This is a genomic window from Sphingomonas sp. LR55, from assembly GCF_036856015.1.
In the GTDB taxonomy this organism is placed as follows: domain Bacteria; phylum Pseudomonadota; class Alphaproteobacteria; order Sphingomonadales; family Sphingomonadaceae; genus Sphingomonas.
This window is the reverse complement of sequence record NZ_JASPFO010000001.1, coordinates 2,158,705-2,389,390: the sequence shown is the minus strand read 5'-3', so window position 1 is coordinate 2,389,390 and position 230,686 is coordinate 2,158,705. Positions and strand designations below refer to the sequence as shown.

Annotated in this window: 189 protein-coding genes, 1 tRNA gene, 1 other RNA gene, 36 pseudogenes and 2 riboswitches (1 of these 229 cut by a window edge); of the genes and pseudogenes, 108 read left to right on the top strand and 119 right to left on the bottom strand. The window is 65.9% G+C overall.

Features of this window, described 5'->3' with window-relative positions:
• The 11 genes from QP181_RS11385 to ruvA all read left to right on the top strand — a co-directional run.
• On the top strand, positions 1-577 hold the 3' portion of the coding sequence (locus QP181_RS11385) for a YebC/PmpR family DNA-binding transcriptional regulator (protein ID WP_056477859.1). 167 nt of this gene lie to the left of the window's left edge; only the last 577 of its 744 coding nucleotides appear in the window; its start codon lies off the left edge, out of view; it ends in the stop codon at positions 575-577.
• A 180-nt stretch (positions 578-757) separates the two neighbouring features.
• On the top strand, positions 758-1,264 hold the full coding sequence (gene ruvC / locus QP181_RS11380; protein WP_333928581.1) for a crossover junction endodeoxyribonuclease RuvC: 507 nt from the start codon (positions 758-760) through the stop codon (positions 1,262-1,264).
• Between the two features lie 677 nt (positions 1,265-1,941).
• Positions 1,942-5,394, top strand: a complete 3,453-nt coding sequence (locus tag QP181_RS11375; protein ID WP_333928580.1) for a glycosyltransferase — start codon at positions 1,942-1,944, stop codon at positions 5,392-5,394.
• A 13-nt stretch (positions 5,395-5,407) separates the two neighbouring features.
• Entirely contained in the window at positions 5,408-7,081 is a 1,674-nt protein-coding gene (locus QP181_RS11370) for a class I SAM-dependent methyltransferase (RefSeq protein WP_333928579.1), read from the top strand.
• 114 nt (positions 7,082-7,195) lie between these two features.
• Positions 7,196-8,008: a polysaccharide pyruvyl transferase family protein gene (locus QP181_RS11365; protein ID WP_277984419.1), complete on the top strand. Its 813-nt coding sequence runs from the start codon at positions 7,196-7,198 to the stop codon at positions 8,006-8,008.
• 35 nt (positions 8,009-8,043) lie between these two features.
• Positions 8,044-9,534, top strand: coding sequence for a BNR repeat-containing protein (locus QP181_RS11360; RefSeq protein ID WP_333928578.1), 1,491 nt, complete (start codon positions 8,044-8,046; stop codon positions 9,532-9,534).
• Positions 9,535-9,824: 290 nt separating this feature from the next.
• Entirely contained in the window at positions 9,825-10,799 is a 975-nt protein-coding gene (locus QP181_RS11355) for a polysaccharide pyruvyl transferase family protein (protein WP_333928577.1), read from the top strand.
• Positions 10,796-12,448: an AMP-binding protein gene (locus QP181_RS11350; RefSeq protein WP_333928576.1), complete on the top strand. Its 1,653-nt coding sequence runs from the start codon at positions 10,796-10,798 to the stop codon at positions 12,446-12,448. The genes QP181_RS11355 and QP181_RS11350 overlap by 4 nt, the downstream gene beginning before the upstream one ends.
• A 54-nt stretch (positions 12,449-12,502) precedes the next feature.
• Positions 12,503-12,715, top strand: coding sequence for a hypothetical protein (locus QP181_RS11345; protein ID WP_333928575.1), 213 nt, complete (start codon positions 12,503-12,505; stop codon positions 12,713-12,715).
• The gene (locus tag QP181_RS11340; RefSeq protein ID WP_333928574.1) at positions 12,712-13,668 is read left to right on the top strand and encodes an alginate O-acetyltransferase AlgX-related protein; all 957 of its coding nucleotides are present in this window, start codon (positions 12,712-12,714) and stop codon (positions 13,666-13,668) included. The genes QP181_RS11345 and QP181_RS11340 overlap by 4 nt, the downstream gene beginning before the upstream one ends.
• A gap of 58 nt (positions 13,669-13,726) precedes the next feature.
• Complete coding sequence (gene ruvA, locus QP181_RS11335; protein ID WP_333923239.1) at positions 13,727-14,326, top strand: Holliday junction branch migration protein RuvA; 600 nt, start codon at positions 13,727-13,729, stop codon at positions 14,324-14,326.
• A gap of 149 nt (positions 14,327-14,475) precedes the next feature.
• On the opposite strand, the pseudogene QP181_RS11330 reads toward ruvA, so the two are convergent.
• Positions 14,476-15,383 (bottom strand): annotated as a pseudogene (locus tag QP181_RS11330) (2-hydroxyacid dehydrogenase).
• Between the two features lie 54 nt (positions 15,384-15,437).
• On the opposite strand from QP181_RS11330, the pseudogene ruvB reads away from it, so the two are divergent.
• From ruvB to QP181_RS11290, 7 genes and pseudogenes are all read left to right on the top strand, one after another.
• Positions 15,438-16,462, top strand: a pseudogene (gene ruvB / locus QP181_RS11320) (Holliday junction branch migration DNA helicase RuvB).
• A 270-nt stretch (positions 16,463-16,732) separates the two neighbouring features.
• Positions 16,733-19,004: pseudogene (gene ptsP / locus QP181_RS11315) on the top strand (phosphoenolpyruvate--protein phosphotransferase).
• A 108-nt stretch (positions 19,005-19,112) separates the two neighbouring features.
• Positions 19,113-20,081: a helix-turn-helix domain-containing protein gene (locus QP181_RS11310; protein ID WP_333928569.1), complete on the top strand. Its 969-nt coding sequence runs from the start codon at positions 19,113-19,115 to the stop codon at positions 20,079-20,081.
• Between the two features lie 94 nt (positions 20,082-20,175).
• Positions 20,176-21,111: a tetratricopeptide repeat protein gene (locus QP181_RS11305; protein WP_333928568.1), complete on the top strand. Its 936-nt coding sequence runs from the start codon at positions 20,176-20,178 to the stop codon at positions 21,109-21,111.
• A gap of 178 nt (positions 21,112-21,289) precedes the next feature.
• The gene (gene tilS / locus QP181_RS11300; RefSeq protein WP_333928567.1) at positions 21,290-22,252 is read left to right on the top strand and encodes a tRNA lysidine(34) synthetase TilS; all 963 of its coding nucleotides are present in this window, start codon (positions 21,290-21,292) and stop codon (positions 22,250-22,252) included.
• Between the two features lie 95 nt (positions 22,253-22,347).
• Positions 22,348-24,336 carry an ATP-dependent zinc metalloprotease FtsH gene (gene ftsH, locus QP181_RS11295; RefSeq protein ID WP_333928566.1) on the top strand — a complete coding sequence of 663 codons (1,989 nt, stop codon included), beginning with the start codon at positions 22,348-22,350 and terminating at the stop codon, positions 24,334-24,336.
• 63 nt (positions 24,337-24,399) lie between these two features.
• Positions 24,400-24,777, top strand: a complete 378-nt coding sequence (locus QP181_RS11290; protein WP_277984408.1) for a hypothetical protein — start codon at positions 24,400-24,402, stop codon at positions 24,775-24,777.
• Positions 24,778-24,934: 157 nt separating this feature from the next.
• On the opposite strand, the gene QP181_RS11285 is transcribed toward QP181_RS11290, so the two are convergent.
• The gene (locus tag QP181_RS11285; protein WP_333928565.1) at positions 24,935-26,044 is read right to left on the bottom strand and encodes a DUF3667 domain-containing protein; all 1,110 of its coding nucleotides are present in this window, start codon (positions 26,042-26,044) and stop codon (positions 24,935-24,937) included.
• A gap of 77 nt (positions 26,045-26,121) precedes the next feature.
• Here QP181_RS11285 and QP181_RS11280 point away from each other — a divergent pair, with 77 nt between their 5' ends.
• The 13 genes and pseudogenes from QP181_RS11280 to QP181_RS11220 all read left to right on the top strand — a co-directional run bounded on the left by QP181_RS11280 (position 26,122) and on the right by QP181_RS11220 (position 35,251).
• Positions 26,122-27,384, top strand: coding sequence for a glutamate-5-semialdehyde dehydrogenase (locus tag QP181_RS11280; RefSeq protein ID WP_333928564.1), 1,263 nt, complete (start codon positions 26,122-26,124; stop codon positions 27,382-27,384).
• A 31-nt stretch (positions 27,385-27,415) separates the two neighbouring features.
• Positions 27,416-27,670 carry a hypothetical protein gene (locus QP181_RS11275; RefSeq protein WP_333928563.1) on the top strand — a complete coding sequence of 85 codons (255 nt, stop codon included), beginning with the start codon at positions 27,416-27,418 and terminating at the stop codon, positions 27,668-27,670.
• Positions 27,667-27,951: a type II toxin-antitoxin system RelE/ParE family toxin gene (locus QP181_RS11270; protein ID WP_333928562.1), complete on the top strand. Its 285-nt coding sequence runs from the start codon at positions 27,667-27,669 to the stop codon at positions 27,949-27,951. The genes QP181_RS11275 and QP181_RS11270 overlap by 4 nt, the downstream gene beginning before the upstream one ends.
• Positions 27,948-28,560, top strand: a pseudogene (locus QP181_RS11265) (nicotinate-nucleotide adenylyltransferase). Before QP181_RS11270 ends, QP181_RS11265 begins: the two are co-directional and overlap by 4 nt.
• Position 28,561: 1 nt before the next feature.
• Positions 28,562-28,969 carry a ribosome silencing factor gene (gene rsfS / locus QP181_RS11260; RefSeq protein ID WP_131583613.1) on the top strand — a complete coding sequence of 136 codons (408 nt, stop codon included), beginning with the start codon at positions 28,562-28,564 and terminating at the stop codon, positions 28,967-28,969.
• A 29-nt stretch (positions 28,970-28,998) separates the two neighbouring features.
• A complete protein-coding gene (locus QP181_RS11255) occupies positions 28,999-29,421 on the top strand; it encodes a 23S rRNA (pseudouridine(1915)-N(3))-methyltransferase RlmH (RefSeq protein ID WP_060526522.1) in 423 nt (140 codons plus the stop codon).
• On the top strand, positions 29,421-30,251 hold the full coding sequence (locus tag QP181_RS11250; RefSeq protein WP_333928561.1) for a hypothetical protein: 831 nt from the start codon (positions 29,421-29,423) through the stop codon (positions 30,249-30,251). Before QP181_RS11255 ends, QP181_RS11250 begins: the two co-directional genes overlap by 1 nt.
• A complete protein-coding gene (locus QP181_RS11245) occupies positions 30,251-30,592 on the top strand; it encodes a murein hydrolase activator EnvC family protein (protein ID WP_333928560.1) in 342 nt (113 codons plus the stop codon). The genes QP181_RS11250 and QP181_RS11245 overlap by 1 nt, the downstream gene beginning before the upstream one ends.
• A gap of 307 nt (positions 30,593-30,899) precedes the next feature.
• Positions 30,900-32,297: pseudogene (locus QP181_RS11240) on the top strand (S41 family peptidase).
• Positions 32,298-32,317: 20 nt separating this feature from the next.
• A pseudogene (locus tag QP181_RS11235) lies at positions 32,318-32,647 on the top strand (disulfide bond formation protein B); the annotation flags it as partial.
• 150 nt (positions 32,648-32,797) lie between these two features.
• Complete coding sequence (locus QP181_RS11230) at positions 32,798-33,334, top strand: demethoxyubiquinone hydroxylase family protein (protein ID WP_132735992.1); 537 nt, start codon at positions 32,798-32,800, stop codon at positions 33,332-33,334.
• A gap of 65 nt (positions 33,335-33,399) precedes the next feature.
• Positions 33,400-33,618: a hypothetical protein gene (locus QP181_RS11225; RefSeq protein WP_333923225.1), complete on the top strand. Its 219-nt coding sequence runs from the start codon at positions 33,400-33,402 to the stop codon at positions 33,616-33,618.
• 931 nt (positions 33,619-34,549) lie between these two features.
• Entirely contained in the window at positions 34,550-35,251 is a 702-nt protein-coding gene (locus tag QP181_RS11220) for a DJ-1/PfpI family protein (RefSeq protein ID WP_333928559.1), read from the top strand.
• Here the strand turns inward: QP181_RS11220 and QP181_RS11215 are convergent.
• Positions 35,248-35,880, bottom strand: coding sequence for a DedA family protein (locus QP181_RS11215; RefSeq protein ID WP_333928558.1), 633 nt, complete (start codon positions 35,878-35,880; stop codon positions 35,248-35,250). The two genes, QP181_RS11220 and QP181_RS11215, sit on opposite strands and share 4 nt — an antisense overlap.
• 80 nt (positions 35,881-35,960) lie before the next feature.
• Between QP181_RS11215 and QP181_RS11210 the strand changes: the two genes are divergently transcribed.
• Positions 35,961-36,758 carry an aldo/keto reductase gene (locus QP181_RS11210; protein WP_333928557.1) on the top strand — a complete coding sequence of 266 codons (798 nt, stop codon included), beginning with the start codon at positions 35,961-35,963 and terminating at the stop codon, positions 36,756-36,758.
• Positions 36,759-36,882: 124 nt separating this feature from the next.
• Here the strand turns inward: QP181_RS11210 and QP181_RS11205 are convergent.
• The 7 genes and pseudogenes from QP181_RS11205 to QP181_RS11175 form a co-directional block, all read right to left on the bottom strand.
• Positions 36,883-38,267 (bottom strand): annotated as a pseudogene (locus tag QP181_RS11205) (UdgX family uracil-DNA binding protein).
• Positions 38,268-38,407: 140 nt separating this feature from the next.
• Complete coding sequence (locus QP181_RS11200; RefSeq protein WP_333928556.1) at positions 38,408-39,652, bottom strand: putative DNA modification/repair radical SAM protein; 1,245 nt, start codon at positions 39,650-39,652, stop codon at positions 38,408-38,410.
• A 221-nt stretch (positions 39,653-39,873) separates the two neighbouring features.
• Positions 39,874-40,050, bottom strand: coding sequence for a hypothetical protein (locus tag QP181_RS11195; RefSeq protein ID WP_333928555.1), 177 nt, complete (start codon positions 40,048-40,050; stop codon positions 39,874-39,876).
• Between the two features lie 33 nt (positions 40,051-40,083).
• Positions 40,084-43,465: pseudogene (locus tag QP181_RS11190) on the bottom strand (chromosome segregation SMC family protein).
• A 288-nt stretch (positions 43,466-43,753) separates the two neighbouring features.
• Positions 43,754-44,347 carry a thioredoxin domain-containing protein gene (locus QP181_RS11185; RefSeq protein WP_333928554.1) on the bottom strand — a complete coding sequence of 198 codons (594 nt, stop codon included), beginning with the start codon at positions 44,345-44,347 and terminating at the stop codon, positions 43,754-43,756.
• A 174-nt stretch (positions 44,348-44,521) separates the two neighbouring features.
• Positions 44,522-45,061, bottom strand: coding sequence for a DsbA family protein (locus tag QP181_RS11180; RefSeq protein WP_333928553.1), 540 nt, complete (start codon positions 45,059-45,061; stop codon positions 44,522-44,524).
• Between the two features lie 123 nt (positions 45,062-45,184).
• Positions 45,185-45,748 (bottom strand): DUF721 domain-containing protein, encoded by a 564-nt coding sequence (locus QP181_RS11175; protein ID WP_133030250.1) that lies wholly within the window; start codon positions 45,746-45,748, stop codon positions 45,185-45,187.
• A gap of 26 nt (positions 45,749-45,774) precedes the next feature.
• Here QP181_RS11175 and mutY point away from each other — a divergent pair, with 26 nt between their 5' ends.
• From mutY to nudC, 3 genes are read left to right on the top strand one after another with little or no spacing between them, the layout of a single operon-like run.
• A complete protein-coding gene (gene mutY, locus QP181_RS11170) occupies positions 45,775-46,824 on the top strand; it encodes an A/G-specific adenine glycosylase (RefSeq protein WP_333928552.1) in 1,050 nt (349 codons plus the stop codon).
• Positions 46,821-48,173 (top strand): serine hydrolase domain-containing protein, encoded by a 1,353-nt coding sequence (locus QP181_RS11165; protein WP_333928551.1) that lies wholly within the window; start codon positions 46,821-46,823, stop codon positions 48,171-48,173. Before mutY ends, QP181_RS11165 begins: the two co-directional genes overlap by 4 nt.
• A 5-nt stretch (positions 48,174-48,178) precedes the next feature.
• Positions 48,179-49,060, top strand: a complete 882-nt coding sequence (gene nudC / locus QP181_RS11160; RefSeq protein ID WP_333929618.1) for an NAD(+) diphosphatase — start codon at positions 48,179-48,181, stop codon at positions 49,058-49,060.
• Between the two features lie 150 nt (positions 49,061-49,210).
• Here the strand turns inward: nudC and QP181_RS11155 are convergent.
• The 3 genes and pseudogenes from QP181_RS11155 to QP181_RS11145 form a co-directional block, all read right to left on the bottom strand.
• A pseudogene (locus tag QP181_RS11155) lies at positions 49,211-50,207 on the bottom strand (LLM class flavin-dependent oxidoreductase).
• A gap of 96 nt (positions 50,208-50,303) precedes the next feature.
• Positions 50,304-50,702, bottom strand: a complete 399-nt coding sequence (locus tag QP181_RS11150; RefSeq protein ID WP_333928550.1) for a hypothetical protein — start codon at positions 50,700-50,702, stop codon at positions 50,304-50,306.
• Positions 50,620-52,623, bottom strand: coding sequence for a S8 family peptidase (locus QP181_RS11145; protein ID WP_333928549.1), 2,004 nt, complete (start codon positions 52,621-52,623; stop codon positions 50,620-50,622). The genes QP181_RS11150 and QP181_RS11145 overlap by 83 nt, the downstream gene beginning before the upstream one ends.
• A gap of 119 nt (positions 52,624-52,742) precedes the next feature.
• Between QP181_RS11145 and QP181_RS11140 the strand changes: the two genes are divergently transcribed.
• The 5 genes from QP181_RS11140 to QP181_RS11120 all read left to right on the top strand — a co-directional run bounded on the left by QP181_RS11140 (position 52,743) and on the right by QP181_RS11120 (position 58,165).
• Complete coding sequence (locus tag QP181_RS11140) at positions 52,743-53,420, top strand: pyrimidine 5'-nucleotidase (RefSeq protein ID WP_333928548.1); 678 nt, start codon at positions 52,743-52,745, stop codon at positions 53,418-53,420.
• Complete coding sequence (gene dapD / locus QP181_RS11135) at positions 53,417-54,235, top strand: 2,3,4,5-tetrahydropyridine-2,6-dicarboxylate N-succinyltransferase (protein WP_333928547.1); 819 nt, start codon at positions 53,417-53,419, stop codon at positions 54,233-54,235. The genes QP181_RS11140 and dapD overlap by 4 nt, the downstream gene beginning before the upstream one ends.
• Before the next feature lie 61 nt (positions 54,236-54,296).
• Positions 54,297-55,268, top strand: a complete 972-nt coding sequence (gene glpX / locus QP181_RS11130; protein WP_333923213.1) for a class II fructose-bisphosphatase — start codon at positions 54,297-54,299, stop codon at positions 55,266-55,268.
• A 246-nt stretch (positions 55,269-55,514) separates the two neighbouring features.
• Positions 55,515-56,246, top strand: a complete 732-nt coding sequence (locus QP181_RS11125) for a CPBP family intramembrane glutamic endopeptidase (protein WP_333928546.1) — start codon at positions 55,515-55,517, stop codon at positions 56,244-56,246.
• A 53-nt stretch (positions 56,247-56,299) separates the two neighbouring features.
• Positions 56,300-58,165: a CocE/NonD family hydrolase gene (locus QP181_RS11120; protein WP_333928545.1), complete on the top strand. Its 1,866-nt coding sequence runs from the start codon at positions 56,300-56,302 to the stop codon at positions 58,163-58,165.
• 72 nt (positions 58,166-58,237) lie between these two features.
• Here QP181_RS11120 and QP181_RS11115 read toward each other — a convergent pair whose 3' ends face one another.
• From QP181_RS11115 to QP181_RS11095, 5 genes and pseudogenes are all read right to left on the bottom strand, one after another.
• On the bottom strand, positions 58,238-58,999 hold the full coding sequence (locus QP181_RS11115) for an ABC transporter permease (RefSeq protein WP_333928544.1): 762 nt from the start codon (positions 58,997-58,999) through the stop codon (positions 58,238-58,240).
• The gene (locus QP181_RS11110; protein ID WP_333928543.1) at positions 58,996-59,925 is read right to left on the bottom strand and encodes an ABC transporter ATP-binding protein; all 930 of its coding nucleotides are present in this window, start codon (positions 59,923-59,925) and stop codon (positions 58,996-58,998) included. The genes QP181_RS11115 and QP181_RS11110 overlap by 4 nt, the downstream gene beginning before the upstream one ends.
• 166 nt (positions 59,926-60,091) lie before the next feature.
• A complete protein-coding gene (locus tag QP181_RS11105; protein ID WP_333928542.1) occupies positions 60,092-60,802 on the bottom strand; it encodes a DsbA family protein in 711 nt (236 codons plus the stop codon).
• A pseudogene (locus QP181_RS11100) lies at positions 60,799-62,152 on the bottom strand (M48 family metalloprotease). Before QP181_RS11100 ends, QP181_RS11105 begins: the two are co-directional and overlap by 4 nt.
• 614 nt (positions 62,153-62,766) lie before the next feature.
• Positions 62,767-65,717: pseudogene (locus QP181_RS11095) on the bottom strand (Rne/Rng family ribonuclease).
• 550 nt (positions 65,718-66,267) lie between these two features.
• Here QP181_RS11095 and QP181_RS11090 point away from each other — a divergent pair.
• Entirely contained in the window at positions 66,268-67,509 is a 1,242-nt protein-coding gene (locus QP181_RS11090; RefSeq protein ID WP_333928540.1) for an N-acetylmuramoyl-L-alanine amidase, read from the top strand.
• Between the two features lie 172 nt (positions 67,510-67,681).
• Positions 67,682-69,654, top strand: a pseudogene (locus QP181_RS11085) (OPT family oligopeptide transporter).
• A gap of 228 nt (positions 69,655-69,882) precedes the next feature.
• On the opposite strand, the pseudogene QP181_RS11080 reads toward QP181_RS11085, so the two are convergent.
• The 3 genes and pseudogenes from QP181_RS11080 to queF form a co-directional block, all read right to left on the bottom strand.
• A pseudogene (locus tag QP181_RS11080) lies at positions 69,883-71,164 on the bottom strand (glycoside hydrolase family 130 protein).
• A gap of 63 nt (positions 71,165-71,227) precedes the next feature.
• Positions 71,228-73,498 (bottom strand): glycosyltransferase family 4 protein, encoded by a 2,271-nt coding sequence (locus QP181_RS11075; RefSeq protein WP_132895417.1) that lies wholly within the window; start codon positions 73,496-73,498, stop codon positions 71,228-71,230.
• Positions 73,499-73,656: 158 nt separating this feature from the next.
• On the bottom strand, positions 73,657-74,115 hold the full coding sequence (gene queF, locus QP181_RS11070; RefSeq protein ID WP_333928539.1) for a preQ(1) synthase: 459 nt from the start codon (positions 74,113-74,115) through the stop codon (positions 73,657-73,659).
• A 164-nt stretch (positions 74,116-74,279) separates the two neighbouring features.
• Here queF and QP181_RS11065 point away from each other — a divergent pair, with 164 nt between their 5' ends.
• The 5 genes and pseudogenes from QP181_RS11065 to QP181_RS11045 all read left to right on the top strand — a co-directional run bounded on the left by QP181_RS11065 (position 74,280) and on the right by QP181_RS11045 (position 79,266).
• Complete coding sequence (locus QP181_RS11065) at positions 74,280-75,830, top strand: cryptochrome/photolyase family protein (protein ID WP_333928538.1); 1,551 nt, start codon at positions 74,280-74,282, stop codon at positions 75,828-75,830.
• A gap of 24 nt (positions 75,831-75,854) precedes the next feature.
• Positions 75,855-76,685 carry a 3-mercaptopyruvate sulfurtransferase gene (sseA, locus tag QP181_RS11060; RefSeq protein ID WP_333928537.1) on the top strand — a complete coding sequence of 277 codons (831 nt, stop codon included), beginning with the start codon at positions 75,855-75,857 and terminating at the stop codon, positions 76,683-76,685.
• A pseudogene (gene metC, locus QP181_RS11055) lies at positions 76,682-77,877 on the top strand (cystathionine beta-lyase). The gene sseA and the pseudogene metC overlap by 4 nt, the downstream one beginning before the upstream one ends.
• A gap of 88 nt (positions 77,878-77,965) precedes the next feature.
• Positions 77,966-78,142, top strand: coding sequence for a hypothetical protein (locus QP181_RS11050; RefSeq protein ID WP_332754696.1), 177 nt, complete (start codon positions 77,966-77,968; stop codon positions 78,140-78,142).
• Between the two features lie 266 nt (positions 78,143-78,408).
• Positions 78,409-79,266, top strand: coding sequence for a TorF family putative porin (locus QP181_RS11045; RefSeq protein ID WP_333923199.1), 858 nt, complete (start codon positions 78,409-78,411; stop codon positions 79,264-79,266).
• 346 nt (positions 79,267-79,612) lie between these two features.
• Here QP181_RS11045 and QP181_RS11040 read toward each other — a convergent pair whose 3' ends face one another.
• From QP181_RS11040 to QP181_RS11010, 7 genes and pseudogenes are all read right to left on the bottom strand, one after another.
• Positions 79,613-80,026 carry a DUF3035 domain-containing protein gene (locus tag QP181_RS11040; RefSeq protein ID WP_333924239.1) on the bottom strand — a complete coding sequence of 138 codons (414 nt, stop codon included), beginning with the start codon at positions 80,024-80,026 and terminating at the stop codon, positions 79,613-79,615.
• A gap of 18 nt (positions 80,027-80,044) precedes the next feature.
• A pseudogene (gene lspA, locus QP181_RS11035) lies at positions 80,045-80,521 on the bottom strand (signal peptidase II); the annotation flags it as partial.
• Positions 80,514-83,504 (bottom strand): annotated as a pseudogene (ileS, locus tag QP181_RS11030) (isoleucine--tRNA ligase). The pseudogenes ileS and lspA, both read right to left, overlap by 8 nt.
• A gap of 200 nt (positions 83,505-83,704) precedes the next feature.
• Positions 83,705-84,617 (bottom strand): annotated as a pseudogene (locus QP181_RS11025) (bifunctional riboflavin kinase/FAD synthetase).
• Between the two features lie 107 nt (positions 84,618-84,724).
• Positions 84,725-85,188: pseudogene (locus tag QP181_RS11020) on the bottom strand (dihydrofolate reductase).
• 198 nt (positions 85,189-85,386) lie between these two features.
• On the bottom strand, positions 85,387-85,905 hold the full coding sequence (locus tag QP181_RS11015; protein WP_132895410.1) for a hemerythrin domain-containing protein: 519 nt from the start codon (positions 85,903-85,905) through the stop codon (positions 85,387-85,389).
• Positions 85,906-85,959: 54 nt separating this feature from the next.
• Positions 85,960-86,754: a thymidylate synthase gene (locus QP181_RS11010; protein WP_333928536.1), complete on the bottom strand. Its 795-nt coding sequence runs from the start codon at positions 86,752-86,754 to the stop codon at positions 85,960-85,962.
• Positions 86,755-86,845: 91 nt separating this feature from the next.
• On the opposite strand from QP181_RS11010, the gene QP181_RS11005 reads away from it, so the two are divergent.
• Positions 86,846-87,238 (top strand): JAB domain-containing protein, encoded by a 393-nt coding sequence (locus tag QP181_RS11005; protein WP_333928535.1) that lies wholly within the window; start codon positions 86,846-86,848, stop codon positions 87,236-87,238.
• A gap of 140 nt (positions 87,239-87,378) precedes the next feature.
• Here the strand turns inward: QP181_RS11005 and QP181_RS11000 are convergent, their stop codons facing one another.
• From QP181_RS11000 to QP181_RS10990, 3 genes are all read right to left on the bottom strand, one after another.
• Positions 87,379-88,074 carry a class I SAM-dependent methyltransferase gene (locus QP181_RS11000; RefSeq protein ID WP_333929617.1) on the bottom strand — a complete coding sequence of 232 codons (696 nt, stop codon included), beginning with the start codon at positions 88,072-88,074 and terminating at the stop codon, positions 87,379-87,381.
• Between the two features lie 23 nt (positions 88,075-88,097).
• A complete protein-coding gene (gene prfB / locus QP181_RS10995; RefSeq protein WP_333928534.1) occupies positions 88,098-89,225 on the bottom strand; it encodes a peptide chain release factor 2 in 1,128 nt (375 codons plus the stop codon).
• Positions 89,226-89,357: 132 nt separating this feature from the next.
• Positions 89,358-91,877, bottom strand: coding sequence for a penicillin-binding protein 1A (locus QP181_RS10990; RefSeq protein ID WP_333928533.1), 2,520 nt, complete (start codon positions 91,875-91,877; stop codon positions 89,358-89,360).
• Between the two features lie 507 nt (positions 91,878-92,384).
• Between QP181_RS10990 and hrpB the strand changes: the two are divergent.
• Both hrpB and QP181_RS10980 read left to right on the top strand, forming a co-directional pair.
• A pseudogene (gene hrpB / locus QP181_RS10985) lies at positions 92,385-94,902 on the top strand (ATP-dependent helicase HrpB).
• A gap of 8 nt (positions 94,903-94,910) precedes the next feature.
• Positions 94,911-95,192, top strand: coding sequence for an ETC complex I subunit (locus QP181_RS10980; RefSeq protein WP_056051595.1), 282 nt, complete (start codon positions 94,911-94,913; stop codon positions 95,190-95,192).
• A gap of 99 nt (positions 95,193-95,291) precedes the next feature.
• On the opposite strand, the gene QP181_RS10975 is transcribed toward QP181_RS10980, so the two are convergent.
• From QP181_RS10975 to QP181_RS10960, 4 genes are read right to left on the bottom strand one after another with little or no spacing between them, the layout of a single operon-like run.
• Complete coding sequence (locus QP181_RS10975) at positions 95,292-95,795, bottom strand: NUDIX hydrolase (protein ID WP_132895405.1); 504 nt, start codon at positions 95,793-95,795, stop codon at positions 95,292-95,294.
• A complete protein-coding gene (locus tag QP181_RS10970) occupies positions 95,792-96,457 on the bottom strand; it encodes a TPM domain-containing protein (protein ID WP_277984469.1) in 666 nt (221 codons plus the stop codon). Before QP181_RS10970 ends, QP181_RS10975 begins: the two co-directional genes overlap by 4 nt.
• 1 nt (position 96,458) lies before the next feature.
• Positions 96,459-97,313: a TPM domain-containing protein gene (locus tag QP181_RS10965; protein WP_333928531.1), complete on the bottom strand. Its 855-nt coding sequence runs from the start codon at positions 97,311-97,313 to the stop codon at positions 96,459-96,461.
• Positions 97,314-97,323: 10 nt separating this feature from the next.
• Positions 97,324-97,920, bottom strand: a complete 597-nt coding sequence (locus QP181_RS10960; protein ID WP_132735877.1) for a LemA family protein — start codon at positions 97,918-97,920, stop codon at positions 97,324-97,326.
• Positions 97,921-98,024: 104 nt separating this feature from the next.
• Between QP181_RS10960 and mscL the strand changes: the two genes are divergently transcribed.
• Complete coding sequence (gene mscL, locus QP181_RS10955) at positions 98,025-98,495, top strand: large conductance mechanosensitive channel protein MscL (protein WP_332754685.1); 471 nt, start codon at positions 98,025-98,027, stop codon at positions 98,493-98,495.
• Between the two features lie 149 nt (positions 98,496-98,644).
• On the opposite strand, the gene QP181_RS10950 is transcribed toward mscL, so the two are convergent.
• Entirely contained in the window at positions 98,645-99,076 is a 432-nt protein-coding gene (locus QP181_RS10950; RefSeq protein ID WP_132735874.1) for an RrF2 family transcriptional regulator, read from the bottom strand.
• A 101-nt stretch (positions 99,077-99,177) separates the two neighbouring features.
• Here QP181_RS10950 and ssrA point away from each other — a divergent pair.
• Positions 99,178-99,532: a transfer-messenger RNA gene (gene ssrA / locus QP181_RS10945) on the top strand.
• A 48-nt stretch (positions 99,533-99,580) separates the two neighbouring features.
• Here the strand turns inward: ssrA and QP181_RS10940 are convergent.
• From QP181_RS10940 to rimP, 17 genes and pseudogenes are all read right to left on the bottom strand, one after another.
• Positions 99,581-100,312 (bottom strand): hypothetical protein, encoded by a 732-nt coding sequence (locus QP181_RS10940; protein WP_332754684.1) that lies wholly within the window; start codon positions 100,310-100,312, stop codon positions 99,581-99,583.
• Positions 100,313-100,428: 116 nt separating this feature from the next.
• Complete coding sequence (locus QP181_RS10935) at positions 100,429-100,743, bottom strand: hypothetical protein (RefSeq protein WP_333928529.1); 315 nt, start codon at positions 100,741-100,743, stop codon at positions 100,429-100,431.
• On the bottom strand, positions 100,719-101,576 hold the full coding sequence (locus QP181_RS10930; protein ID WP_333928528.1) for an acyltransferase family protein: 858 nt from the start codon (positions 101,574-101,576) through the stop codon (positions 100,719-100,721). Before QP181_RS10930 ends, QP181_RS10935 begins: the two co-directional genes overlap by 25 nt.
• A 22-nt stretch (positions 101,577-101,598) precedes the next feature.
• Positions 101,599-101,982: a GDSL-type esterase/lipase family protein gene (locus QP181_RS10925; protein ID WP_333929616.1), complete on the bottom strand. Its 384-nt coding sequence runs from the start codon at positions 101,980-101,982 to the stop codon at positions 101,599-101,601.
• Positions 101,966-102,385, bottom strand: coding sequence for an SGNH/GDSL hydrolase family protein (locus QP181_RS10920; protein WP_333928527.1), 420 nt, complete (start codon positions 102,383-102,385; stop codon positions 101,966-101,968). Before QP181_RS10920 ends, QP181_RS10925 begins: the two co-directional genes overlap by 17 nt.
• An 85-nt stretch (positions 102,386-102,470) precedes the next feature.
• Complete coding sequence (locus QP181_RS10915) at positions 102,471-102,839, bottom strand: response regulator (protein WP_207894111.1); 369 nt, start codon at positions 102,837-102,839, stop codon at positions 102,471-102,473.
• Positions 102,840-102,980: 141 nt separating this feature from the next.
• The gene (gene pnp, locus QP181_RS10910; RefSeq protein ID WP_333928526.1) at positions 102,981-105,428 is read right to left on the bottom strand and encodes a polyribonucleotide nucleotidyltransferase; all 2,448 of its coding nucleotides are present in this window, start codon (positions 105,426-105,428) and stop codon (positions 102,981-102,983) included.
• 245 nt (positions 105,429-105,673) lie between these two features.
• A complete protein-coding gene (gene rpsO / locus QP181_RS10905; protein WP_055881152.1) occupies positions 105,674-105,943 on the bottom strand; it encodes a 30S ribosomal protein S15 in 270 nt (89 codons plus the stop codon).
• A gap of 18 nt (positions 105,944-105,961) precedes the next feature.
• Positions 105,962-106,985: pseudogene (gene truB, locus QP181_RS10900) on the bottom strand (tRNA pseudouridine(55) synthase TruB).
• Between the two features lie 143 nt (positions 106,986-107,128).
• Positions 107,129-107,704 (bottom strand): thymidine kinase, encoded by a 576-nt coding sequence (locus tag QP181_RS10895; RefSeq protein WP_056051578.1) that lies wholly within the window; start codon positions 107,702-107,704, stop codon positions 107,129-107,131.
• Between the two features lie 370 nt (positions 107,705-108,074).
• Positions 108,075-108,464 carry a 30S ribosome-binding factor RbfA gene (rbfA, locus tag QP181_RS10890; protein ID WP_056051571.1) on the bottom strand — a complete coding sequence of 130 codons (390 nt, stop codon included), beginning with the start codon at positions 108,462-108,464 and terminating at the stop codon, positions 108,075-108,077.
• Positions 108,465-108,577: 113 nt separating this feature from the next.
• On the bottom strand, positions 108,578-111,085 hold the full coding sequence (gene infB, locus QP181_RS10885) for a translation initiation factor IF-2 (protein ID WP_443027590.1): 2,508 nt from the start codon (positions 111,083-111,085) through the stop codon (positions 108,578-108,580).
• A gap of 10 nt (positions 111,086-111,095) precedes the next feature.
• Positions 111,096-111,395 carry a translation initiation factor IF-2 associated domain-containing protein gene (locus QP181_RS20020; protein ID WP_443027589.1) on the bottom strand — a complete coding sequence of 100 codons (300 nt, stop codon included), beginning with the start codon at positions 111,393-111,395 and terminating at the stop codon, positions 111,096-111,098.
• A gap of 32 nt (positions 111,396-111,427) precedes the next feature.
• Positions 111,428-112,165, bottom strand: a complete 738-nt coding sequence (locus tag QP181_RS10880; protein ID WP_333928525.1) for a DUF448 domain-containing protein — start codon at positions 112,163-112,165, stop codon at positions 111,428-111,430.
• 195 nt (positions 112,166-112,360) lie between these two features.
• Positions 112,361-112,599, bottom strand: a pseudogene (locus QP181_RS10875) (tautomerase family protein).
• Entirely contained in the window at positions 112,599-114,374 is a 1,776-nt protein-coding gene (gene nusA, locus QP181_RS10870; protein WP_333928524.1) for a transcription termination factor NusA, read from the bottom strand. The pseudogene QP181_RS10875 and the gene nusA overlap by 1 nt, the downstream one beginning before the upstream one ends.
• Positions 114,374-114,970 carry a ribosome maturation protein RimP gene (gene rimP / locus QP181_RS10865; RefSeq protein WP_333928523.1) on the bottom strand — a complete coding sequence of 199 codons (597 nt, stop codon included), beginning with the start codon at positions 114,968-114,970 and terminating at the stop codon, positions 114,374-114,376. The genes nusA and rimP overlap by 1 nt, the downstream gene beginning before the upstream one ends.
• A 178-nt stretch (positions 114,971-115,148) precedes the next feature.
• Between rimP and QP181_RS10860 the strand changes: the two are divergent.
• Positions 115,149-116,274, top strand: a pseudogene (locus QP181_RS10860) (PQQ-dependent sugar dehydrogenase).
• Between the two features lie 162 nt (positions 116,275-116,436).
• On the opposite strand, the gene QP181_RS10855 reads toward QP181_RS10860, so the two are convergent.
• The gene (locus QP181_RS10855; protein WP_056065922.1) at positions 116,437-116,832 is read right to left on the bottom strand and encodes a PaaI family thioesterase; all 396 of its coding nucleotides are present in this window, start codon (positions 116,830-116,832) and stop codon (positions 116,437-116,439) included.
• Complete coding sequence (locus QP181_RS10850; RefSeq protein WP_333928522.1) at positions 116,829-117,284, bottom strand: PaaI family thioesterase; 456 nt, start codon at positions 117,282-117,284, stop codon at positions 116,829-116,831. Before QP181_RS10850 ends, QP181_RS10855 begins: the two co-directional genes overlap by 4 nt.
• Before the next feature lie 93 nt (positions 117,285-117,377).
• On the opposite strand from QP181_RS10850, the gene QP181_RS10845 reads away from it, so the two are divergent.
• On the top strand, positions 117,378-118,160 hold the full coding sequence (locus tag QP181_RS10845; RefSeq protein WP_333928521.1) for a crotonase/enoyl-CoA hydratase family protein: 783 nt from the start codon (positions 117,378-117,380) through the stop codon (positions 118,158-118,160).
• 239 nt (positions 118,161-118,399) lie between these two features.
• Here QP181_RS10845 and QP181_RS10840 read toward each other — a convergent pair whose 3' ends face one another.
• The 11 genes from QP181_RS10840 to QP181_RS10790 form a co-directional block, all read right to left on the bottom strand.
• Positions 118,400-118,678 carry a hypothetical protein gene (locus tag QP181_RS10840; RefSeq protein ID WP_333928520.1) on the bottom strand — a complete coding sequence of 93 codons (279 nt, stop codon included), beginning with the start codon at positions 118,676-118,678 and terminating at the stop codon, positions 118,400-118,402.
• Between the two features lie 78 nt (positions 118,679-118,756).
• Entirely contained in the window at positions 118,757-119,173 is a 417-nt protein-coding gene (locus QP181_RS10835) for a hypothetical protein (RefSeq protein WP_333928519.1), read from the bottom strand.
• Between the two features lie 39 nt (positions 119,174-119,212).
• Positions 119,213-119,938: a hydroxyacylglutathione hydrolase gene (gloB, locus tag QP181_RS10830; protein ID WP_333928518.1), complete on the bottom strand. Its 726-nt coding sequence runs from the start codon at positions 119,936-119,938 to the stop codon at positions 119,213-119,215.
• A 7-nt stretch (positions 119,939-119,945) separates the two neighbouring features.
• Positions 119,946-120,362: a VOC family protein gene (locus QP181_RS10825; protein ID WP_333928517.1), complete on the bottom strand. Its 417-nt coding sequence runs from the start codon at positions 120,360-120,362 to the stop codon at positions 119,946-119,948.
• Positions 120,363-120,556: 194 nt separating this feature from the next.
• Positions 120,557-121,270 (bottom strand): tetratricopeptide repeat protein, encoded by a 714-nt coding sequence (locus QP181_RS10820; protein WP_333928516.1) that lies wholly within the window; start codon positions 121,268-121,270, stop codon positions 120,557-120,559.
• Between the two features lie 103 nt (positions 121,271-121,373).
• Complete coding sequence (locus QP181_RS10815) at positions 121,374-122,138, bottom strand: alpha/beta fold hydrolase (protein ID WP_277984488.1); 765 nt, start codon at positions 122,136-122,138, stop codon at positions 121,374-121,376.
• 21 nt (positions 122,139-122,159) lie between these two features.
• Positions 122,160-122,867 (bottom strand): alpha/beta fold hydrolase, encoded by a 708-nt coding sequence (locus tag QP181_RS10810; protein WP_333928515.1) that lies wholly within the window; start codon positions 122,865-122,867, stop codon positions 122,160-122,162.
• A 228-nt stretch (positions 122,868-123,095) separates the two neighbouring features.
• Entirely contained in the window at positions 123,096-123,305 is a 210-nt protein-coding gene (locus QP181_RS10805; RefSeq protein ID WP_132735806.1) for a helix-turn-helix transcriptional regulator, read from the bottom strand.
• Positions 123,302-123,706 carry a hypothetical protein gene (locus tag QP181_RS10800; protein WP_132735803.1) on the bottom strand — a complete coding sequence of 135 codons (405 nt, stop codon included), beginning with the start codon at positions 123,704-123,706 and terminating at the stop codon, positions 123,302-123,304. Before QP181_RS10800 ends, QP181_RS10805 begins: the two co-directional genes overlap by 4 nt.
• Positions 123,707-123,934: 228 nt before the next feature.
• Positions 123,935-124,189: a DUF6356 family protein gene (locus QP181_RS10795; protein ID WP_333928513.1), complete on the bottom strand. Its 255-nt coding sequence runs from the start codon at positions 124,187-124,189 to the stop codon at positions 123,935-123,937.
• 24 nt (positions 124,190-124,213) lie between these two features.
• Positions 124,214-125,611 carry a UDP-N-acetylmuramate--L-alanine ligase gene (locus QP181_RS10790; protein ID WP_333928512.1) on the bottom strand — a complete coding sequence of 466 codons (1,398 nt, stop codon included), beginning with the start codon at positions 125,609-125,611 and terminating at the stop codon, positions 124,214-124,216.
• Between the two features lie 52 nt (positions 125,612-125,663).
• Between QP181_RS10790 and QP181_RS10785 the strand changes: the two genes are divergently transcribed.
• Positions 125,664-126,479 carry an LD-carboxypeptidase gene (locus QP181_RS10785; RefSeq protein WP_333928511.1) on the top strand — a complete coding sequence of 272 codons (816 nt, stop codon included), beginning with the start codon at positions 125,664-125,666 and terminating at the stop codon, positions 126,477-126,479.
• A gap of 264 nt (positions 126,480-126,743) precedes the next feature.
• On the opposite strand, the gene QP181_RS10780 is transcribed toward QP181_RS10785, so the two are convergent.
• Positions 126,744-127,292: a hypothetical protein gene (locus QP181_RS10780; RefSeq protein ID WP_333928510.1), complete on the bottom strand. Its 549-nt coding sequence runs from the start codon at positions 127,290-127,292 to the stop codon at positions 126,744-126,746.
• A gap of 134 nt (positions 127,293-127,426) precedes the next feature.
• Here QP181_RS10780 and thrS point away from each other — a divergent pair, with 134 nt between their 5' ends.
• The 13 genes and pseudogenes from thrS to QP181_RS10720 all read left to right on the top strand — a co-directional run bounded on the left by thrS (position 127,427) and on the right by QP181_RS10720 (position 140,312).
• Positions 127,427-129,415 carry a threonine--tRNA ligase gene (thrS, locus tag QP181_RS10775; protein WP_333928509.1) on the top strand — a complete coding sequence of 663 codons (1,989 nt, stop codon included), beginning with the start codon at positions 127,427-127,429 and terminating at the stop codon, positions 129,413-129,415.
• Between the two features lie 136 nt (positions 129,416-129,551).
• Positions 129,552-130,070: a translation initiation factor IF-3 gene (gene infC / locus QP181_RS10770; protein ID WP_056051537.1), complete on the top strand. Its 519-nt coding sequence runs from the start codon at positions 129,552-129,554 to the stop codon at positions 130,068-130,070.
• Between the two features lie 138 nt (positions 130,071-130,208).
• A pseudogene (gene uvrC / locus QP181_RS10765) lies at positions 130,209-132,132 on the top strand (excinuclease ABC subunit UvrC).
• 84 nt (positions 132,133-132,216) lie between these two features.
• Positions 132,217-133,194 (top strand): polysaccharide deacetylase family protein, encoded by a 978-nt coding sequence (locus tag QP181_RS10760; protein WP_333928508.1) that lies wholly within the window; start codon positions 132,217-132,219, stop codon positions 133,192-133,194.
• Entirely contained in the window at positions 133,194-134,108 is a 915-nt protein-coding gene (locus tag QP181_RS10755) for a GNAT family N-acetyltransferase (RefSeq protein WP_333928507.1), read from the top strand. Before QP181_RS10760 ends, QP181_RS10755 begins: the two co-directional genes overlap by 1 nt.
• Before the next feature lie 76 nt (positions 134,109-134,184).
• Positions 134,185-134,916 carry a DNA repair protein RecO gene (gene recO / locus QP181_RS10750; protein ID WP_333928506.1) on the top strand — a complete coding sequence of 244 codons (732 nt, stop codon included), beginning with the start codon at positions 134,185-134,187 and terminating at the stop codon, positions 134,914-134,916.
• A 40-nt stretch (positions 134,917-134,956) separates the two neighbouring features.
• Positions 134,957-136,003, top strand: coding sequence for a 3-isopropylmalate dehydrogenase (gene leuB, locus QP181_RS10745; protein ID WP_333928505.1), 1,047 nt, complete (start codon positions 134,957-134,959; stop codon positions 136,001-136,003).
• A gap of 7 nt (positions 136,004-136,010) precedes the next feature.
• On the top strand, positions 136,011-137,108 hold the full coding sequence (locus tag QP181_RS10740) for a glycosyltransferase family 2 protein (protein ID WP_332754966.1): 1,098 nt from the start codon (positions 136,011-136,013) through the stop codon (positions 137,106-137,108).
• Between the two features lie 74 nt (positions 137,109-137,182).
• On the top strand, positions 137,183-138,331 hold the full coding sequence (locus tag QP181_RS10735; protein ID WP_522731694.1) for a trans-sulfuration enzyme family protein: 1,149 nt from the start codon (positions 137,183-137,185) through the stop codon (positions 138,329-138,331).
• Positions 138,288-138,389: a PLP-dependent transferase gene (locus QP181_RS20225; protein WP_522731690.1), complete on the top strand. Its 102-nt coding sequence runs from the start codon at positions 138,288-138,290 to the stop codon at positions 138,387-138,389. The genes QP181_RS10735 and QP181_RS20225 overlap by 44 nt, the downstream gene beginning before the upstream one ends.
• Entirely contained in the window at positions 138,386-138,784 is a 399-nt protein-coding gene (apaG, locus tag QP181_RS10730) for a Co2+/Mg2+ efflux facilitator ApaG/CorD (RefSeq protein ID WP_333928504.1), read from the top strand. Before QP181_RS20225 ends, apaG begins: the two co-directional genes overlap by 4 nt.
• 178 nt (positions 138,785-138,962) lie before the next feature.
• Positions 138,963-139,743: pseudogene (locus QP181_RS10725) on the top strand (LysR family transcriptional regulator).
• A complete protein-coding gene (locus QP181_RS10720) occupies positions 139,695-140,312 on the top strand; it encodes a GNAT family N-acetyltransferase (protein WP_333928503.1) in 618 nt (205 codons plus the stop codon). The pseudogene QP181_RS10725 and the gene QP181_RS10720 overlap by 49 nt, the downstream one beginning before the upstream one ends.
• Before the next feature lie 165 nt (positions 140,313-140,477).
• Here QP181_RS10720 and QP181_RS10715 read toward each other — a convergent pair whose 3' ends face one another.
• From QP181_RS10715 to QP181_RS10705, 3 genes are read right to left on the bottom strand one after another with little or no spacing between them, the layout of a single operon-like run.
• Positions 140,478-140,708 (bottom strand): hypothetical protein, encoded by a 231-nt coding sequence (locus tag QP181_RS10715; protein ID WP_333928502.1) that lies wholly within the window; start codon positions 140,706-140,708, stop codon positions 140,478-140,480.
• A gap of 47 nt (positions 140,709-140,755) precedes the next feature.
• Positions 140,756-141,766, bottom strand: coding sequence for a serine hydrolase (locus QP181_RS10710; protein WP_333928501.1), 1,011 nt, complete (start codon positions 141,764-141,766; stop codon positions 140,756-140,758).
• Positions 141,748-142,602 (bottom strand): ABC transporter permease, encoded by an 855-nt coding sequence (locus QP181_RS10705; RefSeq protein WP_132735762.1) that lies wholly within the window; start codon positions 142,600-142,602, stop codon positions 141,748-141,750. The genes QP181_RS10710 and QP181_RS10705 overlap by 19 nt, the downstream gene beginning before the upstream one ends.
• Before the next feature lie 65 nt (positions 142,603-142,667).
• Between QP181_RS10705 and QP181_RS10700 the strand changes: the two genes are divergently transcribed.
• Positions 142,668-143,420 carry a GcrA family cell cycle regulator gene (locus QP181_RS10700; protein ID WP_132735759.1) on the top strand — a complete coding sequence of 251 codons (753 nt, stop codon included), beginning with the start codon at positions 142,668-142,670 and terminating at the stop codon, positions 143,418-143,420.
• Positions 143,421-143,918: 498 nt separating this feature from the next.
• On the opposite strand, the gene QP181_RS10695 is transcribed toward QP181_RS10700, so the two are convergent.
• Complete coding sequence (locus QP181_RS10695) at positions 143,919-144,764, bottom strand: outer membrane protein (protein ID WP_132735757.1); 846 nt, start codon at positions 144,762-144,764, stop codon at positions 143,919-143,921.
• A 158-nt stretch (positions 144,765-144,922) separates the two neighbouring features.
• Here QP181_RS10695 and parE point away from each other — a divergent pair, with 158 nt between their 5' ends.
• Positions 144,923-146,932 (top strand): DNA topoisomerase IV subunit B, encoded by a 2,010-nt coding sequence (gene parE / locus QP181_RS10690; RefSeq protein ID WP_333928500.1) that lies wholly within the window; start codon positions 144,923-144,925, stop codon positions 146,930-146,932.
• A 98-nt stretch (positions 146,933-147,030) separates the two neighbouring features.
• Here parE and QP181_RS10685 read toward each other — a convergent pair whose 3' ends face one another.
• A complete protein-coding gene (locus QP181_RS10685; protein WP_165911332.1) occupies positions 147,031-147,819 on the bottom strand; it encodes a hypothetical protein in 789 nt (262 codons plus the stop codon).
• 262 nt (positions 147,820-148,081) lie between these two features.
• Here QP181_RS10685 and QP181_RS10680 point away from each other — a divergent pair, with 262 nt between their 5' ends.
• The 5 genes and pseudogenes from QP181_RS10680 to queE all read left to right on the top strand — a co-directional run bounded on the left by QP181_RS10680 (position 148,082) and on the right by queE (position 153,124).
• Positions 148,082-149,272 (top strand): aspartate aminotransferase family protein, encoded by a 1,191-nt coding sequence (locus QP181_RS10680; RefSeq protein WP_132735749.1) that lies wholly within the window; start codon positions 148,082-148,084, stop codon positions 149,270-149,272.
• Positions 149,273-149,410: 138 nt separating this feature from the next.
• Positions 149,411-150,332: pseudogene (gene argF, locus QP181_RS10675) on the top strand (ornithine carbamoyltransferase).
• A 357-nt stretch (positions 150,333-150,689) separates the two neighbouring features.
• The gene (gene hslO, locus QP181_RS10670) at positions 150,690-151,577 is read left to right on the top strand and encodes an Hsp33 family molecular chaperone HslO (RefSeq protein ID WP_277983209.1); all 888 of its coding nucleotides are present in this window, start codon (positions 150,690-150,692) and stop codon (positions 151,575-151,577) included.
• A 194-nt stretch (positions 151,578-151,771) separates the two neighbouring features.
• Positions 151,772-152,488, top strand: coding sequence for a 7-cyano-7-deazaguanine synthase QueC (gene queC / locus QP181_RS10665; protein WP_333923152.1), 717 nt, complete (start codon positions 151,772-151,774; stop codon positions 152,486-152,488).
• Positions 152,489-152,491: 3 nt separating this feature from the next.
• On the top strand, positions 152,492-153,124 hold the full coding sequence (gene queE / locus QP181_RS10660; protein WP_333923151.1) for a 7-carboxy-7-deazaguanine synthase: 633 nt from the start codon (positions 152,492-152,494) through the stop codon (positions 153,122-153,124).
• A gap of 176 nt (positions 153,125-153,300) precedes the next feature.
• Here the strand turns inward: queE and QP181_RS10655 are convergent, their stop codons facing one another.
• The 3 genes and pseudogenes from QP181_RS10655 to lipB form a co-directional block, all read right to left on the bottom strand.
• The gene (locus QP181_RS10655; protein ID WP_132735736.1) at positions 153,301-154,008 is read right to left on the bottom strand and encodes a hypothetical protein; all 708 of its coding nucleotides are present in this window, start codon (positions 154,006-154,008) and stop codon (positions 153,301-153,303) included.
• Positions 154,009-154,313: 305 nt separating this feature from the next.
• Entirely contained in the window at positions 154,314-154,580 is a 267-nt protein-coding gene (locus QP181_RS10650; protein ID WP_055881015.1) for a hypothetical protein, read from the bottom strand.
• Between the two features lie 88 nt (positions 154,581-154,668).
• Positions 154,669-155,258, bottom strand: a pseudogene (gene lipB / locus QP181_RS10645) (lipoyl(octanoyl) transferase LipB).
• A gap of 195 nt (positions 155,259-155,453) precedes the next feature.
• On the opposite strand from lipB, the gene QP181_RS10640 reads away from it, so the two are divergent.
• Both QP181_RS10640 and QP181_RS10635 read left to right on the top strand, forming a co-directional pair.
• On the top strand, positions 155,454-156,275 hold the full coding sequence (locus QP181_RS10640; RefSeq protein WP_333928499.1) for a hypothetical protein: 822 nt from the start codon (positions 155,454-155,456) through the stop codon (positions 156,273-156,275).
• Positions 156,272-157,012: a hypothetical protein gene (locus QP181_RS10635; RefSeq protein WP_333928498.1), complete on the top strand. Its 741-nt coding sequence runs from the start codon at positions 156,272-156,274 to the stop codon at positions 157,010-157,012. Before QP181_RS10640 ends, QP181_RS10635 begins: the two co-directional genes overlap by 4 nt.
• Positions 157,013-157,149: 137 nt before the next feature.
• Here the strand turns inward: QP181_RS10635 and QP181_RS10630 are convergent.
• The 3 genes and pseudogenes from QP181_RS10630 to QP181_RS10620 all read right to left on the bottom strand — a co-directional run bounded on the left by QP181_RS10630 (position 157,150) and on the right by QP181_RS10620 (position 159,209).
• Positions 157,150-157,742 (bottom strand): annotated as a pseudogene (locus QP181_RS10630) (GNAT family N-acetyltransferase).
• Between the two features lies 1 nt (position 157,743).
• Entirely contained in the window at positions 157,744-158,586 is an 843-nt protein-coding gene (gene hemF / locus QP181_RS10625; protein WP_333928497.1) for an oxygen-dependent coproporphyrinogen oxidase, read from the bottom strand.
• 173 nt (positions 158,587-158,759) lie between these two features.
• Positions 158,760-159,209 (bottom strand): tRNA (cytidine(34)-2'-O)-methyltransferase, encoded by a 450-nt coding sequence (locus QP181_RS10620; protein WP_333928496.1) that lies wholly within the window; start codon positions 159,207-159,209, stop codon positions 158,760-158,762.
• A 203-nt stretch (positions 159,210-159,412) separates the two neighbouring features.
• Here QP181_RS10620 and petA point away from each other — a divergent pair, with 203 nt between their 5' ends.
• The 5 genes from petA to QP181_RS10595 all read left to right on the top strand — a co-directional run bounded on the left by petA (position 159,413) and on the right by QP181_RS10595 (position 163,963).
• A complete protein-coding gene (petA, locus tag QP181_RS10615) occupies positions 159,413-159,979 on the top strand; it encodes a ubiquinol-cytochrome c reductase iron-sulfur subunit (RefSeq protein WP_056489394.1) in 567 nt (188 codons plus the stop codon).
• Positions 159,980-159,988: 9 nt separating this feature from the next.
• Positions 159,989-161,320 (top strand): cytochrome b, encoded by a 1,332-nt coding sequence (locus QP181_RS10610; RefSeq protein WP_333928495.1) that lies wholly within the window; start codon positions 159,989-159,991, stop codon positions 161,318-161,320.
• 21 nt (positions 161,321-161,341) lie between these two features.
• Positions 161,342-162,184 (top strand): cytochrome c1, encoded by an 843-nt coding sequence (locus QP181_RS10605; protein ID WP_056055500.1) that lies wholly within the window; start codon positions 161,342-161,344, stop codon positions 162,182-162,184.
• Positions 162,185-162,323: 139 nt separating this feature from the next.
• Complete coding sequence (locus QP181_RS10600) at positions 162,324-162,872, top strand: adenine phosphoribosyltransferase (RefSeq protein WP_333928494.1); 549 nt, start codon at positions 162,324-162,326, stop codon at positions 162,870-162,872.
• A gap of 362 nt (positions 162,873-163,234) precedes the next feature.
• Positions 163,235-163,963 carry a hypothetical protein gene (locus QP181_RS10595; RefSeq protein WP_333928493.1) on the top strand — a complete coding sequence of 243 codons (729 nt, stop codon included), beginning with the start codon at positions 163,235-163,237 and terminating at the stop codon, positions 163,961-163,963.
• Positions 163,964-164,222: 259 nt separating this feature from the next.
• Here the strand turns inward: QP181_RS10595 and QP181_RS10590 are convergent, their stop codons facing one another.
• Entirely contained in the window at positions 164,223-164,684 is a 462-nt protein-coding gene (locus QP181_RS10590) for a MaoC family dehydratase (RefSeq protein WP_333928492.1), read from the bottom strand.
• A gap of 11 nt (positions 164,685-164,695) precedes the next feature.
• Positions 164,696-166,005: pseudogene (locus tag QP181_RS10585) on the bottom strand (alkaline phosphatase family protein).
• A 123-nt stretch (positions 166,006-166,128) separates the two neighbouring features.
• On the opposite strand from QP181_RS10585, the gene QP181_RS10580 reads away from it, so the two are divergent.
• Positions 166,129-166,536 (top strand): excalibur calcium-binding domain-containing protein, encoded by a 408-nt coding sequence (locus QP181_RS10580; RefSeq protein ID WP_333928491.1) that lies wholly within the window; start codon positions 166,129-166,131, stop codon positions 166,534-166,536.
• 12 nt (positions 166,537-166,548) lie between these two features.
• Here the strand turns inward: QP181_RS10580 and ychF are convergent, their stop codons facing one another.
• Positions 166,549-167,646 (bottom strand): redox-regulated ATPase YchF, encoded by a 1,098-nt coding sequence (gene ychF / locus QP181_RS10575; protein WP_060523892.1) that lies wholly within the window; start codon positions 167,644-167,646, stop codon positions 166,549-166,551.
• A 344-nt stretch (positions 167,647-167,990) separates the two neighbouring features.
• Between ychF and QP181_RS10570 the strand changes: the two genes are divergently transcribed.
• Complete coding sequence (locus tag QP181_RS10570) at positions 167,991-169,055, top strand: NAD(P)-dependent alcohol dehydrogenase (RefSeq protein ID WP_333928490.1); 1,065 nt, start codon at positions 167,991-167,993, stop codon at positions 169,053-169,055.
• A gap of 307 nt (positions 169,056-169,362) precedes the next feature.
• On the opposite strand, the gene QP181_RS10565 is transcribed toward QP181_RS10570, so the two are convergent.
• The 5 genes and pseudogenes from QP181_RS10565 to QP181_RS10545 form a co-directional block, all read right to left on the bottom strand.
• Positions 169,363-169,968, bottom strand: coding sequence for a TIGR02466 family protein (locus QP181_RS10565; RefSeq protein ID WP_056047257.1), 606 nt, complete (start codon positions 169,966-169,968; stop codon positions 169,363-169,365).
• Positions 169,965-170,534 (bottom strand): aminoacyl-tRNA hydrolase, encoded by a 570-nt coding sequence (gene pth / locus QP181_RS10560; RefSeq protein WP_120301056.1) that lies wholly within the window; start codon positions 170,532-170,534, stop codon positions 169,965-169,967. The genes QP181_RS10565 and pth overlap by 4 nt, the downstream gene beginning before the upstream one ends.
• Positions 170,535-170,726: 192 nt before the next feature.
• The gene (locus tag QP181_RS10555; protein ID WP_333928489.1) at positions 170,727-171,425 is read right to left on the bottom strand and encodes a 50S ribosomal protein L25/general stress protein Ctc; all 699 of its coding nucleotides are present in this window, start codon (positions 171,423-171,425) and stop codon (positions 170,727-170,729) included.
• 273 nt (positions 171,426-171,698) lie between these two features.
• On the bottom strand, positions 171,699-171,827 hold the full coding sequence (locus QP181_RS10550; RefSeq protein ID WP_333928488.1) for a TraB/GumN family protein: 129 nt from the start codon (positions 171,825-171,827) through the stop codon (positions 171,699-171,701).
• 130 nt (positions 171,828-171,957) lie between these two features.
• Positions 171,958-172,566, bottom strand: a pseudogene (locus QP181_RS10545) (TraB/GumN family protein); the annotation flags it as partial.
• Between the two features lie 202 nt (positions 172,567-172,768).
• Between QP181_RS10545 and QP181_RS10540 the strand changes: the two are divergent.
• The 3 genes and pseudogenes from QP181_RS10540 to ppdK all read left to right on the top strand — a co-directional run bounded on the left by QP181_RS10540 (position 172,769) and on the right by ppdK (position 179,014).
• Complete coding sequence (locus QP181_RS10540) at positions 172,769-173,608, top strand: glycine--tRNA ligase subunit alpha (protein WP_093398883.1); 840 nt, start codon at positions 172,769-172,771, stop codon at positions 173,606-173,608.
• A gap of 121 nt (positions 173,609-173,729) precedes the next feature.
• Positions 173,730-176,257, top strand: a pseudogene (gene glyS, locus QP181_RS10535) (glycine--tRNA ligase subunit beta).
• A gap of 93 nt (positions 176,258-176,350) precedes the next feature.
• On the top strand, positions 176,351-179,014 hold the full coding sequence (gene ppdK / locus QP181_RS10530; protein WP_333928487.1) for a pyruvate, phosphate dikinase: 2,664 nt from the start codon (positions 176,351-176,353) through the stop codon (positions 179,012-179,014).
• A 230-nt stretch (positions 179,015-179,244) separates the two neighbouring features.
• Here ppdK and QP181_RS10525 read toward each other — a convergent pair whose 3' ends face one another.
• The 9 genes and pseudogenes from QP181_RS10525 to QP181_RS10485 all read right to left on the bottom strand — a co-directional run bounded on the left by QP181_RS10525 (position 179,245) and on the right by QP181_RS10485 (position 186,805).
• Positions 179,245-179,634 (bottom strand): hypothetical protein, encoded by a 390-nt coding sequence (locus tag QP181_RS10525; protein ID WP_333928486.1) that lies wholly within the window; start codon positions 179,632-179,634, stop codon positions 179,245-179,247.
• 54 nt (positions 179,635-179,688) lie between these two features.
• Positions 179,689-180,681, bottom strand: a complete 993-nt coding sequence (locus QP181_RS10520; protein WP_132736827.1) for a type II secretion system F family protein — start codon at positions 180,679-180,681, stop codon at positions 179,689-179,691.
• Between the two features lie 10 nt (positions 180,682-180,691).
• Complete coding sequence (locus QP181_RS10515; RefSeq protein WP_333928485.1) at positions 180,692-181,663, bottom strand: type II secretion system F family protein; 972 nt, start codon at positions 181,661-181,663, stop codon at positions 180,692-180,694.
• A gap of 49 nt (positions 181,664-181,712) precedes the next feature.
• Positions 181,713-182,996 (bottom strand): pilus assembly protein CpaE, encoded by a 1,284-nt coding sequence (locus QP181_RS10510; RefSeq protein ID WP_132895343.1) that lies wholly within the window; start codon positions 182,994-182,996, stop codon positions 181,713-181,715.
• Positions 182,996-183,247 (bottom strand): CpaD family pilus assembly lipoprotein, encoded by a 252-nt coding sequence (locus QP181_RS10505; protein WP_333929615.1) that lies wholly within the window; start codon positions 183,245-183,247, stop codon positions 182,996-182,998. The genes QP181_RS10510 and QP181_RS10505 overlap by 1 nt, the downstream gene beginning before the upstream one ends.
• A 25-nt stretch (positions 183,248-183,272) precedes the next feature.
• Positions 183,273-183,569 (bottom strand): annotated as a pseudogene (locus QP181_RS10500) (CpaD family pilus assembly lipoprotein); the annotation flags it as partial.
• A gap of 105 nt (positions 183,570-183,674) precedes the next feature.
• Positions 183,675-185,240 (bottom strand): type II and III secretion system protein family protein, encoded by a 1,566-nt coding sequence (locus tag QP181_RS10495; protein WP_333928484.1) that lies wholly within the window; start codon positions 185,238-185,240, stop codon positions 183,675-183,677.
• Position 185,241: 1 nt separating this feature from the next.
• The gene (gene cpaB, locus QP181_RS10490) at positions 185,242-186,282 is read right to left on the bottom strand and encodes a Flp pilus assembly protein CpaB (RefSeq protein ID WP_333928483.1); all 1,041 of its coding nucleotides are present in this window, start codon (positions 186,280-186,282) and stop codon (positions 185,242-185,244) included.
• 46 nt (positions 186,283-186,328) lie between these two features.
• On the bottom strand, positions 186,329-186,805 hold the full coding sequence (locus QP181_RS10485; protein ID WP_132895340.1) for an A24 family peptidase: 477 nt from the start codon (positions 186,803-186,805) through the stop codon (positions 186,329-186,331).
• A 19-nt stretch (positions 186,806-186,824) separates the two neighbouring features.
• Here QP181_RS10485 and QP181_RS10480 point away from each other — a divergent pair, with 19 nt between their 5' ends.
• The 5 genes and pseudogenes from QP181_RS10480 to QP181_RS10460 all read left to right on the top strand — a co-directional run bounded on the left by QP181_RS10480 (position 186,825) and on the right by QP181_RS10460 (position 190,274).
• Positions 186,825-187,244 carry an alpha/beta hydrolase gene (locus QP181_RS10480; RefSeq protein WP_333928482.1) on the top strand — a complete coding sequence of 140 codons (420 nt, stop codon included), beginning with the start codon at positions 186,825-186,827 and terminating at the stop codon, positions 187,242-187,244.
• A 25-nt stretch (positions 187,245-187,269) separates the two neighbouring features.
• On the top strand, positions 187,270-187,863 hold the full coding sequence (locus QP181_RS10475; RefSeq protein ID WP_333928481.1) for an alpha/beta fold hydrolase: 594 nt from the start codon (positions 187,270-187,272) through the stop codon (positions 187,861-187,863).
• Positions 187,863-188,974 (top strand): annotated as a pseudogene (locus tag QP181_RS10470) (NAD(P)/FAD-dependent oxidoreductase). Before QP181_RS10475 ends, QP181_RS10470 begins: the two are co-directional and overlap by 1 nt.
• A 453-nt stretch (positions 188,975-189,427) precedes the next feature.
• Positions 189,428-189,901, top strand: a complete 474-nt coding sequence (locus QP181_RS10465; protein WP_333928480.1) for a hypothetical protein — start codon at positions 189,428-189,430, stop codon at positions 189,899-189,901.
• Positions 189,879-190,274 (top strand): hypothetical protein, encoded by a 396-nt coding sequence (locus QP181_RS10460; protein WP_333928479.1) that lies wholly within the window; start codon positions 189,879-189,881, stop codon positions 190,272-190,274. Before QP181_RS10465 ends, QP181_RS10460 begins: the two co-directional genes overlap by 23 nt.
• A gap of 229 nt (positions 190,275-190,503) precedes the next feature.
• Here QP181_RS10460 and rnhA read toward each other — a convergent pair whose 3' ends face one another.
• The 3 genes from rnhA to ispH are packed head-to-tail and all read right to left on the bottom strand — an operon-like array spanning position 190,504 to position 192,873.
• Positions 190,504-190,971 carry a ribonuclease HI gene (rnhA, locus tag QP181_RS10455; RefSeq protein ID WP_128455367.1) on the bottom strand — a complete coding sequence of 156 codons (468 nt, stop codon included), beginning with the start codon at positions 190,969-190,971 and terminating at the stop codon, positions 190,504-190,506.
• Positions 190,968-191,915: a homoserine kinase gene (gene thrB, locus QP181_RS10450; RefSeq protein ID WP_333928478.1), complete on the bottom strand. Its 948-nt coding sequence runs from the start codon at positions 191,913-191,915 to the stop codon at positions 190,968-190,970. The genes rnhA and thrB overlap by 4 nt, the downstream gene beginning before the upstream one ends.
• A gap of 1 nt (position 191,916) precedes the next feature.
• Positions 191,917-192,873: a 4-hydroxy-3-methylbut-2-enyl diphosphate reductase gene (gene ispH, locus QP181_RS10445; RefSeq protein WP_333928477.1), complete on the bottom strand. Its 957-nt coding sequence runs from the start codon at positions 192,871-192,873 to the stop codon at positions 191,917-191,919.
• Positions 192,874-192,953: 80 nt separating this feature from the next.
• On the opposite strand from ispH, the gene QP181_RS10440 reads away from it, so the two are divergent.
• From QP181_RS10440 to QP181_RS10405, 8 genes and pseudogenes are all read left to right on the top strand, one after another.
• Entirely contained in the window at positions 192,954-193,634 is a 681-nt protein-coding gene (locus QP181_RS10440) for a hypothetical protein (RefSeq protein WP_333928476.1), read from the top strand.
• A 230-nt stretch (positions 193,635-193,864) separates the two neighbouring features.
• Positions 193,865-193,984, top strand: a riboswitch (glycine riboswitch).
• Position 193,985: 1 nt separating this feature from the next.
• Positions 193,986-194,091: riboswitch (glycine riboswitch) on the top strand.
• Between the two features lie 47 nt (positions 194,092-194,138).
• The gene (gene gcvT / locus QP181_RS10435; protein ID WP_333928475.1) at positions 194,139-195,371 is read left to right on the top strand and encodes a glycine cleavage system aminomethyltransferase GcvT; all 1,233 of its coding nucleotides are present in this window, start codon (positions 194,139-194,141) and stop codon (positions 195,369-195,371) included.
• Position 195,372: 1 nt separating this feature from the next.
• Positions 195,373-195,744, top strand: a complete 372-nt coding sequence (gene gcvH, locus QP181_RS10430; RefSeq protein WP_333928474.1) for a glycine cleavage system protein GcvH — start codon at positions 195,373-195,375, stop codon at positions 195,742-195,744.
• Between the two features lie 131 nt (positions 195,745-195,875).
• Positions 195,876-197,246, top strand: coding sequence for an aminomethyl-transferring glycine dehydrogenase subunit GcvPA (gene gcvPA / locus QP181_RS10425; RefSeq protein ID WP_333928473.1), 1,371 nt, complete (start codon positions 195,876-195,878; stop codon positions 197,244-197,246).
• Positions 197,243-198,815 (top strand): annotated as a pseudogene (gene gcvPB, locus QP181_RS10420) (aminomethyl-transferring glycine dehydrogenase subunit GcvPB). The gene gcvPA and the pseudogene gcvPB overlap by 4 nt, the downstream one beginning before the upstream one ends.
• 51 nt (positions 198,816-198,866) lie before the next feature.
• Positions 198,867-199,379 carry a CcdC protein domain-containing protein gene (locus tag QP181_RS10415; RefSeq protein ID WP_333928472.1) on the top strand — a complete coding sequence of 171 codons (513 nt, stop codon included), beginning with the start codon at positions 198,867-198,869 and terminating at the stop codon, positions 199,377-199,379.
• 202 nt (positions 199,380-199,581) lie between these two features.
• Positions 199,582-201,117 (top strand): aminoacyl--tRNA ligase-related protein, encoded by a 1,536-nt coding sequence (locus QP181_RS10410; protein WP_333928471.1) that lies wholly within the window; start codon positions 199,582-199,584, stop codon positions 201,115-201,117.
• Positions 201,118-201,302: 185 nt separating this feature from the next.
• On the top strand, positions 201,303-201,662 hold the full coding sequence (locus tag QP181_RS10405; protein WP_132735642.1) for a VOC family protein: 360 nt from the start codon (positions 201,303-201,305) through the stop codon (positions 201,660-201,662).
• A gap of 542 nt (positions 201,663-202,204) precedes the next feature.
• Here the strand turns inward: QP181_RS10405 and QP181_RS10400 are convergent.
• A pseudogene (locus tag QP181_RS10400) lies at positions 202,205-203,273 on the bottom strand (PA0069 family radical SAM protein).
• Between the two features lie 174 nt (positions 203,274-203,447).
• Here QP181_RS10400 and QP181_RS10395 point away from each other — a divergent pair.
• On the top strand, positions 203,448-203,645 hold the full coding sequence (locus QP181_RS10395) for a hypothetical protein (protein ID WP_132735639.1): 198 nt from the start codon (positions 203,448-203,450) through the stop codon (positions 203,643-203,645).
• Between the two features lie 9 nt (positions 203,646-203,654).
• Here QP181_RS10395 and QP181_RS10390 read toward each other — a convergent pair whose 3' ends face one another.
• Positions 203,655-204,698 (bottom strand): glycosylasparaginase, encoded by a 1,044-nt coding sequence (locus tag QP181_RS10390; RefSeq protein ID WP_443027537.1) that lies wholly within the window; start codon positions 204,696-204,698, stop codon positions 203,655-203,657.
• 219 nt (positions 204,699-204,917) lie between these two features.
• On the opposite strand from QP181_RS10390, the gene QP181_RS10385 reads away from it, so the two are divergent.
• Positions 204,918-208,010 (top strand): TonB-dependent receptor domain-containing protein, encoded by a 3,093-nt coding sequence (locus QP181_RS10385; protein WP_333928469.1) that lies wholly within the window; start codon positions 204,918-204,920, stop codon positions 208,008-208,010.
• A 59-nt stretch (positions 208,011-208,069) separates the two neighbouring features.
• Here QP181_RS10385 and QP181_RS20015 read toward each other — a convergent pair whose 3' ends face one another.
• Complete coding sequence (locus QP181_RS20015; protein WP_443027588.1) at positions 208,070-208,423, bottom strand: carboxylesterase family protein; 354 nt, start codon at positions 208,421-208,423, stop codon at positions 208,070-208,072.
• Positions 208,424-208,498: 75 nt separating this feature from the next.
• A pseudogene (locus QP181_RS10380) lies at positions 208,499-209,460 on the bottom strand (carboxylesterase/lipase family protein); the annotation flags it as partial.
• A gap of 438 nt (positions 209,461-209,898) precedes the next feature.
• Between QP181_RS10380 and QP181_RS10375 the strand changes: the two are divergent.
• Positions 209,899-210,828 (top strand): TonB family protein, encoded by a 930-nt coding sequence (locus QP181_RS10375; protein WP_333928468.1) that lies wholly within the window; start codon positions 209,899-209,901, stop codon positions 210,826-210,828.
• 411 nt (positions 210,829-211,239) lie between these two features.
• Entirely contained in the window at positions 211,240-211,482 is a 243-nt protein-coding gene (locus QP181_RS10370) for a hypothetical protein (protein WP_333928467.1), read from the top strand.
• A gap of 36 nt (positions 211,483-211,518) precedes the next feature.
• Here QP181_RS10370 and QP181_RS10365 read toward each other — a convergent pair whose 3' ends face one another.
• Both QP181_RS10365 and QP181_RS10360 read right to left on the bottom strand, forming a co-directional pair.
• Positions 211,519-211,986, bottom strand: a complete 468-nt coding sequence (locus tag QP181_RS10365) for a hypothetical protein (protein ID WP_333928466.1) — start codon at positions 211,984-211,986, stop codon at positions 211,519-211,521.
• A gap of 320 nt (positions 211,987-212,306) precedes the next feature.
• Positions 212,307-212,732, bottom strand: coding sequence for an organic hydroperoxide resistance protein (locus tag QP181_RS10360; protein WP_132895322.1), 426 nt, complete (start codon positions 212,730-212,732; stop codon positions 212,307-212,309).
• Positions 212,733-212,848: 116 nt separating this feature from the next.
• On the opposite strand from QP181_RS10360, the gene QP181_RS10355 reads away from it, so the two are divergent.
• Positions 212,849-213,310: a MarR family winged helix-turn-helix transcriptional regulator gene (locus tag QP181_RS10355; protein WP_132895321.1), complete on the top strand. Its 462-nt coding sequence runs from the start codon at positions 212,849-212,851 to the stop codon at positions 213,308-213,310.
• 122 nt (positions 213,311-213,432) lie between these two features.
• On the opposite strand, the gene QP181_RS10350 is transcribed toward QP181_RS10355, so the two are convergent.
• Both QP181_RS10350 and QP181_RS10345 read right to left on the bottom strand, forming a co-directional pair.
• Positions 213,433-214,125, bottom strand: a complete 693-nt coding sequence (locus QP181_RS10350; RefSeq protein WP_333928465.1) for a 2OG-Fe(II) oxygenase family protein — start codon at positions 214,123-214,125, stop codon at positions 213,433-213,435.
• Positions 214,126-214,261: 136 nt separating this feature from the next.
• Positions 214,262-214,337 (bottom strand) — tRNA-Ala (locus QP181_RS10345).
• 236 nt (positions 214,338-214,573) lie between these two features.
• Between QP181_RS10345 and QP181_RS10340 the strand changes: the two genes are divergently transcribed.
• Entirely contained in the window at positions 214,574-215,881 is a 1,308-nt protein-coding gene (locus QP181_RS10340; protein ID WP_333928464.1) for a DUF2171 domain-containing protein, read from the top strand.
• 141 nt (positions 215,882-216,022) lie between these two features.
• Positions 216,023-217,012: an NADP-dependent oxidoreductase gene (locus tag QP181_RS10335; RefSeq protein WP_333928463.1), complete on the top strand. Its 990-nt coding sequence runs from the start codon at positions 216,023-216,025 to the stop codon at positions 217,010-217,012.
• 180 nt (positions 217,013-217,192) lie between these two features.
• On the opposite strand, the gene QP181_RS10330 is transcribed toward QP181_RS10335, so the two are convergent.
• Genes QP181_RS10330 through QP181_RS10305 form a run of 6 tightly spaced genes read right to left on the bottom strand, consistent with a single transcriptional unit; the run spans position 217,193 to position 222,328 of the window.
• The gene (locus QP181_RS10330; protein WP_333928462.1) at positions 217,193-218,161 is read right to left on the bottom strand and encodes a magnesium and cobalt transport protein CorA; all 969 of its coding nucleotides are present in this window, start codon (positions 218,159-218,161) and stop codon (positions 217,193-217,195) included.
• Between the two features lie 38 nt (positions 218,162-218,199).
• A complete protein-coding gene (locus QP181_RS10325; protein ID WP_333928461.1) occupies positions 218,200-218,994 on the bottom strand; it encodes a MetQ/NlpA family ABC transporter substrate-binding protein in 795 nt (264 codons plus the stop codon).
• Between the two features lie 22 nt (positions 218,995-219,016).
• Entirely contained in the window at positions 219,017-219,679 is a 663-nt protein-coding gene (locus QP181_RS10320) for a methionine ABC transporter permease (protein ID WP_333928460.1), read from the bottom strand.
• A complete protein-coding gene (locus QP181_RS10315; protein ID WP_333928459.1) occupies positions 219,676-220,410 on the bottom strand; it encodes a methionine ABC transporter ATP-binding protein in 735 nt (244 codons plus the stop codon). Before QP181_RS10315 ends, QP181_RS10320 begins: the two co-directional genes overlap by 4 nt.
• Entirely contained in the window at positions 220,407-221,423 is a 1,017-nt protein-coding gene (locus QP181_RS10310; RefSeq protein WP_333928458.1) for an LLM class flavin-dependent oxidoreductase, read from the bottom strand. The genes QP181_RS10315 and QP181_RS10310 overlap by 4 nt, the downstream gene beginning before the upstream one ends.
• Positions 221,423-222,328: an ATP-grasp domain-containing protein gene (locus tag QP181_RS10305; protein WP_333928457.1), complete on the bottom strand. Its 906-nt coding sequence runs from the start codon at positions 222,326-222,328 to the stop codon at positions 221,423-221,425. The genes QP181_RS10310 and QP181_RS10305 overlap by 1 nt, the downstream gene beginning before the upstream one ends.
• 139 nt (positions 222,329-222,467) lie before the next feature.
• Here QP181_RS10305 and QP181_RS10300 point away from each other — a divergent pair, with 139 nt between their 5' ends.
• Positions 222,468-223,109, top strand: a complete 642-nt coding sequence (locus tag QP181_RS10300; RefSeq protein ID WP_333928456.1) for a peptidylprolyl isomerase — start codon at positions 222,468-222,470, stop codon at positions 223,107-223,109.
• Positions 223,110-223,133: 24 nt separating this feature from the next.
• On the opposite strand, the gene QP181_RS10295 is transcribed toward QP181_RS10300, so the two are convergent.
• The 7 genes and pseudogenes from QP181_RS10295 to QP181_RS10265 all read right to left on the bottom strand — a co-directional run bounded on the left by QP181_RS10295 (position 223,134) and on the right by QP181_RS10265 (position 230,549).
• Entirely contained in the window at positions 223,134-223,988 is an 855-nt protein-coding gene (locus tag QP181_RS10295) for a hypothetical protein (RefSeq protein WP_333928455.1), read from the bottom strand.
• A complete protein-coding gene (locus tag QP181_RS10290; RefSeq protein WP_333928454.1) occupies positions 223,972-224,157 on the bottom strand; it encodes an NTP transferase domain-containing protein in 186 nt (61 codons plus the stop codon). The genes QP181_RS10295 and QP181_RS10290 overlap by 17 nt, the downstream gene beginning before the upstream one ends.
• A gap of 1 nt (position 224,158) precedes the next feature.
• The gene (locus QP181_RS10285; RefSeq protein ID WP_132735585.1) at positions 224,159-225,250 is read right to left on the bottom strand and encodes an inositol-3-phosphate synthase; all 1,092 of its coding nucleotides are present in this window, start codon (positions 225,248-225,250) and stop codon (positions 224,159-224,161) included.
• Between the two features lie 15 nt (positions 225,251-225,265).
• A complete protein-coding gene (locus QP181_RS10280) occupies positions 225,266-226,126 on the bottom strand; it encodes a CDP-alcohol phosphatidyltransferase family protein (RefSeq protein WP_333928453.1) in 861 nt (286 codons plus the stop codon).
• Between the two features lie 54 nt (positions 226,127-226,180).
• Positions 226,181-228,371: pseudogene (locus QP181_RS10275) on the bottom strand (NAD(+) synthase).
• 52 nt (positions 228,372-228,423) lie between these two features.
• Positions 228,424-229,638, bottom strand: a complete 1,215-nt coding sequence (gene kynU / locus QP181_RS10270) for a kynureninase (RefSeq protein ID WP_333928451.1) — start codon at positions 229,636-229,638, stop codon at positions 228,424-228,426.
• Positions 229,635-230,549 carry an alpha/beta hydrolase gene (locus QP181_RS10265; RefSeq protein WP_333928450.1) on the bottom strand — a complete coding sequence of 305 codons (915 nt, stop codon included), beginning with the start codon at positions 230,547-230,549 and terminating at the stop codon, positions 229,635-229,637. The genes kynU and QP181_RS10265 overlap by 4 nt, the downstream gene beginning before the upstream one ends.
• Between the last annotated feature and the right edge of the window lie 137 nt (positions 230,550-230,686).

The following is a 230,686-nucleotide window of genomic DNA, read 5'->3' as shown; positions in this document are numbered from 1 at the left end:
CAAGGCGGCGTCGCTGCCCAAGGAGAACATCCAGCGCTCGATCGACAAGGCGAGCCGCGGCGATGCCGAGAATTACGAGGAGATCCGCTACGAGGGCTTCGGTCCCGGCGGCGTGTCGCTGATCATCGAGGCGCTGACCGACAACCGCAACCGCACCGCGACCAACGTACGCGTCGCGGTCGGCAAGAACGGTGGCAACTTGGGCGCGGGCGGTTCGGTCAGCCACGCCTTCGACCGCGTCGGGCTGATCTCGTATCCGGCGAGCGCGGGCGATGCCGACACGGTGTTCGAAGCGGCGCTCGAAGCGGGTGCCGAGGACGTCACGTCGAGCGAGGACGGCCATGAGGTCTGGACCGCGCAGGGCGACCTGCACGAGGTGGCCAAGGCCTTGGAAGCCAAGCTCGGCGAGGCCGAAGGTGCGAAACTCGCCTGGCGTCCGCAGGTGATGGTCGCGGTCGGTGCGGACGATGCGGCAACGCTGTTCAAGCTGATCGACGCGCTCGACGACGACGACGACGTGCAGACCGTGTGGGGCAATTACGAAATCTCCGACGAGATCATGGAGTCGCTGGGTTGAGATGAAGACTGGTTCACGCGAAGGCGCAAAGGCGCGAAGAGCTTCGCGTGGGCTAGTGATCCGCGAAGGCGGAATGTCTGTTCGGTGGTCAAGATCACTGATGAGGGTGCCGCTGACGCGGCACACCTGTCGAGTATGCGACACCTTCGCGCCTTTGCGCCTTCGCGTGAATCAATCTTCATGATCATTCTAGGGCTAGACCCCGGTCTCGGCACCACAGGCTGGGGCGTCATTTGCGCCGACGGCAATCGCCTGAGCCATATCGCCAACGGCCAGATCAAGACCGATCCGTCGATGGCGCTCCCCCGCCGCCTGACCGCGCTGTACAACGCGCTGATCGACGTCATCCGCACCGAGCGTCCCGACGGCGCCGCGGTGGAGGAAGTGCTCGGCAACACCAACGCGCAGTCAACGCTGAAACTGGGCCAGGCGCGCGGCGTCGTATTGCTCGCCGCGGCGGGGGCCGGGCTGCATATCGGCGAATACCACCCCTCGACCGTCAAGAAGGGCGTCGTCGGCACCGGCGGCGCGGACAAGAAACAGATCCAGGCGATGATGGCCGTCCTGCTGCCGGGCGCCAAGCTCGCGGGGCCCGACGCCGCGGATGCGCTCGCCGTGGCGATCACGCACGCGCATCATGTCGCCAGCGCTGCGGCACTATCGCGACGAACAGGCATGGGCGCCTGACCCTTAGGGGAGAAATCCCGCTTCAAGCTTCCCCGGTTAAGGTCATCAATGCGCTGCCCGTCCAGACGGGCGGCGTTCCGTCATGGTGCGTCGGTGATCGCTGGCGGTATCGAGGTACTTCGATCCCCACGCTGAATAGCGATCTCGATCATATTTCCCGCGATGATCTCCAATACAATTATGGCTTCAAGAATTGTCTGGCAATATCCAGCGATCTTAATCGCTAAAGTCGGAATACCAGTTCCGGTAGATAGCCAATTGTAAGAAATGCTTTCCCAGAAAGGTAAAGAGATCGGATTCGTTTGTATTGCTAATGCCGGGCAGGCGTGACCAAGTGGCATAAATCTGAGAAGATTTGCGGGGCATTTGATTCGCAAAACACGTACGTTGCGTCGTGTAGATACTCATTGCGAAAGAACGCCGTTTCCTATGACGTATAATCTTTTGCAGAATCCGACGTTTACGGATCATGATCCCGCAGTATCGGCCCGCCGGAACATGGGGCAGTTCTGTCAGAACTGGTTCGTCGAATACGGCGCAGCTGCAGCCGGCGATACGGGGCCGGCCAAGGCCTCGCCGAAAACGCAGGGCGTGAGGCTGCACATCCGCTCGGCACTGAGCTGGGTCCGGCTGTGGCAGCCGATCGAGTTGACGGGGTCGAACGAGGTCGCCGCGCCGTGGTGCGGCTGCGTGCAAGCGCCGCCAGTGACGCCGAAGCCGGGCTCGATCTCGAATGGATCGCGCTGCTCAAGGCCAATGCGCAGGGCAAACGGATCTTTGCCAAAAAGCTTTCGACGCAGCAGCGTTCGATCGAGGGCGATGCCAGAGACTATGAGCTGGAGATGCCGATGGGCGATCTCGTATCCGGCACCCCGTATTTCTTCGCTATGCAGTTTTCGAGCGGCCCCGGCACCGTGGAACTCGAATCGGTCGATTTTACCAGTCATGCGGCAACGGCCTCAGCCTCTGCGGCAACGGCCTCGGCCTCGGCCTCTGCGGCGTCTGCGAAGCGATACACCGTTCTTCAGGCGGCCCCGTCGGAGGTCGCGCTCGCGGCCGGTCCGGCGCATCCGGTTGTGGCGCAGCCGGGTAAGGGCGGGACCCGCGCGGACGACGTGCCGACCCGGCCCGGTCCGGCGCGCAATGGTGCAGCGGCGATCGACCCGGTCAAGGCGAGCGGCGCACATACGCGCGCAAAGCGCCCGTCCGGAGAGGTGGTCGGGTTGCGCGGCGACCGTCTGGTCGGCTGGGCCGAATTGCCCGAGGTCGATGCCGAAGTCCTGCTGTTCGTCGATGGCCGATTGGTCGGTTCGGCGATACCGGACGCGTCTGTCGATGCGCTGGCCGAGGACGTCGCCAAGGTCGCCACGCATGGTTTTGCCGTACCCCTGCCGACGTTGCTGCTCGATGGCGCCGATCACCAAGTCAGTCTGCGCGCGTCGACCGGCGAGCGGCTGGGTGCGGGGACCAAGCGCATGACGCTGGCCGGCGCGCGGGGAACGGGGGCCGCAGCGAAGTCGGCGATCGAGGCGAAGTCGGCGATCGAGGCGAAATCGGCACTCGTGGTCGACGCGTCGGATGCGGTGCCGGCGCACTCACCGGTGGTCGGCGGTGATCCCGGCAAGATCGCTACCGCGGTCGCCGCCACGCGCCGCGTCGCGGTCGTGTCGTGGGATATGGCGCACAACCCGGTCGGGCGAGCGTTCCTGCTGGCGGACATGGCATCGCGCAACAGCGTCGTCGAACTCGTCGGGCCGATGTTCCCGATGTACGGCGCGACGATCTGGCCGCCGATCGCCGCTGCGACGATGACGATGCACGCCTATCCTGCGGGCAGCTTCGCCGAGTTCGTCGCCGGTGCGCGCGCGATCGCCGCGCGCGTCAAATGCGACGTCGTCCATGTCGGCAAGGCGCGTTTCTCGAGCCTGTTCATCGGCGCGATGATTAAGCAGGCCAATGCGTGCCCGATGATCGTCGACGTCGACGATCACGAGCTCGGTTTCTTCCCCAATCGCGACCCCGCCAGCCTCGACGATCTGATCGCCGCGATCACCGAAGACCCGCGGATCCTCGACAAGCCTTATGGCGAGATATTCACGCGATTCGCCGAAGGGTTGATCGCCGAATGCGATGGCGTGACCGTCTCCAACTACGCCTTGCAGGAGCGGTTCGGCGGTATCGTCGTCCGCCATGGCCGCGACGAACGCGTGTTCGATCCTGCCTTGTACGATCGGCAGAAGGTCCGTGCCGAATTCGGCTACACCGACGCGGATCGGGTGATCCTGTTCCTCGGGACGCCGCGACCGCACAAGGGCGTGTTCGAGATTGCCGACGCACTCGAAGAGCTCGCCGACGATACGCTTGCGCTGTGCGTGATCGGAACGGTCACCGACAAGCGCACGTCGAGCCGGTTCGCGAAATACAAGAAGGCGCGGATCGGGCTGCACGGCGATCAGCCCTGGGCGCGGCTCGCGGAACTGGTGTCGATCGCCGATGCGGTGTTCCTGTTGCAGGATCCGACATCCGCGATATCCGGCTACCAGATCCCCGCCAAGCTGACCGATGCGATGGCGCTCGGCGTGCCGGTATACGCGACGCCGGTGCCGCCGCTGCGCGACCTGATTGCGGCGGGGGCGATCATCGCGGTGCACGATGCCGCACAACTCAAGGACGAACTGCGCAAGATCAGCGCGCAGGGCATTGCGCCGGCGACCAAGCAGCGCGTCCGCGATCATTATCTGACCGAACTCAGCTATAGCGTGAATTCGGCGAGGCTGGACCTGGCGTTCGAGGCTGCACGCACGGTATCCAGGCCGGTAATGCCGGCGTTCGACGCGCTGTTCGCGGCGGTCGAGCGGGTGTCGGGCGAGCCGCTGCCGCGCTTTGCCAAGGGGTGGGCCGGCCCGGCGATCTGGCAGAATCGCAAACCCGATGTCGTCTTCCTGTGGAAGCAGAACGATTCGGATATCTATGGTCGCCGGTCGGATATGATGGCGCGGTATCTGCTCAAATCGGGCGCGGTGAACCAGGTCCTCCATTTCGATTCACCGATCAGCGCGACCGATCTCGACAAACAGGCCAAGCATGGCGCGGAGGCGACCGCGCACCAGGGAAACTTGGTGTACGTCAACACCATCCGGCGCGTGCTGCGCCAGGCGGATACGACGAACCTGTTGCGACGGACGTTCCTGTTCCGCGCCGAGACGGCGCCGCAACGCTATCTCGGCACCGACTTGCCGCCGCGCGATGGGTATGAGGATTTCATCCGATCGGAGCTGCGCGCGGCCAATATCGGCGACTCGCCGGTGTTGTGGGTGTGCCCGGTGGTATTCGATTATACGATGGTCAAATCGGTGGTGAAGCCGGGCTGTATCGTCGCCGACGTGATCGACGACCAGCGCCGATTCCCCAGCCGCGAACCGCATCGGACGCGTGTCCATGCTGCGTATGACGAGATCCTGCGCGATGCCGATCTCGTCCTCGCCAATTGCGAACCGGTACGCGAAGGGTTCGCGGCGATCCGCGAGGATATCCGCGTCATCCCGAACGGCGCGGAGATGTTCGATCTGTCGCATAGCTGGGCGGTGCCGGAGGATCTCGCGCATCTGCCCCGGCCGATCCTCGGCTATGTCGGCAATCTGCGCGACCGGGTCGATCTGGAGCTGATCGGCAAGGTCGCCGACGCTTTCCCCGGCGGCAGCGTGGTGCTGATCGGGTCGGCGCATGATCGGCCCGACGTCCTCGCACTCGGCGCGCGTCCGAACATCCATATCCTCGGGGTGAAACCCTATGAGGATGCGACGCGGTATATCCGCGCGTTCGACGTCGCGATGGTGCCGCACCTGCGCAACGAACTCAGCGAGAGCATGAACCCGCTGAAGCTCTACGTCTATTTCGCGCTGAACGTCCCGATCGTGACGACCGACGTCGCCAATATCGGCGACATCGGCCCCTATGCGACGATCGCCGCGGATCACGACTCGTTCCTCGCCGCGATCACGCGCGTGGTGGCCGGCAAGCAAAAGGCGCCAACGACGGTGCAGCGCAAGAAGGTATTGAGTTCGGTGTCCTGGACGTCGCGGGTCGACGACGTCCTTGATGTTCTGGGCCTGGCACAGCGGCCGACGTGACGGGGGATCGATCATGACCGTGAGCTGCAATATCTGCAACGGGACGACGTTCGTCCCAGCGCAGAACAACCGGCTGAGCCGGTCGCGCAAACCGCCGCAATGCGGCACGTGCCGGTCGCTCGAACGGCACCGTATCGCCCGCGCGGTCATCGATAAATTGCAGCTGCGCGAGACGTTCGCGCATCTTCCGTTGCTGCTATGGGGCGAGCCGAGTGGCATTCCCAAGCCCTGGTTCAAATCCGTCGAGCTGTTCGGGATCGAGCATGCCGATGCAGGGCTGCCCGCGCGCCAGAGCAACAGCCTTGGGTTCATCGTTGCGGCGAATGTGCTCCACCGTGTCCCCGCGCACCGCAAGACGCTGGCCGAGCTGGTCCGCGTGATGACCGCCGACGGCTTGATGCTGTTGTCCTATCCGAACCCGACGACGCGCGAAAAGACCGAGGATTGGGGCAGGGCCGATACCGCGCGGCGGCGCTTACCGCGTCCTGGGGCGCGATTTCGAAGCGGAGTTCGCACAGCTCGTTCCGGACGCGATCGTCCTGCGGATCGAGGAAGCGGACCCGGTCACCGGCGATGCGGACTGGCTGTACCTGTTGTCGAAGAGTCCGTTCTGGATGCGCAGGGCATTCAGTGCGGAAATCGATGCAAGAATCCTGGACTGAACGATGTTTCGGCGCAGTACAAAAGGACGGCCCCTACGATGAATTCCTATAACCTAGCCGGCAATACGTGGTGGCCACCGGGCCAGGACGCGGCCGACGAGTATATGCAGTATGCAACCGCGTTCGATCGCGATCGGTGTCTGCGCCAGTATGACGACGTCGTCGGCAGCGCGGCGGCGAGCTATGTCGGCAATAGCGCGGGCGGTCCGATCGCCGCCTTCCTGCGCAAGGCGATCGCCGCGAAGAGGCCCGCGTCGCTGATCCGGCTCGGCGACGCTGACGGCAACGTGTTGTTCTCGGGGCTCGATATCTACCCGCATTTGACCACGTATAATCTTACCAAGATTTCGCGGATCTACTTCGGCTCGAATACCTTGATGGTCGAGCATAAGCAGTTCTTCCTCGACACGGTCATGGAGGGGATCGCGGAAGCCGATCTCATCGGTGGTCCCGAGCGCGGGACGATCGACAAGAGCTTTTCTACGGACCTCCCGGATCTCGACGTCCGCGGCATGTGCGGCATGCGCGGCGTGTATAATTATCTGGCGGATGCCACCGATCTCGCCAAGCTGTCGGAGAAGACCTGGGCAAGCACCTGGTTCAGCCGGTCGTTGCTGCCGCATTATTTCAATATCCTGCATAAGCAGCCGTATCTGGGCTTCGTCACGTGTTACCCGGACCTTGAGCGGGTGTTTCGCGAAAAGGCCGAAGTGGCGCGGACGGAGACGATCCTGGTGCCGATGCAGGCGTCGATCGCCAAGGTTCACAAGGACATCCGGCATTATCCCGACGCTTATCCGGACATCCTGGAACAGCTCCGGCCGCCGTTCGAGGGCGCGGTATACATCGTCGCGGCAGGCATCCTGTCGAAGGCCTATTGTACGGCGATCAAGCGTCGCGGCGGGATCGCCATCGATGTCGGCAGCGTCGCGGACGTCTGGATGGGCACCAAATCCAGGCCGGACATGCCCAAGGACATGGTCGCGAAATGGCAGCTCGTCGCCAACAGCCCCGTCCCATCCTGATCAAGAATATTGGAGTTCACCGTGGACGATTCATGCGCCAGAGATTTCGAACGAAAAAACGGTCATCTCGCGGATTTATTTCGCCGGCACCGTAACAAGACGATCAAGTATTTCATGAATCCGGGTAACGCCGGGGACTCGCTGATCGCTGCAGCGACCTATCAGCTGTTCGACCATTACAATATCGACGTCGAGATACTGTCATCGGTGGCCGAAGCCAAGGCCTTGCGGAACGAAACGGTCCTGTTGGCGGGCGGGGGCAACCTGGTCCCGCTCTACCACGGCATGTCGGCGCTGATCCGCGCGCTTCAGCCAGGCAATAACCGCATCATCGTGCTGCCGCACTCGGTCCGTGGGAACGAGGAGCTGTTGCAGTCGCTGGTGCCCGCAACGACGATCTATTGCCGTGAGCTGCCGACCCACCAGCACGTCCTTGCGCATGCGCCGTCGATCGAGGCGGAATTGTCGCACGATCTGGCGTTGTTCCTCGATACCGACAAGCTTTACGACGACATGGAGAGCGACGCGGAGATCCATGACCTGTTCCGCGAGATGCTGCTCGAACGCGCGAAGCTCACGCCCGAGGCGATCGACGGCAAGAAGATGTCGTGCATGCGGCACGGCGTCGAGAAGACGTTTATCCCGCGGGCACCCAATTTCGATATCTCGATCGTGTTCCAGATCGGGGTGAAACCGCGCGAAGCCAATCGAGGAGCGTGGATGCTGCTCGAATTCACCCGTCTCGCGTCCGAGATCACCACCAACCGGCTGCATGTCGGCGTGGCCTCCGCGCTGTCGGGAACGACGACGCAACTGCACGACAACAGCTACGGCAAGGTGTCGAGCATCTACACGCACAGCATGCAGAAGGATTTCCCCAATGTGAGTTTCAACGGGGAGATGATGGCGGACTATGTCTTTGCCTGACGTTGGCGCCGGTCCGCGCGCGATGCCGCCGTCGGGTGAACCGTTTCTCGGCGGCGTGGCTCAGATGCCCGGCCCGATCATCCGCGGTCGAGCGCGGCCGTATAGGCCTTAGCCTATGGACCGCGATCGCCGTGCTGGCGGGGTGCCAGGCACCCGACCTCGCTGCGCAACCCGTAGCGGGCGAACCGCGCTGTTCGCAGGTCAGTGCCGACGCGCGGCGGGGCGGCGGGGCGATCGAACTCGACCGGGTATGGACCGGGGTGGGGACCGCGATCGGCGCGGCAGCCACCGCGCGTGGGCAGATCTTCGCGGCCTATTTCGACGCCGACCGCTGGGCCACCGTCACGCGCTTCGATCCCTTGCGGCGCGTATCCTGTTCGATACGCCTGCCGTCCCGGTTCTCCGGGTGGGACGCGCACAACAGCCTCGCGGTCGCGATCGCCCCCGACGATACGGTGCACGTCGTCGGCAATATGCATGCGTCGCCGTTGTTCTATGCGCGCGGCACCGTCGGCGATGTCGGCAGCATCCGCCCGGCATCGATGATCGGCCGCGACGAACTGCGCGCGACCTATCCGCGGTTCCTGCATGACGGCAACGGCAACCTCGTCTTCATGTACCGCACCGGCGGCTCGGGAAACGGCAGCTGGTTGCTCAACAGGTGGCAGGACGGGCGATGGCAGCGGATCGGGTCGATCTTTGCCGATCGCGACCGAAAGGGTCCGGTCAGTGCGTATCCGAGCACTTTCAGGACCGGCGCGGACGGCTATGTCCATGTCGCGGTCGTGTGGCGGCGAACGCCCGACGTCGCGTCGAATTTTGCGGTATCCTACGCACGAACCAAAAATTTCCAAACCTGGTTCACGGCGAACGGCCGTCCGATTGCGGCACCGCTGAGCCCCGATACGATGGATTTGGTCGAGAACGTCGGTGAGGATGCCGGGCTCGTCAACCGGCTCGACCTCGCGCTTGCAGCCGATGGCGCGCCGGTGATCCTGTATCCGCGCTATGCCGAGACGAAGGGCAAGGTCCGCTATGACGCCGCGAACGGACCCGCGATCGTGGCGGCACGTCCGGGCCGGGGCGGGTGGCGCATCCGCGAGATCGCGATGTCGCGAACCCCGTCGATCGTCGCGGGGAAGGGCGCGTTGCCCAATCTGCCGGCGGTATGGATCCTCGACCAGCAGCCGAATTCCGCGCGGGTCCGCATTGCGTTTGCCGGTCGGGATCGACGACGTGTGCAGCTCGACCTGCAGACGCTCGCGACGGTACCCGATGCAGGAGACGCCGGCAGTGCGAGGCCGAACGCCGTGGCCTCTCCCGCGTTTCCCAAAGGGATGGAGGACGTCTCGACGCGCCAGGTGATCGTCCTCGAAAACGGGGTCGATGGCCAGAAGGTCGGCACGCTCAGATGGTTTGCCCAGGTCGCGCATGGCGACAAGCCTCGATCCTGTTCGAGAACCGCACCCGTCGCATGCGACCCACCCGCCGCGCCCTTGCTGTGGAGCGCCGGGAAGACCCCATAAAGTTAGGGCGGCAGACCGCTGGCGCCAATGTCGCGTATCCGGCGCCGGCGCGTGTGCATGTACGCGTGACCGCAGGCTTCGACCTCGCTGTGAAAGATTACCATGACTGTCTCGAAGACTCGTCGCCGTGTCGCGATTTTGCCGAACCTGTCGATCCGGCAACTGGGCGACGCGGGACGTATCCCAATCGCCGACGCCGCGACGCTGACCGAGGCGCTTGGTGGCAATTCGGGTAATGTCGCCTATGTCGACGGGCTGGTCGCGTCGTTGGCCGCCTCGCACATGATTACGTGGAGTACGCCCCCGAAATCGTCCGCGCTGACGCCGATATTCTCGTCGTCGCGTGTGCCAATCAGCTTGGCGATCATGTCGACCTGTCGGGGTGGGCGGCACGTCTCGCGGCGTTCGGGTTGCCCGTCCTGCTGGTTGGTCTTGGTGCGCAGGCGCCGGGTATTGGCGCGACTCTCGGGTTGAAGGACGGCACGCGCGCTGCGTTGGACGTCGTCGCGGCCGCCGCCGGCGCGGCACCCGCCATGCTCGTCCGCGGCGCGTATACGGCCGAGATCCTGGCTCGCAACGGCTATGCCTCGACGATCATCGGCTGTCCGTCGCTGTTCCTGTCGCCGATGAGAGACCTGGGCGGGCGGATCGCGGCGCGGGTCGCCGCAGGGCTCGGGACGCGACCGGCGATCGCGGCCGGGCACCATCACCATGCCGACATGGCGCCCGAACACCGCCTGATCGTCGCGGCGGATCGTCACGATGGTTGCTATATCGTTCAGCATCCCGAGACGATGATCGCGCTGGCCCGGTCGGACCTTGCCGATACCCAAAGCGTCGATTTCGCGCTGCTCGCACAGCGGTTGCTGCCCGGTCTCGACGGTGCGCAGGTTGTGGAGTGGGGGCGTCGGCGTGCCTTCGTCTTTACCGACAGCCAGACCTGGATGAGCTTTCTGCGGCGCTATGATTATGCGATCGGACCGCGGTTTCACGGCGTGGCGCTCGCCATCCAGGCCGAGCGACCGGGAGTCGTCCTGCATGTCGACAGTCGCACGCGCGAAATGGCCGAGACGATGGCGATACCGTCGCGATCTTTCGATGACGATCCGGTATCCGACCTGCGCGAGGTCGTCGCGACCGCCTGGACCGCCGACGCGGGGGCAGCGTTCGACACGCGCCGCGCCGCGCTCGCGAAGACGTTCCGCACCGCGTTGCAGGCGCATGACATCGCCGTCAGCGCGCGGCTGTCGGCCCTGTGCGGATGACGCGGCGGCCCAGCGAACCCGCCGGGCTGCTCGCGAGTTTCATCGCGCGCTGCAAAGCCGCGCCGTCGACGGTGCAGTTCGTCCTCGCGCGCGCCGGCGGAAACGCGGTCGTGACGCACGCGATGCTGTGGGACGGAGGGCAGCGATACGCGCACCTCTATCGCCGCACCGGCGCGGCGCCCGGCACCGTCGTGTTGATCGCGCTTCGATCGTCACCTGACCTGCTCTATGCGTTCGTAGGTGCGATCCTGGCCGGCTGCGTTCCGGCGATGATGCCGTTGCCGTCGATCAAGCAGGATCCGGGGCGGTTCTGGGACAGCCACACCCGGTTGTTCCGGCATATCGGCGGCGGCATTCTCGTCACCGATACGATCAACGCCGCGACCTTCGCCGACGCGTTAGCAGCAGACCTGCTGGCGATCTTCACCACGGCGGACGCAGTACCCGATGGCGGCGATCCGATCGCGTGGGACTGGCATCCGGACGCGGTCTGTTGTCTGCAGCATAGTTCGGGCACGACCGGACTGAAGAAGGGCGTGACGCTGACGTCTCGCGCGGTAAGCCACCATATCGCCAGCTATGCCGCGGCGATCGGCCTGACCAGCGACGACGTGATCTGTTCGTGGCTGCCGCTGTATCACGATATGGGTTTCGTCACGACGTTGCTGATGCCGCTGCTGACGGGGGTGCGCGCGGTGATCGTCGATCCGTTCGACTGGCTGTCGAACCCGCTTTCGCTGTTCGATCTGGTCGCCGATCACGACGGTACGCTGGTCTGGCTGCCCAATTTTGCGTTCGACCATTTGGCGAATGCTGCCGTCGACGGCCGGCGGGTCGATCTTTCGCGGGTCCGTGCTTTCATCAATTGTTCCGAACCGTGCAAGCCGGCCAGCGTTGACCGATTCATTGCAGCATTCGGTCGGTGGGGCGTATCGGCCGTGCAGGTGCAAGCGTGTTACGCGATGGCGGAAACGGTGTTCGCCGTCGCGCAGACGCGACCGGGCGTACCGGCACGCCGATGCTCGGTCTCGGCCGATGGCTTGCGACGCCATCGGCTGGACGTCGTCGGAGACGATCGCATCAGCCTGTGCAGCGCTGGGCCGCCGATCGACGGCATCGAAGTCCGGATCGACGGGGCGGACGCGATCGGCGAAATCCTGGTGCGCGGCGATTTTGTCTTCACGGGCTATTACCGGCAGGACTCGTCGGCGAGCTTCGACGCCGGCTGGTTCCGGACCGGCGATCTCGGATTCCTCCACGAGGGCGAGGTGTACGTGCTCGGCCGCAAGACGGATCGGATCATCCTGCTCGGGAAGAATTTCTATGCGCATGAAATTGAGCAGGTGCTGAACGACGTCGTCGGCGTAAAGGCGGGACGCGCGGTCGCGTTCGGGCTGTTCGCAGACGCGATCGGCAGTGAAACCTGCCATGTCGTCGTGGAGCGCAGCGGCCCCGTCGAGGATGGCGGGGCTATTGAAGATTTTGCGCTTCGCCGAGCGGTGAAGAGTCAACTCCTTGATTTGCTGGGCCTGGTTCCGAAGACGATCTCGATAGTCGCGCCGGGATGGCTGATAAAGTCGACGTCGGGGAAGATCAGTCGTACCGAAAACATTGTAAAATACCTTGCGGGTCGACACACTGAGATATGAACCAGGACGATGTTGGCGCGCGAATATTTGCGATCGTTGCCAAGACCTTCGGCATTGAGGCAACAGCTGTCGACGTGGCGACTACCGCCGACGATGTCGATGGCTGGGATCTCGCTGGCGCACGCCACGCTGTTGATCCGGATCGAGAAGCACTTCAATATCGATCTCGGACCGGACGGCAGCGGCGCGCAGGATCTCGGCGCGCTGATCGCCCTGGTCCGGCGTCGGCGCGATGACGGAGCGCGCGAAAGCCGGTCGGGCTCATGAGCATCGCCGGCGACACGCGCGCCCGGCTGGCGGCGGACGTCGTCCAGGGCGCGGACGGGTATCTGTTCCACCGCGACCATGAGGCGATCGACCAGATCACCGGCGCGCTGCCGCTCGGCCCTCGCGAGATCGCGGTGTGGCGCGACAGCATCGAGACGCGCGCGGCGTGGTGCAAGGCGAACGATATCGCGTTCCGGATGATGATCATTCCGGAAAAGCACGTCGTCTATGCCGACAAGCTGCCACCCGGTTTCGCGCTATCCGACAACCGCCCTGCAGTGCAGATCCTGGACAGTCTCGATCCCGAGACGCGCGCGCTGTGCTCCTATCCGTTGCAGCCGTTGATCGACGCGCGCGCCCTCCGCGAAACCTATCTGAAGACCGACACGCACTGGACCTTCTACGCGGGGTTCCTGGCGTATAACCTGCTGATGGATAGCCTGGCTGAGTCGGTGTCGCTGCCGATCCGGATCGCCGAGACCGATCTGAGCTTCGCCGACCGGACGCATATCGGCGATCTCGGTGTGCGGCTCGAACCCGAACAGGACGAAATCGCCACCACCGTCGATCACCGGATCGCGCGACCATTCCAGCGGGTGTTCGAGAACAGGATTTTCGCGCGCGGCGCGGTGTCGATCTACGAGAGCAGCGATCAAGGCCTGCCTCGCTGCGTGCTGTTCCGCGATTCGTTCGCGAACTACATCATCCCGCATCTGATCCCGACCTTTTCGCGACTGGTGGTGATGAGTTCGGACAGCCTCCAATATGACCTGCTGCGCTCCGAACGGCCCGATGTGGTGATCGTCACGATCATCGAGCGATTCCTGGGCATGCTCGACGGTGACGGCAGGCGGCATCTGCCCGACGATCTGGCCGGACCGGGGCTCGCCGAACTGACGGGCGCGAGCGCCGCCGACCTGAAGGCCTATACGGGGTTCGATCGACTCCCGTAGGCGACCGCGAATTTTGAGAGGATGACGGGACGCACGCCATGTTCTACCGATCGCGGCAATGATCGTGCATCTCAAAGGACGGCTGGACTCGACCGGCATCGACCACGCCGTGATCGACGTCGGCGGCGTCGGCTATCTGGTCGGCGCTTCGGCGCGGACGCTGTCGGCCCTGGGGCCGATCGGCGAGGCGTGCACGGTGTTCACCGAATTGCTGGTCGGCGAGGATTTCCAGCGGCTTGTCGGATTTTCGAGCGCGGACGAGCGCGACTGGTTCCGGTTGCTGACCGGCGTGCAGGGGGTCGGCGCGCGCGTCGCGCTTGCGATCCTGTCGGCGCTGGAGCCGGTCGATCTCTCACGTGCGATCGCCAGTGGCGACAAGGCGATGGTCGCGCGGGCGAACGGCGTAGGGCCCAAGCTCGCGCAGCGGATCGTGATGGAATTGAAGGACAAAGTCGGCGGCATCGCGCTCGGGCTTGGACCGGCGGTGGTCAATGCCGCGCCGGGGGCGTCTGCGGATGCGGTGTCGGCGCTGCTCAACCTCGGCTTTCGGCCGAACGAAGCGAGCGTCGCGGTGGCGGCGGCGGACGAGGATCTGGGGCCGGGTGCTTCGCTCGATGCGCTCGTGCGGCTGGCGTTGCGGAAAGCGTCTAAGTCGTAGTTTCGGACCCGTTCGGTTGGTTCTTAAGCTTGGTCTCACTCCCCCTTCCGTTCGTGCTGAGCGAAGTCGAAGCACCTTCTCTTGGGGCACACCCTTCGACTTCGCTCAGGGCGAACGCAAGGGGGGCTTTGTTTCCCAAAGTCCCAGTCTCAGAGTGCACTCGGCAGGGGTCGTCCGGCAAAATGCGCGTCGAGGTTCGCGATGACCAACGCCGCCATCGCAGCCCTGCCATCGACGGTCGCGCTGCCTTGATGGGGTGACAGGACGACCTGATCCATCGTCTTGAGCGCTTCTGGAACGGCAGGTTCGTCGGCGAACACGTCGAGCCCGGCGCCGGCGATCGTTCCGTCTTCGAGTGCCGCTACCAAAGCAGGTTGGTCGACCAGACTACCGCGAGCGATGTTGATGAGGATGCCGTCCTCGCCGAGCGCCGCGAGAACCTGGGCGTCCACGATATGCGACGTCGCATCGCCACCCGGTGCGGCGATGATCAGCACATCGCACGCCGCCGCGAGCGAGGCGATGTCGGCATGGAACACGCCTGCGAAATCCGGCTTGGCGGAGCGTGCGGTATAATGGAGTTCGGTCGCGAACGGCGCGGCGCGCCTGGCGATCGCCTTGCCGATCCGGCCCAGCCCGAAGATGCCGATCCGTCGCTCGCTGGCGCGTCGAGAAAGATCGATCTGCCACCCGCCGTCGCGCACCGCGCGGTCGTTCGCGACGATCCGCCGCTGCACCGCCAGCATCAGTCCGATCGCGAGGTCTGCGACATCGTCGGTCAGCACGTCCGGCGTCGTCGTCACCGCGATGCCGCGCGCCTTGGCCGCAGCAAGGTCGATCCCGTCGTACCCGACGCCGTGGATCGCGATGATCTCCAGCGCGGGCAGGCGATCGAGCAGCGCCGCATCGACCACGCTGCTCCCACCCCGACGATCGCGCGCGTCGTCGCCGGCGGATCCTCGCGGTGCAGCGTGAAGCGCTCGGCAAGCGTTACCTCCAGCGCGGGCGAGACTCCGCCCAGCAGATACAGGTCGGGATGCGCAGTTTCGTCGGTCATGCCTACCCCATAGCCGCCTTGCCCCCTTCACCGCGAGCGCGCTATCGCGGGTGGGTGACCGATACAGACCGCATCCTGACCGCTGCCAAGCGTCCCGAAGACGTCGACGCCGCGCTGCGCCCCAAGACGCTCGACGAATTCGTCGGGCAGAAGGCCGCACGCGAGAACCTGCGCATCTTCATCCAGGCGGCGAAATCGCGCGGCGATGCGCTCGATCACGTGCTGTTCTTCGGTCCACCGGGGCTGGGCAAGACCACGCTCGCGCAGATCGTCGCGCGCGAGATGGGGGTCGGGTTTCGCGCCACCTCGGGGCCGGTGATCGCCAAGTCGGGCGATCTCGCCGCATTGCTAACCAATCTTGAGGACGGCGACGTGCTGTTCATCGACGAGATCCACCGGTTGCAGCCTGCGGTCGAGGAAGTGCTGTACCCGGCGATGGAGGACCGTGCGCTCGACCTGATGATCGGCGAGGGACCGTCCGCGCGCTCCGTCCGCATTGACCTGCCGCGGTTCACGCTGATCGGCGCGACGACGAGGCAGGGCTTGCTGACGACGCCGTTGAGGGACCGCTTTGGCATCCCGGTGCGGCTGCAATTCTATACGGTCGAGGAACTGGAGCGGGTCGTCACGCGCGCGGCGGGGCTGCTCGGGCTGGGGATCGCCAAGGACGGCGCGATGGAGATCGCGCGGCGTGCGCGGGGGACGCCGCGTATCGCCGGGCGGCTGCTCCGGCGCGTGCGCGATTTCGCCAATGTCGCGGGGCACGAGACGGTCGACGCGCGGGCGGCGGATGCGGCGCTCAACCGGCTGGAGGTCGATCTCGCTCGGGCTCGATGCGATGGATCGGCGCTATCTGATGATGATCGCGGATATTTATCGCGGGGGACCGGTCGGGGTGGAGACGCTGGCGGCGGGGCTGAGCGAGCCGCGTGATACGATCGAGGAGGTGATCGAGCCATATCTGATTCAGTTGGGTCTGATCGCGCGGACCGCGCGCGGTCGGTTCCTGAATGCGGGGGTGGAAGCATCTGGGCCTTAACCCGCCGGCGGGAAGCCAGGACGGGCTGTTCGACGCGTAGGAGTGTCGACGGACCCTTGATCGCTTCCGCCTAAACTCGTCACCCCAGCGAAAGCTGGGGTCTCCCGATTGGATGGCGCCAGGGGGCGGCGAGTCCCACGGGGATATCCCAGCTTTCGCTGGGATGACGGATTGGGGGTAGGGGGTAGGGGCTCTGATACCCGCAGCGCGGCTCCCTTGTAAGAAACCACACCCGGAGGTCGATCGAACTTGGGTGCGACACTGCTTTTGTTGCGTGGCACCCAAGCGCTTCATCTGATAGCCAATCCAAATGCCCCTTTCGGCCGCCGCCTCCGCCCGCGAAATCCTCACCAGCCTTCACGACGTGATGGCCTCGCGCACGTCCGCGCAAGCCAAGCTCAACGCCGTCGTCGGCATCATCGCCACCGCGATCGACAGCGAAGTTTGCTCGATCTACCTGTTGCGCGAAGGTGTGCTCGAACTGTTCGCGACCCGCGGCCTCGACCAGGCGGCGGTCCATGTCACCAAGCTCGCGCTTGGCGAGGGCCTCGTCGGCACGATCGCCGAGGATGTCGAGGTGCTGAACCTCGACGAAGCCGCGAGCCACCCCGATTTCGCCTACAAGCCCGAGACCGGCGAGGACCGCTTCCACAGTTTTGCGGGCGTCCCGATCATCCGCCGCGAGCGCTCCGTGGGGGTCCTGGCCGTCCAGCACACCGATCGTCGCAAATATGCCGACGTCGAGATCGAGGCGTTGCAGACGGTCGCGATGGTGCTCTCCGAACTGATCGCCAACGCCGGCCTCATCGACACCACCGGTGGCGGCGCGGATCGGCCGCAGTCGACCGCGGCGATGCGCATCCCCGGCCAGAAGCTCGTCGACGGCATGGGCGCGGGCTTCGCGGTCTATCACCAGCCGCGTATCCACATCGAGCATACCGTCGCCGAGGACACCGACGCAGAGCGCCACCGCGTCTATGCGGCGTTCGACAAGATGCGCGAAGGCATCGACCGGATGACGCGCGAGGCCGAATTCGGCGTCGGCGGCGAGCATGTCGAGGTGCTCCAGACCTACAAGATGTTCGCCTATGACGAGGGTTGGGCGCGGCGCATCAACGAGGCGATCGACTCCGGCCTGACCGCCGAGGCGGCGATCGAGCGCGTCCAGCAGCGCACCCGCCAGCGCATGCGCCAGATCGACGATCCGCTGCTCGCCGACCGGATGCACGATCTGGAGGATCTGTCGAACCGGCTGCTCCGGATCGTCTCGGGCCAGATGGGCACCGCCGCGCAGATGGGCCTGCGCCAGGACACCATCCTGATCGCACGCAACCTCGGCCCGGCCGAACTGCTCGAATACGATAAGCGGCGCCTGAAGGGCGTGATCCTCGAAGAGGGGTCCCTGACCGCGCACGTCACGATCGTCGCCCGCGCGATGGGCGTGCCCGTGCTCGGCCGCGTCCGCGACATCCGCCGGCTGGTGGCGGAGGGCGACATGCTGCTGCTCGACAGCGCGGAAAGCAACGTCTTCGCGCGGCCCTCCGCGGCGATGGAGGAGGCGTTCGAGGCCCGCCTCGCGATGCGCCAGAAGCGCAAGGCGGCGTTCGCGGCGCTGCGCGACGTGCCGCCGATCACCAAGGACGGCCACCGCTTGACGTTAATGGTCAACGCAGGCCTGCGCGACGACGTGGCGGCGCTCGACGTCACCGGCGCGGACGGAATCGGCCTGTTCCGTACTGAATTCCAGTTCCTCGTCTCCGCGACCTTGCCGCAGCGCGAGCGCCAGCACCGGCTGTACCGCGAGGTGCTCGACGCGGCGGGGGATCGTCCGGTGATCTTCCGCACCGTCGATATCGGTGGCGACAAGGCGCTGCCGTATCTCAACAAGGAGGATGCCGACGAGGAGAACCCGGCGATGGGCTGGCGCGCGCTGCGCCTCGGCCTGGAGCGCGACGGGTTGATGAAGGTGCAGGCCCGCGCGCTGCTGGAAGCGGCGGCGGGGCGTACGCTCAACGTGATGTTTCCGATGGTCAGCGAGCCGTGGGAATTCGACGAGGCGCGTGCGCTGTTCGAGGCGCAGCGTCATTGGCTGGAGGGCAGGGGCGTAAGCTGCCGCTCGCGATCCGCTATGGCGCAATGCTCGAAGTGCCGGCGCTGGCCGAGATGCTCGACGTGCTGCTGCCGCGGATCGAGTTCCTGTCGATCGGTACCAACGATCTGACGCAGTTCCTGTTTGCCGCCGATCGCGCCAATCCCAAGCTCGCCGAGCGCTACGACTGGCTCAGCCCGTCGATTCTCCGCTTTATCGCGCGACTGGTGCCGCCGACGCGGGACGCGAAGGTCGATCTGGCGGTGTGCGGCGAGATGGGGGGCGGCCGCTGGAGGCGATGGCGCTGATCGGGCTCGGGATCGAGCGGCTGTCGATCACCCCCGCCGCGGTCGGTCCGATCAAGGCGATGACGCGCTCGCTCGATCGCGCCGCGCTCACCGCATACATGGCAGGACTGCTGGCTGATCCTCCGCGCGACATGCGCGGCGCGCTGACCAACTGGGCAACCGAAAACGGCGTCGAAATCGTCTGATCGGCGGAAAGCTGCGGTTAAGACGTTCGGTGCGTTGACACGGCTAAGGGCCTCTGAAAGACGGGTGCCATGGCGGGCAACGCTACGCGCCCGCGCTCGGAGATAAGAATGGACGAGGTCGAAACCGGCCAGAACGCAGCACCCGCTCAACCAGAGCGTGCTGGCGACATTCTCCGTAAAGCCCGCGAGGCGCAGGGCCTGACCGTCGCGGATATCGCGACGCGCACGCGCGTGCCGTTGCGTCACCTCGAGGCGATCGAGGCGTCCGATTATTCCACGCTGCCGTCGTCGACCTACGCGGTCGGGTTCAGCCGCGCCTATGCGCGCGCGATGGGCATCGACGAGGTGCATATCGCGAACGTCGTCCGCGGCGAGGTCGCCAAGCTGGGCAGTAAGAAGCCCGAATACGAACCGTACGAAATGACCGATCCGTCGCGCGTCCCCTCGCGCGGGCTGGCGATCGTCGCGCTGGGGCTCGCGATCGCGGTGCTGGTGCTGGTCGGGCTGTGGTACGGCACGGACATGTTCCGCGGCACGAGCACTTCGTCGACCGCGACGCCGGTTGCCGAAGTTGTACCGAACCCCGCAGCCCAAACCGCGCAACCGGTGCCGGCGCCGGCCACGCTCGCGAACGGCCAGGTCACGCTGACCGCTTCCGACGAGGTGTGGATGCGCGTCTACGATGCCGACAACAAGACGCTGTACCTCGGCACGATGAAGCCGGGTGAGAAGTTCGACGTGCCCAAGGATGCTAAGGACCCGATGATCAACATCGGGCGTGCGGACAAGCTGGCGGTGACGCTCAATGGCGCCGCTGCCCCTGCGCTCGGCACCGGTGAACGCGCGATCAAGGACGTGTCCGTGGGTGCGCCGGCGATCGCCGCGCGGATTGCCGGCACGCCCGCGCCTCAGGCCACGCCGACCGCGACCGAAGCGACGCCGACGCGGTCGTCCGAGCGGTCGCGTACCGCCAATCGTCCCCGCACACCGCGTCGTGCACTGAGCGAAACGCAGCGCGCAAACCTGGATGCGGCTGCCAACCCGCCGCCCGCCGCTACGGCAACGCCCAATCCGTAACGGCGGCAGATCGGCGCCAAGGTCTTAAGGCTGGCGACAGGAGGGGTAGTGCAGCTATACCCGGACGATTAACCAATCACCGGGGGTGTGACCCATGCGTAAGTCAATTCTGGTCGGCGTCTGCCTCGCGGCGCTGTTGCCCGCTGCCGTGCAGGCACAAAATGTCGAGGGCCGCGTCGGCAAGCTCGAAAGCGAAATGCGTGCGGTCCAGCGCAAGGTCTTCCCGGGTGGTGCGGGCCAGATGCTTCAGCCCGAAGTCCGCGCGCCGCAGAGCGAACAGGGCCCCGGACCAGGATCGCCCGCGACCAGTGCGCTCGCCGACGTGAACCAGCGCGTCACGTCGCTCGAACAACAGATGACCTCGCTGACGGAGCAGATCGAGCAGAACCAGAACCGCACCCGCCAGTTGCAGGATGCGTTCGACAATTACCGCCGCTCGAACGACGCGCGGCTGAAGACGCTCGAGACCGGCCCCGCGCCGATCGCGGCGGGGGCGGGGGCTGGTGGCCCGATCGAATCCGATGATCAGTCGGGTGGGCAGTCGAGTGGTCCATCACGCCCGACCACGCGTCCCGAAGCCGCGAGCAAGCCCGGCGCGGCGACACCGACGAAGGTGTCGGTCGAGAAGCCCTCGACCGGCGATCCGGCGGAGGACGAATATATGTACGGCTATCGCCTGTGGGCCGCTAAGCAATACCCGCAGGCCGAGGCCCAGCTGAAGAAGGTCGTCGCCGAATACCCCAAGAGCAAGCGCGCCAGTTATGCGCAGAATTTGCTCGGCCGGTCGTATCTGGACGAGGGCAAGCCGAGCCTCGCGTCGATGGCGTTCTACGACAATTACAAGAAGATGCCCGATGGCGAGCGCGCGCCGGACAGCCTGCTGTACCTCGGTCAGGCGTTGACCAAGCTCAACAAGCCGGCGGATGCGTGCAAGGTGTATGACGAGCTGAACGACGTTTACGGCGCCAAGATGGCGTCCGCGATGAAGGGGCAGGTCGCCGCCGGGCGCAGCGCGGCGAAGTGCAAGTAAGCAGGTCCTCGATGAATACCGGTCCCTCTGAAATCCTCCCCTGCAAGGGGAGGTGGCAGTCCGTCGGACTGACGGAGGGGTATCGCGCCATCGAGAGCGGATCACCCCTCCGTCTGGCAAGCGCCAGCCACCTCCCCTTGCAGGGGAGGATCAGCATCCTCGTCACGGCCCCCACCGCATGACCGAAGAAGGACGTCGCTTCGCCGCCGACTTCGCGCGACTGGCAAGCGACATCGTCAACCCGCTGTTCGCCGTCTCCGGCGGCCCCGACAGCATGGCGATGCTTACGCTTGCGCACGAAGCGCTCCCCGGTTTCACCGTAGCCAGCATCGACCACCGCCTCCGCCCCGAAGCGGTGGAAGAATCCGCCATGGTCGCCGCGCATTGCGCCACCCTCGGCATTCCCCACGCCACGCTAGCGCCCACCGAACCGATCACCGGCGCCAGCATCCAGGCACAAGCCCGCACCACGCGCTACGCCCTCCTGACCGACCACGCCCGCGCGATCGGGGCAGGGGCGCTCGTCACTGGCCACCACGCCGACGACCAGGCCGAGACCTTCCTCATGCGCGCCGCTCGCGGCTCCGGTCTCGCCGGGCTCGCCGGGGTCCGCGCGCGCACCGAAGTCCACGGTGTCATCGTCGTCCGCCCGCTGCTCGACTGGCGCCGTGCCGAACTCCGCGCGATCGTGCGGCGTGCGGAAGTGCCGTTCTTCGATGACCCCTCGAACCATGACGATCGTCACGACCGTACCCGCTTCCGCCGGTTGCTCGGCGAGAACGAATGGCTCGGCACGCCCAATCTGGCGCGCGCCGCGGCAGCCCTCGCCGAAACGGACACCGACGTCCGCGCGATGGTCGAATGGATCTGGACCGAGCGCGCCAAGGTCGGCGGCGGCGAAGTGAAGCTCGCGGTTGAGAAACTGCCGCGCGAAATCCTCCGCCGCCTCGCTCGTCGTGCGATTGGCACCGTCCGCGCCGAGGCGGGCATCGTCGCGCCCGAATGGACCGAGGCCGCGAACATCGAGAAGCTGCTCGACTCGCTGACGGCGGGCAAGCGCACCACGCAGGCCGGGATCATCGCCAGCGTCCGCGGCGACGTCTGGCGCTTCCGCGAGGCGCCACCGCGACGGATCACATAGCCGTCCGTTCACACTGATCAACGCAAGTCGCGCGTTGTTCCATTGCCATTAACCTGCGCGCGCTTATCTTGTGCGCTGAAAGGTATCGTGCACCCATGAGCGACAACGACAACCGCGGTCAGAAGCCCCAGGGCCCCGGAAACGGTGGCCCCGAAAACGGCGGCGGCAATCCTTGGATGAAAAGCCTGCTGATCTGGGTCGGCATCCTGCTCGCGCTGGCTCTGTTCGTGACCATGTTCGACGGCCGCACGGCGGCGTCGGGCGGCAATACGATCGCGTATTCGGCATTCCTCGATAAGGTCGACGAGGGCACCGTCAAGGACGTCAACATCTCGCGCGATATCATCTCGGGGACATTGTCCTCGGGTGAGAAGTTCAAGGCGTATCCGATTCAGGATTCGACGCTCGTGCCGAAGCTGCGCGAGAAGGGCGTATCGATCAGCGCGAAGCCCGAAGAGGGCCCGTCGATGCTGGCGCTGCTGCTCTATCAGTCGCTGCCGTTCCTGCTGTTCCTCGGCATCGCGTTCTTCGTGCTGAAGCAGATGCAGAAAAACTCGGGCTCCGGCGCGATGGGCTTCGGTAAGTCGCGCGCGAAGATGCTGACGCAGAAGGAGGGTAAGGTCACCTTCCAGGATGTCGCCGGCATCGACGAGGCTCGCGAGGAGCTTGAGGAGATCGTCGAGTTCCTGAAGGACCCGACCAAGTTCGCACGCCTTGGCGGCAAGATTCCCAAGGGCGCCTTGCTGGTCGGTTCGCCCGGTACCGGCAAGACGTTGCTCGCCCGCGCGATCGCGGGTGAGGCTGGCGTGCCGTTCTTCACGATCTCGGGCTCCGACTTCGTCGAGATGTTCGTCGGCGTCGGCGCGAGCCGCGTCCGCGACATGTTCGAGCAAGCCAAGAAGTCCGCACCGTGCATCGTCTTCATCGACGAGATCGACGCGGTCGGTCGCCATCGTGGTGCCGGTCTCGGCAACGGCAACGACGAGCGCGAGCAGACGCTGAACCAGCTGCTGGTCGAGATGGACGGCTTCGAGGCGAACGAAGGCATCATCATCATCGCCGCAACCAACCGTCCCGATGTGCTCGACCCTGCGCTGTTGCGTCCGGGCCGCTTCGATCGCCAGGTCACCGTGCCGCGTCCGGATATCGAGGGTCGCATCAAGATTCTCGAAGTCCACATGAAGAAGGTGCCGCTCGCCCCCGACGTCGATGCTCGCGTGATCGCACGCGGTACGCCGGGCTTCTCGGGCGCCGATCTCGCCAACCTCGTCAACGAGGCTGCTCTCCACGCCGCGCGCAAGGGCAAGCGTCTGGTGGCGATGGCCGAGTTCGAGGAGGCCAAGGACAAGGTCATGATGGGCGCAGAGCGGCGCAGCATGGTCATGACCGACGACGAGAAGCGGATGACCGCGTATCACGAGGCCGGTCATGCCGTCGTAGCGATGCACGAGGCTGCGTCGGATCCGATCCACAAGGCGACGATCATTCCGCGCGGTCGTGCGCTGGGCATGGTCATGCGTCTGCCCGAGCGCGACTCGTACAGCTATCACCGCGACAAGATGTACGCGAACCTCGCGGTCTCTATGGGTGGTCGCGTAGCTGAGGAAGTCATCTTCGGCTACGACAAGGTTTCGAGCGGAGCCTCGGGCGACATCCAGTACGCCACGGGTCTGGCACGCGACATGGTCACGCGCTGGGGCATGTCGGACAAGGTCGGCCCGCTCGAATATGGCGAGCCCGAGGGTGAGTCGTTCCTTGGATATTCGTCGAGCCGTCCGTCGCGCATGTCGAACCAGACCGCGCAGTTGATCGACGACGAGATCAAGCGGATCGTCGAAGGTGGTCTCGACCGCGCCAAGCAGGTGCTGAGCGATCATGTCGACCAGCTCCACACCGTGGCCGGTGCGTTGCTCGAATTCGAGACGCTGACTGGCGACGAGATCAAGAAGCTGATCGCCGGCGAGGATCTCGATCGTCCGGATCCGGGTGCCAAGGCGTCGACCGTCCCGCGTGCGGGTACGTCGATCCCGAAGACGCGGCGTCCGTCTGGTCCGTTCGGTACGCCAACCCCTTTGGGGGCGTGATCCGGTTCACCGGGCAGTCACCTAAGTAGCTCTATGGGCGGTCTTTTCTCGGAAAGGCCGCCCATGTCGTATTCGCGTTCCAAGGCTGTAGTCGCAGCGCTGCTGACGGTCGGCGTGGCGATGCCGGCGAGCGCGGCGATGACCGTCGGCACCTTCCTGGCGCGTGCCAACGCGCTCCGCGACCAGGGTCCGATGGCTCTGATGTCCCCCGACCTCCCTGCGCTGAAGGCCGAAGCCAAGGCCGCGACCAATCAACTCAAAGCAGACCGCGCCGCCCGCGCCGCGGCCGGCAAGCCGCCGATCGCCTGCGTTCCAGAGGGCGAATCCGTCGGCATCATGGACATGCTCGACGGCTTGAACGAACTCCCCGCTAGCTACCAGAAACGTCCCCTGAAAGATGGCTACGCGCGCGTCCTGGCGAACCTGTACCCCTGCCGCTGAGGCTCCTGCGGCCTGCTAGCTACCCACATACAGTCGTCACCCCAGCGACAGCTGGGGTCTCCAGGTTGGAGAGTGCGCGGCCGACACAATGATATCCCAGCTTTCACTGGGATGACGGAAGGGGCGGGGATGCTGAGATGCAAACGTTATGGCCTCCCTAATCCGTCAGCCCATGCAGCAACAGCAGCACGATAAACGCCAGCAACGTCGTGAACGCGAACGTCAGCAGCGCCACAGTCCGCCACGCCGCCGACCGCTTCCGTAACTCATACGCACCGCGAAGCTGCGCGAACATATGCACTGGAGGCACGCATATCGCCGCCATCACGATCCAGCCCTCGGCCACCCCGATCACCCCCGCGACGATCAGCACGATCGTCAACAGCATCATGAACGCCAGCGAATAGGTCACGAAGATCGCGTGATCGTACAGGTGATGCTGCCGCCGCCACAGGAACAGGAGCGCCATGAACGGCACGGAGAGCGGAATGAGCCCCCAACTGTATTTGTAGGCGCTGGTCTGCAATTTGTAGAGCATCAGCCCTGGATTGCCGTTCGCCTTCGCAATGCCGTGATCGAGCCGTTCCCAACCGGTCTGGAAGTCGCCGAGATCGACGACCGTGCCGTAGGCGACACCGTTCTGCATATCCGCCGCCACGCCAAGCGCGCGAACGGTGGTACGAAGCGCGCTTGCCTGCTGGTCGAGGGCGGCGATCGAGGCTCCCGAATAGGTCGCACCCGCCTTCACTGCTGCCGCCTTTTGCGCCTCGATCCTGTCGAGCGCGACGCGAGCCTTCGCCGCCTCGTGCGCATAATCAGACGTCTTCCCGGAGTGTTTGTCCTGGAGGAAGTCCTTCGTCATCTCGCCGCCGACCGCGCCGATCGTCGCGAACATCAGGAAGACGGTGAACAGAAACAACGCGAGCGGCGACACGAACCGCGCCCGCTCGCCATTGACGTAGCGGCGGGTGAGCATCCCCGGATGCAGGATCAACAGCGGCAAGGTCCGCCAGATCTTGCCTTCGAAGTGGAATACGCCGTGCGCGATTTCATGCCCGATCCCGTCGAGCGAGCGGTGGACGTGTGCCGATTGGCCGCAGGCGTGGCAATGCTCGCCCAGCAATCGTGTCCCGCAATTGAGACAGAGCGCGCCCTCCGGACCGTTGCCGGTATGCGCACCATGGGCGTCCCCCGCCTTCGGTTCGAGCGCGCGCCCGACTAGGGCACCCGTGGCGATGTCCGCCGCTGCTCCGATATCTCCGGTCATGAATCCCCCTGTAATATCGGTAGCGTAACGAGTTCGCGGCGTTGGCGCGAGGGGCTTCGCATGCTACCGCGCGGACCATGGCCGATGCAGAAAATCCGACCGAAATGATCGCCGAAATGGGGCGCCGCGCGCGGTCTGCCGCGCTGGTGCTGGCGTCGATGCCGTCAGCGCGGAAGGCTGCGGCGCTGGCGTTGGCGGCGGAGTCTATCCGGGCAGCATCGGCGACGATCGTTGCGGCGAACGCGGAGGACATGACGCGTGCGGCGGACGCTGGTCTGTCCGGCGCACTGCTGGATCGGCTGCGGCTGGACGAGGCGCGCGTGGCGGCGATGGCGGACGGCGTGGCGGCGGTGGCGGCGCTCGCGGATCCCGTCGGGCAGTTGATCGACTCCAGCGACCGTCCCAACGGCCTGAAGCTCTCACGCGTCCGCGTACCGATCGGCGTCATCGGCATCATCTACGAGAGCCGCCCGAACGTCACCGCGGACGCTGCGGCGCTATGTGTAATGGCCGGCAACGCAGCGATCCTGCGCGGCGGGTCCGAGGCGGTGAAGAGCAACCGCGCGATCCATGCGGCTCTGGTCGAGGGCCTAAAAGCGGGAGGCATACCAGTCGAGGCGGTGCAACTCGTGCCGACCACCGATCGCGCGGCTGTCGGCGCAATGCTCAGGGCTGACGGGGTGATTGACCTTATCATCCCTCGCGGCGGCAAGAGCCTCGTCGCACGCGTCCAGGCCGAAGCACGCGTGCCCGTCCTCGCGCATCTCGACGGCATCAACCACGTCTACGTTCACGCCTCGGCGGACCCCGCGATGGCGGCGGCGGTGGTGGCCGATGCCAAGATGCGCCGGACCGGCGTCTGCGGTTCGATGGAAACGCTGCTGATCGACCGGGCCTACGCGGACGCACCCGCGTTGATCCAAAGTCTCGCAGCAGCGGGCTGCGAAGTCCGCGGCGACGGAAGTGCATGCGCGCTCGTTCCCGAGATCGCCGCCGCCGACGCGGCCGACTGGGACACCGAATATCTCGACGCGATCGCCTCGGTCGCGATCGTCGACGGCCTCGACGCAGCGATCGCGCATATCGCCCGACACGGCTCGCACCACACCGACGCGATCGTCGCCGAAGACGCCGCCGTCGCCGAACGCTTCCTTGCCGCGGTAGACAGCGCGATCGTGCTCTGGAACGCCTCGACCCAGTTCGCAGACGGCGGCGAGTTCGGCCTCGGCGCGGAGATCGGCATCGCCACCGGCCGCCTCCACGCCCGCGGCCCGGTCGCGCTCGAAGGCCTCACCACCTACAAATGGATCGGCCGCGGCACCGGCCAGGTGCGCGGTTGATCGTGATGCTCAAGGGGCATACCCTCCCGGCATGAAGACGTCCGAACCTCTGACCATCGACCTGGATGCGGAGACACTTGCATCGTTGCAGGCCGCCTCGGTTTGGCGTGGGATGTCGGTGACCGACTATGTGAAGTCGGCCGTAGAGACTGCAACGCGGAAGGACGGCGAACTCGCGGCCCTCGTCCAGGAGGGCCTCGACGATATCGATGCCGGACGCGTCTACACGCAGGAACAGGTCGAAGCCTGGTTCGAGGCGCGGCACCGCGACATAGCGGCCGAGTGACGCGTAGTATCTGGCCTGCCTCGGCACTTGCGGACCTGGGTGATATCGACCGCTATTTTCAGGACCGTTCACCGGACTTCGCGCGCAGGGTCGGCGCAAGCGCTATCGACGCTGCCCGGCTGTTGGCCGACAGTCCTTATCTTGGGCCGGCGTTCGCAGGCGAAGTCCTGAAATGGTCCATTCGTGGCACGGAATACTTCATCCTCTATCGTCCCATGCCGGACGGCGTCGATATCGTTCGCGTGATGCATTCGCGCCGCGACACGCCACACGAATCATGACCCACGTCGGCATCCTTGGCGGGTCGTTCAATCCCGCGCACCGCGGCCACCGCGGAATCACGCTGGGCGCGATCGACGCGCTCGCGCTCGACGAGGCGTGGTGGCTGGTATCGCCCGGCAACCCACTCAAGGACGCGGCCAACGACATGGCACCGCTCCCCGCACGTCTCGCCTCCGCGCGCGATGGCCCGCCGTGCGCCGATCCGTGCGACCGATATCGAGGCGCGGCTCCACACCCGCTACACGCTCGACACGATCCGCAAGCTTAAGCGGCGCTACCCGAAAATCCGCTTCATCTGGCTGATGGGCGCGGACAATCTTGCCGACTTCCACCGCTGGAAGAACTGGCGCCAGATCGCCCGCGAGGTTCCGATTGCGGTAATCGCGCGTCCGGGATATGACGGGCGCGCCCTCGCGGCCCCCGCGATGGGTTGGCTGCGGCGCTTCCAACGGCGCACAGACCATGCGAAGAGCTGGACGACGTGGAGATTGCCGGCCGTCGTGCTGTTGCGCTTCCGACCCGACCCGACCTCCGCAACCGGCCTGCGTGCCAAAAATCCCGACTGGGTTCAGCATGTTGCTGGTCCGGTAGTCTTACCCAGGAGCTGACTTGGCCACTTCCCCTACTGCCCCTCGCGCGACCGACCCCGAAGAGGTTGAGGCGCTGCATCGCCTGATCCTCGCGTCGCTCGACGACGACCAGGCGGTCGAGACCATCTCGATCCCGCTCGCGGGCAAGACCAGCATCGCCGATTACATGGTGATCGCCAGCGGTCGTTCGACCCGCCAGGTCGCCTCGATGGCGCAGAAGCTGGCCGAGCGGATCAAGGCCGAGTTCAAGCGTCCGGTGAAGATCGAAGGCCTGCCGACCGCCGACTGGGTGCTGATCGACGCGACCGACGTCATCGTCCACCTGTTCCGCCCCGAAGTCCGCAGCTTCTACAATCTGGAGCGGATGTGGGCGTTCGGCGACGCACCGACGCCGCCGCCCGTGCCGACCTTCACCGACGAAGACTAACCGACCCAGAGGCGGCCCCAGGTCCGATCATGCTGCTCCACATCGTCGCCCGTGGTCGGATCGGGCGCTCGCCCGAGGCCGACCTCGTCGACCGCTATCTGAAGCGGATCGTCTGGCCGACCAAGGTCAGCGAGCTCCCCGACACCGGCGGCAAGATCCCGCTTGTCGGCGAGCAGACCAAGCGCATCCTGCTCGACGAGAAGGGCGAGACGCTGTCGTCGACGCAGTTCGCGCAGAAGCTCGAACGCTGGCGCGACGACGGCGTGCGGGAGGCGCGGTTTATGATCGGGGCCGCCGACGGCTTCGATGATGCGGCGCGCGACGAGGCCGACCTGCTCTTCTCGTTCGGCCGCGCGACCTGGCCGCATCTGCTCGCGCGCGCGATGCTCGCCGAGCAACTCTTCCGCGCGACCAGCATCCTTGCCAATCACCCGTATCACCGCGAAGGGTGATGCATGAGGGCAGGGGCGTCTTGGCGATCGCGGCGCTGTTCGCGGCGGCGGGCGTAACCGCACAGACTGACGCGCCCGAGCTGGCGACCGAGCAGCAACGCCTGGTCGCGGCAAAACGCGATGCCGTAATTGCCACCGCCCGCGCCGCCAAGCTCGCCGCTGCCGCGACGGAAGAACGCAACGCCGCCGACAAGGCGCGGCGCGAGGAGCAGGCACTTGCCGCGCGCGTGACGGCCGCCGAGGCGAATCTCGCTACCTCCAGCGCGCGCGTCACGTTGGTCGAGCGCTTGCTAACCGATCAGCGCGCCAAACTCGGCCGCGCGCAAGCTCCCGTCGCGCGATTGCTCGCCGGGCTGGAGTCGCTCGCCCGCCGCCCGACGATCGTCGCGGTCGCGCAGCCGGGGTCGGTCGACGACCTCGTCCATGTCCGCGCGGTACTCGGCAGCGCGTTGCCCGTCGTCCGTCAGCGCACCGAAGCCGTCCGCACCGAACTCGCGGAGACGCGCCGTTTGCAGGCCAGCGCAACGCTCGCGGCCAAGGCGCTCTCCGATGGCCGCGCGCGCTTGGAAAGCGACCGCCAAGCACTGGCCAACTTGGAAGCTCGGCACCGTCAGCGCAGTCAATCGCTCGGCCGCGGAGCGCTCAGCGAGTCCGACCGCGCGCTGGCGCTCGGCGAACGCGCGCGCGATCTCGTCGACGGCATGGCGGCCACGACCAACGCGAAGGCGACCGCGGCGACCCTGATCGCGCTCGCCGGCCCGATCCCCCGACCGATCGCACCGGGCGCGAAGCCACCTGGCCCCCGATCGGTGTGTACCGCACCCCGGTAGTGGGTCGGCTCGTCACCGGCTTCGACGAAATCTCTGACTCGGGCGTCCGGTCGCGCGGGCTGACCTTTGCCACCGCCCCCGCGCGCGTCGTCGCCCCCGCCGCAGGGACGATCCGCTACGCTCGCCGCTTCCGCGACTACGGTGTCATCGTCATCATCGACCATGCCGATGGCTGGACCAGCCTCGTCACCGGGCTCGCTGCAACCTCCGCAAAGCCCGGCGACCGCGTGACGATGGGCGCCCCACTCGGCACCGCCCCGCGCGAAGACTCGCGCATCACCGTCGAACTCCGCCGCCAAGGTCGCCCCGTCGACGTCGCTTCGTTGATAGGATCGCGCTGACCGACGAACCCAATGGGCGGCCGCGCTTCAATCCTCCCCCGCCAGGGGGAGGTGGCTGGCACTTGCCAGACGGAGGGGGAGGCAAGAGCAACGCCTGTTCCGTGTCCTCCCCCTCCGTCACCTTCGGCGACACCTCCCCCTTGCGGGGGAGGATCTTCCAATACGCGATCGTTAACGACCAAGCCCCTCCAGTCAGCCCTCATTAACCCCAACCCGCCTTCACTCCGCGCGCGTTGCCGCCAGCGTTGCGCTACGCTACGCCGTCACGACCGTACGACACGTCTTTTCTCAGGTTGCAGGACCATCGATGCCTCGTCCTATACTGCGTACCCCGATCCTTACCGCGACGGCGATCGTCGGCGCGCTGACGCTGATCCCGCTCGCCACCTCGGCGATGGCGGCGGTCGATACCGACACGTACCGCGAGTTCGACCAGTTCCTCGACGTCTTCAACCGCGTGAAGGCGGAATATGTCGACAAGGTCGATGACAAGACGCTGATCAAGGGCGCGATCCAAGGCATGCTCGCCAGCCTCGATCCGCACTCCAGCTATGTCGACGCGCTTGACTACGAAAACCTCCGGATCATGACCGAGGGCAATTACGGCGGTCTCGGCCTGACGGTGCAGATGGAAGACGGCGCGATCAAGGTCGTCTCCCCGCAGGAAGACTCCCCGCCGCCCGCGCGGGCGTCAAGTCCGGCGACTACATCACGCATATCGATGGCAAGCTGATTTACGGCGATCTCGCTCGACGAGGCGGTCGGCAAGATGCGCGGCAAGCCCGGCAGCAAGATCACCTTGGGCCTCGTCCGCCCCGGTCGCGACAAGCCGCTCGACGTGACGATGATGCGCGAGATCATCGTCCAGAAGCCGGTGAAATGGGAAGTCCGCGGCGACGTCGGCTATATCAACATCAACACCTTCAGCGAGAACACCGGCGCCGACACGCGCGCGGCGATCATGGCGATCGACAAGTCGCTTGGCCACCGCCCGCTCGGATACGTGGTCGACCTCCGCGAAAACGGCGGCGGTCTCCTGACCCAGGCGATCGAAGTCAGCGACGCGTTCCTCGATCACGGCGAAATCGTCTCGCAACGCGGCCGCGAGAAGACCGATATCGAGCGCTATTACGCCAAGTCCGGCGACGACGCGCACGGCCTCCCGGTCGTCGTCCTCACCGATCCCGGCACCGCGTCCGCCTCCGAGATCGTCGCCGGCGCGCTCCAGGATCACCACCGCGCGCTGATCATGGGCGAGCGCAGTTTCGGCAAGGGCTCGGTCCAGACCGTGCTCCAACTCGGCCCCGAGACCGCGCTGCGCCTGACCACCGCGCGCTACTTCACGCCGTCCGGCCGATCGGTGCAGGAGGGCGGGATCGAGCCCGATATCAAGGTGCCGCAGCTCACCGATCCCGACTACAAGTCGCGCCCTGTGTTCCGCGAGGCCGACCTGCGCAAGCATCTGATCAACGAGGTGAAGGCCGACAACGCGGTGCTCGAGGAGGATACCAAGACTGACCCCCGTTTCTCGCAGACGCCCGAGCAGTTGAAGAAGCAGGGCATCGACGACTTCCAGCTCTATTACGCGCTGAAGACCGTCGCGCGTCTCGGCGGGGCGACGCAGGTCGCCGCCGCCACCAAGCCGCGCCCGATCAAGCCTGATCCGACCGCCGCCGCCGATGCTGCCAAGGTGCCCAACAAGTGAGCGTGCGTCGCGGGTTGGGCATGACCAAGAACGAAGAGATCGCCCGCGCCATCGCGTTGCTGCTGCCGGCGTTCCTGCTGCTCGGCGCGCTCGGCTCGCAATATCTCGGCGGCCTGTACCCGTGCGAGATGTGCCACTGGCAGCGCTGGCCGCATTATTCCGCGGTGCTGATCGCGGGCGCGACGTTCTTCGTGCCCGGGCGGTCGTTGCGCGCCTCGCTGGTGATCATCGCCGGGCTGTTGATCGGCCTTAGTGGGCTGATCGGCGTCGCGCATGCCGGCGTCGAATATCATTGGTGGAACGGCTTCACCGCCTGCACCACGACCGTCTCGATGGCCGGCACCACTGCCGCCGAGCGCCTCGCCGCGATCATGAACGCGCCGATGGTGCGCTGTGATCTCGCCCCAGTGGAAATTGTTCGGAATCTCGCTCGCCGGCTTCAACGCCATCTTTTCCCTCGCCGGTGCGTTCACCATATTCGCACTCATGAGGAAGACGAGATGAGCGGCTGGAAGCCAGGAGACGCCAAGCGGGCCACCGATTCGATGATCCGCGTCGACCAGGCCGGCGAATACGGCGCGATCCGCATCTATGCGGGACAGTTGGCCGTGCTCGGCGACCGTCACCCGGCGTCGCGCTCGATCCATCACATGGCGCAGCAGGAGGAACGCCACCGCGCGTTTTTCGACAAGATGATCGTCGAGCGCCGCGTGCGCCCGACGGTGCTGCAACCGATCTGGAAGGTCGCCGGCTTCGCGCTCGGTGCGGTTACCGCGGCGATCAGCCCGCGTGCGGCGATGGCGTGCACGGCCGCGGTCGAGACCGAGATCGACAAGCATTACGAAGAACAGCTCGTTCAGCTTGGCGCCACCGATCCCGAGCTATCGGCAGCGATCCTGGATTTCCAGGCCGAGGAACTCGAACACAAGGCGACCGCGATTGCTGCGGGGGCTGAGGAAACGCCGGGCTATCCGGTATTGAGCGCCGCGATCCGGCTCGGCTGCAAGGTCGCGATAGCAACCGCCAAACGGATCTAGGCGGACGGCTACGGTTCAGGCCGAGCGACTATAACAAGCCGAACGAACGCGTGGGAGTGATGCGTATGAAGATGCTTTTTGTGGCGGCCTTGCTCGTCGCCGGCCCCGCAGTCGCACAGACCGCGCCGCCGACCTCCAATGGCAATACGGGCAGTGCCAATACGGGCCCCACCCTCGCGCAGCCGCCCGCCAAGGCCCCCGCACTTCCCGGCGCGACCGCCAGGCCCAAGCCGGTCGTCGCCCCCCGCAGGTCTCGCGCAACGCGCCGATCAACGGCGTCCTGACGCTGTTCGGCAATGAACGCTGCCCGACCAACCAGAACGGCGAAGAGATTGTCGTCTGCGTCCGCCGCAGCGCGCAAGAGCAATACCGCGTTCCGAAGGAGCTCCGCGAGTTCGTCGTCACCCCCGAAAACGCCAGCTGGGCGACCAAGGCACAGGGTACGATGGACGCCGGCTCGGGCGTCAACACGATTGGCAGCTGCTCCGCAGTCGGCGCGGGTGGCGCGACGGGATGCTTCGGCCAACGGGTCAGGGAATCCCGCCTGGAAAACAAGACGCGGGCGGCGGAGGTGCCGGTTCTTCCCTGAGCTTTCGGCGCGCGTCGGGACCGACACGACGATATCCCAGCTTTCGCTGGGATGACGGGCTGGGGGAGCGGTTCTTACTTTTACGCCCATCCGCTTCTCGCGGCTGATTACCTTGGCCTCGAGCCGATCCGACCCGATCCGACCCGACCCAACCCAACCCAACCCCGACCTGAAAACTTAACTCGTCACCCCAGCGAAAGCTGGGGTATTTCACCATGTGCGTCACGCCAGCCCCGCACGACGGTCCATTACCCGAACGGTCGCCCCGTAGACTCGCGCCGCTATTCCGCAGACCCAAGCATCGACCCCGTGCGCCCGCGCGCCGGGTGGCCGTTTGCCTGACGCCCGCCCGCAAGCCTCTCGGAGCCCTGACTGTCCTAAAAGGGCGGGACATGACAGGATGCGCCGATCACGTTTGCAGCCTTCCTTAGCGCGATCCTCCAAACCGCCCGCCGAAGCGCGTCTCCTGTCGGAAAGATTCCGCGCGAGCGCCTATACTTCCTACACTTCACTCGGACCCTTCACCCGTTCGGCGTCCGATAAATCCCGCTTTGCAACGACTTAACCAATAGAGAACCGCACTCTCGCCGACCGTCACCAAAGCTCCTCCCGCTAGGAACGCCAGTATGAACGAACCGCTGAGCATCGCCTTCCTGCTGTTCCCGAACGTGACGCAGCTCGACCTGACCGGCCCCGCGCAGGTACTGTCGCGGCTCGGCAATTCGCGGCTCGATCTCGTGTGGAAGACGCTCGACCCGGTGCCGACCGACGCAGGCTTCTCGATCCTGCCGACCGCGACCTTCGCCGACGTGCCGCGCGCGGACATTCTCTGCGTCCCCGGCGGTTTCGGGACGAACGCCGTGATCGCCGACGACGAAGCGATGGCGTGGGTGCAGGCGGTCGGTGCTGACGCGACCTGGGTGACGAGCGTCTGCACCGGCTCGCTGATTCTCGGGGCGGCGGGACTGCTCGACGGCTACCGCGCCGGGTGCCACTGGGCGCAGCGCGAGATGCTGCCGCTGTTCGGCGCGATCCCGGTCGACGCGCGCACCGTGGTGGATCGCAACCGCGTCACCGGCGGCGGCGTCACAGCGGGGATCGATTTCGCGCTGACGCTGACCGCGATGATCCGCGGCGAGGCGCACGCGAAGGCTGTCCAGCTCAGCCTCGAATATGATCCGGCACCACCGTTCGATAGCGGCTCGCCCGAAAAGGCCGACCCGGACATCCTCGAAGCGGTGAAGCGGGGAACGGCGCAGCTTGTGCCGACGCGCGACGACGATCTGCGCGCTCTGGCGAAGCGCCGGGGTTGCCCGCGAGAGACTTAAGGGTGACGCTTCAGCCCGCGCACCCGGTGCCAGATATAGAAGCCGACCAGCGCGATCAGCACGACGCCGATCAGAAGGTCGGCACTGTGGAACGCCGCCTTCACGCGCGGATCGCTGTCCCACTTATCGCCGAGCTTCATGCCGACCCAGGCAAGCCCGAAGCACCACGGCCACGACCCGACGAAGGTGTAGATGTGGAACGGCACCAGCTTCATCCGCGCGACGCCGGCGGGGAAGGCGATGAACGAGCGGATCACCGGCAGCAGACGCCCGATCAGCACGGCGATCGAGCCCCATCGGGCGAAGAACCGGTCGGCGGCATCGAGCTCACCCGGACCGATCAGCAGGTATTTGCCCCAACGCTCGGCCATCGGCCGCCCGCCACGCTTGCCGATCTCGTACGCAACGATCGAACCGAGATTGCACCCGATCGCGCCCGCGGTGGCGGCGAGATACAGGTCGAACCGCCCGGTAGAGACGAGATAGCCGGCGAACGGCATGATGATTTCGGACGGCAGCGGGATGCACGCGCTCTCGATCGCCATGAGCAATGCGATGCCGACATAGCCACCTGAGGAGATGACGCCGATCGTGAAGGTGGCCAGTACGGCCAGAATCTTTTCGAACATGGCTCGGTCGATTGCGCGAACCGGGCGACGAAGGGAAGCCCAAAATCGGAACCGGCACGCGGTTCGTTCGCTGGTGCCATATGACAGATCTTACACTCAACGACGGTCGCACGATGCCCCAGCTCGGCATGGGTACGTGGCAGATCCACGACAGCCAGGCCGCGGCGATCGTCCGCGCCGGGCTCGATATCGGCTTTCGCTTAGTCGACACCGCTGCGATCTACGAGAACGAACGCGGTGTCGGCGACGGCTACAAGGGGTCGGATGCGTTCCTGACCACAAAGCTCTGGAACGACCGGCAGGGCGACGCCGAGGCAGCAATGGACGAGAGCCTGGCGCTGCTCGGTGTCGAGACGGTCGACCTGTACCTGATGCACTGGCCGGTGCCGAAGCAGGACAAGTATGTCGAAGCCTGGAAGGCGATGATCGCCCTACGCGATTCAGGGAAAGCCAAGTCGATCGGCGTGTCGAACTTTCTCCCCGAACACATCGATGCGATCGTCGCCGTGACCGGTGTGACCCCGGCGGTCAACCAGATCGAACTCCACCCCAATTTCCAGCAACGCGACCAGCGCAAGTATCACGAGGCGCATGGCATCGTGACGCAAAGCTGGAGCCCGCTGGGCCAGGGCAAGACTCTGTTACAGGACGAAGCGATTGTCCGCATCGCCGACAAACATGGCAGTAGCGCCGCGCAGGTGATCCTCGCATGGCATCTGGCGAGCGGCTTCTCGGTCATCCCCAAGGCCTCGGACGCCGAGCATCTCGCGGACAATTTCGCAGCGCTCGACCTGACGCTGGATGACGAAGACATGACCGCGATCGAGGCGCTCGACGATCCTGCCGGTCGCCCCGGCCCAGAACCGAACAGCATGTAATCCTCCCCGGCACGGGGGGGCCGCGACGCGGAGCGGCGGGGTGGAGGGGGTTCTCCACGAACGGTACGCCCGCGGTGAGCCCCTCCACCAGCTGCGCTGGTCCCCCTCCCCGTACCGGGGAGGATCAACCGATACGCCCGCCCACGACTCTCAAATCCTCGACGAACCGAGCATATTCCTCCGCAGCCTGCGCCGGATCCGGCAGCCGCAGCAGATAGCTCGGATGCACCGTAATCCAGGCTTCACCCCCATCCGGCAGCTGCAACTCCCGCCCGCGCTCGCGCCCGATCGTCATCACCTTCCCGAACAACGACCGCGCTGCGGTCGCCCCCAGCGCCACCGTCACCTTCGGCTTGATCAGCATCTGCTCCTGCTCGATCCACCAGCGGCATGCGTCGATTTCGCCCGCCCCAGGCTTGGCATGGATGCGCCGCTTGCCGCGCTGCTCGAACTTGAAATGCTTCACCGCGTTGGTGACGTACGCGCGCGAGCGATCGACACCCGCTTCCGCCATCGCCTTGTCGAACATCTGGCCGGCGGGACCGACGAACGGGCGGCCGGCGATATCCTCCTGGTCGCCCGGTTGCTCGCCGACGAACATCAGCGGGGCGTCGACGGGGCCTTCGCCGAACACGGTCTGCGTTGCCGGCTTGTAGAGCGGGCAGCGCGTGCACCCCGCGGCCTCGTCGCGCAGCGCTTCCCACGCGATCTGACTATTGCCACCGACCGTATCGCGCGCCTTCGCAATCATCCCGCTCTCCCGCGCCTGCGCCGCCGCCAGCAGGCCCGGCACCAGCGCGGTTTCGGGCATATTCTTCCAGTATTTCTTCGGCATCTCCTTCAGCATCGCGCCGATCTTCACGCGAGCGGGGTTAAAGATGCTGGCGTAATAGGTCTTCCAGACTTCCTCGGTCGGATCGCCATCGGGTGCGTCCGCCTTACTCGCGCCGGGGCCTTCGCTGAGCGCCTTGCCGTCCCAGTGGATCGACACCTCGGGCGTCAGTATCGACCAGCGCATGCTAGCGAAGCGGTTGACGAAGAACGCGGCGTTGGCGCGGACGATGTGATGATCGGGCTCGAACCACGCGACGAAGCGCGTCGTGCCGTCCTCCTCGACCTCGCGGAAACGGAGGAATGCGCGCATCTTGTGGATGTCGCGGCGAACGTCCTTGGCGATCCGGTCGAGCCTGCGGACGAGCGGATCGGCGCGGTCCTCGATCAGTTTTTGTTCGCGGCGGAGGCGGAAAAGCAGCGTGTAGAGCAGGGCGAACCGTTCTGGGTCGCTGCCGAGGATGGCGCTGCGGGCTAGGTCAATGAAGGCGCGTGGGACGGAGAACGCACCGGGGGGCGGGGCGGGGGCGGGTTCGGCGACGGTTGCGAACAGGTCGACGGGTTCGTCGCCGACTTGCCAGACGACGTCGTCGGGGGGACGTCTTCGGCGATCAGGCCACGCGCGGCGTCACGCCAGCCGTCGAAGTCGTCGGGTTCGGATAGGGTTACGACGCGCATAGTCCTCCCCGGCACGGGGAGGGGGACCAGCGAAGCTGGTGGAGGGGGCTTCCACGAGCGTATCGGCGGTGGTGAGCCCCTCCACCCCGCCGCTGCGCGTCGCGGTCCCCCTCCCCGGCACGGGGAGGAATGCGTCGGCTTCACGCGAACATTTCCATTTGCTTGGGTTTTGGGGCGACGATCGGGCGGAGTTCGGCGCGGTCCGACAAGACTACCGGGCGCCAATCCTCGGCGACGATGAAGGGACGGAGCTTGGCGACTGACACGGTCAGTCGGGCGATGTCCGCCAAATGCAGGCGGCGCCAGCGGCGGCTGGTGAGGATGCCGTTGACTGCCTTTACGCCGAGTCCGGGGACGCGGAGGAGCATTTCGCGGGGGGCGCGGTTGACGTCTACCGGGAACGACCCACGGAACTTCAGTGCCCAGGCGAGCTTGGGGTCGATGTCGAGCGGGAGCATGCCGGTGGCGTCGTCGGCGGCGGCGACGACCTCGTGCGGCTGGAATTCGTAGAAGCGCATCAACCAGTCGGACTGGTACAGCCGGTGCTCGCGCATCAGCGGCGGGCGTTGCAGCGGTAGCACCGCGCTTGCATCGGGGATCGGGCTGAACGCTGAATAATAGACGCGGCGCAGGCCGAAGCGGTCGTACAGGGTCGACGCCTTCCGGACGATGTCGCCGTCGGTCGCGGCATCCGCTCCAACGATCATCTGCGTTGACTGGCCGGCCGGGGCAAACTTCGGCGCGGACCTGTACTTGGCCTTGGCGTCCTTGCCGTCGATGATCGAGGCCTTCACTTCCGCCATCGCGGTTTCGATGCGGACGCCGTCTTTCTCGGGAGCAAGACGCTTCAGGCCGTTCGCGGTCGGGAGTTCGACATTGATCGAGACGCGGTCGGCGTACAGCCCGGCCTGGTGAACGAGTTCGGGATCGGCGTCGGGGATCGTCTTGAGGTGGATGTACCCGCGGAAATGATGGTCCTCGCGCAAACTCCGCGCGACCTCGACCATCTGCTCCATCGTATAGTTCGACGAGGCGATGATGCCGGAGGAGAGGAACAGGCCCTCGATATAATTGCGCTTGTAGAACGCGATGGTGAGATCGACGACTTCCTTTGCCGTGAAGCGCGCACGCCGCACGTTCGAGCTCTTGCGGTTGATGCAGTAATGGCAGTCGAAGATGCAGCTGTTGGTCAGCAGGATCTTCAGTAGCGAGATGCAGCGGCCGTCAGGCGCATAGGCGTGGCAGATCCCCATGCCTTCGGTCGAACCGAGCCCCTTGCCGTCCTTCGAATTGCGCTTGGTCGTGCCCGACGATGCGCAGGACGCATCGTATTTGGCGGCATCGGCGAGGATCTCGAGCTTTTCACGGGTGTCGAGTTGGGCCATTCGTTCGTCTTACGTTCCGCGAAAAGGAGTGTCGAGTGATGGAGATCAACTTGTAGCTATGTCGCTGATACGGGGCGGTTCTCGGTCATGGCGGCAGAGTGAAGTATAGAAAGTGCAGACGCTGGGAGCGTTTTCGCGAGGGCCGGTTTCTTGGGTAGGAAAGTCTTGCAATCGAAGCGTCGGAACGCTGTCAGGATCGGGGCGTGTAGGACAGCGATCAGTCAGTCGAACATGTAGCGAATCAGGTCGACCATGCCGCCGAGGCTGACGGGCAGGAGCAGCAACACGAAGAGATAGACGAAGATCAGGCGGGTCAGCGCCTTCTCGTGCCGATACACGGGCTTGCGTGGAGGCAGGTCCTCCTTGCGTGGCCAGATGCTGGATTCGTCGAGGAACATCGAGGGTCAACGTCGCGAACGGGGATTGTCTCCCTACGCGGTTGCAATGAGTCCGGTCGCGGCTTGCAGGTCGACCGAGACCAGCCGGCTGACGCCGCGTTCGATCATCGTGACGCCGAACAGGCGGTGCATGCGGCTCATCGTGACGGCGTTGTGCGTGACGACGAGGTAGCGTGTGTCGGTGTCGCGCGACATGCGGTCGAGCAGGTCGCAGAAGCGCTCGATATTGGCGTCGTCGAGCGGCGCGTCGACCTCGTCGAGGACGCAGATCGGAGCGGGATTGGTAAGGAACAGGCCGAAGATCAACGCGACCGCGGTCAGCGCTTGCTCGCCGCCGGATAGCAGGGTGAGCGACTGGAGGCGCTTGCCGGGCGGTTGCGCCATGATCTCGAGTCCGGCTTCGAGCGGGTCGTCGGAGTCGATCAATTCGAGATGCGCGGCGCCGCCGTCGAAGAGGGTGGTGAAGAGGCGCTGGAAATGGCCGTTCACCGCTTCGAATGCGGCGAGCAGGCGCTGGCGGCCTTCGCGGTTGAGCGTGCCGATCGAGCCGCGCAGGCGGTTGACGGCTTGGCCGAGTTCGTCGCGCTCCACCGCGTTGCCCCGTGCGGAGTCTTCGAGTTCGGCGAGTTCGGTTTCGGCGACGAGGTTGACCGGGCCGATCCGCTCGCGGTCGGTGGCGAGGCGGTCGTGCGTGGAGGATTCTTCGGTTGGCGCGCGGACGTCGGCGACCGCGAAGCCGAGGCGTTCGGGGAGGACGGGGGCGGGGCACTGGAAGCGTTCGCCCGAGAGGCGGCCGAGATCGAGGCGGCGCGCTTCGTGGTTTTCGACGCGGGCGATCGCGCCGGCGCGGGCTTCGCGGGCGACGGCGAGCGCTTCGGTGGCGGCGCGGTGGGCGTCGTCGGCGGTGCGGGCGGCGGTCTCCGCGGTGCGCTCGGTGGCGAGGAGCGCGTCGGCGGTTGTGCGCGCGTTTTGGTGTTCGGCGTCGAGCGTCTCGATTTCAGCGTCGAGGGTGGTGGGGCGAGCGGCGATCGCGGCGAGGTCGGTGCCGAGCGTGGTTTCGCGCGAGTCCATGGCGGCGATGCGCTTGGCGGCTTCACCGGCGCGCGCGCCAGCTTCGGGTGTCGGCTTGCGCGGCGGACAGGCGTTCGCGGTGCGTGGCGATGCTGCGGTCGAGCGTGGTGCGATCGGCGCGGGCCTGCGCGACGGCGGCGCGAGCGCATTCGGCATCGTATTGGAGCGCGGCGACCTGACGCGCGTTGGCGGTGCCGTCGGGTACAGCGGCCATCGCGGCTTCAGCGCGGGTGCGGTCGGCGTGCGCGTCGGCGACGTCGTCGGCGATGCGGTGCGCGCGGACGTCGAGGTCTGCGCGCTGGGTGGCGAGGCGTTCGAGCGCGGCGGCGGCGCGGTCCTCTTGGCGGATAGCGTCGCGCGCGGTGGTTTCGGCGCGTTGCAGGGCGGCGCGCGGTTTGCGACTGGCCTCTAGCCTGGGCGATCCGCTCGTCGATCGTGGCGCGGGTTCGTTCGGCCTCGGATAGCGCTTTGGCTGCGGCGGGGCGGGCGGCTTGGAGCGTGGCGAGGCGGTTGCGGCGGACGAGGCGTTCGGCGGCGGCCGCGCCGGTGCCGGTTGCGGTGAAGCCGTCCCAGCGGCGGAGTCGGCCATATCGGGTGACGATGCGCTGGCCGACGGCGAGGTGTTGCTGGCCGTCGGTGTCGACGACGAAGACCTGCGCGAGCCTGCGGGCGAGAGCGGGGGCGCGTCGACATGCTTTGCGAGCGGTTCGGAACCGGCGGGCGCGGCGGGGTCGTCTTCGCGGGGCTTGGCGCCGGCCCATGCATCGAGGCCGGTGTCGAGATCGTCGCCGAGTGCTGCGGCGAGTGCGCGTTCGTAGCCGGTGCTGGCGGAGACATGGTCGAGCAGCCGATCGCGGCCGTTGCGCTGCGTTGCCTTGGTGAGCGCGGTCACTTCGCTGTCGATCGCGGCGAGGTCTGCGCGGGCGATGGCACGGGTGGTTTCGGCGGCGTCTCGCGCACTAGTCGCCGCGGCTTCGTCGGTGTCCGCTTGTATGATGGCCTGGCGGGCGGACGCTGCGGCGGCGGTCGCGCCGCGTCGGGTTTCGGCGGCGGTTTCGCGCTCTGCGGCTAGCGGAACAGGGTCGCCGAGGGCGCGGAGGGCGGCGGCGATCTGCGCGGCGTCGCGGTCGGCGCGGTCGGCGCGGGTGCGGGCGGCGGCGAGGGCTGCGCTAGCGACTCGGACTTCGGCGGCGTCGCGGGCCTGGGTGGCGAGCGCCTGGGCGAGGGAGACTTCGGCGTCGCGGGCGCTGCGTTCGGTTTCGGCGAGGGCTGCGTCGAGATCGGGGATCGCGGCGGTGGCATCGGCGATCGCGGTGTCGAGCGTCTTGGCTTCGTCGGCGAGGCGGGCAAGCGCGGCGGCGGCGTCGCTGGCGAGCGATCCTTCGCGGGCGCGGTCGTCGGCGATGCGGGTGCGGGCGTCGGCGAGGTCGGCGATCCTGCGCTCTACGCTGGCCTTCTCGGTCTTGAGCGCGGCGAGGCGGTGGGCGAGGTCGCCGACCAAGTCGCGCGCGGCGAGCGCTGCGGTGCGGGCTGTTGAGACGGCTTCGATCGCGCAATGCTGGTTGGCGGCAGCTGCGCGTTCGGCTTCGGTGGTGGCGTGGACGCGCGTTTCGGCGGCGGCGGCTTCGGCTTTGGCAGCGTCGGCTGCGGTAGCGGCTTCGCGCCATCGGGCGAACACTGTGCGCGCTTCGGCGACGCGGATCTGCGCGGAAATGAGGCGGTAGCGTTCGGCGGCGCGGGCCTGGCGTTTCAGCGTGGCGGCGCGCGCGTCCTGGTCGGAGATGATCTCGTCAAGCTTGGCGAGATTGGCTTCGGTGGCGCGGAGTTTCCCCTCGGCGTCTTTTCGCCGGACGTGGAGGCCGGCGATTCCGGCGGCTTCCTCGAGCATCGCGCGGCGGTCGGCGGGTTTGGCGGCGATGACCGCGCCGATCTTGCCCTGGCTGACGAGCGCGGGCGAGTGCGCGCCGGTGGCGGCGTCGGCAAAGAGCAGGCCGACGTCCTTTGCACGAACGTCGCGGCCGTCGATCCGGTAGGCGGAGCCGGCGCCGCGTTCGATCCGGCGGACGATTTCGCGCTCGTCACCGGCGATTTCGGCGAGGATGGAGACTTCGGCGAAGTCGCGCGGGGGGCGGGTGGCGGTGCCGGCGAAGATGACGTCTTCCATGCCGGCGCCGCGCAGGGATTTCGCGCTGGCTTCGCCCATCGTCCAGCGGAGCGCTTCGAGGAGGTTCGACTTGCCGCAGCCGTTCGGGCCGACGACGCCGGTGAGGCCGGGTTCGATGCGGAGGTCGGCTGGGTCGACGAAGCTCTTGAAGCCGGTGATGCGGAGGCGCTTGATCTGCATTCTTGCGCCCCCCGACGACTAAAGTTGGATCCTATCGCGAACGGAGCCCTCAACCTTGTGTCCCCGCGAAGGCGGGGACCCAGACTGGGCTCCCGCCTTCGCGGGAGAACAAGAAGGCGCTGCCGTTAGTCCAAACTCCACCTCCCCGGCGGAGGCGGGACCCAGTTGGAGAGGTGGCAGTAACCGAACGCAGCGCTGATCAGCGACGTCCCCCAACTGGGCCGCGGCCTCCGCCGGGGTGGTGCGGTGGGTTAGGTTGCCGTCTACCTTCTTCAGAAGCGGTCGCCCTTACGCTCCAGCGGCCTTCAGCGCCTTCTCCATCTGGTCCCAGCTCACGACCTGATCGAGCTTCTTGTCGTTGATCAGGAACGTCGGCGTGCCCGTGACCGTGCCCGCCTGCATCGCATTCTCGGTCGGCTTGGCCATCACTTCGAGCTGCTTCTGATCCGCGAGGCATGCGCGCGCCTTCGCTTCCGGGATCCCGCGCTGCTTGACGAAATCGATCGCGCCCATCTGTTCGGCGAGCTTGGTCGCGACGACCGTCGGCGGCTGGTTGGCGAGCGCCTTCTGCTGGTCGGGGGTCATCGCCTGGAGCTTGTCGAGGAAGGCGATCTGGTTGCCGTACATCTGCTCGAGAATCGGGAAGAACGGCGCGACGCCGCCGCACTGGCCGAGCAAAGTCAGCGCGACGTCGGGCGCGCCATGGACGAGGAAGTCGCGGAATTCGAAGCTCACCTTGCCGGTCGAAACGTACTTCTCGGTCAGCGGCTTGTACGCCTCGCGGCCGAACGCGCCGCAGGTCGGGCACGAGCGCGCGCCGTATTCGACCAGCTTGATCGGCGCGTTCGGGTTGCCCATCAGATAGCCCTCGGGGGTCTTCACGACCGTCTCGGTCCAGTTCTGGCCGGCGGGGGCGGCAGCGGCGGCAACGGGCGCCGCGGCGGGCTGGTCGACGTTGCCGGTCAGAATCGTTCTTCGAGCAGGCGGCGAGCGCGAGCGGCAGGACGGCGAGCGTGGTCAGGAACTTCATCGGGTTACTCCAGTGGATCACGTGAATTAACGGGCGCCGGCCTTGCGGAGCGCGGGTTCTAGCTGTTCCCAGCCGACGTGCGGGACAATCTTGCCGTTGAGGTAGAAGGTCGGCGTCGAGTCGATTTCTTTCGGCGCGTCGGCGGTCAGTTTGACGATGCGGTCGATCTCGGGCTGGTTGGCGAAACACGCGTTGATCGCCGCATCCGAGAGCCCGCGCGCCTTTACGAACGCGGTCAGGCCGGAGCCGTCGGCGTTGGCGCGGATCTGGGCCGCGGCGGGGTACATGGCGAGGCGCGCGGCGTTGCCTTGCTGGTATTCGATCCCGCGCTCGAGCCATTGCGGCTGTGCGGCGAAGATCGCGGACGAGGTCGCGGAGAAGCCTTTCGGGCCGGTGCAGCGCGCGAGGATCGCTGCTGCAAGGTCGAGCCGGTCGCGGATGAAGCTGCGGACTTCGAGGCTGGTCGAACCCGACGCGATCATCTGGCGCTTCAATACCGGTTCGGACTTCACCGAGAAATCGGCGCAGTGCGAACACGTGTAGCTGGCGTATTCGACGAGCTTCACGCGCGGCGGGGTTGCCGATCAGGTACGCGCCCGAGGGGAGGACGCGGGCGGTTTGCGACCAGTCGCGCTTGGGCGCGGCACCGGTCAGCAGGAAGAGGGCGAAGACGGCAAAGAGGACGCGCATCAGGTGATCCTGGGAAGGCCGTGCGTCGAGGCGACGCCGGCGGCGAGGGATTCGAGGACGGCGCGCAGTTCCGGATCGGCGATGCCCTTCAGGCTCATACCGAGATCGACGGGGACCGGGCGGATCGATGGCGGTGCTTTGCGCGGCACGGGGGCGGCGACCTCGCCCTGGCGGATCGCGACCTTCACGATCGCTGCATAACCGAAGAAGCGGTTCACGCGCTCGATGATTTCGGGGGCGATGTGCTGCATCATGGGGGCGTGCGCGCCGCGGACGGTAAGGGTGAGGACGCCGTCCTGCTTCTTGCCGACCGGGAAGCGGATCGATTCGGGAATGCTCGCGCCGGCCAGTTTCGCGCCGACGATCTCGGGCCAGCGGCTGACGATCGACGACTGGACGAAGCCGAATCGCCGGAATGCCGCGCCGCCGATCGCGGGCAACAGCTCGGCGACGGCGCGCGATCGGTTCTCGCGCGGGGCGTCTGGATCGGTCCTGCCTTTAATGCGCTTCGTCGCCGGCTTGGGCGTCGCAGATTTAGGCACAGAAACGGGCGGCTTGCTCATCCGCAATCCCATGCCATAGGCGACGCGTGAACGCCAAGCGCTCTTCGGTCTCCGGGGCCCTGCTCGACTGGTATGACGCGCATCGCCGCGACCTGCCTTGGCGCGCGAAGCCGGGCGAGGCGGTCGATCCGTACCGGGTGTGGCTGTCCGAGGTGATGTTGCAGCAGACGACGGTGGCCGCCGTCACGCCGCGGTTTCTCGCGTGGACCGCGCGGTGGCCGGATTTCGCGAGTCTGGCGGCGGCGGATGACGCCGATGTGATGGCGGCTTGGGCGGGGCTTGGCTATTATGCTCGGGCGCGCAATCTGGTGAAGGCGGCGAAGGCCGTGGTGGCCGAGCATGGCGGAGAGTTTCCGCGGACCGAGGTGGAGCTTCGCGCTTTGCCGGGGCTCGGTGCCTATACGGCCGCGGCGGTGGCGGCGATCGCGTTTGGCGAGCGGGCCGTGGTGGTCGATGCGAATGTCGAGCGGGTGGTCGCGCGGCTGTTCGCGATCCAGACGCCTTTGCCGGCTGCGCGGCCTGCTATCCGGGTGGCGGCGGATTCGATTACGCCAGATGCTCGGGCGGGGGATTTCGCGCAGGCGATGATGGATCTGGGGTCGGGGATCTGCACGTCGCGCGCGCCGAAATGTCTGCTGTGTCCGATCCGCGCGTTTTGCGAGGGCTTTGCGCAGGGCGCGCCCGAGCGGTTGCCGGTGAAGGCGAAGAAGGCGGCCAAGCCTCAGCGGTACGGGACGATATTCTGGCTGGAGCGCGACGGGCAGGTGTTGCTGGTGCGGCGGCCGGACAAAGGTTTGCTCGGCGGGATGCGGGCGTTTCCGACCGGGCCTTGGGGTGAGGCCGCACCCGGTTTCGAGGACGCGCCGGCGCAGGCGGATTGGCGAATGCTGGACGTCACCGTCGCACACGGATTTACGCATTTCGATCTGCAACTGACGCTTGCGGTGGCAACGGTCGAGGCGCATCAACCGCGCGTTCCAACGGCAAGCGAATGGTGGCCGATCGACGAGCTGGATACTGCCGGGCTCCCGACCGTTTTCGCCAAGGCCGGCAAGACCATACGGAGAGCTGCATGAAACTGGTGCACTGGATTTCGACGGGCGGACTTGCCGCGCTGGCCGCCGCCACGGCCTATGCCCAGCAGGCGCAACCGCGTCCGCAAATGAGACCGCAGGCTCGGCCGACGCCGCGGATGACGATCCCGGTCAACGCGCTGCTGCCTGCCACGTCCGCGCTGTTCGACAGCCTCGTCGCGCAGGACAAGATGCCGGGGATCGTCGGTGCGTTCGGCGCCGGCGACGGTCCGACGTTGTTCCCGTCGGCGGGCAAGATCAGCGACGACCCCAATGCTCCGGCGGCAGGCCCCGATTCGCTGTGGCGCGTCTATTCGATGTCCAAGCCGATCACCGGCATGTCGGCGATGATGCTGGTCGAGGACGGCAAGCTCAACCTCGACGATCCGGTCAGCAAGTATATCCCGGCGTTCAAGGATATGAAGGTCGCGACCAGCCCCGACACGTCGCTCGCCACGCGGCCGGCGACGCGGCCGGTCACGATCCGCAATCTGCTGACGCATACCGCCGGGCTCGGTTACACGATCGTCACCAAGGGGCCGCTGCTCAAGGAATATGAGCGGCTCGGGATCCTGCCGCTGTCGGTCAATGCCGACATGGAAACGAAGATGCGACCCGTCCGGCCGAAGTCGCTGGAGGAATTCGCCAACCGCGTCGCGACGCTGCCGCTGATCGCGGACCCCGGCACCAAGTGGAGCTATTCGATCGGGCTCGACGTGATGGGGCGCGTTATCGAGGTCGCGAGCGGCATGAGCTTCGAGCGGTTCGTGCAGACGCGGGTGTTCGATCCGCTCAAGATGCGATCGAGCTTCTGGCAGGTGCCGCAGAGCGAGGTCGGGCGGTTGGCGACCAACTATGCGTTCGTCGGCGACACGCGGACGCCGCTCGATCCGGCGGCGACGTCGGTGTTCCTGCAGAAGCCGAGCTTCCCGTATGGCGGCGCGGGCCTCGTGATGTCGGCGCGCGATTACGACCGGTTCCTGCACATGATCCAGGACGGCGGCACGCTTGATGGCGTGCGCGTGATGAAGCCAGAGACGATTGCGCTGGCGACGTCGAACCTGTTGCCGGCGGGCGTGGTGTTCGGTGGGGTCGGGGGCGGCACCGGGGGAACGCAGGGCAGCAACATGGGCTTTGGCGCGGGCGGATCGGTGGTGCTGGCCACCACGCCGAACGGGCCGGGCAAGGGGACCTATGCCTGGGGTGGTGCGGCGGGCACGATCGCATGGGTCGATCCGTCGAAGCATTCGCGCGGCAACGTGATGGTCAATTACTTCCCGGCGGACCGGATACCGCTCCGCCAGCAGGTGGTCGCGGCGCTGCTCCAGGATGCGGCGAGGTTGCGCCGATGAGCGTGATGGACGCACCTGGGTTTACCGGTGGGACGCTCGACCGGTCGGATGCATTGCGCCACGATCCGGAAGGGCTGGCGGCGGCGCAGCGCGACTGGCGTGCGCGGTTGCTGGTGCTTGACGGGTTGCTGCCGGGCACGACTGACGACGGGCATCTCGCCTGGACGTCGATGGCGGACATGCCCGACGATGCCGAGCCGATCCTGCTAGGGCTCGACGAGAGCGGGCGGCCGCATTTCGCGGCGTTGCTGAACGGGATGCGTGTCGACAACGCGCCGGCGATGCGGTCGCCCGCGCTGATGACGGTGCTGGCCGCGCTCGCGCCCGGTGAGGCAGCGACGTACGCTGGTGCGCGCAGTGTGATCGACTGGCATGTCCGGCATGGTTTCTGCGCGAAGTGCGGTTCGCCGACCGAGATGTTCCGGGCGGGGTGGGCGCGGAAGTGCCCGAACTGCGGGACCGAGCATTTCCCGCGCGTCGATCCGGTGGTGATCATGATCGCCGAGCATGACGGGCGTGCGCTGCTCGGGCGCGGCAAGGGATGGCCGCCGGGGCGGTATTCCGCGCTCGCCGGTTTCGTCGAGCCGGCCGAATCGATCGAGGAAGCGGTTGCGCGCGAGATCCTCGAGGAGTCGGGCATTCGGGTCGGCAAGGTGCGGTATGTCGCGAGCCAGCCTTGGCCATTCCCGTCTTCGCTCATGATGGCATGCGTTGCCGAGGCGGAGGACGATGCGATCACGCTCGATGTGAACGAGCTCGAGGATGCGATGTGGGTACCGCGCGAGATGGTGCGGGCCGTGCTGCGAGGGGAGGAGGGGCCGTTCGTGCCGCCGCCGCCTTATGCGATTGCGTATACACTGCTGAGGGAATGGGCGGGGAGTAGGTGAGGTGTCTCCACGCGGGCACCACCCCGGCGGAGGCCGGGGCCCAGTTGGAGAGGTCGCAGCAACTAGACGCTGCCGTTCGTTACCACCGTCCCCCAACTGGGCCCCGGCCTCCGCCGGGGTGGTGCCTGTGTTGACGGCGGTGGCGCCTACCTAAGCCGCGATCTTCAACTCCTGCATCACATCCGCCGTGATCGACAGGCTCCGCTTCCGAGCCTCGTGATCGTAGATCGCGCTCGTCACCATCACTTCGTCGACCCCGGTCCGCTCGATGAATGCCGCGATCCCGCGTGCCACCTTGGCCGGGCTGCCAACCGCCGAGCATTGCAGCACGTGGTCGAGGATCTGGTTGCCCTGCGCGCCGAGCGACTCACGGTAGCCAGCGAGCGGCGGCTTCATCTTGCCGGGGTTGCCGGTGCGGAGCGCCACGAACGACTGTTGCTGCGAACTGGCGAGCAGTTCTGCCTCGGCGTCCGTGTCCGCCGCGAACACGTTGAACCCGGCCATGACGTGCGGCTTGGCGAGGCGTGCCGAGGGGCGGAAGTCGCGGCGGTAGATCGCGAGCGCGGCATCGAGCGCGTCGGGCGCGAAGTGCGAGGCGAACGCGTAGGGTAGGCCGAGCGCGGCCGCCAGTTGCGCGCCGAACGTGCTCGAGCCGAGGATCCACATCTCGACGTCCGCGCCTGCGCCCGGGGTTGCGACGATGCCGGTCTGGCCGTCATTGGCGAAGTAGCTCTGGAGCTCCATCACGTCCTGCGGGAAGGCGTTGGCGTCGGTTTCGAGCGTGCGGCGCATCGCGCGCGACGCGCTGGTCGGAACCGGGTGCGCGGCCGAGGCCGAGATCGATGCGGCCTGGGAACAGCGCGTCGAGCGTACCGAACTGCTCGGCGATCGTCAGCGGCGCGTGGTTGGGAAGCATGATGCCGCCCGAGCCTACGCGGATGGTCTTCGTGGCGGCGGCGATGTGCGCGATCACGACGGCGGTCGCGGCCGACGCGATGCCGGTCATGCCGTGGTGCTCGGCGACCCAGTAGCGCTGGAACCCGACGCTCTCGGCATGCCGCGCGAGGTCGGCCGCGTTGGCGAGCGATTGGGAGACGGTGCCGCCTTCGATGACGGGGACCAGATCGAGCAGGGAATAACGTGTCATGCGGTAGAGATAGGTACCGACCGGTAGCTTATCCAGCCCCGTCCCATCTTCCGCCTGCCGACTCGTCAGGATGACGGATTTATGGGGCGTGGGTATTCAAAACCCCAAACTGTACCGCATCGCCATGCCATAATCATTGGGCAGCGCAGCGAAATTGCCGGGGTCGCGACGCCAGAAGAGGTTGGTGTCGAGGCCTCCGCCGAACACCGGCATGCCGTACCGCGCCTCGACATCCACTTCGCGACCTTGCGGGGCGAGGTTGAGGCGCTGCGTGGTCCAGTCGGTCACACTGCCGCTGGCATAGTCGAAATAGGTCGGCAGTCCGAGATCGATCCCGCCGCGTGCCACCCGCAGAGGTTGCGCGATGCGCAGGCCGATGCTGTCGTGGCCGAACACGCCGTCCTTGCCGATATCAGCGGCAAACGCGTTGGTGCGGACGAGGCCATCGCCGCTGAGACCGCCGCGGACGGCCGCGCGGGTCCAGCCCTGGCGCATCGATCCGCCGATGCTCCAGCCGGCGCCGGCATCGAAGCGCGCCTTGGTGTCCAAGAACCACGTTGCCGCCCGTGTTGCACCGAGCGCCGCATCGAAGCGCGCGCCGAGGACGGTATCGCGCTCGTCCATCCGAGTCGCGGCGACTATCGTCGCGAGCCCGCCGAAGCGTCGATCGATCGCCAACGATGCGCGGTTGTAGCCGGAGCGTTGCCAGCGGTCGCGTAGCCGCAGGTCGTCGCCCCGTTGCGTCAGGACGTCGCCATTCTCGATTCCCGCGGTAAAGCCGAACCCGCCGAAGCTCTGTCGCATCGCGCTCGAGGCGCGCGTGGTGCTGTCGAAGCCCATGCTGCCGGCATTGGCGATCAGGAAGGCCGGTTCGGACTGGCCGGAGAGCTGTGCGCTCAGCGCGCCCGATCCTTGCGCGAAGCCGAAGCCGAACGACAGCGTGCTGCCGAGCTTCTGCGTCACCATCCCCGCGATCGCGCGCGCCGGTCGCGTCGGCACGCGACAACGAGGTTCGGTCGAGCGCCACGTCGCCGTTCGAACGGGGGGCCAGCGTCATCGACACCGTCATGTTGCCTTGCGCCAGAGCGACAGTGCGGAGGTGCGACTGCAACGCGCCACCCAGCGCGCGGTCGGGGCTGCGTTTCGCGATCGTCTTGGCCAGATCGATCGCGAACGCTCGACTGTAGCCGTCGAGTATGACCGCGCCGAGTTCGCCCTGCACCGCGTCGCCCATGGCGGCGGAGAGCGTTGCATTGCCGCTCGTCGATACGAGGGCCTTCGAGCCAGCCATTGACGTTGCGCCGAGCGGTTGGAAAGCCCGGGTCAGGTCGAGCACGCCGTTGCCGTAGACGGAGTCGATTCCGGGCGCGCCGACATCGCGCGCGCTCTTGAAGAGGATGTCGACGATTTGCGCCCCTGTCAGGTTGGGGAATGCCTGCGCCAGCAGCGCGACCGCGCCGGAAATCTGCGGCGCGGCGAACGACGTGCCCGACCATAGATACGCGGTGTCGTTCTGGTCCGGCGCGCGGACATTTTCGCCGACGGCGGTGAGGAAATGCGCGGCGCCGGTGCCGGCCCTGTCGCTGAAGCTCGAGATGCCGTCGCTGGACCCGACCGAGCCGGCTATGATCACCTGATTGCGCGCCTGTGCGTCACCGGCGACGTTGGTGAAGGGATCGGGGTTGACCGAGCCGTCATTGCCCGCCGCGATCACGACGACGAGACCCGCCGCGGTAGCGCGGCCGATCGCGTCCTTCAGGCTTTGTGGCATCTCCGATCCGCCGAGCGAGATGTTGACGACTTTCGCCCCCGCTACGCGCGCTGCATCGACCCCGCGGGTGATCGCATCGGTCGGGAATTTACAGCCGGTGCTTTCATCGTCCTTGCTCGCCGTCGCGCAGGTGCCGGGGCGATCGGCGCGCAGGACGATCAGCGTCGCATCGAACGCAACGCCCTGCGAACCCGCACCGTTTCGGCGGCCTGCGAGCGTAAAGGCGACCGCGGTGCCGTGGCCCCCTTCGTCGTCGATCGAAGCGTTGCCGGCGACATCCTGCGACCCGGACGAGACGCGGGTTCCGAATTCCTGGCTTTGCAGGTCGATACCGCTGTCGATCACGCCGACGCCGATGCCTTTGCCGGTCGCGCCGACATTATAGGCAGCAAGCGCATTCATCGAGACCGCACCAACGGTCGCGCGGTATTCGCCGGTGTCGTTGCTGGACGGGGTTGGCGTGGGAGCAGGCGTCGGTGTGGGGGTTGGGGCGGGAGTTGGCGTTGGGGCGGGCGTTGGCAACGATGTCGAGGGCGGCGTCGGTGTGCTGTTGATACCGCCCCCACCGCCACCGCCACACGCGGCAAGAAGAAGACCTGTCCCCATTGTCGCCGACCGCAGCAGGTCGGCCTTGATCCGTCGCATGAATTCCGCCCCTGTTGCCCGGACAAGCTAATGGAATACAAAGTGTTACGCGATGATAAACAAGGGGCTGCCCGGAGCCGGCTTGCCCGGTTGGTTCGCGGTGCCTAGAGGTTCGCGCGATGCTTGCCCGCCTTGACCCCCGCCTTGCCCATGTCCGCAACTGGATCTTCGATCTCGACAACACGCTGTACCCGGCGAGCGCGGACCTGTTCGCGCAGGTCGATGCGCGGATGACCGGGTTCATCCAGGATCTGCTCGGGCTCGATCACGAGGAAGCGCGGCGGGTGCAGAAGGGGTATTTCCACAATCACGGCACGACGCTGTCGGGGTTGATGACCGAGCATCATGTCGATCCTCACGCGTTCCTCGCGCATGTCCATGACATCGAGATGGACGTGATCGAGCATGATGCGCCGCTGGTCGCCGCGATCGCCAAGCTGCCGGGGCGCAAACTCGTCTTCACCAATGGCGACACGCCGTACGCGACGCGGATCCTCGACCGGCTCGGGCTGAGCGAGAGCTTCGAGGCAATCCACGACATTCACGCGATGAACCTGATGCCGAAGCCGCATGCGTCGGCCTATGCAGGGTTCTGCGCGGCGTTCGATATCGACCCGTGGGAGTCGTTGTTCGCCGACGACATGGCGCGCAACCTGACGCCGGCCAAGGCGATCGGGATGACGACCGTGTGGATCGACAACGGCTCCGAGCAGTCGCCCGACGCGGCGCGCGACCACATCGACTTTACCGTGCCGGTGCTTGCGCCGTGGCTCGAAACCATCCTGGAGACATCATGACCTTGCAGATTATCATCGACGCCGCCTGGGATGATCGCGCGAACCTCGGTCTCGATACCAGGGGCGAAGTGCGTGACGCGGTCGAGTCCGCGCTGGCGATGCTCGATGCGGGCACTGCGCGCGTTGCCGAGCCGACCTCGGATGGCTGGCAGGTCAATCAGTGGCTCAAGAAGGCGGTGCTGCTCTCGTTCCGGCTCAACGACAACGTCGTGATCGATGGCGGTTCGGCTGGTGCGCCTGCGTTCGACAAGGTGCCGTCGAAGTTCGCCGGCTGGGGCGATGCCGAGTTCCGCGCGGCGGGTATCCGCGTCGTACCCGGTGCTGTCGCCCGACGCGGGAGCTTTATCGCCAAGGGTGCGATCCTGATGCCGAGCTTCGTCAACATCGGCGCGTATGTCGGTGAGGGTACGATGGTCGACGCCTGGGCGACGGTCGGGTCGTGCGCGCAGATCGGCAAGAACGTGCACCTGTCGGGCGGCGCCGGCATCGGCGGCGTGCTCGAGCCGTTGCAGGCCGATCCGGTCATCATCGGCGATGGCGCCTTCATCGGCGCGCGGGCGGAAGTCGCCGAGGGCGTCCGCGTCGGCGAGGGCGCGGTGCTGTCGATGGGCGTGTATCTGGGTGCATCGACCAAGATCGTCGACCGCGAGACCGGCGAAGTGTTCAAGGGCGAAGTGCCGCCGTACGCGGTGGTCGTGCCAGGCTCGATTGGCGGCGGCGACGGCAAGCCTGCGCTGTATTGCGCCGTGATCGTCAAACGGGTCGACGCACAAACACGTTCGAAGACCTCGATCAATGACCTGCTGAGGGACTGATCGGGTCGACAACCCGGCGGGCGCTGCCTATCCGGGGCCAAACATACCGAGGAGATAGACTTTGACCGCTGCTGCCAGCCAGGTTCTCGACCGCGTACTCGTCCTCGAAATGGTCCGCGTGACCGAAGCGGCGGCGATCGCCGCCTCCACGCTCGTCGGGCGCGGCGACGAGAAGGCGGCGGATGCGGCGGCGGTCGAGGCGATGCGCGAGGCGCTCAACTCGCTGTACATGGACGGCACCGTCGTGATCGGCGAGGGCGAGCGCGACGAGGCACCGATGCTGTTCATCGGCGAAAAGGTCGGCTCGGCGATCGGCAAGGGCCCCAAGATCGACATCGCGCTCGACCCGCTCGAAGGCACGACGATCTGCGCGACTGCAGGGCCGAACAGCCTGGCCGTGTTGGCGATCGCCGAGGAGGGTGGGCTGCTCAACGCGCCCGACGTCTACATGGACAAGATCGCGGTGGGCCCAGGTTATCCCGAGGGGATCATCGATCTCGACAAGACCCCGACCGAGAACATCACCGCCGTCGCCGCCGCGAAGGGCGTGCCGGCGCGCGACCTGATCGTGTGCGTGCTCGACAGGCCGCGTCACGAGGCGCTGATCGCCGAGCTCCGGAAAGTCGGCTGCGGGATCATGCTGATCGGTGACGGCGACGTTGCCGGCGTAATTGCGACGTCGGATCCGGAGACCACGGTCGACGTGTACATGGGGTCGGGCGGCGCGCCAGAGGGTGTGCTGGCGTGCGCGGCGCTGCGGTGCGTCGGCGGGCAGTTCAAGGGGCGCCTGTTGTTTCGCAACGATGACGAGCGTGGGCGTGCGGCGAAGTGGGGGATTACCGACCTCGACAAGCAGTACGACCTGTCCGAGCTAGCGAAGGGCGACTGCATCTTCGCCGCGACCGGGGTTACCGATGGCTCGCTGCTCGCGGGCGTGAAGCGGAAGAAGGGCAAGATGACCACCGAGAGCGTGGTGATGCGCGCGTCTTCGGGGACGGTGCGCTGGGTCAAGGGTGAGCATCGTACCGATTGAGTCTGAGCCACTAATACCACCCCGGCGAAGGCCGGGGCCGAATTGGGAAAAGTCGCTGACGGAGCGATCCGCTTCATTACTCAGGACGTTCCACTTGGGCCCCGGCCTCCGCCGGGGTGGAGTACTGGGTCGGGGTGGTGACCCAACCACCTTGTTTCCCCGCGAAGGCGGGGACCCAGACTGTTCTCCCGCCTTCGCGGGAGAACACGGACGAGCGGTGGAACGCATGATGGGCGAAGTGTCGACATGATCCTTCCCAACGCCCTCCTCCTCGCCACCCTCATGAGCCTGGTCTGGTTCCTCAAAGGCGACCTCCTCGGCTATCGCCGTATCAAGCGGCTCCCAGACACCGCCTCGCGCCAGAGGACCTACCGCCTGTGGATCGCCAAGGCAGCGATCGCCTTCGTCCTGCCGGCCATCATCGGACTCGCGCTGCTCGGCAGGCTCGATGCCATCGTCACTGTCCCCCCTGAGTTCGACGCCCTCCGCAAACTCCTGCCAAGCCTCGCCGGCGATAGCCGTGCGGAGATGCTCGCCATGATCGGCGGCAGTGCGCTGGGTGGCCTGATCATCGGCGCGATCCTCGCCACGCGGCGCAACTGGCGCATCCTCAAGACGATCGGCAATGTCGGGTCGCTCCTGCCGCGCAACCGGCCGGAGATCATGCACGCCGCCGCCATGTCGATCGCGGCGGGCATATCCGAAGAACTCGCCTTCCGCCTGTTTCTGCCGCTGCTGATCGCGCTCGTGACCGGCAACGCGTTCGTCGCGTTCGGCGTCGCGATCGCGGTGTTCGGCGCGATGCACCTGTATCAGGGGCGGGCAGGCGTGATCGCGACCACGCTCGTCGGCGCGCTGATGGCAGCAATCTATCTGATGACCGGCGAGCTGTGGCTGGCGATGCTGATGCACGCGCTGGTCGATCTCAATTCGCTGGTGTTGCGCCCGATGCTGACCGGAGCGTGGCGCGCGGCTTGACTTCGTGGGCGCGGGTTCGTCCAATCGCAGCACGGTTCATGAAGGGAAAGTCCATGTCGCGCCACGCCCTGCTCCTCGCATTGGCGATCACCGCCGCGGTGCCTGCCGCCACGCTTGCGCAGACCGCGCCGCAAACCGCGACCCAGTCCCCCTTCACGTTCGAAGAGGTGATGGTGCCGATGCGCGACGGGGCGCGGTTGCAGACCGTCATCATGCGACCGCGCGGAATGACCGGGCCGCTGCCGATCCTGCTCCAGCGGACGCCGTACGGTGTGCCCGACGCGCCGTTTCCCAATGCGAACCGCTTCGGTCCGTTGATGAAGGACGGCTACATCTTCGTGTTCCAGTCGATGCGGGGGCGGTTCAAGTCGGACGGGGTGTTCACCCTCTCGACCGCAGTTCATGCCAAGGGCAACGGGGCCGGCGATCCGACAGCGGTCGACGAGGCGACGGACGCCTACGACACCGTCGGTTGGCTGGTGAAAAACGTCCCGGCGAACACCGGCAAGGTCGGCATGTGGGGCGTGTCCTACCCCGGTTTCGCCGCCGCAGTGGCGCTGGCGAACCCGCATCCGGCACTGAAGGCCGTCTCCCCGCAGGCCGCGTGGATCGATTACTGGCAGTCGGACGACCTCCACCGCAACGGTGCGCTGCGACTAAGCTATGCGACCGACTGGGTGTCGTCGCTGCAACTCGACAAGACCAAGAATTCCGACTTTGCGTATCCGAGCGACACGTACGACTATTTCCTCAAGGCGGGCTCGGCGGAGGCGATCGACCGCAACGTCTTCAAGGGGCGGGTGCCGATGTTCACGGCGCTGCTCGATCATCCCAATCACGACGGTTTCTACACCGCGCAGCGCTGGACCGATTTGCTCGGCAAGACGACCGTGCCGACGCTGAACGTCGCCGGGTTCTGGGACCAGGAGGATCCGTGGGGCTCGTGGCAGATCTACGCGCGTCAGAAGCGCAACGACCCGGATCATCTGGCGCAGATGGTGGCGGGGCCGTGGCGGCATGGCGGGTGGCAGGGCACGGCCGATCACCTCGGCCCGATCCCGCTTGGCACGGCGAGCGGTACGCAGTTCCAGGAACAGATTCAGGCGCCGTTCTTCGCCTATTGGCTGCACGGCAAGGGTCCGCGGCCGGACTTCGCGGCGAAGATGTTCCAGTCGGGTTCGAACGTCTGGAAGACCTATGCGGCTTGGCCTCCGACGGGCGCGAAGGCGACGAACCTGTACCTGCACACGGACGGCAGCCTGTCGTTCACCGCGCCGGCCGCGGGCGAGGGGTGTCGTGACTACGTGTCCGATCCGGCGAACCCGGTGCCGTTCCGCCGGCGACCGATGTCGGCGACCTATGCGAGCCCGGACTGGGCGTGGTGGGAGGCGGACGACCAACGTTTCGTCGATCACCGGCCCGATGTGCTGGGGTATGTGTCGGAGCCTCTGACTGCCGACCTGACCGTGACGGGGGCGCTGTCGGCGACGTTGCAGGCGTCGACGAGCGGGACGGACAGCGATTTCGTGGTGAAGCTGATCGATGTGCTGCCCGACGACACCGAGTCGATGACGGGCCGTAGCCTTCAGCCGGGCGACTATGCCCGGACGCTCAATGGGTATCAGTTGCCGATTGCGATGGAGGTGCGGCGCGGGCGGTTCCTGGCGAGCGATACGGCGCCGCAGCCGCTGGTACCGGGGAAGGTCGTCGCGTGGGACGTGCCGCTGCGGGACCACGACCATGTATTCAAGGCGGGGCACCGGATCATGGTGCAAATCCAGTCGAGCTGGTTCCCGATGATCGACCGCAACCCGCAGTCGTTCGTGCCGAACATCGGGCGGGCGAGGGTGGGGGATTACGTGAAGGCGACGCAGAAGGTCTGCGCGGGCTCGCGGATTACGTTGCCGGTTATGCGGTAACAAGCTTGTTCTCCCGCGAAGGCGGGAGCCCAGACTGGGTCCCCGCCTTCGCGGGGAAACACGGTTCAGCCGTCAGTTCTTCATTCGCCAGCCGGTCTTGAAGATCCAGGCGATCGCAATCAGGCACACGGCGAGGAAGCCGGCCGTCACCGCGAGGCTCACCCCCACCGCGACGTCGCCGACCTCGAAGAAGCTCCAGCGGAAGCCGCTGACCAGGTAGACGACCGGGTTGAACAGGCTGAACGTGCGCCAGGGCTGGGGCAGCATGTCGATCGAGTAGAATGCGCCGCCCAGGAACGTCAGCGGCGTGATCAGCAGCGCGGGGACGAAGTTCAACTGCTCGAAGCCGTTGGCCCAGACGCCGATGATGAACCCGAAGAGGCTGAACGCCACCGCGGTCAGGATCAGGAACGCGATCATCGCGAACGGGTGTTCGATCCGCAGCGGCACGAAGAACGACGCGGTGGCGAGGATGATCAGCCCGAGGATCACCGACTTGGTGGTCGCCGCGCCGACATAGCCGATCACCATCTCCATCGCCGAGACGGGGGCCGACAACAGCTCGTAGATCGTGCCGGTGAATTTGGGGAAGTAGATGCCAATCGACGCGTTCGAGATGCTCTGCGTGAGCAGCGACAGCATGATCAGGCCGGGGACGATGAAGCTGCCATAGCCGACGCCGCCGACCTGCTGCATCCGACTGCCGATCGCGCCGCCGAAGACGATGAAATACAGCGAGGTGGTGAGGACGGGGGTGACGAGGCTCTGCCACAAGGTGCGCAGCGCGCGAGCCATTTCGAAGCGGTAGATCGCCCAAATGCCGTGGGTATTCATGCGCGTTCTCCGACGAGATCGACGAAGATGTCTTCGAGGCTCGATTTGCTGGTTTCGAGGTCCTTGAAGCCGATGCCGAGTTCGCTGAGTTTGCGCAGCAATGACGGGATGCCGGTGTGGTCGGCCTGCGCGTCGAACACGTAGCGCAGGCGCTTGCCGTCGTCTTCCAGCGACAGATCCCATTCGGCGAGCTCCGGGGGAAGCGCCGTCATCGGGTCTTGAAGCGCGATGTCGAGTTCGCGTTTGCCGAGCTTCTTCATCAAAGACGCCTTGTCGTCGACCAGCAGCAGCTTGCCCTTGTTGATGACGCCGACGCGGTCGGCCATTTCCTCGGCCTCCTCGATGTAATGCGTCGTCAGGATGATCGTCGTGCCGCCTTCGCGCAGGCGGTGGACGAGCTTCCACATGTCGCGGCGCAGTGCCACGTCGACGCCCGCGGTGGGTTCGTCGAGGAACAGGATTTCGGGTTCGTGCGCGAGGGCTTTCGCGATCAGCACGCGGCGCTTCATGCCGCCGGAAAGTTCGCGGATCTTCGCGTCGCGCTTGTCCCAGAGCGAGAGGTCGCGGAGCACCTGTTCGATGTACGCGCTGTGGCCTGAGCGGCCGAACAGGCGCCGGCTGAAGGTAACGGTGGCGAGCACCGTCTCGAACATGTCGACGTTGAGTTCCTGGGGCACGAGGCCGATGCGGCTGCGCGCCTGCTTATAGTCGCGGATCGCGTCGTAGCCCGCGACCTTGATCGTGCCGGCGGACGGCGTGACGATGCCGCAGATGATGCTGATGAGCGTCGTCTTGCCCGCGCCGTTCGGGCCGAGGAGCGCGAAGATCTCGCCTTTCTGGATTTCCAGGTTGACGGGGTGGAGGGCGGTGGTGCCGCTCTTGTAGGTCTTGGTGACGCCCGCGATGGACAGGATCGGTTCGGTCATTGGCACCCCTTTTCGTGGGTGTCAGATGGGGGTGGGACGTGCCTATTGATAGGGGACGGTTACCCAAATCACGTCATCCTGGGCTCGACCCAGGATCCAGAGCCATACGCGTTCTGATTGTGGCTCTCGATCCTGACTTTCGTCAGGATGACGGGAGTGGGTGGGATTAGCCGGCTCTCGCTGCCGCTACCGCTTTCTGGAGGTCCTCTAGCGGCAGAGCACCCGACAACACGCGGTCGCCGACCACCCAGCTAGGCGTGCCGGTCATGCCGAGTTTGGCGGCTGTTTCCATGTTCTTGGCGATTTCCGCGTCGGCGGTCTTCGTGAAGCTCGCCTGCGTCGTGTCTACCCCGGCCTTGCTCGCAGCAGCGGCGATCGAGGCGTCGCTGACTGGGCCGGCGGCGTAGAGCGCGTCGTGGAAGGTGGCGAATTTGCCTTGTTGCGCGGCGGCGAGGCTGGCGCGGGCGGCGATGCGGCTTTCGGCGCTGAGGATCGGGAGTTCGCGGAAGACGACGCGGACTTTCGGGTCGGCGGCGATCAGCTTGGCGATCATCGGCAGGCTCGCGCGGCAGTATCCGCAATTATAGTCGAAATACTCGACCAGCGTAACGTCGCCCTTGGGGTTGCCGGCCCAGGCGCTGCCGAACGGCGTGACGATCGCGTCGCGGTTCGCGGTGACGGTCTTGCCGGACTCGCGGTCGCGCAGTTTCTCCATCGCCTCGGGGAGGATCTCGGGGTGCGCCAGCACATAGTCGTGGACGATGGATTCGACCTGCGCGCGCTCCACGCCGTCGCCCTGGCGGTCGAAACCCCAGACCGCGAGGCCTCCGATGATGGCGCCCGCGACCGCGATCGCCGGAAATGTAAGTTTGCTCATTTGCGGCGCTTATACTGCTTGGGATTGTCGTCCATCTCGTTCTGCGCGGCCATCGCGATATCCTGCGCGCGGATCCAGTCGGTGGTGTTCGCCGGGATGTTCGCCAGCGCATACTGCGCGCTCGCCGACGCGGTCCGCATGTCGCCGCCCATGCTGGCGCGTTCGGCGGTGGCGAGTGCGGCGCGCGGTATCGCCGGTAAGTTCGTAGACGGTGCCGAGCTGCATCCAGGCGAACGGGTTCTGGTCGTCGCGGCCGACCGCGGTGCGCAGGACCCTGGTCGCCTCGGGGTAGTTCGCCTTGTTCTCGGTCGCGATCAGCGCGTGGCCGAAGGTGGTGGCGATCAGTGGGTTGTTACGCGAACCCTCCGTGGCCTCGCGTAAGGGAGCCAGCGACTCGATCGGCTTGCCCGCTTCGAGCAAAATCTGACCCTTGATCTCGAGGAAATAGGGGTCGGTGGGTTCGGCCTTCACCAGCGCGTTGGCTTCGGCGTCGGCTTTCTCGGGGTAGCCGGCTTTGTGATACGCGTAGGCGCGGGCGTAGTGGGCATAGATCGACTGGTTGCTGGGCGGGTAGGCTTGCAGCGTCTGGTCGGCGGGCATGACGTAGCCGGCGAGCTTGGCCTTCACGCGGCGGAAGCGTTCTTCCAGCGCGGCGTCGGGTTTGTTGGCCCAGGCGGGCGAGGCTTGCAGGTCGGCGGTGAGCGTCGCGACGCGCTCGCCGGAGAGCGGATGCGACTGCATGAACGGGTCGATGTTGGCGGTGCCGAAGCGGTATTCCTGCTGCTGCAGTTTCTTGAAGAAGCTGAGCATGCCGCGGCCGGAGACGTTCGCCTCGCGGAGGAACTTCGCGCCGGTCGCGTCTGCGGTCGATTCCTGGACTCGGCTGAACGAGAGGTAGCTGCCCATCGCCGCCTGCTGACCTGCCGCCATGATGCCGGCGCCTGCTTCGCCGCTGCCGGCCGCCATCGCGGCGAGGCCGAGGACCATCGAGAGCAGGTACATGCCCATTGCCGGCTTGGTGCCGCGATCGGCGAGGACGACGTGGCCGTCGGCGATGTGGCCGAGCTCGTGCGCGATGACGCCCTGGACTTCGTTGGCGTTGTCGGCGGCCTGGATGAGGCCCGAGTGGACGTAGACGGTCTGGCCGCCGGCGACGAACGCGTTGATCGACTCGTCGTTGATGAGCACGACCTTCACGTCGCGGGTGGAGAGCCCGGCCGCCTTGATCAGCGGGTTCGACATCTCCGCGAACATGGTTTCGGTCTCGGCGTCGCGGAGGATCGACTGGGCCTGGAGGGGCGTCGTCCAGAGGAGGAGGGCGGTGGCTGCGGCGGCTACTAGGCGCTTCATATTACGGGGTATCGTCGATTGGGGGCGGGGGGCAATGGTCGTGCGGTGGAGTGAAGTTAGTCAAGAGTCGGCGCCGCTTACCCCGATCACCGTCATCCCAGCGAAAGCTGGGATCTCTCCGTTTGGCGGGCGTCGCGAGCCACGCGGGATACCCCAGCTTTCGCTGGGGTGACGGGGTTTGGTTGACGTGTCGGGGAGGGGCCGAGATTTTTGGCGTGAGCAACTGGCAGCACGCACTTGATTACGAAGAAGCACGCATCGGCCTGCTCCATGGGCCACCTCCCCGGCGGAGGCCGGGGTCCAATTGGGGGACCGGGCTAACTGAGGGCGGCGCTTCGTTATTGCCACCTTTCCAATTGGGCCCCGGCCTTCGCCGGGGTGGTGGTGGGTGGGGGAGTTCGGCGTGCGTCACTACGGCGCTGGAACTCAAACCTCGCACTGCCCCCGTGTCGTGTTCACCCGCGAAGGCGGGTGCCCAGTCTGGGTCCCCGCCTTCGCGGGGAAACATACATTTGTCGGACGGAGCGTCTCACCGGTAGCTTCTGGGCCTCCCCACAAACGAAAACGGGCGCGGCCTTTCGGTCGCGCCCGTTCTTTGGTCTCAGCGTTCGGGGTTAGCCGAAGGTGCGCTGCCACCAGCCGCGGCGGGGGGCGCCGTCGGGGTCGTCGTTGGCGCCGTCATCGGTACGGGGGGTCGCGACGTCCTGGGGCTGGACTTCGGCCTTGGGCGGGGTGGTTGCGATCGGCTCGGCGAGGGGCTCGCTGGTCGGGGCGGCATCGCCGGCATCGACCACGGCTGCCTTGCGTGGACGACCGCGGGGCTTGGCGACCTTCGCAGGCGCTTCCTCGACGACTGGCGCTTCCACCACTGCATCAGACGCCTTACGGCGCGCACGCTTGGGCTTGGGCGCCGACGCTTCGATGGTCTCGGCGGGCGTTGCGCTCACCTCGTCCATCGTCGCTTCCGCAACCGCTTCGCGACGGCGACGACCGGGCTTCGGTGCGGCCGGCTCGGCCGCGACGGGCTCCGCTATCGGTGCCGGAACCACTGGCTCCGGTGCGACCGTCTCGGCGTCCGCCTCGACCGCGCGGGGCTTGCGACCACGGCGTGCCTTGGGTGCTGCGTCCGCCACCGCCTCGGCGATGTTCGCCGCTGCGGCTGCTGCACGGGCGCGTGGACGACGGCGCATCTTCGTACCCTCGGCGACTTCCGCGACCGGGGCTTCCTCGACGGCGGGCTCGAACGCCGGTTCGTAAGGCGGCTCGGCATAGGTCGACTCGACCGGCTCGTACGCTTCCGGCTCGGGCGCCTCGGCGATCAACTGGGCGTCGTCGACGCTGCTGACGGCGACCGACTGGCCGTTCTCGGCGCCCTGCTCGTTGCGGCGACCACCGCGACGTCCCCGACGACCGCGACGACGACGGCCTTCGCCCTCTGCGCCATTGGTCTGCTCGGCGGGTGCGCCGGCCTCGACCGCTTCGCCACCGCCGACTTCGACGATGTCGCCCTCGACCTCGTCGATCTCCTCGACGTTGGTGTCGGCGTCCTCGAAATTACCGTCCTCGTTGACGCCCTCTGCTGCACCTTCCTCACCGGGACGTGCGCGACCGCGACGACCACGACGACGACGGCGCTTCTTGCCGGCTTCACCGTCCGCATCGCGACCGTTTTCACGCGGTGCACGCTGCTCGCCATTACCCTCGCGGGGCTCACGACCCCCTCACGACGGCGCGGCTGCTCGGCTTCGGCCTCCTCGACTTCCTCTTCCTCGATCTCGTCCTCGATCTCCTCGGGAAGGTCGTCCTCGTCCTCCTCGATGATCTGGACGAACTTCGGGGCGTGCGCGGGCGGCGGGCCGCTGGCCTCGACCGTCATGTGCGCGCCTTCCTCGTCCTGGCCGGGGATGATCTCGACGATCACGCCGTAGCGATCCTCGATCTCGGCGATGTCGGCGCGCTTGCGGTTGAGGATGTAGACCGCCGCTTCCTGGCTCGCGCGCAGGGTGAGTAGCGAACCGCGACCGCGTGCGGCCTCGTCCTCGATCAGGCGCAATGCCGAGATGCCCGACGACGATGCGGTACGGACCAGACCGGTGCCCTCGCAATGCGGGCAGGCGCGGGTCGACGCTTCGAGCACGCCGGTGCGGAGGCGCTGGCGGCTCATTTCCATGAGGCCGAACGACGAGATGCGGCCGATCTGGATGCGCGCGCGATCGTTTTTGAGCGCCTCCTTCATCGCCTTCTCGACCTTACGGACGTTGGAATTGTTATCCATGTCGATGAAGTCGATGACGACGAGCCCGGCCATGTCGCGCAGGCGGAGCTGGCGGCCGATTTCCTGGGCGGCCTCGAGGTTAGTCGCGGTCGCGGTCTGCTCGATCGAATGCTCGCGCGTCGACCGGCCCGAGTTGATGTCGATCGAGACGAGCGCCTCGGTCGGGTTGATGACCAGATAGCCGCCCGACTTCAGCTGGACGACGGGGTGGTACATCGCGGCAAGCTGATCCTCGACGCCGGCGCGCTGGAACAGCGGCACGGGGTCGGCGTAATGCTTGATGCGCCGCGCGTGCGTCGGCATCAGCAGGCGCATGAACTCGCGCGCCTGGCGATAGCCGTCCTCGCCCTCGACGATGACCTCTTCGATTTCCTTGTTGTAGATGTCGCGGATCGCGCGCTTGATAAGGTCGCTGTCGCCGTAGACGAGCGCGGGGGCCGACGCCTTAAGCGTGGCCTCGCGGATGCCGTCCCACAGGCGGGCGAGGTAATCGAAGTCGCGCTTGATCTCGACCTTCGAGCGCTGGAGGCCCGCGGTGCGGACGATGCAGCCCATCGACGGCGGCAACTGCATGTCGGCCATGATCGTCTTGAGACGCTTGCGATCGCCCGCGTTGCTGATCTTCCGCGAGATGCCGCCGCCGTGCGACGTGTTCGGCATGAGCACGCAGTAGCGACCGGCGAGCGACAGGTACGTGGTCAGCGCCGCGCCCTTGTTGCCGCGCTCCTCCTTGACGACCTGGACGAGCAGCACCTGGCGGCGATGGATCACGTCCTGGATCTTGTAGCGGCGGCGCAGGTTCATGCGACGCTCGCGCAAGTCCTCGACCGCGGCATCGTCGGCGCTCGGCTTGCGTTTCCGTCGCGGGGCTTCGCCGGACTCGCCGCCTTCGAGCTCGTCGGCGACGTCGGGATCTACCCCGCCATCGTCCTCGAAGCGCTCGATGTCGTCCTCGTCGTCACCCTCGTCTTCGTCCGAATCGTAGTCGGCGCGCAGGGCGGCTTCCTCGGCGGCGTGCTCGGCTTCCTCACGAAGCAGCGCGTCGCGATCTTCCTTGGGGATCTGGTAGTAATCAGGGTGGATCTCGCTGAACGCGAGGAAGCCGTGGCGATTGCCGCCGTAATCAATGAACGCCGCCTGGAGCGACGGCTCGACCCGCGTGACCTTGGCGAGGTAGATATTGCCCTTGAGCTGCTTGCGTTCGGCACTCTCGAAATCGAATTCCTCGATCCGGTTACCCTTGACGACTGCGATCCGGGTCTCTTCCCGGTGGCGTGCGTCGATCAGCATGCGCGTTGTCATTATAGATTCTCCGCGCGCGCCGGGCCTGTCGGCAGCCGTCGCGCGCTTGATGGTGGTGCGGTCGGGCACGGACGCCCGGACTCGCGGATGGTATGCGAAACTGCCTCTGCGCGAAGTGCATGCCGCGGGAACTCTCCCTGCGGCGCCCGCACGACCGCGAGTCCGTCGGCGAAGGCCGGTCGGAGTGCGGGGCGGGGGGAATGCGTCATTCGAGCGTCAACCTGAATTGCCGCGCCGGCGAAGGATCCGCAGGCGGGCGTGAAGACCGGCGCGTCGCTGGTAAAATCCAGGCGACACACGGCTGTACGACAGGACTAGCACTGCATACCCCATCTCGCAACTAGCCCGATATTGGCGGCTTTCCGGCGCGTTTCGGCTCGAATTAAGGGCAGTAAAGCGCAGACTTGCCGGGGCGGCAGAGCTTTGCCGGCTAATTCATGGCAAACGGCAAATTAACCGCACCCTGCAACGCGCTCTTGGGACGTAGGGGCTTACCTATCGCTGCGGTGATCGGATGTATCGATCGAAGGGGTGTAGCATGGCTTTTCGCTGGACCGGCGGTAGTTCCGCACGGCATGGACGCGAGGTGTTGACGGTCATCGCCCTCCTCGCCGGCTGGCTGGCGAGCGTCCCCGCCTGGGCGGCCACCGTGCAGAGCGTCGCGATCCGGGACGGGCGGATCGTCATCCGCTTCGACGAGGCGGTCGGCGATGCCGCCAGCCGCGTGCTGACCGGGCCGCGCCAGATCGCGGTCGACGTGTCGGGCGCTACGCCGGGCCGCGAGGTCGCCGCGCGCGGGCTCGTGACTGGTGTGACGCAGATGCGCAGCGGGCGATCGGGGATGCGGATGGTGTTCGATCTGGCCGAGCCGGCGATCGTCACCGACGGCGGGTTCGACTCCGACGGACGCGAGCTGACGCTGGCGTTGCGCACGGTCGATTACGATCAGTTCGCGGAAGCCGGGATCGCCGGGCCGCTGAACTTCTTCCCGTTCAATTTCGGCGCTGCGTCGCGGCCGAAGTACAAGGTGTCGGTGCCGGTGCCGCCCAAGGCGCGGGGCATGAAACTGCCGCGCGTGCAGGGGGACGATACGCGACCGCTGGTGGTGATCGATGCGGGGCATGGCGGTGTCGATCCGGGCGCGATCGGGCCGAACGGGCTGCGCGAGAAGGACGTGACGCTGAAGGTCGCCAAGGCGATCCGCGACGAGCTGCTCGCATCGGGGCGCGTCCGCGTGGCGCTGACGCGGAACGACGACCGCTACCTGATTCTGCGCGAGCGGTATGGGGTTGCGCGGCGGTTGAAGGGTGACCTGTTCATCTCGATCCACTGCGACAGCACCGGCTCGGAGAATGCTACCGGGGCGACGGCGTACACGTTGTCGGAGGTGGCGTCGGACAAGGAGGCTGCACGGCTGGCGGCGCGCGAGAACAAGGCGGACGTGATCTCCGGCGTGAACCTCGGCGAGGCGCCCGCGGACGTGTCGTCGATCCTGATCGACCTGACGCAACGCGAGACGATGAACGCGTCGGCCACCTTCGCGCGGTTGCTCGGGCGCGAGGCCAGGCCGTTGATGCCGTTGAAGGCGAACTTCCACCGGATGGCGTCGCTGATGGTCCTGAAGGCGCCGGACATGCCGTCTATCCTGTTCGAGACGGGGTATATCTCGAACCCGCAGGATGCTGCGTTCCTCGACAGCGAAGAGGGGCGGCACCGGATCGCGGAGAGTGTGACGCGGGCGGTCGAGGTGCATTTTGCGCGGCGGATGGCGGCGCGGTAGGTTCGGGTTGCGGGTTGGGAGGGTCAGCCCGCCCTTCCTTGTTCTCCCGCGAAGGCGGGAGCCCAGTCTGGACTCCCGCCTTCGCGGGAGAACAGGCTAGTTACGGTCGATACTGTTTCCTCCGACGGCGCATCATGCCACAAGCCCTGAAAATTCCTTTGGGGCTGACCAGATGACCGACGCGACGCGGGGCGTATCCGAGACGGGGCCCAAGACCAGCATGCGCGAACTCACTTTCCGCGGGATCGTGCTTGGCGGAATCATCACGCTGCTGTTCACCGCGGCCAACGTCTATCTTGGGCTCAAGATCGGGCTGACGTTCGCGACGTCGATCCCGGCGGCGGTCATATCCATGGCGGTGCTGCGGTTGTTCAAGGATTCGACGATCCTCGAGAACAACATCGTCCAGACGATCGCGTCTGCCGCGGGCACGCTCGCGGCGATCATCTTCGTGTTGCCCGGCCTCGTGATGATCGGCTGGTGGCAGGGCTTTCCGTTCTTCACCACCGCGGCGATCACGATGTTCGGTGGCGTGCTCGGCGTGCTGTTCTCGGTCCCGCTTCGCCGTGCGCTCGTCGTCGACACCGTGCTGCCGTACCCGGAAGGCCGTGCGGCCGCCGAGGTGCTGAAGGTCGGCGCCGGTAGTCGCGAAGGCGGTGAGGAAAGCGCGCGCGGGCTCGGCATCATCGTCGCCAACGCGGTCGTTTCGGCCGGGTTCGCGATCCTGACGCAGACCAAGCTCGCCGCCGCGGAGGCCGCGACGTGGTTCCGCGTCGGCGCGGGCGCGACCGGGATCTCGGGCGGGCTGTCGTTCGCGTTGCTCGGCGCGGGGCATCTGGTCGGTATCTCGGTCGGCATGGCGATGTTCGCGGGCGTGGTGATCGGCTGGTGGATCCTGCTGCCGATCCTGACCTCGGGTGGCAGCGTCACCGGGACCGCGGAAGTGATCGCCAACACCGTGTTCCGCTCTGACGTCCGCTTCTTCGGTGCAGGCGTGATCGGCGTTGCGGCGATCTGGACGTTGTTGAAGATCGCCGGGCCGGTGGTCGGCGGCGTGCGTTCAGCGCTGGCGGCGTCGGCGGCCAAGCGTGGCGGCGAAGTGCTGGCTCTCGAAGAGCGCGACATTCCGATCGGGATCGTCGGGATCGGTTCGCTGGCGATGCTGGTGCCGATCGGCATCCTGCTGTGGACCGTGTTGCAGGGCGGGCCGCTGGAGGCGTCGGCGATCGGGCTGATCGCGGGGAGCCTGGTGTTCATCCTCGTCATCGGTCTCGTGATCGCGGCGGTCTGCGGGTACATGGCTGGGCTGATTGGCGCGTCGAACTCGCCGGTGTCGGGGATCGGTATCCTCGCCATCCTCGCCGCGTCGATCCTGCTGGTGTCGTGGTTCGGCCGCGCGGTCGAGCCGGGGACGACGCAGGCGCTGGTTGCCTACGGGCTGATCGTGACGGGGATCGTGTTCGGGATCGCGACGATCTCGAATGACAATCTGCAGGATCTGAAGACCGGGCAGCTGGTCGGCGCGACGCCGTGGAAGCAGCAGGTCGCCTTGCTGATCGGCGTGGTGTTCGGGTCGATCGTGGTGCCGCCGGTGCTGAATTTGTTGGGGAGCACGCTTGGGTTCGCAGGGGCGCCGGGAGCGGGGCCGAATGCGCTGGCGGCGCCTCAGGCGGCGTTGATCTCGGCGCTTGCGAAGGGCGTGCTGGGGGGAATCTCAACTGGGCAATGATCGGGTACGGGGCGCTTACCGGCGTGGTTGTGATCGCGGTCGATGAGTTGCTTGGCAAGGCGGGGAAGCTGCGGTTGCCGCCTCTGGGGGTTGGGCTCGGTGTGTATCTGCCGATGTCGGTGACGTTGCCGGTTACGATCGGGGCGGTCGTGGGGTTTGCTTACGATCGTTGGGCGGACCGGGCTCGCGATCCTGAGTTGGCGAAGCGGATGGGTGTGCTGACCGCTACCGGGATGATCGTTGGGGAGTCGCTGTGGGGCGTTGGGTTTGCTGGGATCGTGTATCTGACCAACAAGGAAACGCCGTTGGCGTTGGTTGGCGACGGGTTCGCGAGCGTGGCCCTGGTTGGCGGGACGCTGTTGTTCGCGGTGCTGACGTGGGTGATGTACCGGCGGACGATGGCGGCTTCGCGATAAGCTTTTCTCCCCGCGAAGGCGGGGATTCAGACTGGGCTCCCGCCCTCGCGGGAGAACAACATTGGGTTGGGACCTTGGCCCATTCCACCACCCCGGCGGAGGCCGGGGCCCAATTGGAAAGGTGAGAGTAACGGAGCGCTATCCGCCGTTATCTGCGTCCCTCAATTGGGCCCCGGCCTTCGCCGGGGTGATGCTTGGTGTGGGCAAGGGGGCTATAACCCACTAGCCTCACTTCATCGCAGCAAGCATGTCCTTGATCGGCACGAACGCGAAGCCCACCGAGCTGTCGGCGATCCCGTACGGCATGAAGATCGTGTCCCCATGCTTCAGCGCGCCGCAGCTATAGACGACGTTGGGCACATACCCCTCGCGGTCCTGATCCTTCGCGGCCAGGATCGGCTGGCTCGTCCGCCCGATTACTTTCGACGGATCGTCCTTGTCGAGCAGCACCGCGCCGATCGAGTATTTGCGCATCGCGCCGACGCCGTGCGTCAGCAGCAGCCAGCCCTCGTCGAGCTCGATCGGCGGACCGCAATTGCCGATCTGCACCAGCTCCCACGGATATTCCGGCGTCAGGATCTTCTCGCCGTCGTCCCAGTCGGTCAGCGTATCGGACTTCAGCAGGAACAGGTTCTCGCCGTCCTGCCGGCCGATCATCATGTACTGGCCGTTCACCTTCCGCGGGAACAGCGCCATGCCCTTGTTGCGCGCCGCAGGGCCGGTCATCGGCACTAGGTCGAACGCGCGGAAGTCACGGGTGCGCATCAGCTCGGACTGGATCACCGAGCCGTTATACGCGGTGTAGGTGCCGATCCACTCGAACTCGCCGTTCTCGTGCTGGAACCGGACGATACGCAGATCCTCGAGACCCTTCGACTGCGCCTGCGTGATCGGGAAGATCACCGTTCCGCTCAGCGTGCTGTCGCGGTGGCGATAGACGGTCACGGGGCCCTCGGGCATCTCGTCCTCGCCGCTGCCGACCGCGTCGGTCGCGGTCGCGAACGGCGGTTCGGGCGCCAGCTTCATCTGGTTTTCGCAGGTGATGATGCCCTCGCGGAACGCTACGGAGGAGATGTGCCCCTCGCCGACCGCGCGCAAGCTCATCAGGATGCGCATCGAGCCCGGCGGCATGCCTGACTGGTCGAAATGCGGCACCGCGCTCGGGTTCATCAGCGCGGCGGCGGCATAGCTGTATTCGTGACAGAAATACGCGCCGATCAGCTGGCGCTTCTCGTCGCCGATCTCCGCGCCGTTCAGCCCGAGCATGTCCTCGATCTGGTCGTAGCGCGTCATGAACACGCGCCGCGTCTGCCAGTGGCGTGCCTCGAAATCCTTCAGCACGACCTCGAGCTGCGCGCGCCTGTGCGGGCGACATTTCCAGCACTTCGCCGACGAGCCGCTCGGTGCGGCTCGGTGCGCCGCCATGACCGCCCCAGGCGATGTGGAACGGCCGCACGACGACACGCGAAGGGTCCGCGTGCAGCCGCAGCTGGTGGTTGAACAGATCCATCGTAGCAGTGCCCCGCGTCGTTCCACTCAGCGCACCGTCGCCTGCAAGGCTGTCGCTAGCGAACTAGGCGACGACGCGGGTCGCTCCTGCCACGCTTTGCGCTGCCTTTGATACCCCCGAAATCGCGCAATTGGCGAGTTGGAGCGCCAAAATCGACTCGGCGCCCTGGTTTCGGTTGAGCCCGCTCGGCATCAGACCGTCGAAACAGCCACCGTCGAGCACGCTCGCGAGCGGCAAATCGAGGTCGTTCGCGCCGAGGAACCAGCCATAGGCACGCTGCGCCTCGTCGTGCCAGCGCATGTCGCCGGTCGCCTCGAACGCTGCGGCGCACGCGTCGACGGTGGCCTGCGCCTCGAGCGGCTGCTGATCGAACTGCAACGGCTCGGCATAAGGCCGGTTGAAGCTCTCCGACCCGACTGCACGGAAACGGCCCTCGGGCGAGGTCTGCTTGGCGACGATCCAGTCGAGCGTGGCGATTCCGCAATCGATCAGGTCCTGACGGTCGAGCGCCTGCCCAGCACGGATCAGTGCCTGCGGAAGCCGCGCATTGTCGTAGGCGAGGACGATCTCGAACCACTGCCACTCGGGGCGGCGCGCTGCCGCAAGCAGGTCGAGGTGGATCTTCGGGAACGCCTCGAGGATCGACAGCGACAGCTGGTGACCGGGCTTGGCCTCGAGCATCGCCGCCGCGCCGAGCATTGCGAACGACTGCGCGCGCAAGGAGCCGAGTTCGAGTGCCATCGTCGCGGTCGAATCGAACATCGCGGTCGCCCAGTCGCGGTGCTTGCCAGCCTGCGCATCGCGCGCGGTGACGCCGAGCGACCAGAGCGTGCGGCCGTTCGAATCCTCAGACCCCGAATCCTCGCACCAGGTGCGATCGAAGTTCATGAAGTTGCGGAAGCGGCGCGTGTCCGGGTTCCAAGCATATTGCACGAACGACGCATAGATCGTCATCCACTTGTCGCGCGTGACATCGTCGAGATCGGGCAGTGCGCTCATCAGCATCAGCGCGCGACAATTATCGTCGATGCAATAGCCGTGGCGGCGATCAGGGATCGAGAAGATCGAATGCTGGAGCATACCGGTCGAATCGCTCATCCGCTCGACTGCGGCGAAGTCGGGCGACAATTGCTTCAGATGCGTCTGCACCTTGGGCAGCCTGAACGGGCGCGCAGCGACGATCGCGTTGATCTCCGCCATCGTCGCTTCGGCGAGCTTCGGCCAGATCATCGTGCGCCCCCGCGCATAGGCGCGCTCCGCGAGACGGAGGCGATCGCGGTCGCTCGACAGCAGCGTGTCGATCTCGCGCGCGAACGCGTCGACGTCGCCGAACGGGACGAGCACGCCGTGGCCATCCGCGAGGATCTCGGTCGCGTGGACGTAGGGCGTTGAGATCACGGGCTTGCCGACGCCGATCGCGTAGCTGAGCGTTCCCGAGGTGATCTGCGCAGGGTTGGTGTAGGGCGTCACATAGACGTCCGCCGCCTGCAGATAGTCAATGAGCTCGCCATGCTCCAGGAAAGCGTCGACGAAGGCGACGTTGTCCGCCACGCCCTTGTCGGCGGCGAGCGCCTTCAGCTTGTCGCGATACTTCTCACCCTCGTGCGCGACGAGGTTCGGATGCGTCGCACCGAGCACGACGTAGAGCAGGTCGGGATGCTTCGCGATCACCGCGGGTAGCGCGTTGATGACCGTCTCGATCCCCTTGTTGGGCGCGAGCAAGCCGAACGTCAGCATGACCTTGTGGCCATCCCAGCCGAACTTGCCCTTCACGGCAGCCGTGTCGAGCAAGGCGCGATCGGGCACGCCGTGCGGGATCATGACGATCTGGCGTGCATTGGCGCCGTAGACGCGCTGGAGGATGTCCCGGCCACGCTCGGCCATCACGATCACGCGCGCGGCGCGGCGAAGCAGACCCTCGAGCACACGACGCTCGTCGGCGTTGGGCTTTTCGAGGATCGTGTGGAGGGTAACGATGACCGGCAGCGTCGTGCGGTCGAGCAGCGCGAGGATGTGCTCGCCCGCGGGGCCGCCATAGATGCCGTATTCATGCTGCACCCAGATCGCCTGCGCGCCGCTTGCCTCGATCTTCCGCGCGGTGTCGATATAGGCCGACAGGTCGGGCTGCGGGATCGTGCCGGTCACCTCCGGCGGATAGTCGTATTTGCCGGGGTGATCGTCCATCGCGTAGACGTCGACGGCGATCTCGGGAAAGCGCGCGCGCATGGCCGTAAAAACGTCGGTCGTGAAGGTGGCGATGCCACACTGTCTCGGCAGGAAATTACCGATCAGCGCCAGTCGCGCGATATTCCCACCGTCCGCCGGTTTCACCATACCCTGTCCCTCGTTTGAGCGCGCACTTCTGGGAAAACCCGGTCGCGCATCCATTTGAACGGTTCAGGTAGCATAAAGTTTCATCACATACTGCAGTGCAGCACGGGAAAAATATCAATTTAAATCAAATCGATATTTCGCATCCTCGTCCCGGGCCCTCACCCGCGGCCACGATACGGGGCGACTCCCTGGTCGGGCAGCCACAGATCCTGCGGCGGTGCACTCGATTGCCAGAACACGTCGATCGGGATTCCGCCGCGCGGATACCAATAGCCGCCGATCCGCAGCCATACCGGCTTCATCTCGTCGAACAGGCGCTCGCCAATGCCCACGGTGCAATCCTCGTGGAACCCGGCATGGTTGCGGAAGCTGCTCAGGAACAGCTTCAGCGACTTCGACTCGACGATCGTCTCGCCGGGGACATAGTCGATGACGAGGTGCGCGAAGTCGGGCTGGCCGGTCACCGGGCACAGCGAGGTGAACTCGGGCGCCGCGAACCGCACCAGATACGTCCGCCCCGGTCGAGGGTTCGGGACATAATCGAGTACGGCCTCTTCGGGAGAGGCGGGGAGGGCGCTGTTCTGGCCCAGATGCAATGGGTTGGCGGGTGCGGTCATAGTGCGCCATGTAGGACGCGATTCGGATGACGCAAAGTGGGTGATGCCTCTTGCCGTCATGCCGGGCTCGTTCCGGCATCCACCCGTCCGCGGACTCCATGGGCGGCGAGTGTGCGGAACGGTGGACCCCGGAACAGGTCCGGGGTGACGGAGAGGTTTGGGCAATGACGATCACGACACTCGTGCCGATCCTCGGCGACCAGCTCACGATCGACCTCGCCTCGCTGCGGGACTGCGACCCGACGACCACGATCGTGCTGATGATGGAGGTCGTCGAGGAGACGACCTATGTCCGTCACCACAAGCGCAAGATCGCCTATATCCTGGCGGCGATGCGGCATCATGCCGAGGCGCTGCGCGCGGCCGGGTGGACGGTCGAATACACCGCGCTCGACGACCCCGACAACGCGGCCAGCTTCACCGGCGAGATCGCGCGCGCGGTCGAGCGGCATGACCCGGAGCGGATCGTCGTCACCGAGGGCGGCGAGTGGCGCGTGATGGCGATGCTCGAAAGCTGGGAGACGCTGTTCGGCATCCCGGTCGAGATCCGCAGCGACGACCGTTTCCTCGCCAGCCATGCCGATTTCGAAACCTGGGCCGCCGAGCGCAAGACGCTGACGATGGAGTGGTTCTATCGCCAGATGCGGACGCGCACTGGGCTGTTGATGACCGCCGGCAAGCCTGAGGGTGACCGCTGGAACTTCGACAAGGAGAACCGTAAGCCCGCCAAGAACGATCTGCTCATGCCCCGCCCGATCGTGTTCAAGCCGGACGCGATAACGCAGGACGTGCTGGCGCTGGTGGCGGAGCGGTTCGCGAACCATCCGGGGAGCCTCGACGGGTTCGAGTACGCCGTGACCGCGGAGGATGCCGAGCGGCAGGCGGCGAACTTCTTCAAGCACGCGCTGCCGCAGTTTGGCGATTACGAGGATGCGATGCTCACTGGCGAGCGGCATCTGTGGCACTCGATCCTGTCGCCCTACATCAATTCGGGGCTGCTCGATCCGCTTGACCTGTGCCGGCGCGCGGAGGCGGAATATCGCGCTGGGCGGGCGCCGCTGAACGCGGTCGAGGGGTATATCCGCCAGATCATCGGCTGGCGCGAATACATGCGCGGCGTCTACTGGCGCGAGGGGCCGAATTACGTCGAGCGCAACTTCCTCGACCACCACCGCGAACTCCCCGGCTGGTACTGGACCGGCGAGACCGACATGCACTGCCTAGGCGAGGCGATCGGCCAGACGCTGGAGACTGCGCACGCGCATCACATCCAGCGGCTGATGGTGACGGGTAATTTCGCGCTGCTGATCGGCGCGGACCCGGCCAAGGTGCATCAATGGTATCTGGAGGTGTATGTCGACGCCTACGAGTGGGTCGAGCTGCCCAATACGCTCGGGATGAGCCAGTTCGGCGATGGCGGCTTGTTGGGGTCGAAGCCGTATATCTCGTCGGGCGCGTATATCGACCGGATGTCCGATTATTGCGGGACGTGCCGGTACAACGTGAAGCAGCGGATCGGGCCCGATGCGTGCCCGTTCAACGCGCTGTACTGGGATTTCCTCGCGCGGCACGAGGACAAGCTGGGGCGCAACAACCGGCTGGCGATGCCGTATCGCAACTGGGCGAAACAGTCCGAGGCGGACCGCGAGGCGACGCGCGCGCAGGCCGCGGGGTTCCTCGCCTCCCTCGACGCGAGCGGCCCCGCTGGCTACTGACCGATCGAGCACAAGGAGCGGCATATGGACGCGTTGGTAAGCACCGAATGGCTGGCGAACGAACTGGGCGCGAGCGATCTGAGGATCGTCGACGCGACCTATGCCGAGGGTCGCGATGCGGCCGCGGAGTATGAGGCGGCGCACATTCCCGGCGCGGTGTTCATGAACCTCGCCGAACTGCGCGATACCGATAGCGACCTCCCCAACATGCTGCCCTCGGCGGAGAAATTCGCTAGCCGGATGCAGACGCTTGGGTTGGGCGATGGCAGTCGGATCGTGCTGTACGACAGTTCGCCTTGGCACACGGCCGCGCGGGCGTGGTGGATGCTAACGCTGTTCGGCGCGCACAACGTGGCGATCCTCGATGGCGGGCTGGCCAAGTGGCAGGCCGAGGCGCGCGAAACCGCATCGGGCAAGGAGGCGCCGCGGGATCGCCACTTCACGACTTGGGCGGATCTGAAGGGCGTGCGTGACCTCGACCAGATGAAGGCGAACGTCGCAAGCGGGGCGGAGCAGGTGCTCGACGCCCGGTCTGCGACGCGCTTCACCGGTGCGGAGGAAGACCCGCGGCCGGGGACCGCGCCGGGGCATATTCCGGGCTCGAAGAACCTGCCGCAGGGGGCGGTGTTCAACGCGGACGGCACGTGGAAGACCGGTGACGCGCTGAAGGCAGAGTTCGACAAGGCGGGCATCGACTTGGCGAAGCCGATCGTGATGACCTGCGGCTCGGGCATCACCGCGTCGGTGCTCGCGTTCGGCGCACATCTGCTCGGCAACGACGCGGCGCTGTACGATGGCAGCTGGTCCGAATGGGGTGGCGATCCCGACACACCCAAGGCGACGGGAACGGCATGAGCGACACGAATAAGCCGGTCGGCGACGCGACCAAGGTCGTTCTCGCCGGCCGTCGCAAGGAATGGACGCAGGGCATCGTAAGCCCGCCGGTTTGGCGCGCCTCGACGATCCTCTACGATTCCGTCGGCCACCTCCGCGAAAGCGCCACCAAAGACACGCATCACCGTCTGTTCTACGGGCGAAAAGGCACGCCAACGCAGTGGAGCCTCGCCGATGCACTGACCTCGCTCGAGCCCGGCGCTGAGGGGACGTTCCTTTATTGCTCGGGCGTCGCGGCGATCGCGGCGGCGTTGCTGTCGGTGCTGTCCCCCGGCGACGAACTGCTGCTCGTCGACAGCGCCTACGACCCGACGCGCGGGATGGCAGGCGGGCTGCTCAAGCGGTTCGGGATCACCACGCGCTATTACGACCCGATGATCGGTGCGGGCATCGCCGACCTGATCGGCGAGAACACGCGGGCGATCTTCATGGAAAGTCCCGGCTCGCTGAGCTTCGAGGTGCAGGACGTCCCCGCGATCGTCGCCGCCGCGAAGGCGAGGGCGTGACGACGCTGCTCGACAACACCTGGGCGACCCCGCTGTTCTTCCCCGCGATCGAGCGCGGCGTCGACCTGACGATCCTCGCCGGCACGAAATACGTCGTCGGCCATTCGGACGTCATGCTCGGCTCGGTCACCGCCGGCCCCGGTCACTTCAAGAAACTCCGCGAGACGAGTTTCCAGCTCGGCCAGGTCGCGAGCCCCGACGATTGCTGGCTCGGTAGCCGGGGCTTGCGCACGATGGCGGTCCGCCTCGCGCAACACCAGTCGAGCGCGCTGACGATCGCCAAGTGGCTGCAATCGCGGCCCGAAGTCGCACAGGTGCTCCACCCTGCGCTCCCCGATTGCCCCGGCCACGACCTGTTCGTGCGCGACTTCAAGGGCTCCAGCGGCCTGTTCTCGTTCGTCCTCAACGGCGGCGACGAGGCATCGCGCGCCGCGCTGATCGATGCACTCCAGCTGTTCGGCATCGGCTATAGCTGGGGCGGTTTCGAAAGCCTCGCCATCCCCGCCGACCCGCACCGCCATCGCAGCGTCACCAAGCGCGACGCCGCCGGCCCGATGGTGCGCCTCCAGATTGGCCTGGAGGACCCCGCCGACCTGATCGCCGATCTCGAAGCGGGGTTAGACGCCTTTCGGCGAGTGCGCGGCTAACGGTTCGTCCGCAGTTTTCATCGCCGCGTCATCACCCCGATAGGGCCGCGTCACTACCCTATTCGCAGGCCAACCGACGGGACGAGTGATGACGGAGACTCAAGGCGATCTGTTGGGCAGCCTCATCGTCCTGGCGAGTACGGGGCTGCTGCTCACCGCGGTGCACCGCGCCAGTTCATCGCGGGACGCGCCGGAGGTCCGCTGGCTGGTGATACTGAGCGTCATCCTGTCGGTCGCAGGCGTCGCCATCGTCATTCTGACCTGATCGCGTCGCCCCGCCGTCTCCGGCGCCCTCCCGGCGGTTGAAACTCAGTCTTGTCGCTGCCCCTCGGATAGATTTGGTGTGTCTGTTGCGCAACATGTGTGGCGTCAAACCCGGATTGTACGCAAGATTCGCTTGTGCGTCGCACCATGGACTGTCACACATTCGTCACCGCAGGAAAGACCGCACTCGGAGGCTGATGCCTCGATAGATGCGGCGTCCGCGGTTGCAGGCGGGGACATCGACTTTCCAGTATCGAAAGGGAAACGATGCGCTTCACCACTATTCTTCTCGGCGGCATCGCATTGGCTGCTGCTACGCCAGCGTTCGCTCAGGACGAGGCTACCGCACCACCCAAGGAGGTCACGGTCTCCGGCTCGGTCGGGCTCGTCAGCGATTATCGCTTTCGCGGCGTGTCGCAGTCGGACGAGAACCTCGCCGTCCAGGGCGGCATCACCATCGCGCACAAGAGCGGCCTGTATATCGGCACCTGGGGCTCGAACCTCGCGGGCTGGGGCACGTTCGGCGGCGCCAACATGGAGCTCGATCTGATCGCGGGCTACAAGGTCCCGGTCGGTGGCGGCGGTACGCTCGACGTCGGCGCAACTTGGTACATGTACCCGAGCGGCTTCGACAACACCGACTTCATCGAGCCCTATGCCAAGCTGTCGGGCACCGCCGGCCCCGTCGCCCTCACTGCCGGCGTCGCCTACGCGCCCAAGCAGCAGGCGCTGGGTCCGTGGTACACCAACGGCGCGTCGGCGGCGGCCGGCGTCTACGACCGCGTCAACGCCAAGGACGACAATCTGTATCTCTGGGGCGACGTCAGCAGCGGGATCCCCAACACCGGGCTGACCGTGAAGGGCCATATCGGCTATTCGCGCGGCAACAAGGGCCTCGGGCCGTTCGCGACCAGCGTGTCGCCGACCGGTGAGTATTTCGACTGGCTGCTCGGCGCGGACTATGTGATCCCGACGACCCCGCTGACGCTGGGTGTTGCGTATGTCGACACCGACATCGGCAAGGGCGAGTCGGCGTATCTCCAGCCAAGCTTCAGTCGGGGTCAGGACGGCAACGGCTCGATCGCAAACGGCAAGGTCCTGGTCTCGCTGACCGCGGCGTTCTGATCTAGCGCCGTCCTCGCCCTTCCTGCTTTCCCTCTCCTATCTGGAGCGGGAAAGGCGGCGATGGGTGAGGGGCGTGCCGAGGTTACTCTTGCCGGCGCTACTTCGTTCCCCGTTCCCTATGGCGTCACCCCAGCGAAAGCTGGGGTATTTCTCGAGGCGGGCGACGTTTGTCACACGGTGAGATCCCAGCTTTCGCTGGGATGACGGATTTAGGGGCGGGTGCGGGCACGGATCATGGGATCATGAAATCATGGTCCGCTTCGGACGTTGCCACGGCACCAACCAGACACGAAAAAGGGCGGCCGCGCGAGGAGCCGCCCTTTTTCGTGCTTCCAAAAGACCCCGATCAGTTCGCGGTCGTGCGCGCGTCCTGGCCGTCGCCCTCGGGCGCCGCGACGATGTCGCGGGTGGTCGAGCCCTTGTCGACGACCGTCGTGCCGGGATCGCCTGCGCTAGAGCGGATGCCGGGATCGTCATTGTCGACGCCAGCATCGGCGATCACGCCCGACTCGGCCGGGCTGCGCGCGGCGGCACCACCGAACAGCGCATCGAGCGTCTGGGCGTTGGCGGCGGTATCCTGCGGACGGGCGGCGCCGGGCTGCGGCGGGACCAGCGCGAAGTCGGGCGGAATCACCAGCGGTGCCTGGCGCGCGACGGCGAACTCGTCCGGGCGCGCACGATCGAGGCTTCGGCCTGCGCCACAACCGGACAGGAGGGCTACGCTCGCCAGACCGGCAGCCAGGGGTACGAACTTACGCATGGGAATTCTCCACAGGGGCTTCTCGCGCACGAGGAGCGCCCGAACAAGCAGGACGAGCACGCCGACAGTAATCGCTGCATCGGCGACATTGAAGACCAAAAACGGACGCCATTCGCCGATATGCAGGTCGCAGAAATCGACGACATAGCCGAGCCGGATCCGGTCGAGGATATTGCCGATCGCCCCGCCGAGCACGAAGCCGAGCGCGACCTGATCGGCCGGGTTCTTTTCGCGCGTCATCCACACCGCGACCCCGACCGCGATCGCGCCGGTCAGCAGCACGAGCGCCCAGCGGGTCAGGTGGCCGTCCGCGGGGAGCAGCCCGAGCGAGATGCCGATGTTGGGGACGAAGCGCAGGTCGAAGAACGAGGTGATCGTCTGCGAGTCGCCGAGCGAATCGATCCCGAGCGGCTTGGTGACCGCCCATTTGCTGATCTGGTCGGCGAGGAAGAGGGCGGCGGCGGCGCCGAACCCGGCCTTGGGAAGGTTACGCATGCGCCACCACCTCGTCGCATCGGTTGCAGAGTTCGCCGTCGACGCTCACTTCGGGGAGGTGGCGCCAGCAGCGGCCGCATTTGTGGAAGTCGGTGCGCGTTACGGTGACCTCGTCGCCCGGCGTGACCTTGGCGACGATGAACGCTTCGGCCAGTTCCGCAGCTTCAGTCGGTGCGAGAGGCGACATCGATCGGATCGTGACCTCTGCCTCCAAACTCGAACGTACGGTCTTTTCGCGGCGCATCGGTTCGATCGCTTCGGTAACCGTTTCGCGCAGCCCACGGATCTGCGTCCACTTCTTCCCGATAGCAACGCCATCCTCCACCTCAGGCAGCGACGGCCATTCGAGGTAGTGTACCGAGCTGTCGTTGTTAGGGAAGCGCGACTGCCACACTTCTTCCGCGGTGAAGCAGAGCACCGGTGCGGCGTAGCGGACGAGCGCGTGGAAAAGCACGTCGAGCACGGTGCGGTATGACCGGCGCTTGATGTCGCTCGGCGCGTCGCAATAGAGCAGAATCCTTGCGGATATCGAAGAAGAACGCGGACAGGTCCTCGTTCGCGAAGTCGGTCAGCAGGCGCGTGTAGCGGTTGAACTCGTACGCCTCGGCGGCCTGACGCAGTTCGGTGTCGATCATGCCGAGGCGGTGGAGGACGTAGCGTTCCAGCTCGGGCATGTCGGATACGGCGACGCGCTCCGAGTCGTCGAAGCCTTCGAGCGCGCCGAGCATGTAGCGGAAGGTGTTGCGCAGCTTCCGGTACGCGTCGGAGGCGGTGGCGAGCACTTCCTTGCCGATCTTCACGTCGTCGAAATAGTCGGTCGAGGCGACCCACATGCGGAGAATGTCCGCGCCGGACTCGCCGATGATCTTGAGCGGATCGACGACGTTGCCGAGCGACTTCGACATCTTGCGGCCCTGGCCGTCGAGCGCGAAGCCGTGCGTCAGGACCGCGTCATAGGGTGCGCGACCGCGCGTGCCGCAGCTTTCGAGCAGCGACGACTGGAACCAGCCGCGATGCTGGTCCGAGCCTTCGAGATACAGGTTCGCGCGGGTGCCTTCGCCGTAGCGTGCTTCGACGGTGAAGACGTGCGTGCAGCCGGAATCGAACCAGACGTCGAGGATGTCCTTCACGACCTCATAGTCGGCGAGGTCGTAGTCGGGGCCGAGCAGCGCCTGGTGGCCGTCCGCATACCACGCGTCCGCGCCGTTCTGGCGGAAGGCCTCGACGATGCGCGCGTTGACGTTCGCGTCGTTGAGGTACTGGCCGGTGGCGCGGTCGACGAACAGCGCGATCGGCACGCCCCAGGCGCGCTGGCGCGAGATGACCCAGTCGGGGCGGCCCTGCACCATCGACGTGATCCGGTTTTCCGCGCGCGGGGATCCAGGTGGTAGCGGCGATCGCATCGAGGGCGATCTCGCGGAGGGTTGCGCCGTTGGAGCTTTCTGCTTCTGCTCCCCTCCCGCTTGCGGGAGGGGTTAGGGGAGGGAGGCGTCGAGCGCAGCATTTGCGGCACTGCCCTCCCTAACCCCTCCCGCAGGCGGGAGGGGGACTCTGTGTCGCTCCGGTCCATCGGGATGAACCATTGCGGGGTCGCGCGGAAGATCACCTTCGCCTTCGAGCGCCACGAATGCGGGTAGCTGTGCTTGAAGTCGTCGCTCGCCGCCAGCAGCGCGCCGGCCTCGCGCAGGTCAGAGCAGATCGGGCCGTCGGCGCTCACGAACTTTTTGTTGATGACGCTGCCCTGGCCACCGAGCCATGCCCAGTCGGCGCGGTACATCCCGGCGCCGTCGATCGCGAAGACCGGGTCGATGCCGTATTGCTTGCAGAGTTCGAAATCGTCCTCGCCGTGGTCCGGCGCCATGTGGACGAGCCCGGTGCCGGCGTCGGTCGTGACGAACTCACCGGGGAGGAACGGCCGCGGCTTCGCGAAGAACCCGCCGAGTGCGTGCATCGGGTGCCGTGCGGTTGCGCCTTCGAGTTGCGAACCCTGGATGATCGATTCAACGTCCAACGAAACTGAAAAATCGTTTGTTCTGGCGCGCTCTTGGAGCATCTGAACGAGAGGTTGTGCAACGATAACGCGATCAACGTTCCGCCAAGGATGTGATCGTTGTGCTTCTACCACCCGTGGTTCGAGGTTCTCGTCCACGTTGCCAACTAACGAGCCACTGATTGTGACTTTGCACACGGCGTAATCGATCTCAGGCCCATAGCTCAGCGCCTGGTTCACCGGGATCGTCCACGGCGTAGTCGTCCAGATGACCGCATAGGCGCCAACCAGTCCCGGCGCATTCGGCGCAGAGTCGATCTCGAACGCGACGTCGATCTGCGTGGAGACGATGTCTTCATACTCGACCTCGGCTTCGGCGAGCGCGGTCTTTTCGACCGGTGACCACATCACCGGCTTGGCGCCGCGGTACAGCTGGCCGCTCTCGGCGAACTTGAGCAGCTCGCCGACGATGGCGGCTTCCGCCTCATATTTCATCGTCAGATACGGATCGGCCCAGTCGCCCATCACGCCGAGCCGCTCGAACTCGGCCTTCTGCACGGCCACCCATTTCTCGGCATAGGCGCGGCATTCGGCGCGGAACTGCGCGACGGGGACATCGTCCTTGTTGAGCTTCTTCGCGCGATACGCTTCCTCGACCTTCCACTCGATCGGCAGGCCGTGGCAGTCCCAACCGGGGACGTACGGCGCGTCCTTGCCCATCAGCGACTGCGAGCGGACGATGATGTCCTTCAGGACCTTGTTCATCGCGTGGCCCATGTGGATGTCGCCGTTCGCATACGGCGGGCCGTCGTGCAGGATGAACCGCGCCCGTCCCGCGCGCTGTTCGCGAAGCTTGTCGTAGACGCCGAGCTTGGCCCAGCGCTCAAGGATCGCCGGCTCCTTGGCGGCGAGGCCCGCCTTCATCGGGAAGTCGGTCTTCGGCAGGAAGACGGTATCGCGGTAATCGCGGGCGGGCGCAGGAGTATCGGTCATAAGTGGGCCGGGCTGTAGCCGGTAGCGGCTCACGTTGCCATCCCCTGTCCCTTCTCCCGCCGTCCCTCTCCCTTCTGCCGTCACCCCCCTTCTGCCGTCACCCCAGCGAAAGCTGGGGTCTCATGTGGCAGGGGGCCGTTCCCTTACCGGGATACCCCAGCTTTCGCTGGGGTGACGGGACTTGTGGAGAGGCTATCGCGCTAAGATCGCGCGCGCGCGCAGTCGGCGTCCATCTGGGTGATGAGCGCGTTGAGGTTGGCGAACTTCGCTTCGGCGCGGAGATACTCAATCAGGGCAACTTCGATCCGCTGGCCGTAGAGGTCTTCGCCGAAATCGAAGAAATGCGGTTCGAGCAGTTCCTTGGGTGGATCGAAGCTCGGGCGGATGCCGAGGTTCGCGGCGCCTTTCAGCACGCGCCCGTCCTCCAGCCGCCCGGTCACCGCGTAGATCCCGTAGGCGGGGCGCAGGTAATTGCCCATGTCGAGATTGGCGGTCGGATAGCCGATCGTGCGGCCGACCTTGTCGCCGTGCTGGACGAAACCCTGGATCGCGAACGGCCGCGTCAGCAGGCGGGTGGCGGTGGCCATGTCGCCAGCGCGCAGTGCCTCGCGGATGCGGGTGGACGAGACAGTCTCGCCCTCCAGTTCGATCGCGCCGACGGTTTCCGCGCGAAACCCGTGGGCGGGGCCGCGCGAGGCGAGCGTGCGGACGGTGCCGGCCTTGCCCTTGCCGAAGGTGAAGTCCTCGCCGGTGACGACCCCCGCGACGCGCAGGTTGGCGACGAGCCGCTCGGTGATGAAGCGCTCGGCGGTCAGCGCGGCGAGATCGCCGTCGAAATTAAACACGACCATCGCATCGGCGCCGGCCTTCTTGAAAAGCTGTTGGCGCTGATCGAGCGTGGTCAGGCGGAAGGGCGCGGTGTCGGGGCGGAAATGGCGGACCGGATGCGGATCGAATGTCGCGACGAGCGCCGGACGCCCCTCGGCCCGCGCCCAGGCGACCGCGCGCGACCACGGCCTGGTGACCGAGGTGAAATCCGTCGAAATTCCCCAGCGCGACGATCCCGTTCGCCAGATACGAAGGGATGGAAGCGCCACCGTCGAGCCGTTGCATGCGCGGGTCAGTAACCAGCCGTCGCGAAAGGCGATAGTCCTTCCGTAAGCTTGTTCTCCCGCGAAGGCGGAGTCCAGCCTGGGCTCCCGCCTTCGCGGAAGAACAACTTAGCCCCGGGTGAGCGTCACGAAGCTGTAAGCCGGACGTTCGCCTTCGGCCGAATGGTCTTCGCGGGCGATCTCCACCCAGCCGTCGAACGCGGGCACGGTCGCGTCGCCCTCTGGCTTGGCATGGACTTCGGTCAGTTCGATGCAATCCGCGTGAGCGAGCAGCTGCGCGTAAATCTGCGCGCCACCGATCACGGCGACATCGTCGCCTGCCATTGCCAGCGCCTCTCTAACGGAATGCGCGACCTCCGCGCCTTCCGCGGTCCAGTCGCCGCGGGTGAGAACGATATGGCGGCGGCCGGGCAGGGGCTCGGGAAGCTCTCGAACGTTTTCCGCCCCATCACCATCGGCTTGCCCATCGTCAGCACTTTGAAGCGCTTGAGGTCGGCGGGGAGACGCCACGGGAGGTGCCCGTCGCGGCCGATAACGCCGTTGGTGGCGCGGGCGAGGTAGAAGGTGATCATGGCGGAGGTCATGCCGCAATCGAGGGCAAAGAGCCACTTCGAGCATTGTGCCGGAACCTGACCCCCAGCACCTCCCCGGCGGAGGCCGGGGTCCAGTTGGGAAACGTCGCTAACGGAGAACTGCACTCCGTTACTCCCACCTTTCCAACTGGGCCCCGGCTTTCGCCGGGGTGGTGGAGTCCGGGAAGATGTGCGATTTTAGTTCGGCGCGTGTTCCTTCACATACGCCTCAGGATCCTTCTCGACGACCTTAACCCCGTTCAGATGATTCGCCTCGAATGCCGCAAACCGCACGCCCAGCTCATGCCGCTCTTCCAGCGTCGCATGCTTGCGGAAATCGGTCAGCCCTTGCCGCTCTTCCTCCGCCAAATGATCGCTGTTCGCCTTGTTGCACTCGCCAACCGCCTCGAACCACGCGTCCGACCCAACCGGGTGCTTGTCGACAGCCTCGCCCGTCTCGCGGATGTCGTTGTGATCCTCGATCGCGTCCTCGGTCTCCTCAGCGGCCGAGTCGGCGTCGTTGCCGCCGGTGCCGATCTTCATCAGCCGCGGATAGAAGAAGCGCTCTTCCGCCTCGGCATGCGCGTCGAGCAGGTTCTTGAGGCGCGTCCAGAGCGCCGACAGCGCCTCGGTGTCCTTCGCGTCGATCGAATCGATCTGTGCGAAGAGGTTACGCTGCTGCGCGTGTTCGTCGAGGATGAGTTGAGTAATGTCCATGCGCCTCTGAACCACGCAGCACGCAGCCGGTTCCTATTGCGATTCGCTCTCTGTTCAGACCGCGACGGGCGCCTTGATGTGCGCCTGCGCGACGTAGTCGTGGAGCACGAAATCTTCATATTCGTACGCGTCGATCGAGTCCGGCTTCCGCGAGATTTCGAGGCGCGGCAACGGGCCGGGATCGCGCGTTAGTTGCAGGCGCGCCTGCTCCAGATGGTTCGAATAGAGGTGGCAATCGCCGCCGGTCCAAATGAACTCGCCGACCTCCAGCCCGCATTGCTGCGCGAGGATGTGCGTGAGCAGCGCGTAGCTGGCGATGTTGAACGGCACGCCGAGGAAGATGTCGCCCGAGCGCTGGTAGAGCTGGAGCGACAGCTTGCCGTTCGCAACGTGCGTCTGGAACAGGCAGTGGCAGGGCGCGAGCGCCATCGCGTGCAGATCGCCCGGATTCCATGCGCTGACGATCTGGCGGCGCGAGGCGGGGTTCGTCTTGATCTGCTCGATCAGCTCGGCGATCTGGTCGATGTGACGGCCATCGGCGGCCACCCAGTCGCGCCACTGCTTGCCGTAGACCGGACCGAGATCGCCGTTCTCGTCCGCCCATTCGTCCCAGATCGCGACTTTCCGATCCTGCAACCAGCGCACGTTCGTATCGCCGCGGAGGAACCACAGCAGTTCGACGATGATCGAGCGGAGGTGGAGCTTCTTGGTGGTGAGGACGGGAAAGCCCTGCGCGAGATCGAAGCGCATCTGCGCGCCGAACACGCTGAGCGTGCCGGTGCCGGTGCGGTCCATCGTCTCGACGCCGGTCGAGAGCACGCGGTCCATAAGGTCTAGATATTGACGCATCGTGCGTGCGTAGCGGTGCGGGGGCGGGGGCTCAAGCCGATGTGGACGCGGTTGCGCGTGCAGCCGCCCGCGCGCCGGCGCAGTCGGGTACGTGCTGCCGTTGCCCGTGCCTTCTCCTCGTATCGCGGACCTCGCCGCGGCGCATGCGCTGTTCGCGGGGCTGGGTCATGCCACGGTCGAGACGGTGGCGGTCGCGTATCTTGATCCGAATCGGAGGCTTCTCGGGATGCGGCATGTCATCGGGGGGCGGGATCAGGTGGTTATCTCGATCCGCACGGTTGCAGCGGATGCGCTGGCGTTCAGCGCGTCCGGGGTCGTGATCGCGCATAACCACCCGAGCGGAGATGCGACGCCAAGTGCGCGGGACGTAGCGTTCACGCGGGCGCTGGCTGCGGGGTTGCGGACGCTGGAGATGGTGTTGCTCGATCATCTGGTGATCGCAGGTAAGCAGGTGACGAGTCTGAGGACGATGGGGGTGATTTGACCAATTCTACATCAATCCTCGCCTAGAAGGGGAGGTGGCTGGCGCTTGCCAGACGGAGGGGTGAAACCCTCTCGATAGCGCGATACCCCTCCGTCAGCCCGATGGGCTGCCACGTCCCCTTGCAGGGGAGGACTTGGTGCTCACCCCAACCGGCAAGCCCGGATCGCCTCCGGCTTCGGCCGCGGCCCAGTCGCGCGGAACGTCGCCAGATACCCGCCCGCCGACGGCATCTCGTCCATGTCCACCTGCGTATAGCCCACCGCCGCGAACTCGCACTTCAACAGCGCCGGCGGAGTCCCATGGTTCTGGGTCGGCCGGTTCGCATCGACCACCACCACCAACCCCTCAGGCTTCAGCGACGGCCGCAACCGCCACAGGAACTCGTACGGCTGCTCGATCTCATGATACATGTGCACCATCAGCACGCGGTCGAAGCTCGCTTCGGGCAGCTTGGGATCGTTCGCCTCGCCGAGCTTCACGCTGACGTTCGCCAGATCCTCGCGCGCGACGCGTTCGGCCAGCGTATCGCGCACGCTCGCGACGATGTCCTCGGCCAGCACACGCCCGTCCTTGCCAACCCGCGCCGCCATGCGGATCGTGTAGTACCCTTCGCCCGCACCGATGTCCGCGACCGTCATGCCCTTGCGGATCTCGGCCTTGTTCATCACCTCGCCGGCCTCGTTCAGCCGATCGCGCGCCTCTTCGTTCGACCAGCGCGACGACACGATCGACGCGACCGGACGGTCGGCCGCGGGGAACACCGGCTCCTTCGGCTCGCGCTTGATCAGCGGCTTGCTCCCGTCGCACGCTGCGAGCAGGACCACCGGCGACAGCATCAGGGCAAGGGCACCCTTCAGCTTCAATCGACGTCCTCCACTTCGACGGCCTCGCCGGTCACGCGCTGCGACAGCGCCGCCGCCATGAACATCTCGAGGTCGCCATCGAGCACGTCCGACGGGCTGGTCGACACCACGCCGGTGCGCAGGTCCTTCACCATCTGGTACGGCTGGAGCACGTAGCTGCGGATCTGGTGACCCCAGCCGATATCGGTCTTGCCGGCATTCTCGGCATTCGCGGCGGTCTCGCGGATCGCCAGTTCGCGCTCGTACAGACGCGCGCGGAGCTGGTTGTAGGCCTCGGCCTTGTTCTTGTGCTGCGAGCGCTGGTTCTGGCACTGCACGACGATGCCGGTCGGAATGTGCGTGATGCGCACGGCCGAGTCGGTCGTGTTGATGTGCTGGCCGCCGGCGCCCGACGCGCGGTACGTGTCGATGCGCAGGTCGCTCTCGTTATATTCGACCTCGATATTGTCGTCGACGACCGGGTACACCCAGACGCTGGCGAACGACGTGTGCCGCCGCGCCGCCGAGTCGTACGGGCTGATCCGCACGAGCCGGTGCACGCCGCTCTCGGTCTTCGCGTAACCATACGCGTTCTCGCCCTTGAGCAGCAGCGTGGCGGACTTGATCCCCGCCTGCTCGCCCGAATGCTGGTCGATCAGCTCGACCTTCAGACCGTGGCGCTCGCCCCAGCGCGAGTACATCCGGCTGAGCATGCCTGCCCAGTCCTGGCTCTCGGTCCCACCGGCGCCGGCGTTCACCTCGATATAGGTGTCGTTGGCGTCGGCCTCGCCCGCGAGCAGAGCCTTGATCTTGTCCCGGTCGGCACGCGCGGCGAGTTCGGCGAGCGCGGCGACGGCGTCCGCCTCCATCGCCGTGTCGCCCTCGGCTTCGGCCATCTCGATCAGCTCCGCTGTGTCGCTGAGCTCGCTCTGGATCGCGCGCGTGGCGCTGATCGCCTCGTCGAGACGGCGACGCTCGCGCATCACTTCCTGCGCGGCCTTGGGATCGGACCAGAGCGCCTGATCCTCGACGCGCGCGTTCAGCTCGTCGAGACGACGCAGCGCGCGGTCCCAGTCGAGGAAGCGGCGCAGCAGCGCCAGCGCGTCGTTGATGGTGTCTACGTGAGCCTGCGCTTCGGCGCGCATGGGTATTCTCCGGTCTTCGTCATGCCAGCGAACGCTGGCATCTCCTGCGGCGAGGAGTGTCCTCCCTTACCACGAGATCCCAGCTTTCGCTGGGATGACGGATTGATGTGCGATGACGTCTATATAAGCGCGCTAGTAGATTCCGCCTTGTCTTTGCAAGAAATCGCTGTCGCGTGGCGCTTCGGCCTTCTTCACCGCGGTGGTCGTGGCAGCAGCAGTCGGCGCGACATCCGAGCGTCGCGCGGCACGCCGCGGTTCGCTTTCGGGCTTGAACGCTTCCCAGATCACTGCGGGTTTCGGATCGCTGGTATCGGGCCATGTGCCATAGACCGGACGGCCGCTCGCGCGATCGATCCGGACCATGCGGATCCCGGCGGGTGCACGGAATGGCAGCTTGGGCAGGTCCTCATACGCCTTGGCTGCGAACTGCTTGAAGATCGGCGCGGCGAGCGTACCGCCCTGCGCCGCACCGCCGAGATTCCGCGGCGTATCGAAGCCGATATACAGTCCGCCGACGAACTGCGGCGTACCCCCGACGAACCACACGTCGGTCGGGCCGTTGTTGGTGCCGGTCTTGCCGAACATCGGCCGATCGAGATCGCGCAGCGTCACCGCGGTGCCGCGCTGGACCACACCCTCGGTGATGTGGACCATCTGATACGCGGTCATCGCGTCGAGCACCTGGCGCTGGCGCGTGATCGGGCGCGGCATCGACTTGCCATCCCAGTCCGGCGCATTGCAGCGATCGCAGGGCCGCCAGTTCTCCGGCCAGATCACCTTGCCGTGACGATCCTGGACGAAGTCGATCAGCGACGGCGGGCCGCCCTTGCCGTTGTTGGCGAGGATCGAATACGCGTTGACCATCCGCCCGACGGTCGTCTCGCCGGCCCCGAGCGCGTAGGAGAGGTAGGGCGCATAGTCGCCGACGCCCATCTTCTTGATCGTCGCGACGACCTTCGGCATGCCGGTCTGCGCGGCGGCGCGTACCGTCATCAGGTTGCGCGACTGCTCGATTCCCCAGCGCATCGTGTGCGGGCCGGACCCACGCGAATTCCCGAAGTTGCGGAAGCATTTTTGCCCCAGCCGCGCACCCTGATAGACGCAGAACGGCCCGTCGACGATGATCGAGGCGGGCGTCATGCCGTTGTCGAGCGCGGCGGAATAGACGATCGGCTTGATCGTCGATCCCGGCTGGCGCATCGCTTGGGTTGCGCGGTTGAACGCCTGCAACCGGTCGTCGAAGCCGCCCTGCATCGCCAGAACGCGGCCCGACGCAGGCTCCTCGACGACGAACGCGCCCGAGACCTTGGGGATCGCCCGCAGCGAGAATTCGCCGCCGTCCGGCGCCACCGCGATGATATCGCCGACCTCGATCGCGCCGAACGCGTTGCCGCCCTTGCCGCGCACCGGCATCTGCGCCGCATAGCGCGGCAGCGTGCCGGTCTTGCCGGTGCGGAAGCCGAGGCTCCATGCGTTGCCGTCCTTGCCCGTCACGATCGCCGCAACCCAATCGCGGTAATCGAGCGCGATATTGCTGTTGAGCAACGGCTGCAGCCAGTTGTCGTCCTCGATCTCGACATGACGGATCGGCCCGTTCCAGCCGCGCCCGCTGTCGAACCGGACCAAGCCATCGCGCAGGGCTTGCTGCGCCAGATCCTGCAACTTCGCGTCGAACGACGTCCGCACCCATAGCCCGCCCGAATAGACGCTGTACGGACCATCCTTCGCGTTCTCGCCGAACTTGGCCATCAGCTGGCGGCGGACTTCCTCGACGAAATACCCGCCGACGCTCTCGAACTTCGGCGTCCGCCGCATCACCGCGCCCAGCGGCTCGGCATTCGCCTGGTCATGCTGCGCGCGCGTGATGAAGCCGTTGTCGAGCATCCGGTTCAGCACATAGTTGCGCCGAATCATCGCGCGCTCGGTGTTGCGCACCGGATCGTAGTTCGACGGACCCTTGGGCAGGATCGCGAGGTACGCCATCTGCGCGAGATCGAGCTGGTCGAGCTCCTTGTCGAAATACGCATGGCTCGCCGCCTCGACCCCGAACGCATTACGCCCGAGCGCGATCTGGTTGAGGTACAGCTCGAGGATCTGCTCCTTGGTCAGCGTATCCTCGATCTTGTACGCCAGCACCGCCTCGCGCAGCTTCCGCGATGGCGAATAGGCATTGCCGATCAACAGGTTCTTCGCGACTTGCTGCGTGATCGTCGAGCCGCCCTTGGCGCGCTTGCCGGTGCCGAGCTTGGTCGCATAATCGTACACCGCGCCGGCGAGGCCGGGATAATCGACGCCGTGATGCTCGAAGAACGACTTGTCCTCGGCGGCGAGGAACGCCTTCACGAGCAGCGGCGGATATTCGGCATAGCTCAGTTCGACGCGGCGTTCGCGCGCGTAAGAATGGATCGGCGCGCCATCGATCCCGCGGACGTTGGTCGGCAGCGGCGGCTCGTAGGTGCGCAATGTGTCCACGGAAGGCAGGTCACGCATGACCGCGAACCAGAACGCGAAGATCGCGACGAGGCCGAGCACCGCAAGCGCCAGCGCCGCCTTGGTCCACCGACTTGCCCACGCACGCGCGACCCTGCCGCGCAGCCGGTCGGAAGTGCGGCCTGTCGCCGTCGTCGAGGTGGGGGAGGGATCGGACGCCATGATTACTGGCGGAGCGTCTAGCAGGTTCGCGGGCGCTTGCCAGCCTTCGGTGGTGGGGGGCGGGCTGTCGCAAGGCGTTCGGCAGAGGTTTTCTGCTCCAAGCTCGTTCGGTGCCCAGTTCGCCCGCCTAATCCGCACCACCCCGGCGGAGGCCGGGGCCCAATTGGAGAGGTGGCAGTAACGGAGCGCAACGGCCTTCACCGCCGTTTCCCAATTGGACCCCGGCCTTCGCCGGGGCGGTGCTGTTGGCGGGTAGGTAAGCCATCAACGTCCGTGAGCTTGAACGATCCTCCCCCGCCAGGGGGAGGTGGCACCGAAGGTGACGGAGGGGGAGGACACGGAGCTGAGGTCGTCGCTTACCGCCCCCTCCGTCAGGCAAGTGCCTGACACCTCCCCCTGGCGGGGGAGGATCGAAAGCGCGCGATCATCGGTTTGAACCTGCACCTTCCCAACGGACTGCCCAAGCAAAACCTGTCGCCAACCCCGCTACTGTGGCAGCAGGCGCGCATGACCCCGCCGCCGCTCCCGATCCTAGCCGTACTCCCCGACCTCCTCGCCACCCTCCGCGACCGCACCTCCGCGGTCCTCGTCGCTCCCCCAGGCGCGGGCAAGACCACCGCGGTAGCGCCGGCCCTCCTCACCGAACCCTGGTGCATCGGCGAGATTCTCCTCCTATCCCCCCGCCGCCTAGCCGCCCGCGCTGCCGCCGAACGCATGGCCTCCACCGCGGGCGAACCAGTTGGCCAGACCTTCGGCTACGCCACCCGCATGGACAGCAAGCGCTCCGCCGCGACCCGCGTCACGGTCATCACGGAAGGCATCTTCGTCGCGCGCATCCAGGCCGATCCCGAACTCGCCGGCGTCGCCGCAGTCCTGTTCGATGAAGTCCACGAACGCAGCCTCGACGGCGATTTCGGCCTCGCGCTAGCGCTCGACGCTCAGGCCGGTTTCCGCCCCGACCTCCGCATCGTCGCGATGTCTGCGACGCTCGACGGCGCGCGGTTCGCGGCATTGATGGACGGCGCCCCCGTCATCGAGAGCGAAGGCCGAAGCTACCCACTCACCCTCCGCCACATCGGTCGCCAAGCCGAACTCCGGATCGAGGACTCGGTCGCGGCCGCGATCCGCCGCGCACTCGGCGAAGCGGAGGGGCGTGCTCGCCTTCCTTCCCGGGGTCGCGGAGATCGAGCTCACCGCCGACCGCCTCGCCAACCTCCCCGATGACATCGTCCTCCACGAACTCCACGGCAGCCTCGACCCCGCAGCGCAACGCGCCGCGATCCTTCCCGAACCGGACGGCCGGCGGAAGGTCGTGCTCGCCACCAGCATCGCCGAGACCAGCCTGACGCTCGACGGCATCCGCATCGTCGTCGACTCGGGGCTGGCGAGGCGTCCCCGCTACGACCGCGCCGCTGGCATGACACGGCTCGTAACCGAACGCGCGAGCCAAGCGGCAGTCACGCAACGCGCCGGCCGTGCCGCGCGCCTCGGACCGGGCATAGCGTATCGCCTGTGGGAGGAAGCGGCCACCGCCGGACTCCCACGCTACGATCCGCCCGAGATCCTGGAAGCGGACCTGTCCGCGCTGGTGCTCGCCTGCGCGCTCTGGGGCGTCGGCGATCCGCGAGACCTCCGCTGGATCGACCCGCCCCCCGCCGCCGCGATCGACGAGGCGATGGCGCGGCTGACGACGCTGGAGGCGATCGAAGACGGCCGCCCGACCTCGCATGGCCGCGCGATCGCGAAGCTGCCGATGCCGCCAAGACTCGCGCACATGCTGCTGAGGGCGGGGGACGCAGCTTGGCGAACGTAGCGGCGCAAATCGCGGTTCTGCTCGGCGAGCGCGGGATCGGTGGACAGGACGTTGATCTCGAAGCCCGCCTCCGCCGCTGGAAAACCGAACACGGATCGAAGGCGCAGGCGGCGCGAGCAATGGCGGATAGGTGGGCACGCCTTGCTCTCCTCCCGCTTGCGGGAGGGGTCGGGGAGGGCGCGACATACCCCAAGAGCGCGGCACTGCTGGGTCAGCCCCTCCCCGACTCTTCCCGCAAGCGGGAGGGGAGCAGACGTGTGCGTCGCGCTCGGTTTCCCGGATCGCGTGGCCCGCCGCCGCGACGCGTCCGGAGAAACCTGGGCCTCCGTCGGCGGACGCGGGTTCAAGCTCGACCCGACTTCGCCGCTCGCCCGCTCCGAATGGCTTGCCGTCGCCGATACCCAAGGCTCGGCCGCCGGTGCGCGCATTATCTCCGCCGTGGCGATCGACCAAGCCACCGTCGAAACGCTTTTCGCCGACCGCATCGACTCCCGCCGCACCGTCACGTTCGACCCCACGACCGGCGGCATCCAAGCCCTCAGGGAACGTCGTCTCGGCGCGATCCGCCTGTCGAGCGGTCCCGACAGCGGCGCCGATCCCGACACGATCCTCGCCGCGCTCATCGACGGCGTCCGCGAGCACGGCCTCGCGCTGCTTGCCTGGAGCGACGGCGCCCAAGCCCTGCGCGACCGTGCCGCCTATGCGGGCGTACCGCTCGACGACGCGACGCTGCTCGACCGCGCCGACGAATGGCTCGCCCCGCTCCTGACCGGCAAGCGCCGACTCGACGCGATCGCCCCCGGCACGCTCGCCGAAGCCTTGCGCAACCTGCTCGGCTGGGACGCGATGCAGACGATCAACCGCCTTGCCCCGCCCGATTTCACCAGCCCCGCCGGCAGCACGCACGCGATCGACTACGCTGCGGAAGGCGGCCCACGCGTCGAACTCCGCGTGCAAGCCCTGTTCGGCCTTGCGGTGCATCCGGTGATCGGCGAGCGCCGCGTACCGCTGGTGCTGAGCCTCACATCCCCCGCCGGCCGCCCGATCCAGACGACGCGCGACCTGCCCGGATTCTGGGCCGGCAGCTGGACCGCGGTGGCGAAGGAAATGCGCGGCCGCTACCCCAAGCATCCCTGGCCCGACGACCCCGCCGCGGCGTCCGCGACGCTGCGCACGAAAAAGGCGGATGCAAGGGCCGCCGGTTCGCGATAAGGGGGCTCATGCCAACCGCCCGTATCTTCCAGCGCCCCAAGAACGCCATGCAATCCGGCAAGCACCGGACCGACGCCTGGCAGCTCGAATTCGAACCCTCGGAGCCCAAGCGCCCCGACCCGCTCACCGGCTGGGCCGGCAGCGGCGACACCCGCGACCAGCTGCGCCTGCTGTTCCCGACGGCGGAAGCGGCGATCGCGCACTGCGAGCGCGAGGGGTTCGGCTACACGGTCGTGCCGGCGCCGCAGAAGACGCTGAAGCTGCAGAGCTACGCGGATAACTTCAAGTAAGCTGAGGGAGCGGCGCTAAGCCCTCCCGCACCTCCTTGTTCTCCCGCGAAGGCGGGAGCTTAGTCTGGGTCCCTGCCTTCGCGGGGAAACAGGTCTTGATTAGAGTATCGACCCAGCCAGGATCAGCAGCATCTTGGTATCGATCGCCACCCCAGCCTTGCGCTTCTCCGCCACGAACGCCGGCACATCTGCCAGCGGCACCCGGTGCACGGTGATGTTCTCGTCGCCATCCCCGCCGCCGTCGCTTACCTTCGTCAGCCCGGTCGCGCGGACCAGCGTGAAGCATTCCGACGTCATCCCGGGCGACGAATAGAACACCCCCAGGTCCTCGATTGCCTTCGCCCGGTAGCCGGTCTCTTCCTCCAACTCGCGGCCGGCCGCTACTGCGACGCTCTCGCCCGCGGTCTCGTCACCGACCAAGCCTGCCGGTAGCTCCAGGCACGCCCGCCCGAGCGGTACGCGGAACTGCTCGACTAGGATTACGTCGCCGTCGTCGATCGCGACGATTACCGCCGCTGCGATCTCGCCCTGGCGCGCGGCGAATTCCCACGTGCCTTCGGTCTGCACGGTCAGGAATTTGCCCGCCCACATGGTCTTGCTCATAGTTCGATCAGCCTATCTGGAAGCTCGTTCACCGGCGCACCGGTGCGCGGGAAATGCTCGGCGAGCACTGCGCCGATCTGCGCGACCGCATCTGCCATGCCGTCGGCGGGACGATCGTCGCGCACGCCGGCGAGCACCGCCGCCATCGCTGCGCCCCAGGTCTCGTTCGGCACGCGCGAGTGGATCGCATCGTCGGCGATGATCTCGGCACGGTGCTCGGCCAGCGACAGATACAGCAGCACGCCGGTCGAACCCTTGGTGCGCTTCTCGGCCCCCGCGCGAAATAGGAGTAAAGCCCGCCGCCGCACGCGCCGCGCCTTGGTCGCACCAGGCGTCAGCGCCACCCGCGCCGGCGTCCAAGCCAGCACCAGCCGCACCGCCAGGAACACCAGCGTCACCAGCACCAGCGCAATCACGTACAGCGCACCCTGTGGAGCCACCTGCCAGGGATCGACCAGCGCGTAGATATGATCCGCCGCGACCGGATGGTACGCTAACAGCGCTAGCGTCAGCAGCATCGCCAGCACCGCCCAGTGCATCGATACGTCGTGATATGCATCGGACTGCCGCGCGACGATCGTGACGATCTCGCCGGTCGTCGCGGTCTCCGCCTCGGTTACCGCCGCAGTGACGCGGTCGTGATCGGTGTCGCTCAACCGCATCTCACCAACTCCCCGAAGCGCCGCCGCCGCCGCCGGATCCACCGCCGCCGCCGCCGAAACCACCGCCGCCCCAGCCGCCGCCGCTATCGCCGCCGCCGCCACCGAAGCCACCACCACCACCGCCGCCGCCACGGGTCATCGCATCGGCGATGCTCCACAGCACGATCGGCAAGGCGCCGCTGCCACCGCCGCGGCTGCCGCCATCGACGTAATGCTTGCCGCCTGCACGCCGCGAGATCATCGGAATGACGATCGCCGCGAGCACGATCCCAAAGAAGATCAGCCCGATCGGCACGCCGCCGCCGCCTGAATTCGACCGGCGATGCGTTTTGTCATACTCCGCCGCCGCCGCCGTCACCTTCGCGCGCGCCTCCGCATCGGGGAGTGCAAGCTGGTCCGCCACCGCGTTCGTCCCCGCGACGATGCCGCCGGGAATGTCGCCCGCCTTGAAGCGCGGCAGGATCTGCTGGTTGATCACGACGCTGGAGAACGCATCGGTCAGCACCGGCTCGAGGCCATAGCCGACCTCGATCCGCACCTTCCGGTCGTTCGGCGCGACCAGCAGGATCGCGCCGTTATTCGCATCCTTCAGCCCGACGCCCCAGCTCCGGATCAGCGCATTGCCGTAATCCTCGATCGGATAGTCTTCGAGGTCGGGCACGGTCGCGACGACCAGTTGGTTGCCGGTCGTCTTTTGCAGGTCGTCGAGCCGCTTGGTCAGCGCCGCTTCCTGGTCGGGCGGGATCACGTTCGCCGCATCGACGACGAAGCCGGTGAACTTGGGCAAGGTCTGCGCGGTCGCGGCGCTGCTTCCCAGCAGCACCGCGAACGCCAGCATCAGGAGATGGCGGAGCATCGGGCCCCGATCAGCTCGCGTTGCCGAAGTTCACCGTCGGCGCGGTTTCGGCGCCCGGCGTGGTCGCTGCGAACGGCACCATCGGCTTGGCACCGTAGAAGATCTTCGCGCCGACCGCGTCGGGGAAGGTACGGATCTTGGTGTTATACGCCTGCACTGCGCCGTTATAGTCGCGCCGCGCGATCGTGATGCGGTTCTCGGTGCCTTCGAGCTGGCTCATCAGCGTGGTGTAATTGGCCTGGCTCTTCAGCTCGGGATACGCCTCCTGCAAACGCTGAAGCGATACGCCGACTGCACCCTGGACGCGCTGATACTGCTCCATCTTCGCGGGGTCGGACAGATCAGCGGCCGAAACCTGGACCGAGTTCGCGGCGGAGCGCGCCTGCGTCACCTGGACCAGGATATCCTTCTCCTGCGCGCCGGCCGCCTTCACGGTCGCGACGAGATTGGGGATCAGGTCGGCGCGACGCTGATAGTTGTTCTGGACGTCCGCCCAGCGCGCCTTCGCGGTTTCCTCGGCGGTCGGCACGCTGTTGATCCCGCACCCGGCGAGGGCCGATGCGAGGAGGATTGCGGCGGTACCGCGGGCGATTGGGGCACGTGACATCGGGGCTCTCCTGAATACCTGTGTCACCCTCATAGGACAGTCCGCATGGTTGGCGAAACCGAAATCGGCGGTTAGCCTTGGGCCGGCAACAGAAGGGGGCGGCATTGCTCAAGGAATTCAAGGCGTTCATTATGCGCGGCAACGTGCTCGACCTCGCCATTGCCGTGATCATCGGCGCGGCGTTCGGGAAGATCGTCACATCGCTGACCGACGACGTGCTGATGCCGGTGATTGGCAAGATCTTCGGCGGGCTCGATTTCTCGAGCTATTTCTGGCGTATGGGGCCGGTGCCGGCGGGCTATGTCGGTTCGCTCACCGATTACGCCGCGTTGAAGAAGGCGGGCGTGCCACTGCTCGGTTACGGCGAATTCGCGACGCAGCTCGTCAATTTCGTGATCGTGGCGGGGATCATCTTCATGATCTTGCGCGTCGTGAACCGGACCGCGGCGCTGATCGAGCGCGAGACGGCACGGTTGAAGCGCGAGGAAGACGCTACGCCGGTCGCGCCTGCGCCCGAGCCGGTCGAGATCGCGTTGCTGCGTGAGATCCGCGACGAGTTGAAGGCTAGGGGGTGACCGCCTTGTCCCTCTCCCCTGCGGGGAGAGGGAGGGAGGAGCCATTAGGCGACGGAAGGGTGAGGGGCTTGAGGCTCGGGACGAGGTCCCAACGCCCCCTCATCCGACGCTACCGCGCCACCTTCTCCCCGCAGGGGAGAAGGGTAGAATTACGCCGCGACTAGATCCTCGGCGTTGGCGTCAGCCAGGCTCGTCCCATCGAGGATCCGCGCGGTCTCGTCCCGAACGCGCATCATCGCATAGCGGATCGCGCAATCCGCCTCGCTCTTGCAGTCGAGGCACGGCCGGTACGCGGTCCGGCTCACGCACGGCACCAGCGCGAGCGGCCCCTCGATGATCCGGATGATCTCGCCCAGCGAAATCAGATGGCTCGGCCGCGACAGGCAATAGCCGCCCATCTTGCCGCGATGGCTGATCAACAGCCCGGATTCACGCAGGTCGGCGAGGATCAGCTCGAGGAATTTCCGCGGAACGTTCGCCTCGGCGGCAATCCGCGTCATTGGGATGGGAGGGCCACCGGCGGGGGCACCGCCAAGGAAGATCATCGCGCGGAGCGCGTAGCGGGAGCGCTGCGTCAACATAATGCAGGTTGCTATGCACGCGCTTTGTGGCGAGCGGAAGGCGGTTTGGCACGCCGCGTGCTAGGACATTGGCGTTTCTCGATAAAAAAGCATCGGAGCCCGGGCTTTTCATCGCGATGCGGCCCCCTATATCGGTCATGCCGTCGGGGGAATCTTCTCTTGGCGGCTATGGCGATAAACCGTGGCGTGTCATAGACACAGCGGACCCGGGGGCAGTACCCGGCGACTCCACCACCGCCCTCTTCGCAAGAGGGGGACGATGACGGGGTCGAACTAGGATCGACGTGTGTTCAACGACGCTATGTTTCGCTCGGAATGGGACCACCGCAACGGCCCATACACAAGTGCCAACGATAACGAAGCACTCGCAATTGCCGCATAACTGACGGTCTAACGACCTAAGTTATACGGACGAAAGCGCGGTTCGGGCCACACCGGGCAACAGAAGTGGACACCGGCGGTACGGGGGGCACCGAGCAACAGAAGCTCCCCACTATCCCCACATCACGCGGCGAGACGCTCCACCAGGCGGAGCACCGGCGGACTTATTCCGAGCAGCCCGATCAGCATTTGCGTCGCGACCAACACGCCACCGCCCCACCAATAGGCGGAATGGACGCGGCCGCGCGATCGCACGTCGAACACCATGCCCGCGATCACATAAAGCGCCATCACCGCAAACACCCCGAGCCCTGCGAACTTGCCGAGCAACGGCATCGGCAGGATGCGCCCGATCGCTGGCGACATGACGAGGATCGTCCCGCACAGCATCAGCCTCTTGTGCCACGCCGCCTGCCTGCGCAGCACGATCGCCCAGGCGGTCAGGATACCGAAGCCGATCACCCCCAGCACGTCGAGCACGAGGAAGATGCCGGGCGGAAAGAATGGCGGCACGCGGTGCTGCTCGATCGCCATGACGGTGGTGACGATGCCCAGCACCACCATCACGACCGCGATACCCGCACCGAGTGCGCCCAACTGCCGATGCCATTTGAGGGAACCGCGTACGATCAGCCAGTTCTGCACGACGTACAGCAGGATCCACGCCGAAAACGCGGCCGCGTGCAGATGCACCTGCGGCGGCAGCGCCAGAAAACTCCAGTGCATCCGCGCTGCGTTCATGGTGAAGCCGATGACAACCGTGGCGGCGATCGCAAGTGCCATGAGCAGGAAAAACCGCCGTTCGCTCGCGAGGACGCCGCGCTGTGGCGCCCCTGTCGTAATCGCCGTTGCCATCCTGTCGCCCCCGCGAGTCGATGCCCAGATACCGGACGATGATCGCAATCGGATGATCCGGCAAGCAAGTTTACAGGATGGTGGCGGCCTCTTGCGATAGATCAAGTCCTGGGGATTCAGACAAGGACTGCTTCGGTCTGCTTTGTCGAGTCAGGATAGCGACCATTGAGCAGGAACGACATCAGGGGAAATCTTTCGACGGCCAGGAAATGCGCGGCATAGGTGATCGCCGATGCTGCCACGATCGTGATCGAGAATTCGACATAGGGGTTCCACGCTATGTGCATGAGCACGAGCTTTGCTGCGATGATGACCGGAAAATGCAGGATGTAGATCGTGAACGATGCATCCGCGAACCGCCGGACGATCGTCGGGATGGTCCGTATCGTGATCGCCGATCGCAGGATCAGGACCGATGCGGCGGGGGGCATATCGCCATCCCGATCAGCTCGACGAGGTCGCCGACGATCGCCCGACGGAGCGGATCGAGCGCCAGTCTCACGCCGCCGAACCAGCCTGCATAGACGATACCGACGCAGACCAGGATGATGACCGGCATACGGATCGAGTGCGTCACCGCGCGGAACAGCATCGGCGACCGCGCGAGCAGGAAACCGAGAAGATAGAAGGGCGCATAGCCGAGCATCAGCTGGATATGCGACAAGGGCGCGGCATAATCCGGCGGGATATGGCCCGCGAGGATCTGCCGCGTCAGCATCGTCAGCGCACAGGAGGCGAGTGCGGTGGCAAGCAGGACGACCGTCTGCGCCGACCGGCCCGAGCCGATCGCTCCGTCGGCGATCGCCTGTTCGATCCATCCGATCACGCCGTGGCGACGATCGAACTGGTGAAACGCATAGCTGAGCGGCGCATAGGCGAGCAGTGCGACGAGAAACCAGAGGTGATACCAGTCGTGCGCCAACACGAAGGGCCAACGCGTGCGATCGGGGAGGTCGTCGAGCATCCAGCCGATCAGCGGACAGATCACGAGCAGCCCGACCAGCAGCGGCACGCCGATCTGGATGCTGCGCCGACCCAGCCACGCCAGTGGCGACCGGCGTCGCGCCATGGTGTAACCGCACAACAGGCCGGAGATCAGCATGAAGCTGCCCATCCGGAAGGCGTGCGATATCAGCGGGATCGCGGCAAATATGGGGATATGCTCGAGGCCGATCGCGCCATGCAATATGACGCCGCCAAGCATCAGGATCGCCCGCCACATCGACAGGCCTTCGATCCTGGTGCCGGGCGCGCCGATGCTCATCGCCCGACGATCGCCCGACCGGTCAAGATTGCGCTTCTGACGGCTGGGGACATGCCCGGGCGGGCGCATGCCGTATGATGGTTTTCAGGGTCGGCTGGATCGCGGAGGTCAGCCTGCCATAGCCGGCAGCATTGAGATGGATGCCGTCATCGACATAAAATGCGCCGGGACGGTGGTTCACCAGGAACAGCGGGACGATGTTGACGAACGTCGCACCCGGTGTGCGTAGCGCGATCGCGCGCGCTGCGGTGTTGAAGGCGGTCTGTTCGGGAAGGTTGCCCCACCGCGTCGGCGTCGGCTTCAGCGACACGATCACGACCGGAAGATTGCCCCATCTAGCTGACTTCAGCTTCAAGAACGTCCGCAGGTTGGCGATATCGTCGGCGGCGCTAGCCCCTTTGGCGATATCGTTCTCGCCTGCGTAGAAGACGATCGCGCGGCGGCGTGCCGCGCGGCTCGTTGCGGATCATCTGCAGCAATTCGGGCATTGTAGCGCCGTCGACGCCGCGGTTGCGTGCGTTCAACGGTGCCATGTCGGTCGCCAGCGTGCTCCATTTGTGGATCGTCGAACTGCCGATGAACCACAGCGCGCATCCGCTCGCCGGACCGCCGCCGGGAAGCGTGGCGGATGCCGCACGCATCGCCGCGCGCGATTGCATCACGAGCACGCCGCCGCCGAATACGACCGCAAAGACCGATGCGGCGACGCTCAGCTTGCCCAGCTCGGCCCACCGCGAAGCCGGTCGAGTGTAACGGCGGCTATCGCTGTGAAGCCGAGCCCCAGGAATATCGTCGTCGCCTCGCGCCACTGCGCCTCACCCATTGCCCTAGCCAGACGACATAGCCGGACGGTGTAAGCCAAACGTTAATTCACTGCGATCGGGGCGGGCATCGTCAATCGAGTTGTTGGTGCAACAGCCGGCTCAACTGTGCGCCGGTATAGGGTTTGGGAATGAAACGAGCGTCGCCCGGCAACATGGTCTCGCAAATCTCGCCGGCGCCCGACGTGACGAGGATGGCGATGTCCGGACGCCGATCATAGACGGCGTTTGCCAAGCCGACGCCATCGAGCTGGCCCGGCATCTTTATATCGGTGAACAAGGCGCCGATGTCGGGCCGTTCCTCCAGCCGCGCCAAGGCGTCGCTGGCGTTGCAGGCCTCGACCACCTCGAACCCGGCATCCTCCAGCGCAAGGTTGGAGTGAACGCGCACAAGCGGATCATCATCGACAACGAGGACCACGGACTTCGACATACTCTTCATATCGGTTCGAACCGCTGGCCGATCGCTCCGTTCCGAGCTTGGCCGACTTCTTTGTGAAACAATGCGACGGACCGCTCGTCGCATAGAAAAAGGGGCCCGGTTTCCCGAGCCCCTTCAACATTACCACAGTGCGGCAATGCTTTAGTCGCGATCGCCCGTCAGGAACGCCGGTGCGAACTCGGGAGCCTTGTCGCCCTCGGTACGCTCGGCGCGGGGAGCGCGGCCTTCAGTCTGGGCGCCGCCACCGCCGCCATCGCGACGCGGACCACGGCCACCGCCGTTGCCGCCTGCGTCGCGGCCGCCATCGCCGTCGCGACGTGGGCCACGCGAGCCACGGTCACCGCCGCCGCCTTCGCCGCGCGGACCACGACCGCCGCCATCACGACCACCGCCGTTGCCGCCAGCATCACGACCACCATCGCCGTCACGACGCGGACCGCGCGGACCACGGTCACCACCCTCGCGGGGTTCACGAGCAGGACGCGTGTCCTCCAGCTCTTCGCCGGTCGTCTGGTCGACGACGCGCATCGACAGGCGTACCTTGCCGCGCGGGTCGATCTCGAGAACCTTGACCTTGACCTCCTGGCCTTCGGTCAGAGCGTCGAACACCTTCTCGACGCGCTCGTTCTTGATTTCGGACACGTGGACGAGACCGTCCTTGCCACCCATGAAGTTCACGAACGCCCCGAAATCGACCAGGTTGACGACCTTGCCGTCATAGACCTTGCCGACTTCGGCTTCCTCGACGAGGCCCTTGATCCACTTGATCGCGGCTTCGATCTGCGCGGGGTCGGACGACGACACCTTGATCACGCCCTCGTCGTCGATGTCGACCTTGGCGCCGGTCTGCGCGACGATCTCGCGGATCACCTTGCCGCCGGTGCCGATGACTTCACGGATCTTCGACTTGTCGATCTGGAAGCTCTCGATGCGCGGTGCGTGTGCCGACAGTTCCTCACGGGTGTGGTCGAGCGCCTTGGCCATCTCGCCCAGGATGTGCGCGCGGCCTTCCTTGGCCTGCGCCAGCGCCTTGCCCATGATCTCTTCGGTGATGCCGGCGATCTTGATGTCCATCTGCATCGTGGTGATGCCCTCGGACGTGCCCGCAACCTTGAAGTCCATGTCGCCGAGGTGATCCTCGTCGCCGAGGATGTCGCTGAGAACCGCGAAGTTCTTGCCCTCGAGGATCAGGCCCATCGCGATGCCCGACACCGGACGCTTGAGCGGCACACCGGCATCCATCATCGACAGCGAACCGCCGCAAACCGTCGCCATCGACGACGAGCCGTTGCTCTCGGTGATGTCCGACAGGACGCGGATCGTGTACGGGAACTCTTCCTTGGTCGGCAGCACCGGGTGCAGCGCGCGCCATGCGAGCTTGCCGTGACCGACTTCGCGACGACCCGGCGCACCGAAGCGACCGACTTCACCGACCGAGTATGGCGGGAAGTTGTAGTGCAGCATGAAGTTTTCGTACGACAGGCCATTGAGACCATCGATCATCTGCTCCGCATCGCGCGTACCGAGCGTGGTGGTGCAGATCGACTGCGTCTCGCCGCGCGTGAACAGCGCCGAGCCGTGCGTACGCGGGAGGAAGTGGACCATCGCCTCGATCGGACGGATCTGCGTGGTGGTGCGGCCGTCGATGCGGGTGCCGTCCTTGAGGATGGCGCCGCGGACGATCTCCGCCTCCAGCTTCTTCATCAGCTTGCCGGCTGCCATCTGGTCCTGCGGCGACGCGTCCGCAAATGCGGTCTTGCCCTTCGCACGAGCGGCATTCAGCAGGTCCGACCGCTTGGACTTGTCGGTCACCTTGTAGGCGGCCGCGATGTCCTTGCCGATCAGCTTCTTCAGCTTGTCCTTGGCGGTCGACAGGTCAGCCTGCTCGGCCATTTCCCAAGGATCCTTCGCGGCCATCTCGGCCAGATCGATGATCAGGTTCGCGGCCTCGCGGCAGGCCTTGTGGGCGAACTGCACGGCGCCGAGCATGATCTCTTCCGAAAGCTCCTTGGCTTCCGATTCGACCATCATCACGGCCTGGCCGGTGGCGGCGACGACGAGGTCGAGATCGCCAGCCTTGGCTTCCTCAAGAGTCGGGTTGAGGATGTACGCGCCATCGACATAGCCGACGCGTGCCGCGCCGATCGGGCCCATGAACGGTACGCCCGAGATCGTCAGGGCTGCGGAGGCCGCGACCATCGCGAGGACGTCCGGCTCGTTCTCGCCGTCATACGACAGAACCTGGCAGATCACGTTGATCTCGTTGTAGAAACCCTCGGGGAAGAGGGGACGGATCGGGCGATCGATGAGACGGCTGGTCAGCGTCTCCTTTTCGGTCGCGCCGCGCTCACGCTTGAAGAAGCCGCCGGGGATGCGGCCGCTCGCGGAGAACTTCTCCTGGTAATGGACGGTGAGCGGGAAGAAATCCTGCCCTTCCTTGACGGTCCGTGCAGCCGTCACGGCGCACAGAACGACGGTCTCGCCGAGGGTGGCGAGGACTGCGCCGTTAGCCTGGCGCGCAACGCGGCCGGTCTCGAGCGTCAGCGTCTTGCCGCCCCACTGGGCGCTTACGGTCTTGGTATCGAACATTCTTTTTCCTTCACTCCAAACGCCAGATGCGTTTGGGGCCTATGTGCGGGCTTAGCCGGCCCGCGGCGGTGTGGAGCGAGTTGTCGCTCCTAAAGGGATCGGCCGAATTGCCTCTCCCTAAATTCCACCCCGGCGAAGGCCGGGGCCCAATTGGGGTACGCTGCTTGTCGCGCGCCGCCAGTTTAAATTCATTTTGCCATGATGCCAAAAGGGGCGACCTTTCGGCCGCCCCTCTGGTTACTTGGTTACTTGCGGAGACCGAGCTTCGCGATCAGATCCAGATAGCGCTGGCCGTCCTTGTGACGGAGATAATCCAGCAGCGTCCGGCGCTTGTTGACCATCATGAGAAGACCACGACGCGAGTGGTTGTCCTTCTTGTGGCCCTTGAAATGCTCGGTCAGGTTCTTGATGCGCTCGGTCAGGATCGCGACCTGGACTTCCGGCGAACCGGTGTCACCCTCGGCGCGCGAATGCTCCTTGACGAGCTCGGTCTTGCGTTCAGCGGTAATCGTCATGAATTCATGTCCTCGACATCACAGATTGAAACCGCGAACGACCCGGACGTCTCCGTCCTCGACCTCGACCAGCGCGACCGGGACAGCGTCCAGTTCGGCGAAGTATTGGCCATCGTCTGCGGCGATCCCGGCCAAGATACGCCCCTGTCGGAGCGCCCCTGCCTGGTCGGGGGTGAGGGAGAGAGCCGGGATGTCGTCCAGCGCCACCCTCAAGGGCAGAAGTACATCTTCAAGCGCGGAGGCCTTAGCGAGTTCGTCCAGTTTGTCCAGCGATATCGCGGCGCTGAGGTCGAACGGACCGGCCTTGGTGCGGCGCAGCATGGTGACTTGGCCGACGGTGCCGAGGGCGATCGCGATGTCGCGGGCGAGCGAGCGGATGTAGGTGCCCTTCGAGACATGCGCGGTAAGCGTGACCTCCTCAATGGGGGAGTGGGGCAGGGGCGCATCCTGCAATTCCTCCCCGGCACGGGGAGGGGGACCGCCGTCCACTTGGACGGTGGTGGAGGGGGCTCACCAAGACCGTCCCGCTCGCGGAAGCCCCCTCCACCAGCTGCGCTGGTCCCCCTCCCCGTACCGGGGAGGATAGCGAGTAAATCGTCACATCCCGGCTCGCGAGCACCACCTTATGCCCAGCCCGCGCCAGATCATACGCCCGCTCCCCATCCACCTTCAGCGCCGAATACGCCGGCGGCACCTGAGAAATCGGCCCCGTGAACTGGGCAAGGACTGCCTCGACCGCCGCCAGAGTCGGCCGCACATCGGAGGTAGCAATGCTCACACCCTCCGCATCGAGCGTGTCGGTCTGCACCCCGAACATCACCGTAAAGTCATAGATCTTGTCGCTATCGAGCATCCGCCCAGCCAGCTTCGTCGCCTCGCCAACCGCAATCGGCAGAACCCCGGTGGCCAGCGGATCGAGCGTCCCCCCATGCCCCACCTTGAACTTCCCATACCCGCCGCTGCGCAAGGCACGCTTCACCGCCGACACCCCCTGCGTCGAGCCAAGTCCCAGCGGCTTGTCGAGAATGATCCATCCATGCATGCGAGAGTTCCATTGTTTCTAATTGAGGCGGAAGCGAGCCCCATCCCCTCCGTCATCCTGACGAAAGTCAGGACCCAGAGCCACAAGCGACGGTGTTCGGTACCCTGGGTCCTGACTTTCGTCAGGATGACGGAGGGTGAAGCCTACCCCAAAGCCTCGCAAAAATGCCGTCGGCACAGCGCGACATAGCGATCGTTCCCGCCGATCTCGGTCTGCTGCCCCTCGGCAATCGCCCGCCCGCTCCCGTCGACCCGCAGGTTCATCGTAGCTTTCCGCCCACACCCGCAAACCGACTTGATCTCCACCAACGAGTCCGCCAGCGCCAGCAACCGCGCAGACCCCGGAAACAGCGCCCCCTGAAAATCGGTCCGCAACCCGTAGGCCAGCACCGGAATCCCGACCACATCGCAGATATGCGCGAGCTGATCGACTTGCGCAGACGTCAGAAACTGCGCCTCGTCCACCAGCACGCACGAGATCGCGTCCTCGCCGTGCTGCCGCACCACGCAAGCCCCGATATCCGTCCCCGCATCGAACGCGATCGCCGGCGCCTCCAGCCCGATCCGCGACGTGATCGTCCCCGCCGCGAACCGGTCGTCGATCGCCGCGGTAAACAGCATCGTCCGCATGCCCCGCTCACGGTAGTTGAAGTCCGCCTGCAACAGGTTCGTCGACTTCCCCGCGTTCATCGACGCGTAGTAGAAATACAGCTTGGCCATGGGGGCAAAGAGCGGGAAGGCGGGCGGATGTCCAGAGGAGCGGTGCACTATGGCTCGGAATTCCCAAACCCGCTCCCGCAAGACCACCTCTCACCACCCGCTGCCCAACCACCATCCGTTCGTCCTGAGTAGCTGCTGAGCTTGTCGAAGCGGCGTATCGAAGGACAGGTTGGTGGGCGGAACCTGTGCTTCGATACGAGCCCTCGATACGCTTCTGCGAAGCTACTCGGTCTCTACTCAGCACGAACGGAAAGGGGGGCGGGGGTGCGAGGGGTCAGGGGGTAGGGAACCGGATGGGTCGCGATTTATTGTAATCGATCCCGCCGTCAGCCTGACTCGCTGCGACTGGGGCACTAAACGGCCCCCATTATCAATCTTCAGTCAGATCCCGCGCAACATGCGGATCCCGCAACAACTGGTCGATATGCGTGCCCTCGTCGAAGCTCTCGTCCGCGAGGAACTTGAGCTTGGCGGCATACCGCATCTGCACCCGGTTCGCGACTTCGCGCTGGAGGTAGGCGGTGTTGGTGCGCAGTGCCTTCAGCACCTTTTCCTCGTCCTTGCCGAGCAACGGCTTCACGAAGACGGTGGCGTGGCGGAGGTCGGGGGACATGCGGACTTCGGTGATCGTCACGAGGTGCTTTTCGAGCACCGGATCGTGGACGTCGCCGCGTGCGAGGATGTCCGACAAGGCGTGACGTGCCTGTTCGCCGACTCGCAACGAGCGGACGGCTTTTGCTTCTGGGGTATCGGTCTTCATCTTAAGCTCCCTCTCCCCCTCGGGGAGAGGGCGGGGGTGAGGGGGCGCCGCATACGCCAGCGCCTGGGACAGCCCCTCACCCAACCCTCTCCCCGCAGGGGAGAGGGCTTTAGTTACAAAGTGCGTTCGCGCATCTCGACTTCGAACGTCTCGAGGACGTCGCCGGCCTTGATGTCGACGAAGTTCGACGTGAACGTCACGCCGCACTCGAGCCCCGCACGGACCTCGGCGACATCATCCTTGAAGCGACGCAGCGATGCGATTTCGCCCTGGTAGATGATGACGTCGTTGCGCGTGATACGTGCCTTGAGCGCCTTGCGGATGTTGCCCTCGGTGACGAGCAGACCTGCCGCCTTGCCGTGCTTGCCCGCCGAGAAGACCTCGCGGATATCGGCACGACCGACGACCGTCTCGAACGCTTCCGGCCCGAGCTCGCCTGCCATCCCCGCCCGGATCTCGTCGATCAGGTCGTAGATCACGTCGTAATATTTGAACGCGACCTTCTGACGCTCGGCGATCTCGCGGGCCTTGGCGTTCGGACGAACGTTGAAGCCGATGATCGGAGCCCCCGAAGCGGCCGCCAACGTGACGTCCGACTCGGTGATGCCACCAACGCCAGAGCTCAGCACGCGCGCCTTGATCAGATCGGTGGAGATCTTGTTGATCGCCCCGACGATCGCCTCGACCGTGCCCTGCGTATCCGCCTTTACGACCAGCGGATATTCGATCGCCTGCTTTTCCTTCAGCGCCGAGAACATGCTCTCGAGGCTGGCAGGAACCGATGCGGTCCGCTTGTCGGTCTTCACGCTGCGACGATATTCCGCGACTTCGCGGGCGCGTGCCTCGTTCTCGACCACCTGGAACGGATCGCCCGCCGCCGGGACACCCGACAGACCGAGGACCTCGACCGGCATCGCCGGACCCGCTTCCTTGATCTGCTTGCCCTTGTCGTCGACCAGCGCACGGACCTTGCCGCTCTCGCCGCCGACCACGAAGATGTCGCCGACCTTCAAAGTCCCGCGGTTCACGAGGATCGTCGCGACCGGGCCACGACCCTTGTCGAGCTTGGCCTCGATCACCGTACCCTCGGCCGCGCGATCCGGATTGGCGCGCAGTTCGAGCAGTTCGGCCTGGAGCTGGATCTTCTCGATCAACGCATCGAGACCGATCTTCTTGGTCGCGGAGACTTCGACGTCCTGGACGTCGCCGCCCATGTCCTCGACCACGATCTCCTCGCTCAGCAGGCGCTCGCGCACCTTCTGGGCATTGGCGCCTTCCTTGTCGATCTTGTTGATCGCGACGATCATCGGCACGCCAGCCGCCTTGGTGTGGGCGATCGCCTCCACCGTCTGCGGCATCAGGCCGTCGTCCGCCGCCACCACCAGGATGACGATGTCGGTGACGTCCGCGCCACGCGCACGCATCTGCGTGAACGCTTCATGGCCCGGGGTGTCGAGGAAGGTAATCTTCGACTTGTCCTTCAGCGTGACCTGGTAGGCGCCGATATGCTGGGTGATGCCACCCGCTTCGCCGCGCACCACGTCGGTGCCGCGCAGGGCATCGAGCAGCGACGTCTTGCCGTGATCGACGTGACCCATGATCGTGACGACTGGGGCACGTGGCTTCAGCGTCTCCTCGGCATCATCGATCGTGTCGTTGGCCAGATCCTGGTCGACATCGCTGACGCGCGTCAGGTTGTGGCCGAACTCGGTGACGAGCAACTCGGCGGTATCCTGATCGATCGTCTGCGTCATCGTGACGGGCATGCCCATCTTGAACAGCGCCTTGACGAGGTCAGCACCCTTCTCGGCCATGCGATTGGCGAGTTCCTGCACCGTGATCGCCTCTGGGACGACGACGTCGCGGATCTGCTTGGCCTGCGCCTCGCGCGGACCGCCGCTACCACGACGCTCCTTCTCGCGCGCACGCTTCAATGCGGCGAGCGAGCGAGCGCGTGCACCATCACCATCGCCGAGCGCGCGGTTGACGGTGAGTTTGCCCGAGGTGCGACGATCGTCACCCTTGCGGTCACGCTGCTGCGGACGCGCTGGCACGGCGTCGCGACGAACGCCACCAGCCGGAGCATTGACGCCGGTCGCGCCGGGGCGCGCGGCGGTCGTGCCGGCATTCGCAGCCGTGGTCGGCGCTGCGGCAGCGGGTGCTGCGACAGGCTTTGGCGGCGGCGGAGGACGCTCTGGACGCGCCACCGGCGAGAACCGGCGCGGTGCCGGGAACGCCGGATCGCGGGTCAGTTCGATGATGGGCGGCGGTGCCGGCGGAGCAACAGGCGCCGGCGCAGGCTTGGGAGCCGGCGCAGGAGCAGCAGCGACCGGAGCGGGCTTCGGTGCAGGCGCAGGTGCCGCGGCAACCGGTGCCGGGGCAGGTGCCGCAGCGACGGGCGCTTCGACCGGGGCCGGCGCAGGCGCTGGCGTCGGTGCCGCGACCGGAGCGGGAGCCGCTTCGACCACAGGGGCCGGTGCGGGCGCAGGAGCCTCGACGGGCTTCGGCGCCTTGGCTTCAGCCTCGGCACGCGCACGATCGGCGACGCGATTGCGCTCGTCTTCGACCGCCTTGGCGCGCTCGGCCTCCTGGCGACGACGCCCTTCTTCCAGCGTGTTCATGCGCTGCTCTTCAGCCTCGCGGAGCAGCTTGGCCTGGCGCTCCTGCGGCGACAGATTGCTCTGCTGCTGACGCACGGGGGCGGGCGCAGGCTGCGGTGCACGCGCCTGCGGTGCCGGGGCTGCGGGGGCAGCCGCCGGGGCGGGCGCGGCAACCGGTGCGGCATCCGCGACCTGCACGTCGGGCTCGCCCGGACGGCGCAGGACGCGCGCGCTTGGTTTCCACGATCACCGTATTCGATCGGCCGTGGCTGAAGCTCTGCTTCACCTGGCCGGTCTCGACCGTGCGCTTCACACCCAAAGGTGCGCGCATGCCAAGTTTCGGCTTCTCGTTGTCCGTGTCGCTCACTCAAATTCCTCAGTCATGTCCACGGCCGGGCGTGTTCCGGTCGATCCGGACGCCTGTTGTATCGGTGGCGCCCCATTTTGTGGTGACGCCGATGCGCCCTGCGAGGCCGTTTCGCAAGACACGGAAGAAGGTTCGGGGCCGATAAAAAGCAGCCAACGGTCGAGCGCTTCGCTCACCCGCTTTGCTGCAGCGCGGTCGGTCAGGCCAATGTGTACCACATTTTCCCGCCCCAGCGCCAACGCCAATATGGTGCGCGATACCGGGAGTGCCAACCCCCGCAAACCCGAGCCCTCGACATCGTTGCCGATGCGCCACGCCTGATCGAGCTTGCGGTTGCCATCCTCGGCCGCATCGGACGCGTGATACAGCGCCTTCAGCTTGCCCTGGCGCGCGTTCTGCTCGATCCGGTCGGAGCCGATCAGCACCGTCCCCGAGCGCGATTCGAGCCCGAGCCGGTCGAGCGCGTTACGCTCGAGCGCGGCTTCGATCTTGGCGGGAAGCTCGGGATCGATGATGAACTCGCCGGTCTTGAACGCGCGCGAAAGAGCGCCCTTGAGCTTGCCCTTCTTGATCGCGGCTTCGAGCTCGACTCGCGTGACACCGATCCACGCGCCACGGCCGGGAGCCTTGGCGCGCACGTCGGGAAGGATCTGGCCATCGGGCGACAACGCGAGTCGCACGAGGTGGGGCCGCCCGTCGCGCTCGCCCGAAAGGATGCACTTGCGGACGGGCAAGTCGTCATCCCCCTCCCGCAAGCGGGAGGGGCTAGGGTGGGCTCGCGCTCACCACCTTTGCCGCCCTTGGCTTTCGCCTTGGAAGCGTGGGATTTGGCCGAAGCGTCGCCTTTAGCCGAAGCCGGGCGCCCACCCCTCGGTCCCCTCCCGCTTGCGGGAGGGGAGGAAGGTAGGGTGTCGGTAGCGCCTAGCGCCTCATCGGGAGGGTTCCGCATGTGCGTCCTCCTGCGCTGGAGTCGTCTTTGGAGCGTCACGGTCGACCAGCAGCTGACCCCCGCGCCGTAATTCTCGGTCGAGACCTCTTCGATCACGATCTGTACCGCAGCCGGGTTCTTTCCCAGCCGCTGCACGAGCGACTGGGTGACGTCGGCGACGATGCCGGACTTCTGGTCCTTGGTGGCGGACCCCGAGATGCGGATGCTGACGAAGGGCATCAGGCCTTGTCGCCCCCGCTCTTCGTGTCGGTCTTGTCCGCCGCGTCTTCGACCGAAGCGTCGTCCGCCGAAACGTCCTCAGCAACGGCTTCGTCGGCCGTCGTCTTTTCAGTCGCAGCATCTTCGACCACGGCGTCGTCAGCCGAAGCCTCTTCCACCGGAGTCTCGTCCGCCTCGACGTCGTCAGCAGAAGCCTCGGGAGCCTCGTCCTCGAACCAGTGCGCACGGGCGGCCATGATGATCTCGTTGCCCTGCTCGTCGCTCAAGCCATACTCGGCGAGAATCCCGCCCTTCGGCTCAGGCCGCTTCGGCGCATCTTCATTCCGACGACGTGGCTCGACGCGCTTCTTCTCGACCAGCTCGTCGGTCGCGAGATCGGCGAGGTCGTCGAGCGTCTTGATGCCCGCCTTGCCGAGCGTGACCAGCATCGCCTCGTTCAGATACGGCATGCCGGCCAGTGCATCCTCGACGCCGAGCGCGGTACGCTCTTCGCGGCTTGCTGCGTCGCGACGCTCCAGAGCCTCGGTCGCACGGTTCTGCAACTCGCCCGCCAGATCCTCGTCGAAGCCCTCGATGCCGGCGATCTCCTCGACCTCGACATAGGCGACCTCTTCGAGGTTCGTGAACCCTTCGGCGACCAGCAGCTGCGCGAGCGTCTCGTCGACGTCGAGCTCCTTCTCAAACATCGCCGAGCGCTCGACGAAGTCCTTCTGGCGCTTCTCCGACGCATCGGCCTCGGTGAGGATGTCGATCGCCTTGCCGGTGAGCTGCGACGCAAGCCGCACGTTCTGGCCACGACGGCCGATCGCCAGCGAAAGCTGATCATCGGGAACGACCACCTCGATGCGCTCTTCCTCCTCGTCGATCACGACGCGCGACACCGAGGCCGGCTGCAACGCGTTGACGACGAAGGTCGCGATGTCGGGCGACCAGGGGATGATGTCGATCTTCTCGCCCTGCATTTCCTGCACGACGGCCTGGACGCGCGAGCCCTTCATGCCGACGCAGGCGCCGACCGGATCGATCGACGAGTCATGCGAGATGACGCCGATCTTCGCGCGCGAACCCGGATCGCGGGCTGCAGCCTTGATCTCGATGATGCCGTCGTAGATTTCGGGCACTTCCTGCGCGAACAGCTTCTTCATGAAGTCGGGATGCGCGCGGGACAGGAAGATCTGCGGCCCACGGTTCTCGCGGCGCACGTTGAGGATCAGCGAGCGGATACGGTCGTTGACGCGCACCACTTCGCGCGGGATCTGCGCGTCGCGGCGGATGACGCCTTCCGCGCGGCCCAGGTCGACGACGACATGGCCGAACTCGACGCGCTTGACGACGCCGGTGATGATCTCGCCGGCGCGGTCCTTATACTCTTCGAACTGACGCTCGCGCTCGGCGTCGCGGACCTTCTGGAAGATGACCTGCTTGGCGGCCTGAGCCGCGATGCGGCCGAACTCGATCGGGGGCAGCGGATCGACGATGAAGTCGCCAAGCGCCGCATCCTTCTGGAGCTTCTGCGCGCCCTTGACGTCGACCTGCTTGAAATAATCGTCGACCGCCTCGACCACTTCGACGACGCGCCACAAGCGCAGATCGCCGGTGTTCGGATCGAGCTTCGCGCGGATGTCGTTCTCGGCGCCGTAGCGCGAGCGGGCGGCGCGCTGGATCGCGTCCTCCATCGCCTCGATCACGATCGCCTTGTCGATCATCTTCTCCGACGCGACCGAATTCGCGATCGCGATCAGTTCCGCGCGGTTTGCGGTGACTGCCGTGGCCATCAATGCTGTCCTTCTTCGGTGTCGGCCTCGTGAGCATCGGGCTCATCGGTGGGCGTATCTTGATAGAAAACCTCGTCCGCGCCCTCGGTAGAAAGCGGCGCGGTCGCGGCGATGAGACGGTCGGTCATGACGAGCTTGGCGTCGGCGACCTGCGAAAAGTCGATCGTCATGAGCTTGTGCTTGTTAACGTCGACGGTGATCTTCGTCCCCTCGACGCCCATCAGATTGCCCGAAATCTGCTTGCGGTCCTCGAACGGCTCGACGAGGCGGATGCGCGCCTCCTGGCCTTCCCAGTCGGCGAAGTCCTGGAGCCGGGTCAGCGGGCGATCGATACCGGGGCTCGATACTTCGAGACGGTATGCGTTCTCGCCGACCGGGTCCTTGCCCTCGGCTTCGAGCGCGTCGAACTTGTCCGAGATCCGGCGCGACAGCTCGGCGCAGTCGTCGATGAGCAGCTGGCGGGTGTCGGGGCGCTCCGCCATCACCTGCAACGTCGGATCGGACTTGCCGCCCTGCATGCGCACGCGCACGAGGCTGAGGCCGAGCGCGGTCGCCTCGGGTTCGATCAGGTCGGTCAGCAGGGCGATATTCGCCATCGAAATTCCAAACAGGGCCAAAGCACAGGTGATTGCCGCCGCGGAGCAAGCCCCGCAGCCTCTTCATCTGGCGATGTAGAGAAGTGATGTCCCTATACGCAGGGTGGCGCCCGTCCGCAAGCGGGAGCAACCTTCGTTTAGTACGCTGCGTTAGCGCAGGGATTTCCGGGAGAAGATCATGATTCGCAAAACGCTGTTTGCCACTGGGTTGCTGACAACCACGCTGCTCGCCTCGACCGCTTGTTCCGCGCAGCCGGCCGCGGCGGGCAAGCCCTTCAAGGAAACCGTGGTCGCCGATTTCGATCTCGCCCTGGGCGATGACGTTCCTGCCCGACAAGCGTATGCTCGTGACCGAGAAGAAGGGCCAGATGCTGCTCGTCTCCGCCGACGGCAAGTCGCGCCAAACGGTCGCCACGCTCACGGTCGATTCGGCCGGGCAGGGCGGGCTGATGGACGTCGTCCTCGCCCCCGACTTTGCGACCAGTCAGCGCGTGTATTTCAGCTATTCGACTGCAGGCGAGGGCGGCAAGGGCGTCGTCCTAGCCCGCGGTCGCCTGCGTCCGGATGGCGGCGGTGGCACGCGTCTCGGCGAGATCGAGGCGCTGTTCAGCGCGCGGCCGTTCGTCGAGGGCAACGGCCATTACTCCGGCCGCATCGCCTTCTCGCCCGATGGCAAATACCTGTTCTTCACCAACGGCGAGCGGCAGAAGTTCACCCCCGCGCAAGACCCGAAGATGACGCTCGGCAAGGTCCTGCGCCTCACGCTCGACGGCAAGCCCGCCCCCGGCAACCCGCTCGCGTCCAAGGGTTTCGCGCCCGAGATCTGGAGCTACGGCCACCGCAACCTGCTCGGTATCGCGTTCGACAAGCAGGGCAATCTCTGGGAGCAGGAGATGGGGCCGAAGGGCGGCGACGAGGTCAATTTGATCAAGCCCGGCCTCAACTACGGCTGGCCCAACGCCTCGAACGGCAGCAACTATGACGGCACCGACATCCCCGATCACAAGCCCGGCGATGGTTACGAGCCGCCCAAGGCGTTCTGGAACCCGGTGATCTCCCCCGGCGGCCTGATGATCTATTCGGGGAGCATGTTCTCGCAGTGGAAGGGTGACGCGTTCATCGGCGGCCTGTCCTCCAAGTCCCTCGTCCGCGTCCACCTCACCGGCACCAACGCCGCCAAGGGCGACCAATGGGACATGGGAGCAAGAATCCGCGAAGTCGAACAAGGCCCCGACGGCGCGATCTGGCTCCTGGAAGACGGCGGCGACTCCCAAGGCCGCCTGCTAAAACTGACCGCGAAGTAAGCCACAACACCATCCCCCTCCCGCAAGCGGGAGGGGCTAGGGTGGGCACGCGCTCACCTCCAACGTCATCGCTTCAGTCTGCGAATCTTCATCGCACCGGCAGCTAACGCCGAAACCGCGTGCCCACCCTCGGTCCCCTCCCGCTTGCGGGAGAGAGGAAGATCAGTCGCGCACGATCAGGTAGTTCATCCGTGCCGCCGCAATCGGCTTCTCCCGCTCGTCCTGCCACGCGGTCGCCTCGACGTTAGCCACCCGGTTCCCCAACCGCGTCACAACCCCAGCCGCCCGCGTAGGCTTATCCCGACCACCCCGCATGAAATCGACCGTAACGTTGACCGGCTTGATCCGCGCGTCGGCACCACCCTCAGCCTCCAACGCATGCTGCAAAGCCGCGATCGCCGCCATCTCCAGCAACCCCGAGATCGCGCCGCCATGCAAGAACCCAGGCCGGCCCAGCACGTCATCCGCAAACGGCATCAGCAACACAGGTGGCGCCCCATCCTCGGCTTCGACCGAAACGCGAAGAATCTCCGCATAAGGTGGCAAGCCGATCGTCATGCCTCGATCATTCTGTTGAGACCCATGCCGGCAACATCGCCCACCACCATGAACGTCCCCGCGACATGCGCCAGCGGATCGCTCGGATCGCCGTCATGCGCCTGCCCGCGCACGAACGCGATCGAGCGCGTGATCCGGTAGCATTCCCCGCGCCCGATCACCGTCTTTCCCGGCGTCGCCGGCCGCAGGTAATCGACCCGCAGGTCGAGCGTCGCATGCGGCACGAACGCGTTGCGCTTGATCCAGATCGCCAGGCTCGTCGCCATGTCCATCATCGTGATGATCGGCCCCGACGCGATCACGCCGCTCGCCGGATCGCCGATCAGCCGCTCGTCATAGGGCAGCGCAAGCTCCGCCCAGTCGTCGCCATGCGCGTGATAGCGCATCCCCAGCGCGGCGCCGTGCCCGCCGAACCCGCGCGTCGCAAACCATTGTGGATCAAAACCAGCCATGCGCGGAGCCTCTACACGCCGTGTGAACGCGCGCAACATTGCGGGCGCGCGGGGCCGGTTAGCGTTCCCGCAAAGATCGAGAGGATCGCCAGAATGAATGACCGGGTCACAATAAGCGTCGCCGACGGCATCGCCGACGTCCGCCTCAACCGCGCCGACAAGATGAACGCGATCGACCCCGCGATGTTCGAAGGCATCGCCGCCGCGATCGACCAACTTAAGGGCATGGCCGAAGTCCGTTGCGTCGTCCTCTCGGGCGAGGGCAAGGCGTTCTGCGCCGGTCTCGACATGGCCTCGATGGCGAGCGGTGGCTCGGGGCTGGCGCTCGGCGAGCGGACAGCGGAGGGCGCAAATCTCCCCCAGCAGGTCGCCTGGGGCTGGCGCACCCTACCGATGCCTGTCATCGCTGCAGTCCACGGCGTCGCGTTCGGCGGCGGGTTCCAGATCATGTCGGGCGCCGACATCCGCATCGCACATCCGGGCGCGCGCTTCGCGATCCGCGAGACCTATTGGGGCCTCGTCCCCGACATGGCCGGTATCGCGCTATGGCGCACGCTAGCCCGCGACGACGTGCTCCGCGAACTCACCTACACCGCCCGCGAGTTCGACGGTGCGGAAGCGTTGCGGCACGGCTTCGTAACGCGTCTGTCCGAAGACCCGCTCGGCGAAGCGATGATGCTCGCCCGCGAGATCGCAGCGAGGAACCCCCACGCGATCCAGGGCTCGAAGCGCCTCTACAACCTCGCAGCAGATGCGGATGCTACCGCGATCCTCCACGCCGAAACCGAGGAGCAGCTAAAGGTCATCCGCACGCCCAACCAAGTCGAACAGGTGCGCGCGAACACGGAGAAGCGGGCAGCGGTATTCGCGGACTGAACTCCCGTCATCCTGACGAAAGTCAGGATCCAGGGTAACGCACGGTGCCATTCACGGCTCTGGATCCTGACTTTCGTCAGGATGACGGAGGGGAGGGCGCTACCCCTGAGCACCACCCCGGCGAAGGCCGGGGCCCAATTGGAAAGGTCGTAGTAACGGAGCGCTGCGATTGTCACACCGTCCCCAATTGGGCCCCGGCCTCCGCCGGGGTGGTGCGCTACTGATGAGGTGAGAAAACCCTATTTCGCCGCCTTGTCATACGGCGTGAAATCCCGAAACCGGCAATAGCCCGACGGGATCGACATGCCCGCCGACACCGTCCGAAACCGATCGTTCCGACACAATTGCCCGCCATAAGCGTCCACAATCAGCGTATCGAGGGGCCGCAGCGACGGGCATTCGCCGACCGGCCCGGTCTTCCAGATCCGCTTGCCAGATTGCCGGTACAGGATCGTCTGCGAGATCGACGATCTCCGGCCCGTTGAGCTGCTGAAGATCGATGCACCGCACCGGCGCACCCGCGATCCGCCCCTCCAGCGGGTCCGATCGGCCGGCGAGAAGAGGCAGCGCCAAGGCCGCGAGAAGCACCGCGCGCATCATGGCTTCCGATACGGCACGAAGTCGCCGAAGCTGCAGCTCCCGGTCGGAAAGCGCGAAGTCTGGTCGAACGTCTGCGCGATGTCGCCGCGGCATAGCTGCCCGCTCGGCGTCCGCGTCACCAGGATATCGCCGCGCGCGATCCCCTCGCACCCGCCGACGGTATCGCTGCGATACACCAGCCCTTTATTTACCCGGTACAGGATCGTCGCGCCGTAGCCCGAACTCTGCTTTTGCGGAAACTGGTTGATGCACGTCTCGGGTTTGCCCGGCACCAGCCCGGCGAGTTCCTTCGCCAGCTTCTCCTGCACACCCGCCTCGCGCACCTGCGCCCGCTCGACATCCGCCTGGGTCTGCGTACACGCGCCAAGCAGTAAAGCCGGCAGCATCAACAGTGGTAGGGTCCGCATCCGCATCGCAACGCTCCTCAAAATCCCCGCCCCCTCCTACGCCGATTACCCGCGAAAATCATCCTTCGCCGCACGATACGCGGCAAGCTGCTCGACAGATGTCACCCGCAAGAACGGATTGGTCGCGCGCTCGAGCCCGATCGTCGTCGGTACCGTGGGCTCACCCTCGGCGCGCGCCGCATCCACCTCGACCATACGCGCGACGATGTCGGCATTGTCCGGCTCGGCGACCAGCGCATAGCGCCCGTTGCTCTGCGTATATTCATGCCCGCAGAACACCTCGGTCTCGTCCGGCAGCACCGCATAGCGCTGCATGTTCGCGAACATATCCGCCGGCGTCCCCTCGAACAGCCGCCCACAGCCCATCGCGAACAGCGTATCCCCAGTGAAGATCGCCGCATCGTCGGCGAAGTGGAACGCGATATGTCCCTGCGTATGCCCCGGCACCGTCATCACGGTCGCTGCATGGTCGCCGATCCGCACGACATCGCCTTCGCCGACCTGCTCGTCGAGTGTTGGGATCTTGTCCGCCTCCGCCGCCGGGCCGACGATCGTCGCGCCATAGGCCTTCATCTCGGCATTGCCGCCGGTATGATCGGGATGCCAGTGCGTCGTCCACACCCGGTCGATCCGCCAGTCGCGCATCTTGGCCGCGGCGATCACCGGCCCCGCCTCGCCCGGATCAACTACCACCGTCTCGCCCGAGACGGTGTCGTGGATCAGCCAGGCATAATTGTCGGAAAGCACCGGCACGCGGACGATATCGAGCATCAGCGGTTCACCACTTGCCGGTGTTCGGCATCGACGCCCACGGCTCGGCGGGATCGAGCGCGCCGTTCGCCTGCAACAGCTCGATCGAGATGTTGTCGGGGGTCCGGACGAACGCCATGTGGCCGTCGCGCGGTGGCCGGTTGATCGTCACGCCGGCATCGTGGAGCCGCTGGCAGGTGTCGTAGATATTGTCGACGCGGTAGGCGAGATGCCCGAAATTGCGGCCTTCGCCATACTCTTCCGGATCCCAATTGTGCGTCAGCTCGACCTCGGCGCCCTCGTCGCCCGGCACCGACAGGAAGATCAGCGTGAACCGACCTTTCTCGTTCTCCATGCGCCGGACCTCCTTCAGCCCCAGCAGTTCGAAGAACGCGATCGTCTCCGCCGGGTCGCTCACGCGGATCATCGTGTGGAGGTATTTCATGCTTGCTCCGAGGGTTGTTCGGAGAAGCAGATAGGGATGGGGGCCGTGGGGGAAAGGGCCGCAAGTGATGGAGGGCATAAAGCCACCACCCCGGCGAAGGCCGGGGCCCAGGTGGGGGACGTTGCTAATTGAGGACGGCGCTTCGTTACAACCACCTTTCCAACTGGGCCCCGGCCTCCGCCGGGGTGGTGGCGCTAGCGGCCGATCGGAGCGCCGCTGTTCGGCGCGCTGGGACGAGGAGCGGTGCCTCCCGTATCGAACTGCCGCAACGCCGTGACCGCGCTCCGCCCCACCGGCGTATCCGGCGCCAGCCGCGCCGCCTGTCCCCAGGCCTCCCGCGCCGCGGTCTCGTCGCCGGCCATCGCCGCGATGTTCCCCGCCTCCAGCTGCACCGAGGCATCGTCCGCCGAGCGCTTCAGCGCCTCGCCGATATCCTTCTTCGCCCGCACCGGGTTCCCCTCGCGCCGCGCCAGCGTCGCCGACAACAGCCACGCCAGCGGATCGTCCGCCGCATTGGTCAGCGCCAGATCGATATCGGTCCGCGCGGATTCCAAATCCCCCGTCGCCACCAGCGCGCGCGCATGGTCGAGCTGCGCCTCACCCAGCGGTAATCCGGTCAAGGTCCCCGCCGTCAGCGCCGAATCCAGCGCTGTGCGCGCCTTGGCTGGCTGCGCGGCGGCGAGCCATGCATTCCCGGCCTGCGCCCAATAATTTCCCGACCGAGTGTCCTTGGCGATCTGCGCTTCGCGCGCCGCGTCTTCGAACTCGCCGGCCGCCGACGGCCAGTTCTTCTCGGCCGCAAACGCGATCCCCGCACATTCCCGTGCGAAATACCGGCCCCCGAAATTCGCCAGCGCCCCGCTTCCGCGTGTGCCGCGCCCGGATCGGTGCCAGCCAGCGCGACGCACCGACGGAAGCGACCCTCCTGGACGTCTGCCGGACCGGCTTGCGGCACACTCGCCTTGGCGGAAGGCCCCTGGATCGGGGCGACGGCGAGAAGCAGGGTAAGGATCATAGCGCGGCGATCACATCCTCGACCGCCCGGATGATGAGGGTAATGTCGCTATCGCGCGACAGGCGGTGATCGCCGTCCTTGACCAGCCATGTCTGCACATCGGCTGAACGCAACAACTCGGCCAGCCGCGCGGTCCGCTGCCACGGCACGTCCGGATCGCGCTGGCCCTGGACCAGTCGGACCGGGCCATCGAACGCGATCTCGCCGAACATCAGCCGGTTCGCCTCGCCCGACGACCAGAAGGCGCGGGTGTAGACAGTCGGCTCCGGGCCATAGGGGTTCTTCCGCTCGATCCGCCCGTTGCTCAGCAACGCCATCTTCTCGTCGGTGGTGAAGCCCCAGTCGGTGAAGTCGGGCGCGGGCGCAACGCCGACCAGTCCCTTGACCAGGTCAGGGCGCATCTTCGCCGCGAGCAGCATCAGCCAACCGCCCATCGACGATCCGACGAGGATCGCGGACTCCTCCACAAGAGCATCGATCATCGCCAGCACGTCGTCGCGCCAGTCGACCAGGGTCTGGTCCTCGAACGCGCCCTCGCTTTGCCCGCAGCCGCCATAGTCGAACCGCAGGAAGGCGCGGCCCTCGGACTTCGCCCAGGCCTCCAGCGTCACTGCCTTGGTCCCCGCCATGTCCGACGCATAGCCCGACAGGAACACGAGCGTCGGCCCGGTACCGGGGCTATGATGATAAGCGAGGCGAGGGCGCTCCTTGGCGGGAGGCGTCTCGGCGGCGGTGGCGGCGGCGGGGGCGATATCGGTCATGCCGCCATCCTTAGCCGCGCGTCACGGACGGAGAAAGTCGTCCAATGCAGCCTGGAACGCGACAGGCTGATCGAGCATCACGAAATGCGCCGCATCGCGGATATCGACGAAGGTGACGTGCGGCGCAGTGGCATAGGCTTTCCGATAGAGCGCGTCGGCAACCGGCTTGGTCGGCCCCACCGCGTTCCACGGATAGACCAGCGTGATCGGCGCCGCGATCGACGCCATGGCGGGACGCAGGTCGGTGGTCAGATCCTCGTACATCGCCTGCGCCGAGACGCGCGCGTCCGCCTTGGCCGCCCAATCGGCAACGGTCGTGCGCGATGCGGGCTTCAGCGCCATGCGCGCGGCAAGCGCTTCGTTCGCCGCCACGTTTGCCGGCTTGCCGTACGCGGCGGCCATGCCCGCGCGCATCGCCTTGGCCTGCGGTTCGAGCGCCGCCACGGTGGCACCGGGCGCAAAGATTTCGCCGATATACGGGAGCGAATCGACGATCATCAGCTTACCGACCGCGTCCGGGTGAGTCTTGGCGAGCATCAGCGCGACCAGGCCGCCCATCGAGTGGCCGACGATGGCGGGCTTGTCGAGCTTCGACTGGGTGATCAGCGTGTGGAGATCGGCGACGATCCCGTCGAGAATACCGGGCGACAGGTTCGCGCGCGGATCGTCCCCGCCGAAGCCGTTGACCTGCACGACATACACTCGATGCGTCTTGGCGAGCGTCGGCACCACGCCGTCCCACACCGCGCGGCGAGGAGAGGCCGGGAATGAGGATCACCGGCGTGCCCTTGGCGACCTTCTGCACTGGGCCGACAGTCCGAACGGAGATGTGCGGCATCGTCGTTTCGACCGAAGCATGCGCTGTGCCGGGGGCAGCCTGCGCATGGCTCGCGCCCGGATGCAGGACGATCATCAGCGTGACGGCGGTGGCGGCAAGCCGAGCTTTGAGATGCGAGATCATGTCACAGGCTCCTTCGACGGGCTGGTGAAGATATCCTCGATGGCGAGGTCGAACAGTTCGGCGATCTTGAACGCGAGCGGCAGCGACGGATCGTAGCGTCCCGTCTCGATCGCATTGACGCTCTGCCGCGAGACTTCGAGGCGCTCGGCCAAGTCGCCCTGGCTCCAGTCGCGCTCGGCACGCAAAACTTTCAAGCGGTTCTTCATGCTTCGCGGCGCATCGTCACGATATTATAGCCCCAGCCGATCCACAGCCCGGCGAACCACAGCACTGCCGCGTAATAAGCGGGGATGTGCGGCACCAGCCCGAAGCCTTCGAGAAATCCCCATGCGGTCATGACGCTCAGCATGAACCCGCTCGCGACCAGCGACTGGCGGATCATCAGCATACGCAGATATTCGTCGGTCTCCTCGACGATATAGCGGCCGAGCACGAGGAAGATGCCGATCAGCGGCAGGGCCGGCAGCAGCGCCGCGACATAGGCGATCGGTCCGTGCACCGAGCCATGTACGAATAGATAGATCGTCGCGAACAACAAGGCTGCGTAGACGAGACTGAGCAGCATGACACGGCGGTTGTAACGGCGAATGGCGGGATTCGTGAGCATGGAAAGCGTCCTTTCGAATCAGTAAAGGAAGCTTGTCACTGGTAGATGTAGGAGTCAATGACGCTTTACAGGTCATCTCGATCCTCCCCGCCAGGGGAGGTGGCACCGAAGGTGACGGAGGGGGAGGACACGGAACCGAGGTTGGCGCTGGCCTCCCCATCCGTCTGTCAAACGCCAGCCACCTCCCCCTTGCGGGGGTGGATCATTGGGGCGACCTCGCGCCGCGTGTCAGATGATGAATTCGACCGTCTTCATCTGCGTCTGATCCGCCGCGACTGCGCCGCGCTTCTCGATCATCTGGCGGTGCAATTCGGCGACCGTCTCGCTCCCGCGCGTCTTGCACAGCGCCGGCACGAACGCATGGACCAGCGCGCCGAGCCCGCCCTTGATCATCGTCAGCCCGAAGCGTCCGGCGACGCCGAAATGCCCGGCATAGCTCTCGCCGACGGTGGCGGGGTGGTCGAGGAACAGGCGGCGGAACATCGGCAGTCTCCTGCTTGCTCTATATCAGGCGGCAGCCAAGGCGTCGACCATGCCCGCCGCCAGCACGCTCAGCGTGTCGTCACGCGCGCCCATCACGACGATCCGGTCGCCCGGCCTTGCCTCGGCCACCAGCGCGGCAGTCGCCTCCGCGCGGTCGGCGATGTGTCGCGCGTCGCGGCCACCCGCGACGATCTGCGCGACGATGTCGGCGCTAGTGACTTCCCGCGCGACCGTGCCGCCATAATAGGCGGGTTCGGGGAGCACGAGCACGTCGTCTTCGGCCATCCGCTCGACGAACGTGGCGACGAGTTCGCGGCCCATCACCTTCAGCGGGCCATAGCCATGCGGCTGGAACAACAGCAGCAGCCGACCGGGAAACGCGTGAAGCGTGTCGAGCGTCGCGGCGATCTTGTCCGGGTTGTGCCCGAAATCGTCGATCACCGAGACCCCGCCGGCCTCGCCGACCAGATCGAAGCGTCGCCGCAGGCCCGTGAACCCGGCGATCGCCTTGACCGCATCGGACAGCGAAACATCCGCCGCCATTGCCGCCCCGATCGCGGCGAGCGCGTTCGACACGTTGTGGCGGCCGGGGACCGCCAGCTTCACCGGCGTCCGCACGCCGCGCGACACGAGATCGAAGCGGATCGCGAACGGCTCGGGCTTGAGGTTCTCGGCGCGCAGATCGGCCGACGCATCGATTGCGAACGTCGTCACCTGGCCGCGCGGCAGGCGTGAGGCGAGCGCCGCGGCGTCGGGATCGTTGGCGTTCACCACCGCCGTCTCGGCCTTCGCGAGAAAGTCCCCGAACAGTACGCGCAGTTCCTCGAGCGACTTGTGGTCGAGGCTGACATTGTTCAGCACCGCAATCTTCGGCGCATAGCCGGCGATCGATCCATCGCTCTCGTCGACCTCGCTGACGAACGTCTCGCCCTCTCCGACCAGCGCACTGGCGAACGGCGCGTCGGGGGTGGCGAAGTTCTTCATCACCGCGCCGTTCATCACCGTCGGATCGCGCCCGACTGCATGCAATATCCAGCCGATCATGCCCGTCACGGTCGACTTGCCGCTGGTGCCCGCGACACCGATCGGCAACCGGCTGTCGTTGAACAGCGACGCCAGCATCGCCGCGCGGGTCGAGCGGGTGCAGCCGAGCGCCTCCGCCGCGATCATGTCGGGCACGCTCGCCTCGATCGCAGCGGAGGCGATGACGAGCTGGTCCGCCGATACGATCCCGCTGCCGTCCTGCGGGAACAGCGCGACGCCTTTGGCGGCAAGGTCGTCGAACTTGGCGGGCACGCGGCCCTGGTCGAGGTTGCGGTCCGAGCCCGCGACGGTCGCACCGCGGCCCGCGAGGATCATCGCGAGCGGCATCATGCCCGAGCCACCAATGCCGACGAAGAAACAGGGTTTGCTGATATCCATGCCGTCGCGATATGGGCGGTTTGGTAACGGGGCAAGGTCGGGAACACGAACAATGCGCATCGGTGTCCTCGCCGCGTCGAGCCGGACCAATCCCGCGGCAATTGCAAAAATGACCGCTTACGCGGCGACTGCGTTTCCTGAGGTCGAACTCGTCTTCCATCCGCAATGCTTGGAGACCGACGGCCATTTCGCGGGCTCCGACTTTCGCCGCGCGGCTGCGTTTCTCGAATACGCCAACGATCCGGCGTTCGACGCGCTCTGGTTCCTGCGCGGCGGCTATGGCGCGAACCGCATCCTCGCGATGGTCATGCCCGAACTCGGCCGCGCGGCGCGTCACAAGACGTATCTCGGCTATTCCGACGTCGGCTTCCTCCTCGGCGCACTCTACGCCCGCAGGATCGGCCGACCGGTCCATGGGCCGATGGTCAGCGACATCAACCGGCATGACGGCGAGGCGACGGTCGCGCGGTCGCTCGGCTGGATGGTGCACGGCGATCGCGAGGGACTTGAGCCTGGGCTGGATGGGCGTCCTTCAGCGGCGTTCAACCTCAGCATCCTGACCTCGCTGATCGGCACACCGTGGCTGCCCGATCTCACCGACCACGTCCTGATCGTCGAGGAGGTGTCGGAGCCGATGTACGCGATCGACCGCATGCTCTTCAAAGTCGCCAACGCCACGCAGTTGAAGGGTATCGCGGGGTTGCGGCTCGGCGCGGTGACCGCGGTGCAGGAGAACGATCCGCCATGGGGCGAAACGCTGGATTACATGATGGTCCGCTGGTCGCGTGACATGGGTGTGCCGTATCTCGGGCGGGCGGAGATCGGCCACACGCAGGCGAACCGCGTGGTGCCGTTCGGGGTGGTTTGAGAGGGTCTGGCTAGCGGCGGCTGCGAGGGCGGCGAGGAAGTCCCGTCCGTGCCCGGCTTCGACCGTCATCCCCCCGACCGTCAACCCCGCCCGACCGTCAACCCCGCCCGACCGTCAACCCCGCCCGACCGTCCCACCCTCTCTACCGTCACCCCAGCGAAAGCTGGGGTATCCCCGTTGGCGTATGTCGCGGCTCGAACCGGGAGATCCCAGCTTTCGCTGGGATGACGGAGGGGCTGAGCGAGAACGCCGAGCGCTGGCGTTTCACCTCGCCGTCGGATCGATCACCTGCATCCCCCCGAACCGCACCTTCGGCTGCCCCGGCACCGTATAGCTCTCCGCCGCCTGCTCTACCGCCCAGGCGCGCAGATCCGCCACCACCTCGACCCGCTGCAACCGATCCCGCTCGCGCATGAACACGACCAGATCGTCGCGCCGGTTGCAGTCGCGCGTGTCCGCCGTCGCACACGGCGAATACAGGATCGCCAACGCCACGATTGTCCCGGCAGTGTCGAGCACCGCTGCGCCCTTCTCAGGACAACTATGCGCTCGGCACGCGGTGAAGCGGTACAGCGCCCCGATCCGCGTCGGTTCGTCGGGTGGCCCGTGCAGCACCTCGATCTGCTGATCGGCAACGTCGCCGTTCGCATAAAGATACGATGCCTTGCGCTTGCCGATGAACCGCCGGATCGCAGCCGTGAAGGCCGGCGTCACGATCAGCCGGTTCGTATCCCGGCACGCCGCCAACCGCGTCGGCGCGCATGTTGCAGCAGGACCCGCAGCAGCGGACAGCATCATCAACACACCCAGCATCGCATTCTCCCAAACCGCCCAGCCACTCCCCAATCCGGCGCATGTCCGTCTGGAGTAGCCCTGTGCGCGTATCGTCTTATATACACGCCGTGCGCGGATCGGTCCGCGCATGTCATCCCGAGAGAAAGTCTCCCATGTCTGCAATGTTCCGAATCACGCTGCCCGACGGTTCCGTCCGCGAGGTTGCGCCCGGGACTACCCCCGCGGATGTCGCCGCGGCGATCGGCCCGGGCCTCGCCAAGGCCGCGCTCGCCGCGCGCATCGACGGGCAGGTGCGCGATCTCAACCGGCCGTTCGAGGGCGATACCGCACTCGCGCTGGTGACCGCGCGCGACGAGGCGGATGCGCTCGAACTCGTCCGCCACGATCTCGCGCACGTCATGGCCGAAGCGGTACAGCACCTCTTCCCCGGTACGCAGATCACCTTTGGCCCTGCCACCGACGACGGCTTCTACTACGACTTCGCGCCGAAGGATCGCCCGTTCACCGACGAGGACCTGCCCGCGATCGAAGCCGAGATGCGCGCGATCATCGCCCGGAACGAGCCGTTCCTGCGCGAGGTCTGGTCGCGCCAGCAGCTGATCGATCGCTGGACGCAGCAAGGCGAGAGCTTCAAGGCCGAATGGGCCGCCGAACTGCCCGAGGGCGAGGAACTGACGATCTATCGCCAGGGCGAGTGGCTCGACATGTGCCGCGGGCCGCACATGGCGTCGACCGGCAAGCTCGACCCCGCCGCGTTCAAGCTGACGCGCGTGTCGGGCGCCTATTGGCGTGGCGACCAGAAGAACGCGATGCTGTCTCGCATCTACGGCACCGGCTGGCTCAACAAGAAGCAGCTCGACGCGCATCTGCTGCGGATCGAGGAGGCGGCCAAGCGCGACCATCGCCGCATCGCGCAGGAAATGGACCTGTTCCATCTCCAGTCCGAAGCGCAGGGCTCGGTGTTCTGGCATCCCAAGGGCTGGGTGATGTGGCGGCAGCTCGAGGCGTATATGCGCCGCAAGCTCGACGCCGCCGGCTATGCCGAGATCAAGACGCCGCAGCTGATGGACGCCAAGCTTTGGGAGGCGTCGGGCCATTGGGGCAAGTTCCGCGAGAACATGTTCGTGGTCCCCGACGAGGTGCCCGGAATTGATCCGAACGCCCCCGTGCTGACCGGCAAGGGCGACCTGATGGCGTTGAAGCCGATGAACTGCCCTGCGCACGTCCAGGTCTTCCGCCAAGGGATCAAGTCGTACCGCGACCTGCCGCTGCGGCTTGCCGAGTTCGGCTGCTGCCACCGCAACGAGCCGCACGGCGCGCTGCACGGCATCATGCGCGTCCGCCAGTTCACGCAGGACGACGCGCACATCTTCTGCACGCCCGAGCAGATCGTCGCCGAGACGCGCGCGTTCTGCGAGTTGCTCGACGCGGTGTACCGCGACCTGGGGTTTGCCGACTACATGGTGAAGCTTGCGTTGCGTCCCGATAATCGCGCCGGCGACGACGCGCTGTGGGACCGCGCCGAAGGCGATCTGCGCGAGGCATTGACGCTTGCCGGGCTGATGGAGGATCGCTTCCAGTTCGAGGAGCTGCCGGGCGAGGGGGCGTTCTACGGACCGAAGCTCGAATTCCACCTGACCGACGCGATCGGCCGGACGTGGCAGTGCGGGACGTTGCAGCTCGATTATGTGCTGCCCGAGCGACTCGACGCGTCGTATGTCGGCGCGGACGGCGAGCGGCATCGCCCGGTCATGCTTCACCGCGCGATTCTCGGCACGTTCGAGCGCTTCCTCGGCATCCTGATTGAGCATCATGCCGGACGTTTCCCGCTCTGGCTCGCGCCGGTGCAGGCGGTCGTCGCGACGATCGTGTCGGATGCCGACGACTATGCCGCCGAGGTCGCGGCCAAGCTGAAGGCTGCCGGGATCCGCGTCGAGACCGATCTCCGCAACGAGAAGATCAACTACAAGGTGCGCGAGCACAGCCTCGCGAAGGTACCGAACCTGCTGGTCGTCGGCAAGCGCGAGGCCGAGGAGGGCAAGGTCGCGCTGCGCACGCTCGGCAGCCAGGCACAAACCATCCTGACGCTCGACGAGGCGATCGCGCGTCTTGCGGTCGAGGCACGCGCACCCGATATGTGATCCAGCCTAATTGATCTTGGGTGGGCCGGCTATTCGCCATCTGTTCGGGCGCGCGTTTCTGCGCTATACGCCGGCCCAAATATTGTCTGAAACTTCAGGAGCAACCCCCATACGTCCTCCCACGATACGCCGGCCGATGCAGACGCCCGCGATGAACGGCCCGCGATTCAACGAATTCATCCAGAGCCAGAAGGTCCGCGTGATCGATCACGAGGGCGAGAATCTGGGCGTGATGTACACGCGCGAAGCGATCGAGCAGGCAGCCGAGCATGGCCTCGACCTGGTCGAGGTGTCGCCTAACGCCGATCCGCCCGTCGCCAAGTTCCTCGATGTCGGCAAGTTCAAGTACGAGGCGCAGAAGAAGGCGAACCTCGCACGCAAGTCGCAGAAGACGCAGGAGATCAAGGAGATCAAGATGCGTCCGAACATCGACGACCATGACTACGACACGAAGATGAAGAAGGTGAACGACTTCATCGGCGAGGGCGACAAGGTCAAGATCACGCTGCGCTTTCGCGGTCGCGAACTCAGCCATGGGCAGCTCGGCATGAATTTGTTGAAGCGCGTCCAGGACGACGTTGCGGAGATCGCCAAGATCGAGGCGTATCCGCGCATGGAAGGCCGCCAGATGCTGATGGTGCTCGCACCGAAGTAAGGCTGCACCGTCACCCATCAGGGTGCGCAGGCTATGGGGCCGGTTCGACAGGGGTCGGACCGGCCTTTTTCGTGTCTGCACCGCTCCCGTGCGTCCGGGCGGTAGCGGAACCGCCACCCAGCCCCTAGATTCCAGTCGATGTCCGCTCCCAATTCCCCCGACCGTTTCAACGAAGACAAATCCACCTTCGCCGTCCGGGGCGGCGGGGAGGCCCCGATCTCGCGGCGGGCGTGGCCGCGATCCGCAACGTGCTCGACACGCTGCCGATCCGCCCCGGCGTCTACCGCATGCAGGACGCGCGCGGCGACGTGCTGTACGTCGGCAAGGCGCGCGCGTCCGGAACCGCGTTGCGAACTATGTCCAGGTCGAGCGGCTCACCAAACGCCTCCAGCGGATGGTGTCGCAGACGCGGTCGATGACGATCGTAACGACCAACAACGAGGCCGAGGCACTGCTGCTCGAATCGCAGCTCATCAAGCGCTACCGCCCCGCCTACAACGTGCTGCTGCGCGACGATAAGAGCTTCCCGTTCATCCTTCTGCGCGACGACCACGCCTTCCCGCGCGTCCAGAAACACCGCGGCGCGCGCCGGGCGAAGGGCAATTACTACGGGCCGTTCGCCAGCGCCGGGTCGGTCAATAACACGCTCAACGCGCTCCAGAAGCTTTTCCTCCTGCGCAGTTGCACCGACAGCTTCTTCAAGACCCGCGATCGGCCATGTCTGTTGTACCAGATCAAGCGGTGCTCGGCGCCGTGCGTCGGCCGGATCGACGAGACCGCGTACCGGGAACTGACCGAGGATGCGAAGGCGTTCCTAGGCGGTAAGTCGACCGGCGTGCAGGCCAAGCTCGGCGCGCAGATGCAGGCCGCCGCGGAGAACATGGACTTCGAACTCGCGGCTTTGCTCCGCGATCGTCTCCGTGCGCTCACCTTCATCCAGGGCACGCAGGCGATCAATGCGGAGGGCGTGGGCGACGCCGACATCTTCGCGATGGCGTGCAAGGACGGGCTGATCGGCATCCAGGCGTTCTTCATCCGCGGCGGCCAGAACTGGGGCCATCGCAGCTTCTTCCCGCAGCACACCAACGACGTCCCCGAGGACGAGGTGCTGACCAGCTTCCTCGGCCAGTTCTACGAGGACGTGCCGCCGCCGAAGCAGATCCTGCTCGACCGCGAATTGCCGGAGGGCGCGCTGCTGGTCGAGGCGTTGGGCGAACGCGCTGGCTACAAGGTCGCGATCCAGGTCCCGCAGCGCGGCGATCGCCGCCGCCTGATGGACCAGGCCACGCGCAACGCGGTCGAGGCGATCGAGCGGCGCCAGGCCGAATCGACGACACAGGCGAAACTCCTGCGTGAAGTCGCCGACCTGTTCGATCTCCCCGAGCCGCCGCAGCGGATCGAGATCTACGACAACAGCCATATCCAGGGCACCGCGGCGACCGGCGCAATGGTCGTTGCCGGGCCTGAGGGCTTTCGGAAAGGCCAGTATCGAAAGTTTAACATCAAGAACAAGGATACCGCGCCGGGCGATGATTTCGCGATGATGCGCGAGGTCTTCACCCGCCGCTTCTCGCGCGCGCAGGCCGAAGACCCCGATCGTGACTCAGGCGACTGGCCGGATCTGGTGCTCATCGACGGCGGCAAGGGCCAGCTTAATACGGTCAAGGCCGCGCTCGAGGAGATCGGCGTCGAGGACGTGTGCCTGGTCGGGATCGCCAAGGGGCCGGAACACGGCCGCGATGGTCGCGAGGTGTTCCACATGCTCGATGGTCGCGAGTTCCAGCTCCCCGTCAACGCGCCGGTCCTGTTCTACCTCCAGCGCCTCCGCGACGAGGTCCACCGCTTCGCGATCGGCGTCCACCGCGACAAGCGGAGCAAGGCGATCGGCGCCAGCCCGCTCGACGAGGTCCCCGGCATCGGTCCGGCGCGGAAGAAGGCGCTGCTGATGCACTTCGGCACCGGCCGCGCGGTCCGCAATGCCAGCTTGCAGGATCTGCAACAGGCGCCCGGCGTGTCTGCCGGCGTCGCGCAACAGGTGTATGATTTCTACCATTCGCGCTGATCGGTGGCAGTCGGCGACGCTCGCGGCCTGCGATCGTAAGGAAACGAAACCTGATCTTCATTATCCTCGGATAGAGAGGGCGCAGTGACCACGCCCGTCTTCCTGACTATTGATACGGAGTTCGCGTGGCGGCATCACGTCGCCGGGCTCGACTGCGACGCGATTTACGCGCGGTCGCTTGAGCCGGCCGGCGTCGGGCTAGCCTATCAACTGGGCGAACTCGCGCGGCACGATCTGAAAGCGTGTTTCTTTGTCGATCCGATGCCCGGCATCACCTTCGGTCTCGCCCCTATCCGTCGCATGATCGAGACGATCCTCGCCGCGGGGCAGGAGGTCCAGCTTCATCTCCATCCCAACTGGACGACCGCGAAAGCCGGCGACCGCGGCGCCGCGCACGACCGGTTCTCGCTGTTCGACTATAGCCTGGCCGAGCAGACCGATCTGCTCGTGCGCGCCACCGAATTGCTGGTCGCGGCAGGAGCACCGCATCCGATCGCCTTCCGCGCCGGCAGCTATGCCGCCAACGACGACACGTTGACCGCGCTTGCGGCACTCGGGTTCAGCTACGACAGCAGCCATAACGGCTCGCAGGCTCCGGGAACGAGCCGCATCTCGCTGCCTGCGCAGCAGATCTCCCCGGTCCGCCGTGCGCAGGACAAGGGCGTGATCGAAGTCCCCGTCACCGTGATAGAGGATCGGCGAGACAAGATCCGGACCTTCCAGCTCTGCGCGCTCTCGGCTGGCGAGACCTATGACGCGCTGGAGCATGCCGCGGTGTCGGGGCATGCGGTGGTGACGATCGTCAGCCACGGTTTCGAACTGGCGAACCGGAGCGGTACGCGGCCCAACGCGGTCCATGTGCGGCGCTTCACGGCGTTGTGCGGGATGCTGTCGGAGATGCGCGAAGTGTTGCCGACGCATCATTTCGCGGATCGGCCGCCGCTCGCGCTCGACCGCGCGGATACGCCGCTCGCGCCCGATCAGTTGCGGACCCGCTGGCGGCAGGCCGAACAGCTCTGGTCGAACTGGGTCGAGGAACGGCCGCGATCGCGCGGGCTGTAGTGGCAGATGGTGCGGTTCGCCGCCTGCCACTGAAGTTCCAGATCGGCGCCCGGACCCTCGCGACCATTCCCCGGCACCTGGTGCGCGTGTCGTTTTCGCTCGACGCGGTGCTCGCGGCCACGCCAACGATCTTGCCGCCGCTGCCCGACGATGCCGATGGATATCTGGTGACGTCGTTGCCCGAACTGATGCTCGCCGGTCTCGATCGCCACGGCCTGCTCGCGTTCGTTCGGCAGCACTATGTGCGGTATCATATCGATCTTGCGGCGGGGGAGGCGGCGTGGCTCGCGGGATTGTCCGGCAGCGCAAGGTCGGGGATCAAGCGCAAGGCGAAGAAGCTCGCCGCAGCGAATGGCGGCGTGCTCGATATCCGGCGCTATCACGATGTAGCGGCGTTCGCCGACTTCCACCCGCTCGCCCGCGCGGTGTCGGCGACGACGTATCAGGAGAAGCTGCTCGGATCGGGACTGCCCGGCGATGTGGCTTCGGTGCGTCATCTCAAGTCGCTCGCGGCGCAGGACAGGGTGCGTGCCTGGCTGGCGTTCATCGCAGGCCTGCCGGTCGCGTATCTGTGCTGCACCGCCGACGGCGACTCGCTGTGTTACACCTATGTCGGGCATGATCCGGCGCATAACGACCTGTCGCCGGGCGCGGTTTTGCAGGTCGAGGCGTTGCGCGCGCTGTTCGCGGAGAAGCGGTTCGCACGGTTCGACTTCACCGAGGGCGAAGGCCAGCACAAGCGGCAATTCTCGACCGGGGGGACGGCGTGCGTCGATGTGCTGCTGTTGCGGCCAACGCTGGCGAACCGCGTAACGGTGATGGCGCTGCAGACGTTCGACCGTGTGATCGCGACGGCCAAACGCGCTGCAACGCATCCGGCCTTGGCCACGCTCGCAAAGAAGATCCGCCGCTGATCGTCTCCCCATCCTGAGGGAGAGAGGGGTGGAGACCTTTTACCCTCTCCCATGCGGAGCGGGGTATAGGACCTGCATGCACCTCCGCGCAGCCGCCATCGTCGTTGCCGTCCGCCAGCATGGCGAGCATGGTGCGATCGTGCGGGCGCTGACCCGCAACGACGGTGTCCAGCCCGGTTATGTCCGCGGCGGACGGTCGCGCGCGATGCGGCCGGTGCTGCTCCAGGCGAACGTCATCCAGGGCGAATGGCGGGCGCGGACCGGCGAGCAACTCGCCTCGCTGACCGCCGAGCTGATCCATAGCCGCGCGCAGATGCACGGTGAGCCGCTGGCGGCGGGCGCACTCGAATGGGCCACCGCGCTGGCCGCCGCCGCGCTGCCCGAAGCGCAGCCTTATCCGCACATCCACGATGCGCTCGAAGGCGTGCTCAGCGCGATCGAGGCAGCACCATCGGCGCGCGGCTGGGCGGCGGCGCTGGTCCGGTACGAATTATTGGTGCTGGCCGAACTCGGCTTCGGCCTTGATCTCGACCGCTGCGTCGCGAGCGGAATCGATGAGGATCTCGGCTTCGTCAGCCCCAAGAGCGGCGCGGCGGTCTCGCGCGGGGCGGCGTTCGGCTATGAGGCCAAGCTGCTCAGATTGCCGCCCTTCCTTCTCACCGGTGGCGAAGCTGCGTGGCCGGACATCTTCGACGGCCTGCGCCTGACCGGTCATTTCCTGGCGCGCGACATCCTCGTCGACCGTCGCGCCGATCCGTTGGCAGCGCGCGACCGGCTGGTCGATCGACTGAAAAGGGCGGTTGCGTGAGCGTGCACCGCCCGGCAAGGGCCGCGCAGGAGGAACGTACATGCCCTTGATCGCGATACTGGCCGGCGACGGCATCGGACCCGAAGTCACCGCAGAAGCGCGGCGGGTGCTCGATACGCTCGGCATCGGCCTCAGCTACGAAGAGGGCCTCGTCGGCGGCGCCGCGTACAAGGCCGCGGGTCATCCGCTGCCGCCCGAGACGCTCGACCTCGCCCGCCGTGCCGATGCGATCCTGTTCGGTGCGGTCGGCGATCCTGACTGCGATGCGCTCGAACGCCAGTTCCGCCCCGAGCAAGCCATTCTCGGCTTGCGCAAGGACCTCGGCCTGTTCGCTAACCTGCGTCCTGCGAAACTGTTCGCCGGCCTTGAGGACGCATCCGCGCTTCGCCCCGAGATCGCCCGGTCGATCGACATGGTCATCGTCCGCGAACTGACCGGCGACGTGTATTTCGGCGCGAAGGGTATCCGCACCACCGCCGACGGCCTGCGCGAAGGCCATGACGAGATGCGCTACGACGAGACCGAGATCGCACGCATCGCCCGCGTCGGCTTCGAGACCGCACGCACCCGGAAGGGCAAGCTGCTCTCGGTCGATAAGGCCAACGTCCTCGAAACCTCGCAACTCTGGCGCGACGTCGTGATCGAGATCTCGGCTGACTATCCCGATATCGAACTCAGCCACATGTACGTCGACAACGCGGCGATGCAGATGGTGCGCAACCCCGGCCAGTTCGACGTGATCGTCACAGGCAATCTGTTCGGCGACATCCTGTCCGACGAGGCGTCGATGTGCGCAGGCTCGATCGGCATGCTGCCGTCCGCCGCGCTGAACGACTCTAACAAGGGCATGTACGAGCCGATTCATGGGAGCGCACCCGATATCGCCGGGCAGGGCAAGGCCAATCCGTGCGCGGCGATCCTGTCCGCGGCGATGATGCTGCGCCACTCGCTCGATCTGCCCGAAGCGGCCGACCGGATCGAGGCAGCGGTCGCCGCGGCGATCCTGAAGGGCGCGCGCACGCCTGACCTCGGCGGCACGCTGTCGACCTCGGCGATGGGCGACGCCGTTCTCGCCGAACTCGGCTGAGCCTGTGATCGCCGACCTTCTCGAACTTGCGATCGTCATCCCGACGTTCAACGAGAAGGCCAACGTCCCGACGTTGATCGCCAAGCTCGATCAGGCCCTGGCCGGGCGTAACTGGGAGGCGATCTTCGTCGACGACGACAGTCCCGACGGCACCGCCGACGCCGCGCGCGAGATCGCCCGCCTCGACAAGCGGGTGCGCGTGATCCAGCGGATCGGTCGACGCGGGCTGTCGTCGGCGTGCATCGAGGGGATGTGCGCGACGGCGGCGCCGGTCGTCGCGGTGATCGACGGAGACCTCCAGCACGACGAGACGTTGCTGCCGGCGATGCTCGACCTGTTGAAGGACAGCGAGACCGACGTAGCGATCGGCTCGCGCTTCGTCAGCGGCGGCTGCACGGGCGAGTGGGACAGCGACCGCGTCGCCAAGTCGGCGCTCGCCACCCGGATGTCGCGCCGCGTGCTGAAATGCGATCTCAACGATCCGATGAGCGGCTTCTTCATGATCCGCACCGACATCGTCCGCCGCCTCGCGCCGTCGCTGTCCGCGATCGGCTTCAAGATCCTGCTCGACCTGCTCACCGCCTCGCCCACGCCGCTGCGCTTCGTCGAAGTGCCCTACACCTTCCGCTGCCGCACCGAGGGCGAAAGCAAGCTCGATCACGTCGTCGCGATGGAATATCTGATCGCGATCTACGACCGGATGTTCGGACGGGTCGTGCCGGTGCGGTTTGCGATGTTCTCCGCGATCGGCGTGCTCGGTGTCGGCATCCACATGGCGGTGCTGACCGCGTTGTTCGTCGGGTTCGGCACGCACTTCTTGGTCGGCGAGATCGTCGCGACGCTTGCCGCGCTCACGTTCAACTTCTTCCTCAACAATGCGCTGACCTATCGCGACCGGCGCTTGAAGGGCTGGCGGCAACTGGTCGATGGCTGGGTGTCGTTCGCGGTGATCTGCTCGGTCGGCGCGGTCGCCAATGTCGGCATCGCCGCGTTCCTGTACGAGATGCGCGACGGCGCCTGGGCCGCCTCTGCGCTGATCGGCGTGCTGGTCGGCGCAGTGTGGAACTACGCGCTGTCCTCGAAATTCACCTGGGGCCGGTACTAAGCGAGGCACTCGACCCGCTCTTCTCGCACCCGCAAGGCTTGTCATCCCGGCTCCCCACCGGCAAAGCGGCGCGCATGAAGCGCAAGACCGGCCAGGATCGTTCGATCACCCAGAATTGGCGTCCCGCGACGCGCGCCATCCGCGGCGGCACCGCCCGCAGCGAATATGGCGAGACGTCGGAGGCGTTGTTCCTCACCTCGGGCTATTGCTACGACAAGGCAGGCGACGCCGCGGCGCGCTTTGCCGGCGAGCAGGAGGGAATGACCTATTCCCGCCTCCAGAACCCGACCGTGCAGATGCTCGAGGAGCGGATCGCGCTGCTGGAAGGCGCCGAGGCGTGCCGGACGATGGCGACCGGCATGGCGGCGATGACCGCGGCGCTGCTGTGCCAGCTCCAGACCGGCGATCACCTCGTCGGCGGCCGCGCGGCGTTCGGCTCGTGCCGCTGGCTCACGGACACGCTGCTGCCGAAGTTCGGGATCGCCACGACGATCGTCGATGCGCGCGATCCGCAGGCGTTCCTCGACGCGGTCCGCCCCGAGACGAAGGTGTTCTTCTTCGAGACGCCCGCCAACCCGACGATGGACATCGCCGACCTCAAGGCGATCTGCGACATCGCGCGTGAGCGCGGGATCACGACCGTGGTCGACAACGCCTTTGCGACGCCGGCCTTGCAGCGGCCGATGGAGTTCGGCGCGGACGTCACCGCCTACAGCGCGACCAAGATGATGGACGGGCAGGGCCGCGTGCTCGCCGGCGCGGTCTGTGGGACCGAGGATTTCATCACCAACACGCTGCTGCCATTCACGCGCAACACCGGCCCGACGCTGTCGCCGTTCAACGCGTGGGTAGTCCTCAAGGGCCTCGAAACGCTCGATCTGCGCATCCATCGCCAGTCCGAGAACGCGATGAAGGTCGGGCAATTCCTCGAAGGCCGCGTACCCCGCGTGCTGCACCCCTTCCTGCCGAGCCATCCGCAGCACGAATTGGCGATGCGGCAGATGGACGCGTGCGGACCGATCTTCGCGTTCGAGGTCGAGGGTCGCGAACAGGCACACGCACTGCTCGACGCGCTGGAGTTGGTCGATATCTCGAACAACATCGGCGATCTCGCGCTCGCTGATGACGCATCCTGCGTCGACCACGCACGCGAGCGTCTCGCCCGACAAGCAAATCGAGATGGGCGTGACCGAAGGGCTGCTTCGGATCAACGTCGGGCTTGAGGACGCGCAGGACGTGATCGAAGACCTCGATCAGGCCCTAAGGCAGGCCGGTCTATGAAGGCGCTGTTCCCCAACGCGGCGACGACCGATGGGGTGACGGTGCGCGTGTCGGTCAGCTACCTACCCGAGCAGTCGGAGCCCGAGCGCGGCCGCTGGTTCTGGGCCTATCACATCCGACTCGAGAACGAGGGCACCGAGACCGTCCAGCTGCTCACCCGCCACTGGGTGATCACCGACGGCCGCGGCGCGCGCCATTCGGTCGAGGGTGAAGGCGTGGTCGGCGAACAGCCGGTGATCGAGCCCGGCGCGAGCTTCGATTATGTCTCGGGCTGTCCGCTCGCGACGCCGTCGGGCGCGATGCAGGGCAATTACCGCATGGTCCGCGAAGATGGCGCCATCTTCGACGTCGAGATTCCCCGCTTCTCGCTCTTCGCCCCCGCGGTGCTCAATTGATGCGCCGTGCAATCATTAGAAGCGCGCGCTTCGAAGATCTCCGTTGCCTGACCTCATTCCGTCACCCCAGCGAAAGCTGGGGTATCCCCGTTGGCGGTCGTCATGCCCGCCCCATGAATATCTTAGCTTTCGCTGGGATGACGGTTGGGGTGAAGCTGCTGGCAAAGGGGCGAACCCAATGAAGCGCACGCATCTCCCGCTCAACGGCCTGCGCGTACTCGACGCGGCGGCGCGGCATCTGTCGTTTACGCGTGCTGCGGACGAGCTGGCGGTGACGCCGGCGGCGGTGGGTCAGCAGATTCGCGCGCTGGAAGATACGCTTGGCGTCGTCCTGTTCCGCCGTACCACACGCGGGCTCGAACTGACGCCCGAGGCGGAAGCCGGTCTAGGCGCGCTCCGCGGTGGGTTCCTCCAGTTCGAGGAAGCCGTGCGCGCGATGCAGGCGGGTCAGTCGTCGAAATCGCTGACGATCGCCGCGCCGCGCGACCTGACCGAGAAGTGGCTGATGCCTCGGCTCGCGCAGATCGCCGAGGCGGATCCCGAACTTCGCTTCGTGCTGATCACCGCGGACGAGAATGTCGACTTCACCGAAGCCAATCTCGATCTCGCGATCCGCTGGGGCGATGGCCCGGGCGAGCACGAGGGCGAGGCGCTCGAGTCGGAGGGCATGGTGACGATCGCCAAGCCCGGCACGGATAGCGAAGCCACGATCGCATGGTCCGGTGAGGACGGCGTAGCGCTGGTCCGCGTTACCGACGCCGGGCTCGCGATCGACGCGGCGGCGGCGGGGCTCGGTCGCGCGACCGTCCCCGAACTGCTGGCGCGGCGCGATCTTGCGCAGGCCCGCGTGCGGCTGATTGGCGAGTCGCAGCCGTCGAAGGGGGTATTGGCTGGTAGCCCCGCTCCCGCAGTGGCGCCAGAAGAAGGTCCGCGCGCTCGTGGATGCCCTCACCGCGTGAGACAGCCTGGACGGAGACCACGTCGCGCTGGAGTATCTCCGGTCCTCAAGACACGGCGGCTGCGCTTGCGGCCGCTTGTTGAGGGCGACGCGACCGCGTTGCACCCGATGCTCGCTGATGCAGAACTGATGGCGTATTCCGCAGATGGCCCTCTCGGCAGCGTCGACGACGTCCGCAGCTATCTCGCCGAGGAAGCCGCCCCCGGCAACCAACGCACCTGGGCGATCACCCGCACCGGCGACGATCGCGCGATCGGCTGGGTCTCGGGGAGCGAGGCCGATGGGGCAGGGGTGACGGAGATCGGCTTCATCCTCGCGCGAGAGGCCTGGGGGCGGGGAATCGCGCGCGAGGCGGTGTCGGCCGTGATCGACCGGTTGTTCGCGGAGGGGCGGAGTCGCGTGTTCGCCGACGCGGATACCGAGAATACCGCGTCGATCTTGTTGTTGGAGCGGCTGGGCTTTCGCCGTGAACGGCTGTTGCGCGACGAATGGGAGACGCATTTGGGTCTGCGTGACAGCCTGATCTACGGGCTCTGCGCGGATAGTTGGCAGGCGGCTGGGAGGGCTTAGCGCCGATACGCCCCGTACTGATATCCACCACCCCGGCGAAGGCCGGGGCCCAATTGGCAAGGTGGATATAACGGAGCGATATTCCCCGTTAACAGCGTTTCCCAATTGGGCCCCGGCCTCCGCCGGGGTGGTGGCACGAGTTAGTGGCTCTTCAGATAAACTAACCTACCGCGCAGCCAACAACGCCAACGCCCGTCCCATCAGTCCCGCGAACCGAACCTCGTTCACCGCATCGTCAGCCCGATGCCAGTTCCCGGTCGCCGCATACCAGCGCCCGTCCTTCGCCTGCACCAGATAGTTCAGCGTCAGGACCCCAGGCTCGCCGCCACCCTTGAACCCGACATACCCAAACCGCTTGGCGATCGCCGGATCGACCCCCGCATTCACCGCGAGCACCGCTCGGGTCGTGGCATCTGCCCCGCGCAACCGATCCAGAACTCCCGCTATCGCCGCTGGGCTCGCAAACCACTCGACGCTGTCGATCGCCACCGGCTTCCCCCGAACACGGCCGGATCCAGCTTGGCGGTGGAAATCTTCACCGCATTGTCGACCAGCAGCGCCCGCCGCTCGTCCACCGACCCTGCCGCCCACGCCTTGGTCAGTGCCGGATCGCCTTTGAGCGCAAACATCTCCCGCGTCGTCATCACCGGCACGCTGCCGCCGGCCGACGCCGCCATGGCGTCAACCTTCGCGCGCCCGAGCGTCGTCAGCAGCGTATCGGTCGCGGTGTTATCGCTGATCGAGATCATCAGCGTCGACAGCGTCTGCACCGTCACCGGCGACTCCGCCGGCCAGGTCTGCAACACGCCCGACGGCAACGATGGCGCACCCACCTTCACGACATCCGTCCAGTGACGCTCGTCCGCAGCCACCTGCCGCGCGAGTTCCGCCAGCACCCACAGCTTGAACGCCGACCCGAGCGGTGCGGCGATATCCGCCCGGTATTCGAGGATCGGCGCAGGCTTGCCGTTGCCCAGCGCATACAGCCCGAACCCACTAGCCCCCGGCAGTGCGCGAAATTCCGCTTCGATCTTGGCGAGGCTGTCGTCGCGCGCGCCCGTGCCGGTGATCAGCAACCCGGTAGCCGCATGCGGCGCGGCCGGGTCGAGCGCGAGGCGAACGCTCGCCGTTCCCCGTGCGTAGCCGACGATAAGATCGGCGCTCCACGCCGACGTCGCGGTCAGCGACTCGATCTTTTCCGGCGCGCCGAGTGTCGCCTTCAGCTTCTCGACGATCGTCGCGAACTGCGCCTTCGGCACCTTCTCACGGAAGCTCGCGGCGAAATACGCGTCATACGCGCCACGCCCGTCGAGGATCGCGACCAGCGCATCCGCCTTCGCCCGCAGCGCCGGATCTGCCACCGCACCCTGCGCCACCGCACTAACCGGCAGCAACGCCACCGCCAACGCCATCAGCCAGAGTGCCAGCCCGCGCATCAGTTCTTCAGCTTCCAACCACTCTTCAGCAACCGGTAGCAGAGCGTCGCCAGCACCACGTCGATCACCAGGATCACGATCCCGCCGATCATCACCGGCGAGTCGGCAATCCCGAGGAACCCGTAACGAAAGCCCGAAATGATGTAGAAGAACGGGTTCGCATGGCTGAACGCGCGGAACGCCGGCGCGAGCTTGTCGACCGAGTAGAACGTCCCCGACAGCAACGATAACGGCGCGATCACGAAGTTGGTGACGGCCGCCGCATGATCGAACTTGTCCGCCCAAATCGATGTCAGCACGCCGAGCAACGCGAGGAACACCGCGCCCAGCAGCCCGAACCAAATGATCGCCAGCGGCGCGTGCGGCGTTACGTGCACGCCCGGATACAGCGCCATCGCCGCCCACACGACGATCCCGACGATCACTGCGCGTGTCACGGCACCGCCGACCAGCGCGGCCAGCAGTTCACCCGTCGACAAGGGTGGCTGGAGATAGTCGACGATCGTGCCCTGCATCTTGCCGACCAGCAGCGAGAAGCTCGCATTGGCGAACGCCGGCCCCATCATGCCCTGCGCGATGATCAGCCCCGGCGCGATGAAATCGGCGAACGCGACGATCTGGCCGTCGACCGGCACCGGGCTTTTAGCGCCGGTCGCGATGGTGAAGACGATCAGAAACAGGAGGGTGGTGATCGCCGGCGCCCACACCGTCTGAAGCTGCACCTTGAAGAACCGGCGCACCTCCTTGATATAGAGGGTTCGCAATCCCTCCCAGTTCACGCTCTTTATGACGGGAACGCCGGGGGCGGAATGCACCGCCGAATGGATTTCACCGATTGGGGGCTGGCTGCTCATAGGCGTTGCGGGTAATCGCTGCCGCTGCCGCCCGCAACCCGGCTGAGCAAGACTAAGGAACGAACATGTCCTGGACCGACGAGCGCATCGAGACGCTCAAGACGATGTGGGAGGCGGGGCAGACCGCCAGCCAGATCGCCGAAGCACTGGGTGGCGTCAGCCGCAACGCCGTCATCGGCAAGGCCCACCGCCTCGAGCTGCAGGCGCGCCCGTCGCCGGTGAAGCCTAACGATCCCGAGGCGAAGGCGGCAGCTGCGGCTGCAGAGGCGTCGGCAGCGGTCGTGGCGGACGTGGCCGAACCGGTGGCAGAGCCAGAGGTCGAGGCGCCCAAGCCCGCACCGGTCGCGCCGCCGGTCGTCGCTGCGCCAAAGCCGGCCGCACCGGTAGCGGCCGAGCCCGTCGCGGACGAGCCCGAGGATGATGAGGACGAAGACGAGGAGGAGGTTGCTCCGGCCGTCGTCGCCCCCGTCCGTGCGCCGCAGCCGATCCTGCGTTCGGTCGGCCCCGGTGGCTTCCTTCGTCAGGCTCCCGGTGAGCAGCAGCCACCGAGCACGCCGGCGCCGCCGCGTCGTCTGGTGCCCGCCAAGCCGTCGCCCGAAATGGCGAACAAGACGAGCCTGCTCGAACTGAACGACCGGATCTGCAAATGGCCGCTTGGTCATCCGGGCGAGCCCGACTTCCACTTCTGCGGAAAGGCGGTGAACCCGGGCTTCCCGTATTGCGTCGATCACTGCGGCCATGCGTACCAGGCGCAGCTGCCGCGTCGCGATCGCCGTCCGACTCCGCCGCTGCCATTCGGCGGTCCGCGGCCGAGGTGAGGCGCAGGGCGGCCTGCGCCAATTTGGCGCAGGACTCGCCCAAGCCCGGCCGGCGCGGCTTGTCCGCGTCCGACGACATGGGCTTTGCCCATGGCTAGCGTGATACAGAAAAGGCCGTTTCCTCGCGCGAGGAAGCGGCCTTTTTCCAAATTGCCACCCCACCCCGGCGAAGGCCGGGGCCCAGTTGGAAAGCTCTCGGTAACTGAGCGCCGCTCGCTTTTAGCAGCATTGCCCAACTGGGCCCCGGCCTCCGCCGGGGTGGCGCTTCTTGCAGCTCAACGCGTCTTCCGCCCCTTCCTTGTTCTCCCGCGATGGCGGGAGCCCAGACTGGGTCCCCGCCTTCGCGGGGAAACAATATGGGCCGCTTCCCCGTGTGAGGAAGCGGCCTTTTTCATGTCACGCTAGCCATGGGCAAAGCCCATGTCGTCGGACGCGGCGAGCCGCGCCGGCCGGGCTTGGGCGTGTCCTGCACCAGCTTGGTGCAGGCCGCCCTTCGCCTCAGAACCTAAACGCAGCCGTGGCGCGCAGGCTGTGCCAACGGAAGTCCTGCGAGTCGCGACGGAAGTCGGTGCCCGCTGCGTTGCCACGCGTGAACGGACCGCCGGTCGGGCCGCCCGAGGCGCGGACGCGGTAGTCGTTGTCCTGATACTGGTGATACTGATATTCCAGACCGACCGAGAAGTTGCGACCCAGCTTCTGCTCGATGCCGCCGCCACCGACGATGCCCCATTCCTTGCTGCCACCGTTGGTGATGAAGGTGTTGGCGGTGTTGCCGGTCGTGAAGCTGTTGTCGATGTTGGCATAGCCGACGCCGAACGTGCCGTAGAACAGCGTCGTGTTCGCCGCATAGCCCAGGCGGCCGCGTGCCGATGCTTCCCATTTCAGGTCGCGCGTCATCGTGTAGAAGGCGGGCGTGGTGCTGAAGGCGGTGACGCTGTCGCTGATCTCGTTCTTGCCGAACTCGCCGACCACGCCGACGACGATGTTGCCGCGCTGGTAATCCGCGCCGACCCGTGCCGAATAGCCGATGCCGTCTTTGTCGCTACGGCAACCACGACCACCAGCGGCGGGCGCGGTGTTGCTGGTCGCGCGACCGTTGCAGAAGCCCGGCGAGAACGCGTTGGCGGCGGTCGCAGTCGAGATGGTGTCGCCGAAGACGCCATCCAGATTGCGATCGAATGCGATCGTCTCGCCATTGTCGTTGGGCTGCACGTCATAGCCGAACGAGCCGCCGACATAGACTCCGCTGAACGGCGCATCGTCGGTCATGTCCTGTGCAGCGGCAGGTGCTGCGAAACCCAAAGCGGCAACGCCTGCAAGCGCCACCATCATCGTCTTAGTCATATTCACTCCCGGAAACTTCATGACAGGTTTTTCATAAACGGCTGATCGGGGAAAATTATGCAGCAAGCATAACAATCTGCGGCAATGTGGCTTTCCAGTAACAGGGAGAACAAACAGAGCCTGTGGCTTTGTCCAACGCGTCCGGCTACGCTCTCGCCATGGCTGAAGATCTGTTCGCGTCCCCGGGCGCACCCGGCGTCGGCAAACCCGCCGCCAATACCTATGACGCCTCCTCGATCGAGGTCCTCGAAGGGCTCGAACCCGTCCGCCGCCGCCCCGGCATGTATGTCGGCGGCACCGACGAGCGCGCACTGCACCACCTCGCCGCCGAAGTGCTCGACAACGCGATGGACGAGGCGGTCGCCGGCCACGCGACCCGGATCGAAGTCACGCTGGAGGCGAACAACCGCCTGACGATCGTCGACAACGGCCGCGGCATTCCGGTCGATCCGCATCCGAAATTCCCCGACAAGTCGGCGCTGGAGGTGATCCTCTCGACGCTCCATTCAGGCGGAAAGTTCGCGGGCAAGGCGTACGCGACCTCGGGCGGACTCCACGGCGTCGGCATCAGCGTCGTCAACGCGCTCTCGTCCGACACCGTCGTCGAGGTCGCGCGTGATCGGCAGCTCTACCGCCAGCGCTTCGCCAAAGGCCAGACGCTTGGGCCGATCGAGCATCTTGGCGCTACGCCGAACCGCCGCGGTACCAGCGTCGCGTTCACGCCCGACACCGAGATCTTCGGCAGCGAACTGAACTTCAAGCCACAGCGCCTCTACAAGCTCGTCCGGTCGAAGGCGTATCTCTTCGCTGGCGTCGAAATCCGCTGGCACTGCGCGCCCGACCTGATCGGCGACGATACGCCAGCACAGGCCGTGTTCCAGTTCCCCGGCGGCCTCGCCGACCATCTCCGCGACCAGATCGCCGGCCGCGAATGCGCGACGTCGGACTTCTTCTCGGGCTCGCAGGATTTCCCGAGCGCGAACGGCGAGACGCAGGGCCGCGTCGAATGGGCGGTCGCGTGGCCGTTATGGAGCGATGGTTCGTACAGCTGGTATTGCAACACCATCCCGACCCCCGATGGCGGCACGCACGAACAGGGCCTTCGCCAGGCGCTGGTCCGCGGCCTGCGCGCGTTCGGCGATCTCGTCGGCAACAAGAAGACCAAGGATATCAGCGCGGACGACGTCATGGTCGGCAGCGAGCTGATGCTGTCGGTGTTCATCCGCGAACCGCAATTCCAGAGTCAGACCAAGGATCGCCTGACCAGCCCCGAGGCCGCCGGCCTCGTCGAGAAGGCGGTGCGCGATCATTTCGACCATTTCCTCAGCCACAACATGGAGCGCGGCAAGGCGCTGCTGAACTATGTGCTGGAGCGGATGGACGAACGCCTGCGCCGCAAGCAGGAACGCGACGTCAAGCGTAAGACCGCCACTTCCGCGCGGAAGCTGCGCCTGCCGGGTAAGCTCACCGACTGCTCCGCCAACTCGCCCGAAGGCACAGAACTCTTCATCGTCGAGGGCGATTCGGCAGGTGGCTCGGCCAAGCAGGCGCGCGACCGAAAAACGCAGGCGATCCTCCCGATCCGCGGGAAAATCCTCAACGTCGCATCCGCCACCAGCGCGAAGATCTTCGCCAACCAGGAAATCGCCGACCTGACGTTGGCACTGGGCTGTGGCACCCGGAAGGACTGCACGCCGGATACGCTCCGCTACGAACGCATCGTCATCATGACCGACGCAGACGTGGATGGGGCCCACATCGCGACGCTGCTGATGACGTTCTTCTTCCAGGAGATGCCCGAACTCGTCCGCCGCGGGCACCTCTACCTCGCGCAACCGCCGCTCTACCGCCTGACCGTCGGCACCAGAAGCGTCTACGCGAGAGACGACGCGCACCGCGCCGAACTCGAACGCACCGTCTTCAAGGGCAAGAAGGTCGACGTCGGCCGCTTCAAGGGCCTCGGCGAGATGAACCCGAGCCAGCTCCGCGAAACCACGATGGACCCCGCCACCCGCGGCATGCTCCGCATCACGCTCCCGCAGGAATATGAGGAGCGCGCACAGGTGAAGGATCTCGTCGACCGCCTGATGGGCAACAACCCCGCCCACCGCTTCGCCTTCATCCAGGAGAACGCCGGCCGCATGGACGAGGAAGCAATCGACGCCTGAGGCAAGGCTCGTGGTGCGTTGGGCTCGCGCGCACCTAACGTCACGGCCCAAGCGCAATCGAGGTCTGCGAGCCAGCGATAGCCCGCAGACGGCAAAAGTCACTGTCTGTAGGCGATCAGCGTCGAGGTCTTGCCGTATTTGATGTCGTTGACGTCCATCGTCATTTTCTTGCCGTCGGGCGAGATCGTCATGACGTATTTGCCGATCACCTTGCCGTCGAGATAGTCGGTCTCATGCAGCGTGTTGAGATCGGATTGCCGTAGCGACACCGTCGTCCAGCCGGCATCGCCGACGACCGCGACCGACGGGCCGCCCGTCGTCGCCACGTACGATGTCCCGGTCGGCGTCGAATAGGTCACGACCTTGCCGGTCTTCGCGAAGGTAAACACGAGGCCGCTGTCGGACACTTGGGTCTGGTTCGTCTGCAGCCACGACCCCGATGCCGCGTGCGACCCGGACGGGCCCGCTGCGACGCGCTCGCTGATGGTCGTGCCGGTGATCGGGATCCCGTTCGGCGCGCTGGTGTCGTTGAACACCGTCGAGATCGAACTATTGTCGGCGGACAGCGTCGCGGTTGCGTCGCTCATCGGCTTGCCGCCTTTGCTCGTCGCATATTTGACGGTCGCCGGATCGACGACGGTGACCGACATCGCGTCATAATAGGCGTGGCCGGTGACCGGATGAAGCGCACCATCGGCGGCGATCTTGACCACCGGAATGCAGGTCGAACAGGTGTAAAACCCGTTCTCGATCAATGCGACCGAAGGTTTTGTCGAAAGTTCGCTCTCCTTGATGTCGCCTTTCCAAGTTCCGGTGAAGACGTCCTTGGCATAGGCCGGTGATGTCGTGGCAAGCATAAGTGCGATGCATGGTAGTAACCTGGACATGGTTCTCTCCCCTATAGTGCGGCGGGGCGATTCGAATCGAACCAAAGCGCACAGGATCCTGGCACCACGTCTTGCCGATCATGCGCCTATTCGGGTGCCTATTCCAGTGAATGCCGCAAGCGCAGCGGCGAATCATCGGGATCGGCCATGTCGGCGTTCGCCGCGCGATGCCACGCGGTGTTGCCCCCGGCGTCGCGCGCTCGTATCAGGCGGTTCGGGCGGCCGTGTGGGTCGCCCTCGCTGTTTGAAGGAGCTTGCCGTCGTGACCATCACCCCGCTCATGCCCGTCTACCCGCGGTGTGGCGTGCGTCCGGTCCGAGGCGAGGGCGCGTACCTCTTCGGCGAGGACGGCCAGCAATATCTCGATTTCGCCAGCGGCATTGCGGTCAACGCGCTCGGCCACGGCCACCCGCATCTGACCAAGGCGATCGCCGAACAGGCTGCGACGCTGATGCACGTGTCGAACCTGTACGGATCGCCGCAGGGCGAGCATCTCGCACAGCGGCTCGTCGACAACACGTTTGCCGACACCGTGTTCTTCACCAATTCGGGTGCGGAAGCGGTCGAGTGCGCGATCAAGACCGCGCGGCGCTATCATTTCGCCAACGGCAATCCGCAGCGTCACACGCTGATTACGTTCGACACGGCGTTCCATGGGCGGACGCTCGGCACGATCTCGGCGACCAACCAGGCGAAGATGCGCGACGGGTTCGAGCCGCTGCTGCCGGGGTTCGCTTATGCGAAGTTCAACGATCTCGAAGGCGCGCTGGCGCTGATCGACGACAACACCGCGGGCTTTCTGGTCGAGCCGATCCAGGGTGAGGGCGGTATCCGCCAGGCGACGCCTGAATTCCTGACCGGCCTGCGGAAGGCCTGCGACGAACACGGCCTGCTGCTGGTGCTCGACGAGGTCCAGTGCGGCTATGGCCGCACCGGCAAGCTCTTCGCGCACGAGCTGTACGGGATCACGCCCGACATCATGTCGGTCGCCAAGGGCATCGGCGGCGGGTTCCCGCTGGGCGCGTGCCTCGCGACCGAGGAGGCGGCCAAGGGGATGGTCGCGGGAACGCATGGCTCGACCTATGGCGGCAACCCGCTGGCCATGGCGGCGGGCGAGGCGGTGCTCGACGTGATCCTCGACGAGGGGTTCCTCGACAACGTCACGGCGATGGGCGACCGGTTGCGGCAGGGGCTCGAACAGATGATCCCCAACCACGATCACCTGTTCGACAGCGTTCGCGGTACCGGGTTGATGCTCGGGCTGAAGCTGAAGAGCGACAGCCGCGCATTCGTCGCGTTCGCGCGCGATCACCACAATCTGCTGCTGGTGTCGGCGGGCGAGAATGTCATTCGCATTCTGCCGCCGCTGGTGATCGACGAGAGCCATATCGCCGAGTGCATCGACAAACTGTCGACCGCAGCGCGCGTCTACGTTCCGGCTGCCGACGACTGACTTACATCCTCCCCGGTACGGGGAGGGGGACCATGCGAAGCATGGTGGAGGGGATCGCCCCGAAGTGTTGCGTTCGTGGAGGCCCCTCCACCATTCGCTAATGCGAACGGTCCCCCTCCCCGTGCCGGGGAGGATATTATGACCCGCCATTTCCTGAATCTCACCGACGCGGGCGCCGACGGCATCGCCGCGATGCTGGCCGATGCGCTCGATCGCAAGGCGGCGCGCGCCGGTTTCCCCAAGGGCCGCGCGGACTCGGATGCGCCGCTGGCCGGCCACACACTCGCGATGGTGTTTGAGAAGAATTCCACGCGCACGCGCTTCTCGTTCGACATGGCGATCCGCCAGCTCGGTGGCACCTCGATCGTTTCCGACGCAGGGTCGATGCAGCTCGGCCGCGGCGAGTCTCATTGCCGACACCGCGCGCATCCTGTCGGGCTATGTCGACGCGATCATGATCCGCACCGACGATCACGCCAAGATCGAGGAGATGGCGCATTACGCCTCCGTCCCGGTCATCAACGGCCTGACCGACGCGTCGCACCCGTGCCAGATCATGGCCGACCTGCTGACGATCATCGAGAGCGGCAAGGCGCTGCCCGGTCTCAAGGTTGCGTGGCTGGGGGATGGCAACAACGTTCTTGCGTCGATCGTCGAGGCCGCCGGGCTGATGCAGTTCGACGTCGTCGCAGCCTGCCCGCAAGGATATATGCCGACCGACGCCGAAGTCGCGCTGGGCAAGGGGCGGGCGCGTATCGTGTCGACGCCGCGCGAGGCAGTCGAGGGGGCGGACATCGTCGTCACCGATACCTGGATCTCGATGGGGCAGGCGCATGCCGAGACCAAGTTGGCGGCGCTGACGCCGTACCAGGTCAATGCCGCACTGATGGCGCTGGCCAAGCCCGACGCGAAGTTCCTCCACTGCCTCCCCGCGCACCGCGGCGAGGAAGTGACGCCGGAGGTGATCGACGGCCCGCAGTCGCTGATCTGGCAGGAAGCGGAGAACCGCCTCCACGCGCAGAAGTCGGTCTTGCGCTGGTGTTTCGGCCAGATCGGGTGACGGACCGGCGGTAACACGCCGTTCACGCCACCCCGCGCCCCATCCGTCATCCCAGCGAAAGCTGGGTTATCCCCGTTCGAGCCTCGGCGCCCGCCAATAGGGATACCTCAGCTTCCGCTGGGGTGACGGACATGGGGGGCGGTTAAAAGCTGCCACCTAGACTGCGAAGAAACCCCAACCCCGCCCCTCGTCCGTCATCCCAGCAAAAGCTGGGATCTCCCGGTGCAAGTCGCGACGTCCACCAACGGGGATACCCCAGCTTCCGCTGGGGTGACGGAGATGGGTGGGCGACGGATGGGGGATCGGGTTGACCCGCCGCCCTCGCTCCCCATCTTCCCTCCGATGAACGACCCCAACATGACCGATCTCGACCGCGCGCTGGCCTTCGCGATCCCTGCGCGCAGTGCCCGCGGCCGGATCGTCCGGCTCGGCACCGCGCTCGACGAAGTGCTCGCCGCCCACGCCTATCCGCCTGCGATCGAAAAGCTGCTCGCCGAGGCGCTCACGCTCGCCGCGCTGATCGGCTCGACGCTCAAGGACGCCAGCGGCCAGCTGACGATGCAGACCCGCACCGACAACGGCGTCGTCCAGCTGCTCGTCTGCGACTACCGCGGCGGCGAAGTGCGCGGTTACATCGAATACGACGCGGACAAGCTTGCCGAAGCCCCCGCCGAGCCATCGTTGTTCGCGCTGTTCGGCGCGGGGTACCTCGCGATCACGTTCGACATGGCGACCAGCAACGAACGGTACCAGGGCATCGTCCCGCTCGATGGGGATACGCTGTCACAGGCCGCGCAGAGCTATTTCACGCAGTCCGAGCAGATCCCGACGATGATTCGGACCGGTATGGCGAAGGGCCCGGACGGGCGCTGCGTCGCAGGTGGGCTGTTCCTCCAGCATCTTCCCGAGGGCGAGGATGGTCGCGAGCGGCTCCACACCAAGCTCGACCACCCGGAATGGGAGCATGTCGCTACGCTCGGCAACACGATCGGCGCGGACGAACTCACGAATGCGTTCCTGCCGCTGGAGACGCTGGTCTGGCGCTTGTTCAATGAAGAAGACGACGTCCGCATTCTCGCGGATATTCCGATCTCGCGCGGATGCCGCTGCGACCCTGATTATATTCAGGGGGTGATCTCCAAATTTCCCATCGAGGAGCGGCGGTCGATGGCCGACGAGAGCGGTTTCATCATCGTCGATTGCGCGTTCTGCGCGAAGAAATTTCCTGTTCCAGTCGGCGCCTGACTTGCAGGATTTTTCCCCGCAACGATAACTTAAGAAATTAACTCCCTATTCACTTATGTTGGGTATAGAAGGGACTGTGCTTTTTATTCGGCACGTTTTTCTCCCTTGTGGCGCGGTTCGCGCCAACCTTAGGGGGCTGCCTTACCGGGCGGCCCCTTTCTTTTGCGCGCCGCTGGCCTAGCGCATTGCGCATCATGACATCTCCTGCTCCCTTTGCGGTCGCGCTCGTTTCGGGCGGGCTCGACTCGATGGTATCCGCCGCTTTGGCGCGCGAAGCCGGCCAGCGCGTGCTCGCGCTGTCGTTCGATTATAATCAGCGCCATCGGATCGAACTCGACGCCGCCCGCCGCGTCGCCGCCGCGATCGGCGCCGAACGCCACATCGTGTTGCCGATGGATCTCTCCGCGTTTGGCGGGTCGGCACTGACCGCCGATATCGACGTGCCGAAGGATGGCGCGGGCACCGAGGATGGCGGTGGCATTCCCATCACCTACGTACCCGCACGCAACACCATCTTCCTCAGCCTTGCGCTGGGCTGGGCCGAGGCGGCGGGCGCGCGCGACATCTATATCGGCGTCAACGCGCTCGATTATTCGGGGTATCCCGATTGCCGCCCCGAGTTCATCGCCGCGTTCGAAGGTTTGGCCGAACTCGCCACCAAGGCTGGTGTCGAGGGCGAGCCGTTCCGTATCCAGGCGCCGCTTCAGATGATGACCAAGGCGGATATCGTCCGCGAGGGCACGCGTCTTGGCCTGGATCTCGGGCTGAGCTGGTCATGCTATGATCCGACGCCCGCCGGCGAGCATTGCGGCCTGTGTGACAGCTGCCGTCTGCGCTCCAAGGGGTTCGAGGACGCGGGCATTGCCGATCCCACCGTCTACGCCGTGCGTCCTGGATCCGGGCTGGCCTGAGCGATGAGCTACGCCGTCAAGGAGATGTTCCTCACGTTGCAGGGCGAGGGCGTGAACGCCGGCCGTCGTGCGGTGTTCGTGCGATTCGCCGGCTGCAACCTGTGGTCGGGTCGCGAACAGGACCGCGCGACCGCGGTCTGCAAGTTTTGCGATACCGAGTTCGTCGGCACCGACGGGCTGGGCGGTGGCAAGTTCGCCGATGCGCAGGCGCTCGCAGCGGCGGTCGCCGGCTTCTGGGGTGACGGCACGAACGATCGATTCGTCGTCCTGACCGGGGGCGAGCCGATGCTGCAGATCGACGACGCGATCGTCGATGCGTTGCACGGCGAGGGCTTCCGGATCGCGATGGAGAGCAACGGCACGATCCCCGCGCATCCGGGTATCGATTGGATTTGCATCAGCCCCAAGGCGGGCAGCATCGTCGTCCAGCGCGCGGGGCACGAACTGAAGCTCGTCTGGCCGCAGCCGGGCAGCGACCTCGACGAGGTCGAGACCTGGGACTTCGCGAACTTCCTGCTCCAGCCGCTCGACGATCCGCGCGCCGACGCGAACCGCGAGGCGTGCGTGGATCTGGTCATGCAGCGGCCGCAGTGGCGGTTGTCGCTGCAGACGCACAAGCTGCTGGGCCTGCGCTGATAATTTGAAGCGCGCTACGTAGGGGACTTCATTCTTTCCCTACCGTCATCCCAGCGGAAGCTGGGATGACCCCATGAGACTCTCGTCGCGCGCTTCGTGAGATACCCCAGCTTTCGCTGGGGTGACGGCAGAACGCGAGGATAAAATCATCCGGTAATTCGGGCAAGGCGGCGACGTTACCGCCCGGCGATGCCGACGCCAACCGGCGGCCAGTTTTGGGCGCCGCACTTCTTTTCGACCCACTCGCCCTTCTTGTTCCAGCAGATCGTATCGAGCCGCGGCATTGCCGCATTGCGATCGCGGCCGATGTAGCGCGGGAAGCGCTGTTCGCCCCAGGGAATCAGGCTGTTGCGCAGTTCGCGCGACCGCGCCAGCGCGACGTCGGCAAAATGCCCGCGCGGTGCGAACACCGCGTCGCGTCCGATCGAGGCTGCGGTCTGGCAGAACCCGTATTGCGCGGCGACCGTGGCGAAGCTGGAATAGGTCCGCGTGCCGAACTGGTCGAGCGCGGCCTGCCCGGCGCGGAGGCCCGACGCCTTGTTCACGCGGATGAAGTATTTGGTCAGCGTATCGAACGCACCCTTCAACTCGTCGCCATGATCGGCGAGAATCGAATTATAGTTCGGTACGGTCAACAGCGTCGGCTCGAACTGGCATTGCAGGGCCGCCACGTTGAGCGCGGCGCGCATATGCCACACCAGGGCGGCACGCGTTTCCGCGGGCGTCGCACCCGGCAGGGGCTGGCCGAGATCGGCTTCGTCGCCGGTCACCGCAGCGCCGGAAAAGTCACGCGACTGCAAAAAGAACTGCGCCGACGCCGACTGCGCCACAGCGAGACCGCTCGACGCCACGCAGAGCGCGAGCGCGGTACGCAACACTTTCATTCAAACCTCCCCAGGGGCATTCCAAGTCGACGAATCTAAAGCGTTTCCGCCAAACCCCCAAGCGATTTTAACCTTTTGCCGGGATCGATTTTGCGCGCCGAATACCCCGATCCGGTATGTAAACTGTCGCATCCGAAACGACCGCGGTTTGCCGCCATCCGACGTGCGCAAACCCGCTGACCGGCATCCAGGGTCGGCGTTCCCCATCCCGCAACGATAAAGGGCCGCCCGGTTGCCCGGGCGGCCCTTCACATCGCATAATGCCGTTGAAGGTCATCCGCCGTAACGGTCGACCTTCGCGACCATTACATTGCGTTGTTGGTCATCATGGTGTCGTTCGACATCATCGTGTCGTTCGCCATCATGGTGTCGTTGGCCATCATGCCACCGTTCGACGCACCGTCGACTGCGGTCATGTTGTCGGTCATGGTGTCCATGCCTTCAGTGGCGTTCATGTCGGTGACCATCGTGTTGTCGGTGGTCGTCTCGGTCTTCGGACCGCAAGCCGAAACGGCGAGTGCTGCGCTGGCGATCAGCGAACCGGTCAGGACCTTGGAAATGAGTGCACGCATGTGGAAGCTCCCTAGATAGAGGATTTGGCTGGCTGCTCGCCCTTAATACCCAAATCGTAGTGGACATTAATCCGATAACGCTTTGTCCTCAAGCCTCGTTTTCTTGAGGACAAGAAACTGTTTCAAGGAAAGCATCGGCCGTCAACGCAAGGGCGGCGTCGAAGGTTGCAAGGTCGGCTGAAATGCCCAGCGATTGCAGGCTGGTAACGCCGTACTCGGACAGGCCGCAGGGCACGATGCCACCAAAGTGCGACAGGTCCGGATCGACGTTCACCGAGAAGCCGTGGAGCGTCACCCACCGTTTTACCCGCACCCCGATTGCACCGATCTTGGCTTCCCGGCCCCGATCGAGCGTCCAGATGCCGACCCGGCCATCGACCGCGAACGCCTCGACGCCGAGCTCGCCAAGCGCCGCGATCACCCAGGATTCGAGCGCGTGGACGTAACAGCGGACATCCCGTCCGCGCTTGGTCAGGTCGAGCACGACATAGCCGATCCGCTGGCCTGGCCCATGATAGGTGTATTTGCCGCCGCGTCCCGTCGGGATCACCGGAAAGCGCGCGTCGATCAGGTCGGCCGGATCCGCGCTGGTGCCCGCGGTGTAGACCGGCGGATGTTCGAGCATCCACAACAGCTCGCGGGCCTCGCCCGCGCCGACCGCGACGCGCGCGCCTCCATCTCCGCCAGCGCATCGGCATAAGGGGTGAGGCCGGCGCTGGTCCGCCATTCGATATCGGAGGGGAGGGGTTCGTCACCGATCCCAATTGCGCACCGACGCTCGCACTTGCAACTCCGACGTGCGTTTCAACCATGTGGTCAAGCGCAGGGGCTTGGGCTAACCCGCGCGATACAGCAACCGGGGGAGCGTGACGCATGGTGAAGATGGGAACGGTCTGGGATCGCACGATCGAGGTGCTCAACGGGCGTACCGGCATGATCGCGCCGATCGCGGTGCTCGGCATTCTGCTGCCCAGCGTGATCCGTGACGGCTATGTCGCGTTATCGACACCGGGGACGATGAGCTTCGCCTTGATCGGCAGCGTTCTGGCGATCGGTACGCTGGTCGCGATGCTGTGGGCGCAGCTCGCGATCGTCGCGATTGCCAGCGATCCCGGCACCGATGCTGCGGCTGCGCGCGGCCAGGCCGGTGCGCGCGTACTGCCGGCGCTCGGCATCACCGCGCTGATCACGCTGGTCGCCGCGCTGCTCGCCGTGCCGCCGGTGATCGTTCTGGTTCAGTCGGGCTTCGATTTCTCTGCCGCTGCCAATGGATCGAGCGTGCAGATGACCCCGCCGACCGCCGGTGCCGCCGGGTTCACTGCGCTGTACGGCATCGCCTATCTGCTGCTGGCGATCTGGATCGGCGCGCGGCTGGTGCTGCTCAACCCGGTGATCCTGAACGAGCGCCGCGGGATCGGTACGATCCGTCGCTCGCTCCAGCTGACCAAGGGGCTGACGTGGCGGATCATCGGCGTGTTGATCCTGTTCGCGATCGTCATGCTCGTCTCGACCTGGGCCGCACAGTCGGTCACCGGGATCATCTTCCGGCTCGCGCTCGGCGCCGACGGGATCGCCACCGCGACCTTCCTGTCGGGGATCGCCGCGACGATCGTCACCACCGCCTTCACCGCGCTCGCCGCGGTCTTCACCGCGCAGCTCTATGTCGCCGTCAGAGAGAAATCCGTCACCCCATGAAGCTCGATTTCGCGACCGTCCTCACCGATGCCTGGGCGCTGTTCAAGCGCGACCGCGACCTGTTGCTGCGGATCGCCGCGCCGTTCCTGTTCCTGCCCGCCTTCGCGCTGGCGCTGGTCGTGCCCGATCCGCCGATGCCCAACGCGGCGGCGGGCGATAACGAGGCGCAGGCGATGGTCTGGGCCGATGCGGTGCAGACATGGGCGGCGGCACATGGCGGCTGGTACCTGCTCGCTTACGTCATGAGCTTCTTCGGTACGTCGCTGTTCTACGCGCTGTATCTCGACCGCGATCAGCTCGACCTGCGGCAGGCGCTGACGCGCTGCCTACGGATATTCCCGCGCTTCCTGCTGGCGATGGTGATCGTGTCGCTGCCGGCGGGGGCGGGGCTGTTGCTGTACGCGATCCCCGGCCTCTACATTCTCGGCCGGACGATGCTGACCGGCCCGGCGCTGTTCGCCGAAGCGCCGCTCGGGGCGCTCGGCGCGATCCGCCGCAGCTTCACGCTCAGCCGAGGTTCGGGGTTGCCGTTGATGGGGTTGGCGGCGTTTAGCTACATCAGCGGCTGGCTCGCCGGCGCGCCGTTCATGATGCTGGATCGTGCCCTGCGCGAAGCGGGCGAACCCAACCCGGTCGCGCTGGCGATCGTCGACGCTGGCGCTGCGGTGGCGGCAATGGCGGCGGGTATAGCCATGGCTCTGATCGCAATCTCCGCGTACCGCCGCTTGGCGCGGTAGGGCGCACCAACGGAACAAAAGCACCACCCCGGCGGAGGCCGGGGCCCAGTTGGAAAGGTCGCAGTGATCGGGCGCACCGCTCAGTTAGCAACGTCCCCCAACTGGACCCCGGCCTCCGCCGGGGAGGTGGCTGAGGTCTAGTCGCGCTTCCCCAGATACGGAATCTGCGGCGCAGTCTCCGGCGGCAACAATCCCGAAGCCCGAGGATCGGGAAACGTCTCGATCGTCCGCTTCACTGCAACGAACCCCTGCGCCCGATAAAAGCCCAGCGCGCTAGGATGATCGAGCGTGCAGGTATGCAGCCAGACCCGCTCCACCCCTTCGCCCAAGCCCGCGCGCAAGCCTCGGCCATCAGCCACCGCCCATGGCCTTGCCCAGCGAGCTCCGGGATCAACCCGAAATACGAAATCTCGCACGCACCCGTCGCGCGAAAATCGAGTTCGAGCATCCCGACCTCGATCCCCGCCGGATCGAGCACCGCATACACCGCGATCCCCGGGTCATGGACGATCGCCGCCAGTGCCTCGTCCGCCATCGCCAGCCGCGAGAACCACAGCCACGGGCTCCCCACTCGCCGGAACAGCGCGCGGTATTTCTCCAGTGCCGGTAGCTCCCACTTCACCAGCCGCAACCGCGAACCGGGGCTCGGCCGCAGCGGCGGCCGCTTGTGCATCTCGAGCGTCGTGACGATCGTCGCGAGGACGTCGTCGGCAACCGGGATCAGCGCCATCTCAAGACCACACCGCGCGTGGTGGCAGGCTCATCAGGATCGCGTCGATGTTGCCACCGGTCTTCAGCCCGAACAAAGTCCCACGGTCGTAGACGAGGTTGAACTCGGCATAGCGCCCGCGCCATTCCAGCATCCGTGCCTCGTCGGCCGCAGTGAACGGCGTATCCATCCGCCGCCGCACGATCCGCGGATACGCATCCAGAAACGCCTCGCCGACATCGCGCGTGAACGCGAAGTTGGTCTCGAAATCGCCATCGAGATGATCGAAGAAAATCCCACCGACACCACGTCCGACCTTCCGGTGCGGGATGTAGAAATAGGTCTCCGCCCATTCCTTGAACCGGGGGTAGTGCGCCGGATCATGCGCGTCGCACGCCGCCTTCATCGTCGCGTGGAAGTCCGCCGTGTCCTCCTCGATAGGCAAGGGCGGGTTGAGATCGCCGCCGCCGCCGAACCAGCGCTTGGTGGTGTTGAGGAAGCGACAGTTCATGTGCACCGCGGGGACGTGCGGGTTGGTCATGTGCGCGACCAGGCTGATCCCGGTCGCGAAGAACCGCGGGTCGTCGCCCGCACCGTGGATCGACTTGGCGAAATCGCCCTCGAACGTGCCGCCGACGGTTGAGACGTTGACGCCGACCTTCTCGAACACGCGGCCCTTCATCACGCCCATCACGCCACCGCCGCCTGGTTCGCCCGACGGATCGACCCGGTTCCACCGCGTGTACGCGAAGCTGGCGTCGGAGCCCGCCTCCCGCTCGATCGCCTCGAACTCCGTGCAGATACGATCGCGCAGGGATTCGAACCAGGTTCGAGCGGCGGCTTGCTGGGGGTCGAGTTCGATCATGGGGGCGTCTCTACCAAATCCTCCCCGGAACGGGGAGGGGGACCGTTCGGCTACTTGGCCGAAGGGTGGAGGGGGCTTCCACGAGCGTTACAGTTGTCGGACGGAAGCGGGGCGTTTGCGGTGAGCCCCCTCCACCATGCTTCGCACGGTCCCCGTCCCCGTGCCGGGGAGGATTAGCTCGGCCAGCCGCCCGTCTGCCGCAAAGCCTCCGCCGCGACGATCCCCGTCGCCACGGAGATATTTATCGACCGCAACCCAGGCCGCATCGGGATCAGCACGCGCACGTCGGCGCGCCCGTGGACCTCCTCCGGCACGCCAGCCCCCTCGCTCCCCATCAGCAACACGTCGTCCTCGCGAAACTCGGCCACATCCAGCCGCACCGCGCCCTTCGTCGTCAGCAGCACGATCCGCCCGCTGACCTGCGCCAAGAACGCGTCCCAATCGACATGCCGCACCACGTCGACCACGCCGACATAGTCCATCCCCGAGCGCGCGACGGCCTTGTCGCTCCAGGTGAATCCCATCGGTTCGATCAGGTCGACGCCGATCCCCATGCACGCGGCAGTGCGGAGAATGGCGCCGACATTTCCGGCGATGTCGGGTTGATAGAGGGCAATACGCATACCGGATCCCCTAGCGCGCCGAGCGCCGCACGGTAACCCAAAGCAAAATGCAGTTGGCAAACCCGCGCCCCGCCGTCTATCAAAGCACAGCCTCCGTGGGGACGGTCGGACGGATTGGGGATATGGTTTCGCGAAACCGAACGCCCAGCCTGTCACGAAAAAAATAACGTGCAAGGGCGAGATGAATGGCGACAGTCGACGACATGGTTCCCCCCGGCGAATCGCCAGAGCCGTTTCACGAAGAGGCCCATGACCCTCGCCGCCGTGATTTCATCAATATCGCCGCCGTATCGTTCGCCGGCGTCGGTGCAGTCGCGATCGTCCTGCCACTCATCAACCAGATGAACCCCTCGGCCGACGTGCTCGCACAGTCGACCACCGAGATCGACCTGTCTAAGATCCTGCCAGGCCAGGCGATCAAGACCTCGTTCCGCAAGCAGCCGCTCTTCGTGCGCAACCTGACGCCGAAGGAAATCTCGGAAGCCGACGCGGTCGATATCTCGACGCTGCGCGATCCGCAGACGCTGGAACAGCGCACGAAGGCTGGCAAGAAGAACTGGCTGATCACGCTGGGCGTCTGCACGCATCTCGGCTGCGTCCCGCTCGGCGCGGGCGAGGGCGAGAACAAGGGCCCGTTCGGCGGCTATTTCTGCCCGTGCCACGGCTCGGCCTACGACACCGCCGCACGCATCCGCAAAGGCCCCGCTCCGTCGAACCTCCACGTTCCGGACTATGCCTTCAACTCCGACACCGTCGTCACGGTAGGCTGAGGAACGACCATGAGCTTTCCCTGGGCCAAGCAATACGAACCGAAGCTGCCGCTGACGCGGTGGCTGGATGAGCGGCTTCCCGTTCCCCGGCTCGTCTACAATTCACTCGGCGGCGGCTATCCCGTCCCGCGCAACCTCAATTACTTCTGGAACTTCGGCGTTCTCGCCGGCGCTGCACTGGCGATCCAGATCGTCACCGGCATCGTGCTCGCGATGCACTACGCCGCCAACGGCGCGGTCGCGTTCGATTCGGTCGAGAGCATCATGCGCGACGTCAACGCGGGCTGGTTCTTGCGTTATGCGCACGCAAACGGCGCCTCGATGTTCTTCATCGTCGTCTACACGCACATCTTCCGCGGGCTGTATTACGGCTCGTACAAGGCGCCGCGCGAGATGGTGTGGCTGCTCGGCGTGGTCATCTTCCTGCTGATGATGGCGACCGCGTTCATGGGCTACGTGCTTCCCTGGGGCCAGATGAGCTTCTGGGGCGCGCAGGTCATCACCGGCTTCTTCTCGGCAATTCCATTGGTCGGAGACACCATCCGCATCTGGCTGCTCGGCGGATTCGCGCCCGACAACGCCGCGCTCAACCGCTTCTTCTCGCTGCATTACCTGCTGCCGTTCGTGATCGCGGGTGTCATCATCCTGCACATCTGGGCGCTGCATATCCCGGGGTCGAACAACCCGACCGGCGTCGACGTGAAGGGCGAGCAGGACACCGTTCCGTTCCATCCTTACTACACGGCGAAGGACGGCTTCGGGCTCGGCATCTTCATGCTGATCTTCGCCAGCCTGCTGTTCTTCTTCCCGAACTATCTCGGCCACCCGGATAACTATATCCCGGCCAACCCGCTCTCGACGCCCGCGCACATCGTCCCCGAATGGTATTTCTGGCCGTTCTACGCGATCCTGCGCGCCTTCACCGCGGACTTCATCCTGCCGGCCAAGCTCTGGGGCGTGCTGGCGATGTTCGGCTCGATCCTGCTGCTGTTCTTCCTGCCCTGGCTGGACAGCTCGCCGGTCCGTTCGATGAACTATCGTCCCAAGGCGCGGATCGCGTTCTGGGTGCTGGTCGCCGACATCCTGATCCTCGGCTATTGCGGCGGTGCACCGGCAACGGCGACTTACGTGATCCTGAGCCAGATCTGCGCGGCGTACTACTTCGCGCATTTCCTGATCATCCTGCCGCTGATCTCGCGCTCCGAGCGTCCGCGGCCGCTGCCCAACTCGATCACCGAGGCCGTCCTGGCCAATCACGGTGGCACGAGCCCGGCCCAGACCGCGCTGTCCACAGCTTTTGCGCCGCATGCAGCGCCCTCTGCGCCGCACGCCGCGCACTGATACGAACTAGAGGACACACACATGGTTCGTCTCATCGCATCCCTGGTCGGCGCGGCCTTCGTGCTGGTGCTCGGCATCGCGCTGTTCGGCAGCGTCTATGGGGCCATCACCGACCCCGTCGCACCGACCGCCGAGAGCGAGTATCATCTCCACCCCAAGGAGCTGGACCTCGCCTCGAACGGCGTGTTCGGCAAGTTCGACCGTCGCCAGCTCCAGCGCGGTTTCCAAGTCTACAAGGAAGTCTGCGCCGCCTGCCATTCGCTTCGCCTGGTGGCGTTCCGCGACCTGCAGAAGATCGGCTATTCGGAGCCCGAGGTTAAGGCGATCGCCAACCAGTGGGTGATCGAGCAGCCGTCGATCAACCCGGAGACCGGCGAAGCGGCGACGCGGAAGAACATCCCGTCGGATCACTTCCCGCTGCCGTTCGCCAACGACGTCGCCGCCCGCGCAGCGAACAACAACGCGTTGCCGCCCGATCTGTCGCTGATGACCAAGGCGCGTCACGATGGCGGCGCGTACATCCACTCGCTGCTGACCGGCTACCAGCCGCAGTCGGCGAAGATGTTGAAGGAATTCCCGGACATCAAGACGCCCGAGGGTCTGCACTACAACCCGTATTTCGCGAACCTCAACATCGCGATGCCGCCACCGCTGACGTCGGATGGCCAGGTCGGCTATGCGGACGGAACGAAGGCCACCAAGGAGCAGATGTCGACCGACGTCGCAGCGTTCCTGACCTGGACCGCCGAGCCCAATCTCGAGGCACGCCATGCCGCCGGGTTCGCGTCGATCATCTTCATCCTGATCTTCTGCGGCCTCGCCTGGGGCGCGTACCAGAACGTCTGGCGCGACGTTAAGCATTGATGACGGCCCGGCTCCCGCGGTAAGGGCGCCCGGATAGAGGGAGCGGCGGACGGGCAGACAGCCTGATCCGCCGCTTTCGTTTTGGCCGTAGCGCCGCGCCGCGATACGGCCGCCGCTCCGTGCGAAGAAGGGAACGTCCATGTCCGATATCAACGAGCGCAACGCCGATCTGAAGGTGCTGATCCGTACCATCCCGGACTTCCCCAAGCCCGGCATACAGTTCCGCGACATCACCACCTTGCTGCTCGACCCGCACGGCTGGGCGACCGCGATCGAGCGGATGGTCGCGGCAGTCTCCGGCCCCGTAGAGCTGGTCGCCGGCATCGAAGCCCGCGGCTTCCTCTTCGCCGCCGCGCTCGCCGCACCGCTCAAGGCCGGCGTCCTGCTGATCCGCAAGGACGGCAAGCTCCCCGGCGCCACCATCGCCGAAGACTATGCTCTGGAGTACGGCACCGACCGCATCGCAATCCACGCCGACGCCTTCGCCCCTGGCGCGCGCGTCCTGCTGGTCGACGACCTGATCGCCACCGGGGGCACCGCCCGCGCCGCCGTCCGCCTGCTCCACAAGGCCGGCGCGGTGGTCACGCAAGCCCAGTTCTTGGTCGACCTCCCCGACCTCGGCGGAGCAGACGCGCTCCGCACCGACGGCATCGAAGCAACCGCCCTGATCCACTTCCCCGGACACTGACCGCGCGCTTGCCGACGCACGCTACCTAATGCAGGTCACCTGATAATGGTCACGCGTACCCCAATACGGCACCACCCCGGCGTAGGCCGGGGCCCAATTGGGAAACGTTGCTAACGGATGGCTGCGCGCCGTTACCTCTTTCAGCGCTATTGGACCCCGGCCTTCGCCGGGGAGGTAGTGAGGTGGAGGTTTGCTTCATGACTTGATCGCCATGAATGCGATGCCGGGTTAGGTTAAGCACAGGCGCTCGCGCCAGCCCCCAAACCCGTCAGACCCCATTCATGGAACTTGCGACATAAGGACTCCGTTGTGCGATGAATGGCGGCGCGTTGTGTCCGCTCTCCACGTACGGGAGAACCTCCATGTTTATGAAGCGCTTCGGCATTATCGGCCTAGCCCTGGGTCTCGGACTCGGCGTCGCCGGCTGCACCGACGGGTACGGCTATGGCGGCGCGGGCGTCGGCTATGCCAGTGACCCCTATTACGGCGGTGGCTACGGCGACGGCTATTACGGCGCAGGCTACGGCGGCAGCTATGATGGCTTCGCAGGCTATGGCGGCCTCAACTCCTACTACGGCTGGAGCGGCGATTATTATTATCCCGGCTCAGGCGTGTACGTCTACGACCGCTACCGCCGCCCGCACCGCTGGAACGGCAATCAGCAGCGCTATTGGCAGGGCCGCCAGCAATATCGCGGCAACCGTAACGATGGTGGCCGCGGCAACTGGGGCGGGTTTGGCAACCGAGGCAATGGTGGCCGAGACGGCGGCTGGCGTGGCAACCGTCCGGGCTATCAGAATAATCCCGGCACGCCCGGTCAGGGTCAGTTCGGCAACGGCCGTCCCGGCCGCGGCGACGATCGCGGCCGTGGTCCCGGTCGCGGCCAATTCGGTCAACCAGGCCAGCCCGCGCAGCCCGGCCAGGTCGCCAACCCGCAGCAGCCCCAAGTCCAAGGCGGCTTCCGCGGCAATCGCGACGACGGCGCGTTCCGAGGCAATCGCGGCGGCGGTGGTCAGCGTTTCGGCGGTGGACGGCCAGGCGGCGGTCGTCAGGGCGGCGGCAACCGCGGAGGTGGTCGTCCAGCGCAATAAGTAGAAAAGGTCGATTCACGCGAAGGCGCGAAGGCGCGAAGAGAAGACCTCGATTTCGCGCAGAGGCGCAGAGGCGCGGAGATTAGTTTAGTGCGAGGGGCGAGCCTTCGCGTCGGCAGCGAAGCTAAGTCAAAGCGCTGCCATCTAAGATCTTTCTCTCCGTGCCTCCGCGCGAACATACCTTCCCTTCGCGCCTTCGCGTGAACCATCACTGCATCGGGAAAGCGGTAAGCCCCGAAGCGAGGCAACAGCTCGGTGATCAGCTGGCGTCGGTATCCGTGGGGCGGGTCGCCACCAACCCGTTCGACACGAACGTCATCACCATAACGTCGTCCTGATTGAACACCCGCATCCGGCTCTTGAAGATCCCCATCTCCGGCCGGCTCGCCGACACGCGCTTCTCCAGGATCTCGGTCTCGCACCGCAGAATGTCCCCCGGATACACCGGCTTGATCCATTTCAGCTCGTCGATCCCCGGCGACCCGAGCCCGGCCTGCTGGTTCTCCTTCAGGTTCGCGACCACCATCGACATCACCATCGCGCACGTATGCCAACCGCTCGCCGACAACCGCCCGAAATGCGTCTGCGCGGCCGCTTCGTCGGACAAATGAAACGGCTGCGGATCGTATTTCGCCGCGAAGTCCATCACCTCCTCGCGCGTGACCGCGTAGGAACCGAACGACGCGGTCCGACCGACCTCGATATCCTCGAAATACTGCACAACCTCTCCTCTTATCGTTGCAGCACCTTCTGGAAGGGTGCGTCGGTGCCGTCCAGCCCCGCCTCGGCCGGCAACCCGATCAGCTCGCGCAACAGAGGCTCGATCGCGACGTTGTCGAAGCTCGGAATGGTCTTGCCGGCCACGAACGCCGGCCCATTGGCGATGAACAGCGCGCGCATCTCCGGCGCCATGTTGTCATAGCCGTGCATCCCACCGACCGAAGCCTTGGTCGGTGCGCTCGGATCGACCCGCCAGCCGACATCGGCAAGGCACAGATAGCTCGGCACGCGCGGATTGCGCCCATAATGGAACCGCGCCGGGATCTCCCCTTCCGCCAGCATTGCAGATGATCGTGCGGCTTCAGCAATCGTGCCTCGAGCGCGGCCTCATGCCCCGGCACCGCGAACAGAGTCGCATACGGCCCCGTCTCGACGGTACGATAGTCCGCCTTGTCCGCGATCGTATCGAGCGCCACGACCCGCGTGCTGCTCGTCGCCGCCATCCCGTGATCCGCGACGATAACCAGGTTCGCCCGCTGCCCTAGCGCGGCCAGCCCATCGACCAGCGCGCCGATGCTCGCATCGACATCCGCCACCGCCTGCGTCACGCCCGCGCTGTCCGGCCCACCCGCATGACCCGCGCTGTCGACCGTATCGAAATACAGAGTCACCAACTTGGGACGTATGGCGGCAGGCCGCCGCATCCAGTCGAGCACCGCGTTGACGCGCTGTGTCCCCGAAACCTGCTGATTGAACTGCTGCCAGTCCTCCGGTCGCGTACCGCCCTCGATCGCACCATGGCTGTCGGCCTTCACCGTACCCCCGACCGCGACGTTCGCGCCCGGCCAGAACATCGTCGCGGTGCGGATCCCCGCCTTCTCCGCATCGACCCAGATTGGCGAGCTCTCGCTCCACCAGAACGGATCGTCGGTCGCCATCGTGAAGCTCTCGCCCGGCCGCGCCGGATCCTCCATCTTGTTGCCGACGATCCCGCTGCGATCGGGCCGCAGCCCCGTCACGAGCGTCCAGTGATTGGGAAAGGTGACGCTCGGAAACGACGGCCGCATGCTCGCGAACACCCCGCCCGCGCGCAGCCGGTTAAGGTTCGGCGTCACGCCACGATCGAGATAATCCGGTCGAAACCCGTCGATCGACACCAGGATGGTAACCGGCGCCCGCGCCTCGCCCGGCATCGTAGCCACCGCCGTCGATGCAGGCGCGGGCGCAGTGATCGGCGCGAGAGCAGGTGGCGTATACGGATAAGCACACCCTGCAAGCAGGGCGGCGAGCGTCAGCGCGATGAACTTCGGCGCAGTCTTCATGAGTGTCGTCCCGAACGAGTCCCGAATGCGCGGCTCTCTACGCGCGCAAATGGGCAGACGAAAGCGCGCTGACGAGAACGATGCGCTAAGCTTTCGTCAACCCTCTCGAATTAGCGTCGGGCGATGGGACGCGCGTTCATCATCGCAACCGCTGGCGCATCGGCACTCATGTTCGCCGGCGTCTGGACCGCGACCGCACCCACCCCGGTCGTGGCCGGGTCCGAACCTGCTCTCCAGGCGCCGTTGCCGATCCGATCGCCCGAGAAGGCCACTGAGACGGACCGCGCCGTCGCGTACCGACCGATCGTGGGAGTCAAGCCGAAGGATAGCGCGTCGTACAACGTCAATCGCGCACCATTTGGACGATCGCCTCCCGCTCGCGCGACACGATCGGAGAATTCGGTCTATTATAGCGGATGCCGCGAAGCGCGGGCGGCGGGCGCCGCGCCGCTCTATCGCGGCCAGCCCGGCTACCGCGCCGGCATGGACGGCGACAATGACGGGATCGCCTGCGAACCTTATCGCGGCTGACCCGTCACCGTCTCAGCTATGCAGGAAGTGCATCACGTCGCCGTCGTGGACGACGTACGCCTTGCCTTCCGCGCGCAGCTTGCCCGCCTCGCGCGCCTTCGATTCGCCACCCAGCGCGATGAAGTCGTCGAACGCGATCGTCTCGGCGCGGATGAAGCCCTTTTCGAAATCGCCGTGGATCTCGCCCGCGGCCTGCGGTGCGGTCGCGCCCTCGTGGACGGTCCAGGCGCGCGCCTCCTTCGGGCCGACCGTGAAGAACGTCAGCAGGTGGAGCAGCTTGTACCCGGCGGTGATGACGCGCGCGAGGCCGGTCTCTTCCAGGCCCAGCTCGCCAAGAAACTCGCCGCGATCTTCGGCTGGCATCGTCGCGATTTCCGCCTCGATCGCCGCCGACACCACGACCGCCTCGGCGCCCTCGGCCTTCGCCTTCTCGAACACCCGCGCCGACAGCGCATTGCCGTTCGCCGCATCGCCCTCGTCGACGTTGCACACGTACAGCACGGGCTTCGCGGTCAGCAACTGCGCCTGCGCGAACACGCGCGCCTCGTCCTCGTCCTTCGGCACGGTCAGCCGCGCGGGCTTGCCTTCGCGGAGCAGTTCGAGCGCCTGGCCGAGCACGGCGGCGCCGATCTTGGCTTCCTTGTCGCCCTGCATGCCCTTCTTGGCGAGGTTGGGGACGCGCTTCTCGAGGCTTTCGAGGTCGCTCAGCATCAGCTCGGTGTCGACCGTCTCGGCGTCCGCGATCGGATCGACCTTGTTGTCGACATGCGTCACGTCGCCGTTTTCGAAGCAGCGCAGCACATGGACGATCGCGTCGACCTCGCGGATGTTGCCGAGGAACTGGTTGCCGAGTCCTTCGCCCTTCGACGCGCCGCGCACGAGGCCGGCGATGTCGACGAAGCCCAATTGCGTCTCGATGATCTTCTGCGATCCGGCGATCTTCGCGAGCGCGTCGAGCCGCTTGTCGGGCACGCCGACGTTACCGACGTTCGGCTCGATCGTGCAGAACGGATAGTTCGCCGCCTGCGCCGCGGCCGTCTCGGTCAGCGCGTTGAAGAGAGTGGACTTGCCGACGTTCGGCAGCCCCACGATGCCGCAGCGAAAACCCATGATATGCCCTTGGTATAAGAATGTGGTGGCGCTTTAGGGCAGGGCGCGGAGGAAGGCCAGCGGAGGACGCCTGCGCGCATCATCGGCGCCACCTCAATTATCTCCACCACCCCGGCGAAGGCCGGGGCCCAGTTGGGCAACGTCGCTAACGGAAGGTCGGCACGCCGTTATTGCCACCTTTCCAACTGGGCCCCGGCCTCCGCCGGGGTGGTTGCTCAGTTGGACGGCAGCCCTGATCGACCCACTCGATTGCCGCAGTGCAGCAAAATAATCATACCGAACGGTAGTTATCATATGGTCGAAACTTATATCCCGAGCCCCGCTTGAGATAGATCAGGAACTCCATGACCACGACCGCCCACGGCTACGCCGCGCAATCCCCCGAAACGCCGCTCGCCCCCTTCAGCTTCGAGCGCCGCGAACCCGGCAAGACCGACGTCGCGATCGACATCGCGTTCTGCGGCGTCTGCCATTCCGACCTCCACACCGCCAAGGGCGAGTGGGAAGGCACGCTCTACCCCTGCGTCCCCGGCCACGAGATCGTCGGCCACGTCACCGCCGTCGGCAGCGACGTCACCAAGTTCAAGGTCGGCGACGTCGTCGGCGTCGGCTGCATGGTCGACAGCTGCGGCGAGTGCCCGTCGTGCAAGGACGGCGAGGAGCAATATTGCGAGACGACCGGCTTCGTCGGCACCTATAACGGCCCCGATCCCGTGCTAGGCGGCCACACCTTCGGCGGTTATTCGGACAAGATCGTCGTCGACCAGGGCTTCGTACTGAAGGTCTCGCATCCCGAAGCCGACCTCGCCGCGGTCGCACCGCTGCTCTGCGCCGGCATCACGACGTACTCGCCGCTCAAGCACTGGAAGGTCGGCCCCGGCCAGAAGGTCGGCATCGTCGGCCTGGGTGGTCTCGGCCACATGGGCGTCAAGATCGCCAACGCGATGGGCGCCGAGGTCTATGTCTTCTCGACCTCGCCGAACAAGCGCGACGATGCCAAGCGTCTCGGCGCGAAGGACCTGATCGTGTCGAAGGACGAGGCCGCGATGGCCGAACACGCCAACAGCTTCGACTTCATCCTGAACACCGTTGCGGCGAGCCACAACCTCGACACGTTCACCGCTCTGCTCAAGCGCGATGGCACGATGACTCTGGTCGGCGTCCCCGAGCACGCGCATCCGTCGCCCTCGGTCGGCAACCTCATCTTCAAGCGCCGCGCGATCGCCGGGTCGCTGATCGGCGGCATCGCCGAGACGCAGGAGATGCTCGATTTCTGCAACGAGCACGGCCTGGTGTCGGACATCGAGATGATCCGCATGGACGAGATCGAACCCTCGTATCAGCGCATGGTGAAGAGCGACGTAAAGTACCGCTTCGTCATCGACATGGCCTCGATGAAGACGGCCTGATCGGGCTGGGGGCGGTGCTCAACGAGTGGCCGCCCCAAACTCCCTCCCCTTCAGGGGAGGGTCGGGGTGGGGCAGTGCCGCGAAGGCTAACCTATGCGGCCAAGCCCCACCCCAACCCTCCCCTGAAGGGGAGGGGGTAAGAAGGTGCCGAACACTCCCCCAGACACCACCACCCCGGCGAAGGCCGGGGCCCAAGTGGGAAGGCCAATCTGATGAAGGGCAGTCCTTCGTTAGCAACGTTTCCCAATTGGGCCCCGGCCTGCGCCGGGGTGGTATTTTGCATGCCGAACTGTCTCAGGCGCCCCGCTCACCACCGATAGTTAAAACTGATACTGATCCGCTCACCCTTGGCGGCATTCGGCACGACCTCATGCCGCAACCAACTCTCCCAAAGAAACACACTCCCAGGCTTAGGCTCGGCATAAACGAACGTCCGCAAATCCTCCGCCGCATCCTCCAGCCGCGTCGGCGCCGCCATCATCATCGGCAACCGCGGATCCTCCAGCTTCAACGCCCCAGCCCCTTCCGGAATCGCCACGTACATCGTCCCCGACACGACGCTATGCGGATGGATATGCCCCGAATGCGCGCCCCCAGGCTTCAGGACGTTCACCCAAAGGCTATCCAGCTTCAACTTCCGCCCGCCCAGATCGAACGCGCAGTCCTTCGCGAACTGCGCGACATGCTTGTTCAGCAGCCGCACCAGATCCCCGAACCGCGGATCGCGCAGCGGCAGGTCGTTCAGCGACGCATACGACGTATACCCGCGATACCCATGCGCCTTCGACCACGCGACGCCCGCGCGATCCGCCTTGGCCAGTTCGAGCGCGGCATCCTCGAGTTCCTCGACCAGATCGTCGTCGCCGAGATCGGCCTCGTAGAACCGCGTGGCAAACAAAGAGCGGGTGGTCATGGCTGCATCCTCAACGCGACATCGTTCATGAAGCGGACGTCGTCGCCTTCCGCCAGCCACTTGGCCTCCGCCGCGACCGCGCCGAGCATGTCGCTCAACGGCTCGATCTCCGCCTTCGCATAATTGCCGAGCACATAGCCGGTCACGCGATCCTTGTGCCCCGGATGCCCGATCCCCAGCCGCACGCGCCGAAATTCCGGCCCCAGATGCTGGTCGGTCGAGCGCAGGCCGTTATGCCCCGCGGTCCCGCCGCCGGTCTTCACCTTCACGCGGAACGGCGCGATATCGAGTTCGTCGTGGAACACCGTCAGTGCCTCGACGCCGAGCTTGTAGAACCGCAGCGCCTCGCCGATCGCGCGCCCGCTTTCGTTCATGAAGGTCGCGGGCTTCAGCAGCAGGATCCTGGTCGAGCCGATCCGCCCCTCCTGCGTCCAGCCCTGGAACTGCTTCTTCACCGCGCCGAAGCCGTGCACCTCGGCGATCGCGTCGGCGACCATGAACCCGACATTGTGCCGGTGCATCGCATATTGCGCCCCCGGATTGCCGAGTCCCGCCCAGATCTGCATCTCAATTCCCAGTCATAAACATGTCCGTCACCCCGGCGGAGGCCGGAGCCCACCGTTCCGCACGCTCAATCCTATCGAATGTGCGGAACGGTGGATGCCGGAACAAGCCCGGCATGAAGGTGATACGAAAACGGGCGGGAAAGCCCTAGCTTTCCCGCCCGCCAGATCATCCTAAGACGAAGGGCTGAACCCTCAGTCCTTCTTCTGCGGCGTGATCTTGTCGTCGTCGTTGTCATCGTCGTTAGGCTCGACCGGGGTCTCTTCCTCGGCAGCAGCCTCGGCAGCCTGTGCTTCGGCAACCTCGGCCTCGAGGATCTCGTCCTCGACGGTCGGCACGGTCGGCGGCACGATCGTGGCGATCGCGAAGTCGCGGTCGTCGATCGCGGGCACAGCGCCCTTGGGCAGCTTCACGTCGCTGATATGGATCGAATCACCGATTTCCAGACCGGCGAGCGAAATCGTGATCTCGCTCGGGATGTCCGAAGCGTCGACGACCAGCTCGATCTCGTGACGCGTGATGTTGAGGACGCCCTTGCCCTTCTTGATGCCCGGTGCGTCGTCTTCATCGGTGAACACGACCGGCACGGCGACCGTCACGGTCGAGTGCGCACCGATGCGCAGGAAGTCGACATGGATCGGACGATCCGAAACCGGGTGGAACGAGACGTCCTTCGGCAGCGTGCGCACGCCGTTGACCATCACGACGGAATTCATGAAGTGGCCGGTCATCAGCGCCTTCATCAGCGCCTTTTCCTCGAGGTGAACCGAGGTTGGTTCCTGGTTCAGGCCGTAGATCACGGCAGGCACGCGGCCATCACGACGCAGCGCCCGGGAGGCTCCCTTGCCAACCCGGTCACGCGTCTCGGCTGCGAGCGTCAACTGGTCGCTCATCTGTATTCTCCGAAACTCGTTTGTTGTCCTTCCCGCCCACGCCTCCAGGGATGACCATGGACCGGAAGCGCGGGCGCATAGCGGAAGTGGGGGCAAAAGCAATTCTGCGCCTTGGGAGTGCGTCCCCGCCAAATGCCGTCACCCCAGCGAAAGCTGGGGTATCCCCGTAACGAAGCGCGCTCCAGCCGCACGAGACCCCAGCTTTCGCTGGGGTGACGGAATGGTTGGGCGGGGCGTCGCGATTAAACCCGGCAGATTAAACCCGGTAGTGGCTTAATACTTCACCCGCTCGGCCTTCACGCCAAGCTTAGCCAACTGCGCCTGAACGCTATCCTTGCCCGCCAGATGCCCCGCACCAACCGCGATGAATACAGTCCCCGGCGTCCCGAGCCGAGTCTTCACCCACTCCGCCCAGCGCGCATTGCGATCCACCAGCAACACCTTCGCCACCTCCGGCGAGATCCTTCAAACTATCGTTCATCTCCTTGGCGAGCGCCTCAGGATCCCCCTTCGCCCACTCGTCGACCATCGTCGCCATCGTCGTCTCCAGCTTGGGCAACTCGTCGATCGTGCTCCCCAGAAACTGGATCTGCGCCTTCTGCGACAGCCCCCCGAAATACCCCAGCTGCTGCTCCGCCGTCTCGAGCCCGATCACCGGCTTCCCCGCAGCCTTCGCCGCCGCGGTAATCACCTGTTCCGGCCCATTAGCCGAGTCGTACCCAAGCTTCGACAGCGGCGCGATCGACAGGTTCGTCGCCGCCAGCCACGGCTTGAACCGATCGAACGCATTCGCCGGCAGCCCCAGATCGGTCACCGCCTTCGCATACGCTGCACGCTTGTCCGCAGGCAGCTGCTCGGTCAGCGTCGGGCCGTCCTTCGACACGCCGGTCGCCATCACCAGCGACTGCATCTTCGCCGGATCGGGCATCACCAACTCCAGCACCACCTGGTTCGAGCGATCGAACGCGGTCTTCACCGCTTCGTCGAACCACGTCATGCCAGGCTTCAACACATGGATCGTCCCGAACAGGTAGATCGTCGTGTCCTTGTCCTTCACCACCCAGAGCGCCGGATCGGCATCGTTCGCGGCCTGAGCCGGCTTTGGCGCGACCTGCGCACAGGCCGGCAGGGCGAACGCCATGGCGATGGCAGAGAGCGCGGATCGGAACGAAACGATCTTCGAAAACAGCTTCAAGGTGACGGCATCCTCATCATTGGTTTGGCCTCATGTAGGACGCCCAGCCGCAACGCACCACTTGCCTCCCGCACCCCCATCCGCCAAAGCCCAGCCCGTGACCCAGCCTGTGACCCAGCCCGTGATAAAGCCTCTTAGCTTCCAGCGCATGATCCTCACGCTCCACGATTACTGGAGCGAACACGGATGCCTGATCCTCCAGCCCTACGACATGGAAATGGGCGCGGGCACCTTCCACACCGCCACGACGCTCCGCGCGCTCGGGCCGAAACCGTGGAACGCCGCGTTCGTCCAGCCCTGCCGCCGCCCGACCGACGGCCGCTACGGCGAGAACCCCAACCGGCTCCAGCATTACTACCAGTATCAGGTCATCCTGAAACCGAGTCCCGCCAACCTCCAGGAACTCTACCTCGGCAGCCTCGCCGCGATCGGCATCGACATGCTGAAGCACGACATCCGCTTCGTCGAGGACGACTGGGAGAGCCCGACGCTCGGCGCCTGGGGGCTCGGCTGGGAGGTCTGGTGCGACGGCATGGAGGTGACGCAGTTCACCTATTTCCAGCAGATGGGCGGCTTCGACATGAAGCCCGTCGCCGGCGAACTCACCTACGGGCTCGAGCGCCTGGCGATGTACATCCAGGACAAGGACTCGGTCTACGACCTGGCGTTCAACGATGCCGGCGTGACCTACGGCGACGTGTTCCTTGAGAACGAGCAGGAGATGTCGAAGTGGAACTTCGAGATCGCCGACACGGACTCCTTGTTCGACCAGTTCCGCAAGCACGTAGCGGAATGCGAGAACTCGCTAGCCGCCAAGCTCCCGATCCCCGCCTACGAGCAGGCGATCAAAGCCAGCCACATCTTCAACCTGCTCCAGGCCCGCGGCGTAATCTCGGTAGCCGAACGCCAAGCCTATATGGGCCGCGTCCGCGACCTTGCCAAAGGCGCCTGCGCCGCCTGGATGGACAAGCACGGGTGGGCAGCATGATGCGCCCCCGCAGCGCCGCAGGCCTGGATCAATCCTTCTTATCTCTTCGCGCCTTTGCGCCTTCGCGTGAGAAAATCTTGCTCACGCAAAGGCGCGATGGCGCGAAGATGGAGCGTTCCGCGTGACTGATTTCCTCCTAGAACTCCGCTCCGAAGAAATCCCAGCCCGGATGCAGGCGCGTGCGCGCGAAGACCTGTCGAAGCTGTTCACCGCCGAGCTCGCCAAGGCCGGCATCGCCACCAGCGCGATCGTCACCTACGCGACCCCGCGCCGCCTGACGCTGATCGCGCGCGACCTGCCGCTCGAGACCGCCGCCGTCTCCGAGGAAACCAAGGGCCCCAAGACCTCCGCCCCCCAGGCGCTCGAAGGGTTCCTCCGCAAGACCGGCCTCACCCGCGAGCAACTCGTCGACCGCAACGGCACGCTGTTCGCGGTCACGGAGAAGCCCGGCCGCGCCACCGCCGCCGTTCTGGCCGAGGCGATCCCCGCGATCGTCCGCGCGTTCCCGTGGCCGAAGTCGATGCGCTGGGGCGACGCCTCCGCCAGTACCGAGTCGCTCCGGTGGGTCCGCCCGCTGCAAGGCATCGTCGCATTGCTCGGCGAAGAGATCGTGCCGTTCGAGATCGCCGGCATCGCCAGCGGCGCCGCCACGCTCGGCCACCGCTTCCACCACCCGTACCAGATCACGATCGGCGGCGCGCTCGACTATGTCGAGAAACTGCGCGCTTGCCACGTCATCGTCGACCACGACGAACGCGCCACGCTGATCCGCGACCACGCCCGCGAAGCCGCCGCGCAAGCCGGGTTGGAACTGATCGAGGACGAGGGCCTCGTCGCGGAGAATGCCGGCCTGACGGAATGGCCGATTCCCCTGCTCGGCCAGTTCGACCCCGCGTTTCTCGACGTCCCGCCCGAGGTGATCCAGCTCACGGCGCGCGTGAACCAGAAATATTTCGTCTGCCGCGGGGCCGACGGAAAACTGGCCAACGCGTTCGTCTGTACCGCTAACATCGCCGCGCACGACCGCGGCGCGAAGATCGTCGAGGGCAACCGCAAGGTCCTCGCCGCGCGCTTGTCGGACGCGAAGTTCTTCTACGACACCGACCTCAAGGTCCCGCTCGAAGAGCAGGCGGAGAAGCTGTCGAAGATCGTCTTCCACGAGAAGCTCGGCACCGTAGCCGACAAGGTCGACCGCGTCGCCAAGCTCGCCCGCTGGCTGGTAGAAGAGGGCATAATCCTCCCCGGAACGGGGAGGGGGACCAGCGAAGCTGGTGGAGGGGGCGCGCCACGAAGCGCAGCGTCCGCGGAGAACCCCCTCCACCCTCAGCCTGCGGCTGACGGTCCCCCTCCCCTTGCAGGGAGGAATTGGCCGCCCACGCAGAGCGCGCAGCCCGCCTCGCAAAGGCAGACCTCGTCACCGGCATGGTCGGCGAGTTCCCCGAGCTGCAAGGGCTGATGGGCGGCTACTACGCCGCCGCGCAGAGCGAGCACCCGGCCGTCGCCACCGCCATCCGCGACCACTACAAGCCGGTCGGCCCAGGCGACGACGTCCCCACCGACCCGGTGACGGTGGCGGTAAGCTTGGCGGACAAGCTTGATACGATTGCAATGTTTTTTGCCGCCGGCCTGCCGCCAACCGGGTCGAAAGATCCATTCGCTCTGCGTAGGGCATCCCTCAGTACGATCGCTCAGATTGACCGAACCAGTCTTCGTCTGGCTCTTTCTCACGCAATAAAGGCCGTAGCCGTCGCAGTTCAGATCAATTTCTGGGCTAAATTCGATAGCGTTTTTCCACAGCTGAACATCCAGTTCGAGCGGTCAATTGCGACTGGGCCTGACGCCGTTGACGCTCAATTACGGCGTCTCACGTCGGCTGACGAAATTTTGGGGCCTGTCGATCAGCCAGAAAACGCGCATCGAGTAGGCGGCTTTGAAGCGCTGCGGACGAAGCAATTATCGTTCTATTCCTATGAGGCAGCCATTGCCCCAATCTCCCTGGTTCTCGACTTCTTCGCCGACCGCCTCAAAGTCCAGCAACGCGAAGCCGGCGTCCGGCACGACCTGATCGACGCGGTGTTCGCGCTCGGGGGCGAGGACGATCTCGTCCGCCTGCTCGCGCGCGTCCACGCGCTCCAGGCGTTCGTGACCACCGAGGACGGCGCGAACCTGCTCGCCGGCTACAAGCGCGCCGCCAATATCCTGAAGAAGGAAGGCGGCGCTCAACCAAAGCCCGTCACCCCAGCGAAAGCTGGGGTATCCGCGGGGAGCGAGGGACAGGAGCCGCGGGAGACCCCAGCGTTCGCTGGGGTGACGGACGCGGCTGCTAGGGTGACGGATGGGGCGGGGGATGACGTTGTGGTTAGAGGGCCCGCGCAACAAACATTGTCCTACACCCCCGAACCGGCAGAGACCGCGCTGATGACCGCGCTCGACTCCGCCGAACCCCGCGCCACCGCCGCGATCGAACGCGAGGATTTCGCCGCCGCGATGGCCGCGCTCGCCTCGCTCCGCGCGCCGATCGACACGTTCTTTGATAGCGTTATCGTCAATGATTCCGACCCCGCCAAGCGCTCCGCCCGTCTCGCGCTACTTGAGCGAGTCCGCGCCGCAGTGCACAATGTCGCAGATTTTTCGAAGATCGAGGGCTGATTGAAACCGGAAGTGCAGACGGCTCCCAGCGTCTGTGCTTCCTATACTTCACTTTTGCCCCACCCATAAAAACAGGCACTTAGAGGACCGACCATGACCCAATATGTGTATCGCTTCGGCGGCGGTGTTTCGGATGGCGGCAAGGGCGACAAGAACCTGCTCGGCGGCAAGGGCGCGAACCTCGCCGAGATGGCGTCGATCGGCCTGCCGGTCCCGCCGGGCTTCACGATCTCGACCGATTTCTGCGCGGTCTATTACGACGAGGGCGGCCAGTTCCCGCAAGGCCTGCGCGACGAGGTCGCCACCGGCCTCGCGCACATCGAGGGCGTCACCGGCAAGACGTTCGGCGACCCCGCCGACCCGCTGCTCGTATCCGTCCGGAGCGGCGCCCGCGCCTCGATGCCGGGGATGATGGACACCGTCCTCAATCTCGGCCTCAACGACCAGACCGTCGAAGGTCTCGCCGCCAAGTCCGAGGACGCGCGCTTCGCCTGGGACAGCTATCGCCGCTTCATCCAGATGTACGCCGACGTCGTCCTCGAACTCGATCACGGCGCGTTCGAGGAAGCGCTGGAGATCGCCAAGGAAGACCAGGGCTTCACGCTCGACACCGAACTCTCCGCCGACGATCTCCGGAAACTCGTCACGGAGTATAAGGGCCTCGTCGAAAAGCTCTGGGGCAAGCCCTTCCCGCAGGACGTCCACGACCAGCTCTGGGGCGCGGTCGGCGCGGTCTTCGGCTCGTGGCAGTCCGAGCGGGCGAAAGTCTATCGCCGCCTCAATGATATCCCCGGCGGCTGGGGCACCGCGGTCAACATCCAGGCGATGGTGTTCGGCAACATGGGCGACACCTCGGCAACCGGCGTCGCGTTCACGCGCGACCCGTCGAAGGGCGACCGCGCCTATTACGGCGAATTCCTGATCAATGCGCAGGGCGAGGACGTCGTCGCCGGCATCCGCACGCCGCAGTATCTGACCAAGACCGCGCGCGAAGACGCCGGCGCCAAGCCCGCCTCGATGGAAGAGGCGATGCCCGAGGTCTACACCCAACTCGCGGACGTGTTCGACACGCTCGAAAACCACTACCGCGACATGCAGGACATCGAGTTCACGGTCGAGAAGACCAAGCTCTGGATGCTCCAGACCCGCGCCGGCAAGCGCACCGCCAAGGCTGCGCTCAAGATCGCCGTCGACATGGCGAACGAGGGGCTGATCACGCGCGAGGAAGCGATCCTGCGCATCGAGCCGATGGCGCTCGACCAGCTGCTCCACCCGACGCTCGATCCCAAGGCGCATCGCGACGTGCTCACCAAGGGCCTCCCCGCATCGCCGGGCGCAGCCTCGGGTGCGGTCGTGTTCGACGCCGATGCCGCCGAGAAGAAAGCGGCGGATGGCGTTGCCGTGATCCTCGTCCGCACCGAGACCTCGCCCGACGACATCCACGGCATGCACGCAGCCAAGGGCATCCTGACCGCACGCGGCGGGATGACATCGCACGCAGCAGTGGTGGCGCGCGGCATGGGACGCCCCTGCGTTTCCGGCGCCGGCACGCTCTCGATCGACGCCAAGGCGAAGATCATGCGCTGCGGCGGCCGCGAGGTGAAGGAGGGCGACCTGCTCACCATCGACGGCACCACCGGTGAAGTGATGATCGGCGCGGTCGCGACCGTGCAGCCCGAGCTGTCGGGCGATTTCGCGACGCTGATGGTCTGGGCCGACGAGGTCCGCCGCCTGAAAGTGCGCGCCAACGCCGAGACGCCGGAAGATTGCCGTGTCGCCCGCGAGTTCGGTGCGGAGGGTGTCGGTCTCTGCCGCACCGAGCACATGTTCTTCGAGAGCAGCCGCATCACCAACGTCCGCCAGATGATCCTGGCCTCGGACGAGAAGGGGCGCCGCGTCGCTTTGGAGAAGCTGCTCCCCGAACAGCGCAAGGACTTCACCGAGATCCTCGAGGTGATGGCGGGGCTCCCAGTGACGATCCGCCTGCTCGATCCGCCGCTTCACGAATTCCTCCCCCACGAGGAATCCGAATTCGCCGAAGTCGCGACCGCAGCGGGTGTCGACGTCGACACCTTGAAGCGCCGCGCGGCGGAACTGCACGAGTTCAACCCGATGCTCGGCCACCGCGGCTGCCGTCTCGGCGTAACCTACCCCGAGATCTACGAGATGCAGGCTAGGGCCATCTTCGAGGCGGCAGTCGACGTCGCAGAGAAGTCCGGTGCGGCACCGATCCCCGAAGTCATGATCCCGCTGGTCGCCACCCGCCGCGAGCTGGAACTGATGAAGGCGGTCGTCGACAAGGCCGCGCAGGCGGTGTTCGCCGAAAAGGGCCGGACGATCGAGTATCTCGTCGGTACGATGATCGAACTCCCCCGCGCCGCGTTGCGAGCGGGCGAAATCGCGGAAGTCGGCGAGTTCTTCTCGTTCGGCACCAATGACCTGACGCAGACGACGCTGGGTGTCAGCCGCGACGATGCATCGCGCTTCCTCGGCGCGTATGTCGAGCAGGGCATCTACGCGAAGGACCCGTTCGTCAGCATCGACGTCGAAGGTGTCGGCGAACTGATCGAGATTGCCGCGGAGCGTGGCCGCAAGACGCGGGCAGGCATCAAGCTCGGCATCTGCGGCGAACACGGCGGCGATCCGGCGAGCATCGCGTTCTGCGAAAAGGTCGGCCTCGATTACGTCTCCGCCAGCCCGTACCGCGTTCCGATAGCCCGCCTGGCAGCGGCACAGGCGGCACTGTCGAAGAAGTAAGCGCTCGCTCAGAAACAGCACCACCCCGGCGAAGGCCGGGGCCCAATTGGAACGTCCGGAGTAACGAAGGACTGCCCCTAGTTACTCGACGCTCCCAATTGGGCCCCGGCCTTCGCCGGGGTGGAGTAGAGCAAAGAATCTTTCCCCGCGAAGGCGGGGACCCAGACTGGCCTCCCGCCTTCGCGGGAGAACAAGGGGGCAGGGGCTAACCTAACCCAGCCCCCTACACCTCACCGACGCTGATCAAAGTCAAACCAACCACGCTTGGTCCCATCAGCATTATACGCGGGCCGAGCATAGCCCGGCCGCGCCGAAGACAGCGCCCCAGACCGCGACGTATCCACAACCGGCGCCCGCTCGACAACCGGAGTCGCAACCCGCGCCGCCTCAACATCCTTCACCAACCGGGCATTCTCCCGCTCGGCCTCGACCGCCCGCTTCTCCGCCGCAGCGGCCCGAACATCGCCATCCTTCTTCACCGAAGCATGAGCATCGCGCTCCGCCAGATAGCGCGCCTTCCACTTCTTCCCGCCCGGATGGCTCGCCAGTCCGAACAGCCAGCCGGCGACGAAAACCAGCGCAAGCGCCGCAAACTGCGTAGGTGTGGAAAACAACGGCATCGTAAAAACCCTCCTGTTACGGGAGCCCAACGATCGGCTGCGCCGCCGGTTGCTTCAGGTCTTGATCAGCGCATCGGAGATCGAACACGCCGCCGGCCCGAGAATGACGACGAACAGCACGGGGAGGATGAACAGGATCAGCGGGATCGTCATGATCGCCGGCAACCGTGCCGCCTTCTCCTCGGCCCGCATCATCCGCTCGTTGCGGAATTCGCCCGACAGAACGCGCAGCGCAGACGCGAGCGGCGTGCCGTATTTCTCGGTCTGGATCATCGTCGTGACGACGCCCTTCACCGCATCCAGCTTCACCCGCTGTGCCAGATTCTCGAACGCTGACCGTCGATCCGTCAGGAATCCGAGCTCGATCGCAGTCAGCGTAAATTCCTCGCCAAGCTCGGGATAGGCCCGCCCCAGTTCGCGCGCGACGCGGTGGAACGCGGCATCGACGGTCAACCCGGCCTCCGCGCAGATCACAAGCAGATCGAGCGCGTCGGGAAGCCCCTTACGGATCGCGTCGGAGCGCTTCTTGATCTTGTTGTCGAGATACAGATCCGGCGCCTTGTAGCTCAGGATAAAGGTCAGCGCGACGAGGCCGTATTTCTTCAGCGGCGACCAGGTCGCGAAGCCATCGGTGCCGTACACCCAGTACAACATGGCGCTGCCCAGCACGATCGGCAGCACCAGCCGGCCGAAGATCACCGCCGGGGCCCATTCCTTCGACCGGATCCCTGCCTGCATCAGCTTGAGCTGGACCGCCTTGACCTGGCTGTCCTGCAACATCTTCATCGACGATAGCATGCCGCGCATCTTGTCGGCGGTGTCGTTGCGCTGGACGAGCTTGGCGCGCCGCTTGGTCGAGGCGGTGATACCTGCCTTCAACTGTTCGCGGCGATCGTTGAGCGCCTTCACGCGCTTGGTCATCGGATCGCTGACCGTGGTCGCGGCATAGATCGCGACCATCACCGCGAACGCGGCAACGCCCGACAGGATCGTCGCGACCCATAATACGTCGAATCCGAGCAGGGTTGGTCCGGCCGTCGTGCCCATCATTGCGCCCCTAAATCTCGAAGCTGATCATCTTGGACATGATGAAGGCGCCGATCGCCATCCACACCATGCCGCCCATGCCGATCGCCATCAGCCGCTCGTCGATGAAGAAATTCTGCATGTAGGTCCCGTTGATGAACCAGATCAGCCCGAAGACGATGAACGGCAAGGCGCCGATGATATACGCCGATGCCTTGGATTCCGACGACATCGCCTTGATCTTGAGCTTCATCTGGCCGCGCATGCGCAGCACGTGCGACAAGTTGGCGAGCGTCTCCGCCAGATTGCCGCCGGTCTCGCGCTGAATCGCGATCGTGATCACGAAGAACTGGAATTCGGGCGTGCCGAGCCGGTCTGCAGTCTCCTGCAGCGCCGCATCCATCGTCCGGCCGATCTTCATCTTGTCGCTGACCGCGCGGAACTCCTCGCCGACCGGGCCCTCGACCTCATGCCCGACGACGCCGATCGTCTCGCTGATCGGCAGGCCCGAGCGCAGGCCGCGGACCAGCAGGTCGATCGCGTCGGGAAACTTCGCGGTGAACTTGCCGATCCTCCGCTGGATCGTCTTGCCGACGATGAAATGCGGCAGGCCGACGCCGACGAACACACCGAACAGCAAAGCGAGCAGGATCGGCAGCCCTTTGAGCAGCATCAGCGCCGCGACGACCACCAGTAATCCCGCGGTCGCCATGCCATATTGGCCGACCGTCCAGGTCTTGCCGGTCATCGCGAGGCGCTTGGCGAGCTGGACCGGATTGGGAAGGATGCGCCCGAAGGCGAGATCCATCTTGGTATCGCGGTTCATCGAGATTCGGCGCAGCTGCGCTTCGGCAACCACCAGCGCGTCGCCGTGACGTTCGCGCAGCGAGGCGATCCGGCGCGACTGCGCGCGTCCGGCGGACGGTCCCGCAAACGCGAACGCGATCATCCCCAGCACGATCGCTGCGCCGAGGATGACCAACAGGAGCGGCATCATCTCCATCGCAGCTATCGCCTTCCGCTCGTCGCGGTCCGGAAGATCCGGCTGCGGCTCATTTGGTTTTCGCCTTGACCGTGCGCTTCGGGATCAATCCCTTCAGGTCGCCGAACTTGCCGATCAGCGATTTGCCCTTCGGCTTTGCGCCATCGGCTGCACTGTCCGGGACGGCGGACGCGATCGCGGTCACGAGTGCCATGATCGGTGCGATCGTCTTCGATGCCTTCCCGACCTCGGCGAACGGCTTGCCGAGCTTGGCCGCCTGCGCCGCGAGCTTCTGGTCGAAGGGCACGACATAATCGATCTTGCGTTCGATCGAGCCCTCGAAATCCTTGCGACTGATCTCGAGCTGGCCGCCGGCATGCATCCGGTTCGCAAGCACGAACAACTGCGTCTGCGGCGCGTTCGTCTTCATCCACGACAGGATGCGGATCGTGTCGCGGGCGGAAGCGAGCGTCAGTTCGGTGACGATCACGCCGAGCTGAACATCGCTGACGAGTTGCGGATGCTGGATTAGCATCCCCCGCGGCAGGTCGACGACAGTGCATTCGAACGCCGCGCGCATTTCTTCCTGCAACTGGTAGAACGCCGATCCATCGGTGACGAGCGGCGCATTGATCGGCGCTTCGGCGGACAGCACCGACAGTTTCTCCGACGCCTTGACCATCGCGCGTTCGATGAACAGCCCGTCGATCCGGCTCGGATTGTCGATCGCGTCGGTCAGGCCGCGGCCCGGTTCGAGATCGAGGCTGAGTGCACCCGTGCCGAAATGCACGTCGAGATCGAGCAATGCGGTTGCGCGCTTTTCCTTGTCCGCGAGCAACCAGGCAAGCGACGTCGCGACCGTCGAGGCGCCGACGCCGCCACGCGTGCCGATCACCGCGACCGAGCAATGCGGTCGATCGGTCGAGATCTCGACATGCTTCGGCGTATTCAACAGTGTTTGCGCATGACCGAAGGCCTCGCGCAGCATATCGGCGTGCAGCGGCTTCAGGAGATAGTCCTGGATCCCGCTCGACACGAGGTCGCGATAGAGGCGGACGTCGTTGACCTGCCCGGCGGCGATCACCACCGTACCGGGCTCGCACACTTCGGCCAGCGCATTGATATCGTTCAGCGGGTCGCCCGATTCGGCGAGATCGACGAACAGGATCTGCGGCGATGCGGACACCGACAGCGACTGGATCGCGTTGCGCAGGCCGCCCTTGTGGATCTTCTCGACCGCCCAGCCGAGTTCGCTCGCGATCGGCCGAAGGGCCTCGGCGGTGATCTCGTCGCAGACATAGGCGGTAAACGGTTCGCGATGCGCGATGCCGCCCGGCTTCCAGGGTGCGTTCATCACTTCCCTCCCGTGCTGGACGCGGCAAGGCCGCCGGCCCCGGTCGGCGCCTTTTTGCGATAGGTGTCGATCGCCTTGTACGACACCGCCGTATCCGTCGTCTCGTTGCCGGGCGCGCCACGGACCAGATCCGCCGGGTTGGCGACCATCGCCGCAAGGTTGCGGTTGATCGCGCAGCCATAATTGGACGACGTGTTGGAGGTGAAGTCGTTGGTCGAGATCGCGCGACCAGTCGGGGCAGCGCGGTACATCTGCATGCATCCGGCTGACGACGATTCGGATCGTCCCGGGCGCTACCGGTGCGGGCGTTACCGGCGCATCGGCACCGAGCAACAGGCCATATCGGGCAACCACGGCAGCGACATCGGTACGCGCCGCATACCCCTCCGCCGCCGGATCGTCGATCGCGACCCGGTCGCCATAGCTAAGCCGCATCGCGTCTAGCCAGTGGGCCAGCCGCTGCTGTTCCCCGCGGCCCAGCGCGCCGCCGGCGACGCCCAGATCGAGCGCATAGTCCGATCGACTGACGACGGGTTGATGAACCGATTCGAGGCCGCGATTCTCCGTTCCCATGCAGCCGCCGAGCAGCAGCGGGGGGATCAGGAACGCTAGGATCGATTTGTTGATCATCGGAAATCCTTGGTGCGGGAGGCGCGTGGTCGGCTCGGGTTCGTCATCTCAGTTCGAGAAGCCGGGCGCGGGCACGCTGCCGTTCTTGGCTTTGCCGCCGGTGTTGCGCGTGGTTGGTGGCACGACGTCGTCTTCAGGACGTCGCACATCGCCGCTGAGCGGTGTCGGACGCACCACCGCCGCTGCGCCGACCAAGGGGTGCGCATAGGAGGCAGGGGCAACCGTCGGAACGGGGCGTTTGCCGCCGCCGCTTGCACTGAGCGTCCCGAGCAATACCCGGTCGAGATCGGTCGGTGCGCGCGCGCCGTCGGTCGGCAGCGCGATGTCGCTGGCATTGTTGACCGGTTTCACCAGGTACGGCGTGATGACGATGACCAGTTCGGTCTCGTTGCGCTGGAACGCGTTCGAGCGGAACAACGCGCCGATGATCGGCAGGTTCGAGAGGCCCGGGGTCTTGTCGTACGAGTTGTTGTGGCTGTTCGACAACAGGCCGCTGATCATCATGCTTTGGCCCGAGCCGAGCTCGACGGTCGTCTCGGTGCGCCTGGTCGTCAGGCCTGGTACGCGCGTGCCGCTGAGCGTCACCGCGTTCGAATAATCGAGCTGCGAGACTTCTGGACGAACACGGAGCGAGATCCGTCCGTCCGACAGCACCGTCGGCGTATACGCCAGGCTGATGCCATATTGCTTATACTCGACCGAGACCGTGCCCAGCGCCTGCGCCAGCGGGATCGGGACTTCGCCGCCAGCAAGGAAAGTCCCGGTCTCGCCCGACAGTGCGGTGAGATTGGGATTGGCCAGCGTTGTCACCTGCCCGGTGGCTTCACCGAGATCGATCGCGGTCAGGAAATCCATCCCCAACAGCTTGCCCGCGATACCGAGCGTCGTGCGCTGTGCACCCTTGGTATAGGTCGATGTCTTTAAACCGGTCGTGGGATCATAGGTGATCGTGCCGGGCGTGCCCGACGTGCTGCCGAACAGGATTCCCGATCCGCTGCGGTCCTGCGTCAACAGGTTGACGCCGATGTTCTTGACGAAGCTGCGGCTGACTTCGGCGACGCGCACCTGAAGGTTGACCTGTAACGGCGTCGCGGTCTTCAGCCGCGAGAGGACTTTGGTTGTATCACCCACGAACGCCTGCACCAGGCGTTCGGCTTCGGCGGCATCCTCGGGGGCAAGGACGGTGCCGGTCAGCAGGATCAGGCCGTTCATCGGAGTCGCGACGACCTGCGCTTCGGGCATCGCCAGGCCGAGCATCTGCTGGACCGAATCGAGGTTGTTGCCGACCCGAACCGTCGCCGCATAGACGACCGCGCCACCCTTGGTGGTGGCCGAGATCGTCGTCTCGCCGGTCTTCTTGCCGAACAGATATAATTGGGTCGGCGAGCGGACCTGGACATCGGCGATCGAGTCGTCGGCGACGAACAGGTCGGTCATCGGCCGGGCGAGCGTCACCAGCCGGCCGCGACCGGTGTTGACCTGGACGACCGGCGAACCGGCCGGGGCGATCGCCGCGCCGCGGCGCTGGGCGAGGGCGGGCGCCGACGGTGCGGCACTCGCAGCGGCCAGGGCGACGGCCAGCGGCCAGCCCAGCGGGGTCATCCGGATACGCATGTCAGTTCTTCCCCCCGACCGGAACGATGGTCATTGCGTTGCCGCGTGCGATCCGGACCACCGGTCCCTGGACGACCGGCGTACCGCCGCCACCACCACCGGACTGCGTCATCGGCATGCCCTGCATCGGCGCACCGCCACCTTCGATTGCTTTGCCGGGCACCGTGCTGCGCTGGTAGCGCGAGACGTCAGCACCGGTCTGATAGCTCGATGCGCCTGCCGACGGCTGGCTCGCGAGCCGTACCATCATCGCCTTTTCGGCCTTCGGATCATTGCCCTGCGGTACCTTCACGGCCCCGGAGGCGATCGCCTCCTCGAGTTCGGCCGAATTGTCGGCGATCGAGCGGAGCGACAGCGAGAGCGAGCCGAGCGTCTGCGCCACCGCCACCTGCTCGGCCATCTTGGGCGTCGCCTCGATCGTCACGTTCGAAAACGTGCGGACCTGCGTTTTGCCGTCTTCGCCGACGAGATTGTCGGTGCGCTGGTCGGTCGCGAGCACGCGGATGTTGCGCATGATCGTCTCGGACACCTTGAGCGGCTGGCCTTCGCCGCCGCCTGCGACCGTCTGCGTCAGGACCAGATCGATCCGATCGCCTGGAAACACGAAGCCTGCGACCGCGGCCTGCGCCGAGACGGGCACCGTGACCGCGCGCATGCCAGGTCCGAGCGCCGCTGCCAGGAAACCGCGATCACCGGGCTTTACCAGCGACCCTTGGGTCACCGGTTGCCCGGCGGTGATGATGCTGCGCACCACCGTGCCCTGCAACGACTGGAGATTGGTCTTGTCCCGGAGATAATAGGCGTTGTCGACCAGCTCCTTCGGCCAGGGCTGGAATTTCAGCGCGGTCGCGTCGAGGATCGTGCCGACCGGCAGCGAGCGGGTCGCGACGAGCACCTCGGGGCCGTCGACCACCGGCGCGGTCATGGCGACCGCCCCGGCTTGCGGCGCCGAGCTTCCGGCGATCAGCGTTCTGGCAAAGAATGCTGTGATGGCCGCGACAATCAGCGCGCCAGCCAGCAATATGATTTTACGACTGTCCATGACTAGTTCGTGCCTTTCAGGCGCCGGAATTCTGCTTCGGCGTTAATCATGACTGAAACTGATTAAGGAGTGGTTCGCGCAGCGCGAGCAGCCCTGCGAATGCTATAGCCACGCCGTACGGGACTTCGATCGCCGCCGATGTCTTCTTGATAAGCCGCTCGGCCATCATGACGAGGGTGACGACGCCGCCTGCGATCGACATGACCATCAGCATCGAGAGGAACGCCGGAAACGGCAACCACAGGGCGAGCGCGACGATAAGCTTGACGTCGCCGCCGCCCATCAGGCCGAAATGGAACGCGACCAGGAACGCGGCGAACACCGCGAGTGCGACGCCCAGCTGCAATACGACGTCGGGCCAGATTTCGAGCCCATTGGCGTACCACCAGACCGGCGCGAGCAACGCGACCGCGGCATTTTTCCAGTTGGCGATTTCCCGCGTTCGCGCGTCTTCGATGCCGGCGGACACCAGCAGGCCTCCAAGCGCGAAAATCAAAATTGGAAGAGCAATGTTCCACCCCATCGGCTAGACCCTAACGAAGATGGCTTTCGAAAAAGTAACCGTCCCGACCGATTCTTCGTTCGGTTACACGCACGTAGCGCAGCGTGGTGGCGCCGAGGCGGTTCGACGTGCGATTCCGGTCGGTGCACGAATCGGGTATTGGACTGCCCCCGACGGCTGGGCGTTGCGCCGCTTCGACTGGCCTGCCGACGCAGTATCGCGGCGGTCGCGGGGCGCGGTGCTGTTCCAGACGGGGCGCGGTGATATCTTCGAAAAATACCTGGAGACGTTTGCGCATCTCCATGCACACGGGTGGTCGGTGACCGCGTTCGACTGGCGCGGGCAGGGGGGCTCGGGACGGCTTTCCGGGGACCCCCATGTCGGGCACGTCGACGATTACACGACCTATGACCGCGACCTGGCGGCGTTCTGGTCGGACTGGGTGGCGGAGCGGGGGTAGCTAGCCAACCCCCGTGATACCTCGCGTGATCTTGGGACATTCGATGGGCGGCATGATGGTCGTGCGCGCACTCGCGGCACGGTCGATCCAGCCCGATGCCGCGATTCTGGTCGCGCCGATGATCGGGCTGAAGTCACCGGTCGGCGCCGGGATCGCCGGTCGTGTTGCGCGGTGGATGGCGTCGCGCGGCAATCCCGCGCGGGGTGCTTGGCGCAGCAACGAGCGGCCCGGTTCGATCGCGTCGCGGCAATCGCTGCTGACGCATGACGCCTCACGCTATGATGACGAGCGCTGGTGGCAGGCGGAAAAGCCCGCGCTGTGCCTTGGGCCGCCGAGCTGGTCGTGGTTGGCGCAAGGCTTTGCCGCCGCCGCTGCGCTTGCGGTCGATCCGGGGATCGAGGCGATGGAGACGCCGGTGCTGATGCTTGTCGCGGAAGCCGACAAGCTGGTCGATCCCCATGCGGCCTTGCGGCTCGGCGCGCGGTTGCCCGATGCGCAGATCGTCCGGTTCGGCCGCGAATCGGCGCATGAGATCCTCCGCGAGGCGGACGGCGTGCGTGACCGGGCCTTGGGCGCCATCGATTCGTTCCTCAATGCCTTCGTGCCGCCGCGTCCGTAATGGCCGCGTTCGCGACGCCCGTGTTCGGACCGGTTTACGACGTGGCGATCGTCGGTGCGGGCATGGCCGGCGCCAGCCTCGCCGCCGCCCTCGGATCGGACGCGCGCGTCTTGGTTCTCGAGGCGGAGGCGGTGCCCGGCTATCATGCCACCGGACGATCCGCGGCGTTCTGGTCGGAGACCTATGGCGGTCCGAATATCCAGCCGCTGACCACCGCCTCGGGGCCGCTTCTCCGCGCCGGCGGTCATCTGGCACCGCTCGGATCGGTGCATATTGGTCGTGCGGGGGACGAGGCGGCGATCGATGCGTTCCTTGCGGCGTTCGCGGATAGCGCGGTGGTCCTGGATCCGGTCGACCCCGCTGCGTTCGTCCCTGGCCTGCGAGCCGACTGGGTGTTCGGCGTGCAGGAAGCGAGTTGCACCTATATCGATGTCGCGGCGTTGCATGCGGACAGCATCGCGACCGGCCGGCGTGCCGGCGCGCAGTTCGTCACCGATGCTGCCTTCGTCGAGGCACGCCGCGCCTACGGTATCTGGACGATCGTCACGACCGCTGGAACCGCGCGTGCACAAGTTTTGGTGAACGCCGCCGGGGCGTGGGCCGATCGCGTCGCGATCGGCGCGGGGGCGAGGCCATTGGGCCTGCAGGCGTACCGCCGGACGATGGCGCAGTTGCGGACAGATCCCGGTGCGCCGGATACCATGCCGCATGTCGCGGACATCGCCGGGGGTTCTACTTCAAGCCCGAATCGGGTGGGCGGTTATGGCTCAGCCCGCACGATGAAACCCCGACCGATCCTTGCGATGCCGCGCCGGAAGAGATCGACGTGGCGATTGCGATCGATCGGTTCGAGCGCGTCGTCGACTGGCGGGTCGCTGCGGTCGAGCGACGCTGGGCCGGGCTGCGGACGTTCGCGCCCGATCGCGTGCCGGTCTACGGCTTCGACCGCGATGTTCCCGGCTTTTTCTGGTGCGCGGGACAGGGCGGCTTCGGGATCCAGACGGCACCTGCCGCCGCCTTGCTCGCTGCCAGCCTGTTGCTGGGCACTGCCCCTGACGCCGCGATCGCGACCCTCGATACGCAGCGCTACTCGCCGCATCGGTTTGCCTGATAGGCGACGCGTCGCGAAGTTTAAGCCTCGAAATCGCGAGTCGCGACGGCGCAAACTGATTTCACCGCCGTGAAAACGATCCGCCGCGAAAAAATTCGCTTACCATTGTGATAAGCAAATCTGGGAATCTATTGAATAAAATTCCGAAATTTTCGGACGAAAACCAACAGAATCGGTTTCTTGAGTAAAACTAAAAAAATGTTAATTCCCCGCTATGGTTAACGCGCCATGAGTGCCGGGACGAACAAGCATCCGATGATGTCACGATGTGATATTAAACAGATGTGCTTCGCCGGTCCGGTCACTTGGCAGTGGTGTAGTTGCGGATGGACAATATCTTCGTTGGAAGCGCGGTATCTACGATAAGCGCACGTGGCGATCTGGTTCTTCCCGATCAATTCTGCGTCACGATCCAGTCCAGGGGCGTACGGGACGATCTGTTCGTTGGTCTCCATGCCGAAGATCCTTGCCTGCTGGTCTATGATCGCGCGAGCGTCGACGATCATCATGGCGACGTTGCGCGAAACTGGGAGGGGCGCGCGCGATACGGTGCTCCGGCGGCGGCTGGGCTTCGTCGCGCCCGCGCAGATGGACGGCAAGGGCCGGCTCCGCATCGCGTCGTGGATGCGAGCCCGCCGCGGGGTGCAACAGCGCGCGTTGCTGGTCGGCATGGGCCGTCATTTCGACGTCTGGAATCTCGATCAGGTACTCGAACAGGGGCCGGGGGATCTGATCGTCCTCGCCGCGCTGCATCTCAACACGTCGATCATCAAGGAGGACCATCATGAACCTGCTCTGTCACGCCTCGGGGCACGTCGCCGCGCCGCTGGTGCTGGAAAATCAGGGGTTTCTGTTCAGTCGTTGCCAGCGCTGCCGGCACGATCTGATCCGCTCCGCGCCGTCGGTGGTCGGTTCGGCGGGCGATAGCTGGACCGGTGTGCCCGAGGGGTTGCGCGTGGCGTGGCGCTCGGCGGACGTGTCGGCCTTCGATCAGCCGTCATGGATACGCCAGTCGTTGCGCCGGATACGCGAGCGCGGCCAGCAATCCGCGACCGCCGTCAGCGACGCCGCGCAGGTCGCGCTTGCGGTGGTCGGCTGGCACGCCACTGACGCGGCGCGCCGCGCGAAGGATACGACGTTGGCCGCCTATCGCTCGGGCCGCCGCGTGATCCGCCTGCCGCGCCCGGCCCGGCCACCGCATGCCGGCATCGTCATCATCAACCTGACGATGAACCGAGACCCGTCCTGGCAGGACGCGGTCCGCGCGGACACGCAGTTCGGCGACATGATCGGCGCGTGATGCGGTGGCAGCTGGATAGCGGCGGTTCTGATAGTCCGGTCACCACGGCGCAACGCCGCCGACAGGTGTGCAATTACCACCCCGGCGAAGGCCGGGGCCCAATTGGAAAGGTCGGCGTAACGACACGCCGTCCTTAATCAGAGTCGTTTCCCAGTTGGGCCCCGGCCTTCGCCGGGGTGGGGTAACAGACGCCCGGTCTCAGCGTCGCCCAGTCTCAGCGTCGCCCAGCCTAGCGCCGCCCGGCGGCCACCGCCGCGTCGCTCGCCAGCTTGTCCGCGCGCTCGTTCTCCGGGTGGCCCGCGTGACCCTTGACCCACTGCCATTCGATCTTGTGCCGCGCCACCGCGGCGAGCAGCGCATGCCACAGCTCGGCGTTCTTCACCGGCTTCTTGTCGGCGGTCTTCCAGCCGTTCCGCTGCCAGCCCTTCACCCACTTGGTCAGGCCGTCCATCACGTATTTGCTGTCGGTGTACAGCGTCACCGCGCACGGCCGGGTCAGCACGTTGAGCGCCTCGATCGCCGCGGTCATCTCCATCCGGTTGTTGGTCGTCGGCGTCTCGCCGCCCGACAATTCCTTTTCGTGCGCGCCCATCCGGATCACTGCACCCCAGCCGCCCGGCCCCGGATTGCCCTTGCACGCGCCGTCGGTGAAGATCTCCACCTTCGTCATGGTCGGGGCAGCTACGTCGTCAGTCATGCGAATAGATCGTCCTTGCGATACGCCTCGAACCGCCGCCAGTACGCCAACGGATCCTTGCGCGTCACCAGCGCATCCGCCGGCGTATTGAGCCAATCCCACGCGCGTCGCCAGGAAGCGAAGGCACGCCCCTGCGCCAGCACCGGCAGCGCGGCGCGTTCGGCATCGGTTAGCGGATGCCGACTGACATACCCCGCGACCAGCGCCTTGCCGACCCCCGCATCATAGCCTTCGCCCTGCGCATCGAACGCCCAGGCGCTGTGCAGGATCGCGAGATCGTAGGCGCGGATATCGGTGCAGGCGAAATAAAAGTCGATCAGCCCCGTCACCCGGTCGCCGAGCATCAGCACATTGTCGGGAAACAGATCGGCATGGATGACGCTGCGCGGCAAGTCGGCGGGCCAGGCCGCGACGACCGCATCCGCTGCCGTGCTAATTGTATCGAACAGCCCGGGCTCGATCGCATCCAGATCGCGGCCGCATTTCGCCAGCAAGGCACGCCACCCGTCGGGCCCCAGCGTGTTCGGCCGCACGCCATCGAACCCGGCGAGGCTGACATGCATCGCGCCCATCGCGGCGCCCGCCGCATATGCCTGCGCCTCGGTCGGATGCGACACCGACACCCCGGTCAGGAACTCGATCAGGCACGCCGGCCGCCCGCAAAGCTCGTGGATCAGCGCACCGCTGCAATCGGGCAGCGCGCGCGGCACCGGATTTCCGTCGACCGCGAGATGGTCGAGCATCGCCATGAAGAACGGCAGGTCGTCCGCCGACACGCGCTTTTCGTACAGCGTCAGGATGAAGCGCCCGGTCGTCGTGTCGACCAGGTAGTTGCTGTTCTCGACCCCCTCGGCGATGCCCTTGGCCGAGACCAGTTCGCCGTGATCGAACTTAGCGAGGAACGCGCCCAGCGCCTCCGCCGAAACCTGCGTGTAGACCGCCATGCTAGGCGGCCGCCTCCAGCCCGCGGGGCAGCTTGAACGCGATCGTCTCGCGGTTGGTCTCGACCTCGCGCTCGGTCACCGTGTAGCGCTCCGACAACCGATCGACGAGTTCGCGCACCAGCAATTCGGGTGCGGACGCGCCCGCGGTGATCCCCAGCGTGCCGACGCCGGCGAGGAAGTCCCAATCAAGTTCGCTCGCTCGCTGGATCAGCATCGCCGGCGTACCCTCGCGCTCGGCGACCTCGACCAGCCGCACCGAGTTGGACGAGTTCGGCGCGCCGATCACCAGCACCGCATCGACACTGTGCGCAATCGCCTTCACCGCGGTCTGGCGGTTCGACGTGGCGTAGCAGATGTCCTCGCCACGCGGCGGCAGCATCTGCGGGAAGCGGCGCTGCAACGTCGCCACCACCGCGGCGGTATCGTCGACCGACAGCGTCGTCTGCGTCAGGAAGGCGAGGTTCGACGGATCGGCGGGTGCGAACACCTCGGCGTCCTCGACCGTCTCGATCAGCGACATCGCGCCCGCGGGCACCTGTCCGAACGTGCCGATCACCTCGGGATGCCCGGTATGGCCGATGAACACGATATGCCGGCCCTGCGCGACCAGACGCTCGGCCTGGCGGTGCACCTTCGACACCAGGGGACAGGTCGCATCGAGATATTCGAGCCCGCGATTCTGCGCGTCGAGCGGTACCGATTTCGGCACGCCGTGCGCCGAGAAGACGACCGGCGCGCCATCCGGCACCTCGTCGAGCTCCTCGACGAAGATCGCGCCCTGCGCCTTCAGCGTGTCGACGACGAACTTGTTATGGACGATCTCGTGGCGGACATAGACCGGCGCGCCATGCTTCTCGATCGCCAGCTCGACGATCCGGATGGCGCGGTCGACGCCGGCGCAAAAACCTCGGGGCGCTGCGATCAACAGTTCGAGCGGCGGCTTGTCGATTGGGCTCATGATGCGTCAGCCTCTACGCGATTGCTTGCCTGGACGATAGCCGGTTCCTATGGTGCGCCGCGACAGGGGCCGCTTGCGACATGCGGTGGCCCTTTCGCTCGTTCGAGAAGGTAAGCGTCGCCGTGAAAGCCCCTATCCTAGCCGTTTCGGCGTGTGCGATCCTCCTGACCGGGTGCGCCGGCAAGGGCGAAGTCGATGCGACCGGCGGCATTTCCGCGGTCCGCTCGGTCTGCCCGCCTGTCGCGATCCCTGCTGCGACCGGCGACATCACGCTGTTCAATCCCGCCACCAGCCGTGACCAGTCGGCGATCGACGTCGCCGCGCTGATGACCAATGTTCGCTCGACCTGCGCCGATGCGACCGACCAGGTCGTCACCAGCGTCACCTTCGACATCCGCGCTCGTCGCAACCGCACGGAGGGTGCACGCGACGTGACGTTGCCGTACTTCATCACGGTAGTCCGCGGCGGCACCGCCGTCGTCGCCAAGCGCATCGGCCGCGTCGCGCTGCATTTCGATGCCGGTCAGGCACTCGCCTCGACCTCGGCGACCGCTTCCGCAACGGTTGCGCGCTCGGCGGCAACACTGCCCGACGACGTCCGCGAGAAGCTGACCCGCAAGCGCAAGGCCGGCGATCAGGACGCCGCAGTCGATCCGCTGAGCACGCCGGAAGTCCGCCAGGCCGTCCTCCGCGCCAGCTTCGAGGCATTGGTCGGCTTCCAGCTCACCGACGATCAACTCAAGTACAACGCCACCCGCTAAGCCCTTGTCCCTCTCCCCGCCGGGGAGAGGGAAGGGGCCCGCCGCCCTTGCGGTGGGAAGGGAGAGGGGAATGAGGCTCAAAACGCCCGCCCCGCCGTCATGCCGAGCTAGTTCCGAGGCAACGGAACGATGGCCGACGCGCGCTAAATCTTCCCCCACCCCCAAACGCTCGATTGACTAAGATTGTGCGCCGCGTCACAACTCGCGGCGTCGATGCCGGGCAACCGGCATGGCACCGCGCGGGAGAGCGTTTCCCGGTCCTTCGAGGGCCAGCCTTTGATAGGGCAGGGGAACCGCCGAAGGAGCAACCACCCCGGAATCTCTCAGGCACCAGAGACCGCGCGGGGCTGATCGACACTCTGGAAAGCGTCCTGGCGTAAGCCGAGGGCCACCGAAGGGGTAAGCGCTGGACATTGTTCGCGCGAAAGCTCTCAGGTCCCGTGACAGAGGGGGTTCGGATCGTTGCACCCATTGGTGCCGCGCGCCCCTTCGACGGAGACGACCATGAGCGATTACGCCAGCATCATCGATCAGGCCGACGATTACGTCGAGCCCGAGATCCTGCCTTTGCCGCTCGACGCGTGGCACCGGGCGCAGGGCGCGCGGATGGTCGAGTTCGCCGGCTACGAGATGCCGATCCAGTATGAAGGCATCATGGCCGAGCACGCCTGGACGCGCGACTCGGCCGGGCTGTTCGACGTCAGCCACATGGGCCAGCTCGTCTTCTCCGGCGAAGGCGTCGCGCACGCGCTCGAAACCGTCCTGCCGGGCGACATCGCAGGCTTGGGCGAAGGCAAGATGCGCTACTCGCTGCTACTCGCACAGGACGGCGGCATCCTCGACGACCTGATGGCCACGCGCCTCCCCGACGACCAGCCGTCGCCGTTCTCCGCGGCCGACGTCGAGCCCGAGGCGTACGACCCGCTCCACCCGTCGCCGACTGCGAGCGGCAGCTTCTACGTCGTCGTCAACGGCGCGACCAAGTATGACGACATCAGCTATCTGATCGAGCATCTGCCCGACGACGTCACGATCAACATCCTCGAAGACCAGGCGCTGCTCGCGGTGCAAGGTCCGAAAGCGGTCGAGGCAGTCGCGCGGATCGTCCCCGGCGTCGACGGCCTCGTCTTCATGACCGCCGGCGCGTTCCACTGGAACGACGTCCCGCTCTGGATCAGCCGCTCGGGCTATACCGGCGAGGACGGCGTCGAGATTTCGCTCCCCGCCGAGCACGCCGTCGCGTTCGCCGACGCGCTGCTCGCGCTTCCAGAGATCAAGCCGATCGGCCTCGGCGCGCGCGATTCGCTGCGCCTCGAAGCCGGCCTGCCGCTCTACGGCCACGACCTCGACCTCGAGATCACGCCGGTCATGGCCGACCTCGGGTTTGCGCTCTCGAAGCGCCGCCGCGAAGCCGCCGACTTCCCCGGTGCCGACCGTATCCTCACCCAGCGCGTGCACGGCCCCGCCACCAAGCGCGTCGGCCTGATCGTCGAGGGCCGCCAGCCCGCCCGCGAAGGCGCCGAGGTGATCGACGACACCGGCGCGACGATCGGCCGCCTCACCAGCGGTGGGTTCGCACCCACCCTCGGGAAGCCGATCGCGATGGCCTATGTGCCGCTCGCGCTGTCGACGCCCGGCACCCGCATCGAGATCGCGCAACGCGGCAAGGTCCACACCGCCACCGTCACCGCGATGCCCTTCATTCCCCACCGCTACGTCCGCGCAGGAGCCAAGTGATATGAGCCGTTACTTCACGCAGGATCATGAATGGGTCGACGTCGACGGTGACGTCGGCACCGTCGGCATCTCCGAATACGCGCAGAGCCAGCTCGGCGACGTCGTGTTCGTCGATGTCCCCGAAGCCGGCAAGACGCTGACCAAGGGCGACGAAGCCGCAGTCGTCGAGTCGGTCAAAGCCGCGTCCGACGTGTACTCCCCGGTCTCGGGCACCGTCACCGAAGGCAACGCGGCTTTGACCGACGATTCCAGCCTCGTGAACTCGGACGCCGAAGCGGCGGGCTGGTTCTTCAAGCTGACGCTCAGCGACCCGAGCGAACTCGACAGCCTGATGGACGAAGCCGCCTACGCAGCCTTCGTCGAAGGGCTCTGATCTAACTGCTACCCCCTCCCGCTAGCGGGAGGGGGCAGGGGTGGGCGCGCGCTCTCCTCCAGCGTTCCGCCCGTTTGATGCCGGGCGCCCACCCCGACCCCTCCCGCATGCGGGAGGGGGAGTTGATGCCGATGCGCTACCTTCCCCTGACCCAGCCCGACCGTGCGGAAATGCTCGCCGTCATCGGCGCCGCGACGATCGACGACCTCTTCGTCGACGTGCCGCAAGCCGCCCGCCTCGATGGCCCGGTCCGCGACCTGCCGATGCACGCCTCCGAAATGGCGGTCGAACGCCACATGTCGGCACTCGCCAAGAAGAACCTCACCGCCGGCGAAGCACCGTTCTTCCTCGGCTGCGGCGCGTACAAGCATCACGTCCCCGCGTCGGTCGACCACCTGATCCAGCGCGGCGAGTTCCTCACCGCCTACACGCCGTACCAGCCGGAAATCGCGCAGGGCACGCTGCAGATGCTGTTCGAGTTCCAGACTCAGGTCGCACGGCTGCTCGGTACCGACGTCGCCAACGCCTCGATGTACGACGGCTCGACCGCGTGCTGGGAGGCGATCGTGATGGCGCGGCGCATCACCAAGCGGGGCAAGGCGATCCTCTCGTCGGGCCTCCACCCGCATTACGTCTCGGTCGCGAACACGATGGCCAAGTTCACCGGCGACATGCTCGACACGACCGCGCCCGAGCTGGTCGCCGACATGGACCTCGACCAGCTGATCGCGAAGATCGACGACGATACGTCGTGCGTCGTCGTCCAGTATCCCGACATCCTCGGCCGCATCGCCGACCTGCGTCCGCTCGCGGATGCGTGCCATGCGAAGAAGGCGCTGCTGATCGCGGTCGTCACCGAGCCGGTCGCGCTCGGTGCGATCGCGTCGCCCGGCGAGATGGACGCGGACATCGTCGTTGGCGAGGGCCAGTCGCTCGGCGTCGGTCTCCAGTTCGGCGGGCCTTACGTGGGCCTGTTCGGCTGCAAGGACAAATACGTCCGTCAGATGCCCGGTCGGCTCTGCGGCGAGACCGTCGACGCGGACGGCCGCCGCGGTTTCGTCCTCACGCTGTCGACCCGCGAGCAGCACATCCGCCGCGAAAAGGCGACGTCGAACATCTGCACCAACTCCGGGCTATGCGCGTTGGCCTTCTCGATCCACATGACGCTGCTCGGCGAAGCCGGCTTGCGACGCCTCGCGGGCGTGAACCATGCGGGTGCGGTTCATGCCGCGCGTCGACTGGCGAAGGTGCCAGGGGTCGAGCTGCTCAACACGCTGTTCTTCAACGAATTCACGCTGAAGCTCCCTGTCGAGGCCCGCCCGGTCGTCCGTACGCTGGCCGACCGCGGCATCCTCGCGGGCGTCTCGCTGGGCCGGCTGTATCCCGGCAATGACGACCTCGCCAACGGCTTGGTCGTTGCGGTGACCGAAACGACCACGGCGGAGGACGTCGAAACGCTTGCGTCCGCACTATCCACTGTCCTTGGGGAGATACTGGCATGAGCATCAACCAGAGCGGCTGGCGCCCTACGGCTCCCGAGGCGAGCACCGGCGGCGTTCCCGCAAGCGTCACCGGCAACAAGGCGCTGATGCTGGAAGAAGCGCTGATCTTCGAGATCGGCGATGCGAAGACGACGGGCGTCGACTTCGCCGAAGGCGACGTCGCGCACGACATGCTCGGCGACCTCACGCGCAAGACACCCATCGGCCTCCCCGGCCTCTCCGAACCGGAAACCGTCCGCCACTACACCCGCCTCTCACGCCAGAACTACGGCATCGACCTCGGCTTCTTCCCGCTCGGCAGTTGCACCATGAAGCACAACCCGCGCCTAAACGAGAAGATGGCACGCCTGCCCGGTTTCTCCGACGTCCACCCGCTCCAGCCGGTCGACACCGTGCAGGGCGCACTCGAAGTCATCCACCAGCTCGCGCACTGGCTCGTCACGCTCACCGGCATGACCTCGGTCGCGATGAGCCCCAAGGCGGGCGCACACGGCGAGCTCTGCGGCATCCTCGCGATCCGCGCGGCACTCGAAGCCAAGGGCGAAGGCGCGCGGAAAATCATCCTAGTCCCCGAGAGCGCACACGGCACCAACCCCGCCACCGCGGCGTTCGCAGGCTATAGCGTCGAGGACATCCCCGCCACTGCCGAAGGCCGCGTCGACACCGCCGCGCTGAAAGCCCGGCTCGGCCCCGACGTCGCCGGCGTCATGATCACCAACCCCAACACCTGCGGCCTGTTCGAGCGCGACATGCGCGAGATCTCCGACGCGGTGCACGCGGCGGGCGGCTTCGTCTATTGCGACGGCGCGAACTTCAACGCGATCGTCGGCCGCGTCCGCCCCGGCGATCTCGGCATCGACGCGATGCACATCAACCTGCACAAGACCTTCTCGACGCCCCACGGCGGCGGCGGCCCAGGCTCGGGCCCGGTGGTGTTCTCGGAAGCTTTGACCCCCTACGCACCGCTCCCCTTCGTCGAGAAGCAGGGCAACACGTTCGTCCTGATCGAGGAAGAAAATGCCGACGAACACCACGCCGGCAGCTTCGGTCGCATGGTCGCGTTCCACGGCCAGATGGGCATGTTCACGCGCGCGCTGACGTACATCCTCAGCCACGGCGCGGACGGCCTGCGCCAGGTGTCGGAGGACGCCGTGCTCAACGCGAACTACATCCTGCGCAGCCTCGACGACACGCTCGACGCACCGTTCGGCCCTTCGGGTCCGTGCATGCACGAGGCGCTGTTCTCGGACTCGGGCCTCGCCACCGGCTTCTCGACGATCGACATCGCCAAGGGCCTGATCGACGAGGGTTTCCACCCGATGACGATGTACTTCCCGCTCGTCGTCCACGGCGCGATGCTGGTCGAACCGACCGAGACCGAATCGAAGGCGGCACTCGACCAGTTCATCGCCGCACTCCGCTCGGTCGCCGAACGCGCGAAAGCCGGCGACCCTAGCCTCAAGACCGCGCCGCATTTCGCCCCCCGCGCGCCTCGACGAAACGCTCGCGGCGCGCAAACCGGTGCTGGTCTGGAAGGACCCGGCCCCGCTGGCGCAAGCCGCCGAGTAACGATACGCTCCCCATCTGGCCCGGGATCACCGGGCAGGGCGGGGGCTATCAATGCAGGCGCACGAAGCACAAGGCTGGATCAGCTACGCGATCACGGCCGTCATCATCGGCATCGTCTTCGCGGTCCGCTGGCGCCGCATGAGCGTGGTGAAGCCGCTCAAGCTCGAACGCCTCTGGGTTTTCCCTGCGGTCTACGCTGCCGTCGCGCTCTACATGTTCGTGATGTATCCGCCGCAGGGTGTCGCCTGGCTGTTCTGTGCGCTCGCGCTCGTGATGGGCGCCGCACTCGGCTGGCAACGCGGCAAGCTCATGCGGATCACGATCGACCCCGAAAGCCACGCGCTCAACACGACCTCCTCGCCCGCCGCGGTCTTCTTCCTGATCGCGATCGTCGCCGTCCGCACCGGCGCGCGCGCCATTATCGGTGATGGTCACGCGCTGCACCTCAATGCCTTCGCGATCACCGACATGCTGGTCGCGCTCGCGCTCGGCCTGTTCACCACCCAGCGCGTCGAGATGTACCTGCGCGCCAAGCGGATGCTGGAAACCGCCCGGGTCCGCTAGCCCCACCCATCCGCGAGCCCCACCCGTCATCCCAGCGAAAGCTGGGATATTTCGCGGCTTGGGAGCGACATTCCCCAGAGAGATCCCAGCTTTCGCTGGGATGACGGTGGGGAGGGACTGAAGGTCACGCAACCGGACCGACGACGGAATCGAGCCGCAACTCACACGTGACGAACCCCCGCACACCCGCTATCCGCACCCCATGATAAAGCGCGCACTCCCCGTCACCCGCGAGGCGGATTTCTCCGCCTGGTACCAGGCCGTCATCTCCGAGGCCGATCTCGCCGAGGAATCCGGCGTCCGCGGCTGCATGGTCATCCGGCCCTGGGGCTACGGCATCTGGGAGCGTATCCAGCGCCTGCTCGACGACCGGATCAAGGCGACCGGTCACGAGAACTGCTATTTCCCGCTCTTCATCCCGCTCTCCTACTTCGAGAAGGAGGCAGAGCACGTCGACGGGTTCGCCAAGGAAATGGCCGTCGTCACGCACCACCGGCTCAAGGCCGACGGCTATGGCCGGCTGATCCCCGATCCCGAGGCCAAGCTCGAAGAACCCCTCGTCGTCCGCCCGACCTCCGAAATGGTGATCGGCGCCGCCTTCGCGCGCTGGGTCCAGTCGTGGCGCGACCTGCCCGTGCTGATCAACCAATGGGCCAACGTCGTCCGCTGGGAAATGCGCACCCGCATGTTCCTGCGCACCAGCGAATTCCTCTGGCAGGAGGGCCACACCGCGCACGCCACTCCGCAAGAAGCGCGCGACGAGACGCTCAAGATGCTCGAAGTCTATCGCGACTTCGCGGAGGAATGCCTCGGCGTCCACGTCATCGCCGGCGAAAAGCCCGAGAACGAGCGCTTCCCCGGCGCCGTCGCGACCTATTCGATCGAGGCGATGATGCAGGACGGCAAGGCGCTGCAAGCCGGCACCTCGCACTTCCTCGGCACGAACTTCGCGTCGGCGCAGAACATCCGCTTCCAGAATGCGGGCGGCGAGTTCGAGCTGTGCAACACGACGAGTTGGGGCGTGTCGACCCGCATGATCGGCGCGGTCATCATGGTCCACGGCGACGACGACGGCCTCCGCGTGCCGCCGATGATCGCACCGTGGCAGGTCGTGATCGTGCCGATGCTGCGCGACGTCCCCGAGGACGCGGCGATCGTCGAGTATTGCAAGTCGCTCCAGGCCGAGATCGCCAAGCAGTCCGCGCTCGGCGAACCGGTCCGCGCGCTGCTCGACCTCAAGCCCGCCAAGGCCGCGACCAAGCGCTGGGGCTGGGTCAAGAAGGGCGCACCGATCGTGATCGAGGTCGGCGGCCGTGATGTCGCCGGCGGCAACGTCACCGTGATCCGCCGCGACCGCCTGTACCGCGAGGACGGCAAGCTCGACAGCAACGCCGTCGCGCGGACCGAGTTCGTAAGCGAAGTCTCGGGCATGCTGCACGACGTTCAAGCGACGCTCCATGTCGAGTCGATGAACCGCGTGAAGGGCAACATCGTCCCCGCCGACGACTTCGCCGCGGTCGAAGCGCATTTCGCCGACGGTGTGAAGAACCCTGGCTGGGTCGATGTTCGCTGGTCGAAGCCGACCGGGCCTGCGCTCGACAAGGTGGTCGAGCGGTTGAAGGCGCTCAAGCTCACCATCCGCAACGCGCCGATGGGGCAGACCGGCTGCGACGACGGCGCGTGCATCTTCACCGGCGAACCCGCGGTGGAGCGCATCCTGATCGGCCGCGCTTACTAAGCGCGCCGATCGGCTGCGGTCGGCGTCACGTCGAGGGCTTGCTCGAAGTCGGGGGCGGGGTGCCAAACGGCCCGGATACCCAGTGCGGCGGACCAACCGAAACGGACCGGTCTGTCGGCTGCGTCGCGGTTCCCTGTCTGGTATCGTCGCATCGTCTTTGGACGGTGCGACCTTAGGGGGCAGGCATGGGCGTGACGGGGATCGGCGGCTTCTTCTTCCGGGCGAAGGACCCGGAGGCGATACGGGCTTGGTATGTCGAGCATCTCGGCGTGGGTTCGATACCCTATGGATCATGGGAGACGCAGGCCGGACCCAGCGTGTTTGCGCCGTTCGCGGTCGACGCCGACTATTTCCCCGCGGATCGCCCCTGGATGCTCAACCTGCGCGTCGACGATCTCGACGGCATGTTGGCGACCCTCCGTGCGGCCGGGATCGTGGTGATCACCGATCCCGAATGGGACATGCCCGGCTTCGGCCGCTTCGCCCGTATCCATGATCCGGAAGGCAACCCGATCGAACTCTGGCAACCCGACGATCCTTCATAAGGATAACGCGTCCAGCTTCGGTCGGATGAGCGGCAGTGCCACCAGCCGATCGGTCGAGAATTCAGCGACCCCACTTGCGCGGAGTTCGACCCCCTCGCCAGTGCACTCACTTTGCCGCCATTGATCTGCTGTCTGGTCTACCGGATGATTGACGCACGCGCTGCGTTATTGCTTCGGCCGGGACAGATCGACATTCGACCATTCACCTTAGCGAGCGTGCTAAAGCGATGATCGCTCTCCGACCGATGCCCCATGTTTCCCTGCGAAGGCGGGGATTCAGACTGGGCTCCCGCCTTCGCGGGAGAACAAGGAGGAGGAGCGTAGCGACCGCGTTGGGCATCGCGTGCAGGTCCGATCGCGACAGTACCGACAAATTCCGAGTGCCGCCGTTCCGCAAAACAAGATTTTCTCGACTCCGCGGCGCCTGGATGCCGACCCAAGCCGGCCCGAGCGTAGCCTAAGGGCCCGCCATGACGAGAACAGATCAGACAGCACACGCTGAAACCTAGCTATCCGCGCCCTCGCGCACCGATCTCCGGGTGTCAAAACAATTCCCCCTGCGGCCCCCGCGGCGTCCGGAATAAGTCGTTGCGGAGCGCGATCCGCTCCTGATTCAGCCCGTGCTTCGCGCACGCGATCCGGAACCGCGTTCCCAGCAGGTCCGCCCACGGCCCTTGCCCCTTCATCCGCGTGAAGAAATTTGGGTCGTTGTCCTTGCCGCCACGCAGCGACGCGATCGTCGCCATCACCTTCCCCGCGCGATCCGGGAAATGTTCGTCGAGCCACGCGCGGAACAGCGGTGCGACTTCATGCGGCAATCGCACGGGAATGAAGAACGCCCGGCTTGCTCCTGCTTCCGCCGCCCGCGCGACGAGGTGTTCGATCTCATGGTCGGTGATTGCCGGGATGACCGGCGCGATCGACACGTAGACCGGCACGCCCGCATCGGCGAGCTTGCGCACCGCCGCCAGCCGTCGCTCGGGATGCGGCGCGCGGTTCGACGGTCGACGCGATTTTCGGATCGAGCGAGGTGATCGACATTGCCACCGCCGCCAACCCCTTCGCCGCCATCGGCGCGAGCAGGTCGAGATCGCGCACCACGCGGTCGGACTTGGTCGTGATCGTGAGGGGATGGTCGGTTTCTGCCAGCACCTCGATGATTCCCCGTGTGATCCGCCAGTCGGTCTCGATCGGCTGGTACGGATCGGTGTTCGTCCCCAATGCCATCGGCGCGACCGCATAGCCCGGCTTCGACAGTTCGGCGCGCAACAGCGTCGCCGCCGAAGGCTTGGCGAACAGCTTGCTCTCGAAATCCAGCCCCGGCGACAAATCGTGGAACGCATGGCTCGGCCGCGCGAAACAATAGATACAGCCATGCTCACACCCGCGATACGGATTGATCGAGCGGTCGAACGGTACGTCGGGCGAGGCATTGCGGCTGATGATCGTCCGCGGCGTCTCCACTGTCACCGTCGTGCGCAGTTTCGGCGCGATCCCGTCGATCCCTTCGCGCATGTCGAGCCAGTCGCCGTCCGCCTCGGTCTGCGGCATGTTGAACCGGCGGCTCTCGTCATTGCGCGTCGCACCGCGAACCGGACGGACCTGTTTCATCGCGCGATGATACGCCTGAATACGGAACATATAAAGAACATAATATTCCGTTCTAAAAAATGCTCGAACGGTTGAGTTAATTTGCATCTACCTGAATTTGATCGCTTTTCACCAAGTGCGGCGGCAGGCGAATCAATACTCGCGGCCGGTCGCGATCCGGCGTAGGGCAAAGCGATGACGGGACAGATGACCACGGTGGAACGCGCATTCGAACTGGCACGCTCGGGCGAGTGCGAGTCGGTCAATGCGCTACGGCAACGCTTGCGCCGCGAGGGGTATGACGCGGTGCATCTCCATCTTCATGGCTCGTCGATCAACAAGCAGCTCGTCGATCTCATCCATGCGGCGAGGGGCGGGTCCGCGCTGGCGTAGCGACGGGCGTCACGCCTTGAACAGCGAGCGGGCCTTCAGCACCGATGTTGCGCCGCTGGCGTCGGTCACCGCGTAGGTGAAGCCCGGCAGCAGACAGTAAGCCCCGACATTCCCTTTCGTATCGAGTGCCAGGAAGCCGACCTGGATGCCGCGGATCGCCGCGCCGCGCAGCGTTGCGATATGCCGAACGACCTCTTCGCACGCTTGCTGCGGCGTTGCGCCCGCGCGCATCGAGGCCACGACCCGCGCCGATCCCGCCACGCGCGTGACTTCTTCGCCGAGACCGGTCGAGGTCGCGCCGCCGACGCCCGCCTCGACGTACAGTCCTGAGCCGACCTGCGGAGAATCGCCGACCCGGCCGCGCATCTTGAACGCCATGCCCGACGTGGTGCACGCGCCGGCCATCCGTCCGTCGGCGCTGCGCGCAAGCAGACCGATCGTGTCATGGTCGAGCGCGCCGCCGGGCGTACGGGTACTGCGGTTCTCGCTATTGGCCTCAGGTTGGTATTTCGAGGTCTTCAGCCAGTCGCGCCACGCCTTTTCGGACTCGGGCGTGAGCAGAGACTGTTGCGGAAAGCCCTGGTCGCGCGCGAACCGCGTCGCGCCTTCGCCGACCAATAGCGTGTGCGGGGTCCGCTCCATCACCCGGCGCGCGACCGAGATCGCGTGCACCGTGTCCTCGAGCGCGGCGACCGCGCCGACGCCGCCGGCATCGTCCATGATGACCGCATCGAGCGTGACGTGGCCATCGCGGTCGGGATAGCCCGAATAGCCGACGCTGTGGTTGTTCGGGTCCGCCTCGGGCACCATCGCCCCCGCCTCGACCGCATCGAGCGACGATCCGCCGGCGTGCATCTTGGCGAATGCTGCGTCGTTGGCGGCGGCCCCGAAGTCCCAGGTCGAGAGGACGACCGCACCCGATCCGCCGCGAATGCGGGGCGAACCGCCTTGGTCGCGCGTGCCAGGTCGCGACGCGGCGCGCGCGAACGGTGCGGCGAGATTGATCGCGCCAAGGCCGCCCAGTCCCGCCAGCAATGACCGTCTCGTATTCATCGTTCGTCCCCCGGGCACCAATCGCGGGATGCTATCGCAGACCATATCGGCTGACCAGTCGCCATGCTGCTTTGCAACATTATTTCTTCGATGTCCTAGATCGGTATTGTTTAGGCATTGACGAAAACTCTCTTTTGACCAAACCTGTCATCGGGGCCGGTGAACGCGTCGTGACGCAGCCGGAGTTAAAAGGGGAACATGATGATATTGGATCAGTCCGTGTCGCGGATCGCTCTCGCAGCGTCGATCTTTCTCGCGGCGATGCCGGCAGCGGCGCAGGTCAGTCCCGCCGATGCGGTAAGCCCGGCGCAGGCTGCGGCAACGACGCCGGCGGACGCGAAGATCCAGGCCGACGCCGATACCGCGCTCGCCACGCAAGAGACCGCCCGTACCGCCACGGTGGCGGACGACACCGTCGTGGTCACCGGTTCGCGGATCCGCCGTCCCAACATGACGTCGGCGGCGCCGATCACCACGGTCACCGCGCAGGATATCCGCGCGCAGGCCGCGATCACCGTCGAGGACGTGCTCAATCGACTGCCGCAGGTGTCGCCCGACAGCCAGCAGACCTATCAGGATTCGGACGGCCGCCAGCGGATCAAGCTGCGCAGCCTCGGCTTTGAACGCACGCTCGTGCTGGTCGACGGCAAGCGGCTCGGTACGCAGAACGGCCAGGACGTCGGCATCATCCCGCCCTCGCTGCTCGAACGCGTCGACGTGCTGACCGGCGGCGCATCGTCGGTCTATGGCTCGGATGCGGTCGCGGGCGTCGTCAACTTCATCCTCAAGAAGGATTTCGAGGGCATCCAGCTCGACGGCAATTACAGCTTCTACAATCACGACAACAAGGACACGATCGTCTCGCCGCTGGCCCGCGCGAACGCATTCGGCAGCCCGCGCGGGCTCGCCAACGACGGCGGCCGTTCGGACGTCACGCTGACCGCGGGCTCGAAGCTGTTCGACGGTGCGCTGCGATTCTCGGGCTTCGTCAATTACCGCCAGGCCAACGACGTGCCCTATGACGCGCGATCGACATCCGCCTGCCAGCTCGTCCAGACCGGCAAGGACGGCCCGCTGTCGTGCTCGCTGTCGACCTATTCGCCGAGCGGCTATGTCTCGCCGCGCAGTGGCGCGAACAGCGGCGTCGGCTATGTCAACGATCCCGCCGGCACGCAGACGTTCGTGCCCTACGGCGCCGGCGCGGGTAACGCCGCCAATCCGTATGACGGCTACTCCTATCAGCGCCAGTTCGAGCGGTATACCGCCGGCGGCTTCGTCAGCGCACGGATCGCGCCCGAAATCGAGCTGTACGGCTCGGGGATCTGGTTCCGCGACAAGTCGATCAATCCCTACCCGACGCGCATCTACAGCTACACCGCCTATGGCGATGCGCCGTACCAGGTGAACTGCAACAACCCGTATCTGTCGGCGTCGCAGGCCAGTACGATCTGCGGCGCGCAGGCGGGCACGTCCGCGACGGCGCCGCTCGATGTGCGTTATCGCTTCAACGACCTGCCGTTTGCACCCGACACGTATCTGAACACCGCGGTCCGCGCGACCGCGGGCGTACGCGGCACCGTCGGCAAGGCGTGGACCTATGATGTCGGCGGCGTCTTCTCGCGCAACCAGCAGGATATCACGTTCGGCAATTTCGCCGATTACGACCGGGTCAATCGCTCGCTCAACGTCGTCAACGTCAACGGTACGCCGACCTGCGCCTCGAAGGTATCGGGCGTCGATCCCGCCTGCGTTCCGTTCGACGCGTTCAGCGCCGGAACGCTCGGCGCACCACTTGCCGAGTATCTGTTCACCGGCCGCAGCGGCACGTCGAAGGGTGTCGCCAAGCTATGGGACGTCGTCTCGTCGGTCACCGGCGATCTCGGCAAATACGGCGTCACCTCGCCCTTCGCGAACGACGGCGTAGCGATCGCGCTCGGCGCCGAATACCGCAAGGACAGCTATGCGTCGTCCGCCGATGCGATCTACCGCGAGCAGAATGGCGGCACCGACTTCAATCTCAGCCAGGACGTCTGGGAATCGAACATCGAGGTCCAGGCGCCGCTGGTCCAGGAGCGTCGCTTCGCGCATCTGTTGCAGGCGACCGGCGGTTTCCGCGTCTCGAAATACAGCAGCAACCCGAGCGTCTTCAACACCTGGAAGCTGGAGGGCGTCTATGCGCCGATCAGCGACCTGACCTTCCGCGCCTCGTTCAACAAGGCGCAGCGCGCACCGACGGTGTTCGAGATCCGCCAGGCGACGAACATCGATTACAGCCGCCAGGGTGGATCGCAGAACGACTTCTGCGCGCCGGTCGCGCGGCAGGTGGCGGATCCGAACAATCCGGGCCGGACGATCACCAGCACCACGCCGCTCGCCTCGCGCGAGGTGTGCGCAGCGACCGGACTGTCGGACGCACTGTACGGCAGCGCCACGCTGTTGTGCCCGAACGACCAGTGCACGGTGCGCTCGGGTGGCTTCACCGCGGATCCCGAGACCGCCTACACGCAGACCTATGGCTTGGTCGTGAAGCCGAGCTTCCTCAAGGGGCTGGTCTTCTCGGTCGATCGCTATCGGATCAAGATCAACAACTCGCTCGGCTATAACGACGACAGCTATTACACCGATGGCTGCCTGCGCTCGGGCGGCGACCAGTTCTTCTGCTCGGGGATCGTCCGCCAGCCCGGCACCGGCATCCTCTACGCCGCCGCCGCGAGCAACCCGACCAGCGGCTTCATCCGCGCAGGCACGACCAACTACTATTTCTCGATCGCCCGCGGCTGGGACTTTCAGAGCCAGTACACGGTCGGCCTTGGCGGTGCGGGCAAGCTCGATCTGAACTTCAACGGATCGCTGACGACGTTCGCGGGCGGCCAGGATTCACCGCTTCAGCCCAAGCGCAACTGCGCAGGCTATTTCGGCAATGGTTGCAGCCAGCTGCTGCCGAAATGGTCGCACGGTCTGCGGACGACCTACACGACGGGCGACGGGATCTTCAGCACGTCGTTCAACTGGCGCTATGTCGGTTCGCTGACGCATGCCGACAATTCGGGTGACGAGGCGATCGGCGGCACTGCGGCCCGCGCGCGGACGACCTTCTACCATATCGCGCCGGTCAGCTATTTCGATCTGGCGATGACGTTCGCGATCTCGAGGGACTTTTCGCTTCGGTTCGTCGCCAACAACCTGCTCGACAAGACGCCGCCGATCCTGGCGAATTCGTACGACATCAGCCTCGCGCGCAGCAACACCATCCCCGCGCGTTACGACTCACTCGGCCGCAACCTGGCGGTAGGCGCCACCGTCCGGTTCTGACCGCTCGGATGAACGACTGACCTCCGAAACCCTCCCCCCACCGGGGGAGGGTTTTCGGTTCAGTCCCCTTCGATCAATGCCGCGCCGCCCTGCGCATCCAGATCGAGCATCGCTGGCGCGTCCGCCTTCGTCGCCGGCCATTTCGGCAGCCCTGTACCGTTCGGGTTACCGGTCTTCACGAAGTTCACGAGATACGCGCTCGCGGTGTGCGCCGCCGCCCGGTCGGTCGCGCTGGTCTGCGCACCATATTTTATCGCTGCGGTATCGAAGAAGAACGGGATGTCCGTCGCATGCGATGCGCCCGCGGTTTTAGCGGTCCGAACCGACGTCGCCACATACGAGAACCGGTAATGATAGATCGGCACGCCCTTCGCCGCGAGTACCGCCGCGGTGTCGCGCGCGCCGGCGATCATATAGCCTTGCGGCCCACCGATATCGTCACTTGTCGCGCCGATCATCACCGGCACCCGGGCGAACCGTCCCGCGGCATAGGCGACGACGGGATCGACCGCGAGCCTGCCATCGACCACCGGCCCGCTATACGTCCGCGGCCCCGATCCCGGCGTGAACATCGCCGCCAGGCTCAAGCCATCGGTCACCTGGTCCGCCGACAGTCGACGCAGCTTGGCCAAGGCCTGCGGATCATCGGCCGCAATCCCCTTCGACTGCGCGAACGCGATGCCGATCGTCTCCGCCGTGGCGATCGTCCCGGCAGGCCCGGTGCTGGGGCCGCCCGATTGCACCACCGCCTTCTGGAATGTCCCGCGCGCCATCGGCGACGTCAGCAAAGTGTGGACCGACATGCCGCCTGCGCTTTCGCCAATGATCGTCACGTTGGCGGGGTCGCCGCCGAACGCCGCGATGTTGCGCTTGACCCATTTCAGCGCGGCGAGCTGATCCATATAGCCATAATTGCCAAGCAGCCCGTGATCGGGATCCTGCTTCGTCAACTGCGGATGCGCGAACGTGCCGAACCGTCCGAGGCGGTAATTGAAGCTGACGACCATGATGCCGGACTTGGCCAATTCGCTGCCGGAATAGGTCGGTGGCGACGATCCGCCGTTCACGAAGCCGCCACCGTAGATCCACACCATCACCGGCAATTTCGCCTTCGCACCGGCGGGCTTCCACACATTGGCATAGAGGCAATCCTCGGCCGGCGGCGTGCCGAGCGGCGCGGCATCGCTCGGGAAGGGTTGCTGCATGCAGTCATTGGCATAGCGGCTCGCGTCGCGTTCGCCGCGCCAGGCGGCCGCGGGCTGGGGGCTCGCCAGCGGAGCGGACCGACCGGCGGCGCAGCGAACGGAATACCCTTGAACGCCACGACTCCACCGGACTCGCGACCCTGCAATCGACCGGTATCGATCCGCACACGCGTCTCGCCAGCTTCGGCTTGCGCCAATGTCGAACTGGCCAGCAAGGCCGCCGCAAGGGTGAAGGTCAAACGCATGGCACTATCCTCTTCTCTGATCGAAGCGATAACGGCCGAAGCGCGCGACAGAAATCAGTGATGGGGCCCGCGGCGGGAAATCGAACCCGGACCCATCTCCTGCATCGCTGTAACGCAACGTCTGACAATTCCGCCACATTGGCCTGGCAGTGGTAGCGCACAGTTAATCGCATAGACAACGGCTGGCTGAACGTAGCGTATAGTATCGACGCAGCCATGATGACTGGGGGAAGGCGATCCGAACGCTTTCGAAACCTCACCATGGGAAAGCCGCCACCAGATGCCCGCGTGAACACGCCTCCGACAGCGTCCGCTGGCGTCTAATCTTCTGGTCGCAGGCTTCGTGCCACCGACACCGATGTGCTTGGACGGTGCCGCCGGACGATCGCAACCGATTTGCCCCCGACAGAGTAGACTTGGCGGTCGGTTTAGATAATCATGGCGTCTGCCAGACACTTGAAGGGTAAAGCCTTGGTATCGTGCTACTCACCGACCCCGGTTTTGGAACAGATCGGTGAACGGTGGTGGCGACGCATCGGGGCTGGAACGCTGACCGCCATCATCATTCTGCTGGCGCTGTGGTTCACCCTTTTTTGGATCGAAGAGCGACACGAGGATATCGAGCGGAATACTCCCGTCCTTGTCACGCTGCTACCTCTGCCCGAACGTCCGGTCGCGTCGCCCCCCGTTCCTCCTGAGCCCCAGCGTGTTCGCGAGGTCGACGCGGCGGATGGACGGCAGCGTCAGGAGCCTACGCCGGACGTCAGGCCGCAAACGGCACCACGTGCGCCTTTAATTCCGGATGTGCCGGACAGTACATTACTGCCTCCTACCATCACGCTCGCCACGTCCGAACCGATTGCTCCGGCACGGCTCGCGCGTGCCGATGGCGTTGGCGGAGGGCCATCGCACGTCGCCAACCGCGGTGATGGTGCCGGCATCTGGCCTGGCACCGGATCTGGTAACGGCGTCGCCGGCGGTGAACTCGACGGCCCAGGCCCGCTCGACGTTCTTCGAAAGGCCGATTGGGTATGGAAACCTGGCGACAGTGCGTTGCAGCCGTTTGCACCCCGGCAGGCCGTCGAGAAACGCATTTCCGGAAAGGCGGTCCTCGCCTGCCGGGTTCTGCTCTCGACCCGCGTGCATGATTGCCGCGTCATCGCCGAGAGCGCCGGGGGATTTGGCTTTGGCAAGGCGGCGCTGACCGCCTCACGGATCTTCCGGGTTCATCCCCCGCGGCGCAACGGCAAGCCGCTGAACGACGCGTGGGTCGGCATTCCCGTTGTTTGGATCACGGACTCCGTGGTCAAGATGGGCAAGCTGGAAATCGTGACACCAGCCGTCCCAGACACCGCGCCGACCCACTGAGTACATAACAGCGACCCGCGATCGGGGGCACGGATAGAATTCTCAAGTTCCGCCAAGGCGATGAGCCTGGCCGCGTCTGCGAACACAGCCCGTTAGCAAACTCTCAATCAGTCGCTGCGAAACCATCCCGCCGGATCACCCGCGGGTCTGGCTGTACTCTCTGCGCTCTGATTTGCCAGCAATCCTGCAGGCGTTGCAGGACGGACGTTTTTGGAACGGGAAGGTGCGCCAGTGACGCTAAATGCAATCTGCAAGGCCATCTTGGGAAGGCTTCCGCCCGTATATTTATTGGCGGGCTGGGCTGTCAGTGGATGGTATGTTTTCCACTATACCAGTGCAGTAGCCGCAATCGGGATGGTTTCGGGCATCGCGATATTCGTCCATTACAGTGTGGTGATCAGGTCGAATATCGTGGACGAACGCAAGTCTATTGACCTGGATCGGACGGCCAAGATCGCCCTTGTTCTCGCCAGCTTGGGATTTTGTGCGGTATTTCTGTATCTGATGATCGCCAGCTGGACAGCCTATAAGGCGTACGCGGCTGCACCGCTATTTGGCGTCGGAATAGTCTACGTTCCCGCCTTCTCGCTCGGCGTTGCTTCGGCCGCGTATGTAAAACTGATCGCGGTGCACGTATCCAAGCTCAAAGGATAACGTGAGCCAGGTCGGTCGGGGATGCTGGCTAAGAGGTCAGGCGGGTCGAAAGCCCGGGGATCGCGCGACGTGGACGACCGGGAAACGAGATAGATGGGCCGGTCGTCGGACCGGCCCACTATACTTACGCCTTCTTGCGCGCGCTTGGGGCTTGCGGCGGCCTCGGTGTCTTCCTCCTCGTCCGGCGAGATCCTCACCGGCTTCGGTCAATGCCTCGCCAAGCGCCTTGAGTTTCTCCTGCGACTTGTCGGACTTGTCGGCGATCTTGGTCGTCGCCGTGCCCAGGCGGTGCAACAGCGCATGGACGCGGTCCGCGTCGGGCGTGTCCTTTTCCAGTTGCTTGCGCAGCGAGGCGAGGTCGCGCAGGATGCCCTTGGCACCCGCAGTATCGACGTCGGCCAGCGCGGCTTCCCAATCCTCAACCATGTCGGCACCCTTGGTGGGCTTGGTAGCATCAAGTCCGCGGTTGATCGCGTTCATCGTTCCGGCGAATTTAACGGCCATGTCATTCTCTCCGCAAAGCCTGTGGTGGCGATCGTCAACGCGGTGTCGCGGAGGAAATGTCCGGGCGGAGCGGGTTACCGTATTGCTCTCGATCAATTGGGTGACGAAAACCGTACGGACCGTATCCTGGGTTATCTTTTGCCGACGCGGCCAAGGCCGAAGTCGACGGGCGGGCAATAGCTGAGGGACGGATGAGCCGACCGCCAAAACTCGGCAACCGCGCTAACTCTTCTTAGAGGGCAATAGTTTGCAACAGCCCCACACCCGGCGCAGCGGCACGCAAGGACCCCCACCGCCACGCCGGTATTTACGCGAATTCCTCAGGCGAGCGTCAACCCAACATCCACATTCCCCCGCGTTGCGTTGGAATACGGGCAAATCTGATGTGCTGCATCGACCAGTTTCTGCGCATCGTCACGCTCTAGACCCGGCAATGATACCGTCAGGTCGGTCGTGATACCGAAACCACCCGCGGACCGGGGGCCAATGCCGACCCTGGCAGTGACCGCGACGTTTTCGGGCAATTTCATCTTCAACTGCTGACCGGCGACCTTCAGCGCGCCGATGAAGCAGGCGGAGTAACCGGCCGCGAACAGCTGTTCCGGGTTGCTGCCGTCGCCGCCAGCGCCGCCCAGTTCCCTTGGCGTCGAGAGCGCGACGTCGAAGCGACCGTCCTGCGAACGAGCATGTCCGTCACGACCACCGGTTGCTGTGGCTTCAGTGGTGTATTTCACGTCGATCGACATTTTGAGTCTCCAATTGCTTATCGCGATAAATATTTAGGTAGCCTTGCTACGGTTGTCCAGCATTATTTTGTGCGATAATCATTTCCGTGATACTGATCATTATGAAGGAGCTATGTGTGTCCGACCCTCTGCCACTCGACGATCAACTGTGCTTTTCGCTCTACGCTGCAACGATCGCGATCAATCGTGCCTATAAGCCTGCGCTCGACCGGCTTGGCATAACCTACCCGCAGTTTCTCGTTCTTCAGACCTTGAACGAGGTTCAGGATGGCCGTTCGATCGGCGCCATCGCCGAGAGGCTCGCGCTGGAACCGAGCACGATCACGCCACTGGCCAAGCGTTTGGAGGCAGCGGGGCTCGTTACGCGGATTCGCAATCCCGCCGACGAGCGTGAGGTCCGCGTCCGTTTGACCGACGCGGGTCGCGCCCGCTGGGCTGAGACGGGATGTCTGGGGCCGTTGATCGTGGAACGATCGGGAATGACGCCGGACAGGCTGGCGTATCTCAACGCTGAAGTGGCGGCGCTTCGTCAGGCGCTAGCGCTCAAGCCCGGGGCCAAATCCGCAGTGGTTCAATGAAATTTGCGGTAGATCTTAGGATGCATCTGCTAAAAGCATAGGCGCTAAGATGAAGCCTTCGCTCATTTGATGAGATAGCAACCCGTCGGTCCGCCCCGCGGTTGCGGCTCCGACTGACAATGTCAGAGGGGCTGCCGCTGCGCCCGCAACCATCCCGTAATCGAATACCGCTTCGTCGGCGCGGAGGGCGTTACATAGGACACGCTGTGGAGTTGCGGGACAGCTAGGATGTCGAGCGTGTTGAAGTCCGGGACAAGTCCCTCGACCATGCCGTCGCGATCATGGAACAGCAGCAGGCCGCCCCATTCGGCGCGCCTCTGCGGGGTGAGGCCGAACACATAGGCCGCACGTCGATCCTTGCCGGCAACCTCGTCGTCGTGCGCGGTGAGGAAGTCGCAGGCTGCGTAGGCGGTCGCCTGCGCATCGACGAACCGCGTATCGTCGGCGCCGGTGATCGCCTTCAGCACCGCCAGCCGGGCGGGACTCGACAACCACGAAGCGAATAGCGTGAGCAGATCGGGGTTCGCTACGCGTGCACCCACGCCGTCCGCCACGCGGATCGTCTCGTAGCGATATTGGCAACCGTTCTCGGCGCCCTTGTGAACCGCGGCATCCAGCGCCTTTCGCTGCGGATCGCTCATCGCGTCGCGGACCGAGCGATCGAGTTCGTAAAAAGTGTCGTTGCTGTTCAGCACCTGCCGCCAATCCGCATGATCCTGAAGATATGCGTGCAGGCGTTGCGACCCATCGCCCGACAACAGGTCCCTAATCCTGACGCGACCTGCGCGCGTACCGCGCGCGCAGGTCCGAGACATCGAGGTTCGGGTTGAGCATAAATGGGTCGGACGGCATCGAAAACCTCGCAGAGGATGCACGCCTAACGCCGATGTGCGGCCAGCAGAAGGGTGCGTGTTTATCCCGCTACGCCACCGATATGAGTTCCAGCGCGCGTGGTGGAGCCGAAGGGAATCGAACCCTTGACCTCCGCAGTGCGATTGCGGCGCTCTCCCATCTGAGCTACGGCCCCGCGCGGTTGGCCATAGGCCAGGATGGTGATCTAGCGGCTCGATTTGGGCGTTGCAACCAGGTTGGTGCGACCGCGCCAACCGACCTTCGGCGCGTCGTCGCAACGCAGCGTCGGGTCGCCGTCAAGTCGCCGCAATCACAGGAACATTCCGCCAGTTTGGCGCTTGTAGTTCTCGGAATGTACGACCCCGCGATCGACGGGGCCGGCAGCCGCAGGACAGCAATTAGGAGGTTCCTATGGTCTACGAACGCAACACCCGAGATCGCCAGTCGGGCGACTATTACGGTCGGCCGAACTCGAACGATTATGGTCGCGATTTCCGCGCAGACGGTGGCGGCTATGGTCGTTCCAGCGCGCGTGAATATGAAGCCGCCGGCGAATATGACCGCGACGATAACCGCAGCGGTCGCGGCCAGGGATATCAGGGGCGTGACGACCAGGGACGCGGCGACCAATATGGTCGCGAGCAGGGCGGTCGTGATTATTATGGCGGCCACAATGACCGCTCGCAGCCATCGGACGGCGACCGCTACGGACAGTCACGCTACGGCCAGGGATCAGGCCAGGGTTATGGCCAGCAGGGTTACGGGCAGCAGGGCTATGGCCAGCAGCGCTCCGGCCAGGGCTATGGCCGGCAGTCCTACGGCCAGCGCAGCCAAGGTTCGGGCGATACCGAATATCACGGCAGCTATGCATCGGATGGTCGCCGCTTCGAAGACGTAGGTCGCAACCGCGACGCCGATGACGACAACCGCAACTCTTCGCGCGGCGGCAGCCGGAACGAGGGGCGTGACTATGGTCGCCAGCCACAGGGCTATGACTATGACGATCGCGGGTTCATCGCGCGCGCAGGCGACGAAGTTCGCTCGTGGTTCGGTGACGACGAGGCCGAGCGTCGCCGGGAGGCCGATGCACGCTTCGACGAGCGGTCCTATGGCAACTCCGACAACCGTGCGTTCGGCAATCGCTCGTCGAACACGCATGACGACCATTATCATGGCTGGCGGAGCTCGCAGATCGCGGCGCTCGACCGTGACTATGACGAGTATCGGAACGAGAACCGCTCGAAGTTCGAGACCGAGTTCTCGTCGTGGCGTAACGAGCGCCAGGGCCAGCGCAGCTCGCTGTCGCAGGTTACCGAGCATATGGAAGTCGTCGGCTCCGACGGCAGCCATGTCGGTACGGTCGACAAGGTGAAGGGCGACCGGATCCTGCTGACCAAGAACGACCGCGATGCGGGCGGCGTGCACCACTCGATCCCGTCGCGCTGGATCAAGACCGTCGACGGCAAGGTGACTCTGTCGAAGTCGGCCGACGAAGCCAAGGCGGCGTGGAAGGAAGAAGAGCGCAACTCGGCGATGTTCGACTACGGCGATCGCACGGGCGGCGACAAGAAGGATACCGGCAGCAGCGGTTATGCTTCGAGCTCGCAGACGGGCAGCACGGCGACCGGTACGGCATCGACCACGGGCACTACGACCGGCGGCACCACCACTGGCACGACGTCGGACACGCTCGGCAAGTCGGGGTCGACCACGTACTAACTGGTTGAAAGCGTTGGCTGGCGTCGCATGATGTCAGCCGAACACGGGCCCGGGCGGAAACGTCCGGGCCTTTTTGCAGGTTGCGTTGAGTGTGCGTTTCGCCATACCCGCAACACGAATATTCTAGACAGGAGCAAGTTTATGGCCCGTGCATGGAGCCTGAAGGCACGTCCGCAAGGGATGCCGAAGCATACCGACTTCGCCATGATCGATCTCGACCAGGCGACGCTCGGCGCTGGCGAGGTACGGATCGCCAATCGCTGGCTGTCGGTCGACCCGTACATGCGCGGGCGGATGAACGACGTGAAGAGCTACGTCCCGCCGTTCGCGCTGGGCGAGGCGATGCAGGGCGGCGCGGTCGGCGAAGTGATCGAGAGCAACGACGACGGCATCAAGGTCGGCGACATGGTGCTGCACATGGCGGGGTGGCGCGACGAGGCGGTGGTGCCGGCCGCGCAGGTGCAGAAGCTGCCCGCGCTCGACGTGCCTCCGCAGGCATTCCTGGGTCAGCTCGGCATGCCGGGGATGACCGGGTATTTCGGTCTGCTCCAGGTTGCCGAGGCGAAGGCGGGCGACACGGTGTTCGTGTCGGCGGCGGCAGGTGCGGTGGGCTCGACCGTGGTGCAGGTCGCCAAGGCCAAGGGCATGACAGTGATCGGCTCGGCCGGCGGCGCGGAGAAATGCGCGTGGGTGAAGTCGCTCGGCGCGGATGCGGTGATCGACTACAAGAGCGATGTGCCGGTGGTGAAGGCGCTTGGCGAGGCGGCGCCGAAAGGCATCGACGTGTATTTCGACAACGTCGGCGGCGAGCATCTCGACGCGGCGCTGGCACATGCGAACATGCACGCGCGGTTCGCGGTGTGCGGGATGATCGACGTCTACAACAGCGGCGCGGCGACGCAGCTGAAGTATCTCGCGCGGTTGATCGGTAACCGGATCCAGATCCGCGGGTTCATCGTCAGCGACTACATGAATCGCGCCGAGGAGTTCTACAAGGATATGGGCGGGATGCTGGCGGCGGGGACGCTGAAGCGGCAGGAGACCGTGCACGAGGGGCTCGAGACGATGCCGGATGCGTTCTTGGGGCTGTTCTCGGGTGGGAATACGGGGAAGATGCTCGTCAAGGTTTGAGCTAAACCCTTAAGCATTTCAGTCAGTACCCCCGGCGAAGGCCGGGGCCCAATTGGAAAGGTCGCAGTAACGGAGCATAACGCCCGTCATTGGCGGCCCCCAATTGGGCCCCGGCCTTCGCCGGGGGAGAAGCAATATCTGACTACCTGACTGAAATGACGATCAGGTCGATCCGCGGGCCTACAACCACTTCGCCTGCTTGAACTTCACGTACAGCGCGGCGCAGACCACCGCGATCACGCCCAGTACGACGAAATACCCGTATTCCGTTTTCAGCTCGGGCATGTTTTCGAAGTTCATGCCGTAGATCCCGGCGATCGCGGTGGGGACGGCGAGGATCGCGGCCCAGGCGGCGAGCTGGCGGGTGATCGCGCCGGTGCGTTGTTGTTCGAGCAGGTTGCTGAATTCGAACACCGAGGTCAGCACTTCGCGTAACCCCTCGACCATCGTCTGCACCCGGCGGACGTGATCGAGCACGTCGCTGAAATACGGTTTCGCCTCGGTATCGATGCAGGGGAGGTCGAGGCGGACGATCTTGCCCGCGACCTCGCCCATCGGCCCGAGGATACGCTGGAAGCGGATCATCTCGCGCCGGAGCCCGAAGATCCGCACGATTTCGTCGCGGCCGAGGAAGGCGTCGATCGTGCGTTGCTCCATCGCCAGCACTTCGTCCTCGATGCTTTCGACGATCGGGAGGTAGCCGTCGACGACGTAGTCGAGAATTGCGTGGAGGACGTAATCGACGCCGTTGATCAGTAGCGTGGGCGCGGCTTCGAGTTGTTCGCGAAGTGCCTTGTGCGAGCGTGCCGAGCCGTGGCGGACGCTGATGATGTGGCTGTGGCCGACGAAGATCGCGGTCTCGCCATACGCGATCTTGTCGTCCTCCAGTTGCGCGGTCCGCGCCACGACGAACAGTTGGTCACCGTACACGTCGACCTTGGGGAGCTGGTCCGCCTTGATCGCGTCCTCCACCGCCAGCGGGTGGAGGTTATACTGGTCCTTCAGCGTCCGCATCTCCGCGTCGGTCGGGTCGCAGATGCCGATCCAGACGAACTCGGAACGATCCGCGGGGCAATCGACCTTTTCGTCGATCGAGACCGCGCGGACGCGCTTGCCATGGCGATAGAGATACGCGGCGACGACCGTCATGGAGCCTCAGAATTACGCGGACTGGGGTCGCGCCGGTATCAGAACGCCGGCAGCACCGCACCTCGATAATGCTGCTCGATGAAGGTCTTGGTGGCCGGGCTGCGCAGCGCGGCGATCAGCTTCACGACCCGCGGGTCCTTCTCGCCGCCGGGCAGGCCGACGACGAAATTGACGTAGGGGCTGTTCTTGTCCTCGATCGCGAGCGCATCGCGGACCGGGTTGAGCTTCGCGTCGAGCGCGTAGTTGGTGTTGATCAGCGCGAGATCGACCTCGCCGAGCGTGCGCGGCAGGGTGGCGCCCTCCAGTTCCTTGAACTGCAGGTTCTTCGGGTTGGTGGCGATGTCGTTGAGGCTCGACAGCGGATTGGTCGGGTTCTTGAGCGTGATCAGCCCGGCCTTCTGCAGCAGCAGCAGCGCGCGGCCGCCGTTGCTCGGCTCGTTCGGGATCGCGACGGTCGCGCCGCTAGGGATCTGCGCGATCGACTTCCACTTGCGCGAATAGGCGCCGAGCGGTTCGACGTGGACGCCCGCATAGGTCACCAGATGCGTGCCGCGCGAGGCGTTGAACTCGTCGAGATACGGCTTGGTCTCGAAGTAGCTGACGTCGATCTGCTTCTGCTCGACCTGGAGGTTGGGCTGGACGTAGTCGTTGAAGACGCGGATCTGGAGGTCGACGCCTTCCTTGGCGAGCGTCGGCTTGATCGATTCCAGGATCTCGGCGTGCGGCACCGCGGTCGCGGCGACGGTGAGCGTCTTGCCGTCATTGGTCTTGGTGCCACCGCACGCGGCGAGCGCGAGCAGCGAGAACGAGGCGAGCAAGGTGCGGCGGTTCATGCGAATTCCTAGCGGCGTTAAATCAGCGGCGGGTGAAGTGGCGAGCGAGCGCGTCGCCGGCATATTGAATGATCTGGACGAGCACGACCAGCAGCACGACGGTGACGACCATGACGTCGGTCTGGAAGCGCTGATAGCCGAACCGGATCGCGAGATCGCCGAGGCCCCCTGCGCCGACCACGCCCGCCATCGCGGTAAACGAGACGAGCGCGACCGCGGTCACGGTGGCGCCGGCGATCAGTCCGGGCAGCGCCTCGGGGATCAGCGCGCCGGTGACGATCTGGCGCGTGGTGGCGCCCATCGCCTGCACCGCCTCGATCGTGGTGCGGTCGACTTCCTTGAGCGAGCCTTCGACGAGACGCGCATAGAAGGGCGCCGCGCCGACGACGAGCGGCGGGATGGCGCCGGCGACGCCTAGCGATGTGCCGACCAGCATGACGGTAAGCGGGATCATCACGATCAGCAGGATGATGAACGGGACAGAGCGCAGGATGTTGACGATGACGCCGAGCACGACGTTGGCGACGCGGTTCTGCGACAGGCGGCCTTGGCCGGTGAGGTAGAGCAGGACACCGAGCGGCAGGCCGAACGCGATCGTGAGGATCAGCGACCCGCCGAGCATGATCAGCGTGTCGAGGCACGCCTGGCCGATGTCGGACCAATCGATGTTGGCGAAGAAGCTCATGCCGCCAGCGCCGCCAGCATACGCTGCGTTGCCGGGTGGGTGGCGTTGGCGAAGATGTCGGTGACTTCGCCGGTCTCGACGATGCGGCCGCGTTCGAGGACGGCGACGCGGTCGCAGACGTAGCGTACAACGTCCATTTCGTGGGTGATGAGAACGATCGTCAGGCCAAGGTCTCGGTTCAGCTCACGGAGAAGGGTCAGGACGGAGCGGGTGGTCTCTGGATCCAACGCGCTGGTGGCTTCGTCGCACAGGAGGATGTCGGGGTCGGTGGCGAGGGCGCGGGCGATGCCGACGCGCTGCTTCTGGCCGCCGGAGAGTTGGGCGGGGTATCTGGTGGCGTGATCGGCGAGGCCCACGCGGTCGAGCAGTGCGGCGATCTTCGTCTCGCGCTCTGCCTTGGAGACACCAGCCAGGACTAGCGGGAACGCAACGTTAGCCGCCACGGTGCGCGACGAGAGCAAGCCGAAGTTCTGGAATATCATGCCGATCCGGCGGCGTAGTGCGCGCAGGTCCGCTGCGGACAGTGCCGCCACGTCGACCCCATCGACTTCGACCCGGCCTGAAGTCGGGCGTTCGAGCGCGTTGATCAGGCGGATCAGCGTCGACTTTCCCGCGCCGGACTGGCCGATGACGCCGAATACGCCGCGCGCCGGGATCTCCAGCGAGATCCCGTCCAGGGCAGCCGCTTCGCTTGCCGGGTAGGTTTTAACGACGTCAGTGAGGCGGATCATGCCGAGCCCATGACCTGCACCGCGAACCGCTCCATCTCTTCTGCCTGCGGGCTCATCTGGAGCAGCAGCAGGTCGAGACCGGCGGCTTCGTACTCCGCGACACGCTCCTTCAACTGTTCGGGCGTACCGACCAGATTAGGACGCAGGCCGCGGTTGGAGACGGAATATTCCTGGATCTTCAATTCGCGTTCGAGCTGCGTGCCCGACAGCCACTGGTCGAAATTGGCATAGCCCGCGGGGAGTTCGGTGACGCTGGTGATGCGCTCGAGTTCGCGCTTGGCCTCAGCCTCGCTGTCGCGGACGATCGCGTAGGCGGCCATGCCGTATTGCATCGGCGCGCCGCCAGCCGCTTCGCGCCGCGCCGCCATGTCGGCGATCTTCGGTGCTATCGCCTCCGCCGGGTCGCCGTGCATGACGTAGGCGTCGCACTGCGCGGCGATAATCGCCTTGGCCTTCTCGCTCTCGCCGCCGGCATAGACGGTCGGGCGCTTGGCGGGCTTGGGCGAGCAGATCGCCTGTTCGGTGGTGTAGAACTGGCCCGCGAAGTCGAACCGCTCCTGCGTCCAGAGCCCGTCGACGACGGTCAGCCACTCGGCGGTGCGCGCGTAGCGATCGTCGTGCTGGTCGAACTGGAGGCCGTATTGCTTGGCCTCGTCCGCCCACCAGGACGAGACGACGTTGAGCGCTAGCCGCCCGCCGGAAATCCGGTCGATGTTCGCCGCCGCCTTGGCGAACAGCGCGGGGTGGTGAAAGTTCGGGCGGACCGCGACCATCAGCTCGATGCTGTCGGTCACTGCCGCGAGCGCCGCCGCGGTCGACCACGCATCGAGCGCGGGCTGTTCGATGCCCTTGATGTCGTTGAGGTTCAGCTCGGCGATCAGCGTCAGGTCATAGCCCCAGCGCTCGGCATTTTGCGTCAGCGCCTTGGTGTAGGCCCAACTCGCCTCCATCCCCTCGTCGGGGACATTGCGAAGCCAGCCGCCGAAGACGGGAGTCCAGTAACCATAGCGCATCAGCGGGCCTTCTCGATTTGTTCGATCAGGTAATCAACGAGGCGGTCGTGGGGATCCCAGCCGAGCGTTTCCAGCGGCTTGGCGACGAAGTTCGACAGCGCGTTGATGTCGTAGAAGCGGGGAACGCCGTCGCGGTCGTCGATCATGACTTCCACGCCGCCGACATCGAGATCGACCGCACGGGCAATCGCTTCGGCGGCATCCTTCAAGGTCTGCGAGGGCTCGACCGCGGCCATCCTGATGCCTGAGCCGGGGACGGCGCACGCATCCGCGGGGCAGAGATCGAACGCGCCGCCGCCCGCGACATCGATCGCGTAGAGGAATTTGCGGTCCAGCGTCTCGATCCGGGTGATCGCACCGTCGCGGACGGGGACGTATTCCTGGACCAGCAGCACGCCGTCGACGCTGCTTGGGAGGCCTGCGTCGGCGACGGCGGTGCGCAGTTCGTCGAGGCTGTCGAAGCGGATGATGCCTGCGCCCGATCCGCCGATGTTCGCCTTCACTACCAGCGGGAAGCGTAGCGTCTGCGCGGCCGGGACGACGTCGGCGGCGCGGTGGACGATGCGTGTCTCGGGGATGGCGAGACCGAGCGAGGCGATCAGCGACAATTGCCGCGCTTTCGACGCATCGATCGCGAGCACGTCGGTGCCGTTGATCACGTGCGCGCCGGTGCGGCGCCAGTGATCGAGCATCGCCATCGTGTCGAAGATCGGATGCTCGTCGTTGCGCAGGAAGCTCGACATCGCGATGCGGTTGAAGACGACGGGGGCGGGGGCGCCTTGGTCGGCGGGGTTCCAGAAGCCATCCGGCGTGGCGCGCGAGAAGTCGACGCCGCGGCGGTCGAGCGCGGCGAACAGCGGTTCGAACCAGAGCGGGTGCTCGTAGAGAATGGCGAGATCGGTCATCGCTCTCCGGATACGCATTGCGCGCGGGCGTGCAAACCCAAGCAATAGTTTGCGCCACGCAATTTCGCATCGTTACCGGCTGACGTTCTCGGCTGACGTTCTCGGCTGACAGGGCGCGTTTGCCGCGGTAGCCTTGGTCATGATCTTGAAAACGCTTGGCGCTTCGCTCGTCCTTCTCTGTGCCGTTTCCGGCTCGGCGCAAACCGTCGCTCCGGCGACACCGGCTACGCCTGTTCCGGCCGAGGCGGTGCCGGCGGCGACCGTCTCGATCGTGATGACGACCAGCGAGGGGCCGATCACGCTGGCGCTCGAGAAAGAGCGCGCACCGCTGACGACCGCGAATTTCCTGCGTTATGTCGACCAGAAGCGGCTCGATGGGGTGACGTTCTACCGCGCGATGAACCTGGGGCAGGGGACTGGGCTGATCCAGGGCGGGCCGCAGAACGATCCCAAGCGCATCCTGAAACCGGTAGCGCATGAGCCGACCAGCAAGACCGGGCTGTCGCATGTCGATGGGACGATCTCGCTGGCGCGGTTGGCGCCGGGGACGGCGACGGCGGATTTCTTCATTACCGTCGGGCCGGTGTTGTCGTTGGATGCGAACCCGACGGGGAGTGGGGATGCCGCTGGATATGCGGCGTTCGGGCATGTCGTCGAGGGGATGGACGTGGTGAAGCGCATCCTTGCTGCGCCGATTTCGGCGACCGCCGGGGTCGGGGTGATGAAAGGGCAGATGATTGCCGCGCCGATTAAGATTCTGATGGTTCGGCGGGTGAAGTAGCCGAAGTTTTTCGGCCGCTTACCTTCACTGGCGACCACCCCGGCGAAGGCCGGGGCTCAGTTGGAAAGGTTGCGGTAACGGCGGACTGTGCGTCGTTATAGCCGTCCCCCAACTGGGCCCCGGCCTTCGCCGGGGTGGTGTTGGGGAGGGGGCGGTTGGACCGTGACACAGAGCGCCGCCTAGCCGTTCCCCCGCGGACGCGGGGCCCCAGCTAAGTATAGGACGGTGCTTGTTGCTCCTGGGCCCCCGCGTTCGCGAGGGAACAAGGAACAGGGGTGTAATTGCGAACAGGGAGTTCTCGAACGCGAACTCGGCTGGGTCAGGCGGCGACGGCGTCCGCCTTGGTCGCCATCCACGCTTCGGCCTTGGCGAGCGCGGGGGCGTCGTCGACGTCGATCCAGTCGATGTCGTTGCAATCGACGATCCGGGCGAGGCCTTGCGCGGCCAGCAGGCGGACGCCTTCGGTGAGGAAGGGCTCGCCAGCGTTGCCAGTGCATCCGACAGCGCGGGGCCGATCGCGAAGACGCCGGTGTCGTAGCAGTCGTGCGGTTCGAGGCCCTTGCCGATCGCGACGATGCGGTCGCCTTCGGTCGCGACGCAGGTGACGTCCTCGGGGTCGACCCAGTCATGGCCGAGGCGCCGGTCGATGCCGAGCCGTAGACCACCGCCAGCGCCGGCTTTGGCCATGCGCGCGTAGAGTTCGGGGCTGACGAGGTGGTCGCACATCGCCAGCACCGCTTCACTGCCGGCTAGCGCATCACGCGCCGCGAGGACCGAGACGCCGTTCGGTTCGCGGTGGTCGGCGAGCACCGTCTCGACCGCCAGCGGCCAGCGCCGGCTACCGAGATACGCTTCGATCGCCTCACGCCCGTAGCTCACCGTCACGATCGCGCGCGAAACCGGCTTCCGCCAGCCCTTCGAGCGCGTGGGCGATCAACGGCCGCCCCGCGACCGCGCAGAGCGGCTTGTACGGGGCGGAGGTGCGAAGGCGGCTGCCTTCCCCGGCGGCGAGGATGATCGCCGTTTGAATCCGGGGCGTCTCGATCATGTCAGGCAGCCTTGATGAACCGCTCGACTTCGATCTGCGCGAGATCGTCGGTCATCTGCGTGCGTGGGTGCTTGCAGAAATAGGCCGAGGCAGGATCGATCACGCCGGCGATGCCGCGATCCTTGGCGATCTTGGCGCAACGGATCATGTCGATCGCGACACCCGCCGAATTGGGGCTGTCCTCGACCGAGAGACGCAGCTCGATGTTCATCGGCACGCCGCCGAACAGCTGGCCTTCCATGCGCAGGAAGCAGACCTTGTTGTCGTTCTGCCAGGGGACATAGTCCGACGGGCCGATATGGACGTTGTCGTCGTCCATCCGCTCGGCCGCAACCGACTGGACGGCTTCGGTCTTCGAGATCTTCTTCGATTCGAGACGGCGATGATTCGACATGTTGAGGAAGTCGGTGTTGCCGCCGGTGTTGAGCTGGTAGGTCCGATCCAGCTTCACGCCGCGCTTGGCGAACAGGTCGGTCAGCACGCGGTGGACGATCGTCGCGCCGAGCTGCGCCTTGATGTCGTCGCCGATGATCGCGACGCCAGCATCTTCGAACTTCTTCGCCCAGACCGGGTTCGAGGCGATGAAGACGGGGATGTTGTTGACGAACGCCACGCCCGCTTCGATCGCGCACTCGGCGTAGAATTCGGTGGCTTCCTGCGAACCGACCGGCAGGTAGTTCATCAGCACGTCGGCGCCCGATGCCTTCAGCTCGGCGATGACCTCTTCACGGGTCGGCTCGGCTGCGTCGGAAACCAGGAACGTACGGTCGTCCTTGAAATCGGCCATGTGGTCGGCGACGCCGTCCAGCTTCTTGCCCATCTTCACGATCGTGCCGGTGTTGCTCACGTTCGGTGCGAACACCGCGGTGCAGTTGGGCTTGGCGAAGATCGCCTCGGCGACGTCCTTGCCGACCTTGCGACGATCGACATCCCAGGCCGCGACGACCTTGATGTCGCTCGGCTTGTAGCCACCCATGTCGAAATGCATCAGGCCGACCTGGTCGTTGGCGCCCTCACGGTAATGCTCGAGGCCTTGCACGAGCGAGCTCGCGCAGTTGCCGATGCCGACCACGGCGATCCGAATGCTATTCATTACTGACCCTGTTCCTTACGAAAGATGCATGCGCGACGCGGTCTTTGGTCGCGTTGCAGAAGTATTACGAACGAAAGCCCGCTCGACACGACGGTGCCAGACGAGCCCGACGATGGCCACGAGCGTCAGAGGGACGATCTCGAACCACCAGAAGATGCGTGGGTTGCCCGCGAAGCAGGCGACGAAGATCGCCCATACCCGGACATTCGCGGTAAGCAAGGCCATGAAGCGCAAAGGCGCGACGGCGCTAGCTCCGTACAGCGCACCGAGTGCGACCGGATCGCTCGATTGGCCGAGCGTCCGTTCGAACGGCATGGCGATCCGGTCGATGCTGCTCGCGACGCCGTCATAGAAGCGGACGAGTGCGTTGCCGGTCGGGACGGGGGGCGCTTCGAGCGCGACGCCCTTGATCCGGCGATGGAAGCGCGAGCGCTCGCCCTCGTACATGTTCGACTGCACCGCGTGCGCGCCGCCGGCGGCGAAGGCGAGGATCCAGGCTTCGGGCGTGTCGATCGTCAGCGCGAGCGAGACGTAGATCAGCGCGAAGACGCCGTGATCGCACAGTCCGTCGAGCATCCGACCGAGCGGACTCGCGGTCTTGGTTGCGCGTGCCACCATGCCATCGAGTCCATCGGCGATCAGCCATCCCATCGACAGCACCAGGCCGACCAGCGCCAGCGCCCAATTGCCCCATTGGGTATAGGCGAGCGCAGCAGCTCCGCCGAGGCAAAGCCCCGCTACCGATACCGAATTCGCGGAAATTCCACGCGCCAACGCAAGCGGCAAAAGCGCACGGCCTGCCGGGTGAATCAGCCAAAGATTAGATGGGATCTCGATCCGGCGATCGCGCGATCCATCCGGTGGAGCCACTGTCATAGGATTTTCATAATGCGCCGCGCAGGCGATTTATGCAAGGCGGCGCGGCTAACCCTATGGAACGCTTGACCGCAATTCCTCAAGCCAGATCGCCGCGGTCCCATCCGACGGCGCGCGCCAGTCACCGCGGGGCGAAAGCGCACCGCCCGCCGAGACCTTCGGCCCGTTGGGCATCGCAGACCGCTTGAACTGGCTGGTGGTGAAGAACCGGAACAGGAATTTCTCCAGCCAGTGGCGGATCGTCGGCAGGTCATAGGCAACGCGCTCATCCGCGGGCAGGTCCTCCGGCCATGCGCCGACGCTCGCATCGCGCCATGCGTGCCAGGCGAGAAACGCGATCTTCGATGGCGCGAGCCCATGACGGATCACGTAGTGCGCGAAGAAGTCGTTCAGCGCATACGGCCCGATCATCGACTCGGTGCTCTGCAACGCACCGTCAGCACCTGCCGGTACGAGCTCGGGCGAAATTTCCTGCGCGAGGATCGTCGAGAGGATCGCGTCGGTCGCCGCGTCATACTGGTCGGTACGGATACACCAGCGGATCAGGAACTGGATCAGCGTCTTGGGCACGCCGCTGTTCACCGCGTAATGGCTCATCTGGTCGCCGACACCATAGGTGCACCAGCCAAGCGCCATCTCGCTGAGATCGCCGGTGCCCAGCACGATCCCGCGCCGCTGGTTGGCGAGACGGAACAGGTAATCGGTCCGGAGACCCGCCTGCACGTTCTCGAAGGTGATGTCGTAGACCGGTTCGCCTTCGCTGAAGGGGTGGCCAATGTCTTCGAGCATGCGCGTGGCGGCGGGGCGGATGTCGATCTCCTCGGCGGTGATGCCGAGCGCGCGCATCAGCGCCCAGGCGTTCGCCTTGGTGCCTTCGCCGGTCGCGAAGCCGGGCATGGTGAAGCCGAGGATCGCGCTGCGCGGCCGACCGAGCCGGTCCATCGCCTTCGCCGCGACGATCAGCGCGTGCGTCGAGTCGAGGCCGCCGGATACGCCGATCACGATCGTCTCGGCGTGCGCGGCAACGAGGCGCTTCGACAGTGCCTCCACCTGGATGTTGAACGCCTCGTAGCAATCGTCATCGCGCCGCGTCGGGTCGTTCGGGACGAACGGGAACCGGCGGATCGCGCGTTCCAAGCCGCCCAATCCTCCCCCGCCAGGGGGAGGTGGCGCCGAAGGCGACGGAGGGGGAGGACACGGAACAGCGGTTGCCCTTTCCTCCCCCTCCGTCAGGCTGTGCCTGCCACCTCCCCCTTGCGGGGGAGGATCGTAGGCTTCGAGGCTGATTCCAGCTTCAAGCACCGGCGCATGATTGAATCCGATCCGTCGGAAGCGCGTTTCGGGGTTGCCGGCGAATATCGCCGCATCGTTGAACGTGCCGTTGCGCAGGCGTTCCTGCGTGATGCGTTCGCAATCGATGTCGGCGATCACCAGTTCGGGTTCGGTTGAGAACCGCTCCGACTCCGCGAGTTGCTCGCCGAGTTCATGGACCAAACCTTGGCCATCCCACGCGACTTCGGTGGTGCTCTCGCCGGGGCCTGCGGCGGAATAGACGTAGGCACAAACCGCGCGCGCAGATTGCGCTGCCGCCAGCATCGCCCGCTCGCGAGCCTTGCCGATGACGATGTTCGAGGCGGACAGGTTGCAGCAGATCAGCGCTCCGGCGAGCGCGCCCGCGGTCGAGGGCGGGGTGGGGGCCCAGTAATCCTCGCAGATCTCGGTATGGAAGACGAAGCCGGGCAAATCCCGCGCGGCGAAGATCAGGTCGGTCCCGAACGGTATTTCCTCGCCGTTGATGTCGATCGTAAGTCCCGTGAGCCCCGCGCCACTCGCAAACCAGCGCTTCTCATAGAACTCGCGGTAGTTGGGCAGGAAGGTCTTCGGCACCACGCCGAGCACGCGCCCGCGCGCGATCGCCAGCGCGCAGTTGTACAGTCGCCCGTTCCGCACAAGCGCCGCGCCGACCAGCAACACCGGCCGCAAGGTCGCGCTCGCCTCGACCACCGTCGCGATCGCCGCCAGCGTCGCGCGCTGCTGCGCGGTCTGGAGATGCAGGTCGTCGATCGCATAGGAGGTGAGGTTCAGTTCGGGGAACACGACGAGGTCGACGCCCTTCGCGTCCGCCTCGCGTGCCAAGGCGATCGTGGCCTCGGCATTCGCGGCGGTATCCCCTACCGACGCGCGGTGTGGCGGCGGCGACCCGGATCAGGCCATGGCTGTGGATCGCGTAGAATGGGTGCGTCATGCCGCACCGATACAAGTGCACGGCCGTGCGCGCTACCGGCTTGCCAAGGCGCTCACGTCACCGCGAGGCGTTCGGCAAAGGCCGGATCGCGCCAGGCTTCGGTTTCGAGAATGTCCCGCAGGATGTCGCCAGCGCGCCAGACGTCTTCGTGGCTGAGATACAAGGGCGTCAGGCCAAGGCGGAGGATGTCGGGATCGCGAAAGTCGCCGATCACCCCGCGCGCGATGAGCGCCTGCGTCAGTGCATAGGCGTCCGGGTGGCGGAAGCTGATGTGGCTGCCGCGTCTGGCGGGGTCTCGGGGGCTGACGCAGTCGAGGCCCAGCGCGTCGCCGGCGGCGGCGAGGATGGCGAAGAGCTGTGCGCTCTTGGCGACGACGGCGTGCTGGTCGATGTGGGCCCAGAGGTCGAGTGCGGTTTCCAGCGCGGCGGTCGAGAGCATCGCCGGGGTACCGGCGAGCCAGCGCTTCATACCGGGCGCGGGGCGGTAGGCATCCTCGAACGCGAACGGCGCGGCGTGGCCCATCCAGCCGGAGAGCGGGCTGGCGAGCGAATCCTGCCAGCGCTTGGCGACGAAGAGGAACGCAGGCGCACCGGGGCCGCCGTTGAGATATTTGTACGTGCAGCCGACCGCGAGATCGGCGTTGGCGGTGGTCAGGTCGATCGGGACGGCGCCGACGCTGTGGCTCAGGTCCCAGAGCATGAGCGCGCCGGCATCGTGCGCGCGGGCGGTCCAGGCGCGCATGTCGAAGCGGTCGCTGGTCTTGTAGTGGACGTGCGTGAGCAGCAGTACCGCGGTGTCGTCGTCGAGCGCGGCGGCGAGATCTTCGCGGGCGACCACCTTGAGGCGCGCGCCGGGGACGCAGGCGACCGCACCCTCGGCGATGTGGAGGTCGGTCGGGAAGTTGCCGGCTTCGCTGACGACGGTGTGACGGTCGGGGTTGCTGCGCAATGCGGCGACCAGCGCCTTGAACAGATGCGTCGAGGTGGTGTCGCCGATGATCACCTCGTCCGTAGCGGCACCGATCAGCGGGGCGATCTTGGCGCCGATCCGCTGCGGCGCGTCGATCCAGCCTTCGTTCCAGCTGCGGATGAGGCGGTCGCCCCATTGTCGTGTGGCCACATCGGCGAGCGCGGCGGGGGTCGCCTTGGGCAGCGCGCCGAGCGAGTTGCCGTCAAGATAGATCACGCCGTCGGGAAGCGCGAACCTGTCGCGGTAGGCGGCGAGCGGGTCGGTCGCGTCGAGCGCGCGGGCGTCTTCGAGGGTCACTTGGTCATTCCCAGGTCGGTAAGGATCAGACGCTTTGCTTCTGCCCAGGCGGGCGTTTCGGGGGCGATCAGTTCGACATGGCCGGTCGCGGGGATCGTGTGCAGCGTGGCGGTATCGCCGGCCGCGGTCGCCTTGGCGATATAGTCGGTGGCCATGACGAAGGGGATAATCCGGTCCTCGCGGCCGTTGATCAGGTCCTGCTTGACGCCGAGCGGGAGCAGGCGCGGGACCGACGTGTCGGGATAGATGTCGGGGTGCTGCGGCGTCGGCGTACCGACGAGTTTCGCGACGACTTCGGTGCCGCAGCCGTTTTCGGGGTTCGCCGCGGTGGCTTCGAGATCGGGGAGACCGCCGAGGCTGATGACATGATGGATGCGGAGCGGATGCGCGCTGTAGAGTGCGCTGGTCTTCGCAATCCGCGGGCGGGCGGCGAGCCAGAGCGCAAGGTGACCGCCGGCGGAATGGCCGATCGCGACGACGCGGCGTGTGTCGAGGTTGAACGTCTTCGCGTTCGTCGTGAGCTGGTCGGCGGCTTTCGCAGCGTCCTGGAACGTGCCGGGATAGCCGCCACCACTCCGGTCGACGCCGCGATAGTCGATGTTCCACACCGCGACGCCGGCGTTGCGAAGGTCGTCGGCGACCCAGTTCATCAGGCTGCGATCGGCGATGCTGGTCGTCCAGCAGCCGCCATGCACCATCACCACCACCGGCAAGCGGTCTTTGCCGCCGGTCTTGCCCTTGGGGAGCCAGACGTCGACCTTCTGCATCTGGTCGGTTCCATAGGCGATCGTCGCGTCGGGCGTCGGCTTGGGGCGGGCGGTGAGCACGGACCAGGTAAGCAGGTCGGCGGCGGCGGGCATCGGCATCGTGGCCAATGGTAGCAGCAAGGCGGTGGCGAGGAATAGGCGCATGCGGCGACGCTAGCCGACCGTCATCGACCTGTCCCGTCCGTAGACGCCGCGTCGCAAATTTTGCCCCGAACGCGGCGAAAGTCGGCGTAGAGAAGATTTAGAAGTGATCTGCGGCCACGCGGATCGAGCACGGGGTG

Coding starts and splice junctions, on each gene's coding strand:
- recO (WP_333928506.1), top strand. CDS start 134,185: ATGCACCTCCGCGCAGCCGCCATCGTCGTTGCCGTCCGCCAGCATGGC.
- QP181_RS10520 (WP_132736827.1), bottom strand. CDS start 180,681: ATGGGCACGACGGCCGGACCAACCCTGCTCGGATTCGACGTATTATGG.
- QP181_RS10335 (WP_333928463.1), top strand. CDS start 216,023: ATGGCCCGTGCATGGAGCCTGAAGGCACGTCCGCAAGGGATGCCGAAG.
- QP181_RS10310 (WP_333928458.1), bottom strand. CDS start 221,423: ATGCGCTATGGTTACTGGACTCCCGTCTTCGGCGGCTGGCTTCGCAAT.
- QP181_RS10505 (WP_333929615.1), bottom strand. CDS start 183,247: ATGTACCGCGCTGCCCCGACTGGTCGCGCGATCTCGACCAACGACTTC.
- QP181_RS10795 (WP_333928513.1), bottom strand. CDS start 124,189: ATGTTCCGCCGCCTGTTCCTCGACCACCCCGCCACCGTCGGCGAGAGC.
- QP181_RS10685 (WP_165911332.1), bottom strand. CDS start 147,819: ATGTCCAGGTTACTACCATGCATCGCACTTATGCTTGCCACGACATCA.
- QP181_RS10570 (WP_333928490.1), top strand. CDS start 167,991: ATGACCACGACCGCCCACGGCTACGCCGCGCAATCCCCCGAAACGCCG.
- tilS (WP_333928567.1), top strand. CDS start 21,290: ATGACCGAAGAAGGACGTCGCTTCGCCGCCGACTTCGCGCGACTGGCA.
- QP181_RS10815 (WP_277984488.1), bottom strand. CDS start 122,138: ATGACCGATATCGCCCCCGCCGCCGCCACCGCCGCCGAGACGCCTCCC.
- ruvA (WP_333923239.1), top strand. CDS start 13,727: ATGATCGTGCATCTCAAAGGACGGCTGGACTCGACCGGCATCGACCAC.
- QP181_RS10620 (WP_333928496.1), bottom strand. CDS start 159,209: ATGCGTATTGCCCTCTATCAACCCGACATCGCCGGAAATGTCGGCGCC.
- QP181_RS10440 (WP_333928476.1), top strand. CDS start 192,954: ATGCGGTGGCCCTTTCGCTCGTTCGAGAAGGTAAGCGTCGCCGTGAAA.
- QP181_RS10950 (WP_132735874.1), bottom strand. CDS start 99,076: ATGTTGACGCAGCGCTCCCGCTACGCGCTCCGCGCGATGATCTTCCTT.
- QP181_RS10350 (WP_333928465.1), bottom strand. CDS start 214,125: ATGTCTCGGACCTGCGCGCGCGGTACGCGCGCAGGTCGCGTCAGGATT.
- QP181_RS11200 (WP_333928556.1), bottom strand. CDS start 39,652: ATGGCCCAACTCGACACCCGTGAAAAGCTCGAGATCCTCGCCGATGCC.
- QP181_RS10825 (WP_333928517.1), bottom strand. CDS start 120,362: ATGAAATACCTCCACACGATGATCCGCGTGAGCGACCCGGCGGAGACG.
- QP181_RS10845 (WP_333928521.1), top strand. CDS start 117,378: ATGAATGACCGGGTCACAATAAGCGTCGCCGACGGCATCGCCGACGTC.
- QP181_RS10895 (WP_056051578.1), bottom strand. CDS start 107,704: ATGGCCAAGCTGTATTTCTACTACGCGTCGATGAACGCGGGGAAGTCG.
- gcvH (WP_333928474.1), top strand. CDS start 195,373: ATGAGCCGTTACTTCACGCAGGATCATGAATGGGTCGACGTCGACGGT.
- QP181_RS10480 (WP_333928482.1), top strand. CDS start 186,825: ATGGCTTTCGAAAAAGTAACCGTCCCGACCGATTCTTCGTTCGGTTAC.
- QP181_RS10990 (WP_333928533.1), bottom strand. CDS start 91,877: ATGGCGTCCGATCCCTCCCCCACCTCGACGACGGCGACAGGCCGCACT.
- QP181_RS11220 (WP_333928559.1), top strand. CDS start 34,550: ATGAACGAACCGCTGAGCATCGCCTTCCTGCTGTTCCCGAACGTGACG.
- QP181_RS10915 (WP_207894111.1), bottom strand. CDS start 102,839: ATGAAGAGTATGTCGAAGTCCGTGGTCCTCGTTGTCGATGATGATCCG.
- QP181_RS10510 (WP_132895343.1), bottom strand. CDS start 182,996: ATGAACGCACCCTGGAAGCCGGGCGGCATCGCGCATCGCGAACCGTTT.
- QP181_RS11045 (WP_333923199.1), top strand. CDS start 78,409: ATGCGCTTCACCACTATTCTTCTCGGCGGCATCGCATTGGCTGCTGCT.
- QP181_RS10850 (WP_333928522.1), bottom strand. CDS start 117,284: ATGGCTGGTTTTGATCCACAATGGTTTGCGACGCGCGGGTTCGGCGGG.
- QP181_RS11310 (WP_333928569.1), top strand. CDS start 19,113: ATGGACGAGGTCGAAACCGGCCAGAACGCAGCACCCGCTCAACCAGAG.
- QP181_RS10835 (WP_333928519.1), bottom strand. CDS start 119,173: ATGCGGATGCGGACCCTACCACTGTTGATGCTGCCGGCTTTACTGCTT.
- QP181_RS11215 (WP_333928558.1), bottom strand. CDS start 35,880: ATGTTCGAAAAGATTCTGGCCGTACTGGCCACCTTCACGATCGGCGTC.
- QP181_RS11015 (WP_132895410.1), bottom strand. CDS start 85,905: ATGGACATTACTCAACTCATCCTCGACGAACACGCGCAGCAGCGTAAC.
- queE (WP_333923151.1), top strand. CDS start 152,492: ATGAGCTACGCCGTCAAGGAGATGTTCCTCACGTTGCAGGGCGAGGGC.
- QP181_RS10655 (WP_132735736.1), bottom strand. CDS start 154,008: ATGAAAGTGTTGCGTACCGCGCTCGCGCTCTGCGTGGCGTCGAGCGGT.
- QP181_RS11340 (WP_333928574.1), top strand. CDS start 12,712: ATGAGCATCGCCGGCGACACGCGCGCCCGGCTGGCGGCGGACGTCGTC.
- QP181_RS11105 (WP_333928542.1), bottom strand. CDS start 60,802: ATGAGCAAACTTACATTTCCGGCGATCGCGGTCGCGGGCGCCATCATC.
- QP181_RS10805 (WP_132735806.1), bottom strand. CDS start 123,305: ATGAAGAACCGCTTGAAAGTTTTGCGTGCCGAGCGCGACTGGAGCCAG.
- QP181_RS10790 (WP_333928512.1), bottom strand. CDS start 125,611: ATGGATATCAGCAAACCCTGTTTCTTCGTCGGCATTGGTGGCTCGGGC.
- QP181_RS10395 (WP_132735639.1), top strand. CDS start 203,448: ATGACGGGACAGATGACCACGGTGGAACGCGCATTCGAACTGGCACGC.
- QP181_RS10415 (WP_333928472.1), top strand. CDS start 198,867: ATGCAGGCGCACGAAGCACAAGGCTGGATCAGCTACGCGATCACGGCC.
- QP181_RS10300 (WP_333928456.1), top strand. CDS start 222,468: ATGATCTTGAAAACGCTTGGCGCTTCGCTCGTCCTTCTCTGTGCCGTT.
- QP181_RS11255 (WP_060526522.1), top strand. CDS start 28,999: ATGCTGCTCCACATCGTCGCCCGTGGTCGGATCGGGCGCTCGCCCGAG.
- QP181_RS10330 (WP_333928462.1), bottom strand. CDS start 218,161: ATGACGGTCGTCGCCGCGTATCTCTATCGCCATGGCAAGCGCGTCCGC.
- QP181_RS10555 (WP_333928489.1), bottom strand. CDS start 171,425: ATGAGCGACCAGTTGACGCTCGCAGCCGAGACGCGTGACCGGGTTGGC.
- QP181_RS20015 (WP_443027588.1), bottom strand. CDS start 208,423: ATGATCGCCGGCGCGCGCGACACCGCGGCGGTACTCGCGGCGAAGGGC.
- QP181_RS10340 (WP_333928464.1), top strand. CDS start 214,574: ATGGTCTACGAACGCAACACCCGAGATCGCCAGTCGGGCGACTATTAC.
- ruvC (WP_333928581.1), top strand. CDS start 758: ATGATCATTCTAGGGCTAGACCCCGGTCTCGGCACCACAGGCTGGGGC.
- QP181_RS11250 (WP_333928561.1), top strand. CDS start 29,421: ATGCATGAGGGCAGGGGCGTCTTGGCGATCGCGGCGCTGTTCGCGGCG.
- queC (WP_333923152.1), top strand. CDS start 151,772: ATGACATCTCCTGCTCCCTTTGCGGTCGCGCTCGTTTCGGGCGGGCTC.
- QP181_RS10975 (WP_132895405.1), bottom strand. CDS start 95,795: ATGAGCAAGACCATGTGGGCGGGCAAATTCCTGACCGTGCAGACCGAA.
- nudC (WP_333929618.1), top strand. CDS start 48,179: ATGGACGCACCTGGGTTTACCGGTGGGACGCTCGACCGGTCGGATGCA.
- QP181_RS11305 (WP_333928568.1), top strand. CDS start 20,176: ATGCGTAAGTCAATTCTGGTCGGCGTCTGCCTCGCGGCGCTGTTGCCC.
- QP181_RS10390 (WP_443027537.1), bottom strand. CDS start 204,698: ATGAATACGAGACGGTCATTGCTGGCGGGACTGGGCGGCCTTGGCGCG.
- cpaB (WP_333928483.1), bottom strand. CDS start 186,282: ATGGACAGTCGTAAAATCATATTGCTGGCTGGCGCGCTGATTGTCGCG.
- QP181_RS11115 (WP_333928544.1), bottom strand. CDS start 58,999: ATGAATACCCACGGCATTTGGGCGATCTACCGCTTCGAAATGGCTCGC.
- QP181_RS11365 (WP_277984419.1), top strand. CDS start 7,196: ATGAATCCGGGTAACGCCGGGGACTCGCTGATCGCTGCAGCGACCTAT.
- QP181_RS11110 (WP_333928543.1), bottom strand. CDS start 59,925: ATGACCGAACCGATCCTGTCCATCGCGGGCGTCACCAAGACCTACAAG.
- QP181_RS11040 (WP_333924239.1), bottom strand. CDS start 80,026: ATGCGTAAGTTCGTACCCCTGGCTGCCGGTCTGGCGAGCGTAGCCCTC.
- infB (WP_443027590.1), bottom strand. CDS start 111,085: ATGAACACGCTGGAAGAAGGGCGTCGTCGCCAGGAGGCCGAGCGCGCC.
- QP181_RS11150 (WP_333928550.1), bottom strand. CDS start 50,702: ATGCGCCAGGGCTGGACCCGCGCGGCCGTCCGCGGCGGTCTCAGCGGC.
- rbfA (WP_056051571.1), bottom strand. CDS start 108,464: ATGAAGACCGATACCCCAGAAGCAAAAGCCGTCCGCTCGTTGCGAGTC.
- prfB (WP_333928534.1), bottom strand. CDS start 89,225: ATGCGCGCCGAAGCGCAGGCTCACGTAGACACCATCAACGACGCGCTG.
- QP181_RS10610 (WP_333928495.1), top strand. CDS start 159,989: ATGAGCTTTCCCTGGGCCAAGCAATACGAACCGAAGCTGCCGCTGACG.
- leuB (WP_333928505.1), top strand. CDS start 134,957: ATGCCCTTGATCGCGATACTGGCCGGCGACGGCATCGGACCCGAAGTC.
- pnp (WP_333928526.1), bottom strand. CDS start 105,428: ATGTTCGATACCAAGACCGTAAGCGCCCAGTGGGGCGGCAAGACGCTG.
- rnhA (WP_128455367.1), bottom strand. CDS start 190,971: ATGACTGACGACGTAGCTGCCCCGACCATGACGAAGGTGGAGATCTTC.
- QP181_RS10785 (WP_333928511.1), top strand. CDS start 125,664: ATGCGCATCGGTGTCCTCGCCGCGTCGAGCCGGACCAATCCCGCGGCA.
- QP181_RS10360 (WP_132895322.1), bottom strand. CDS start 212,732: ATGTCGATCGACGTGAAATACACCACTGAAGCCACAGCAACCGGTGGT.
- ppdK (WP_333928487.1), top strand. CDS start 176,351: ATGACCCAATATGTGTATCGCTTCGGCGGCGGTGTTTCGGATGGCGGC.
- QP181_RS10605 (WP_056055500.1), top strand. CDS start 161,342: ATGGTTCGTCTCATCGCATCCCTGGTCGGCGCGGCCTTCGTGCTGGTG.
- QP181_RS10265 (WP_333928450.1), bottom strand. CDS start 230,549: ATGCGCCTATTCCTCGCCACCGCCTTGCTGCTACCATTGGCCACGATG.
- QP181_RS10800 (WP_132735803.1), bottom strand. CDS start 123,706: ATGCTCACGAATCCCGCCATTCGCCGTTACAACCGCCGTGTCATGCTG.
- QP181_RS11065 (WP_333928538.1), top strand. CDS start 74,280: ATGACGATCACGACACTCGTGCCGATCCTCGGCGACCAGCTCACGATC.
- QP181_RS10705 (WP_132735762.1), bottom strand. CDS start 142,602: ATGAGCAGCCAGCCCCCAATCGGTGAAATCCATTCGGCGGTGCATTCC.
- QP181_RS11275 (WP_333928563.1), top strand. CDS start 27,416: ATGAAGACGTCCGAACCTCTGACCATCGACCTGGATGCGGAGACACTT.
- QP181_RS10285 (WP_132735585.1), bottom strand. CDS start 225,250: ATGAATAGCATTCGGATCGCCGTGGTCGGCATCGGCAACTGCGCGAGC.
- QP181_RS10315 (WP_333928459.1), bottom strand. CDS start 220,410: ATGATCCGCCTCACTGACGTCGTTAAAACCTACCCGGCAAGCGAAGCG.
- QP181_RS10635 (WP_333928498.1), top strand. CDS start 156,272: ATGAAGCTCGATTTCGCGACCGTCCTCACCGATGCCTGGGCGCTGTTC.
- ispH (WP_333928477.1), bottom strand. CDS start 192,873: ATGAGCCCAATCGACAAGCCGCCGCTCGAACTGTTGATCGCAGCGCCC.
- rimP (WP_333928523.1), bottom strand. CDS start 114,970: ATGGCGAATATCGCCCTGCTGACCGACCTGATCGAACCCGAGGCGACC.
- QP181_RS10735 (WP_522731694.1), top strand. CDS start 137,183: ATGAAGCGCAAGACCGGCCAGGATCGTTCGATCACCCAGAATTGGCGT.
- nusA (WP_333928524.1), bottom strand. CDS start 114,374: ATGGCCACGGCAGTCACCGCAAACCGCGCGGAACTGATCGCGATCGCG.
- QP181_RS10930 (WP_333928528.1), bottom strand. CDS start 101,576: ATGAGCATCGGCGCGCCCGGCACCAGGATCGAAGGCCTGTCGATGTGG.
- rpsO (WP_055881152.1), bottom strand. CDS start 105,943: ATGACGATTACCGCTGAACGCAAGACCGAGCTCGTCAAGGAGCATTCG.
- QP181_RS11280 (WP_333928564.1), top strand. CDS start 26,122: ATGGCCGATGCAGAAAATCCGACCGAAATGATCGCCGAAATGGGGCGC.
- gloB (WP_333928518.1), bottom strand. CDS start 119,938: ATGCTCGATATCGTCCGCGTGCCGGTGCTTTCCGACAATTATGCCTGG.
- gcvT (WP_333928475.1), top strand. CDS start 194,139: ATGAGCGATTACGCCAGCATCATCGATCAGGCCGACGATTACGTCGAG.
- QP181_RS11225 (WP_333923225.1), top strand. CDS start 33,400: ATGAAGATGCTTTTTGTGGCGGCCTTGCTCGTCGCCGGCCCCGCAGTC.
- QP181_RS10405 (WP_132735642.1), top strand. CDS start 201,303: ATGGGCGTGACGGGGATCGGCGGCTTCTTCTTCCGGGCGAAGGACCCG.
- QP181_RS11010 (WP_333928536.1), bottom strand. CDS start 86,754: ATGCGTCAATATCTAGACCTTATGGACCGCGTGCTCTCGACCGGCGTC.
- QP181_RS10565 (WP_056047257.1), bottom strand. CDS start 169,968: ATGACCACCCGCTCTTTGTTTGCCACGCGGTTCTACGAGGCCGATCTC.
- QP181_RS10515 (WP_333928485.1), bottom strand. CDS start 181,663: ATGGAGATGATGCCGCTCCTGTTGGTCATCCTCGGCGCAGCGATCGTG.
- QP181_RS10640 (WP_333928499.1), top strand. CDS start 155,454: ATGGTGAAGATGGGAACGGTCTGGGATCGCACGATCGAGGTGCTCAAC.
- QP181_RS10595 (WP_333928493.1), top strand. CDS start 163,235: ATGTTTATGAAGCGCTTCGGCATTATCGGCCTAGCCCTGGGTCTCGGA.
- QP181_RS11290 (WP_277984408.1), top strand. CDS start 24,400: ATGTCGTATTCGCGTTCCAAGGCTGTAGTCGCAGCGCTGCTGACGGTC.
- QP181_RS10780 (WP_333928510.1), bottom strand. CDS start 127,292: ATGCTGGGTGTGTTGATGATGCTGTCCGCTGCTGCGGGTCCTGCTGCA.
- QP181_RS10365 (WP_333928466.1), bottom strand. CDS start 211,986: ATGGCCGTTAAATTCGCCGGAACGATGAACGCGATCAACCGCGGACTT.
- QP181_RS10410 (WP_333928471.1), top strand. CDS start 199,582: ATGATAAAGCGCGCACTCCCCGTCACCCGCGAGGCGGATTTCTCCGCC.
- QP181_RS20225 (WP_522731690.1), top strand. CDS start 138,288: ATGGGCGTGACCGAAGGGCTGCTTCGGATCAACGTCGGGCTTGAGGAC.
- QP181_RS11090 (WP_333928540.1), top strand. CDS start 66,268: ATGGCTTTTCGCTGGACCGGCGGTAGTTCCGCACGGCATGGACGCGAG.
- queF (WP_333928539.1), bottom strand. CDS start 74,115: ATGACCGCACCCGCCAACCCATTGCATCTGGGCCAGAACAGCGCCCTC.
- QP181_RS10940 (WP_332754684.1), bottom strand. CDS start 100,312: ATGGCAACGGCGATTACGACAGGGGCGCCACAGCGCGGCGTCCTCGCG.
- QP181_RS11230 (WP_132735992.1), top strand. CDS start 32,798: ATGAGCGGCTGGAAGCCAGGAGACGCCAAGCGGGCCACCGATTCGATG.
- QP181_RS10960 (WP_132735877.1), bottom strand. CDS start 97,920: ATGTCACGTGCCCCAATCGCCCGCGGTACCGCCGCAATCCTCCTCGCA.
- gcvPA (WP_333928473.1), top strand. CDS start 195,876: ATGCGCTACCTTCCCCTGACCCAGCCCGACCGTGCGGAAATGCTCGCC.
- QP181_RS10540 (WP_093398883.1), top strand. CDS start 172,769: ATGATCCTCACGCTCCACGATTACTGGAGCGAACACGGATGCCTGATC.
- QP181_RS10290 (WP_333928454.1), bottom strand. CDS start 224,157: ATGATCGAGACGCCCCGGATTCAAACGGCGATCATCCTCGCCGCCGGG.
- QP181_RS11175 (WP_133030250.1), bottom strand. CDS start 45,748: ATGAGCAAGCCGCCCGTTTCTGTGCCTAAATCTGCGACGCCCAAGCCG.
- QP181_RS10935 (WP_333928529.1), bottom strand. CDS start 100,743: ATGCCCCCCGCCGCATCGGTCCTGATCCTGCGATCGGCGATCACGATA.
- QP181_RS11350 (WP_333928576.1), top strand. CDS start 10,796: ATGACGCGGCGGCCCAGCGAACCCGCCGGGCTGCTCGCGAGTTTCATC.
- QP181_RS11285 (WP_333928565.1), bottom strand. CDS start 26,044: ATGACCGGAGATATCGGAGCAGCGGCGGACATCGCCACGGGTGCCCTA.
- QP181_RS11165 (WP_333928551.1), top strand. CDS start 46,821: ATGAAACTGGTGCACTGGATTTCGACGGGCGGACTTGCCGCGCTGGCC.
- thrS (WP_333928509.1), top strand. CDS start 127,427: ATGTCTGCAATGTTCCGAATCACGCTGCCCGACGGTTCCGTCCGCGAG.
- apaG (WP_333928504.1), top strand. CDS start 138,386: ATGAAGGCGCTGTTCCCCAACGCGGCGACGACCGATGGGGTGACGGTG.
- ftsH (WP_333928566.1), top strand. CDS start 22,348: ATGAGCGACAACGACAACCGCGGTCAGAAGCCCCAGGGCCCCGGAAAC.
- QP181_RS11125 (WP_333928546.1), top strand. CDS start 55,515: ATGATCCTTCCCAACGCCCTCCTCCTCGCCACCCTCATGAGCCTGGTC.
- QP181_RS11195 (WP_333928555.1), bottom strand. CDS start 40,050: ATGTTCCTCGACGAATCCAGCATCTGGCCACGCAAGGAGGACCTGCCT.
- petA (WP_056489394.1), top strand. CDS start 159,413: ATGGTTCCCCCCGGCGAATCGCCAGAGCCGTTTCACGAAGAGGCCCAT.
- QP181_RS10965 (WP_333928531.1), bottom strand. CDS start 97,313: ATGCTCCGCCATCTCCTGATGCTGGCGTTCGCGGTGCTGCTGGGAAGC.
- dapD (WP_333928547.1), top strand. CDS start 53,417: ATGACCTTGCAGATTATCATCGACGCCGCCTGGGATGATCGCGCGAAC.
- QP181_RS10320 (WP_333928460.1), bottom strand. CDS start 219,679: ATGAGCTTCTTCGCCAACATCGATTGGTCCGACATCGGCCAGGCGTGC.
- QP181_RS10600 (WP_333928494.1), top strand. CDS start 162,324: ATGTCCGATATCAACGAGCGCAACGCCGATCTGAAGGTGCTGATCCGT.
- QP181_RS11145 (WP_333928549.1), bottom strand. CDS start 52,623: ATGCGACGGATCAAGGCCGACCTGCTGCGGTCGGCGACAATGGGGACA.
- hslO (WP_277983209.1), top strand. CDS start 150,690: ATGACCGATCTCGACCGCGCGCTGGCCTTCGCGATCCCTGCGCGCAGT.
- QP181_RS11050 (WP_332754696.1), top strand. CDS start 77,966: ATGACGGAGACTCAAGGCGATCTGTTGGGCAGCCTCATCGTCCTGGCG.
- parE (WP_333928500.1), top strand. CDS start 144,923: ATGGCTGAAGATCTGTTCGCGTCCCCGGGCGCACCCGGCGTCGGCAAA.
- QP181_RS10855 (WP_056065922.1), bottom strand. CDS start 116,832: ATGACGATCGGCTTGCCACCTTATGCGGAGATTCTTCGCGTTTCGGTC.
- QP181_RS10325 (WP_333928461.1), bottom strand. CDS start 218,994: ATGAACCGCCGCACCTTGCTCGCCTCGTTCTCGCTGCTCGCGCTCGCC.
- sseA (WP_333928537.1), top strand. CDS start 75,855: ATGGACGCGTTGGTAAGCACCGAATGGCTGGCGAACGAACTGGGCGCG.
- QP181_RS10970 (WP_277984469.1), bottom strand. CDS start 96,457: ATGCGGTTGAGCGACACCGATCACGACCGCGTCACTGCGGCGGTAACC.
- QP181_RS10980 (WP_056051595.1), top strand. CDS start 94,911: ATGCCAACCGCCCGTATCTTCCAGCGCCCCAAGAACGCCATGCAATCC.
- QP181_RS20020 (WP_443027589.1), bottom strand. CDS start 111,395: ATGCGCGCACCTTTGGGTGTGAAGCGCACGGTCGAGACCGGCCAGGTG.
- QP181_RS11140 (WP_333928548.1), top strand. CDS start 52,743: ATGCTTGCCCGCCTTGACCCCCGCCTTGCCCATGTCCGCAACTGGATC.
- infC (WP_056051537.1), top strand. CDS start 129,552: ATGCAGACGCCCGCGATGAACGGCCCGCGATTCAACGAATTCATCCAG.
- QP181_RS11120 (WP_333928545.1), top strand. CDS start 56,300: ATGTCGCGCCACGCCCTGCTCCTCGCATTGGCGATCACCGCCGCGGTG.
- QP181_RS10465 (WP_333928480.1), top strand. CDS start 189,428: ATGCCGAAGATCCTTGCCTGCTGGTCTATGATCGCGCGAGCGTCGACG.
- QP181_RS10485 (WP_132895340.1), bottom strand. CDS start 186,805: ATGGGGTGGAACATTGCTCTTCCAATTTTGATTTTCGCGCTTGGAGGC.
- QP181_RS10280 (WP_333928453.1), bottom strand. CDS start 226,126: ATGACAGTGGCTCCACCGGATGGATCGCGCGATCGCCGGATCGAGATC.
- QP181_RS10375 (WP_333928468.1), top strand. CDS start 209,899: ATGGCGTCTGCCAGACACTTGAAGGGTAAAGCCTTGGTATCGTGCTAC.
- ychF (WP_060523892.1), bottom strand. CDS start 167,646: ATGGGTTTTCGCTGCGGCATCGTGGGGCTGCCGAACGTCGGCAAGTCC.
- QP181_RS11075 (WP_132895417.1), bottom strand. CDS start 73,498: ATGGTGAAACCGGCGGACGGTGGGAATATCGCGCGACTGGCGCTGATC.
- QP181_RS10495 (WP_333928484.1), bottom strand. CDS start 185,240: ATGCGTATCCGGATGACCCCGCTGGGCTGGCCGCTGGCCGTCGCCCTG.
- QP181_RS10305 (WP_333928457.1), bottom strand. CDS start 222,328: ATGACCGATCTCGCCATTCTCTACGAGCACCCGCTCTGGTTCGAACCG.
- QP181_RS11370 (WP_333928579.1), top strand. CDS start 5,408: ATGACCGTGAGCTGCAATATCTGCAACGGGACGACGTTCGTCCCAGCG.
- QP181_RS11000 (WP_333929617.1), bottom strand. CDS start 88,074: ATGCTGTCGCCGGTGGTCCTGCTCGCAGCGTGCGACGGGAGCAAGCCG.
- hemF (WP_333928497.1), bottom strand. CDS start 158,586: ATGATCGAACTCGACCCCCAGCAAGCCGCCGCTCGAACCTGGTTCGAA.
- QP181_RS10580 (WP_333928491.1), top strand. CDS start 166,129: ATGGGACGCGCGTTCATCATCGCAACCGCTGGCGCATCGGCACTCATG.
- thrB (WP_333928478.1), bottom strand. CDS start 191,915: ATGGCGGTCTACACGCAGGTTTCGGCGGAGGCGCTGGGCGCGTTCCTC.
- QP181_RS11210 (WP_333928557.1), top strand. CDS start 35,961: ATGACAGATCTTACACTCAACGACGGTCGCACGATGCCCCAGCTCGGC.
- QP181_RS10695 (WP_132735757.1), bottom strand. CDS start 144,764: ATGACTAAGACGATGATGGTGGCGCTTGCAGGCGTTGCCGCTTTGGGT.
- QP181_RS10525 (WP_333928486.1), bottom strand. CDS start 179,634: ATGCCGTTGTTTTCCACACCTACGCAGTTTGCGGCGCTTGCGCTGGTT.
- QP181_RS10650 (WP_055881015.1), bottom strand. CDS start 154,580: ATGCGTGCACTCATTTCCAAGGTCCTGACCGGTTCGCTGATCGCCAGC.
- pth (WP_120301056.1), bottom strand. CDS start 170,534: ATGCAGATCTGGGCGGGACTCGGCAATCCGGGGGCGCAATATGCGATG.
- QP181_RS10700 (WP_132735759.1), top strand. CDS start 142,668: ATGTCCTGGACCGACGAGCGCATCGAGACGCTCAAGACGATGTGGGAG.